Raw genomic sequence first — 230,686 nt, 5'->3', positions numbered from 1 at the left:
GTACCGCGCCATTCCCGTCACGCGCGATGCAATCCTGGCCGTCGGTCGTCACCGGTACCGTTTGACATTGAGACGTCGCGCGTGACGTCGACGCGGTGGATACTCGGACTGATTGCGTCCATGTGGTTGGGGTGGCCAGGCCGGGACGTGAACGCGCAGGCCGCGACCACGGGCCCAGTGGTGGCCCGATTCCGGCTGGTGCGCTGCACCCCGAACCGCGACGCCGCGTGTCTGGCATCGCGGCTCGTGTTGCCGCCCGACGGTATGATTGGCGGCGCGAGCGGAACGTCCATGCCGCATTGGAGCGCGCAACTGGCCGGGGTGGGGATGATTGGCGCGGACCAGACGCGCATTTCCGGCGCAACGCAGCCAGACATCACGCCCGTGTTTGGCGTTCCGGTGCTGAAAGCGATGTCGCTGGGACGGACTTCCCTGCTTGGCACGATCTCGCTGTCTGCTGCCTCGGGTCAGACGCTGCGATTGCGCGCTGCGTGGCGTCCGCCTCTGCTGTCACTGCCCGCCTTTACCGGCACGGCGGACTCGGCGTCGTTGCCCGCGCCAATCCGAGACGCCCTTGCCGTGGGCGGCGACTCGCCACGCATACGCCCGTTGCTGTTGCTCGTATTGTCCGCGACGGGCCTGCTGTTGCTGCTGTACGTGCCCCACTTCCTGTGGGAGGAGCATCGGGATTCGGAGGAGGACCTGGCCCAACAAGTGGCGGCGGCGCGGGCGCTGCTGTCCACGCAGGAACTCGAGCAACTCCGTGGCGTTGCACCGCGCGAGGCGAAGCCGCGCACGCCGGAAGAGCCCACGCACGAGTCGGCGACGCTGCCCCGGACTCGCCCATGAGTGCGGCATCCCTGTCGCGCATAGTGGTGTGCGCCGTCGCGCTCCCGCTGTCCTACGCCGCCGCGCATGCCCAACGCACTGCAGCGAGCGACGCGCGCACGCAGGAACGGGGCACGCTGATGCGCTACTGCGATCACGTCGATTCGGTAACGGCGTCAACCATCGCCGGCATTCGCGATCGCACGGATTGCTGGAAGCGCATTCAGCTTGAGGGGATGGGCAACGCCCTCGTTGACGAGCGGTATCGCGCCGCCATCCGGGATTACGACATCGCCGTCGCCGCCGACTCGGCGCGGCGGGCGGTCGAGGCCCGCGAGGCGCAGATCGACGACCAGCTGTCGTCGATTCAGCGAGCGATGACGGCGCGCGCGTTGCCCCGCGCGGATTCGATTGTCACGATGGTCCTGGCAACGCAACCGGATAATCAGCGGGCGCTGGCGTTCAAGGAGCGGGTGATCGCCCTGCAGCGGGCACGCCAGCTGCAATTGGCCGTGTACATCGCCGCCGGCCTCGTGCTGGTGACGGCGATGACGCTGGCCGCAACGGCGCGCGTGATGGCCGTTCGACGGGCACGCGCGGCAGATCTGGAGCACCGCAAAGCCGAGCAGCGCACGGCCATGCTGCGCATCATCGACGGCGTGGGTCGGGGCAAGATGTACACGATGTCCGGCCCCATCTTCCGTATCGGGTCGGCGGAATCCGATCGCCCCGAGGAAAAGAACGATCTGGTGCTCAGCGATGAGTCCGCGTACGTCTCGCGCTATCACTGCGCGATCCTGCGCAAGGACGGCAACTACTATCTTATTGACTCCAGCCTGAATGGGACGTCGGTTGACGACGACGCGGTCGAACGCGGCGAACCTCGCCTGCTGGAGGATGGGTCCGAGTTCACCTTATCGGGTGTGACTCGACTCAAGTTCCTGCTGGTCTGACCACTTCCTGACAGGGGTGGTCGGTCGGAAATCGCTCCGATCGTCCACCGGTCTCGACGATCGGCGAAACGGTCGATGTGCAGATGCAGTCCCGTGCCGGCCCGGTCGGGCAGCCCCGCACGGACGGCCGCGTCAACCTGACGCCGCAATATGGAGTCCTGCGAGAAATCCTTCACCCGAATGCCGTACGAGCGACACTGGGTGATCACGAACGCAACCTGTTCCGCTGACATGGTCAGGCTGCGCAGATCGAGCGCGCCGCCTTCCCCGTACAGCGTGAGATGCTCGGCGTGATCCCGGCCCACCACGACAATGGATGCACCGAAACGCAACCGGAATGCGCCCGACACCAGGTCGAACGCATGCGAGAACTGATTGCGTGACAGCGCGGCGGTGCGGATCTTGTCTGCCGACATGGATGATCGCGCGCCGACGTAGGCGTCGGGAACAACGAGCCGCCGTTCCCGATACATGGCCGCAACAGAACTCTCGAGCGCCAGGATTCGGGGTCGCACCTGCGGGTGATCGCGCAAATCACTGAGTGCCAGCGTATTGATGCCGCGTGCGAACTCCTGCGCCGCGTCGTCCCGAATGCCAAGTTCAAGCAGCGAGTTGCCCCGCTCAAGATGATCATAGGCAACCACCAACAGCGAGTCGAAGCGGATGGCTTGCCGGTCGGACAGTATCGCATCCGGATCGGCGGTGGCGCGCCGGAAGTACCAGAGTGCAAAAAGCGCGACCGCGGCCAGCAGGCACGCCGCAGACACCATGCCCGCAACTCTCCACGGAAACGGACGCCTGGGCAATTCAAATCCATCCGTTGGGCGGCGCCTGCGCGGCACCTGCCGCGCGCCAGGGATCGGCAACTCCACGGTGCGGCGCTCGCCGCTGACAAACTCCCACTGGTGCGCGGAGGAAAGGGTGATAACATCGCGATCGAACAGGCGCATGGGACCGGTGAGCGCGTGGCCGTTCACCGTGACCGTCGGATCGCCATCGAGAATCAGCCACCGGTCGTCGCGACACTCCAGACGGCAGTGATGCGCCCGGACGTGCGGGTCATCGAGGCGCACGTCGGCATCGCTCGCCGTGCCGACAATGCATCGCGTGCGATCGTCGAGCCGGACGGATTCCCCTGGCGTGGGCGGTACCGGCTCGAGTCGCGCGCCCATCACGGCTTCAGGATACGCGCGGCGGTTTCCGCGAACTGTTCCATCTGCGCGGCGCGCGTACGGGCCCAGGTGGGCAGGGTGAACACCGGCCGGGCAATCAGCGCCAAACCAACCGCTCCAAACAGCGTCGGGAGCCACCACGGGTGTGTGGTGTGCAGTGGAGTGGACGACAAGGCGAGCGCGATGCCAAGCACACCGCCCATGAGCATCGTGCCCACGCCGATGCCGATCATCAACCCCGTGTCGCCCTTGCGGGTTTGCAGGCGCAGCCGATGACCAGTGGCGGTGGGTTCCAACAGCGCCTGCAGATTGCCATTGCTCCAATGACGCAGCGATCCTTCGGTCACCATTGTCCCGCGGGCCTGGAACGTCTCGCGTAGCGCCACCACCATGCGCTCCCATTCCGCGTCGGTGACGGCTCGTCCCAGTTCGATGGTGCGCGTGACACCCACCGGCAGTCCGGCATAGGTTCGCTGCTGCGTAGGGACCAGATCGCCGCGTTCGATGGACTGTGCCGCGGCGGATACGGCTGCCGTGTTCAAGCCGACTTCAGCCGCGATGTCCTGCAGCTGCTGCAGCGTCATGCCTTGCGGCACCCCCGGGCGTTGGTCGGCGCTCGTCGGCGACATCCCGTCGTCGCTCGCGGCGGGCTCGGCGGCGGCCGCCCGCTCAAGGATGTAGGCGGTTTCCTGCTCGTTGAATCGCCGTTCGGTGGACATGCGCGTGGTGACAGTGGACGCCAGGTGAGCTCAACGTGAAGGTTGCCGCACGTCGCCACAATAGTGAAGTAGCCACCCCCCACCTGCCGATACTCTCAGGGAATCCCCTTCTCCGAGGTTGACAGGCACGATGGCCGTGAACGGACAGCTCGCCACTCCAACGCGGCGTGTCGATAGCGATGCGGACCAGCAGTCGCTGGTGGACGCGCGCCTGGCGCGCATCCAGGAGGCCAGCGACTTTCCCGCACTGTCGCGACAGATCATCGACACGATCTCATTGATCGACGATGATGCCAGTTCACTGCAGCGCCTCGCCAACGTCGTGCTGCGCGAGTACAGCCTTACGTTGGGCGTGGTGCGAACTGCCAACACCGTGCACTATCGACGCACCGGTCGGCCCATTCAAAGCGCGACGCACGCGATGATGATGCTGGGCGCGCGCACGGTACGGCATCTGGCCAGCAGCCTGCTGTTGTTCGAGAACTACAGCAAACGCTCGCCAGTGCTCAAGGAGCTGATGGTGATGTCGCTGATCACGGCCAACCACGCGCGCGAGGTCTCGTCGCGTCTGCAGCGCGGTGATCCGGAAGAGGCGCACCTGTGCGGCATGTTCCGCAATCTCGGGGAAGTGCTCATCGCCTGTCACTTCCCGGATGACTATGCCCGCATTCAGGAGCGCACCGAGGGCACAGGACAGACACTGACCGGGGCCGCCCACGCGGTGCTGGGGTTTCGCTACGAAGATCTGGCCGTCGCCGTGGCCCGCCACTGGGGAATGCCGGACACGGTGGTGCAGGGCATTCGGGCGAGACCGGGTGCGGTGTCGTCGGACGCCAGCGCCATCACGGCGTTCAGCCACGATCTGACACTGGCCATCTATCGACACGATGCGACCGGCGAACACGATGCCGAACGTGCCGTCCACGCGGCGATGGAGCGCCATGCCGCGCACTTGAAAGTCTCGCGCGAGCAGGTGCGCGACGTGGTGGAAGCGGCGCTCGATGAAACGCGCGAGCTGTTCAGCAGTGCCAAGGTGCCGATGGAAGCACGGCAGCTCAAGGAACTCGCGGATGCGGCGCGCATGGCGATGGGCTTGTCGGCCACGCCAACCGGCGAGTGGGAAATCGAGACCGTGAACCACCACGACACACCGGGATCTCCGGCGCTTCGTCGTCGTTTGCGTCAGGAACTGGAGAGCAAGGTGGACCCGGGATCGGGGGCGGAGCTGGGAGAAGTCCTGTTGCTGGCATTGGAAGCCGCGCTGCGCGGCGGGCCGTTCGATCGGGTGATTGCCTGTGTACTGAACGCTGACCGCACCCGCCTTTCAGCACGATCCGGTCTGGGTACCGGGGTCGAAGCACTGATGACGCGCTTTGATTTCCCGATGACCGCACAGGGTGGACCAGTGGTGGCCATGATGCAGCAGCGCCACGCGACCTACGTGCCGGTGGACCGCGCGCCCACGTCGTCAGAGACGCGTTGGGTGCAGCAGGTGGGCGCCGCGCAGTTTGGCGTCTTCCCGATTGCCGTGGCCAGGACCATGGTGGGCTGTCTGTATGGCGATCGCGCCGATGGCGAACCGGTGCCCGACCGCGTGGCGCTGGAGTACGTGAAGTCGTTGAGTGCCGTCGTGGTGAAGGCCATTGAAGCGCGACGGCGAGCGTCGAGTGTGGCGACGCATACCGTCCCACACCCGACGCGGCCCTCGCCCGACGTTTCGAGCCCGGACGGGAAGAGCGCGCTGGTGCTGCGGCTGCTCCGCGGCGAATCCCCGGCAACGGTAGCGGCGTCGGCGAGTGTGAGTGTCGAGCAACTGGAAGCCTGGCGCGCGGCGTTTCTGGAAGGGGCCATGACGCGACTCGCTTCCGGCTGACGCTGGCCTGTCTGGTGAGCCGGCGTATGTTGTTGGCATGATGCCAACTCATCGCATTCGACGGGCGCTTGCCGGCGCACTCCTGGCTGCTGCCGTTGCGACGCCACTTGGGCTCAGCGCCCAAACCACGCTCGACGTCCTGATTACCGGTGCCACAGTGTACGACGGCACAGGGGGACCGGGCCGCATCACCGACATCGGCCTTCGCGGTGATCGCATCGTGCTGGTTGGCCGTGCACCAGCTGGCACGAAGGCCACCACGCGCATCGATGCGACCGGGCTGATCGTGTCACCCGGCTTCATCGATCCGCACACGCACACCTACGAAGGCCTGCCTCGACTGAATGCCGAGCGTCGCCAGAATGCGTCGTCGCTGATGCAGGGCATTACCACAGTGGTATTGGGTGCCGACGGGCGTGGCCCGATCGACGTCGCGCGCATCCTTGGCGAATCGGAACGCGCCGGACTTGGCACCAACAGCTACGCACTGACCGGCTTTGGCACCGTGCGCAGTCGGGTCATGGGTGCGTCATCGGCACCGGCCAACAAGAGGCAAATCGACTCCATGCGCACACTCATCACCCAGGCCATGCGCGAGGGCGCGTACGGCGTGGGTTCGGGGCTGTTCTACGCGCCGCAGAGTTACGCCAACACCGAGGAAGTGATCGCCGTGGTGTCGGCAGCCAAACCGTTCGGTGGCGTATACGATACGCATCAACGCGATGAGAGTTCGTATTCCATCGGACTGCTGGCGTCGGTGCGCGAGACGCTGCGCATTGGCTGTGAGTCTGGCTTGACGGCAAACGTCGGCCACATCAAGGCGCTGGGCGTGGACGTGTGGGGCAAGGCGGACAGCGTGTTGGCCATCATGGCCGAGGCGCGGAAGCGTGGGTGCACCGTCACGGCCGATCAGTATCCGTGGACAGCCAGCGGAACAGGGCTCAGTGCCGCCCTTTTGCCGCGCTGGGTACAGGCCGGTGGTCGGGATTCCATGAACGCGCGCATCGCCGACGTGGGGCAACGTGAAACCATGTTGCTGGAAATGCGCGACAACCTGCGGCGGCGCGGCGGCGACAGCACGATTCTGCTCATCAACGGCAGCGCGGCCGCCAAGCCGTACGTGGGGAAAACGCTGAAGCAGGTGGCGGCCGAACGTGGGAAGACCGCGGTACAAACCGCCCTGGAAATGATTCGCGACGGTTTGGACATGGGCGTCGCCTCATTCAACATGACCGAGGCCGATATCGAAACGTTCATGCGTGATCCGCACGTGATGACCAGTTCCGATGGATCGGACGGACATCCGAGACTGTACGGGACGTATCCACGCAAGATCCGTCGCTACGTGCTGGACAAGCCCGTCATCACCATGCAACGCATGGTACGTGCGTCATCAGGGCAGGTGGCCGAGACCTACGGATTGACCGAGCGTGGCCTGCTGCGCGCGGGTGCCTTTGCCGATGTGATTGTTTTCGATCCGAAAACGATTCGCGACGAAGCCACCTACATGGAGCCGACCAAGCTGGCGTCGGGCATGCGGTGGGTGTTCGTGAACGGCAAAGCGGCGGTGAGCGAGGGGAAGATCACCGGCACACTGGCCGGGCGCGGGCTGCGGCGTGTGGTGAAGGCGGCGGAAAGAAACAATTGAACCGCAAAGGGCGCCAAGTTCGCGAAGGTCCTTCGCGAATTGTTCTTCAGTTCTTCAGGACACCCCGCGCCGCATCCACCACCTTCTCCGCCGTAATCCCGAACTGCTGGTACAGCACCGGTGCCGGCGCGCTGGCCCCGAAGTGCTCAATGCCGACAATCGCGCCCGTGTCGCCCACCCAGCGATACCAACTGGCCGGGTGCGCCGCTTCCACCGCCACCCGCGGAACCCCGCGTGGCAACACACTGTCGCGATAGCCCGCGTCCTGCTGCGCGAACAATTCGAAACTCGGCATGCTCACCACGCGCGCTGCCACACCGGTTGCCGCCAGCAGGTCACGCGCCGCCAGCGCGATCTCCACTTCCGAGCCAGTCGCCATCAACACCACGGCCGGTTGCGCGACATCGGCCAGCACGTACGCACCGCGCGGCACGCCGGCACGAATCGCCTCGGTTTTCCCGAGATACGACAACTTCTGCCGTGTCAGCACCAACGCTGTCGGACCCGTCTTGTGCGTCACCGCCATGCGCCACGACTCGGCCACTTCATCGGCGTCGGCCGGTCGCAACACCAGCAGGTTCGGAATGCAGCGCAGCGACGCCAGATGCTCTACCGGCTGGTGCGTGGGACCGTCTTCGCCAAGTCCGATGGAATCGTGGGTGAACACATATACCGCCTGCACACCCATCAGCGCGGCCAGGCGAATGGACGGACGCATGTAGTCGGCAAACACCAGGAATGTGCCACCATACGGAATCATGCCGCCGTGCAGCGACATGCCGTTCATGATGGCACCCATGCCATGCTCGCGAATGCCAAATTCGAAGTTGCGACCGGCCGGATGCTCGGCGGTGAAGAACGGCGCGCCTTTCACCACCGTGAGGTTCGAACCCGCCAGATCGGCTGAACCGCCTATCAACTCAGGAATAGCCGATGCAATCGCGTTGATCACCACACCGCTGGAGGCGCGACTGGCTACTGCGCCGCTCTTCGCATCAAACGTCGGAAACGCCGTCGCGGCGTCGGGGCGCAACTCGCCACGCATGCGCCGCTCGAACTCGGCCGCGAGTTCTGGATGCGTGGCCGCGTACGACATCCACAGCGTCTGCCACGATGTGTGTGACACGGCACGCAGCGCCACCTGTTCGCGCCAATGTGCCCGTGCTTCATCGGGCACGGTGAACGGCTCGGGATAGTCCCAACCATACACCGCCTTGGTGAGTGCAATCTCGTCCTTGCCCAACGGTTCGCCGTGCGCCTTGGCCGTATCCTGCCGGTTCGGCGATCCAAACCCAATGTGGGTGCGCGTGATGATCAGTGAAGGCCGCTTGGTATCCGCCTTGGCCGCGTCGATCGCGGCATCAATCGACGCGATATCGTTCACGTCGGCCACGTGCAGCACTTGCCATCCGTAGGCCTCGAAGCGCTTCGCCGCGTCGTCGCTGCACGACACGTCGGTGCTGCCGTCGATGGTAATGCGGTTGTCGTCGAAGAACCCGATCAACTTGCCCAGTCCGAAGTGACCGGCGTACGAGGCCGCTTCATGGGAGATACCCTCCATGAGGCAACCATCGCCCGCTATGAAGTACGTATAGTGGTCGACAATCGCGAATCCGTCACGATTGAACGTCGCCGCCAGATGCGCTTCGGCCACGGCAAACCCCACCGCGTTGGCGACACCCTGTCCCAACGGACCCGTGGTCGTTTCAACACCCACGGTGTGATGCACTTCCGGATGTCCGGGCGTTTTGCTGCCCCACTGCCGGAAATTGCGGATCTCACTGAGCGGCAAATCGTAGCCGGCCATATGCAGCGTGCCGTACAACAGCATGGAGGCGTGGCCCACCGACAGAATGAACCGGTCGCGATCAGCCCAGTGCGGTGCTGACGGATCGTGGCGCAAATGGCGCGCGTACAGCGCATACGTCAACGGAGCCAGCGCCATGGGTGTGCCGGGGTGCCCCGACTCAGCCGCTTGCACGGCATCCATGGACAGCGTGCGAACGGTATCAATCGCGAGACGCGTGACGGTGCGACTCGAGGACGGTGCGGCGGCAGGTGCAACGGACACAATGACTCCGGACGGAACGTTCAGGGCGCGCGCCCTGCGGAGGTGGGCGCGCGCCGTCCGGAAAATAGTGCCTTTCAGGCCTCCGCGAGGTACCGCGTGCGAACGAGGTCGAGATGATGCGCAAAGTGTCCGGCAATCATCCACACCAGGGCACGTGCGGAAACTGGATGCCCACTTGCGGTACCTATTTGCAGCACCGCAGCCTCGTCCAGCGATCGCACCAGCGCGAGCGTTGCGGCTCGCACGGTGTCGATTTCGGTCAGGATGTCCACAAGTTCTCGGCGAGCGGCTCGGGTCTCGGGAACCCATGCGTCATGGTCGAAGCCGGGAAGGGGGGTTTTGTCGGCCCGTGCAATGCGCAGCAACCGGTAGGCAAACACCCGCTCCACATCGGCCACGTGAATCAACGACTCGGCGAGCGTCCATTTATCGGGCGCGTAGCCACGATGCACGATTGCTGCGTCAACGCCGCGCGTGAGTGTGTGCAAAGTCCCGACCTGGCCTTCCAGGAGTGCCCTTACGCTGGCACGAGTGGTTCCGGTCAGGGCATTTGCCGTGGCGTCGATATACGTAAGAGCGAACGGCGCATGTTCAGCGGCCGACGGTCGGGTATCAAGTGGAGTCACGGGATCCAGTCGAAAAGGGAGATCGGGTTGTCTAGTTGCCCAAACCAAGCACGAGTGAGATGACGGAGTTCTTCGGCGACTGCTTGGTGCCAGTGGAGGACCCGTCGTCCTTGACGACTGTGGTGAATCCTCTCCCGTAGCGAAGCTGCATCAGCACGCGGCGTCCGCCCAGCCGCCCGGCGAACCCAGCCCCGATGCTTGCGCCAATGTCCGTCGTTTCGAACGGATCTCGCTTGGTGCCATTGTCGTCGAATTCCTTGCATTCCACACTGAGGCTGGAAGGCCCGCTCTTCAGTGTGGCGTCGCAACCCACACGCAGCGCCAGGGTCGGACCCGCCGTCAGAAAGGGATGCCACGGCGCCTTTCCCAAGTCGGCACGAACCAGAAGCGGCACTTCGACGTACGCCAGATCGATCGCCAGCGAGCCAACGGGCGACGACCCACCAACGTCCAGCCGCGTTCCCTTCTGCACATAGTGCACTTCCGGCTGCACTGACCACACGGTGCCGAGCGACCGATTCATATACACGCCAGCCTGGAAGCCGTAGCGATTCTTGATGGTCGAGAGGCCATTGAACAGATCGGCGGACTCCACGTCCACATTGGCGAGCTTCGCCGCCGCGCCGCCGAGGAGTACACCGAACGATGTGCGATGCGCTGCCTGCGCGGGCAAGGCACCAGCCGCCATGGTCAGTGCAACGGCTGAGCGAACCAACGTTGTTCGAATGCTCATGATCGATCTCCTGAAAGAGAAGAATCGCGACCGATCGGGGCGTGCCTGTGCCCCCCGATCACGAAAACCCAAGCACCATGGCCACGGCGTTCAATTCCAACATACTCGCCGCACTTCCCTGCGCGAGCCGCGGTGATCCACCACCGCGGCCACCCACGGTTTGCAGGGCGGCGCGCAAGGCCTGACCGGCATCGACTCCGCTGTGTTCGGACGCGCCCAACATCACACCGTTGGTGGACGGGCTGAGCTGCAGCACCATGCACGGTCCCAGCGCCAATAGTGCCTGCACCAAGGGCTCGGCATCCCGAACCGGTCCCGCAACGGGATCGAGGCGAATTCGTCGAACTCCCAGCGGGTTGACGGTCGTTTCGTCCCACCGCGCTTTCGCTTGGTTGCCCGCGAGCTCCGTCACCAGCTTCTTGCGCTCGCGGTCCAATTCCGCCACCCGCCGATGCTGTGCCTCCACCAGCGTCGGGAGGTCTTCGGGCGATGCGGTGAAGATTCGCGCGGCCGAGGAAAGCAGTGTGGCGTCGGCGCGCGCGCGTGCCACGGCCCGCAGACCGCACACAAACTCCAGCCGCGTGTTTCCCTTCGTGCGCTCCATGCGGCGTAACAGCATGGATCCAATCTCACCGGTGTGCGCCACATGTGTGCCGCCGCAGGCGCTGCGGTCGAGACCCTCGATGGTCACAATGCGCAGCACGCCATCCCGATCGCTGGCCTTGCGCAGTCCCCTCGCCTGCGCAGCGTCCTCGAACGACACGGCAATCGCGCGATTCTCCGCCGCCAGCCGATTCACGCGCTGTTCGATCTCCGGCAGCAGCGCCGGATCGATGCTGTTCGCCGCCACGTCCAGCGTGTTGGTGTCGTCGCCAAAGTGCACGCTTACGGTGGGCCAGCCATAGGCGTCGGCCAGCAATGCCGACAGCAGATGCTGTCCGGAATGCTGCTGCATATGATCGAATCGTCGGGTCATGTCGATGGCGCCATCCACTCGATCGCCCACCGTGCACGGAACTGGTTCGGCGCACACATGTACGACCCGCGATTCCTCATCGATCACGTCCACCACGTCGATGCCACTCAGTTGACCGATATCGTGCAGTTGCCCGCCCGACGTGGGATAGAAGGCCGTCCGGTCGAGCACCACTCGTCGTCCGTTATCCTCAAGGGCGACCATCAGCGCCGAGAATCGGGCCAGCCGCGGATCGGTGTAGTAGAGCCGTTCGGTCATGAGGGCGTTGGTGCAACGGTAAGGCGCGATGCGACGCGAAGGATAGGTGAACGGCGTGACGCACGCGTATCTTTGGCAGCATGACCGCCACGCCCGAGGCAATATGATGCCGAACCGCCCTCCGCGCGGCACCGTTCGCACGCGGACGTTCCGCGCGTCAGTGCTGTGCGCCGTGCTGGCGAGCATGGCGTGCTCCGGAGTATTCGCCTCACGGAGGTCTGCCGCCAAAGTCAGCGCCGACGAGGGGGCTGTGAGCCGCCAACCTCGTCGAACCCGCGCGACGGCCGCCACAGTACTGCCGCCGCGAGCACCGAATCCTGCCGAACCGCCCGACGCCGAGCCCGAACCGATTGCGTCCGATTCTGCCGGCGTCGCCCGTCTGATTCGTCTGGCGCACGTGTGGCACACGGTTGCGCTTCATCATCCCTGGGTCGCCACTCGTGGCGTACCGTGGGATTCCGCGCTGATCGTCGCGGCCACCCGTGTCCGGAGCGCCACCGATGATGCGGCGTTGACCACCGCCTATGCCCGATTGTTCGCGAACCTGGGTGATCCGCTCACGCGAGTCGAGCCTGCGGTGATGGCCAACCCTGCATCCGTCGCCGTCACCACTGAGCGCACGGGCGACAGTATCGTCGTGATTCACATTGCCCCGTCCGCCCCGCTTGACGCGGCTGATTCGGTGCTTGTTGTCACAACGATCGGCCGTTTGCCGACGCGGGTCGTGTTGGACCTGCGCGGTGCGCCGGTCACCGATCCCCTGGCGCGCGCCGTGCAGTTGGAGCACTTCCTTGCCCGCACGGGTCTTACCGATCAGTTGCTGCGTGGGACGGTGGCGGCACCCGCTGAGCGCACGCGCCGCATTGGCGTCTGGGCGCCAGTGGATGATGGCCGCGGCGCACGCGTCTTTCACGACGGATGGCAGCAGGGCATTGAACCCACCTATGTCGGGCACGCCACCGGCTCGCCGCGTATCATCATGCTTGCCGATTCCGGAACAGTGCTGCCCGGCGTGTTGCTGGCCCTGCACGACGCGGCGGGAGCAACGCTCGTTGCCGACGGCGCGCTGCGCGATGCGGCACCGGTGCAGCGCGTGCGCATTCCCATTTCTCCCGCACTGGTGGCGTCGGTGCGCGTGGGAGAGCTGGTACACGGGGACGGATCAGTCGATGTGACTCCGGATACGACCGTCATCGGCGCTTCGTCGAGTGACGGGGCGATGGCAGTGGCGATGACCGTGCTACGGGCCACCGCGCCGCTGCCATTGGCCGAGCGACCATTGCCCATGCTCGTGGCACCAGCCGCCACGCCCGTCTTTTATGACACCACCGCCTACCCGTTCATGGGTGCGCGGTTGTTGGCGGGCTTTCGACTGTGGAGCGCCATGCGTGCGCGTCATGCGTACCGGGATCTGTACGACGACGACCTGGATGCGGTCTTCGAGCGCGTCATACCCCGATTGGAAGCCGCGCGAAGCGCGGAGGACTATGCGAAGAGCATCGCGGAGTTGGCGGCCTCGCTGGATGATGCAGAAGGTGTGGTGAAGGGAGCGTCCTATGACGCGGTAGTGGGCACGGCCGCCTTGCCCTTTCGCCTGCGGTATGCCGAAGGCCGTGTCTTCCTGAGCGATATCGTGCGCGATTCGGTCACCACGACGTTGGGATTGGTACCGGGCACCGAGATCGTGGCGTTGGACGGGTTCCCGACCGTCGCGTGGCTCTCCGAACATCGTCGCGTGGCGCCGGCGACGAACGATTGGACCCGCACGCGCCTCCTGATGCAACAGATGTCACGGGGTCGCCCCGGAGACGCGATGGTCCGCGTTCGCGATGTGAACAATCGCGAGCGCACACTGTCCGTGCCACGACGCATCTCGTATCGCGATGCCCTTCCAACCACGGAGCGTCCATTGGGTGCGCCCGTCCGTCTGGTTGGGGAAGGCGTCGGCTATCTGGATGTCGAGCGGCTGACGGATGCCACCGTGGATAGTGCGTTCGCCACACTGCACTCGGCGCGCGGCGTGGTGCTGGACCTGCGCGGCCACCTGACCATCGACGACATGCGACTGCTGCGCCATCTGGCCGCGAAAACGCGCGCCGTCGTCGGTCGCGCGGTGCAGCGCTCCCTGGCGTCGCCGTGCCAGTCCGCCATTCGCGAGGCCGTGCTGGAGTGTCCGGATGTGCGCGAGTCGCAGTCGTGGTGGCGCACGGTCGATACATCGGCGCTATTCACAGGGCGCATCGTGGCGTTGATCGATGAGCGCACGCAGGGCGCGATGGAGCGATTCGCGCTGTCGCTGGAGCAGCTGACCGCCGTGACCTTCATCGGCAGCGCCAGCGCCGGTGCGTTGAGCTGGACCACACCATTGTCGCTCCCCGGGGGGCTGACGGTGGGGATCGCCACGCAGGAGATACGGCGCGCCGATGGTGGACAAGTCCAGCGCGTGGGGCTGAATCCGGTGGTGGATGTGCGACCGACCGCTCGCGGTGTGCGTGCCGGTGACGACGAGGTGTTGTCGCGCGCGCAACAGTGGCTGCAACAACAACTCGAGCCGCCGCGTAGGCGGCGGTAGACCGTGCTGCCAATCGACGACGCGCTTCCCGCATTGCACGCGGCGCTTGCGTCGCATGCCAACGCCGTGTTGGAGGCGCCACCCGGGGCCGGAAAGACCACGCGCGTGCCGCTGTCATTGCTCAGCGCCGAGTGGCTGGAGGGACGTCGCATCATCATGCTGGAGCCACGTCGCCTGGCGGCGCGCGCCGCGGCCGGCTACATGTCACGCACCCTGGGTGAACGCGTGGGCGAGACGGTGGGATATCGCGTGCGCGGGGATACCCGGGTCTCGGCTCGCACGCGCCTTGAAGTGGTGACCGAAGGCGTGTTGACGCGCCTGTTGGCCGGTGACCAATCGCTCGAATCGTACGGTGCGGTGGTGTTCGACGAGTTTCACGAACGTTCACTGCACGCCGATCTGGGTCTCGCGCTCACGTTGGAAACACAGCAGCACCTGCGTCCGTCGTTGCGCGTGCTGGTGATGTCGGCCACGCTCGATGGCGATCAGGTGGCGCGCCTGCTGGGGGACGCGAACTCGCCGGCGCCGGTCGTGCGAAGCGACGGGCGGATGTTCCCGGTGGAGACCCGATATCGCGCACCGCGCGCCGGTGAACGCACCGAGGCGACTGTGGCGCGCACCGTGCGGGAGTCCCTGGCCAATGACCGTGGCGACGTGCTGGTGTTCCTTCCCGGCATGAATGAACAACGGCGCGTGGCCGAACGGCTTGCTGGTGATCCGTTGCTGGCGACTCATCGGGCCACGGTGCACGTATTGCATGGCAGCCTGCCGGTCGCGGAACAGGATGCGGCCATTGCGGCGGCCCCACCGGGCCAACGCAAGATCGTGCTGGCCACCAGCATCGCCGAGACGAGTCTGACCATCGAGGGGATACGCGTGGTCATCGACAGTGGATGGTCGCGTCTGCCGCGATTCGACGCGCGTGCAGGATTGACTCGGCTCACGACCGTGCGCGTGAGTCGGGCGTCCGCCGATCAACGCCGTGGGCGTGCCGGGCGCGTGGCGGCAGGCGTGTGCTATCGTTTGTGGGATGCGGCAGAGGACCACGGACTCATGCCGCGCACCCGTCCGGAGATTCTCGACGCTGAACTCTCGACGCTGGCGTTGGAGTTGGCGGACGCCGGTGTCAGTGATCCGAGCATGATGCGCTGGATCGATCAACCACCGGCTGGCGCGTTCGCGCAGGCGCGTGAACTGCTTGGTCAACTGGGGGCGCTCGACGCCGCCGGGCGCATCACACCGCATGGGCGGCAGATGACGCACATGCCGCTGGCACCGCGTCTCGCGCATCTGTTGCTCGGTGCAGAGCGCCGTGGTCTCGGGCGGCTGGGCGCCGAGATCGTGGCCCTGTTGGAGGAACGCGACGTGCTGCGCGGCGATGGTGCGCCGCCGCCGTCCGACGTGCGGCTGCGTCTTGAGGCGCTGCGGCGCACGTCGACGGGCGACGACATCGGCCTCCACGGCGCGTCCATCGACCGTGACGCCATGCGCCGCGTGCGCGAGCTGGTGTCGCAGTTGCAACGACCGCGGACGCGTGGCGCCGATGTGCATTCGGCGCCGGAACATCCGGCTGATGATCTGGAACACACGGGCGTGCTGCTCGCCTTGGCCTATCCCGACCGCGTGGCGCAACGGCGTCCGGGGGCTGATCCACGATTCCTGATGCGCGCCGGCACCGGCGCGTCCGTGACGCGCAGCGATGCACTGGCCGGCGCGGAATGGCTGGCGATCGCGGAACTCGAAGGGGCGCCCCCCGAGTATCGGGTGGCACGCGCCGCGCTGCTGTCGCGCGACGAGGTGCTGGAGGATTTCGGATCGGACGTGGTGACGGAAACCGTGGTCGAGTGGCATGAGGCATCGCAGAGCGTGCGTGCGCGCCGCCGCTCGACACTTGGCGCGATCGTGCTGGACGAGCACGTCGTCAATCAGGTGGACACCGCGCGCGTGCGCGAGGCGTTGCTGATGACCATCCGCCGTGTGGGGGTTGATGCGCTGCCGTGGAACGAAGGCGGTTCGCGCACCCGCGCGCGCCTGGCCTTCATGCACCATCACCGTGCCGAATGGCCCGATGTGAGCAGTGAAGCCCTGGCTGCGTCTCTCGATATCTGGCTCGCACCACATGTCCACGGACTGCGGCGATGGAGCGAACTGGCGTCGCTCGACTGGAGTGAGTTGATGTTGACCCTGCTGCCGTGGGAACATCGGGCGGCGCTGGACCGATTGGCACCGACGCATCTCGAGGTGCCCAGCGGCTCGCGTATTGCGCTGGACTATAGCAATCCGGCCGACCCGATTCTGGCCGTCAAGCTTCAGGAAGTTTTTGGCTGGAGCGCCACGCCCTTGCTGTGTGACGGTCGTATTCCGGTGACCATGCACTTGCTGTCACCGGCGCAGCGCCCGGTGCAGGTGACGCGCGATCTGGCCGGCTTCTGGCGGACCTCGTACTTCGAGGTGCGCAAGGAAATGCGCGGCCGTTATCCTCGACACCCGTGGCCCGAGGATCCGCTGTCCGCCATTGCCACACGCCGCGCGAAACCGCGGGGAACGTAGGGACAACAGGCCCGCCCCCTCGACTAAGTTGCGCTCCATGTCCGTCACCCGCTGGCTGTTCACCGCCCTGTCGTTTGCCCTGATGTTCGGGGCGTCCGCCTGGGTGGTAGCTGGAAATTGGCCAACTGGCGGAATGCCGCTCCTGGCATGGACCGCGCACGCAGGGGCGCTGACCGCCGTCGCCATCGAGGTGACGACACGGGCCCTCAAGATGCAGGCCTCGGCCATTGCGGTAGGTCTCCCTCTGCGGTTCGGCACGGCGCTGCGAGTCTGCCTTGGTGGTGACTTTGCGGCCGCCATCACGCCCGCCAGATCGGGGGCCGAACCGGCGCGCTTCCTGGTACTCGCGGAAAGCGGGATGCCGGTTGCTGGTCGCGTGTTGGTGCTTTTTCTGGAGCTCTTTCTCGAGATGTGCTCACTGGCCGTCGTCTGCGTGGCACTCGCATGGTTGTTTCAGGGCCGCGGCGCCAGCGTGCGGGGGCTGTTGGCGCTCGTTGGCGGTTACAGCACGGCCGTACTTGGCGCCGGTGCCATCGGCGTGCTGCTGGCCAGACGCAACGCCCATGGACCGCCACCCGCGTGGGCTCGCCGCATCGGCGTTCATGCGGGACGGTGGCGCGTCCTGCAGCGCACGTTGCGTCAGCTTCGCTCGTCGGTGCAGGCGCTGCGTCAGGCGAATCCGCGATTCATGCTCGCGGCATTCCTGGGCTCGGTGGTGCATGTGCTGTGCAAGGTGGCCGCGTTGCCGTTGCTGGTGTTCCTGGGCGATCGATCGTTTGCACTGACTATGGACACGCTGGCACCGCTGGTGCTCTGGCCGCTGGCGCTGTTCTACGGTGGCGTGGTGGTGCCTGCGCCGGGCGGTGGTGGTTTCATCGAAGGCGCGTTCGCGGTGACACTCAAGTCCGCGATTCCGGTTGGCATCTTCGCCGCAACGCTCCTCTGGTGGCGCTTCTACACGTTTTATCTCTATCTCGTTGTCGGTGGACTTGCTGCGGGCGACGCAGCACTTCGAGCCATTCGCCGGCGCGAAGCCACCGAGTCCCTGTCATGACCCTCTCCGAGTCTTCCGCCCGCGCCGCGTCGGCGCCGGCGCCCGCGAGTCGCAACCGGCTCGTGCTGGGGTTTCTGGTCATCTACGTCGTGTGGGGATCGACCTATCTGGCCATACGATGGGGCGTGGAGACGATCCCGCCATTTGTCATGGGTGGCGTGCGATTTCTGATTGCCGGTGGACTGCTCTATGGCTTCAGTCGTTGGCGCGGAGCCGCCGCACCATCGGCCATCGAATGGCGCAATTCCGCGATCATCGGCTTCCTGTTGTTGTTCGTCGGCAACGGTGCCGTGTCGTGGTCCGAGCAGCGGGTGAGTTCGGGCATGACGTCGTTGATGGTGGCCACCGTGCCGCTCTGGCTGGTGTTGTGCGAGGTGGCGCAGGGCAAGCGACCGGGATTTGCGAAATGGGCTGGCGTCGCGCTTGGACTGGTTGGCGTGGCCCTGTTGGTGCTGCCTGCCGATGGCCAGATCAGCAGCGCGGCAGTGGCACCGTCGGGCGCCATTGTGCTGGCGTGCGGATCGCTGTCCTGGACCATTGGTTCGCTGTACTCGCGCACGGCCCGTCTGGCCAAACCCGCCGCGTTGGCCATCAGTATGCAGATGCTCGCCGGCGGCGTGATGCTCATGGTGCTGTCCGTCGTCAGCGGCGAACTGTCGCACGTGCATCGAGACGCTATCACGCTGGCGTCGGTGTATTCGCTGGCGTACCTCATCGTGTTCGGTTCGCTGATCGGTTTCAGCACCTACATGTGGTTGCTGCGCGTGGCGAGTCCGACGGCCGTGGGCACGTATGCATACGTCAATCCGGTGGTGGCCGTGCTGCTGGGGGTGGCGCTGGCCGGCGAACGAATGCCGCCCCAGGCGCTGCTGGCCATGCTGGTCATTGTCGGCGGGGTCGCCATGGTGAGCCTGGGAGGTCAGTTCGGGGGAAGACGCGCCGCCAGGACGTGATGGCGTATCGCTTTGACACGTAACCCGACCGCGAATCCTGCGACCGGCTGTTCCCGTAGGGTGACTGGCAGTCTTCCACCTTCTCCGAGAATCCGCCCCATGCGCACCCACATCAAGATCGTCGCGATCGTCAACCTCCTCTTCAGTGCAATAGGATGTCTGGCGGCCGCCAGCGTGCTCTTCAGTGGCGTGTTTGGATCGCTGTTCTCCGGCAGCCTGATTGGCGCCATTGTTGGTTCCGTCGCCAGCGTGGTCATGGCGGTCATCATCGGCGCGCTCAGCTTCTTTGGACTCATCGCCGGTTTCGGGCTGCTCAATCACCAGCCGTGGGCGCGCAACGTCATTATCGTCGTGTCGGCATTTCGCCTGTTCCGCTGGCCGATGGGGACCCTGTTCGGCGGTTACTCGCTCTGGGTGCTGTTTCATGATGAGACGAAGGCGATTTTCAGGATGTAGGTGAAAGAAGACGGGAGACGGGAGAGGGGAGACGGGAGACGTCCGGCCGACCGGATGTCTCCCGTCTTCCGTCTTCAGTCTCCCGTCTTGTATCTCCCCGCCCCTGCCCCCCGCTCCGTGGCCGCTACGCCAGTACATTTCGGTCTGACGAAATGCGGCAGGACCTCCCGGAGACAGGACGATGAGCGGAAAAGGCGACAAGAAGCGGCGACGGGCCCTTGATGCGTACGGTCGGCTGCAGCGCGCGGCCGGCCTCGCGGCCACCAGGGTGGAGGCGGCCGTGCACCCGTTCGGTCTGTCGGCATCGCAGTTTGGCGTGCTCGACACGATTGCCGCCCGCGGCGCGGTGCATCAACAGGAGCTGGCCGAAGCGCTGGGGCGCAGCAAGGCCCAGATGACCGCGATCATCGACGCGCTCGAGTCACGCGGTTTGGTGCGACGCGAACGACATGCCACCGACCGTCGCTTCATCACGGTGCACCTGACGGACGCGGGGACTGCTGTGCTCGAGCAGGCGACACCTGCCCGCACGGCCGCTATCGTCGATCTCATGAGTGAGCTCACCGGTGAGCAGCGGGCACGCCTGGCGCGCCTCTGTCGTCGACTGCTGCGCACGCTCGATCCGGACGAGGCCGAACGGGAAACCGAATCCGGGGAAGCCGAATCCGGGGAAGCCGAATCAGAGGCCGATGCGGACTCCGACGAAGTCGAAGTGACCGACAGCGTGGACGTTGAGGACGCGATCCCGGAACACCATCCACTCCCATCCTGATCATCGAGACATGGCTGGCCGACACTTTCTCCAGATTCCCGGTCCGACCCCGATACCCGATCGTCTGCTGCGCGCCATGCATCGCGCCAGCGAAGATCATCGGTCTTCCGCGTTTCCGACGCTTACCCGTTCGATCCTGTCGCGCCTGCCGCAGGTGGTCCACCAGACGAAGGGCGAGCACTTCGTGTTCCCGTCGTCGGGCACTGGCATGTGGGAAGCGTCGCTGGTCAACACGCAGAATCCCGGCGCGCGCCTGCTGGCGGTCCGACTGGGGCAGTTTTCACACCTGTTCATTCAGGCGGCTCGCAACCTGGGATACCACGTCGATGTGATCGAAGTCCCGTGGGGCGAATCGGCACCCGCCGATCTGATTGAAGCGGCGCTGGTTGCCGACACGGCGCACGAAATTCAGGGCGTGATGGTCGTGCACAACGAAACGGCGACGGGCGTGACGAACGACATTGCCGCGGTGCGCGATGCGATGGATCGCGCCAGGCATCCGGCGCTGTTGTACGTCGATGGCGTAAGCTCGATTGCCAGTCTCGACTTTCAGTTCGATGCGTGGGGAGTGGACTGTTCGATCGCCGGGTCGCAGAAGGGATTCATGTTGCCCGCCGGTCTTGGCATTCTGGGCATGAGCGAAAAGGCGTTGGAGCGCGTGGCGACCGTCAGCACGCCGCGATCGTATTTCGACTTGCGGCCGATGCGCGACCAGAATTCGCGCGGCTACTTTCCGTATACGCCGGCACTGTCGTTGCTTTTTGGACTGGACGAGGCGTTGACCATGCTGCTGGAGGAAGGCATGGATGAAGTGGCGGCGCGGCATCGTCGCATGGCCATTGGCGTGCGCGCCGCGGTGAAGGCGTGGGAGCTTGGCGAATGCGCGAAGCGGCCGGAGATTGCGTCCAACACGCTCACCGCGGTGGTGATGCCCAGCGGCTTCGACGCGGGGCGGGTCATCGAGCTGGCCTTCAAGCGCTACGATGTCTCGCTGGGTGCGGGGCTGGGCGAGTTGGCTGGCAAGGTGTTCCGGATCGGTCATCTGGGCGACATGAATCCCCTCTCGTTGGCCGGCGCCATGAGTGGCGTCGAGATGGCGCTGGCGGACGCGGGTGTGCCAATCACGCTGGGTGCGGGAATTGGCGCCGCGTTGTCCACGTGGCGTCTGCCGGCGTGAGCGGCGAACGACCAACCGTCGTCGTCACGCGCAAGCTGCCGACGACCGTGGAGGAAGCGATCGCGTCGCGGTATGACGCGCGCTTCAATCGCACCGACGTGTCGCTCTCACCCGAGCAGATGTCACAGGTGCTGCGCACCACGGATATCGTACTGTGCACCGTCACCGACAAGCTCCGCGCCGAGCTGTTCGAGGGTCCGGTGAAAACGCGCCTGCTGGCCAACTTCGGCGTGGGTGTCAATCACATCGATCGTGACGCCGCGCGTCATGCCGGTGTGCAGATCAGCAACACGCCTGATGTGCTCACAGACGACACGGCCGATCTCGCGTTGGCGCTGCTGCTCATGACCATGCGTCGCCTGGGTGAAGGCGAACGCCATCTGCGCAGCGGGGCGTGGTCAGGATGGCGCCCCACGCATCTGATGGGCCACAGCCCGCACGGCAAGACCCTGGGGATCATCGGCTATGGACGCATTGGCCGCGCGCTGGCGCGCCAGGTGTCGTCGGCTTTGGGCATGCACGTGATCTGGTATGCTCCGCGTGATCCGCGCATCGACGATCCGGCCACGGCCGGCCCGGCCACGGCCGAGCGGGTGGCGTCGGTGGACGTCCTGTTGGAGCGCGCCGACGTGGTGTCGCTCCATTGTCCGGCGACGCCCGAGACGCGTCACCTGATCAATGCCGAACGGCTCGCCCGCATGGGCCCGAAATCGTACCTGATCAATACGGCGCGGGGCGACATCGTCGACGAGTATGCGCTGACGAGTGCGTTGCGCGAGCGCCAGATCGCCGGCGCCGGTCTTGACGTGTATGAGTGGGAGCCGACCGTAGTGGCGGAGTTGCGCGACATGGAGAATGTGGTGCTGTTGCCGCATATGGGTAGCGGCACGGTTGAAACCCGCACGGCCATGGGAATGCGGGCGCTGGCCAACATGGATGCGTTCGTGGCGGGGCACCGACCGCCGGATCTCGTCGAGTTCTGATCGATGGCGGGCGCCTGATGGTCCACGCCGGATTGCTGGATGATGTGAATGCCGCGCTGCCCGCCCCACGGCGTGTCGGCTCGCTTGACCACTATCCAGAGGTGCGCTCGCGCTTCCTGCCGCATGCGCACGATGTCGTGGTGTGCGTCCCGCCCGAATACGAATTGGAACCGGAACGCCGGTATCCGGTGCTGTATCTGCACGACGGACAGAACGTGTTCGACGATCTGCCGATGTCGCCCTTTGGTGTGCAGTGGGGTGTCGACACGACGGCGCGCGCCCTGATGCATGCCGGGATCATCGAGCCGATCATCCTGGTGGCCATCGGCAACGCGGGGCGCGATCGCATCGATGAGTACACGCCGACCCGTGACAATGCCCATGATGCCGGCGGCATGGCCGATCGCTACGGCCAGATGCTGGTGTACGAGATCAAGCCGTTCATCGATCGCCACTATCGTACGCGACGTGGCGCGCGCGATACCGGGATGGTGGGCAGTTCGCTGGGCGGACTGCTCACGCTGCATCTGGGCCTGACCCACCCGGCCATCTTCGGCAAGCTGGCCTTGCTGTCACCGTCGGTGTGGTGGGACGATCGGTGGATTGTCCGTCAGTTGAACATCGTCGATGATCGCGCGCCAACCTTGTCGATCTGGCTGGACGTGGGGACCGGCGAGAAACGCATGCTCAAGGGCACACGCCTGCTGCACCGCATGCTGCTGCGCAAAGGCTGGCAGGCTGGTGTGGATCTGCACTACCTGGAAGACGATGGCGCGTTGCACGACGAACGCGCCTGGGGCCATCGCACCGGCCTCTTTCTCCGGTTTCTCTTTCCGGCGCATTGACCATGGAAACGTTCCGCGGCTTTCCTCCACGCGCGATGAGTTTCCTGCGCGGTCTCAAGAAGAACAATCGCAAGGACTGGTTTGAGGCGCATCGCGACGACTATGAGGAGGCGCTGCGTGCGCCGATGCGCCTGCTCATCGAGGACGTGGATGTGCGACTGGCGTCGTTCATCCCGGAAATTGTCGGTTCAAAGAAGTCGATGTTTCGCATTCATCGCGACGTGCGCTTCTCCAACGACAAGTCGCCGTACAAGACCAACGTGGCCTGCTGGTTCCCGCATCGTGATTCCGGTGGCGGTGTCGGTGGCGAAGCCGTGCACGGTGGCGCCGGGTTCTACTTCCACATGGAGCCGGGCGAAATGATGTGCGGCGGCGGCATCTGGATGCCACCGCGTCCGGCGCTGAACCAGATTCGTGGCGTGCTGGCCGACGACCACGAGGGTTTCGCCGACATCGTGAACAACCGCACGTTCAAGCGGCGATTCGGATCACTGAGTGAAGAGTCGATGCTCACGCGCATGCCGCGTGGCTATGACCCCGATCATCCGGCCGGCACCTGGCTGCGCTATCAGTCGTTCACGGCCGGATGCGCGCTGACACTGGACGACGTGCAGAGTGCGAAACTGCCGGATATTCTCGCCCGGCACTATCAGGTGATGACGCCGTTCGTGCGGTGGTTGAATAGCGCGCTGGGACTGAAGCCGAGTTCAAGTCGCTGAACCGATTGATGTCGTGGTGCGAACGTCCGACCTACGGCGTTCGCGTGAGTTCCCCTTCGGCCGCCAGCACCCCAAACGAGCCCCACGCCGGACTGGCATCGAGTCGCTTCCAGAGATCGCGCGCCTCATTCCGTCGACCGTTCAGGAAATGCCACATCGAGACGCCGTAGGCCGAGGTGGCATCTGCGACATTAGCGGCTGACGCACCGGGAAACACCGACTCGACCGGTTCCAGCCCGGCAAACAATCGCATCAAGCGCAAATACGACTGATTCTCAATGAGCGTCGGGTTCTCGCGCGCAATGGCCAGTGCGCTGTCGGCGGCCGCAGTCCGCGCGAGGCGCGCGAGCACCAGATAGCGCCAGTATTGCGAGGCGACCATCAGGTCCGGATTGCTCGACACGCGCGCGCAGGAGTCCCACGCCGCAAGCGCCTGCGGATACTTGCCATCCACGTAGTAGGCGAGTGCCAGATGGTACCAGATATTGAATTGCAGCGTGCTGAGCGGAATGTTGCGGGCGTTTGGTGCCCCGTCAGGCTCAATCACATCGGGCTGACCCCGGATGAGCGTGGCCGCCTTGGCCAGATCCTGCGTCGCCAGCATCGGGCGACGAATGGTGAGGTACCGATGCCCGCGATGCCGCAGGAATCTCGCATCGCGCGGAAAGCGGTCGACGCCGGCCGTAAAGGTGTCTATGGCCTCGCGGTATTTGCCGAGATAGGCAAGCCGTCGACCCACCCAGATGAGCGCGTCGGGGCTCTGCGGGTTGACGCGCAGCGTATCGGCTGCGGCCGCCAGCTGGGCGACAAGCCGGGCGCGGGTGGCATCGTCCAAGGGCGGGCGCTCGAGCTTCCTGCCCGTGAGCGATCCCGCCTCGGTGGTCAGGTCGGGACCTGCGGCCGTCCCCGGTGCCCAGCGGGCGCACGCCAGGGTCATGGCCATCGTGATGGCTGACAGCACGAGCGCGCCCACACGTGCACGGCGCGGCCGGTGGGATCCGAGGGGCTGGTTCATGTGTTGATGGGTACCGCGAAGCCAACCCCTCGGCAAGATTGCCTGCCATGTCGAAGTCGCTCAAACTCGTGCTGGATATCCTGATTGGCGCGGTCGCACCGGTCCTGATCCTCAAGTACGGCACCAAGCCCCTGGGCACGCTGCCAGCGTATCTGGCCGCCGCGCTGATACCGGTTGGTTGGGTATTACTCGACCTGTTGGTGCTCACGCGCCGATTCAACTTCATCTCGGCCTATGGCGGCTTTGGCGCCGTGATGCGTGGCGTGCTGGCGTTCTGGTATGTGGACGGCGCGCTCTTCGCCTTCAAGGACAGCGCGAGCTACCTGCTGGCCGTGTTCATCTTTGGTGGTTCGGCGTTTCTTGCGCATCCGGTCACCCGGGCGATTGCGCTGCAGGGACTCGATCCGGACACGCCGGAACGCCGGTCGGCGATGGATCGCTTGCTGGCCGAGCCGACGGTCGTGCGATCGCTCAAGCAATCGGCACTGATCATCGGCGCAACGAACCTGATTGCCGGTCTCGTGAACTACGCCATCAACTTCAAGATGGTCCTGGCGCCGTTCGGCACGCCGGTATTCAACGATCAGGTGGCGAACGTCAATGCCATCACGCGCATCGTCCTCGCGCTGCCCGACATGCTGGCGCTGTTCTGGGCATTCTCCATGATGTACAAGGCCCTGTATGCGCTGCTGCCGGCCGACGAAGGCACCGACCCGCACGCGGGCGATTTCTGGGAGCAGGTCAAACGCCGCGAAGACGCACTCGACCTGGTGCACACCGGGGAGCATGGGGCCGACGGCGCGAGCACGTCGGTGGTGCAGTTGCAGGCCAATCGTCAGGCGCGCGAAGAGTTCGGGCTGTCCTGATTACGGCTTCTCCAATCCCGTGTGCTTGCGTCCATGATCGATGGCATGCTCGCGCACTGATTCCATGATGCGCGCCATGTCGGCCTGATAGCGGGCGCGCTCGTCGTTGGTCCAGAGGTCGACATTGTGCGCGGCGCGGATCGAGGCGAGCATTTCGTCGACCAGTTCGCGCAATCGCGGGTTGGACCGGCGTTCGACGCCGTTGGGACCGGCGGGTGATGGCTGAGATGTCATGTGGGGTAATGTCCCACCGGCACGCGTCTACAGACAAGCCCGCCTTATCAGGCATATGGCGACCTCGACCGTATCGAAGCATAGCTCATGCCGAATCGTACTGTATCACTGGTGGTGGTTCTGGTGACCGGCGTGCTGGTCAGCGCGACGGTCGCGCCAGCGCAGCGACGCTTCGGCCGTTCGGCCGCGTGTGCCAGCAACTGGGACGCCGAGAACTATTTCGTCTCGCCCTTCTTTGCAGGTAACCCGACGTACGACGGCCGGGTGACGTTCGCCCGCATCAAGTACCGGGGTGCGTACGAATGCGGCAGTGAAGGGCCCGGATGGGCGCACGACTATCCGCGCACCGAATCGCACTTCATGAAGATTCTGCGCGAGCTGTCCACGATACGCGCCTTCGTCGAACGCGGACCCATCATCGGGAGTGTTGTCGTACGCCTCGATGAACCGGCGATGTTCCGCTATCCGGTGGCGTACCTGTCCGAACCCGGCGGGTGGGTATTGAGCGACGCGGAACTGCTGGGGCTTCGCAAATACATCTCGCACGGGGGGTTCATCATCTTCGATGATATCGAAGGCGATCCCAATCCCGACTACCGCAATCTGGTGGAACAATGGCGCCGCGCATTTCCCGGCGCGCGCCCGCTGCCGCTCACCAACGCGCACCAGATCTTTAACAGCTTCTTCAAGATCGATCTGGCCAAAATTCCCAGCAAGACGGGCCGCTACACGCCTGAGTACCTGGGATTCTTTGAGGACAATGATCCGAGCAAGCGAATGCTGGCCATCATTGACAACTACGCCGACGTGGGCGAGCTCATTGAGTTTTCGGATGAGGGGTACAACATGGTGCCGGCCAATGAAGCATACAAACTATGGGTCAACTACTTCGTGTACGCCCTCACGCACTAGCCTTACTCCGAGTCGTCGTGCAGCATGCGCACCGCCGGCGTGTCCATGTCGTCGAACTGCCCGCTGCGGGCCGACCACACAAAGGCCAACACGGCCACGGCCACCACCACCAACGCCAGCGGCAGGACGATATACAGGACGCTCACGTGGTGCTCCGGGAGAAGGACTTTCCGTACCACGACCCCAGCACGACGATCAGCGAGCTGGTGGGCATGAGAATGGCGGCGATTAACGGATTGAGCAAACCGAAAACGGCCAGCCCGGCGCCAATGAGGTTGTAGCCAATGGAGAAACCGATGTTGCGCCGGATAACGCGCATGGTATTGCGCGCCCCGTCAGTAAGCTCCACCAGCGCCGAGAGCCCAGGACGTGTGAGATAGATGTCGGCGGTGCTCAGGCACGCTTCCGCGCCGCCGTGCACGCCGATGCCGACATGCGCCGCTGCAATGGCCGCCGCGTCGTTCACGCCATCGCCCACCATCACCACGCGCCCCGTCGCCTTGAGGCGCTCGACAAACGCGAGTTTGTCTTCCGGAGACGCGGCACCAATCACATCCGACGTCGCAAACCCCAGTGACGCACCAACGGCGCTCACCACATCGGGCGCATCGCCGCTCAGCATGATGGTACGCCAGCCGGCGGCACGCAGTTGGTCCAGCGATGATTGTGCATCGTCGCGCACGCGGTCGCCCAGTCCGGCCGCGGCGACCACCACGCCATTCACGGCGATGTGCACGGGCGTCAGCGTGCGATCCATCAGCGCGATCCTTTCACGCAACACCGCATCACACTCGGCGGTCGCCTCCCGCACGAATCGTGGAGATCCGACACGCACTCGATAGCCGTCCACCACGCCTTCCAGCCCACCGCCGGCCACGTGGCGCGACTCGGTCACCTCGCCGCGTGACACGTCCGTCCACGCGCGACGGAAGCCATCGGCCAGCGGATGCGACGATCCTTCTTCAAGCGCCAGGACCAACGGCTTCACCCATTCGGGACCCACCCACGACACCAGCGCCGTCGTGCCCTCGGTGATGGTGCCGGTCTTGTCGAGTACCAGCGTGGCCGGCTTGGCCAATAGTTCGAACGCGTCTCCGCCCTTGATCAGCATACCGCGCCGCGCTGCGCGTCCAACCGCCACAGTAATTGCCAGCGGTGTGGCCAGCGCCAGGGCACACGGGCAGGTCACGATCAACAACGCGATGGCGTCATCAAGTGCACTGGCCGAGTGGAGCTGCCACTTGATGGCCCAGGTGAGGGCGGCCGCGGTCAGGACAACCGCGACAAAGATACCGGCCATGCGATTGGCCAGTTGCACGACCGGTGCCCGTCGACGCGCACTCTCTTCCACTTGTTGCATCAACTTCGCGATGCGGCTGGTCTCGCCCGCTTCCTCCACCCGCACGCGCAACGGCGATTCGATGTTGAGTGTTCCGGCAAACACCCGCGCGCCGCCGGCCACCGCCACCGGGCGTGATTCTCCCGTCAGCAGCGCCGCATTCACCGTGGAGCGTCCGTCCACAACGGCGCCGTCGGCGGCAAAGCTCTCGCCGGCGCGCACCTCGAGAATCATGCCCGGCAGCAGCGCGTCCGACGGAATGTCATGGACGCCCGCGTCGTCGACAATGCGAGCTGACATCGGGGCGATGGCATGCAGCAACTCTGCCGCATCGGCGGCCATGCGCTGACCGCGCTGCTGCAGAAAGCGACCCACCAGCAGCGCGAAGATCAGGATGGCCAGTCCGTCAAAGTAGATCGGCCCCGTGTCGGTCACGGTATTGATCGCACCGCGAAGGAGACCCACCGCCAGGGCAATCGCGATGGGCAGGTCCATGTGCAGCGATCGGGTGCGCAACGCCGCCAGTGCGCCGGTGAAGAACACGCGACCCGGCCAGATGAAGGCCGGCACAATCAGTCCAAAACTGATCCACCGGAAGAACCGGGTGAACGACGCGTCCATGCCATTCACTTCACCGCTGTACAGCGCCAGTGCCGCCAGCATGATGTTGATGGCGATGGCGCCGGCAATGCCGATGCGCACCAGCATGGCGCGATCCTCGCGCCGACGCATGGCGTCACGTGACACTCCGCGAAACGGGTGCGGCGGATACCCGAGGCTGTCCAGCGTGCGGGCGATGCGCGAGAGCGGCACGGTGGAGCGGTCCCACTCCAGCACGGCCAGCGAACGGCGTACATCCAGTTCCGCACGCAGCACCCCTGGAACCACCAGCGGCACGCGCTCCACCAGCCACACGCACGACGCGCAATGCACACCCTCGAGGTACAGCTCGGTGCGCGACAAACCGTCGGCGTTCACGCGCACATAGCGGTCGCCGAAAGTCGGATGATCGAACTCCTCGTAACTCCGGCCGCTGGCGCGCACTGGTGATTCGCGTCGCTCGGCGAAGTCGTAATATCGATCGAGCCCGTGTTCATGCAGGATGGCATAGACCGCGCTGCAGCCCGAGCAGCAGAACTGTTGCGGGGCATCGTCCACGAGGAGACCCGGGGGGACCGGCAACCCGCAGTGCGTACAGGCGACCTCGGTCACCGCCTGTTCGTCCACCTCGGCCGATGCTGATGCCATTCGGAGCGCGTCAGTGGCCATGGGTCGCCATGTCGTGCGCCATGGTGGTCGTGGGCGCCATTCCCAATCGGCCGCTCAGTGCAAGCAACCCCATGAGCATCACCGTCACCGCGCCAAGGGTCGGCAGCTTGCGGCGGAGTGGACCGAAGACGCGCTGCGCACCCAGGCCAACCGTCACCAACGCCGGGACCGTGCCCAGCCAGAAGACGGCCATCACCAGCATGCCGTCGCGGACATTGCCCGTGCCGCCCGCGGTCGCGACAAACACATAGAGCCACCCGCAGGGCAATAGCGTCGTGCCCAGTCCGGTGAGCGCCGCGCGTATAGCCACCGGTTGCCCACGAAGGCCATGCAGCATGCCGCCCAAGAGGCGTTGCCACCGCTGCGAGAGTGCGAGCGAGCCGAATCCGAGACGTACGCCGCGTTGCGCGGCAATCGTGCTGATGCCCCATGCCACCATGAGCGCGCCGGCCATGATGGTGGCGGCCTGCGTGACACCGGCGAGCGCGCCGATCCGAGTGATGCCGGAGCCCAACGCGCCAGCCAGTGCGCCCAGCACCAGATACGACACGAGCCGTCCAAGATTGTACAGTGCGTGCGCACGCACTGTTGCCGCGTCAGCGCCAGAACCACTGGAGTACATGCAGACAAAACCGCCGCACATGGCGGCGCAGTGTACGCTGCCCAGCAAGCTGGCCGTCAGGACACCGAGTGCCGCCGCGATCACCGTTCGCTGCCGCCCTGATGGATCGTGTCCGTGGTGGTCGGAGTGCCTGCCGCCGCAACGTCGGTGCGGGTACTGGCCACGAAATGATCGGTGCCGCGCACCGCGTCAACGCGTACTTCCCACTGTCCTGCGACGTGGGCCGCCAGCAGCGACTGGTAGCGACCCGGCGCGACCTCCGTGAGCGTGGCGGAAACCAGGTCATTGGAGCGAATGTTGGCCAGCGCCACGACGGACACCGTGGCACCCTGCACCGGCCGCTGTTGCGCGTCCAGCAGTGTCACGGTGAGCATCGGCCGACCGGCCGAGTCGCCGGCGACAATCGTGGATGTGGCGGTCCAGCCCAGCGTGGCGCTGCGTCGCTCTTCGGCGATGGTGGAGTCGAAGGCCACCGCCTTTTTGTAGTAGTCCGGCTCGATGGCAAACGACGGATCGTTGTTGGCGACCCGCATGACCACCAGGTTGGCAATCACGGTGATGCTGAGTATTGCCACAATACCGATGGGCCATCCCATGCCGGGCTTCATCGATTGCTGCCGTTGGAGGGACCCAGCAGTCGATAGTTGACCGTCTCGGTGTACGCCTTGCTGTCGGTGAAATTGATGGTGATGCGACGCTCACCGTTGACGAATGCCTTGCGCGGCAGCAGGACAAAGACACTGGTGGTGCGCGTGGCGCCGGCCTTGACGATCAATGGATTCTCCGGGGCGACGACGGTGATCTCGGACTTGTCGACGTCGGTTCCCTCGAGTCCCCCGAACACCAGCCCATACTGCTGATCGTTGCCGCGTCGATTGGTGATCTTGATCCGGATCTGGTTGGATACGCGGCCGTCGGCTTCTTCCGTGAAGGGTGCGTCAACGGCGCGCAACACCGTCACGTCGGCGGGTGCCTTCATGATGAGTGCGGCGGCGAGACCGCCCAACAGGATGACCAGCACCGAGGGATACAGCACCGTGCGCAACCGCAGCAGTTTGCGCGGTTTGCCGGCAATGGCATCCTGCGAGGAATACCGGATGAGACCGGTGGGCTTGCCGACCCGCTTCATGACGTCATCACAGGCGTCGATGCACTGCGTGCAATGCACGCATTCCATCTGCAGCCCGTTGCGGATGTCGATGCCGGTGGGACACGTCTGCACACACGCGCCGCAGTCGATGCAGTCACCGGCCTTCGGATCGCGGTCGTGGACCAGATGCCCGCGCGGCTCACCGCGCACGTAATCGTAGGCGACGATCACCGATTGCCGGTCGATCAGCGCCGACTGCCAGCGCCCGTACGGGCAGACGATGAGACAGGTCTGTTCACGGAAGTAGGTGAAGTTGAACCACACGATCCCCGTGAACACCACCACGAAAAAGAAGGCCGTGGGATGCGCGGACGGTGAGGTGCCCACCCAGTGATAGAGATTTTCGGTGCCGACGAAAAATGCCAGCAGGGTATGCGACACAAACAGCGACAGCAGGAAGAATGTGATGTACTTGGCGATGCGCCGCGGCGTAAACCACGCGTGCTGCTTGTCAAGATTGCGCGAGCCGGTATAGCCGCCATCGAACCAGCGACCGATGGGACGAAACAGATATTCGAGATACACGGTTTGCGGGCAGGCCCACCCGCACCATGCCCGCCCGAAGAACGCCGTGAGCAGAAAAATTCCAATAACGCCGCTGCCCAGCACCAGCATGAACAGCAGGGTATCCGTGGGCAGGAAGGTGTAGCCCATCAGCGTGAACTGACGGCGCGGCAAATCCATCAGGAAAATTGGCTTGCCCAGAAATCGCAGATGGGGCGCGGCGAAGAAGAGCACCATCAGGGCATAGGCGACCGCGCGCCGCCGGTTCCACCATTTGCCGTGCGAGGGCTTGGGGCGGATCCAGCGGCGCGTTCCGTCTTCGTTCATCGTCGGCAGAACACGTCGGCCGGCGCTTGGTGCTGCAGTGGTAGTCACACGTCACTCACGGCGAGATCACGTACACTCACGGTTGAACAAGCACTCCTTGCGGAGCCTTCGGGTTGGCCGGATTGGTCCCGCGCAGGGTCACGACGTACGCGACCACGCGTTCCATGTCTTCCGGCTTGAGTATCTTGCCCCAGGGCGGCATGCCCTTGGCCAGTACACCGTTGGTCACGGTAGAGTACATGCTGTCCAGCGTCGCGCCGTGAATCCAATAGTTGTCGGTGAGATTGGGGCCAATCAATCCGCCTCCATCGGGGCGGTGACAGGACACGCAGTTCTTGGTGAATACCTCCTTACCCTCGGCCACTTCCTTGGGGTCCTTGGTGAGCGCCAGCAGGCGATCAATCGATGGTCCCCCCGTCGGTGCCGGATGCGCCGCGGCAAACGCCGCCATATCGGCTTCGTAGTCGGCAATGCGGCCCTTGCCATTGCCCACCGGCCCGACGTTGAAGTAGTAGATGATGGAAAAAATCACCGTGGCGGCAAACGTGAGCAGCCACCACCGCGGCATCGGATTGTCGTACTCCTGAATGCCGTCGTATTCGTGCTCCATCACCTGCGGGTCGTTGTTCTTCTTGTCGTTCGAGGCCATGGGTCAGCCCTCCTGGGCGCGTGGTGCGGCGGACGACCGCACCACGGGAAGTTCGTCGTTGAGCGGAAGCATCGCGGCTTCCTGCAGTTCGCCGCGCCGGGACGGCGCCCACGTGCGGATGATGATGGCGATGAATACCGCGAAGAAGATCAGCAGGGCCACCTGCGCGTACATCGACAGCCCGGCGTTACCCATGATGTCGGAGAGTTTCATCAGGGCGTTCCCGCGGAGGCTGTCTTCGACGCCTTGATGTCCATGCCCAGGCGTTGCAGATATGCGGTGATTGCCACGATCTGCTTGTCCTCCAAACCCTGCGGACCGCCCTGCTCCACGATGGCGGCGCCAATGGACTTGGCCTGCGCCCGCGCCATCGCCGGCGCCGAGTTCACGGCTTCGCCGTACGGGACACCCAGCATGACCATGGCGTCGACCCGAGACTGGATCTGCTCGAAGTCGATGGTCTTCGTGAGGAACTGTGCGTAGGACGGCATGATGGACTTCGCGACGACCGTGCGTGGATTCTCGAAGTGCCGCACGTGCCAGAGATCGGGATACTTGCCGCCTTCGCGCGCCAGATCCGGACCGATGCGGCGCGAGCCCCACAGGAACGGATGATCGTAGACCGACTCGCCCGGCTTGGAGTATTCACCGAAGCGCTCGGTCTCGTAGCGGAAGGGCCGTACCATCTGCGAGTGGCAGTTGAAGCAGCCCTCGGCGATGTAGATGTCGCGACCGGCCAGCTCCAGCGGCGTGTACGGCTTCACCGAGGCGATGGTCGGCACGTTGGACTTGATGAGGAACGTCGGGATGATCTCGAATAGCGACGCGACCACGACGGCGAGCACGGTGAGCACGGTGAACAGCATCGGCGCCCGCTCCCATTTCCGGTGCCACTGGGCGCCGGTGAATGAGGCATAGACGCCGCGGGGCGCGGCCGACGGTGCCGGCACGTACGTCTTGCTGAGCGGCGCCGCCTCGACGACGGGGACCGTGTACGTCGCCGGACGACGGCGCCATGTCATGATCACGTTCCAGCCAAAGATCAGCGTGCCGGTGAAGTACAGCGTGCCGCCCACCACGCGCATCCAGTACATCGGCATCAGCTTGAGCACCGTCTCGATGAAATCGGGATAGGCCAGACGTCCCGTCTCGTCGAACGCGCGCCACATGAGCCCCTGTGTGACGCCGGCGCTGTAGATGGCCACCACGTACAGCACGATGCCCACCGAGGCGACCCAGAAATGGACTTCCATCGCGCGTTTGCTGTAGATCTCCGTCTGGAACAGGCGCGGCAGCAACCAGTAGATCATGCCGAACGCCATGAAACCGTTCCAGCCCAACGCGCCCGTGTGCACGTGCGCAATGATCCAGTCGGTGTAGTGGGCCAGCGCGTTGACGCTCTTGATCGAGAGCATCGGGCCCTCGAACGTCGACATGCCGTACGCGGTGATGGCGACCACGAAGAACTTGAGGATCGGGTCCTGCGCCACCTTGTGCCACGCCCCGCGCAACGTGAGCAGGCCGTTGATCATGCCGCCCCACGAGGGCGCCCAGAGCATCACGGAGAACAACATGCCCACCGTCGACGCCCATTCGGGCAACGCGGTGTAGTGCAGGTGGTGCGGTCCGGCCCAGATGTACATGAACACCAGCGACCAGAAGTGCAGAATCGACAACTTGTACGAAAACACCGGTCCCTCGGCCGCCTTGGGCATGAAGTAGTACATCAGCCCCAGGAACGGAGTGGTGAGGAAGAACGCCACCGCGTTGTGTCCGTACCACCACTGCATGAAGGCGTCCTGCACGCCGGCATAAATGCTGTAGCTCTTGAACAGCCCCGCGGGGACCGAGAGGTTGTTGAAGATGTGCAGGATGGCGACGGTCACGATGCTGGCGATGTAGAACCAGAGCGCGACATAGATGTGCCGCTCGCGACGCTTGATGAGCGTGCCGAAGAAGTTGACGGCGAACACCACCCACACCACGGCGATCGCAATGTCGATGGGCCATTCCAACTCAGCGTATTCCTTGGCCTGGGTGATGCCCAGTGGCAACGTGAGCGCGGCACTGACGATGATCGCCTGCCATCCCCAGAAATGAAATCTGCTCATCACGTCGGAGAACATCCGGGTCTTGAGCAGTCGCTGGGTCGAGTAATAGCAGCCGGTGAAGAACGCATTGCCGGCGAACGCGAAGATCACCGCGTTCGTGTGCAACGGTCGGAGTCGCCCAAACGACAGCCAGGGGGTATTGAAGTTGAAAATCGGATTCGCCAGTTGGAGCGCGATGAGCAGTCCGACCAGCATCCCGACCACGCCCCACAGGAGGGTGGCAAACAGGAACTGGCGGACGATGTCGTCATCGTACGAGAATCGATCCAGCAGGGCGGGGCTGGAGGGACGCGGGGCGGCCGCGTCGGCGGCGAGGGTCATCAGGAACCTCTAAAGGTCAGGTGTCTGGGGAACATCGGGCGGAGTATGGCTGAGTGTGCCCAGACAGCGCATCAGGCAGTCGAGACTCTCCCGTCAGGGAATCCCCGATAACCGACCGTTCGCGCGCGCCGCGAATGGTCTCTCCGCTCCGAGTTACTATGTTTCTGTTCCCCCTCGACTCGCCTGCCTTCCCTATGAATCCGGATCTCTCAAGCCAATCCCGTCGATCGTTTCTGGCCATCCTGGCCACGGCGATCGGGTCTGCCGCCGCCACACGCGTGCTGGCGCAGCCTGCCACCCAGAAGTCGGTCGCGGTCCGCGAAATCACCATCTATAAGGATGCGGGGTGCGGCTGCTGCAAGGAGTGGGTGAAGCACATTCAGCAAGCCGGGTTTGTAACGGTCGTCCATGACACGACGGAGATGGAGACGGTCAAGCGCGGTTTTGGGGTACCGGTGCCGCTGGAGTCGTGCCACACCGCGCGGATCGGCAAGTACACCATCGAGGGCCATGTGCCGGCCGACCTGATCAGCCGTCTGTTGAAGGAACAGCCGGTGGCCCGGGGCCTGGCGGTTCCGGGGATGCCGATCGGCGCTCCGGGCATGGACGGCTCACCCAAGCAGCGCTATGACGTGCTGTTGTTCGACGCGGCCGGGAAGACGCGCGTCTATGCCTCGCGGTGAGTGACTCTCGTCAGCGGACCGCTCGGTGAGCGCTACCGCGGATATGACGCTGTCGGTCGAACACGCCGACGAGCGGGACATTGCGGCTATCGTGGCCCTGAACAACCTGTTCGCGCCCGACGGCCTGACGCTCATGCGCTCGGTCGATTTCGTCACGGCCCACCTGCAGGACTATCAGGTGGTTCGCGACGGCATCGGTGCGGTGCTGGGCTGCGTGGCGCTCGACGAGTACTCGCCCTCACTGGTTGAACTCGTGTCGCTGGCTGTGGCGCCGGCCGTGCAGGGACGCGGGATCGGCCGCCGTCTGATCCTCGCCGCCGAGGAACTGGCCAGGCAGCGCGGCTACCCCGAGGTCTTTGCCGTGTCGCTGGCCGACCAGCTGTTCCTCAGCGCAGGATTCCGCGAGTCCAGCATTGTGGTGTATCCCGAAAAGATCGCCCGCTATACCAAGATCTCACGGTCGGAACTGTCCATCGGGCGCAAGTTCTGCTTCGCGAAGGCGCTGGTAGCGTAGGTCGAGGGGTGGCCTCCACTGGCCAGCGTCGCGGGCGCCAGCCACCTTAGAGCGATGCAATTCATCGACCCTCGATTGCCCAAGCGGATCGACCGATGGCGCAGCCCCGCGCTCGGTCTGGAGATGCCCATTGTCACCTACGGGCATGCTGGGCAGCCCGTGCTGTTGTTCCCCACCGCCGCCGCCGATTTCCTGGAGAACGAACGGTTTTTCCTGGTGAAGGCGGTGGAGCCACTCATTGCCGCCGGCCGATTGCGGTTGTTCAGCATCGACAGCATCAACAAACTGGCGTGGATGGATCGCGCCATGCCGGTACGCGAGCAGGGACGCCGTCAGGCCATGTACTCGCGGTACGTGGAAGACGAAGTGGCGCCGTTCATCCGGCACGTCGTGGGCGATGGCGGGGCCCGCGCGCTCACCACCGGTGCCAGCTTCGGGTGCTTCCATGCCGCCAACGCCTTCTTTCGCCGCCCGGACTTGTTTGGCGGCGTGATTGGCATGAGCGGTTTCTACGACCTGTCGCCCAGCTACTTCAAGGGGTATTCGGACGACAACTGCTACTTCAACAACCCGAAGTGGTATGTCGCAAACACCGAAGGTGGTGTCCTCGATACGCTGCGCCATCACAGTCGCATCGTCCTGGTCGCCGGTCAGGGTTCGTACGAAGCGCCCGATGCGACGCGCACTTTTCACGACCTGCTCGACCAGAAGGGTATTCCCCACATCTTCGATTTGTGGGGTCACGACGTGAATCACGATTGGCCCTGGTGGCGCAAGATGCTGCCGCACTACCTCGAACGACTGGGAGTCTGATGCACTCGACCCGACGCACCTTCGTCTGCCTGGTGGCCTGTGTGACCATGGGCGCGTTGCATCCCCTCAGCGCGATTCACGCCCAAGCGGCGAAAGCCGCTGCCGGACAGCCACTGCGCAACGCCGACTTCGCTACACGTCTGGCGCACGTAAAGCAGTTGCTCAAGACCACCCCGCTGGTCGATTCGCACAACGATCTGCCCTGGGCCATGCGCGAGTTCGCCAACGCGCCGCTGGACGTCGAGGCGTACGACCTGAACAAGACCACCAAGGGCATGACCGACATCAAGCGCCTGCGACAGGGCATGGTGGGCGGACAGTTCTGGTCGGTGTACATCCCCGGTGAGATTCGCGACTCGGGATATGCGCGCGTGCAGCTCGAACAGATCGATATCGCGCGCCGTGTGATTGCGCGCTATCCGAAAGACCTGCAGTGGTCGCTGACTGCCGCCGACGTGCGGGCGGCGCAGAAGGCCGGCAAGATCGGCTCGCTGCTGGGCATGGAAGGCGGGCACGCCATCGAGAATTCGCTGGGCGCCCTGCGGGCCTACTACGAACTGGGTGCGCGTTACATGACGCTCACCCACAACGTCACGCTGGACTGGGCCGACGCCGCGAACGACGTGCCCAAACACAACGGCCTGACGTCGTTCGGAAAAGAAGTGGTGCGCGAGATGAATCGTCTGGGCATGCTGGTCGACCTGTCGCATGTGTCTCCCGCCGTGATGAGCAACGCGCTCGACGTGTCGGAAGCGCCGGTGATCTTTTCCCATTCGGCCGCCCGCGGCCTGACCGATGTCCCGCGCAATGTGCCGGATTCCATTCTCGCCCGATTGCCCAGGAACGGCGGTGTGGTGATGATGACGTTCGTGCCGGGCTTCACCTCGCAGGCCGTGGCCGACTACAGCAATCGCGTGACCGGGATTCGCGACTCGATTGCCAAGGCGTATCCCGGCAACAACGATGCGCAGTTCAAGGCGGTGGCCGCGTGGCGCGAAAAGAACCCAACGCCGCAATCGACAATTGCCAACGTCGCCGATCACATGGATCATATCAAGAAGCTGGCCGGCGCGGCGAACATCGGCATGGGTGGTGACTACGACGGTATCACCGAAACGGTGGTTGGACTGGAAGACGTCTCCAAGTATCCCAACCTGTTGGCCGAGTTGGTGAAACGCGGCTGGACCGACGCCGAGCTGCGCGGCGTGGCGGGTGAGAACATTCTGCGCGCGTTGTCTCGCGCTGAAGTGGTTTCGGCGCGACTACGGAAAGAACGGCCCGCGAGCACGAAGACCATTCAGCAGTTGGATCGTGTGACGATTCACTGAGGCGGGAGACGGGAGACGGAAGACGGGAGACATCCGGTCTCCTGGGCTCGAGAGGGGATGGCGGCGTCTGCCGTCTCCCGTCTTTCCTTCTCCGACCCCACGCCATTCCCCAAACAGGACCAGTCCACTATGACCATCGATCGCCGCGATTTCCTGAAGTCCGCCGCTGTCCTCACCGGCGCCATCAGCCTCGGTCTGCCAACACTGGCGCATGGATTCTCGGCGGATGGGATACGCGCCTACCGTCCGGAAACCGGCGAGGCGCAGCCCAAATCGATGCGTATTCTGATTCTGGGCGGCACCGGGTTCATCGGCCCGTATCAGGTGCAATACGCGCTCGATCGCAAGCACAAGGTCACGCTGTTCAATCGCGGCAAGACCAATGCGACGCTGTTTCCCAAGGTCCCCCGACTCATTGGCGATCGCAATCTGCCGGGCGGTCACGATGCCCTGAAGAAAGGCACATGGGATCTCGTCATCGACAATCCGACGGCCAATCCCACGTGGGTGCGCGGCGCCGGAGAAGCGCTCAAGGGACGCGTGGGGCAGTACCTCTTCGTCTCGACGATCTCGGTGTTTTCAGACAACTCCAAGCCGGTGGACGAAAGCGGTCCGCTGAATACACCCAGTGATATCGACGCCGAGTTCAATGCGCAGACGTACGGCAGCAACAAGGTGCGCAGCGAGATGGAGGCCAAGACGCAGTTTGGTGACAACGTCACGATCGTGCGTCCGGGGCTCATCGTTGGACCTGGTGATCTCAGTGATCGTTTTTCGTATTGGCCCGTACGCATCGACAAAGGTGGCGAGATTTTGGCACCCGGCACTCCGAACGATCCCGTGCAGTATGTCGACGCCCTCGACCTGAGTCAGTGGATTGTGCGTCTGGGCGAGTCGCACACGCTGGGCACGTTCAACGCCACGGGTCCCAAGACGCCCACCACCATCGCCGAGATGCTGTACGGTATCAAAGCGGTTACCACCAGTGATGCGAAGTTCACGTGGGTGCCGGCAGACTTTCTGCAGGAGAAGCAGGTGCGTGCCTGGAGTGACATGCCGGTGTGGGTGCCGCCCGCCGGACGCACGGCCGGGTTCGCGCGCGTGATTTGCCAGAAGGCATACGATGCCGGTCTGACGTTCCGACCGCTTGCCGACACCGCGAAGGACACACTCACCTGGTACCACGGTCGTCCGGCGGCCGAACAGGAGAAGGCGCGCGCGGGGTTGGCGGCAGACAAGGAAAAGACCGTGCTGGCCGAATGGCACACGAAGTCAGGCAAGTGAGATGAGCGCCTCATCGTTGTCGGGATCGCAACCGAAGAAGCTGCGCATTCTCATTCTGGGTGGCACCGGATTCATTGGTCCGCATCAGGTGGAGTATGCGCTCGCGCGCGGACACAGCGTCACCTTGTTCAATCGCGGCAAGACCAATCCGGGATTGTTTCCCAAGGTGGAGAAGCTGATTGGCGACCGCAATGCGCCCGACGGATACAAGGCGCTCAAGGGCCGCACGTGGGATGTGGTGATCGACAATCCCACGCAGATCCCGCGCTGGGTGCGCGAGGCGGGAGCGGCGCTCAAAGACAGTGCGCAACGCTACGTGTTCGTGAGCACGCTCTCGGCGTTTGCCAACCGCAAGGCTATTGGCATCACCGAAGATGGTCCGTTGAACGAACCGGCCGACGCCGACGCCGAGCCACCGAAGGCGGCGTATGGTCCGCTCAAAGTGCGCTGCGAAAACGACGCGAAAGCCATCTGGGGCGATCGCGCGCTCATCGTGCGTCCGGGATTGATCGTGGGGCCTGGTGATCTCACGGATCGGTTTTCGTACTGGCCCATTCGGGTGGAACAGGGTGGCGAGATCCTGTCACCCGGCACGCCCGATGACGCGGTGGCGTTCATTGATCAGCGTGATCTCACCGAATTCATGATCCGACTGTGCGAAGTGCAGGCGAGCGGCACGTACAATGTGGTGGGGCCGCGGGCGACGCTCACCATTTCCGAAATGTTGTACGGCTGCAAGGCGGTCACTACCAGTGACGCGCGTTTCACGTGGGTCGATGCCGACTTTGTGCTGGAGAACAAGCTGCGTCCCTATGCCGACCTGCCGGTGTGGATGCCGCCGCGCGGCAACAGTGAAGGATGGGCGCGCATGGACATCAGCAAGGCGAAGAATGCCGGTCTCACCTTCCGTCCGCTGGCTGACACGGCGCGCGACACGCTCACGTACTACCATGCGCAACCGCCGGAGCGACAAGCGGCGCTCAAGGCGGGACTGCCGCCGGAGCGTGAACGCGAAGTGTTGGCCGCATGGCATGCCAGGCAGGGGAAGTGATGACCAATCGCATCGCGCCCAAGCGCATCCTGGTCCTGGGAGGGACCGGCTACATCGGGCCGCATCTCGTGGAGAACGCGCTGTCGCGCGGCCACACGATTACGCTGTTCAATCGCGGGCAGACCAAGCCGGGGTTGTTTCCCAAAGAGGAGAAGCTCATCGGCGATCGGGACCAGCCCGATGGTCACGCCGCACTGAAAGGCCGGAAGTGGGATGTGGTGTACGATATCCCCACCGGCAAACCCAAGTGGATCGTCGACGCCGCCGCGGTGCTGAAAGGCAATGTCGGCCAGTACGTGTTCATATCCAGCACCGCCGCGTACAAGGACTTCACGGCTTCATTTCCGACCGAGGAGTCGCCAGCGCAGGACCCGGCGCCCATTGAAGGACGGGATGCTGCTGCCGCCGCGTACGGGCCGCGCAAAGTGCGCTGCGAGATGCTGGTGCGCGACGCGTATCCCACCGCGACGATCGTGCGGCCTGGATTGATTGTCGGCCCCGGCGATCTCACTGATCGCTTCACCTACTGGCCGGTGCGCATCGAGAAGGGTGGGGAAATACTCGCCCCCGGCAAGCTCGACGACCCGGCGCAGTGGATCGATGTGCGCGATCTCACCGAGTGGATGGTGCGGCTGGGTGAGAACGGAACGGGCGGCACGTTCAACGCCGTGGGACCGCGCACGGTGTGTGGTATTGGTGAGCTGCTGTTCGGCATCAAGGCCTGTTACAGCAACGACGCGCGCTTCACCTGGGTGCCGCAGGAGTTTCTGACGCAGCAGAAGGTGCGCTCGTGGGGTGACATGCCAGTGTGGTCGTACGCCGGCGCCAGCACGGTGGCGTTCTGCACCAGCGTGATTGAAAAGGCACGCGCCGCAGGGCTCACGTTCCGGACCCTCGAGGACACGGTGCGCGCGGCCATGACCTGGTATCACTCGCGTCCGGCGGCCGAACAGGAGAAACTGCGCGCCGGTATCTCGCCGGAGCGCGAGAAGGAAGTGCTGGCGCTCTGGCACGCCCAGCCAGGCGGGGGGAAGTGATTCGCCGACTGGTCGCGCGATTGGTGACGGTGGAGGACGGTGAGTGGCATGCCACGCTGCTCGCCTTCGCGTTCTTCTTTTTCCTGCTGGCGTCGTATTTCATTCTCCGCAGCATTCGCGACGCGTTGGGTGTAGCCGCCGGAGTGGGCACACTTCCATATCTGTTTACCGGCACGCTGTTATCAACCCTGACGCTGCAGCCGATATCGGCCATGCTGGTGTCCCGCATTCCGGTGCGGCGGTTCATACCCATCGTGTATCGCGCGTTCGGCGCCTGCCTGCTGTCGTTTGCCGCCGCGCTCACCTGGTGGCCGCACAGCGAGAAGTGGCTGGCGCCCATGTTCTTCATCTGGGTGAGTGTCTTCAACCTGTTCGTGGTTTCGGTGTTCTGGGGCTTCATGTCGGACACCTTCCGCAGCGAGCAGGGCAAGCGCTTGTACGGCTTCATCAGTGTGGGCGGTACCGTGGGTGCGATGGCCGGATCCGCCATCACGGCGCTGTTGGCCAGACAGGTGGGGATCGCCATCCTGATGCTCATCTCGATGGTGATGCTCGAGATCACCATTCAGTGCGTGCGCCGGTTTCCCGAGAGCTTTCGTCGCGACACCCGTGAGCGCGAAGACGCCAATCAGCCAGTGGGGGGCGGTAGCCTGTCCGGCATCACCCATGTGCTGTCGTCGCCGTACCTGCTGATGATTTGCCTGTACATGCTGTTGTTCACCATCGGCACGACGGTGTTGTACTTCCAGCAGGCCGAGATTGTGCGGGCCGAGTTTGCCGACAAGGAATCACGCACGGCCTTCCTGGCGCGCATCGACTTCATCGTGCAGTCGCTGACGGTGCTCGCCCAGCTGTTCCTGACGGGTCGTATCATCAAGTGGCTGGGCGTCGGCATCACCCTGGCCATTCTGCCGCTCATGAGTGTGATCGGCTTCACCACGCTGGGGATCTGGCCGACCCTGTCGGCGTTCGTGGTCTTCAATGTGCTGCGTCGGGCGGGCAACTACGGGTTTGCCAGTCCGGGGCGCGAAGTGCTGTTCACCGTGGTGTTGCCGGAAGACAAGTACAAGGCCAAGAACTTCATTGATACGTTCGTGTATCGCAGCGGCGATCAGATTGGCGCGTGGAGCTATGCGCTGCTGTCGGGCGCCGGGTTGGCCGTGAGCTCGATTGCGTTGATTGCCGCGCCGATGAGCGCGGTGTGGTTGATGGTGTCGTTGTGGCTGGGGCGCCGACACACGGGAATGCAGGCGGCAGAGAAGGAGGAGGGAGGCCCGCCGACCGTGGTGCTCGCGACGACATGAACGTCGCCTTCCTGGGATTCGGTACCGTGGGGCGCGCGCTGCACGCACTGCTCACGACCCATCGCGCGGCATTGGCGCAGACACACGGCATCGCGTGCACGGTCACTGGCGTGTCCACACGCCGCAACGGCTGGTGGGCCCACGCGACCGGGATCGATCCGCATGCGCCAACCGGCGTTCGATGCGATGGTCTGCGTGACTGGCTGACTGTCGGTCAGCCCGATGTCGTGTTCGAGGCCATCGCGCTGGAACCCGAGACCGGCCAACCGGCGCTGGGATATCTGCGCGAGATCCTGGCGTTCGGCGCCCACGCCATTTCCGCCAACAAGGGACCCGTGGTGCACGGCTATGCCGAGCTCCAGCGCATTGCCACCCGCGTCGGACGCACCTATCGCTTCGAGTCGGCGGTGATGGACGGTGCACCCGTGTTCTCCCTGGTGCGTGAGTGTCTGCCGTTGGCAGGATTGCGCGCGGCGCGAGGCATCTTCACGTCGACAGCCACCATCGTGCTGGAGGCCATCGAGGAAGGGCAGACACTCGCCGACGGTATTGCGCGCGCGCAGCAACTGGGAATCGCCGAGGCCGATCCGACGTACGACATCGACGGGTGGGATTCCGCCGTCAAGCTGTGCGCCATTGCGAACGTGCTGCTGAACGGGGAATTGCGACCGCATCAGGTTGAACGCACGGGCATTCGCGAACTCCACGTCGATGCCATTCGACACGCGCAAGCCGCGGGCTGGCCGATTCGGCTGGTGGGCGATGTTCGCCGAGACGACGCGGGTGTGCTCCGGGCATCGGTCAGCCCGCAACGCTGTCGAATGGGCGACCCCTTGGCCGTGTCCGGTACGACGCTCGTGACCCATCTGGAGGCCGACGTGTTTCCCGGCGGCCTGACCGTCACCTCGCGCGACCCCGATCCCACCACCACCGCCTACGGCCTGCTTGCGGATTTTGTGAACGCATGTGGAGTTAGGACATCGGCTGTTGACGCCTGATCCATCACCTTCGCCCTGAACCTCCAATGACCGACCCCGGAACGCAGAACATCGGCAATCACACGCGTTGGATGCCGCTCTTTCATTTTTTCGCGCAGCCCGTCACGATGTTCTATGCGCTCTACCAGATCAAGCTGGCCATCAGCAGCCCGACCACGGATACCATTGTGTACGCGCTCTTCACATTCGCCGTCACCTGCGCGGTGCTGACGTCGCGATTGATGGCCAATACGGTGCAGGATCGCATCATCCGACTGGAGGAAACGTTGCGCATGCAGCGCATCCTCCCGGCCAGCATGCATGGGGACATTGCAAAGATCACGCGCGGACAGTTCGTCGCGCTGCGTTTTGCACCGGATGCGGAGCTGCCGGAATTGGTTCGGCGGACTGTGGCTGGCGAGTTCCCGAATCAAAAGGCGATCAAGCAGGCCATCAAGAACTGGCGCGGCGACTACCTGCGAGCGTAACGCGCGACTCAAACGGGGGTGGAGGTCGGACGTCCACCCCCGCTATTCCATGGTGATCACAACCTTGCCGCGAGAACGCCCCGTTTCCTGATACCGGACGGCGGCAGGGATGTCACTGAACGGATAGCGTTTGTCGATGACGGGCGTCACCTTGCCGGCCAGCATCAGGTCGCGCAGAACCGTCAGGTCACGTTGGTTCATGTCGGCTAAAAACATGCCCAGCTCCTGGCTCACAAATCGTGATATCACCATCGCCTTGATCGGATTGATGAACGGTCCGATCCACTGACCATCGTTTGGGCCGCCGCCGCCCACCAGGACGTACTTCCCATTGGGCGTCAGGACGCGCCGGTTGTCGGACAACGCGCGGTTCCCGACGTTATCCAGTATGACATCGTAGCGGAGCGCGCCCTTGGTGTAGTCTGACGCCGTGTAGTCGATTACGGTGTCCGCGCCAAGGGACCGCACCAGCTCCACGTTCTTCGTGCTGTTGACGCCGGTGACGTGGGCACCGAATGACTTGGCAATCTGCACCGCGAACGTGCCTACGCCCCCCGAGGCCCCGTTGATTAGCACGCGCTGTCCCGGCTGCACTCTCCCGCGATCGCGTAGCCCCTGTAACGCTGTGACGCCGGCAATGCCAACCGCCGCCGCTTGCTCAAAAGTCATGTTGGCGGGCTTGAGCGCCACCGATCCATCGGAGCGAATCGTGACAAACTCAGCGAAGGCGCCGGTTCGTCCGCCGAATACCTCATCGCCCGGCTTGAACTGCGTGACGCGCGCGCCCACGGCCTCCACCGTGCCTGCGAAGTCAACGCCCAGTCGAATGACCTGCGGTCTCCGCAGCCCGGCCCCAACGCGTACGATGTACGGCAAACCGCGCATGTAGTGCCAATCCAGTGGATTGACTGATGCCGCGTGCACGCGAATCAGGACTTCACTGTCCGCAGGCGTCGGCTTCTCGACACTCTCCAACTTCAGCACATCCGGTGAACCGTAGTCGCAATAGATCCACGCCTTCATCGGGTGGGCCGGCGCGCTGGTGGTGTTTCGCGTGCTGCATGAGTTGTCCGACGTCCAGTATGCCACTGTGACCGTTCCCACCACCGCGACGGATATCGCCAGTGCACTCCATCCGATGACACGCCTGAGTTTCATTGAGCTCTTCTCGGTGACGTTTGCCTGACGGCCTCCTGGGGGCGTACGAGCGGTGGCGGGATCTCGTTTCGAATTGAATCCCGCAGCATGAACCACCGCGGGCGTCGGGGAGACGGGAGACGGGGGAATGGAGACGGGAGACTTCCAACCGTAAACAACCCGCCCCCGGCCGGCATCAGACTGAGTGCAATGACTGGCGCTCCCGCACGCTCCTATCCACTCTCCCGTATGGCATCGGCCAACCCCGACCGCGTCGCGCCCGATGAGCGCGAGTTGGTGCAGCGTGCGAAGCGCGGCGACGTGCTGGCGTTCGAGGCCCTCTATCGGGCGTCGTCGGGTCGAGTGTTCGGGCTCTGTCTGCGCATGCTTGGCGATCGTCAGCGCGCCACCGAGGCGCTGCAGGATGTGTTCGTGCGTGTGTGGGATCGACTCGGCCAGTTTGACGGCCACGCGTCATTTGCCACCTGGCTGCATCGCGTGTGCGTGAATCAGCTCCTCGAACAGCGCCGCACCGATGCCCGGCGTGAGGCGCGCGTGATGCCCATGGACCTGACAGTCGAATACGCCAGCGCCGGGCGAGATGCGTCCACCGATGTGGTGACCCGTCTGGATCTCGAAAGGGCCCTGCCACAGCTGAGTGAAGGCGCGCGTCGTGTGTTCGTGTTGCACGACATGGAGGGCTACGGGCACGCCGAAATTGCCGCGATGTTGGGACTCGCCGAATCCACCGTGCGTGTGCAATTGCACCGCGCGCGCAAGCAACTGATGGAGACCCTGGAACGATGACCACGCACTTGAACTGGGATACGATTAACGACGTGGCCGACGGCCGCCTGTCGCCGGCGGAACAGACCCGCGCGTCGGAGCATCTGGCGCGGTGTGCGGCGTGTTCAACGCAACTGTCGTCGCTGCGGGCGATGCTGGCTGCCGCGGGTGACGCGACGGGCTCCGTGGAGCCACCCGAGTTGGTGTGGGCCGACATTGCACGAGCGATTGACGCAAGCAAGAGCGTGGCGTTTCCAGCGGCGTCACGTCGCGAACACGGTTTCCATCTGACGCGGCCGGCACTGGCCGCCGCCGCGTTGGTGTTGATTGCGGGTTCATCGGCGATCACCGCCTTGATACTGCGGGGGCGCGGAGGCATCACCGCGGGTGCGGACAGTACGGCCACTGTGTTGATGCCCACTTCGATGCCCAACGACCTGGTCGTGATGGAAAGCGAGTACCTGTCAACGGCGACCACGCTGCGGGAAGCGCTGGACAAGGCGCGCACGACACTCTCGCCCTCCACCATCGCGACCGTGGAGCGTAACCTGAAGGTCATTGATGATGCGATTGCCGAGGCGCGCGACGCACTGGTGCTGGACCCATCCAACGGCTCGCTGCGTGAGGCGTTGCGCAAGAGTCACCAGCAGAAGATCGACTTCCTGCGCCGCACCACCACCCTGCTTGGAGAAGCGTGAGATGACCATGTCGCAGACATATCGACTCCGCTTCGCACTCTCTTGCGGCGCACTGATGCTCGCACCGTCGATCCTCTGTGCGCAGCAGAAGGTCGACCTGCGTCGCGCTGCCACTGCCGATGTGTCACTCCGTATTCAGGGCGCGTTTGGCGCGTTGCGGGTGATTGCCTGGACCAAGGACAGCGTGGTTATCACCGGCACGCTGCCCAAAGGCTTTCGCATCGATGGCGGCATGGGTGGTGCCGACGGTGCGCCGGCGCGCGGCGGAAAGTTCTTCGTGGAAGGGCCGGAGCCACTGGGTCCCTCTGGCGGCGCGCTGGAGGTGCACCTTCCAGCCAACGCCACGCTGTGGGCCAAGGCGTTCAACGCCGCGATTGATGTCTCGGGCATGACAGGCTCGCTCGACCTCAACATCGTCAGCGGAAGCGTACAAGTGACCGGCAGTCCGCGCGAACTGAGCGTGGGCTCGATGGATGGCACCATTACCGTGAACGGCTCACCGTCGTGGACGCGACTCAAAACCGCCGACGGTAACATCGGGATGCATGGCGGCAGCTCCGACGCGGCGTTCACCACGGTGAGCGGCATGATCCGCGTGAGCGACGGGGCGCTGGAACGGGCCCGATTCGAATCGGTCACTGGTGGCGTCGAGTTTGCCGGTGACCTGGCGCGCGGCGCGGCACTCAACGTCGACACCCACAGCGGCGCTGTCGATATCCGCCTCGCGCCCAAAGCCTCGACGGAAATCGATGCGGCCACCATTACCGGAGCCATTGAGTACCAGCTCGGCAGACAGCGCCCTGATGTGGGGCGCGATGGGCGAGGCGCCACACTCATCACCATGGTGGGCCAAGGCAACGCGCGACTGACTATTCGGACCTTCAAAGGGAATATCCGGCTTACCAGCCGATAGGCGCTGTCATTGCGGAGCGGCCGCTCGCAGTCATCGCGTCACCGCACCACCACCGCACCACCACCGCACCACCACCGCACCACCACCGCACCACCACCACACATGAGGTTGTCATGATCCGATTTTCCATCGGGGCGCTGGCGCTCGCCCTCGCGTTTCCCGCAAGAGCCCCAATGACGACGGCCACGTTCGGTCCACCGTGGATTTCCATCGAGCATCCCGTCAATCCATATGACAGCACGACAAAGACGGCGTTTCTGTTGGTGCACGCGTTCCATCATGGGACGCCCACCAACTTCCCCGTGAGCGGCACGGCGGAAGGCATAGTACGCGGTGAACGAAAGAGCGTCTCGTTGGAGTTCCAACCAACGTCGCGACCGGGCGTGTATGCGCTCAAGCGGCAATGGCCCACCGAGGGAACCTGGACGCTCGTGGTCGGAGTGACGCAGGGTCCCGAAGATGCCGTGTATGCCGTGGTGGAACTGGGGAGCAACGGTGTCGTGGCCTCGGTACAAGTACCCACGCGCACCGAGAAGGGCTATACGTTGCCGGCCAAGGTGGCGATGAACGCTGTCGATGCGTCGCTACGTGCCCGTGCCGGCGTGGTGGCTCAACGGCCATAGTCTAGAGTCGCAGACGTCCCATGTGATCGTTGGATGGCGGACACGTGCGACGGTGAGGGTAGACCAGCGAGGGCAGAACCCAGGTCTGCCCTCGCCGGCTCGCCCCTCTCACGCTCGACGCTTCAGTTGCTCACCCCTCCGGCCCGTCACCGCTCCCACCCTAAGCGACTTTGGTGAGGCGATAGACGACGTTGTGTTCTCCGCGCACCGTTCGGGTGTCGTCCAACACGGCTCCAATCCGCTGGATCGCGCGTCGCGACCGAACGTTCTGTGATCCAATCACGAAAATGACGCTGTCGACGAAATGAAAGGCGTGATGCAGCATGAGTCGCTTCATTTCTCCATTGTAGCGGCCGCCCCAATATGACCTCGCAAGAAAGCTCCAGCCAATTTCGACCTCACGCAACGACGCATCATGGCCATGGTACCGGGACGAGCCAATCACCTGCCCGTTGTGCGTGTCGATGGCAATCAGTGCCGATTGCGATTCCAACGCCACGCGAAAGAATTCGCGGAACACCGGCTCGGTATAGCGATCGCGCTCCGGGTGCTGTTCCCAGATGAGGGGATCCGACGCCACCGCAAACAACGCTTCCCAGTCGTCCGCGTGCAGCGGTCGCAGTTCAACCAACGCGCCGCGGAGCGTAGGTTGCAGGTCGACGGACACCATGGCACCTCCCGTAAGTGATGCCGTAGAATACGCGCGATGCAGCAGCCCTGCATCCTGGCCTCCTGATGACTATCGTTCGACCATGAAACCCCTCGAACGGCTGGGCGAAGCACGTACACCACAGGGAACGGTGCTCGCGCTGTTCCGGCACGACGGCGCGTATCTCATCCGCGCCGACGGCATCGAGCTCATGTCCACCCGTCGGCACCTCTCCGAGGACCGGCTGGCTGAGGTGGCCTGCGCGCCGCTCGCCAGCGTTCCGGGAGCACGTGTATTGATTGGCGGACTGGGACTGGGCTTCACGCTCCGCGAGGCGCTGCGACAGCTGGCGTCCGACGCCGAAGTGGTGGTGGCCGAGTTCATGGCCGACGTGATCGCGTGGAATGCCAATCCGGCGTACAACCTCTCGGCCGAGGCCATGCGCGATCCGCGCGTGCGCATCGTACACGACGATGTGGTCAACGTGCTGCAGGCCAATCCCGGCGGTTTCAATGCGATCATGCTGGATACCGACAACGGACCGGATGGCATGCTGATGTCGGAGAACGCGCGATTGTATGCGGCGCGCGGCATCGGCGCGACCGTGGCGGCGCTGCGTGCCGGAGGATCGATTGCGTACTGGTCGGTGGGTGATGATCCGCGATTCGTGGATGCGCTGCAACGCGCGCAGCTGGCAGTGAAAACGTTGCGGGTGCGGGCGCATGAGACGGCGGGGCCGATGCATACGCTGTACGTGGCTACGCCGCGGCCGTGACCCGAGGTTGACCTCATGGACGTGCGTCGTGACCACCCGATGCGTCGCCGAACACAGCAGGTGATTCGGCGTCTGTTGTTGGCCATCGGCCTGGCGATGATTGCCTGTTCCAGAGACGGCGGGCCAACCAGTCCTGACGGCCTTCCGGGCAGCACGCCGGGCACTTTCGCCAGCGACCCGTCGTCCGCCGAGTTGGCAGTTTCGGATATCGCCAACTTCTGGAGCGCTTTCGACGAATATCGGCGCACCAAATCGACACTGGCCTTTCAGTCGGCCTACCTGCACCGCGCGTCGTCGGGGCTGGTGGATTTTGCCACGGCCCGCAATATCTCGGCGGCAAGTCTTGCGCAGATGGTCGACGCCTTTCCGCGCTACTTCGCCGCCAGTCGCGCAGCGTCGATGTCGCTGGCTAATGGCGCCGTGAATGCGCAGGTGAGAGCCGGCTATGTCGCCATCAAGGCGTTGTACCCTGCGGCCGTGTTTCCCACCGTCACCTTCGCCGTGGGGCGTTTCTCCACGGGTGGCACAATCGCCAACAATCGCATCCTCACTGGTTCGGAGTTCTATACCGCCAACGAAGGTGTGCCGACGGATGAGCTGGGCGCTTTTCAGCGCACCAACGTCAAACCCCTCAGCACGCTGCCAATCATCGTTGCTCATGAGCACGTGCACATTCTTCAGTCACGAGGCGGTGGCCTGTTGGGCCGCAACACGCTGCTTGAGCAATCGCTGGCCGAAGGCATCGCCGACTTCATTGGGGAACTCGTATCGGGCGGCAATATCAACGAGTGGCAGCGCCCGTACGCGCTGGCCCACGAGCATGAATTGTGGGCGCAGTTCAAGTCGCAAATGAGCGGCACCGATGTGACGCAATGGCTGTACAATCAGGGCACGGCCAGCGGTGAACGCCCGGGCGACCTTGGCTACTTTATTGGCTATCGCATTGCCCAGTCGTACTACGTCAAAACCATCGACAAGACACAGGCCATCAAGGACATCATCGAAGTGCAAAACGCCACGACGTTTCTGGCGGCCAGCGGTTACAACCCTTAGCGCGGTGTTCGCCCGCCAGTCCAAACAAACACACGGTTCAATACCGCACTGCCGCGCAAATTCTGGTCCAGCTCTGTTCAGGAACGTGCTGGCGGGTCTAATCTTTTCCCTGGAGCGTGCATGCGAATACTCACCACAACGGCCCGGCTGTCCAGCGCGGTGCTGGCCGTGACGATCGCCTGCGCCGCTCCCCAATCCCATCCGCTATATGATCTGATCATCCTCAACGGGCGCGTAATGGACCCGGCATCAGGCCTCGATGCGATTCGCACCGTGGGCGTCACCGGTAGGTCCATCCGCGCCATCAGTGCGCAGCCGCTTCAGGGTCGGGACACGCTGGACGCGCGCGGGATGGTTGTGGCACCGGGCTTCATCGACCTGCACCAGCACGCGCAGGATACGGCCGGGTATCGGGTGGAAGTGCTTGATGGGACGACCACCGCGCTCGAACTGGAGGGCGGGACGGTAGATGTCGATGGCTGGTACGACCACCGCGCCGGCACATCGATCATCAATCACGGTGTGAGTGTTGGACATGATGTGGCCCGCATGCAAGCCATGCACGATCCCGGGAAAGACACACCGCTGGGTGCGGCCAAGTCGCGTGCCAGCACTGAGGCGGAGCTGAACGAGATCGTGGCGACTATGGATCATGGATTCCGGCGTGGCGCCATTGCGGCGGGGATGCTGATTGAATTCACTCCCGCCGCGACGCCGTGGGAAATTCTGCAGGTGTTCCGAGTGACCGCGAAGTATGGCGCGGCGGTTCACGTACACATGCGCAGTCTGGCCGAACCGTATTACTTCCTGGAAACCGAGGAAGTAATTGCCGCGGCGGCCGCTACTGGGGCATCGGCGCACATCGTGCACATCCAGAGCTCTGTGGGTGAAGACACGCCCCGCGCCTTGGAGCTGGTGCGTGGCGCACGGGCTCGCGGACTCGATATCACGACCGAGGTCTACCCGTACACGGCGTCCATGTCGCCCATCGATGCAGCCGACAACGACGGCTGGCGGTCGTGGCCCGAGAGGAAGTTCGCGCGATTCGCGTGGGCGCTCACGGGTGAGCGACTCACGCGCACATCATTTGCCAGGTATCACGCAATCGGTGGCATGATCGTGGACTACAACAACTCCGAGAGCGTCGTGACGGCCGCAGTGGCCGATTCACTCACCATGATCGCCAGCGATGGCATTCTGCATGGCGGCATGGGGCACCCGCGTGTGGCCGGAACTTTTGCGCGCGTACTGGGACGCTATGTGCGCGAGCAACGCGCGCTCACCCTGATGGATGCGTTGCGCAAGATGACCATCGAGCCTGCACGTCGCATGGAATCCAGAGTGCCGGCAATGGCTCGCAAGGGACGACTGCAGGTTGACGCCGATGCGGATATCGTGCTGTTCGATCCGGGCACTATCATGGACCGTGCGACCTATCGGGAGCCGACGCTGGCGCCAGTGGGATTGCGGGATGTCGTGGTGAACGGCGCGATCATTGTGCGAAACGGCGCGGTGGTGCCGGGTATCTATCCTGGCCGAGCAATTCGCGGGCTGATTCAGTAGCCGCCTTCTCGGCAATTGTGCCACCCGACGGCCACCCATCTCGTCGGGCGCGTGTCGGCGTGCTACTATCGACTGCAGCCATGCATGGCTGTTCGATCGCGGTTCCACCTCCCACGCCATCATCCCTGCCCGTTCGGTACCGAAAGCGCTGTGATTCCCACCGCAGACTTAGCCTCCCTCCAATCCGCCCTCGCGGACCGCTACGAACTCGAACAAGAGCTCGGCAGCGGCGGCATGGCATCGGTGTATCTCGCCCGGGATCTCAAGCTTGGTCGCCATGTGGCTATCAAGGTGTTACGCAGTGATCTGATTACCTCGGCAAGCGCCGACCGGTTTCTGGCGGAAATTCGGATGGCCGCCAATCTGCAGCATCCGCACATTGTCGGCCTCATTGACTCCGGTCACGTGAAGGATGTCGTGAACGGTGGCGAGCGGCCGTACTACGTGATGCCCTACGTGGACGGAGAGACGTTGCGCGCTCGCATGGCACGTAGCGGGGCATTGCCAGTAGCGGACGTTGTGGCACTGCTGATGGAAATTGCTGATGCGTTGGATTGCGCGCATCGGGCCGGAATCGTCCACCGCGACATCAAGCCGGAGAACATCTTGCTGTCGCAGCGACATGCGTTGGTCGCCGACTTCGGTGTGGCCAAGGCACTGGAAACGAGCGCGTATGTCGGCGTCCATACCACCGTCGGACTGGCTTTGGGGACACCCACGTATATGGCGCCGGAACAGGCGCTTGGCGATCCGACAATGGATCACCGCGTGGATCTCTACGCGCTTGGCGTTATCGGATACGAAATGCTGGCGGGACAACCGCCATTCACCGGTCCGACCATGCAGTCCGTGGTGAATGCACATCTCACGCAGCCGCCACGCCCGATCAGCGAGCTGCGCGCCGAGACACCGTCAGAACTGCACCGACTGGTGATGCAGTTGCTATCCAAGGAACCAACGGATCGGCCCGCGGGTGCAGACGCCGTGCGTGACACATTGGCGCCCATTGCCGCATCGCAGTCATTCGATCAGGCGATTGCGCGTGGTCGTCCCACGTGGAACAAGCGCCATATCGCGTGGGCACTGGGCGCGGCCACAGTGGTGGCAACAGTGACCTTCGCGGTGATCACGGCCCAGCGTGCTCGCCCGAGTGCCGTAGGGGCTGAATCACGTGACGCTGCTCCGGTTGCACGGTCCCTCGCCATTCTCCCGTTCACGAACATCGGCAGTGATTCTGCCGCCGACTACTTTGGCGAAGGCATCGCCGATGAACTGCTCACCGCACTCGGTCGGTTGCCTGGATTGCGTGTCACATCGCGCACCTCGTCCTTCGGGTTGAAGGGCAAGCAACGTGAAGACGCCGGGCGCGAATTGGGCGTGACCAATCTGCTGGTGGGCAGCGTGCGCCGAAGTGGACAGCAGGTGCGTGTGACGGTGCGTCTTATGGACGTGGCAGCGGACTCATTGGTTTGGGCGGGAGAGTACAACGGCGAGCTGAAAGATGTGTTCGGCGTGCAGGATTCCATTGCGCGCGCTGTGGTGAAGGAACTTCGGCTCACGCTCGCGGGGAGCTCTGGGGGAGGGCCGCGGGTGCCGCATTCGACGAATCCGGTGGCGTACGATCTGTATTTGCGCGGTCGGCACGCGATGCGAACCCGCAGTTCGCAGTCGCTTGATTCGGCCATCGCCGCGTTTCGTGGCGCGCTGGCGCTGGATTCACTGTTCGCACCGGCGCACGCCGGACTCGCCGATGTCTACAGTCTGTTGGCGTCATTCGGCGGGCGGCGACCTCACGATGTCTTTCCCCTCGCCAGGCAATCCGCATTGCGCGCGTTGGCGCTCGATTCGACACTGTCAGAGGCGCACACGTCGTTGGGCATTGTGGCCGCATTCTACGACTGGAAATGGGACGAGGCGCGCGAGCACCTGAGGCGGGGCGTGGAGTTGAATGGCAGCTCCGCCGAAGGACATCTGTTCTACGCCTGGTATCTACTTTGTCAGGGTCGCGTGACCGAGGCACACGCGGAACTTGCCACGGCACATGCCCTCGATCCGTTTTCGATAATCATCTCCACTCGGAGGGGATCGGCGTACTGGATGGACGGAGATCCGCGCAGTGCCATTCCGATTTTGCGCGAAGCCCTGCAACTGGACTCCACCTTTGTGCCGGCCCGCCTGCAGTTGGCGGCCACGTTGCTCGCCACCGGCGGAAATCGACGCGACGTCCTGGCCGCGCTTCCCCAACAGGAATTCCTTCCCGGTATCTCTGAAGAGGCCGTGGTGCCGGAAATATTCGCGAAGATCGGTGAACGGGAACGTGCGGTCGCGTGGGTGAAGCGCATGGAGGTATTGTCAACCACGCGCTACGTGACCGCCGACATGCTGGCCGGCGGCTATGTGGCGATTGGTGAGACCTCCAAGGCGCTCGATGCACTTGAGCAAGCCGAGCGTGATCATGCGTTCACGCTCATCTTCATGACGGTCATTCCATTCCTTGAGCCGCTGCGAAAAGAGAAGCGCTTTCAGCAGTTGGCGGCGCGCATTGGGTTGCACACCCGCTGAACGCTCAAGCGCCCAACACCCATGACGCACAAAAGGCCCACACCAATTGATGTGGGCCTTTCGCCTGTGCCGTGTGGCCGAAAACGCTGGCCGTACCCCTACTTCGACGCCGCCGCGAGCGCCTTGATCGCCGCCGCCATCGTCGTCACCCGGGCCGCATCCTTGGCGCCGGCCGCGTCCTTCGTCACGGCCGCCGCCAACTTGGTCAAGCTTGCACGCCGCGCCGCACCAGACTGTGCCTCGGCCGCGTCCAACGCACTGCCAATGGCGCTGGTACGCGCTGCTGCCAATCCATTGTTGCGGACCAGCTGATCGAGATACGACCGCACCACCGGGAACGCCGCCGGCCACACGATTTTCGGCTGACTCTGTGGATTAAACTGGTCCAGCTTGATCAACTTCGCGGCCGCAATCTCGTTGGCTGACAGCTTGTCGCTGGGCGTGAGCTCGAGGATATCCATGCCGCGTGCCAGTTCCGACGAGTAGATCATGCCGTTGTAGTAGTACGCGCCCCACGACCCGCCAATGGTGCCGCGAGCCGGTGGCGCCGCCGTGCCTGCCGCGCCCGGCGGACCAGCATCCACCATCGGCGGCGCATCAATAGGGCCGCGATCGAAGAAGGCCAGTTCAAACGGCTTGTTGGGATCGGTGAAGTCGATGACGTCCACGCCCCCCTGATACCAACCCTGCACCATGATGTCGCGGCCCGGCACCGGTACGAGTGCGCCATTGTGCGACACGCAGTTTTCCTGCGCGGTTTGCGCCGTGGGAATCTTGAAGTACGCGCCCTGCTTCATCTTCTTCGCCTTGGTGATGGTGAGCGTGGTGTTGCCGCCCATCTCCAGCATGTTTCCCGCCTGACAATTGGGTGAAGTGCCACCGCCCCACTCGTCGGTGAACACCACCTTGCTGCCGTCGTTGCTGAACACGGCCGTATGCCACAGCGAGAAGTTCGTGTCGGCGACCGCGTCCAAGCGAATCGGCTTTTCCGGATTCGAAATGTCCACCAGGATGCCGTAACTGCCGCACGCGCCGGCCAGCAGATGCTTTTCCGGATACACCGACACGTCATGACAATTGCGCGGACCCGTAGGCGCTGGCGGCGGTCCGGCGGCAGGATCAGCACCACGACCACCACGACCAGCGCCGGCACCTGCGCGACGCGGCGCGGGCTCCATGCCGGTAAAGATACGCGCACCCGTCACCACTTCCGACTTTTCAGGACTGGCCAACGGCACCTTGATCACATCCAGTCGATACAACGAGTTCGTGGTATCCGCTGCATCGGTGCCCGACTTGCAGCCGGCCATTTCCGTTTCCGGACGCGTGCCCTGACTGCCCGACACATACAAATAAATGACGCCCTTGTCCTTCGGACTGGGAACGATGGTGTGCGTGTGCGAGCCTTTGCACGTCTGCACGTTCTTCACCAGCTTCGGATTGCGCGGATCGGACACGTCGAAAATGCGCACGCCCGCCATGTGGTCTTTGGGGTCCTTTACACCACCCTTGCCACAGTCGTTGCGATTGCCGCCGCCTTCCGCCGAAATGAACAGCAGGTTGCCGTAAATAGACGGGTCGCCCTGTGACGTAATGCATGACACCGCCGCCGCCTTCACCGGTTTGGCCGGGTTGCTCACGTCCCAAATGGAGAAGCCGGCAAAGTTGCCCTGATACACATAGTTGCCGCGAAACGCCAGATCCGAATTCACAAACGTCAGTCCGCGCGTCGTGTCAAACTCGGCCGACTTCGGTGTGAACGACACGAGTTTCATGCCTTCCGCCGCCATACCGGCGTCCAGCACGCCGGACTTCAGTCCATTGCGCGCGTCCTTGCCGGTGGGATACGTCTGTGCGCCAAGCACCGACGCCACCGTCCATGAAAGCGCCGCGAAGGCGCACATCCTGCGAACATGTCCCATCAGGGTCAACTCCGGTAAAGGGCTCACAGCAGCGTCGGGAAACGCTTCGGGAAACTTCAGGGTGTGGCGGGCGCTTGTTCAAGCATCTGGCGCATCAATCCGATCTCGGCGGTCTGCACGGTAAACACATCATTCGAAAACACAGACACGTCGATATCCTGTGCCGCACCAGGCGAGGCATTGAGGTCGGCCACCATCTTGAGCGCGCCTTCGTGATGCTGGATCATCATGGTGAGAAAGTGCTTATCGAACTGCGCACCGTTCGCCGCTTCCAGCGTCTTGATCTGTTCCGCCGTCAACATGCCCGCCATCATCACGTGATGATACGACGACGTGTCGGGCGCCGTCTGCCCGTTTGCCACGAGCCAGTCCTGCATGAGCTTGATCTCCGCCATCTGCGACTGGTCAATCTTGTTGGCGAAACGCAGCAGGCGCGGGTTGGCCCCGTGCGACGCCGCCAGGCGTGACATGAAGATGGCCTGCGCGTGATGGGCAATCATGCCCTGCATGAAGTGCACGTCGGCAGCGGTAAAAATGGCGCCCTTGGGGATGGTGACGGGCGCGTCCATGCCTGACATGCCGGCCATTCCGGCCATGCTGTTCGCAGTGGCCGTGGTGTCGGCGGTGGGTTTCTTCTCAGCCGAACAACCGAGGGCCAGAGGGACGAGGAGGGCGAGCGCGGCAAGGCCGCGGGTCTGGAGCGGGTTCACGGGGGGCGTGGCGGGCTGGCGGAAGGGTACGGCGGGGATGGGACGCTATCGTACAAAGGTACGGTCAGAACGGGTGGCGCGTTGGCGTTCACGGTGCGCCGAGCGAAGATTATTGTCATCGCAGTCTCCCCCCAATATTGGATCAATCGATGGCCCGCTCCGCCGTACTCTCCGCCTTGTCTCTGTTGGCGCTCTCCGCCCCGCTTTCTGCGCAGGCCCCCGACGCCATTCCCGCCAAGTACGCCGCGATCGCCAATCGCATCATCGCCGCGGCGCAGGCTGACTCCGCCGGTGCGTGGAATCGTATCGCCGAGCTCACCGATCGCTTTGGTCATCGGTTGTCCGGATCGGTGGCGCTGGAGCAGGCCATCAGCTGGACCGCCGCTACCATGACCAAGGACGGTCTGGACAACGTGCGACGCGACCCGGTGATGGTGCCGCACTGGGTACGCGGCGCGGAGTCACTGGAACTCGTGTCCCCACGACGTCAGTTGCTGCCCATGCTGGGCCTGGGCGGAAGCATTGCCACACCACCGACTGGCATCACTGCCGAGGTGATGGTGGTGGCGAGTTTCGAGGAGCTCACCACACGGGCCAGCGAAGCGAAAGGAAAGATTGTGTTGTACGACGCTGAGTGGCGCGACTATGGCTACAACGGTTCGTTCCGCCGGTTGGGTGCGATTGCGGCGGCCAAGGCCGGCGCCGTGGCATCACTGGCGCGCAGTGCGGGGCCGTACGGCATTCGCACGCCGCACACGGGCAACATGAGTTACGACTCCACCGTGCAGCGAATACCGCATGCCAGCGTGACCATGGAAGACGCGATGATGATGCGTCGCATGATCAATCGCGGAGAGAAGGTCACGGTCACGCTCAAGATGAGCGCACAGACGCTCCCCGACGCGCAAAGCCACAACGTGATGGGCGAGTTGAAGGGCCGCGAGAAGCCCGAAGAGATTGTGGTAATGGGCGGTCACATCGATTCATGGGACGTGGGCCAGGGCGCGATGGACGACGCCGGCGGTGTGGTGGTGGCATGGGAAGCGATACGCCTGCTCAAGAAACTCGGCCTCACTCCGCGTCGCACCATTCGCGTGGTGGGATGGACCAACGAGGAGAACGGCGGACGTGGTGGCGCGGCGTATCGCGACGCGCACCAGAAAGAGATTCACCAGTTGGCCATCGAGTCGGATGGTGGTGTGTTTTCGCCACTTGGTTTCGGCTTCACGGGATCGCCCGCAGCGCGCGCGATTGTCGAAGCCATAGGTGGACTGCTGGCGCCCATTGGCGCGGGCAAGATCGAAGCCTCAGGCGGCGGCGCCGACATCGGGCCCATCATGGCCACCGGCGTGCCGGGCATGGGTCTCAACGTGGACGGATCGAAGTACTTCTGGTTCCATCACACCGATGGGGATACGCCGGACAAGCTGGATCGGGCTGAGGTGCAGCGATGTGTGGCGGTGATGGCCATCATGGCGTACATCGCGGCCGATCTGGAGCAGGGGTTGCCGCGGTGAACCTGCGCTACGTCTTCCGCTCGCTGTCGCGCGCCAAAGGATTCGCGACGGCGGTTGTGCTCACCTTGGGCCTTGGCATCGGCGCCAACACCGCCATCTTCTCGGCGGTCCGTGCTGTTTTCCTGAAGCCGCTGCCGCACGCCGATGGCGATCGGCTCATGTACCTGCGCCATCACACGGTCAATCAGGGACAGAACAGCGTGGCGTTCTCCGTGCCGGAAATCAACGACTTCCGCGAGCAGTCGCGCACGATGCAACAGATCGCCGAATACTCGCCGCTGGGGCTGACATTGCTTGAGGATACTCAGGCCTCGCAAATCGATGTCGGACTGGTGACGGGCAATTATCTGAGTGTGATGGGGCTCAAGCCGATCATGGGCCGCGCGTTCGCGCCCACCGACGACGGAGCTGGGGCAGCGCCGGTGATTATGCTCGGGCATGCCTATTGGTTGACCCATTTCTCCGGCGACCCGAAGATCGTCGGCAAGTCGATGCGCATCAGCAAGCGCTCGGTCGAAGTGATTGGCGTGCTCGAACCGGCGCCGTTCTTCCCCGGTCGGATCGATGCGTTGATGAACATGTCGATCAGTGAGCATCATGTGAGCGCGATGATGGTGCAGGGGCGGACGCACCGGATGACGGAGATGATCGCGCGACTCGCGCCCGGCGCGACGGTCGAACAGGCACGGCAGGAGATCGCGGGGATCACCCAGCGTCGAAATGCGCAGTATCCGGAGGCATACGAGAAGACGTGGGGATACACGGTCGAGCTGACACCGTTCAAGGAGATACTGGGGCGCGATGCGCGGCTCATGTTGTGGATGCTGATGGGCGTGGCGGCGCTCGTGCTGGTCATCGCGTGCGCCAATGTGGCGAACCTGACACTGATGCGTGGTGTGCGTCGCGAACACGAAATGACGGTGCGCGCGGCCTTGGGCGCCGGCGCGTCGCGGCTGCGAAAGCTGTTGCTGGTGGAGAATCTCGTGCTTGCCGGCGGTGGCGCCGTGCTTGGTCTGCTCGTGGCCATTGCCGGTGTCGGCACGTTGTCACGGTTCGTCGCGCGATTCTCCCCACGCGCCGATGAAATCCACGTCGATTGGATGGTGCTGGCGTTTACCGCGCTCCTTGCCGTGCTCATCGCGCTGCTGTTGTCGTTTGCGCCGCGGGTTGGTGCCGAGCATGCGTTGGGTGCCGGCTTGGCCGCTGGTAGTGTCAAGACGAGTGGCAGTGGGCGTCGCAAGCGGTTGCAACAGGCGCTCGTGATCACGCAGGTGGCCGTGTCGGTCGTGCTGTTGTCTGGCGCGGGACTGCTGGTGCGATCCATGCAGCGTCTCGCAGCGGTCGATCCCGGGCTCAATCCGAAGAACGTGCTCACGATGGAAGTGCCGTTTGACTTCACGGCCGCCACCGACTTCGCCAAGGCTGGCCAGCGCTACGACGAAATGCAGCGTCAGCTGTCGACGCTGCCGGGTGTCGAGGTGGTTGGCGTTGGATCCACCGTGCCGCTGCGCGCGAGCCAGATTCTCCTTGAGATGAAGGCTGAGGCGCGCACGCTCGACAACGGTCCGAACCCGTCGGCGGAATATCGCACGGCCGATCCAGGCTACTTTCGCGCGGCCGGTATTCCGTTGCTCAAGGGCCGCGACTTCACCGTAGCAGACCGTCCATCCGCCGAGAAGGTGGTGATCCTGAACAAGACGCTGGCCGATCGCCTGTTTCCAACCGACAATGCGATTGGTCGTCGCGTCGCGTGGACCGGTGATGTACTGCGCTTCATTGGTGTCTCCGGCGATTGGCGCACCGTCGTCGGCGTCGTGAACGATACAAAGGACGGCGGACTCGATGCGAAGCCGTTGGCCGTGTCGTTCCTTCCGGTGGCGCAGGCCGAATTCCCTCCGGGCGGGTTGGTGATGCGGACCGCGGTCGACCCCACAGGATTGTCCACGGCGGCGCGGGCCATCGTGCGATCAGTCGCACCCGATCAACTGGTCAAGAATGTCTTATCGCTGGAAGCGGTGCGCGACGAAAGCGTCGGGCCGCGTCGGCTCAACGCGCTGCTGCTGGGTGGATTCGGTGTTCTCGCGTTGGTGATCGCATCAATCGGGATCGCCGCCGTGCTGGCGTTCAACGTGAGTGCGCGCACGAACGAGATCGGTATCCGGATGGCGCTTGGTGCCGCTCCGCGACGGGTGACGGCGATGATCCTGGCGGAAGGCGGCCTGCTGGTGGGGCTCGGACTTGCCGTCGGTGTGGCGGGTTCGCTGGCGCTGTCGCGCTTCATCGAGGGCCTGCTGTTCGGCGTGCCGTCGCGCGATCCATTCACGTTGGTGGTGGTCGCGGTGACCATGGCGACGATCGGGTTGGTGGCGTGCTGGGTGCCGGCAGCGCGCGCGAGTCGGATTGATCCGAGCGACGCGTTGCGGGCGAACTGAGACGTTCAAGCCGAGACCTTCGGCGAGGCGCCTGACTACTTGATAGAGCTCGGCAACCGACATCAAGCGCAATGGCGGCGAGCGCGCTCAGGCTCCATACTTGGCCGTCCTCAACCTCGCCACACTCGTGTCCGATCTCGCCAACGCCCTCGAACGCACGCTCGATCCGCACTATCGCATAGTCCGCGAACTGGGCGGCGGAGGCATGTCGCAGGTGTTTCTCGCCGTCGAAGTCGCCCTCGATCGCGAGGTGGTAATCAAGGTGCTGCCGCCCAACTTGGCGGTTGGGGTCAGCACTGACCGGTTCCGCCGGGAAATGCAAATGGTGGCCAAACTGCAGCATCCGCACATCGTGCCGGTGTTGAGTTCGGGAACGACGGGCGACCTGCTGTACTACATCATGCCCTTCATCAAGGGCGAATCGCTGCGGGCGCGGTTGCAGCGCGATGTCGCGATGCCGGTGGAAGAAACCGCGCGCCTGGTGCGTGAAGTGGCCGATGCGCTGAGCTATGCGCATGCGCACGGCGTGGTGCATCGGGACATCAAGCCGGACAACGTGTTGCTGTCGAGCGGACACGCACTGGTGACCGACTTCGGTGTCGCCAAGGCCCTTGGGGTCGGCGATCCTGGCCCGGAAGGCGGCCTCACGTCGGCGGGAATGGCGTTGGGTACACCGGTGTACATGGCGCCCGAGCAGGCGATGGCCGACCCGCATGTGGATCATCGCGCGGACTTGTATGCGCTGGGGGTCATGGCGTACGAGATGCTGGCCGGTCAGCCACCGTTCGTGGCGCCCACCGCGCAGGCGCTGATTGCGGCCCACATGACACGTGCACCGGAATCGCTGCGAGTGACACGTTCGACGGTGCCCGAGGCATTCGACGATCTGGTGCTGCGCCTGCTGGCCAAACGTCCGGAAGATCGCGTGCAGAATGCCGCGGATTTGTTGCCGGTGCTCGATCGGCTGTCGATGTCGAGTGGCATGCTGTCATCGGCGACGCCGTACATGACGTCGGCAACCACCGCAGCGCCGACACGCGACATGGCGTCGCTGGCCGCGCCCGTTGGCGGCATGCTGCTCATGCTGGCCGCGGCCTGGGGAATTCGGCAATCCCTCGGACTCCCCGACTGGGTGGTGGTCGCGGCCATCGCCGTGGTGTTGCTGTGCGTGCCGTTGGCCCTGCGCATCACGCGCAAGCGCGTCGGCGCAGGTTCCTCGCTCGTGGCCCATGCCTCGTCGTCACGCGGCCTGATCACCGCCGGACTCGTGTCGATCCTGGGACTTGGTGCGGCCGCCGGCGCATTCATCGGACTCCGCGCGGCAGGCATTGGACCGTTCGCGACACTGCTGTCGGCGGGCACGCTGAACGAACGTGATCGCATCCTCGTCGCGGACTTCGGGAACACCACACCCGACACGCTCCTGGGCGCGGCGCTCACCGAGGCGCTGACGATCGACCTCTCGCAGTCGAAGGTCGTGCGGCTCATACCGCCCGCCGAGATTCGCGACGGACTGACACGCATGAAGCGTGACGTCAAGACGCGTCTCGTTCCGGAGGTCGCCACCGAATTGGCCGCCCGTGAGAATGTGAAGGTGGTGGTGGCTGGTGATGTGGCGCCGTTCGCCAGCGGTTTTGCGTTGTCGGCGCGCGTGCTCGACGCACAAGGCACCACGTTGTTTGCGACACGCACCACCGCCAAGACCGCGAGTGAGATCATCCCTGCCGTTGCCAAGCTCTCGCGCACCCTGCGCGAAGAGATCGGCGAATCGCTGCAGAGCATTCGCGCCACACCGGCGCTCGAACAGGTGTCCACGTCGTCGCTCGAGGCACTGCAGCTCTATTCCCGGGCGATTCGCAGCCAGCGCGCGGGAGAAGAGATTGATCGCCTGCCACTGTTCCGCCAGGCGGTGTCGCTGGATTCCACGTTTGCCATGGCTTGGCGCGGCCTGTATTCAGACCTGAACAACCTGCGTGGCGATCCGACGCAGCGGCTGGACGCAGTGGAACGCATTTTTCGATTCAAGGATCGTCTGCCCGCGCACGAAGCCCTGCTTGCCGAGGCACTCTACGCGAGCACGTCAGGCGATCTCGAAAGCGCCGTGGAATGCTACCGGCGCATCGTGGCGTCATGGCCCGACGACATGGCGGCCCACAATGGCCTGGGGCTGTACCTGCGCGCGCTCGGCCGGTTTGCCGAATCGGAACAGGCGCTGTCCGCTATCGTTGACGCGGGCACGGCATCGGCGAGCTCGTACTACAACCTGGTCACCTCGCAAATTCCGCAGGGGAAATTCACTGCCGCCGAACGCACACTGGTACGGTTGGCGGAGCGATATCCGACGTCGCCGCAGCGTTGGCAAGCGGGATACTTCCTGGCCGCTGCCACCAACAAGTTCGACGTTGCCATCGCGATGGGTGACTCACTCTCGCGATCGAGCAACGCCGGTTATCGGTACTGGGGACATCTGTATCAGGCCGAAGTGTTCTGGCTTCGCGGACAGGTCGCTGCCGGTCAAGCCAGCACACGCGCGTTGCGTCAGGCGCAAATGGACCAGCGGAATCCAGGCACCGCACTTCGCGAACAGCTTTGGGAAGTGTGGATTGACCTTCAGCTGCGAGGTGACACGGCGGCAGCGCGCGCACAAATGGACGCAGCACTGGCCGCGACGAACTTCGACAGCTTGCCACTCGCCAGCCGTCCGTGGGGGAATGTTGTGCGGTTGCGCGCGGGGTTGGGACAATTGCCTGAGGCGCGTCGCGTAATCGCCCAATACGAGAAGTCCATGCCGGAGCTGTGGCGCAAGGATGACTCCTCGATGGAACGCGCACTGGCCCAGCTCGCGCTAGCCGAAGGACGCTTTCGCGATGCGCTTCCGCTCGCGCGCGCCGGCGCGGAAAGCTGCATGGGATGCACCGGCGACCTCGTCGGCAAAACCTTCGAGAAACTCGGATTGGTCGACTCGGCCATCGTCGCCTACGAACGCGCGCTGCTGCCGCCCGTGTACGGTTCGGGTTTCCAGAATTGGCGTCCCGCCGTCATACCGCGCGCACTGTTCCGTCTTGGCGAACTGTACGCGCAACAAGGGAAGAAGCAGTTGGCCCGCGACCGCTATGCGGCGTTCCTGGATCTGTGGGACAAGGCTGACCCGGCGTTGCAGCCGGGCGTGCGCTCGGCGCGCGAGCGGATGCTCGCGCTGGTGGGCGAGCGATGACGCGTCAAGGCGCGCGCGCCGCAAGCTCCTGCATCAGAACCACCAGTACATCGGGTAGGTAAACGTCGGATCCTCGTCGAAGAAGCCACGTGGTGCGGGCTCCTCGGCGGGGAAATCGAAACCACCACTGCCCCCACTTGGAGCACCGGCACCAGGCGAGCGCAGTGATATTCCCGAATTCCAGTCGGGTGGATTCTCGCCCATCAGCCAGCGCACGAAAAAGTCGTTGCGCTTTCGTGTGCCGTCGAGCCCGGTCGCACCGTGCCCACCGTTCGGCACCACGAGCAAATCGAAGTCCTTGCCCGCCGCAATCAGTGCGTTGGCCACCTGCATCGTCGACGACGGATCGACGTTCGTGTCCAACTCACCGACGGTCAGATAGAGATGGCCTTTCAGATTCTTTGCCGCAGTGACGTTCGAATTGGACTCGTAGTGCGGACCGATCTCGCCCATCCACGCTTCGTTCCACCAGATCTTGTCCATGCGGTTGTCATGGCAGCCGGAGTTGGCCACCGCGACATCGTAGAACTCGGGATGGAAGAACACGGCGCCGGCGGCGTTCTGCCCGCCCGCCGACGTGCCGTAGATGCCGACGCGCGTGATGTCGTACCATGGGTACTTCTTGTTCACGGCCTGATGCCACAGAATACGATCGGGAAATCCGGCGTCGGCAATGTTCTTCCACGCCACATCGTGAAATGCCTTTGATCGATTGCTCGTGCCCATGCCATCGATCTGCACGAGCACGAAACCGATTTCCGCGAGCGAGACGAGACTCTGCCCACCACCCCACGTCTTGGGCACGAATGAGCCATGCGGTCCCGCGTAGATCTGCTCGATGACCGGGTACTTCTTTTTCGGATCGAACGTTACCGGCTTCACGACGATGCCCCAGATGTCGGTTGTGCCATCACGCGCTTTCGAGACGAACACTTCGGGCGGCCGGAATCCGGCTTTGACCGCGGCAGACATGTCACCTTTTTCGAGTGACAGCGTGCGCCGGTCGCTCGCGCGTTTCAACTCCACGACCGTGGGAAGATCGACGCGCGAATAGGAGTCGATGTAGTACTGGTGATCGGGTGACCACGTGACGGTGTGGGACCCATCAGCCTCGGTGTACGCGACGAGACCCGTGCCGTCGAAGTTGATGCGATAATAGTGAATGAAGTACGGGTCCTGATCCGCATTCATCCCGCCCGCGCGGAAGTAGATCTGGCGATTGGCGACATCCACACTGTCCACGCCGCGCACCACCCAATGACCCTTCGTGATCTGGTGCTTGACGTTTCCGGTCCTGCCATCGAGCAGGTAGAGATGGTTCCACCCGTCGCGTTCGGACGCCCACACCAGCTCGCCGCCTGCGTACGAGTCGCATCCGCCGCCCTGCGCCAAACGACAGTTCGCGCCAACGTCATAGGCGAAATTGTGCCCCTGATCGCTGTACATGAAGAAGCTCTTGGTCACCTCGTCAACCATCGGACGCACCGTACCGGTGGACGCGTCCACTTCGAGCACGCGGTAGATCATGTGACCGCGTTGATTGTATTGAAACGAATACGCGCCGTTGTCCTTGCGCCACACGGCACGTGAGATTGCGTACGGATTCGGGAAGAGCGTTCGGTCAACCAGAATCTGCCGCTTCGTTTCGATGTCGAAGATCGCCGGCTGATTGGAATCGAGGATGTCGCCGGCCTTTCGATAGACGCCGCCTCCGAAGTTTCCGGGTGCCTGGCCGTATGGGACGAGCTTCGGCTGCACCTGGTCGGCCGGGGACGATTGCACGTAATACGGGACGCGATTGTATCCCGCCTTCTGCCGATAGGCCACGAGCTTCTTCGAATCGGGCGACCACACGATCGAGTTGGCCAAATACGCATCACCTTCGGACCCGTCGGTGCTCAACAGCGTGTGGTTCGGTGCGGGGTTACCCGCACCGCCACCATCACCGCCGCGCCCACCGCGCCCGCCACCCTCTGTAGTCGATGCAGGAGCGGGCCGAATGGCGACGTTGTAGTTCTGGATGAAGGCGACGGTCCGACAGTCGGGGGAGAAGACTTCTGTCCTCGCGGCACCCGGCGGCGCAGGCGATGCGGCACCACAGCGCGCGGTATTCGCTCCCTGGCCTCGTCCACCGCCGCCACCCCCGCCTTGGCCAGCGCCGGCCGTCGTTGCGGCGCCGACACGCGCGCATAACGATGTCGCGATCGTGCAGCGGTAGCGCGACCCGGTCGCGTCTCCCTCAAATGCAGCCCCATTGTCGACGACAGAAATGGACGCGAATGGGAGCGTGATCTCCGTGTACGGCTGACCCGCTGCACTCGACAGGCTTTTGGCCACCGCGGCGTGATCGAAGGCCGGCTGCTTGGTCCACTGCTCTGCATCGACGCGCACGAATCGACTGCCACCCGGCACTGTGACTCGGTACACGGCCTGATGCGTTTGTCCGATCCAGTCCTCAGCCGAGGCCAGGCCCGTGGTGAGGTTGGCGAACCGCTGGCTAATCGTGGCCGCCCGGCGATAGTCCTCAAGTGTGCCCTGCGCGCTGGCGGGAAGCGGTGCGAGCAACAGCATGGCGCCCAGTGCCGCCTTCATCTTCCGGTGGCGAACTGAAACCGAGGCGAGGCTCTGATTGTCCATCGGGTTCTCCATGGGTGAGAGTGGCACGCCCGAAATTAGCTACTGGGGCGACAACTCGATATGATCGCCGCGCGGGACGATCTCTTCCAAAGCCATCTCGCGACTGGCCTCCATACCTACAAGGCTCATCGCCGATTCAACGACATCATCTCGGAGTAGTGATACACCTCCGACTTCGCCGGCGTGTTCAGAACCGCCGCGATCATCGCCTTCGAAATCTGCTCGACCGTGATCGGTTTGAATTTCGCCGGCGTCACCAACGAGAACACCGGCAGCACCTTCTCGAGCAGCCACGGCGTGTGTTGCGATCCGATGATCATCGACGGACGGAAGATGCTCACCACCTCAGGGCCACTCGCTTTCACGGCCTCCTCGGCCTCGCCCTTCACACGAGCGTAGCGCGCCATCCCCGCGGCGCCTGATCCGGTCACTGCCGCCGTGGGATCGGCGCCTACGGCGGACATGAACGCCAGATGCTTCACGAGTCCCGATGCCTTCAGTCCTCGCGCAAAGGCCGCGTTCAATTGCACGTCGACGGCGCGATGCTGGTCGATCGTGAGTTTCGCGGTGTCGGCTCCGACGCCCAACACACTCAACCCCACGACGTCGCCGTCGAGTGAACGAATAGCGTCTATCGTCGCAGTCTCCACACCGGCTGGACTCATTGCGGGAACGAGCGTCTCGCGCAGGTCGATGCCCGCGTCACGTGCCATCGCGACTTGGGCAGGCTGCGAGCGACGCGTCAGGCTTACGATCGGATTGAACGACCCATGGCGAATCAGTTCCCGGATCAGCGCGTGGCCGACCGATCCTGATGCACCGAGTACCACAGCGGTTAGCGTGCGCGACATTGAAGTCCCTTTGGTCGATGTGCAGCAGGCGTCGACAGGCGCGCCAGCGCGCGGATCGGTGTCGGCTTCCGTCAGTTGTCCCTTGCCCCGGGAAGTGCAACAAGCGATACCGCCTGCGTGCTGATGTGCTCCATGCGTTTCTCCTGTTTCCGGGCCCACCGAGGAAGCGATATCGCGCTGCCCAGGGCCAAGCCACCACCGAACAAAGCAAAGAACGCCGGCGCCGCAAACCTGAGGCCCGCCGTTGGATTGTTGATGAGAACCAGTTGGATCAGGAGGGCGAACGCCAGAACGAATCCACCGAGAACGATCCCTCCGATTGCCGCGTTCACATCCGTCATTCGCAACCGATGGCCGGTCGCCGTGGGCTCGATAAATGCCTGCAGCCGTCCGTGCCTCCATTCGCGAAGTCCACCCTGCGAAGTTGCGACGCCACTCCCGCCAAACGTCGTGCGCAACTCGGCGATGAGCAGCTCCCATTCGTGGTCCGAAAGGTTGCGCGGAAGCGGTACGATTCGCTCGACGGATGTCGGCAATCCGATAGTCGTGCCACGCGGGACAGCTTCTCCATGCCGCTCAAATACCGCGACAGCCTGCGTCATGCGCTCCGGGGGCACCCCAACCTCGCGCCCGACCTCCTGTAGATCGAGCAGCGTCAACCCATCGGCTGCGGAGGGTGACTGCGCGGGACCGTCTTCCTCACCGATGGCCAGATCGAGGATTTGTCGAATTTCGTGGTCCTGATACCTGCGCTCTTTGCTCATGTCGACACCACAATCCCCAGGTATGTCAGGTGTCCAGCCGCGAAAGTCGACCGCGCCATCGGGCCGTGATCAGCGCTCAATCTACTTCGAAGATGCGGATGACTTCAGCAGCGGTGAAATCGTGTCTTATCACCGCGTGAGGATAACACGGGCAAACGGTCTGCGCACTCCGGCACTGTCGTTGTCCATGCCACTGCCACGAGTCCCTCGCACGATCGTACACGAAAGTCGTGTGAAAGCTCGTATTTGCGGTGTAGTGAAACAGGAATGGAATGGAATCGCCAGCGACCGAGCCGCGGCCGGTCCCCTCGGGCGGGAACGCGGCCGCGGCGGTGTTGTCCATCCAAACACAGGCGTAGGCGCCCGACTTGGGATCGCGACCAAAGAGCACGACCGCCTCATACGCCGGAGTGCCAGTGGGCGTTCGCTCGCGAGACACTTCGCGCATCTGCACGTACTCGCGGCCCAGCAGCCACTCGAAGGTCACATCGTGCACCGTCTGTTGGCGCGCAATGGTACCGCGCAGCACCCAATGCCCAATGAGTCGCGGGAAGAGCGAGTCGGGATGCAACGCCTGGCCGAACAAACCGGCCGGGGTGCACATGAAGGCGAGAACGAACGTCACGACCTTGCGCATCTGCGATTCCGCTTCAGTAGGATCCCGAACACACGTTCCACAATCGGAATGGTCAGGCTGAGTAGCTGCATTCACCAGATCGGGTTAGCGATCGACCAATACGACATCGCGATGCGTGATCGCGGTGGCGCCCGAGTTCAAGTCGGTGACTTCAAGGGTCATCAGGTAGCGACCGGCCCGTGCGCTGCCGAGGTCGAGTCGAATCGACTCCGTACGCTGTGCGCGGACCGCGGCGGTACGGTCGTACTGCACGGCGACCTTGTCCGTGCCGACAGATCGAACCACCGCGTTGCGCACTCTGCCTCCCAGTCTCGCGACGACGCCGGTCAGTCCGGCGCGCTCCACACGTTGCACCGAGATTGATACGCGATATTGCACATTCCCCTCGCGGGCCGTTGGCGCGTACACTTCCCAGAGCAGGTCGACCGGTCGCCCTACGCGTAGCGCATTGCCGGTAATCGGTGCGAGGCGATAGTCGCTCCAGCGCGCGGCGTCTTCGTTCGCCGGCGCCGTGATACCTGTGCCAATGAGCAGATCGCTGATCCCGAAGCCTGCTGTCGGAAATCCCGTCACATCACGAATCACGCGAGCGAGTCGCAGCGCATCGGTCTCCAACGCTTCGACTCGCAAGTATGACACACTCGCCGGTACGGTTGTCCGCCACGCGTGCGCGGTGAGTGCCAGTGTATCGCGCTCGCCGGTGCGTACCACATCGGTGATGCGCCTTTGCACCACGCCCAACGCGTCGACGGCGAACACGCCGGTCGTAAGAACCGACGTGTCCGTAGGCAAACCGGCGCGTAACGCACCGGCGCGAACGCCAGCGAAGACCGCAATGTCGAGCGAGTCTGTGCCGTGGCGGAATCGCGCCACCTGGACCGGCAGGCTATCAATGCCCCGTCCGAACAGCGGAAGATTATCCCATCGCGCGGGGCGCAGTTGCTCCTCGGGCTCAAGCGTGTTCGAGCGCTCGTTCTGACTCACGAACGCCGTGCCGTACGTCGGTGGCATAGTAAACGCGATGAGAAAGCCGGTGCTTCGGTATAGCCATGATAAGGTGAGCAGTCCGTTTGCATCGGGCGATGTGGACCACACATTGTCTGGCGGTCCCCATCGAACCATCGCTTCTCCCCGATCGGAATCCACGCCGCGCACGTTCAGTTGCTCGTTCGTCCACATCAACTCCGCAAATGCGACGCGCGCCCGAAACTCATCCCAAACGAGATTCCCCTCGACCAGCAACGTGGGATTTGCCAGATCGAAGTACGCCTTGGTGAGCTGCTGCTTCCCCGCCGTATTCAGCGTGTCAAAGAACGTCTTGCGACCAGGCGGCAACAGGCGCGACAACGAACTCAGTCGCTCACGCTCAGGCGGGGAGAGGCGCGCATAGGCAGAGTCGAGTGCGGCGTGTGCCGCGCCCGCGCGGCCACGACGATGCTCGGCAATTCCGAGCGCGAACCACGGCCATGTCTGTGCGGGCCGTGTTTTCGATCGCGCGCCAGCCATTGCGGCCATCTCATCCCATCGCGCGCGTTCCGCCAGCAGCATCGCGTCGTGACGAAACGCCACTCCGTCTTCCATGTCGAGCTCACGCGCGCGCCTGAAGTTTGTTGCCGCCTCACGGTAGAGCGCTTCCCCGAGTGGGGGATCGTACGCCCGTGTCGCCTGGTCGAAGAGGTCCCGATTCAAAGCGGCACGCATCAGCAGGGTGGTCGGCGTGTGCTGCAGGCTCATGATGTAGAACCGGCGATTGGCCACCGTTTCATATCGGCGCCAGTAGAACAATCCAAGCGCATCCCGACTTTGCGCGAGTGTCAGCGTGTCCGCACTCGCTTCCGCGCGCTCAACCGCCTTCGACTGCACGCGCATGGCGTTCGCAAAATTCCACTGATTGGAGTTGAACAAGTGCTCGCCGTAGTGCAGCGCGTAGGTTGCGCTATCCGGTGCCAACCACATCGCGCGCGCCAACGCGCTGTCGGCGGCGATCAATCGCTGCGGTATTCCGGCCGGCATACTCATCGTGCGCCAATACGGCTTGTTCCATACGGAGAGCAGCATGCCGTAGTCGTGCCAGAGTCGAGCATCGTCCGGCGACGCGGCGGCCGCGCGTTTGAGGGCGTCGACGGCCCCGGCGGTATCTGCAGCACGGAGGAGGTGGGTCACACGCTCCAGCGCATCGCGACGCAGTGCGGCGCGCGCGGTGTCCGCGACTGCTGCGCGATCTCGCGGCGACGCGCTGGGCGCCGGCTGCGCGTGCAGCGACCATGCCGCAGATGCACTCGCAAGGAGCACGGCGAGAAAGCGACAAAAGCTGACCACCAGGATGGCCTCCAACGGCCAAAGCAGGTCGTAGGTGCGAATTGAAGTCCACCAAACGTCGAGTGCAAGTCTACCGGCGGGCCGTGCCGGACGACAGTGCTCGCTGCGGCATTCGACCGCTCGACCCGGCGACATAGAGGCGCGCTTCAGCGAGACCGTGGTCTACCGCGCGCGCGGCTGATCCGCGGTGACGCCGTCGACTCCTCGGAGCGTCTCCTCGGTCGTCCTCGCAATCTCGATATCCGGCAGTGTGCCGCGCCCCTTCGGGCCCGGACGAACGGCGTTCACATAGCCGTACATCTGCACGAACACCTTGAACCTGGAGTTCGGCAGGATGACACTGGCATTGAGCCCCGACGTGTTCCCTTCGTACGCGCCGCCGGTCTCTTCGCCGATGAACGTCGCGCGATTCATACTCCGCAAAACGGCGGTCACGTCGGCTGATGTGGAGAATGTCCCACCATCAATGAGCACGACCAGCTTGCCGAGAAACGGACGCGCGGCGGGTGGCTGTTCGGCGACGCCTTCGTGGAGCTCACGCGTGACGCGATAGCCGCCACCGGGATGCGGGGTGGTACCCGCTTTGGTGGACGCGAAGGTTCGCGGAAGCCAGGTCGCGAACGAGGGCGCGATGGTGGCGATGGATGTGGTCGAATACCGGAACGGCTTGTCGGTGAAGTGTGAGACGAGCTTTGCGCCGAACATGTCCGTGCCTCCGCCGTTCCCTCGAGGTCGAGGATCATCGCCGGTGCGCCGATCGATCGCCAGCGTCACCGCCGAGTCAGTGACGCGAAACGCTGTCCCGACGAACGCGCGAATCTTGAGGAGCGCGACCGCGAGTCGCCGACAAAGCGCAGCGGATGTTCTCGGTGGTTCCGCGATCGTCGCCAGGCGCGGTACGCTATTCTGGTGTGCTGGCGTGCCGAACGCCGGCCGCCCCAGTGTGTTGACACCGTGGTGGGCGAGCCGTGATCGCAAACCGGGACGACGTGTCGATGTTGAGCCAGTAGCGAAACGGGAACGAACCGCCGAAGGTGGCGCGCCGCCCCGTTTCGATGAATCCGTCACGCCGGATGGTCGGCATGATGCGCGCCAGGCTGGTCGACGGTGCCCGTTGATCGACGTGATCTCCATGCCCGGCTTGATGCGGCTGTCGTCGCGCGCGGCGTTCGCGGTGACCATGAGCCGCGTTCCCTCGAGCACGACATTCAGCGGGAATCTCAGGGCTCGGTCCAATTCGGCCGTCGTCGAGTCGTCCTGGTCCACGCGCGCATGTCCGTCGCCAGTGGCCGCCAGCAGCTCGTTCACAAGGCCGAAGAACTCGCGCCTTGACATCGCCCGGTTCGCGCGCGCGCGTATGGTATCAAACTTTCGGTCAAGCTCCGGCTTGGGCGTGAAGCGATACAGTGCACCATGCGCTTCTTCGAGCGATTTGCGGGCCACGTCGAGGTCCTGCTGTGCCTGGGCCGCCGACAGTTGCGCCGGAATTGCCTGCGCCGTCGCCACGTTCGCGATGGAGCAAAGGAGAGCAGCCGTCAGATTGCCTACACGGCGGGAGAAACGTTCGCGCATGGGATTTGATGAGGTCGATATGGGAACGTCTGCCAATGGGATAGACACTCTATGGTCTTGAAGGGTTTGACCGGCGCGCCTTGCACCGTAAACTATCATAGCATAGTATACGATACTAGTTTGTGCACTCGAACCTCCCACCCGGCCACTCCATGAAGCCGCACTGGTTCTTCATCCTCCTCTCCGTCTCCGCCGCGCCGCGTTACGGCACGGCGATTCAGGATGACGTCCGTGCACTGAGCGACGGAGGCGTGCGGCTCTGGCCGGCGACGCTGTACGGTTCGCTTGAGGAACTGTCGAGCAGCGGTGGCTGGAAGAGGTCGCCGCCGATGAGCGCCCCGAAGGGATCTCCGGACGGGAGCGCTATTACCGGATCACGCGCGCCGGTCGAGTGGCGCTTGAGCGCGAGGCTGCGCGGCTGGAGTCACTCGTTCGCGTTGCGCGAAAGCGCCTCGCGCTGCGTGAGGCATGAACATGACACGCATCTATCGTGTGGCCCTCCGCCTGCTCCCCATCACGCTGCGTGACAAGCACGGTGCGGCGATGGCGGAACTGTTCGCGCGCGAACTCGAACACGCCAGGGTGCGAGGACGATTGCACGTCGCGTTCGTCGGTGCCGCGGGATTGTGGGACGTGATGAAGCGAGCCGTCTACGAACGGGTGCGCCCGGCACCGAACGCGGAGGGGCCGCAGCTCACGACCGGACAGCTCCTGCGCCGCCTGGCCGCCTCGTTCGCCATCGCATTTGTGGGGCTCACGGTCTCGTTGATATTCCCCTTCGCGAGCCGGCAGATCCCCGCGCTGAATGCGCGAGGGGTTTCACCTGCAGGCATCGCAGAGTTTCTGCTGCTCGCGGTGCCATTCACCGCCGCGATGACGATGCCGATGGCCGTCTTCCTGTCCGTACTCCACGAGTTCACCCGCCTCGGCGCGAACGGTACCCTCGCTGCGGCTCGCCGCGCGCGCAACGACGTTCGTCGATTGGTCGTCACCGTACTCGCGGCCGCCGTGGGCGTGGCAGCGCTTGCGATGGTGGTGACCGCCGAGCTTGTCCCCCGCGCGAACGGGAGACTCAGTGGGGTACTCAGCGGAGGCGCCGCGGTGCAGAACGATCGCACCATGACGATTGGATCGTTGCGGAAGGCCGCGCGGAGTGTCGGGCCGGGTGCTGACCCGGTTTCCCGGGCGCGCGCGGCCGCGTACGAAGTTGAGATTCAGAAAAAGCTTGCCCTTCCGGCCGCATGCCTGGTATTGGCACTGACTGGCATGGCAATCGCCTTCCGTTTCCCGCGCGGCGGCACGTTGCTTGTGGTGGGCGCGAGCCTTGTGGTATTCGGCGCGTACTACGCGTTGATCATGACGGGTGAGAGTCTCGCCGAACGGCTGGTGGTATCGCCGGTGGTCGGGATGTGGGGGGCAAATGCGTTCCTGCTCACCGCCGCGCTGCTTGTCGTATGGCGAAGGAGTGGACCACGCCTCGTGTCGAAAGCGCCATGACCGGACGCGGCGTTCACCACTGAGTCAAGACCGCGGTCTACTGCGGTACCCGTTCGATGGATCCGACCGCATCGAACCCGGTGTCGAAACTCATGATCCGTTCGACGCCATATCGCTGCATGATAGCGACGTGAACGGCGTCACGCGCCGAAATCGGTGTGAGGCCAAGCACAATGGATTTGGCGCGCTGAATATCACTCGTATCGACGGGAAATACCTGATCGACCACCTTCAGCAACGCGTCGAACGCGGGCTGGATGGCCTCACGCCGATTGATCGCGACATACCGGTGGAGTATTTCCTGCAGCACCTCCGCATCGGCCACCAGGCGCTCGCCGTTGGTGATGCACTGTTCCAGCAGGACGCGCGCGGTGTGCTTGTTGGGATGTGCGGCGCCGACGAGATACATCGGGATGTTCGAGTCGATAAAGATCATTCGCCCACGTCCCCCAGATATTCCCCTTCAATCTCCGTCAGCATCTGCTGAATGTCGCTGGTGGGGTATTCGCCGCGCGCGGCCTCGCGGACCGCAGCCAGCTTTTTTCGTGGATCCGCCACCGGCTCATCGCGCCGGGCTCTCCGTAGCGCCTGCCGCACCCACTCGGCAACCGTCATGCGATGGCGCTTGGCGACGCGACGAATTTCGGCAATCTCGTCGTCCTCAAGGAGTACCTGAAGTCGAGTAGTCATAGCATGAGTATAATAGACTCATAAGGGTGAGTCAACGTAGCACGCTGCCGGCGGCGGCCATTACGCGCCGAATGCCGCGGTCCATGAGCCGATTTGGCGCCCTTTTGCGCGTAGTGACGTGAACCCCCGAGCCGCGAAATGCGCGCTGGGGACGATCGCCGCTAACGCCGAACGCAGAGACGCCCGTGTCACGAATCGCTCGCCTGTTCACGCTGTTCGCACTCGCCGCCTGCGGTGGCGGTGGCGGAAGTGACGGCGGGCCGACCAATCCCCCGCCGACGCCGGGACCGGTTGCGGTGGCGTCGGTAACGGTGACATCGCCGCAGGCGACCCTGATTCCTCCGCAAACGGTCCAACTATCCGTCGCCCTGCGGGACGCGTCGTCGAATGAGGTCACCGGACGCGCCATTGTGTGGACGGCGTCGGCCCCGCAAGTGGCAACCGTCAGTGCCTCCGGCGTCGTCACTGCCGTCGCGAGTGGTGACGTGACCATCACGGCCAGCAGCGAAGGAAAAAGCGGCACCGTGTCGATCACCGTCCTGGGAAACAACGCCGTAGGAACCGCCGGTGGAACGCTCACCTTTGCTGGCGGCACCGTGCAGCTCGTCGTGCCGCCGGGCGCGGTGTCGAACAACACGGCCATCACGGTGACGGCGCAGGCACAGCCGTCGACGCCACCACCGAACGCCGTGCAGTTCGTTGGACCGGTGTACGAAGTGGGGCCCGCCGGTACGACATTCTCGCAACCCGTCGTGGTGAAGATCAAATATGGCGCGAACGAACTCCCCGCCTGGGTCATGTCCGGTGACCTGTCATTGCTCCAGACCAACGGCACGCAGTGGACGGGACTGACAGACATCGCCTTGGACGCAAGCACCCGCACCATCTCCGGGCGTACCACGAGTTTCGCGGGAGTCGCCGGCGCCTTGCGCGTTGCGGGTTCCGTTGCAGGACAACTCGCCGGCGGCACCACCACCGTTGGCATCGGAGCGCAGGCGCCGCAACTGACGCTCACGCCCGGTTCAGGCAGCGTGAATGAGCAACAACGGTCGGTGCGATTTTTCGCCGGACTTGCGCCGCGAGGCACCAGCGTGCCGCTGCCGGCCAACACGCCGGCGCTGTTGTACCGCTGGTCGACCACCGGCCGGAACGGTGCCATCAGCAGCGGAGCGGGCAACGGCCAATGGGGTATCATCACCGACGCGCAGTACACGGCAACCAATTCCGTGCTCAACCAACTGCACGGAACGATTGACACGGTGAGAGTCGACGTCCTGCTCAACCCGGCATCCGTGAACAATCCGGCGGCGCAGAGTTTCGTCTCCGCAATCGCCGTCGTCGATGCCGACCTGCAGGTCACCTACGAAATCACCCCCGCCCTGCCAAAGATTGGTCCGGGCGCCACGTCAAACCTGCGACTGCTGATACGCGACCGGCAGGGACAAGTGCAGGCCATCGCTCCCGGGCGCGAAGTGTCGTGGAAGAGTTCCGCCGTATTCGGCGTGCTCGGCGCCGCCGGTCCTCAGCAACTGGATGTTGTGTACACGGCATTCTCGCAGTTCACCGCGCCGCCGCCGCGCGTCGATGACGTCGTGGCTACGGTGACCGAGAAAAAGCGCTCGATTATCCGCACGGCCATCCCAGGCCCCTTCGGGTTTGAGGGATTCAAGGAAGACACGGTCGATCGCACCCTCACGCACGGCGAGGCGAAGACGTTTGTGGAGGTGAAGGTGCCGTATCAGGTGGTCGTTACACCGAACGCGCCCACCCTCGCCGCAGGCGGCAGCGTCGATCTGACGGTCACCCTCAACCCGCAGTACACCGGACCAGGACTCGGCTACAAGTACACCAATCCCGGAGTGCACGGCACCCTTGATGTGCCGCTGGGAGTGGTTACGAACCGCCCCCAGGTGAAGTACACGGCCAACCACAACGGAGCCGGCACGGAAGTGATCCAGGTGGAGGTCTGGTCCGTGGTGGCGGGGGTTCCGCTCGAGTCCATCGGCGTCGGACTGGCGAGCATAAAGACCGATTCGGTCAAGCTTGGGTGGCGCATCACACAGTTCACCCGCACCGCCATCTCCGGCATCGCGCAGACCGATTGCACGGACTATTGCGATGTGTTTACGCGACTGGAGGCCAATCCAGGCAAGGGATTCGTCTTTGCATTTCCCAATCAGGTGGCCACGCCGCTGAGCGCCACTCAGCCAACGCCCGGCGCGTATTTACTGGTCGACGTCATTGGCAACGGGAGCACGGTCAAGGACTACTCTCCAACGGGCGCGCTGATGTGGACACTCGCCCATCGGTACAACCAGGCCTATCTGACCTATCGACCGGCCAGCGGTACGTTTACCTATACCGGCACACCAATTGACGGTGGATTTACCGGTCAGGCAAAGCCGCTGCTGCAGTTCAGTTTCTACGATTTCCGGGTGAGTATTACCGCCGTCAAGAACGGCGACGAGCTGACCGGTGAAATTGAGGTGGCGGAGTTTCCTTTTGCGACGCCGAGCACCAACTGGGTGACGAAGCGGTGGCAGTTCCGGGCGACGCGTTTGCCGTAGTGAGCGGCTTCTATGCTACGTGCCCTGCGGCCAAGGCCGCCACTGTCGCTGCACGCCGCGCCACAGCCAGAACCCTACCAAGCCTAGCGCAAGGCTTCTCACACCAATTGCCCACGCCGCTCCCCCACCGAATGCATTGGCCAGCTTGGGCGCGGCGAACCAGTAGTAGACGCCGGCGGACAGCGCGCCAAGAATCAACAGCATGCGCGATGCCCGCACATGCGTGACACGCACGATCGCGGCCATCAACCCCAGGCTGCCGATGGACCAGAGCCCCACGTGTCCATACGTACCCAGTGCCGTTGCGCCGGCACCGTTCACCGTGGTGAAGTAGCCAATCACGAACCCCGGGAATGCGCAGGCGAACGCGCCGAACGGGCTCAGCAACCATTGCTCGCCGCGCACACCTTCTACGCTCTGCACCGCGCTGCGACGCCCCACCAGATCGATACATCCCACCGGTGTGCAGCGCGCGCAGTCGCCGCACCGTGCCGAGCCCAGTGCAAGCAAGGGGGACTGTCCGTACAGCTTCTCCACCGGGAGTACGGGACACAACGAGTTGCAGAATCCCGAGCGACGCGGCGCCAGGTATCCCGCCACCAGCGCCAGCGCGGCCACCGCCGCAATGGTAACCGCCAGCGCCATGCCGTGCTCATTGAACAGGAACCGCCGAGCCGGCACCATCAGCGCCAACAGCACAATACCAACCACACCGGCCACCGAACGCTGCGACGCAAGCAAAATGGGCGTTGCGCGACGTGAACCGCCAATTGTGTTGAGCGTGGCCAGCGGACACACGTTGCGCCACAACAGCGGGTTCACAAGGAATACCGCTGGGAGCAGCGGGATGATCATGTCCCAGAGAACATGCAGCGAGACGTCCGGCCATCGAGCCAACGCGAAGAGCAGCACCGCGGTGAGCACCAACCCAACAACCTGGGTGACGCTCCACAAGGGATGCGTGGTGACCATCGGCAATCGTGCGGACGTCATGCGGGGCCTCGTGAACCGACAGCGTGGCGAGTACACACTAGTCGACCCGGGGATTCAGGCAATGCCTGTCGGGTCCTTGCACAACGTGGCGGCGAGAGCGCATTTCCGGTAGGGTTTGGCAGGCGGTCCCGTGGTCAACCCAGACTTCTCCAAAGCCAAAGACGTGAGGTGCCGTGTGGTGATATCCCGTGTGCTGGGCCCGCGTGTTCGAGCGACTACGCTGCTGTCGGTGCTGTCGTCGATGGCCGCCCTCGCCCAGCCCGCACCCACCTCCACCCTGTGGTTCCGCCAACCCGCCACCGAATGGAATCGCGCCCTGCCCGTGGGCAACGGCCGCCTGGGTGCGATGATTTTTGGCGGCACGCGCGAAGAACACATCCAACTGAACGAAGAGACACTGTGGACCGGCGGTCCATACAACCCCGTCGTAAAAGGCGCCAGCAAGGCGCTGCCGGAAATCCAGCGACTGCTCTTTGCCGGCGACGTACCGCGCGCCCACGATCTCTTTGGACGCACCATGATGGGTGTGCCGTACGAGCAGATGAAGTATCAACCACTGGGCGATCTGCTCATCGCGTTTCCCGGACATGACAGCGTCACCGGCTATCGTCGCGAACTGCTGCTGGACTCCGCCATCGCGCGCGTGTCGTACGTGGTGAACGGCGTGACCTTCACGCGCGACGTGTTTGTCAGTGCGCCCGACCAGGCCATCGTCATTCGCCTGTCGGCCAACCGCCCCGGTGCGCTCACGTTCAATGCCGCGTTGCATGGCGTGCGCAATCCGGCACACTCCAACTACGGCACCGACTACTTCCAGATGGACGGCGTGGCGCCCAACGGCCTGCGCATCACGGGCAAGAACTCCGACTACTTAGGGATCGCGGGCAAGCTCACCTATGAAGCACGGCTGCAGGCGCGCACCGAGGGTGCGCGTGGTTCCATGGCAGTGGACTATCGCACACTCCGCGTGAACGGCGCCGACGCGGTCACCATTGTACTGGCCGCCGCCACGAGTTTCGTGAACTACCACGACGTGAGTGGCAACCCCGCCACGCGCGTGCGCACCGTGCTCGATCGTACCGCGACACGCCCCTACGAGACCATGTTGCGCGATCACGTGGCCGAACACCAGCAATGGTTCAATCGGGTGCATCTGTCGCTGAGTGGCACCAGCGCCGACGTACTGGCCATGCCAACGGACGAGCGCATCAAGCGTTTCGCGAATGCGCCAGACCCCGATCTCGCCGCCCTCACCTATCAGTTTGGGCGCTATCTGTTGATGGCCAGTTCACGACCTGGCACGCAGGCTGCCAACCTGCAGGGTATCTGGAACGACAACCCCAATCCGTGGTGGGACGCCAAGTACACCATCAACATCAATCTCCCCATGAACTACTGGCCCGCCGAAACGGGCAACCTGGGTGAAATGGTGGGGCCGTTGGAGCAATTGGTGAGCGACGTGGCACTAACCGGCACGGAAACCGCGCGCGAACATTGGGGCGCTCGCGGCTGGGTGGTGCATCAGAACACCGATCTCTAGCGCGCCACCGCGCCCATAAACGGTCCGTCGTGGGGCGCGTGGCCCGTGGGCGGCGCGTGGCTGATGACGAACCTGTACGAGCACTATCGGTTTTCCGGCGATACGGCGTACCTGCGTCGCATCTATCCGCTGTTGCGCGATCAAACGCGATTTCTATTGGACGTGCTGGTGCCGTATCCTGGCAAAGGCTGGCTGGTCACCGCGCCATCCAATTCACCGGAGAACTATCCCGCGTGGCCGGGTAACGGTGAGTTCTTTGACGAAGTCAGCGGCATCTCGCTGACCGCGCGCACCATGGCCGCGGGTCCCACCATGGACATGCACATCATTCGTGATGTGTTTGGCGCGTTCAGTGAAGCGGCCGCGCTGCTCAAGTCCGACAGTGCGTTTGCCGCCGAGGTACGAGGGGCGCGCGCGCGACTGGCACCCAATCAAGTCGGGAAGCACGGACAGGTGCAGGAGTGGTTGGAGGACTGGGACGATCTGGAGCCGCAGCACCGGCATCTGTCGCCGTTGTGGGGACTCTATCCCGGCAGCGAAATCACGCCGGAGCGCACGCCAGCACTGGCTGCGGCAGCGGCGGTCACGCTTGATCGACGCGGCACCGGTGGATGTGGATGGTCGTACGCGTGGAAGATGGGACTGCGCGCCCGACTGTACGACGGCGAGAAATCACTGGAGCAGTTGCGGGCGCTGCTCACCAAGTCGTCGCTGCCCAATCTGTTTTCGCTGTGCGGGCGCGCGCTGCAGGTGGATGGCAATCTCGGTGCGACGGCGGCGATTGCGGAAATGCTGGTGCAGTCGCACCAGGATGTGACTCGCCTGTTGCCGGCGCTGCCGGCGGAATGGCGGGAGGGGAGCGTGCAGGGTTTGCGGGCGCGCGGCGGGTTTGATGTGGATGTGGCGTGGGTGAACGGGCAGGCGACGCGCGCCAGTGTGCGCGCGCATGTGACACGACTCTGCCGCATTCAGACGAAGGGCAGAGTGGCGGTTACATCCAGTGGGCAGCCGGTGCGGGTGGTGCGGCGGGCTGCGGACACGATTGAATTCGCCGTCACCGCGGGGCGCAGTTATCAGCTGGAGTTTGATCGAGCCCGGTAATGTCAGTTCGGCAATTCAAGCCACAAGGAGCTCCAAATGCGATACCTGCTTTCGCTCGTTTGGCTGGTCACTTCGGCCGCTGCGCTGCCAGCGCAGGATCGCGAGCTGGACTGGCCGTTGGTGTCCGTCATGGCGCATCTCGATGCCGACGGCCGGCTGCAGGTGCGCGAGCGACAGGTGATACGCTTCACCGGCGACTGGAACGGCGGCGAGCGCACGTTCAACCTCCGCAGTAAGCAACGACTCGACTTCGGCGAGATCGTTCGCCTCGATTCCGCATCGGGCCTTGAACATCCGCTCACCAGCGGTGATCTCAGCAACGTCGATGAGTATCGCTGGGCCGACAGTCGCACGCTGCGATGGCGCAGTCGGCTGCCTTCGGACTTCGAGTTCAGCCGCACGCAGATCGCGTATGTCCTGACCTACGCGTACACCAACGTCCTCGTGCCGCAGTCCGACGGCACGTACGTGCTCGATCACGATTTCGGATTTCCCGAGCGCCAGGGTCCCATCGAACGGTTCGAGCTGGTGCTCACGCTGGACTCGGTGTGGCGCTCCAGCGTGCCGGTGCGCACGCTGTATGCGGGCGACAGTCTGGCGCCGGGTGTCTCGTTCACGGTGACGCTGCCGCTCACCTATCACGGCGCCGGCGCACCGGCGGCCGTACTGCTCGGTGCTCCGACGACGGTGCGTCAGGCGTTGATTGTCGTGTTCGTGTCCGCACTGCTCGTGCTGTTGTTCAACCTGTACACTCGCGAACGGCAACTCGGCCGATTCGTGCCGCTGATTGCGCCCGGCGAGATCACGCCGGCGTGGTTGGACGAACACGTATTCAGTCGCCTGCCGGAAGTGGTGGGCGCGGCCTGGGACGACCGCACGTCGGCGCCGGAAGTGGCGGCGATACTGGCGCGGATGGTGCAGGAGAAGAAGCTGTCCAGTGAAGTGACCAGAACGAAGCGGTTGATCGGCTCCAGCACCGTCCTGCACCTCAAAATCGTGAGTGACCGGTCGCAGTTTCGCGATCACGAGCGCACGCTTGTTGACGCACTGTTTGGCGCCAACGAATCCACCACCGACACCCAGCGGGTTCGCGAACGCTATCGTGCGTCAGGATTCGATCCGGCGCGGCTGATCCGGTCACGACTCACGCGCCTGGTGGAACTCACTACGCCGGGCGCGAAGGGCGGGCATCCGTCGCGTCGCGTCACGCTGATGCTGCTGGCCGTGGCCGCGGCGTTGCTGATTGCTGGCAGCGTCACGCGCACCAACGACATCGGGACCGCGGCGCTGTCGCTACTGCTGTCGGTTCCGTGTTATGTCATTGCCGCCGAATTCGCGCTGGCGGGGCAGAAACGCGTGGACGGGTTCATGGTGATTGGCGTGCTGATGCTGCTCCCACTGGGCGTCCTGGCGTATGGCCTGTGCTGGGTGCTGCTGGCCCAGGGATACGAACGCGTGGGCGTTCTCGTGCTGGCCGGGTTGACCGTGTGGTGCATCGCGCTGGCCAACAGCGTCCTGAATGTTGCCCGCAGTCGGCACTCCGCACCGCGCATCGCACTGCGCAAACAGCTCACCGCGGCGCGCAACTACTTTCGCGCGCAACTGGCCACGCGCCAACCGCAACTCCAGGATGCGTGGTTCCCGTACCTCATTGCCTTCGGGCTGGGCCGCCACATCGACAAGTGGTTCCGCGCGTTTGGCGGCGACTCGACAGCCACGGCCGGTGTGATGTCCACGTCACATGTGATGAGCAGCGCGCCTACTGGCGGTCATAGCAGCGGCTGGACCGGCTTTGGCGGTGGTGGTGGATTCTCCGGCGCCGGTGGGGGCACGTCGTTTGCGGCGGCGGTGGGCGGAATGGCGGCGTCGGTGCCGGCTCCCAGCAGTTCGGGGAGTTCGAGTAGTGGCGGCGGCGGTGGCAGTAGCAGCGGGAGTTCGGGTGGCGGCGGTGGAGGTGGTTGGTAGGTGATTGCTTTGCTGCCGAGAGCGGGGAAACTCCGCCGGGGAATCGAGGCAGACGATCATGATCCGGACTACCCGGTTTCTGCGCGTACCTGAGCATGACCTCCGTGACGCACCCCATCTGGCGAAGTGCCGTACTGCTGCTTGGACTGACCGCGTGCGGCGGCGGTACCGACAGCACACCGGGCAACCCCACCACGCCAATTCCGCCCACTATCGGCGCCCCCGCTTCCCTTGCGGTGAGCGGCGGTGACGGACAATCGACCTTCGCGGGCGCAGTTCTCGCCGTCACACCAACCGTCACCGTACGCGATGCGGCCGGACAACCCGTAGCCGGTGCGGCAATCAACTTCGAAGTGGTTTCAGGCGGTGGTTCAATTGCCGGCTCGGTTGCCACTTCCAATGCGCAGGGTGTCGCGACCGCCGGCGCGTGGACACTTGGTAGCAGCGGCGAGCAGATCGTCGAGGCGAAGCACGGTAGCCTGACACCGGCGCGATTTCGGGCGACGATCTCCACGGGAATCGTCGATGCCACGATTCCAGCCAGCGGCGGCGTGATCGAGATCAGCACACCGGCGCATCCCTGGCGAGGTCTCAAACTCACCATCCCGACGGGCGCGTTCGCCGAATCGGGAACGTGGCGATTCGAGCTTGCGTCTGGCGTGCCAATCCCCACCCTGCCGGCGGCCTTCACGGTCAATGGGCCCGCGCTCCGCATTGAGACGGACCGAGGGCGGGCAGCACGACTGATGACGCTGCGTATTCCCGCGCTTCGTGTCGCCGGGAGCGTCCGCATGTTCGTGCTCGTTGATCCGGCGCGATCGGCGATGGAGATGGCACCAATCGTCGCTGAAGATTCCGAAAGCATCACCGTTGTGGTAGGACACCTGAACGCGTCGATGCTACTGTCACGGAGCGGGGCGAACTCGTCGGTGCTGTTGCCAACGCAGCAGTCCACACGCCAGCTGAATTTCGGACTGGGAATCAACGTGAACGCCACGCTCAACGCGCTTGGCCTCACCGAGGCGCTGGCCGGATATCTGGCCAATGCCTGGCCAGGACCAGACATGGGCTCGTACGGCTTTCCCGCCGGGCACGGTCCGGCGATCGCGTTGATGAACCTGTTCGGTCAGCTCCAGAACCAGCCGTTCAGTGGACTGGTTGGGTTGCTTCCGGCGTTCGGTGTGCTGGCAGACACGGCCAGCTTTGCAAGTCTCCAGATCATGGCCGATCGCCATCGCCGTTCGCCAACCGCGCAACGCGCCATTGACGACCTGTCAGCGGCCCTGGCCAGCGTCACGATTCCGCTTCGCGATTCGCTCAGCACCATCAATCTCTGGGGCGGGCTGTCCATTTCGAAGCTCCCGCAGCTAATGGTTTTCGAGGAGCGATTTGTCCCGACCACCGGGCGACGCGTCTTTGCTTCGATGTACGGCAAGGGCAACGGTGCGCTCCTGTTTTCGTCGCCGACCGCTCCGGCTACGCAGTCGACACTCACGCTTGGCGTGGGCGGTTTCTCTTCGCGCATCGTGAAGGAAAACGCCGACGCCACGTCGTTCAACGCGCAGGGTGTGTTGCCAGTCGGCGGAAGTTTCATCTACCCGGTCGCGGAGTTTGTTGACGTCGTGCCGACCATGATGGCCGCGCTTCGAGCGCAGGGCGCCGTGCGCGATCAGGCCAATCGCCAACTCGCCGCGGCCGCCGGCTTTCCAAACGTCACGCTTGAAGTGCAGAATGCGGCCACCGGAGACTGGTCTCCCGCAGATACCACGATCGTGATTCGCGACAGTGCGGCGGTGCTGCGTGTGCAATGCGGCAATTGCCCGCAAGCACTGCCGCAAAACGGAAGTGGTACGCAGCAGACAGTGGCCGTCGAGAACCGCTCACCCGCCGGGTACGCCGGCCTGCTGTTCGGCTTGGGACCGCAGTCTGCGGGAACACTGCTTAACGCACTCGGTGTCGGCGACCTGAGTGGCGCGGCCATGACGCTCATGGACCCGAGCCTTACCCTGTCGTCAATCGGCGCGGCGTATCGCGCCGCTGTGCCGATTCACCGGCCGCTGGCACTCGCGCTCTTTCGTCTCACTCCCGATTCGCAGCGCGTGGTCACTGACAGTCTGGTGTTGCTGCGCGCGAAACTCGATCTGCCTCCGCCCAGCGGATACTACATTGACTGGGATTTCGGTGACGCCACGCCAATCGTGCGCACAACAGACGTCGCCGAGGCGAGTCATCGATACACCACACCCGCGACGCGTGCGGTCCGGGCCGTTTTGCGCAACGGCGTCGGCAGCGCAGTGCCAAACCTGTTGCTGGCGCTGGCGAAGGGAAAAGTGGTGGTCGAGCCCGACACCATGAGGCCGTACTGGCGCATCACGTCGTTTACGGCAAATCCCCTCGATCCACCCGAAGACCGCGAAGGGTATCCGTTTTCGCCATTGCTGGAGCGGTTGATCGCCGTGCCCGCATCAGGTCTCATTGCCATCGACACCGTGGCGCCGGGGAACGGATCGCGACTGGCCGTGCGGGTGCGAACGACGTCGACATGGATTGGCGTGACGTGCTGTCCGCCGCCGCTGCAGGGTACGGAGCTCGTGCAGGAACTCGGACGCACACCTGCGTCGAGCTATCCCCTGGGCAATTACTTCGCGGCCTACCGCACCAACACGTGGTCACAGTCCACGGGCAATCTTGGCGCCGGTACCATGTTGGCCAGCCGGATTGACGGGACGCATGCATACGGCGTAATGAACGCTGGTACGCAAGTTGGGCCCACGGTCGCCTGGCGGCTCAAAGACGTGGTTCGCAACGGACTGCAAATGACGGGCAAGATCGCGTTTTACTGGTGGGGCGTCGACGACAACGGCGTGATTGAAACGGTGGACCACGAGACCTGGTTTCAGTTCACGGCCACGCGATTGCGCTGAGAGCGCCAAGGCGAGCCCGATTGTAGCGTACTCACCGTTCTACCCGCAGGTCGCCGACGCCGCGCCTGGAGCCGACCGTCGCCGCGGCACCGTAGCGCGTGTCGATAACGCCTGCCACTCCTGCGCCGCCACCGCTGCATACGTCGCGCCATCGGTAGACGCGTCAAACACCGCCCGGAGGCACCGCGTGGTTACTGGCACAAACTCTACACGATTGAACGCATCAAGTACGGTTGTATATGGTGTTGTTGCGCCAACGGGTTTCCACTGCGCGCCATCCCAATACTCCAGTCGCCAGCTGCTGGGCGGTGCCACACCAACCCCCGAACCCGCCGCATGATCGCCCCAGAAGTACACACTCGACGCGTTGAGCGTGACGGGCCGATCCCACTGATACACGCTCCACTGCTGCGCCGGATTATTGCGCGACCAGGTGGCCCACATGTCCGGCGGCAACGGATTTTCGCGCACCTTCCCGTCGTTCAGCGCGCGCAACCAATACTGCACCGGTATCGGCGTGTTGGATGCGGTGACGCGCGCGTGCGACGCGATATTGGCAATGGGTGTCGCGTTGAACGGTGCGCCGCCGGTTGGCACCACCGTCCTCGGCCGCGCCGGCGACACACCATCGTCCCATTCCAGTCGGTCGATGGCCACCGAACGGCGAAAGTGTCCGCCGTTCGTGGCGTCGGCCGTGTGGTAGGCGATGTACCACGCGCCCTTGTACGCCACGATGCCCGGATGCGATGTAGTGGACGACACCGGCTCCACTATCACGCCGCGATACGTCCACGGCCCCAGCGGTGACGTTGAAGTGCCATACGCAATGCAGGCGTAGTACACCGCCTCGGTACACTCCGATTCCGGCCCCGCCTTGTTGCCGGCATAAGCCAGATAGTACGTGCCGTTGCGCTTGAACAGCCACGGCGCTTCAAAGAATCCGGTGAGCGTACTCACATCCACCGGCGCACCCTTCATGCTCACCATATCAGGCGCCAGCTCCACGCCCTTCAGGCGGCCGAACGTGCCCCAGTACAGATAGACGCGCCCGTCATCATCAACCAGCACGGTGGGGTCGATGTTCTGGATATCATTGGCCACGGGATACGACTGCGACACCACCGGCCCCTGCGGATGCGCATCCACCCACGGACCCAGCGGCGTATCAGCCACCGCTACGCCAATGGCAAAGTGGTCCTTGCTGTTCGAAACGGCCTGCACCACCGGCGCATACAGATAGAACTTGCCGTTCGGCCCCCGCACAATTTGCGCCGCATACGCTCGACCCGGACTCGCCCATGTGAACACATCATCGGGCTTCAGAAAATGCGGATAGTGCGTCCACGATCCGGACATCGGATTGCCGTTGGCTTCCAGCATCTGCCACTCGGGCATGACGAAGTCGTTGACGCCGGGCTTCGCCATGTCGCGTCCGGTCAGGATGTACAGCTTCCCGTCAACTACCAGCGGCGCCGGATCACTGGTGTAGTCAACGCCGTCGGACAGAATGGGGTTCGCGACCGCGTGTACCGCGCGCGATTCCAATGTCGGATTTCCCGCGTTGGTGCTGGCGCGGGCGGGAGGCCTGGCGGCCGACGAAGAACCCCTGCACGCGACCAGTGCGAGCAGCACGATCAGTGAGGCACGCATTCGGACTGCGTACCTTTCCATCACGGAATCAGCTTCGGGACCCCGCCTGAGCGCAGGAAGTCCATGGCCATGTTCGTCATCGCACGAACGCCCACGGTCAACGCCCGGTCATCGCCCTGAAAGAGCGGCGAATGATTGCTGGCCACCGTCTTGAGGTCCACGTTCGGCGGCGTGACACTGAGGTTGAAGAAGAAGCCCGGCGCCAGAGCGGAGAACCGGGAGAAGTCTTCGCCCGCCATCGTGACGCCCCCCTCCGCCGCGCCGGCCGCGCCGGCCACGCGCTTGAGCGTGGGGAAGAATTTGGCGACCATCGCGTCGCTATTCACCGAACTGGGATAGCCGATGTCTACGTTCACATCGGCCGTCGCGCCGTGCGCGGCGGCGATGTTGGTGGCAATCCGCTTCATCCGTTCCTGAATGGTGGTACGCGCCTTCGCGTCGAATGCGCGAATGGTGCCGATCATCCATACCGAATCGGGGATGATGTTCTCGCGCAAACCACCGTGGATCGCGCCCACCGTCACCACGGCCGGCGCCACCGAGAGATCGAGCTGACGCGATACGATCGTCTGCAGCGCGGTCACAATCTCGGCGCTCACCACGATCGGATCGACCGCGTTGGCCGGCATCGCCCCGTGCCCCTGTCGCCCATGCACCACGATGCGCCACCCGTCAGCGCTGGCCGAGATCGCGCCGGCGCGATAGTGCATGGCGCCAAGCGGGCCAGGCCCCACGTGCAACCCGAACACGCCATCCACGCCATTCATGACGCCGGCGTCAATCATGGGCTGCGCACCACCACGCGGCGGCACTTCCTCGGCGGGCTGAAACAGAAACTTCACCGTGCCCGGAATGCGATCCTTGAGACCAGCCAGCACTTCCGCCGTTCCCATCAGCATGGCGGTGTGCATGTCGTGCCCGCAGGCGTGCATCACGCCGGTCTCCTGACCATTGTAGACTGCGCGCACCGTCGATTTGAACGGGACATCGACCAGTTCCGTCACCGGCAGCGCGTCCATGTCGGCGCGCAGTGCCACCGTTGGCCCGGGCTTTCCGCCCCTGAGGATGCCGACCACGGCGGGAATGCCGCCAACATTCTCCTGTACCTCGAGGCCAAGTGCCTTGAGATGCGCAGCCACCAGCGCGGCCGTGCGCTTCTCGGCGTACCCAAGCTCCGGATGTTGATGAATGTCGTGTCGCCATGCTATGACCTTGTCGGCGATTGCCGCCGTGCGACGATCGATTTCGGCGGCCAATGCCGGATCGGGAGTGACGGGCTGGGCGCCGACCGACGACGCGGTGCGGAGCGCGACAGCAAAAGCCGAAACGGCGAGAATGCGTGTAAGGCGCATGGCACGTGGGGGAGAAGGAGAATGAGCCGGACTGATGGCCTGGTTTCGCTGAACTCCGCGTGCTACGGCGTCACCTTCGCCTGCAGTCGCTCCTTCACGAACTCCACCCACAACCGCGTGCGCTCGCGCTGCATGACGGGATCGGTTGGATTGTGCGTGCGACCGGGAAACGCCAGGAACTTCGACTCGACACCCATGTCCTGCAGCGCCCGGTACAGCGCCAGCGCCTGCGTGGGCGGCACACGGAAGTCCTCCATGTGCGACATGATGAGCGTGGGCGTGCGCATGTTGCGCGCGTAGGTGATGGGAGACTGGGCAACGAGCTTGCGGCGCCCGGCCTCGGTCCACGGCGAGCCGCCGGTGAGATAGCGCCAGTTCACGTTGCCGTCGGCCAAGTTGTACTGGTCCTCCCAGTCGGTCACCGGCGCGCCGGCCATGGCCGCCGTCCACTCGTTGGGGTAGTTGCCAATCATCCACGACGTCATGAAACCGCCGTACGACCAGCCGGTCACCACGGTGCGCGTGCGATCGACGTACGGATTGCCACGCAGCATCGTCACGCCGCTCATGACATCACGCCCGGGTCCGGCGCCCGCATCGCCGGCGATGGCCGACTGGAACGCGTTGCCAAGGTTGTCGCTGCCGCGGTAGTTGGGCTCGAAGACGATGGCCCCGTCGGCGGCGATGAGTTGCGGTGTTGACGAGAAGCCCAGCTTGGAAGACGCCGTCGGTCCGCCGTGGATATAGAGCACGAGCGGATACTTCCGACTGGCGTCGAAGTCGGGTGGATACGTGACGACGCCGTCGGCTTCGAACTTGTCGGAGCGCCACGTCACGCGCTCGCTGCGACCCAGCGCCACCGTGTTGGCCCACGCGTTGAACGAGGTCAGCGCCTTTGGCGTCGCGGTGGCGGAGGTCATCACGTACAACTCGGCCGGCGTGCGCGGTGACGTGGCGGTGAACACGAACATGCCATCCTTGCTGCGCTCGATGTCGGCGCCGAAGCCGCCGGTGAGTACCAGATCGCCCAACGGCAAACGCTGCGCTGCGCCGGTTAGCGGCTGGATCCAGGCGGCCATCGTCGTCTGGTCGGCCGCGGCAACAAGCATCCCCGATCCGTCGGCAAGCCAATCGGCGCGCAGGATATGCCGGTCGAGTGCGCGCGTGATGCTGCGAGCCGCGCCTCCGCCGGCTGGTATGACGTGCACCTCGGTGACGAAGCCGCCTTCGCGGTTGCGCTCACGCGGCTGCAGGAACGCAATGGTGCGGCCATCGGGCGACCAGAGGGCGAAGCGCTCGAACGTCTGCATGCCAGTGAGCGACTTTACCGCGCCGGTCGCGACATCCACCACCGCGATGTGCGTCGAGTCGCTCTTGCCGGTTTGCGGGGCGACGGTGCGGGTGAACGCGATGTGTGCGCCATCCGGTGACCAACTGAGCGGCGACGGACCGCCGCCCGGGGGCAGACTGAACTGCAATGTCCAACTGCCTGCCGTGATGCGCTTCGCCCCGCCACCTGCAGTGGCCACGGTCCAGATGTGCTGCGGGCGCAGCGTGCGCCGCAGGAAGAGATCCTGCGCGCCCACTTCGAAGGTGGTGATGAAGCGCGCCTCGCCTTCTTTGCGCGGCTCTTCGTCGGTGGCCGCAAAGGCAAACGCCGCGCCGTCGGGGCGCCAGCTGAAGTGTTCGACCGCCGTGGGGTGTGCGGTGACCTGACGCGCCTCACCGCCTTCGCCGGCCAGCAGCCAGAGCTGGTTGCGTCCCTCGCTGTCGGGCGAAAGGAACGCGAGCCCGCGACCCACGGGGGCCCATTTCGGCGAGGACACACTCGTGCGTTGCGGCGTGAGCAGGCGCGGCGTTCCGGCCGGCAGGTCTACGGCCCACAGCTGCGATTCGGTGCGGTTGGCCACGTAGTTCGGCCGCGACACCACGAAGGCGGCGGTGCGTCCGCCGTTGGACAGCGCCGGACTGCCCACGCCAACCACGCGGCGGGTGTGCTCGATGGTGAGGCGTTCCTGCGCCGACAGGGCGAAGGGGACCAACATCAGAAACCCCGGCCGAACGAGAGCGATGCGCATGGTGAGCTCGGGGGAGGGGGCAGGAGCGCTCGGATGCTTTACGACCCCGGTTTCTTTGGCACCACCGGTGCGTCGCCCGGCGTCACGACCAGCTTGCGCGTCATGCCGCCCAACTTGTGCGAGTTGTCGGACATGGGGCAGAACACTTCGTACGTGCCGGCCTTGAGCGTGAGCGTGAGCGACGCTTCCTGTCCGGCCGGGATGTCCGGCGTACCCTTGTCGATCTTGTCGCCGATCACGTAGAAGGCGTGCGCCATCACGCCCGAGTTCTTCACCCGGAACGTGACCGGTCCGGCCTTCACCGTGTCGCGGGTCATGCCGATCTTGAATTCGGTCAGCGTCACGGCGACGGGTTGGGCGCCGGCCGCGGAGGCCGAGGCGATCAGGGCGGCGACAAAGAGGGTGCGGAGCATGAGTGGGTCCTGGAGAGCGGAGCGAGCGCGGGTGGGACGGGAAATTTATGGCGAGCGGGGGTGTTTCCACTAGACGTACTGAACGTATCTCAGGGCGCAGATCCTGGGCGTCGAATCGAGACACCGTCGAGGCGCGTGCGTCAGCGAAGAAAGGTACTGAAGTGGACTCGTCGTACTATAACTTTCCGCGCGGCTCTGGCGGAACCAAACTCCACGGGCCGCATGATCCAGTCGTTCGGCAATACCGCGTCGTATTCCGTTGGACGGCACTCGGCCCGATCGACGTTGAGATCATCGACTACCACTAGGTACGGACTGTCACCATGCTCGCATTCCCACACGGCCCGCCAACCCATCCCGGCGAGATGATTCTTGAGGAGTTTCTCAAACCGTTGACGATGACGCAGACCGAATTCGCGCGGCGCATGGGCGTCGCGTGGACGCGAGCCAATCAGTTGATCAAGGGGAAACGCGGCGTGACCACCGACACCGCGCTGCGCCTCGAGCAGCTCTTCGGAATGCCGGCCGAATTCTGGCTGACGCTGCAGCTGCGTTGGGATCTGTACCAGGCGATGCACGCACCGTCAGTGAAAGCGATTCGCAAGATCCAGCGCGCCCCCGGCTTGGCAGCCCTTCCGCGAAGCGCGTAACGTGTTGGTGTCCTTGTAGAAGAAAAAACGGTACGGACCGTTCCGGGTTAGCGGGCCGGTGCAAAGGACGTTCCGAAGAACCGCGCGAGGCGCAGCGCGTCCGAGAACTCCAGCAACGCGGTGTCGGTAACCCTGAAGTACGTGACGTTCATGGGCTGAACCTTCGGTCGAAGAATCCAAGCGGCTTGAGATCTATTCCGCACGGTGAGTCGAACCTCAGCGCCGGTCTTTCCGAGGAACGTGATAAGCGTGTCGACGCCAAAGCGAGCGTGCGCGGATCGCCGTCGTCAAGTGCCAGGCGCGCGGGACGCCAGCCACTGCTTGAAGGAGCGCTGGTTTTCGCCAGAACGCGCACCGCTCAGCAAGTTGTCGACGCTGATATCCTCGTCGAAACCGGGCCAGTGAACGCCCTCACCGCGGCCGATGAGGCGCCAATTGGCGCGCTCGGCCTGTGTACCGTGCGCAAGTCGCGGGTACCAGGCGAGCGGCACGGAAATACTCCGGCCGTCCGCCAGATCTACTGTCAGTGTGTCGGCCGTGACCTGAACTGACTCGGCGAGGGCCGGCCAGTGTTCAATCGGCGAAGTAGTCATCCCACCTCCTCTGCAAGACGGCTTCGTGTTCCCGGACCATCATCAGGATACGCGCCAACTCGGCAGGCGGAAAGCCACCGCTGTCCTGCAATCGGACAGGATTCAGCCAGACCTTAGCTCGATTGGCATCACGTTCGACGTGCACGTGCGTCGGTTCAGCCCGATCACCGGCGTAGAAGAAGAAGCGGTACGGGCGGGGCTGGTGAGCGGTCCCATGTGATACGCATGAATGCGACCGGGCAACAGGTGCGCGCGGCATCGAAGCCGGCAGCGCACATGTGGAAATATTACGCGGCAATTTTGCCGGATACTGGTCTATGTGATTCGCGCCTGTCCGGTGCCGCGCCCGGCGGCTCGTCTTCCAACGATCTGGCCCCCCACCCGTTTTCTCAGTACTCTCGTCCCACCCCGCCCGCCCGCGATTCCCACCGGAGCCCCTCCTCATGCGCCGCACCCCGCTCGCCGCACTCGCGCTGGCCCTTACCGCCGCGTTCGTCCTTCCCTTCACCACCAACGCGCAGGCAACGGCCGGCCGACCGGCCACACCCAGGCCCACCGCAGCCAAATCAACCGAGCCGCTGGTTGAGTTCGAGATGATGACCTGGCCCGAAGTGAAGGCCGCCATGGACGCCGGCAAAACCACCGCACTCTTCTATACCGGGGGCACCGAACAGCGCGGCCCGCAAAACGTGAACGGTGGCCACAACCTCATGGGCCGCGCCACAGTGAAAGCCATCGCGCTCCAACTCGGCAACGCCATTGCCATGCCGGTGCTGCCGTACACGCCCAACAACGCCAGCGCCACGCTGCCGGGCACCATTGGGCTCACCCCCGAAATTTTGAGCATGGTGCTGGAGCGCATTGCCGAACAGGCCATCGCCACCGGTTTCAAGAACGTCGTGCTGATGGGCGATCACGGTGGTGGTCAGCCCAACGCGTACAAGTCGGTGGCCGAAAAGCTGGACGCCAAGTACGCCGAGAAGGGCATTCACGTGTTCTTCTGCGACGAAGTGTATGCCACGGCGCAGGCCGACTTCGACAAGTGGCTCAAGGACAACGGCTACCCAGTGAGCTCGCACGCCGGCATTCCCGATACGTCGGAGATGCTGTATTTGGGCGGACAAGCATGGACGCGCGAAGAGCTGATTCCCACTGCGTTGGGTGACACCGTTGCCGCGCGCGGCGCACCGCGTGATCCGAATGCCGTGCGTGTCAACAACGGCATCACCGGCGACGCGCGTCGCTCAAGCCGCGAGCTGGGCAAGCGGGCCTTCGACAACAAGGTCGAACACGCGGTGCGCCAAATCAAAACGTTCATCCCGCAGTGACCCGCGGGTTCGTCACGTTCAATGCATGAGCTGACCGACGCCGATCTCGAGATCGTTCCCGTGGAACGATCCGAGACGGTACCGTCGTCGTGGTATGTACACCCGCAATTTCATGCGATCGATCGCGACGCCGTGTTCGCCACCACGTGGCAAGGCGTGGGACACGTGTCCATGGTGGCCGGCCCCGGCGATTACTTCTTGGCCACCGTCGCCGACAATCCCATCATTGTTATTTGCGACAAAGACGGCATACTGCGCGCTTTCTACAACGTGTGTCGCCATCGCGCCGGGCCGTTGGCGCTTGAGCCCTCAGGTTGCGTGAAGGCACTCACCTGCAAGTACCACGGCTGGACGTATCTGTTGGACGGCACACTGCGCGGCGTCCCGCAGTTTGACCGCACGGAACTGTTCGACAAGAAAGACTTCGGCCTGATTCCCGTGGGCGTGGATGTGTGGGAAGGCTTTGTATTCGTGTGTCTCGAACCTGCCAAGGCGCCACCACTGGCCCAGGTGTTTGCCGGCATCGCCGAACGCATTCGTCCCAACAGCTTGACCACCAAGCAATTGGTGCGACGCGTGGACTACGATGTGGAGAGCAACTGGAAAGTGTACGTGGACAATTTTCTCGAGGGGTACCACATCCCCCACGTGCACCCGGAGCTCAACAAGGCGCTGGACTATTCGGCCTACACCACCGAACTGGGTGCCTGGCACACGCTGCAGCACAGTCCACTGAAAGACGACAACGTGTACACCGGCAGCGCCGGCGGCGAGGCGTTCTACTACTGGGTGTACCCGAACTTCATGCTGAACGTGCTGCCGCATCGGGTGCAGGCCAACCTCGTGCTGCCCAATGGCCCCGATCGGTGCACGGTGATTTTCTGGTACTACTACGACAACCCCGACGCGCCAGGGTGTGCGGAGCAGATTCAGGGCGATGTGGACTACAGCGACATGGTGCAGGTGGAAGACCGGGAGATCTGCCAGAAGGTGCACGCCGGGTTGCAGTCGCGCGGGTATGAGCGGGGCCGGTTTTCACCGGAGATGGAGTCGGGGGTGTACCACTTTCAGTGCTTGCTCAAGGGGTCGTACCGGGCGTGGCGGGGGTGACGGCACTCGGAATTCGTCGGTCCAAATCGCAGCAAAATGTCTTTGTAGCCCGCCAAGTACCGAATTGCTGAGTTCCTCCCAGTCTGCCGGTCGCGGCACGTACCTTGTGGAAGCCCAGTCACCGCATTGACAACTGACAATGGTCAGTGTACAAATCATGAGGTAGCGCATGATTCAGAGTTTCAGGCACAAGGCATTAGAACGCCTATATGAGACCGGCAGTCCCCGAGGCATTCGAACCGATCTCATCGCCAAAATCGCACGCATTCTCAGCATGCTCGATGTGGCATCCGACCCTCAGGCACTCAACCTGCCGGGATATGCCTTGCACCCACTGAAGGGTGAACTGAAGGGATTCTGGGCCGTAACCGTGAAGGCCAATTGGCGGATCGTCTTTCGGTTCCTGGACGGCGATGCCTACGATGTCGAGCTGCTGGATTACCACTAGGAGGAACCACAAGTGCCGATGAAAAACCCCGCCCATCCCGGCCGCCTCGTGCGACACGACTGCCTGGACCCATTGGAGCTCACGATTACCGCAGGGGCGAAGGTGCTGGGCGTGTCTCGGCAGACGCTCAACAATGTGGTGAACGAGAAGACCGGCATCAGCGCCGAAATGGCAATTCGTTTGTCGAAGGCCTTCGGCGGCACGGCGGAAACATGGCTGGCGATGCAGACAGCCTTTGATCTGGCGAAGGCGCGCAAGCAGGAAGGCCGAATCAAAGTGAAGCGTTTTGAGAAGCTGCACCCGGATGCGGCGGCCTAGGTGTCCTTCTTGGCAGTACTGCTTAATTGCCCAGAATCGAATTAAAGTATAGGTCGCTATATCTTATATTGAGCGTGTAGAGGTGTATGGATTCCCGCCTCATCCACGTGTACGTCCGCAAGGAGGCGGTGCTGTCGAGCCAGATTGAGGGCACTCAGTCAACCCTTACGGAACTGCTCGAGTACGAGAACGCAGAAGCACCGGGAATGCCGGTCGAGGACATCCGAGAGGTTTCGCGCTACATCAGCGCGCTCCGATATGGAGTCGACCAGATCAATGAAGGTCATCCAATCAGCCTGCGGCTCATTCGCGACACGCACAGCGTGTTGATGACCGGCGGCCGAGGAGGGCGACAGGCCCCGGGAGAATTTCGCACAGGGCAGAACTGGATTGGCGGCACGCGCCCCAGCACCGCGCGCTTTGTTCCGCCGCCAGCGCACGAGCTGATGCGCGTACTTGGAGACCTCGAGCGATTCATCTGGGAAGGCAGTGCGACGCCCATCGTGAAGGCGGGACTTGTGCATGCGCAGTTCGAGACGATCCACCCATTCCTTGATGGCAACGGCCGTCTCGGGCGTCTGCTGATCACGATGATCCTCTGTGCCGAACGATCACTATTGCGACCGTACCTGTACCTCAGCCTGTATTTCAAGCAACACCGGGACGCCTACTATCAGGCACTGCAGCGTGTTCGTACCCACGGTGATTGGGAAGGGTGGATGGCGTACTACCTGGAAGGCATCGACTGGACCGCGCGCGAGACCATCGCGACGACGATCGCCTTGATTGACCTGTTCAAAGCAGACCGAGAGCGCATCAGCGCGATCGCCCGGAGTGGCTCGACGCTGCGAGTCTATGACGAATTGCAGTCACGTGTAGTAGTATCGATCCGACGGCTGGCCGAATCCGCCGAGATCTCGGTGCCAACGGCCACCGCCGCCATCAAGCGTCTCGAACAGATGGGAATCGCCCGTGAGATCACGGGTAAGTCATATGGTCGCGTGTTTGTCCACGACCGGCAGTTGGAGATTCTCAATCGAACCGTCGATCTTTGACCCTGGCTATTCACCCACCTCGGAGGATTTCCCGATGCGCAAATTGTTCACGTTGAGCGTAGTGCTGATTGTCGCCGCCTGCGCCACGGAGAAAACCCCGCCACAGGCCGCCAAAGATTCCGCGACGGCAACAACCCCCGTGCTGCCTGCCGGCGAAGCCACACTCGCCGTGGATGGTGGCAACATCTGGTACAAAGTCTCCGGCGCCACCGGCACCGCAACGCCCGTGATCCTGCTGCACGGCGGACCGGGGTACGGTTCCTTCTACTTGAAGCCCATGGAAGGCCTCAGCGCCGATCGACCGGTGGTGCGATACGACCAGCTGGGCAATGGCAAGTCGGACCGGCTCACCGACACCACCAAGATGAACATCGCGCACTTCGTGGCTGAACTTGAGGCGCTGCGCGCGAAGCTTGGGTACGAGCAAGTGCACATTGTTGGGCATTCGTGGGGCACCATTCTGGGCTATGAGTACTACAAGGCCCACCCCACGCATGTGGCCAGTCTCACCTTGATGAGCGCCGCTCTGAACATTCCCGCCTGGGAAGCCAATGCCAAACGGCTGCTCAAGCAGTTGCCGGACTCTTCACAACAAGCCATCACCGCGGCCGACAAAACCGGCAAGTACGAAGGACCAGCCTACGAAGCGGCCAACGGCGAATTCATGTCACGCTTTGTGGTGCGTCACATTCGTCAGGCCGACTGGGACAGCACCACGAAGATGGTTGGCATGGAGCAGTACATGTACTTCCAGGGCCCCAGCGAGTTCACCATCATTGGCACGCTCAAGCAGTACAACGTGACGGCCGAACTGAAAAACATTGCCGTGCCGACACTGTTCACGGTTGGTGAGTTTGACGAAGCCAACCCTGCCACCATCAAGAAGCAGGCAGCGACCGTTACCGGTGCCAAGGTAGTCGTGATTGACACCGCCGCGCATCTCACCATGTGGGACAACGAACCGCAAACCCTGCAGGCCGTGCGCGCCTTCCTGAAGAGTGTCGATGCAGGACCGGTCAAGAAATAGCCCGTGACCACGCCACGCTACGACGCCCGCACCCAGCCGCTTGCCCCGTCGTCACTCACTGTCGTTGGTGAAGCGGAACGCAACTATGTGGCCAAGGTGCTGTCGGAAGCCTTTGCCGCCGACCGGTTGACCGTTGAGGAATTGGACGACCGTTTGACGCGGTTGTATCAGGCCACCAATTCCCAGCAACTCGGCCCACTGTTGGCCGATCCGCGCGAGCCCACTCGGTCGTTGGCGCAGCCCGAGTCGGTGTCGCACATCGCGCACGATTTCGCGGTACCCGAGCGCGGCGTGGGCGCGGCCATCATGGGCGGTTTTCAACGTGGCGAGGGATGGGTGCTGCCTCGGCATTTCAAGGCGGTCGCCATCATGGGCGGCATCGCACTCGACTTGCGCGATGCGCGCATCGCACCGGGGGTGAGCGAAATCGAAGTGTTCACCCTCATGGGTGGTGTCGAGGTGCTGGTGCCGGACGGCGTGCGAGTAGAAGTGGTGGGGATGGCGGTGATGGGTGGCTTTGACGTGAGGTCGGGCACCTCCAGCCTCGACGATCCGCAGGCACCGCTGCTGCGCATCAGCGGCCTGGCCATTATGGGCGGCGTGGAGGTGAAGCGGAAAGACAAGGGGCGCGTCAACCAGAAGCGCTACGAGCAGGCGCTGCGGCGCGCTGAGAAGGCCGCGAAGAAACTCGGCTGAGGGGAGGTCAGTCTTCGGAGCGCGTCGGCGTTCAGGTCACGTGTGCGCGGCGCTCCAGTCGCGCCTGCGTCACCACCAGTGCGATGCCAACGGCGAGAATGGGATAGACCAGCACGTTGACCGTGTGCCAACCGCTGCGGGCCAGCACACCGCCGGACGAAAACGATGCCAACGCGACCAGGCTGAACAGCAGGAACTCGTTCAACGCCTGCACGCGAAACGCTTCCTCGGGCAAATACAGATTGGCCACCATGGTGGTCGCCGAGATGAACGCGAAGTTCCAGCCCACACCCAGCAGCACCAGCGCCCCCCAGAAGTGCATCAGTCCGGTGCCCGATAGCGCCAGCATTACGGCCGCCGCCATGATGAACATGCCAAACGCCGCCATGGTCGACTTGCCAAACCGGTTGATCAGCCGACCCGTGAGAAAACTGGGAGCGTACATGGCAATGACATGCCATTGAATGCCGTATTGCGCGCTGGACTGTGAATGGTGGTGCGCGACCATCGCCAGCGGTGTAGCAGTCATGACAAAGGTCATTGGCACAAACGACGCCACCGACACCAGTACTGCAATCAGGAATCGGGGCTGCGAGAGTACGCTCCATACCGAGCGTCCGTGACCGACACCGGCGACGCGCGGAATTGGCGCCGGCACCACCAGGCGCGACAACAGCACGGCCGCGATAACGTACAGTCCGGCTTGTACGACAAACGGACCAGCAAATGGCGCGTATGGTGTGAGTCGGCGTGCGTGGATGGAAACCTGCGGACCGATGACACCCGTGAAGAGTCCGCCCAGCATCACCCAGGCAATTGCCCGTGCCTTGAAGCTGGGTTCCGCGGCATCGGCGGCGGCGAAGCGATATTGCTGGGCGAATGCGCTGGCGGTGCCCAGCCAGATCATGGTGCACACAAACAGCCAGAACGCTCCTGCGTTGACGGCGACGGCGGCTAACAGTGCGCCGCTGGCACCAATGCCGGTACCCGTCATGAATCCCACGCGCCGTCCGAGCTTTCGCATGGACAGTGCCGCCGGCACCGAGGCCACGGCGGAGCCCAACACGTACGCGGAGACGGGCACCGTAGCGAGTCCCGCCTGTTCGGGTGGGAGCATGGACAAACCCACCAGGCCAGCGGTACCCACCACAATGGGCCCCACGGAACCGCCCATCGCCGACGCCGCAGCCAGCAGCAGTGACGCACGGCGCGCCTGTGGCATCGGAAGGGTGTTGTTGTCGGGACTCATGGAACGCGCAATGTACCGCTCGCGTCGGATGGCCACCAATGCGCATCGTTGGACAGCCTTGGTGCGTAAGACCTATATTGACCCGCCTTCTGCCTGCGCGGCATGTGTACGCTCGCTTCCTCCAACACGTATCTCATGCGCCCCATCGTCAGACTGCTGCGCACATCGGTCGTGCTTCTCGCTGCCGCCGTCACCGCCATTCGCCTGGCGGAGTTAGGTGTATCAGGGGGTCTCGCCACACGGGCACGTTCCATGTTGCACAACAACTTCACGCCAAGGGCATCACGTTGGCGGGGTTCCCGATAGTCCCCCTCCCTCCAGGGGCGTGCCGGGTGAACTGTGGGAGGGGTTTGTATCTGCCGCGTGGTGGCGGGTGGGGGGGAGGCGGGTCGCCCCATTGGTGGCACTTCAATCCGGTCGACCTGATATTCAATCCCATCCTCAATACGTCGTACAAGGGCGGGTTGAAGAACCTCGCGTTCGTGCCGTCCACACGTCTTGCCTACAACGCGAATTCGGTGTGGGCGTTTGCCGTGGAGGAGTACGCGGATTTTGGCGCCGTGAACAACCTGCAGTCTGGCAGCAACGGATCGCACCAACTGTATGGCGTGATTGATCACGGCGGGAAGACGTGGGACGTGGAGGTCGGCGTGGTCAACGGCCGACAAACTCACGCTCAAGCTGATCCTGGCGCGTGACCTGTATTCGAGGAAGCGATAGACTCGTGAAACAGTTGACGTTCACCATGGGCGCGCGTGGCCTGAGGCCCGCGCTTCTTGCCGCGATAGTCGCGGCGAGCGGTGCGTGTACGTCGCCCAAGGACGCGCCGCCGTCGGCAACCCCCGCAACTGCCGCGCGTACACCGCCACCGGGCGACGCTCCGGCAGGCATGGTGTGGATACCCGGTGGTGAGTTTCGTATGGGCGGTGACGATCAATACGCGGTGGCCGCCGAGCAGCCGGTACACCGTGTGTATCTGGACGGCTACTTCATGGACACGCACACCGTGACCAATGCGCAGTATCGCGCATTCGTGAAAGCCACCGGCTATGTGACCGTCGCCGAACGCACGCCCAATGTGGCCGAACTCATGAGCCAGTTGCCGCCCGGCACGCCACCACCCGATCCAGCGTTGCTGGTGCCGGGCTCGCTGGTATTTGCGCCCACGGGCAAGCCGGTGGATCTGCATGATTGGTCGCAGTGGTGGAAATGGACCCCCGGTGCCAACTGGCGGCATCCGTCAGGTCCAAAGGATTCCATCGTTGGTCTCGACAACTTTCCGGTGGTCCACATCGCGTATGACGATGCTGTTGCCTACGCGACATGGGCCGGTGGGCGTCTTCCGACTGAAGCGGAATGGGAGTTCGCGGCGCGTGGCGGCGATCATCGCACCGCGCACGCGTGGGGTGACGAGGCCATCGATCCGAAGCATCCGCAGGCGCACATCTACGACGGTGCGTTTCCCTCGCATGCCGCGGCACCCAAGGCGGTGGGTTCGTATCCGCCAACCGGATTCGGATTGTACGACATGTCCGGCAACGTGTGGCAGTGGACCGGCGACTGGTATCGCCCCGACACGTATGCGAAGGATGCGGCACAGGGCATGGTGCGCAATCCGCACGGACCCGAGGTGGGTCTCAATCCTGCCACCGAAGGGCAGCCCACGCGCACGGTGCGTGGCGGGTCGTTTTTGTGCAGCGATGTGTACTGTCGCGGCTACCGGGTAAGCGCGCGCAGTCCTGGTGCGCCCGACAGCGGCGCCTCGCACATCGGGTTTCGCCTCGTGATGACGATGGACCAGTGGAAGGCGTGGAAGACCTCGTCCAAGGCGGGTGCATGAAGCGGGCCCTTCAGATGGTCGTTGCCGTCGCGGTGTCGGGTGCGTCGCTCCGCATCGCCGCACAACAGCGCCCGAATTTCTCCGGCGAGTGGGCCAACACTCCCGAACAAGCGGCCGGCCGAGGTGGCCCAACCGTGGGCACGATGGGCAGCGGATGGGGCTCGCCGCTCACCATCACCCAAACCGAGAGCGTCCTGACGGTTCAATACGAGTTCTTTGCGCGCGGTGACCTGCAACCACCGCTGTCGTTTCGCTTCGCGTTGGATGGCTCGGAAACCATCAACACCGTCATGATGGGTCGGGGCACGCAGAAGCAGCAGTCCACGGCCAAATGGAACGGCAACACGCTGGTGATCACGACGAAACACGACTTTGCGCATCCGACAACCGGCGCGCCAACGGTTTCGGAAACCCGTCAGGCGCTTACACTGCAGTCGCCCACGACGCTGCTGGTCGAAACGACCCGTGTGGGAGTACTCGGCGGTCCGACATCCGCAAGCAAGACCGTACTGACGAAGCGCTGAGCCTACGGACGCGGCGGCGTGTAGGGATCCTTCGCGCCTGTGGGCACATTGGGATATTTCACGGTGGTGAGTGTCCAGTCGGCGACCAACTTATCAAAGGCGCTCAAGGCCCACGGATTGGCGTCCTTGATATCGGATTCTTCCTTGGGATCCGAGCGCAAATTGAACAACCGCATAAGCGGCGCTTCCGGCCTTCCTGATTCGGGCATGAAGGCGTAATGAAACTTCCAGTCCTTCCATTTCACCGCGCGCAACTGATTCGCCGTGAAATAGATCACGCTCTCCCGGTTTGACTGCTTCTGCTTGCCTTCCAGAAACGGCAGTTGATTCACTCCGTCAATCGCACGGTCGGTGGGCACCATGCCGGGCACGCCAACCGCCGCAGCAAATGTCGGGAACAGGTCCACCTCATGCACGATCTCATTGGACACCTGTCCCGCGGGAATGCGTCCGGTCCACCGCACCACGCAGGGCGTGCGAATGCCGCCTTCCATCACTGAATTGTAGAAACCGTTCCACGGGCCCGACGAGCCCCGCCAGGGACGCCTGATTTCCGCGCCGTTGTCAGCGCACCAGAGCACCAGGGTGTTGCGCTCGATGCCCAACCGCTTGAGAGCGGCCAGCACCAGTCCCACGTTGTAATCCACGTCGGCCATCGCGTCGCCAATGTCGCCGGCACCAGTCTTGCCGGCGAAGTCCGGATGCGCCAGCGTGGGGAAGTGGATCTGCGTGATGGGATAGTAGACAAAGAACGGTTTGCGCCCGCGCACGTTGCGCTCCATGAACGCGATGCTCTTTTGTGCTGCCTCGCGGTCAACGGTACGTCGTGATTCGAGATCAAACACTTTCACCTTCTGCGGCGCGCTGCCCGCCTGCTGCGCCCAGATATACGGCGTCTCTGTCGTGGCCGGATCAAAACCGGGTGCCGTAGTCACCTGCGCCGATGTGCTGGTATGGGGAATGCCGTACCACTCGTCGAAACCCTGATCGCCCGGTGTGCGCCCCAGCCACGAATCGCCGCCCAAATGCCACTTGCCGAAAATCCCGGTGGCATAGCCGTTGGCTTTCAGCGCTTCCGCCACGGTCACTTCCCACAGCGTGATGCCGGTGGGCTGCGTTGCGCCGGTGCGTACCGCGTACCGACCGGTGAGCAACGCGGCGCGTGAAACGGTGCATGAGTACTCAACATTGAAATTGTTGAGCCGCATGCCCTCGTTGGCAATCCGATCGACGTTTGGCGTCGGGACACCCCGTACACCGCCGTACACACCCACCTCGCCCCATCCCAGATTGTCGGGGAACATCATGATGATGTTGGGACGGGTAGCGGGCGCCTGCTGACGTGACGCAACCTGCGCTGACAGCGCCGAGGTGGCGACAGTCGCGCAGAGCGTCCACAGCGAGAGCACGGTGGTGAGACGGCAACGCATGAGCAGACATCCTGTCGGAGAGGGCGCCTTCAAAGTCGTATGACGCGGGTCGAGGCGCCAGAGGCTGGCGATGGCGTTTGGGATGATGGCGAGAAGGCTTGTTCGCCTCTATTGTACCGTGTCACCGTGCGACCGATTTCCCGGCGATTCCAGCACTCTCCTGGCGAGAACCTGATGACACAGCGACTGGCGCTGGTTGCGCTGTTCCTTGCGATGGCCTGTCAACCCACGGACACGTCGGCTGTTGCAGGCAAGCCGAACATTGTGGTCGTGCTGGTGGACGATTTGCGCTGGGATGATATCGGCGTGGCCGGTCATCCGTTTGTCGAGACGCCGAATATCGACAAGCTGGCCGGTGAGGGTGCGCGATTCCTCAATGCGTTTGCCACCACGCCGCTGTGCAGCCCCAGCCGCGCGGCCATTCTCACGGGGACGTACGTACACACCAACGGCATTATCGACAATACGGCGCGCGACTCCGCCAGCTACTTGTTGCCCACCTTTGCGATTCCGCTGAAGGCCGCAGGATATCAAACCGGGTTCTTCGGCAAGTGGCACATGGGAAACGACGACGGTCAGCGCCCGGGCTGGACACACTGGGTGGCCATGAAGGGTCAGGGTGAAGCCATCAATCCCAGGCTCAACGTCGACGGCACCCGGCTTGAAGTGAAGGGCTATGTCACCGACGTCCTCACTGACTACGTCGACCAGTTTGTTCGCGCCAATGCGAAGAAGCCATTCATGCTGTTTCTGGCGCACAAGGCCATGCATCCGAACGTCATGCAGCAGAACGACGGTTCGCGGGCGACGCTGGCATCGCAGCCTGAGGGATTCATCCCGGCGCCACGTCACGCCGGACGCTATGCCAACGCCGTGGTGCCGAGACGGCCGAATGCGCTCGCGCCCATCACCAACAAGCCTGCACTGCAGCGTCGCATTGATACGTTGGCGCCGCTGAGTCCTGCCACCGGCACCAGGGACCGTGACGTACGCGGTCGGTTGGAAATGCTGCTGGCCGTTGATGAAAGCCTTGGTCGTCTGGTGAAGACGCTGGAAGAGTTGGGTGAACTCGACAACACCATCATCGTGTTCACCAGCGATCACGGCTATTTCTACGGCGAGCACGGTCTGGACGAAGAACGGCGTCTGGCGTATGAGGAAACGGCGCGCATCCCGCTCATTATTCGCTACCCCAGACTGGTCACCGCCGGCATCACGCCGGCGCAGTTGGTGCAGACCATTGACATCGTCCCCACCGTGCTCGGCATGGCCGGGGTCACCGACACCGTGGCGCGACAAGGCATGTCGTTGATGCCACTGTTGCAGGGCAGGGCGGCGCCGTGGCGGCCGTCAGTGCTGATTGAGTACTACAGCGACAAGGTGTTTCCGCGCATGGTGACGATGGGCTATCAGGCCGTGCGCACCGAACGGTACAAGTACATCCACTACACCGAGCTTTCGGGCATGGACGAATTGTACGATCTGGTGACGGACCAATACGAAATGCACAACCTCATGGGGACCGCAGCGGGCAAGGCGGCCTTGCCGGGAGTGCAGCTGGAGCTGGAACGGTTGCAGAAGGCTACGGGGTGGGCGGCCAGTGCGGTGAAGTAGTCGGAAGCTTGCTATTTCGGCGAGGGTGCCGGCACCACAACATCCATCGCCGCCGTCTCAATGCGACCGCTGGTTCGCCGCACCTGCACGAACACGCGATACGCGCCCGCCGACGGAAAAGCCACCGGAAAATTCACCTCACCCGTCGGACCCGTCATGGGCATCCCCGCCATGCTCGGCCTGTCCATCGCCGTGGGTTGTTGGTCGCCGTGCATCACGGTGTCACCCGCTTCGCGCCGCAACAGTCGTTCCTGCGCCGCCATTGAACCGGTGCCCATGGGGTGCAGGTGCATGAACACCTGACCGTCGGTGCGCACCACCATGGCGTGTCCTGCCATCCCCAGCCATGGGACCAGCGTCGCGGCCGAGCCATCGGCGTTTGTCACGCGCGCGCGGATGGTGACATCGCGTGCAACCGTGGGCGTGCCATCAATGGCGATGGACATGTGCGCGCCGTCGCTCAGCACGGCCGGTGACGCCGATGCCATGGTCGGCATCGCGGTCCACGCATCGTCGCCGTCAACGTTGGGCGTCGACGCTCCCGTTGGCACATCCACCGTATCGGCCATCGACACGGTGTACCCACTTTCGCGCACGGCTTCCGCGAACAGCCAGTACTTCCCTGCGGGAACACCGGCAAGCGGCGTGGTGAAGGTGCTGAGATCGGTGCGCAGTGGATGCACATGGGCCACCGCGCCCTGCGCGCCGACTTGCACCAGAAACAGGTGCATCAACTTGCCGTGATCGGGCATGAGCGGCGTGCCGGACTGCCTTCGCACGCCGGGCTCTTGCGGATCGACAAACGTCCATGATGAATCGGTGACATGCAGCGTGAGGGTGCGCGCATCACCCGGTGTCACGGTCGTCTCTACGGCCAGCGGCTTGTCCAGTTGGCGACGGTAGTCACGGTCGACGGCACCCCACCACTTCCAACCTCCGGTGAGCATCACGGCGATCAACACGGTGGCAACCGCCATCGCCTTGCGCGCCCGCTGGCGGTCGGCGCGTTGCGCGGCCGCACCACCGCCAAGCGCTCCTTCTCGTGAGGCAGCACCCACAATGGACACGAGGCCCAGTACCAAGAGCGCGCCCAAGGCAGACAGCATCCAACCCATCCACGGGGGGAGTGTGCTGGCGGTGGTGGCCACGCTGGTCACGGGTACGACCAGTGTGCCATCGCCCGCAGGTCCTTGGGCCTGCACGTGAAAGGCATATGATCCCGATGCCATGATCCACACCGTGGTGGAAAACGTGCCGACTTCTCCAGGCACTGGCGTTGCCGGCTCGGCCGGTGCGGCGCCCTTCAACCCATAGCGCCAGAGCGCGGGACGCACGGACACACTGGTTGGCACGGCCGATGGCGTGGTGGCACGCACTACCACTTCCACACGTCCGGGAATCACCCCTGGTGGACGCACCAGTACGCGCAGTCCATATGGACCGGCCATGCCGTCCTGTACCACGAGTGTGCTGCCCACGTGTGCACTCGTCGCAACCCACAGCGCGGACAACAGGCAGAGAGTGGCTGAGGCGCGTTGCCAGACGGGCGGTGCATGCTGCGACAGACGGAACATCATTGGTGCGGAGTCTCCAGAGTGTCTCGGCATTGTCACTAAGGGTGGGAGCGGTGAGGGACTTGAGGGGTGCGCAACAAAAGCGTCGAGCGTTCGAGGGGTGAGCCGGTGAGCGTAGAACCCAGTCCTGCCCTCACCGGCTGGCCGCTCGAACGCTCGACGCTTCCGTTGCGCACCCCTCAAGCCCCTCATTGCTCCAACCTCTCCCGGCAGAATCCCCGTCGCCGGGTGCAGGCGTATCTGCGGCGCCATTCTAGCGCACCACGCGACGCAGCCACGCGCCGCGCGACAGCCCCAGTCGCGCCGACAGAGTGGCGGCGAGTACCGCCCATGTGAAGATGCTTACCAACGTTGCTGCAACACCCTTTCCATCGGACCACATTTGGCGCGGACCAACGAGAAACTCCGCCGATTGACCGTAGTCACCATGACTGCCACCAAAGAACGCGTTGCGCCCGATCTCCGTGGCTTGAAGCGTCCCGAATGGCCACTGCACCACGACAAACGCGGCGACAAAACACACGCCGAGTGCCAGACTGGTGAGCCACACATTGCGGCCTTCCATGCGACGCAACACGAGGTCGATCGCTATGGCCGGGGCGATGAGCATCACTGGAAACGGCAGGGGAACCATTCGCGTGACCTCATGCCCGATAGGCCCGAGCAACGGACTGCCGGGAATGAGTGGCAATATCCAGACCTGTGCCGCCATGACCCCCATGTAGATCAGCGCGATTCGCGTGGCGGGCCACCGTACGCGCGACGCGATGGCGGCGGCCACCAGAATGGCCGGATACACACCACCGGTGACGACGTAGAAAAGGCTTTGATGCGTACGCGTGGCAAACGTGTATTCCGTAATAGCGACGGCTGCCATGGTCGCCAGCACGCCGCTGCTTACCAGAAAGATGTTGGAGTAGAGGGGCGAACCCTCGGCGCGATTTTGCGCAGCGGCCGCCATTGTTTGCGCCCCAATCAGAATGCCCGCGATGCCCACCAGCAACACCACGTGCGGTGGGCTGAGAATCTCGACGTCCAGTCCGTACGCATTGTGCCACCAGTCATCGAACGGCGCCGATGTGAGCATGGCGAACGCACCCCAGATGCAGATCCACCCGCCGATGGGGCCCGTGAAGTAGCGCCAGATGCGGACGCCATCACCGGAACTCGCGTCACGTCCAAATGATTCCCACAGCACGCGCGCACCGCACGACAGTCCGGCCAGCGTGCCGCCGAAGTACACGGCCATGTGGGCCGGCGTCCAGAAGGTGTCGCGGCCAATGGTGCGATGCCACGAAATGTCCCACAGAATGCCGATCAGGATGCTGGACGCACCAACGACGACTGCTGTGAGATGCCACGGCAATTCACGCGCTGACTCGGCGGCGCTGGACGCGGAGGGAGCAACAGAGGTGGCCATGATCGCGTGCAGGAATGGGAGATGATTCTACCGCAATAGAACATGCTACGCGGTGAATCAGGGCGCGACCACTCCCTTGGTCATCCGCACAAATCCGTCGTACTTCCACACCCCGCTGACTCGCAGCCAGCGCTCGCAGAACGAGTAGGTGGAACTCTGCACGCTGCCTTGCGCGTCGCTGCGGAATCGCGTGGCGTACCACACGTGCAGTTCATGCGGCAGTTCGCCCCGCTCAAGTTTCGTCACCGCCAGCCACAATGCGTTGGGCGTTGCACAGGGCCCCGGTGGGGCGCTGGTGAGACTGGCCGGCGTGACGGTCGGGACACTCGCGCAGGGCAGGGTGTCGGTTGCTCGCGCCACCGGCCAGGCGTTGACCTCATCGAACACGGCGGGAGACAGCGCCACCGCGCGTCCGGCGAACGCGCGCACCGCCGCCGCGGTCTCCTCACGGCCAAAGGCCCGCTGCGGATACTCGGCCACGGGCACGCCACCGGGCTTGTCCTGCGTCACGATGCGACGAATAACGCGGGACAGGAGATCATTGGGATCGGGGAGAGTCCACGCCGCCCCCAGACGGCCTACCGGTTGCGCATACAACAGCGTGGGCCGCAGCGCGACCAGCAGGGCACCAAACGCCAGCACCAGCATCCACAGGCGGATGAGCGACTGCCGGCGGGTATTGGCGGACGGGCGGCGGTGGGTGGCGGTATTCATGAGAGAAGGAATACCATGAATGGTAGTGGTTCCAAGCGCCGACCGTGACGCTAGCCACGGAGTCTTGCGGCCTTCGATGCGCAGGGAACGTCCTGCGAATGAAGACCGGAGACGGGCGATGGGAGACGGGAGTAGCGAAATTTCCCGACCCTGAGCGCTGTTCAAGGGCCAACGCGTCTATTGCGGTCTGCGAAAGAGACCCACATAGACGGCCTTGCCGAGTACATGTCCCTGCATCGCTTTCATCACATTGGCGCGCGTTTCGAGGGCGGCGGCTACGGGTTGTGCATTGGTGGAGGCGGTGACGTCGATTTTGACATCGAGCGCGTACACCTCGAACGTGTAGTGGTGCAGCGGTCCGTTGGCGCCGGCGCCGGGGCCGCGATACTGGAGTCCAGTGGCGCTGATCTGGCGTGACCCATCGGGTAGTTCGCCACCCGGCTTGATGCCTTCTGGCACGCCAGTCGCGGTGCCGGGGATGTTCCAGAAAATCCAATGCGGCTGCGTTTCGGTGCCCTTCGCGATGGCGACGTCGGGATCGATCATGTTGATGACGAAAGCCACCGTTCCCGCGGGGACATTGGTCCACGACAACGCCGGTGAGACTTGTTCACCCGCTTGTGTGTACCGGATGGGAATCACCCCGCCGTCGGGCCATGCGGTGGTGGTGAGCGTCAATGGTGCGGGGCGTGGTGGCGCGGCGGGTGGCGTCTGTGCCTCGGAGTTTGCGGCGAGTGTGACAAGGCTGGCGACCCACAGAAGACGGAAATGCGCGGATGTCATGATCAGTCCTTTTTGCCGACACCAATCAGGTGCATGAGTTCGCGCACCTTGCCGGCCAGTTCGAGGGTGAAGTAGATGCCGGCGGCGATCGCCACCAGGACGCCCCAATAGCCGGCGACATAGTTGCCGAAGCGGAGCAGCAGGTTGAAGGCAAACGACAGGACAATGCTGACCACGAGAAAGCCCAGCAGGCCCACCACCACGCCACCGGGAAGAGTCTCGTCTTTCTCCGCGCGTGAACGAAGCAGCAGAAAGGCTACGACGAAGGAGAAGAGAAAGATGGCGCGCGCGGTCCAGCCCTGATTGAAGAGCGTCCGCCCGGTCTGAATGATGGGGAGGACCGCCATGCGGGCGACGTACACGGGACCGACCTTTGCCCACGACGAGATGGGAGTCCCCGCGGAGCTCGACTCACCGGGCGGTGCGAGGTAGCACCAGGTGTTGTGGCCGCAGGTTCCGAGGTGCCCACCCCAGGTCTTCACCACGAAGTAGGGATCGCGGATGACCATCTGCTGGCCGATGGCGCGCGCCGATCGCGTCTGCATGGCCTTATCCAGTTCATCGACCTTTTCTTTCACGTCGAGCGCGCCCATGCCGAGGCCGACGACGACCATCATGGCCTTAACAGGCGACGAGACCAGCGGGAGCGAAGACATGGGCTGTAAGTAGGCAGTCGGAACCGGGAAGTCGGAAGTACTCAGTACTCAGTACTCAGTACTCAGTACTCAGTACTCAGTACTCAGTACTCAGTACCAAGTACTCACTTGACAACGTTAGGTCATTCACGCAACTTACGTCCATGACTACATCCGCCATCCGAAGTGGGTCGCTTGCCCGCCGGGAGCGTCAGAAGGCTGAAACGCGCCAGGCCATTCTGGACGCGGCGCGGGAGCTGTTCGTGAGCGAGGGGGTGGAGGCCACGACCATGCGGGCCATCGCGGAGAAAATCGGCTATACGCCGACGGCCATTTATCACCACTTCCGGGACAAGGACACCCTCCTGGTTGAGCTGTGCATGGTCGACTTCAAGGCGCTCGGTCAGTCATTGTACAAGATTGGCCGCATCGAGGATCCGATTGAGAGATTGCGCCGGATGGGGATGTCGTACGCCGACTTTGCCATCGCCAATCCAAGCCAGTATCGCTTCATGTTCATGACATCAATGCAACACTCGATGGTCGATTGCGATGGGAATCCGATTTCTCCGCCGGATGAGGATGCCTATGCGTTTCTGCTGCAAACGGTCACGGAAGGCATTCAGGCGGGGCTCTACCGCCCGGAACTGTCCGACCCGAACGAGTTGGCCCAAATGACCTGGGGGGCTATCCATGGCGTGGTCTCGCTGTGGATGAACCACGCCGACGACCCGCATATCCAGTGGGCCCCGCCCCGCGAAACCATCCGGTCGCTGGTGGACGTCATGATTCGTGGAGCACTTCGAAACCCGTCGGACTGATCGCCCGTTGTGAACGCATAACCTCACGGCAACCACCAGGGCGCTTCGGCGCCCTTCTCTAGGCCGCTTTACCTAACATTGTTACGTATAAGACTCATGTTTGCACAACGATCTGCGTTACGAATACTCGCCATCACCATCGCGCTGTTCGCGGCCTCGCTGGTGTTGGCACCCGCGGTGCAATCACAGCCATCGCCCGCGCCAGCTCGGACGATCCTCGATGCCTACGTGGCCGAAGCCATCGGGGCCAACCTCGCGTTGGCCCAGCAGCAGGCCCAGTTGGCCCGCGCCAATGCGCAGGTGCGCGAGGCCCGCGGCCGCTTCCTGCCGTCGCTGGATGTGAACGCCCGCTATTCCGAAGTGAGCGGCGTGGTGAACATCGGCGACTTCATCAATCCGGCCTACAACGCCCTCAACCAGCTTATCGGCCAGCCGCGCTTCCCCACCAACATCAACGCCACGCTCCCCTTCAAGCAGGAATCGAAGCTCGAGCTCACGTTGCCGATCTTTAACGACGCCATTGGCGCGGCGACTGCGGCGGCCCGCGCCCAGCGCGATCTGGTGGGCGCGGGACGGCACGCCGCCATGCGTCAATTGGCCGCCGATGTGCAGCTGGCCTGGCTGGGGTACGCCAGTCTCGATCAGGCGGTCGCCACCCTGGAAGCCACCCTGCCGCTGCTGGACGAGAACGTGCGCGTAAGCACTCGGCTCATTGACGCGGGGCAGGCCACTCCCGACGCGTTGCTGCGCGCGCGCGCGGAACGCAGCGAAGTGCAGCAGCAACTGGACGACACGCGCCGCCAGCGTGCGGCGGCGCAACGCGGATTCAACCTGCTGCGGGATCGCGAGCCCGATGCGCCGATCACGTTGGCCAGCGACAGCTCGCTGCTGCGCGTCGATTCGCTGACGCTGAGCGCGGCCGTGGCCCATGCGATGGCACATCGGGAAGAGTTGCGGCAGGCCACCACCGGCATTCAGTTGGCCAACGCGCAGCGTCGGTTGGCCACCTCCAGCTATCTGCCGTCGCTGGCGCTGTCGGCCAGCTACGGCATTCAGGGCAATCAGTACCGCGTCAGCAAGAACGACGATGTAGCGCTGGCCAATCTGGTGTTCTCCTGGAATGTGTTCAGCGGCGGTCGCAACGGCGCGCGTCGCGAACAGGCCACGGCGCTGCGCAACGAAGCCGACCTGCGCCGACGCGACGCCGAACGCGCGGTGCGCCTGCAAGTGGAGAACGCCTACGACGGCGTGCAGGCGGCACGCGGTTCGCTCACCACCGCCGCTGATCGCTTGGTCTCTGCCCAACGCGCCTTCACTCTGGTGCAGCGACGCTTCGCCGAGGGCCTCGCCTCGCCACTCGAATTCCTCGGCGCACGCTCGGCGTATACGTCGGCCGCCATCAACCAGATCATCACCCGGTTCACTTTCGCCACGCGTGTCGTCGAGCTTGAACGAGCCGCCGCGCTGCGCACGCTTCCCGAGTAATCCATGACGACCAACAACACCTTGATTGTACTTGCCGCACTCGCGCTCTCGGCCTGTCGCGGTGACGCCGACGCCAAATCCGCGACCGATGCGCTCGCGGTACCCGTGGCAGTCGCCACCGTCACGTCGGGGAGCGCGACGCAGCCGGTGGTGGCTACCGGCACCTTCGGGTCACGCGACGAAATTCCGTTGTCGTTCAAGATTGGCGGCGTGATTGCCCGCGTCCTGGCGGATGAAGGCACGCCGGTTCGCAAAGGACAACTGCTAGCGTCGCTCGATCTGCGGGAGATCGACGCCCTGGTCGACAAGGCGCGCGTGGGCATGGACAAAGCCGAGCGTGATGCGGCCCGGGTGAAGCGTCTGGCCGCCGACAGCGTGGCCACGCAGGTGCAAGCGCAGGATGCACTGTCCGCATTCGACGCGGCGCGCGCCGATTACGCCACGGCGCGCGTGAATCGCGAGTACGCCACCATCGTGGCACCAGAGAATGGCACCGTGCTCACGCGGCAGGCCACCGCCGGCACCACCATAGGTGCGGGCATGCCGGTACTGACGATGGGTGGCTCGGCCCGCGGTCGCGTGCTGCGGGTGAGCGTACCCGATCGCGACGCGCTGCGCGTACACGTGGGAGACGTGGCGGTTGTACACTTTGACGCCATGCCCAACACCGTGTATCGCGGCGCCGTCTCACTGGTGGGGCAAAGCGCTAACGTGCGCACCGGGACCTATGTCGTGGAGATTGCGCTGCGTGACGCCGACGCGTTGCGGGCGGGACTGGTGGGGCGCGCAGCGATTGCCGTGCGGTCCACAAGCGCCGCGACGCTGGTACCGGTGGATGCGTTACTCGAAGCCGATGCGGACTCGGCGACGGTGTATACCGTGGGCGCCAGCGAGCCACTGATCGCCGAACCGCACAAGGTGCGCATCACCCAACTGGTTGGTGACAACGCGGCCGTGACCGGGTTGGAGAACGGGGCCCGCGTGATCACGCGCGGCGCGCCGTACGTGACGGCGGGCGCGCGGGTGCGCATTGCGTCCCTGCCCGGCAGCGACAAGTCGACACCATCAGGCAGCAAGCCATGAACATGCTGAACGGGCTGGTCACCTTTGCGGTGAAACGTTGGCAGTTCACCGTGTTGCTGTTTCTGATGTTCACGGCGCTCGGGGTGTCCAACTGGATGTCCATCCCGCGCGCGGAAGACCCGGCGTTCCCGGTGCCGATCTTCACCGCAGTGGCCGTGTATCCCGGCGCGTCACCGGAGGACATGGAGCAACTGGTCACCGAGCCACTCGAAAAACGGTTGAACGCGCTGACTGACGTGAAAGAGATCAAGTCCACCAGCGCCGATGGACTGAGTATCGTGAATGTGGAGTTCGAGTCAGACGTGGATGCCGACCGCAAGTACGATCAGGTGTTGCGCGAGGTGAACAGTGTGCGCCCCGACCTGCCGGCGTCGTTGCAGCGGCTGGACGTCATCCGCAACGAGAACTCCGACCTGGCTGTGCTGCAACTGGCGCTGGTGGCCCCCGCGATGCCGTTCGCCCAACTGGACGACCTGGCCAAACGGTTCGAGGACGGCTTGGCGCGCATCGATGGTGTGAAGACGGTGAAGCGCGTAGCCGTGCCGCCGCGCGAAATGCAGGTCACGCTGGATCTGGGGCGAATGGCCACGCTGGGCCCCACGACGGCGCAGATACTGAATGCGCTGGGGAGCGACAATCTGCAGATTCCCGGTGGGTCGGTCGATGTCGGCACACGGCGCTACAATATTGCAACGCCGGGACGCTACCGGAGTGCGGATGACGTGCAACGCACCGTCATTGGCGGTGCGGCCGGCGCTGTGATCCGCATCGAGGACGTGGCCACCGTGCGATGGGCCGATGGCGAGGCCGTGCACATTGGACGATACAACGGGCAGCGCGCGATGTTCGTCACCGTGGCGGTGCAGGGCGGACGCAACGTGGTGGCGGTGCGCGACGCCGTGTGGCGGGAGCTGGATGTGTTGGAGCGCCAGTTGCCCAAGGGCGTGACGCTGGCGCGCGGCTTTGACCAGACGCGCAACGTGGAGGCCAGGCTGGGGCAGTTGGCCAAGGACTTCGGGATCGCGCTGGCGTTGGTATTGATCACATTGCTGCCCTTGGGCACGCGTGCATCGCTGATCGTGATGATCTCCATTCCGCTGTCGCTGTCATTGGCCATCGTGATGCTGAACGCCACCGGCTACAGTCTCAATCAGCTCACCATCGTGGGTTTCGTGATTGCGCTGGGGCTGCTGGTGGATGACTCCATTGTAGTGGTGGAGAACATCAGTCGCTTCCTGCGCAGCGGTATGTCACGCGCCGAGGCGGCCATTGAGGGTACGAAGCAGATTGGCGTGGCTGTGCTGGGTGCCACGGCGACGCTCATCTTTGCCTTTGTGCCGCTGTTGTTCCTGCCGGGGCTGTCGGGCAAGTACATCCGCTCGCTGCCGATTGCCGTGGTGTATGCCGTGCTGGCCTCGCTGCTGGTGTCGCTCACCATTATCCCATGGCTGGCCAGCCGGATGATGCCACGACACGAGACGGCAGAAGGGAATCGCGTGCTGCAGTGGTTGGACGGCGGCATTCGTCGCACGTACGCGCCGTTGTTGCATCGGGCATTGGCCGCACCACGCCGTACGCTGTTGTTGTCGGCGCTGCTGGTGGTTGGTTCAATGGCGCTGATCCCGGCGGTGGGGTTCTCGCTGTTTCCCAAGGCGGGGACGCCACAGTACCACGTGGACATCGAAACGCCCAATGGCACCTCGCTGGCCGAAACCGATCGGGCGGCGCGCTACGCGGAGCAGGTGATTGGTTCGCATCCCAGCACCAAGAGCATCTTCGCCAACGTGGGGAAGGACAATCCCGCCATGTACTACAACGTGTTTCAGCGCTCGGAGGCGTCGAATCGCGCACAGCTGCTGGTGCTCATCAAGGCGTATGACAATGTGAAAACACCGCGCATGCTCGATTCGCTTCGCCTGCGGTTGGCCGAGTATCCGGGGGCGCGCATTGAGCTGAAGGAATTCGAGAACGGTCCGCCCATTGACGCCCCCATCGCGATGCGGGTGGAGGGGACTGATCTGGATACGCTGCAAGCGCTGGCTGCGCAGTACGAACGCGTACTGGCCACCACGGACGGTACGCAGTATGTGAACAACCCGGTGCGACTCAACCGTTCGGACCTTCGGTTGTTCGTCGACAAGCAGAAAGCCGGCCTGCTGGGCGTGCCCAGTGCCGAAGTGGAGCGTACCCTGCGGCTGGGCATTGCCGGACTGGAGGCCGGAAAGATCCGTTCCGAGAGTGGCGAGGAGTATGCGTTGGTGGTGCGCATCGCGCACAACGGCCGACCCGCGCCCGAGGCGTTGGAGCGCATTCAGGTAAGCAGCGTGTCGGGCGCGATGGTGCCGTTGTCGCAGATTTCACGCACGGCGTTCAATGCTTCACCCACGGTGATCAATCACCATGATCGGCAACGCGCCGTGACGGTCACGTCGTACGTGAAATCGGGGTACAACACCGATGCGGTCACCAAGACCGTGTTGTCCCGACTCGATTCCATCGCCCTGCCAGCCGGCTACGCGTTGCGTCCGGCCGGTGAGATCGAGAGTCGCCAGGAGAGCTTTGGCGGCGTGGGCGGTGCCATCATTGTGACGGTGTTCGCCATTCTGGCGATTCTCGTGCTGGAGTTCCGCGACTTCCGCACCACGCTGGTGGTGGCCAGCGTGATTCCGCTGGGTATTGTCGGTGGCATCGTCGCGCTGCTGATCAGTGGCTACACGCTGTCCTTCACGGCGATGATCGGTTTTGTGGCGTTGGTGGGCATTGAAATCAAGACCAGCATTCTACTGGTGGACTTCACCGATCAGTTGCGACGGAAAGGGATGAATCTGGACGATGCGATTCAAAAGGCCGGTGAAATCCGGTTTCTGCCCATCGTGCTGACGACACTGACGGCCATTGGCGGGTTGCTGCCGCTGGCGTTGCAGGGTTCGGGGCTGTACTCGCCGTTGGCGTGGGTGATCATTGGCGGATTGGTGTCGAGTACGTTGATCGCGCGGCTGGTGACGCCGGTGTTGTACAAGATGCTGGCGCCGACGCTGTAGCGTCGCGGGGAAGACGGGAGACGGGAGACGGGAGACGGGAGACGTCCCAGTCGGCCAAGTGGCTGACCGAGCGTCTTCCGTCTCCCGTCTCCAGTCTCCCGTCTGTACACCTCAACACTGCCCCATCGCCATTCGTATTATGATGTTGCGACTGAAACAATCCCCTCCTGCCCTGACTCCCATGCGAATATCCCGGGCTTTCTCGCTCGCCGCTGGCTTGGCCGCGCTCGCCGCCAGTACGCTTGCGGCGCAGCCGGCCGCTCCTGCCAAGGCTTCTCTCGATCCGGCCACGGTTGCCGGCATGCGATGGCGCAACATCGGCCCCGCCAACATGATGGGCCGCATTGTCGACATCGAAGGCATTCCGTCGCCGTCAAAGACGTTCTATGTGTCGAGTGCCGGTGGCGGTCTGTTCAAGACCACCAACAACGGCGTCACGTTCAAGCCGGTGATGGATACGGCGCGCGTGTCGTCGGGCGGCGACCTGGCCATTTCTCCATCGGACACGAACGTCGTGTATTGGGGCACCGGCGAGCCGAATTCGCGCAACTCCATCTCCCCTGGTGGCGGGGTCTACAAAAGCACCGATGGCGGACGAAGCTGGGCGTTCATGGGACTGGCCGAAACGCGGGCGATTGCGCGCATTGTGGTGCATCCCACCGATCCCAACACCGTGTGGCTTGCGGCGCTGGGTCATGCGTGGGGTCCCAACAAGGAACGCGGCCTGTACAAGACCACTGACGGTGGCAAGACGTGGGTGATCAAGAAGTTCATCGACGACAAGACCGGCTTCGTGGATGTGCAACTCGATCCGCGCAATCCGAATGTGCTGTGGGCCGCGAGCTATCAGCGCGTACGCGGACCGTATTTCCTGAATTCCGGTGGCCCGGGCTCCGCGCTGTGGAAAAGCACCGATGGTGGCGAGACGTGGGCGGAGGTGAAGGGCGGTGGTTTCCCCGCCACCATGAAGGGGCGCATCGGCATCGCCATTGCGCAGTCGAATCCCGACATCATGTACACGCTGGTGGAAGCGGATACGGCGCCGAATGCCGCAAAGGATGCGAAGGCCAAGGCGCAGACCCGTCCCAGCGGACTGTACCGCTCGGAGGATGGCGGCAAGACGTGGGCATTCATGAATCCTGAGAATACGCGCCCGTTCTATTACAACCAGGTGCGCGTCGATCCGAAGGATCCGAACCGCGTGTATTGGTCGTCCACGCCAGTCAAGTATTCCAGCGACGGCGGCAAGACGGCGGGCAACACCACCGAAGGCATTCACGTGGATCATCACGCCATGTGGATCGATCCCAACGATCCGCAACGCATCATCACTGGCAATGACGGTGGCATTGGCGTGTCCAACGATCGCGGCGGCAACTGGTTGTTCCCCAACTCCATCGCGCTCGGACAGTTCTACAACATCTCGGCCGACATGGCCGTGCCGTATCGGGTGTGCGGTGGCTTGCAGGACAACGGCTCGTGGTGCGGACCCAGCCGCCGCAAGCAGGGGCCCATCACCAACGCCATGTGGCACAACACCGGTGGCGGCGATGGGTTTGTGTCGCAGCAGGATCAAACCAATCCTGACATCATCTACACCGAGTCGCAGGGTGGCAGCATGGGCCGCCTGAACTTTGCCACCGGTGAGCGCACAGGGCTGCGCAAGCCTACGTGGCGCGATGGTGGTTACCTGCAGTGGAACGATTCCATTCTCGCCGCGTGGCCGGACACCACCAAGCCCGCCACGGCCGCACAGAAGAAACAAATGGCGGCGTTTCGCGCGCGTCAGCGCGCCGATTCGGTGGCGTATGCGTTGCGTTGGAATTGGAATACACCGTTCATCATCTCCAAGCACAATGCGGCAACGCTGTACTTTGGCGCGAATCGTGTGCTCAAGAGCGTGAAGTACGGTGACGACATGTTCCCCATCTCGCCCGAACTGTCGTATGCCGACTCGGCCAAGCTGTATGTGGCGCTCAAGACCACTGGCGGTATCACGCCCGACGTGACCGGCGCGGAAACGTTTGGGACGGTGGTGTCGCTCAACGAATCGCCGATGCGTCCGGGACTGTTGTACGCCGGTACCGATGACGGTCGCGTATGGATCACGAAGAACGATGGGGCCAACTGGGATGAAGTCACGGCCAAGTTCACGGGGGTGCCGGCGGGCTCGTATGTGTCTCGCATCGAGCCATCGCACTTTGACAGCGCCACCTTCTATGTCACGTTCGACAACCATCGTCGGGACGACTTCAACCCGTATGTGTTTGTCACCACCAACTTCGGGCAGTCGTTCACGTCGATCGTGAACAACCTGCCCACGGGCCAGACGGACTTCGTGCACGTGATTCGCGAGGATACGAAGAATCGCGACCTGCTGTTCGTGGGCACGGACATCGGGGCCTATGTCTCCATCGATCGCGGGCAGTCGTGGCAGCGATTCATGAGTGGATTGCCCACCACGCCGGTGCACGATCTGCTCATTCATCCGCGCGATGGTGAACTCATTGCCGGCACGCACGGGCGGTCCATCTGGATTGCCGACATCACGCCGCTGCAGCAACTCACACCCACCACGCTGGCGGCCAAGGCGATGCTGTTTGCCCCACGCACGGCGTTCCAGTGGGGCGAGTCCACCATCAATGGCGGCAACGTGGGTCAGGGCACGTTCCAGGCGCCCAGTCCGCAGTACGGGGCGTCGCTGTGGTATCGACTCACGGAAGCGGCGGGCGGACAGGCGCGCATCATCATTCAGAATGCGGCGGGCGACACGCTGCGCACGCTCACGGGTCCCGGCCAGCCGGGGTTGCACAACGTGGTGTGGGATTTCCGTGGCGCGGTGCGTTCGACGGCGGCGGTGATTGCGTTGTCACCCTCGCAGCTGCGCGACAGCATCAAGACCGCACAGCGCATCACGCGCGTACTCGACTCGCTCGAGAAGGCCGGCGCCGTTCCTGCGCCGATGATGGCAATGATTCGCACGTCGGCCCAAACCGGTGAACCGCCGGCCGCGATGCAGGCGATGCTGGGCGGAATCGGCGGCGGTGGCGGTCGCGGCGGTGCCGGCGGCGGTTTTCAGGAACGTCCGGGTGAGACGTTTGCGACGCCGAGTTTTCCAGTGGCTGGCGGTGGACGCGGCGGCGCCGCTGGGGCTGCTGGTGCGCCGGGTGGCGGTCGCGGTGGGCCGCCGGGTGCCGGTGCAGATCCCGCTGCCGGTGGCGTGGCCGGCCTGATGGCGGCGTTTGGACCGTTGCGCGACGCGCTGGGCGATGACATGGCGGCGCTTGGTTTGGGCTTCGGTGGTGGTGGTGGTCGTCGCGGCGGTGGCGGTGGGAATGTCATGATGGGCACGGGGGACTACCGCATCACCATCGTTGCCGGCGGCACCACGATGTCGCGCGTGCTGCGGGTGGAGCGCGTGAGTGGTGGTGACGGCGGCGGCGGATTCGGCTTCGGGATTGATGAAGACGACCGGCCGCTGCCGGGAGCGCGGAAGTAGCGCAAACACCGAGGGCCGTCCGAAAGGGCGGCCCTCGACGTTTCACACCGCGCGACGCGCTATCCGGCCGTTCGCGAGGTGAGCATCTCGGCCAGCGCCGTAAAGCCCCGCGCCTTGGCGAGCTTCGCCGGCGTGGTTCCGTCATCCATGCTCGCCTGCGGGTCGGCACCGCGCGAAACCAGCAGTTCGCACAGGGCCTGATCGCCGCGCGACGCCGCCAGATGCAGCGGCTGAATGCCGTTCTCACCGCGCGCTTCGACATCGGCTCCGGCAAAGATCAGTCGACGCACCAATGTGGGATTGGTTGCGCCAGCGAGCGCGGCGTGCAGCGGCGTGTTGCGAATGGCGTTTGTGGACAGGGCATCCAGCGGTGCCCCATTGTCGATGAGAAACGCGGCGCAGTGGTCGCGTCCGAAGAATCCGGTCAGGTGCAACGGCGTCCAGCCATCGCTGCTGCGACGCGAAATCAGATCGGCATCGCGATCGAGCGCTTCGTTGAGCGCCGGCAAGTCGCCAAGCGCGGCCGCTTCGCACGCGTCGTACGGGCGATTGCCGCGCAACAGCGGAGCCATCTCGGTGGCATTCACATAGCAGGCAAACAGCACCAGCGTTTCGCCGCCAACGCCGCCCTGATCACGGAGTGTGGGATCCGCATCGAGCAGTGCAGCAACCGCCGTTGCATCGTGCGCCCGAATGGCATCCAGGAGGGCATCACTCGCGCGCGGCAGCATCAGCGATCTCCCCGTGGCGGTTGACACGGGGCGTCGACGTCGGCCAAGGCATCACCGAGTTGTCTGGGGAGATCTGGGGCGTGGGCGTCTGACATCCCTGACAAGTTGTCCTAAGGCGTCCCCGTTGGCTATCCGTGACCCCATCGGGGCTCCGGCCTGCACGACGGTTTGAAGGGGAAAATTCCGTCGCGGTTGGGTCACAGCGCGGCGGGATGGTCGGCGGCGGTGGACGAGCGCAGTAGTTTCACCATCATGACCATGCCTGTGCTCCATCACCGTCTGATCGGTCGGCTCTCGCCCCTGCTGCTGGCCGTCGCCTGTCACGCGTCGCCGCAAGTTCTGTCCACCGAGCGCCCCGCGTCGCCCATCATCATCGCCCACCGTGGTGCCAGCGGACACCGGCCCGAGCACACGCTGCAGGGGTATGCACTGGCCATCGATATGGGCGCCGATTTCATCGAGCCCGACCTGGTATCGACCAAGGACGGCGTGCTGGTGGCCCGCCACGAGAACGAGATTGGTGGCACGACCGATGTCGGCGAACGGTTCCCGGAGCGGCGCACCAGGAAGGTGGTGGATGGCGACACGGTCAGCGGCTGGTTCACGGAGGACTTCACGCTGGCCGAGTTGCGGACGCTGCGCGCGCGCGAGCGGCTGACGTTTCGTTCGCACGCGTACGATGGGCAGTTTGCAATCCCCACGTTCGACGAGGTACTGCTGCTGGCCGATAGTGCTGGTCGACGGCGGGGACGGGTGGTGGGGGTCTATCCCGAGCTCAAGCATCCCACCTACTTCGCGTCGATCGGTCTGCCGTTGGCCGGGCGTCTGCTGGCCGCCTTGAAATCGCGCGGTCTCGATACGCGCGAGGCACCGGTGTTCATTCAATGCTTCGAGGCCGGACCGTTGAAAGCGCTGCGGTCGCAAACACGCGTGCGATTGGTGATGCTGATGTCCGACCCCGTTTTGGCGAGCCCGGCGGGACTGCGTGAGATCGCCAGGTATGCGGACGCGATTGGCGTGAACAGCCGGATGATTATCGGTGCGAGTGTGGACGCCGTGCCTACGACGCTGATTGCCGATGCCCATGCGGTCGGGCTGGCTGTGCACGTGTGGACGCTGCGTTCGGAGCCGACGTTCCTGGCTGCGCGCTATCGCGGCGATCCGCTGGCCGAGGTGCGGGAGTTTGCGCGTCTTGGAGTGGACGGGATATTCGGCGACTTTCCGGATGTGCTGGTGAAGGGGCTGGGTCGCTGACCCTGCCTCAGTCCATGGCGAATTCGCGCTGGAACGCCACCGCGAATGAAAACGTCTTGGCGCGACTGCGGGTCTCCATCATGTCGGCCACGCGTTCAAGGCGCGCCGGCACGGCCATGATCTTCTCCTGCGCCTTTCGTCCCATCTCGTTGAGCCCGTCCACGGCGTCGATGGCCCAGTATTTGATCTGCTCCTCGACAATCTTGAGATAGTCGCGCGGTCCGTAGATGCCGGCGCGGCGGATCACGTCGGCCATCTCGCGGAAATGCGGCATGTTCACGCCCGGCATCTCGATGGACGGCATGATGGCTGCCGCCGACAGCATGGCGCCGTTGGGATCGCGCTTGAGCACCTTCTCGAAGATGGCGCGATAGAACACGTAGTGGCGCGCCTCTTCCTTGGCCACATTGGACAGTACCGTGCCGATGAGCGGCTCGTATTCGCTGGCCAACTTGCCGGTGTTGGCGTGACTGACCTGCGTGGCGCGCTCCTGCAGCGTGGTGTACACGAACACGCGGTAGGGATCCTTGTCCCACTCAGGTTCGAAGCCGGCGCGCAGATACTCGAACTGCATCTTCTCAAGCACCGGGTTGTTCAGAATCTGACTGTCCCGGGTGTAGTCATGCAGAATGGCGCCGTGTCGATCCTCCTCGGCGGTCCACAGGTTGGTCCAGCGCGCCCAAAACGAATCGCTGCCCAGGTACACGGCCAGCAAGCGATGAAAGTGCGGGAGTCCTTCCTCGGTGAGCAGGTTGAGCGCCAGCGCGACCCGGCCCGGCATGCTGATGCCGCGGGCGCGGTCGCGCAGCCCCTTCACGTGAGCATCCGGGTCGGTGTCCGGCGGCGGGGCCAGCAGCTCGCTGGGAAACCAGAGAATGCGCTTGGCTTCATGCGCCACCATGAGCTCGTCGACATCGGCCTCGAGGTCGGCGAGGACTTCCATCTTCGCGATGGTTTCCGCGCTGGGTATGTGCATACTGAGAAGCAAATAGCGGGTGAAGGGCCGCACAAGACGGCGGCAAACCCGGCGTCGGCGATGTACTTTCCGGAATGGCCTCTCCCACTCCCAAGAAACCCAAGTACGACACCAAGCGCGCCTGGGCCGAAGCCCGCGCCCTGATTTATGCGCATCGCCAGTCTGTCGGCATCGGGCTGACGCTCATGGTGTTCAGCCGTGCGGCCGGTTTTGTGTTGCCGTTGTCCACGAAGTTTGTTCTGGACACCGTGTTGCCGAACCGCGACATCCGCATGCTTGGGCTGATCGCGCTGGCCGGCCTTGGTGCCACCATTGTCCAGTCCATCACTGGCTATGCGCTCTCGCAAGTCGTGAGCGTTGCGGCGCAGCAGGCCATTGCCCGGCTTCGTGAGGAGGTGCAAGGGCATCTCATCCGTTTGCCGGTGCGCTTTTTCGACAGTACGAAGAGTGGCGTGCTCGTGTCGCGCGTGATGAACGACCCGGAAGGCATCCGCAACCTGATCGGCACGGGCCTCATTCAGCTCACTGGTGGCGTCCTGAGCGCCATCGCGGCGCTGGGTGTTCTCCTCTACCTGAATTGGAAGCTGACGCTCGTCACGCTGGTCTTCCTCGGGTTCTTCGGGGCGGGCATGAGCATCGCATTCAAGCGGCTGCGTCCGATTTTCCGCGAGCGCAGTATCATCACTGCGGAAGTGACGGGCCGGCTCACCGAAACCATCGGCGGCATCCGCCTGATCAAGGTGTACACGGCCGAGGAGCGGGAGAAGGCGGTGTTCGGCGTGGGCGTCCAGAAGCTGTTCAAGAATATCGCGGCGACGATCACGGGCACGTCACTCACCGGCACGCTGGGGTTGGCCGTCGTGGGCGTCATTGGCCTCATTGCGATGTATGTCGGCGGACGTGATGTGATCGAGGGCCGCATGACAGTGGGCAGTCTCATCACGTTCGTGTTCTTCATTGCGATGGTGACCATGCCACTGGTGCAGATTGCCAGCATCGGCACGCAGATTACCGAGGCGTTTGCCGGGCTGGATCGCATTCGCGAGCTGCGCGACATGGCCACGGAAGATCAGGAAGACACCAGCAAGAACGCCGTGCCCGCCGTGGTGGGTCGCGTGGAGTTCGACAACGTCTGGTTTGAGTACGAAAAGGATGTCCCGGTGCTCAAGGGCGTGACGTTCACGGCACCCGCCGGCACCACCACCGCGTTGGTGGGCTCCAGCGGTTCGGGCAAGAGTACGCTGATCTCGCTGATCATGGCGTTTGCGCAGCCGCAACAAAGCAAGATTCTGATTGACGGCGAGCCGTTGTCGGAGCTCAAGCTCCGCGAGTATCGCCGCCACCTGGGTGTGGTGATGCAGGACAATTTCCTGTTCGACGGCACGGTGCGCGAAAACATCGCCTTCACCAAGCCGGGCGCGACGGATGAAGAAGTGCAGGCGGTGGCAAAGATTGCCAATGCGCACGAGTTCATCTCGGGCTTCCCGCAGCAGTACGACACCATCGTGGGCGAACGTGGCGTGAAGCTGTCGGGCGGCCAGCGTCAGCGCGTGGCCATTGCCCGCGCCATCCTGGCCGATCCGCGCGTGCTCATTCTCGACGAAGCCACCTCGTCACTGGACAGCGAAAGCGAACAGGCCATTCAGGAAGGCCTGCGTCGCTTGCGTTCGGGACGCACGACGTTTGTCATCGCGCACCGCTTGTCCACCATCACCAGTGCCAACCAGATCCTGGTACTCGAGGCGGGGCAGATTGTCGAGCGCGGCACACACGCCGAACTCCTGGCCCTGGGTGGCCGGTATCGCGACCTGTACAACCGGCAGTATCAGTTTGAGGTGGATCAGTTTGTGAATCCGGGCGAGGAGATAGCGGCCACAGGGTAGGAAAGACGGGAGACGGGAGAAGGAAAGACGGGAGACGTCCGGCCGGCCGGCCAGAACTGGCCGGTTGCGGTGGTCACTGCCTATTCGGTGGCAAAACAGCCACCTTTCAGGTCTACCTCATGACCTGGACCCGATTCTGAGCACTTTGCCGACGTTCACCAGCTTCGCGCTGCATCCCAACCTGCACCGCGGCCTCAAGGAGCTGGGGTTTGCCCGGCCGACCCCCATTCAGGCGGATGCCATCCCGCCCGGACTCGAGGGTCGCGACATTCTCGCGTGCGCCATGACCGGCAGCGGGAAGACCTACGCGTTTCTGCTGCCCATCCTGCACCAGTTGATGGCCAAGCCGCGCGGGGCAACGCGGGGGTTGGTCCTCACGCCCACGCGTGAGTTGGCGGCGCAAATTCACGAAAGTCTGAACGACGTGGCCATCCACACGCCGATTTCCGCAGCGGCGGTGTTTGGTGGCGTCGGGATGGGACCGCAAGAACATGCGTTCCGCAGCGGCGTCGATGTCATCGTCGCCACGCCGGGCCGATTGCTCGATCACTTCCGGCAACCGTACGCCAAGCTCGACCAGCTGGAGTTCCTGGTGCTGGATGAAGCCGATCGCATGCTGGACATGGGCTTCCTGCCGGAGATCAAGAAGATCCTGCGTCACCTGCCGAACCGGAAACGGCAGACGCTGTTCTTCAGCGCCACGATGCCGGCACCGATCGCCGCGCTGTCGCAGGAGATGCTCAACAAGCCGGTGACGCTCAACCTCCAGCGTCAATCGGCGCCGGCCAAGGGGATCACGCAGGCGGTGTATCCGGTGGCGCAGGAGCTCAAGAGCGCGCTGCTGGTGGAATTGCTCAAGCGCGGCGACATGCCGCAGGCCCTCGTGTTCACGCGCACCAAGCATCGGGCCAATCGTCTCGCGTCGCAGCTGGTGACGAACGGCATCAAGGCCGAGCGCATTCACGGCAATCGCTCGCAGTCGCAGCGCACACAGGCGTTGGCCGGATTCAAGGACGGCGCGTACCAAGTGCTGGTGGCCACAGACATCGCGGCGCGCGGCATCGATGTGGAATCACTGGGGCACGTGGTCAACTTCGACGTGCCGGTGGCGCCGGACGACTACATCCATCGCGTGGGGCGCACGGCCCGCGCCGAGCAAACGGGTGAGGCGTTCACGTTTGTGTCGCCGGAAGAAGAAGGCGAGCTGAAACAGATCGAGCGCGCCATCGGCAAGCAATTGCCGCGCATTACGGTGCCGGGCTTTGATTACTACGCCAAGCCGCAAGCCAAGCTCGAAGTGCCGATTGCCGAACGGATTGCGGAGATCCGCAAGAAGAAGGCGGACGATCGCGCACGTGCCGCAGCCAAGCTGGCGCGCCGTGGTGGATCGGCACCCGCCGGCAGCGTCCCGTTCGTCAGCGCCCAAGCCTGCCGCCCGCCCCGCGCCGAAGGCGTCGCCGTATGCGGAGTCCAAGCCGGCGGGTGCACCAAGTCGTGGCGCGTCGGGTGCCGGATCGGGTTCGTCGGCGCGCCGTGGGCCGCGTCGACCGGGTCGTGACTGAACGCGTTCCCGCCACGCCGCGCTACCCGATTCCAGCGGGTCGACATCGCACGGAGCTGGTGATTGATCGCAGTCGGTTTGTGTGCACCGTCACGCCCACGGCCACCGTCGATGAGGCACAGGCGTTCATCCGCGAAGTCCAGCGCGAATTTTCCGATGCCTCGCACAACTGCTGGGCGTATGTGATCGGCGCACCGGGCAGTAGCGATCGTATTGGACTGAGCGACGACGGCGAACCGCATGGGACCGCCGGCCGCCCGATGTTCACCGTGCTGCAACACAGCGGACTGGGGGACATCGCCGCCGTGGTGACGCGCTATTTTGGCGGCGTGAAGCTGGGCACCGGTGGTCTGGTGAAAGCGTACAGCGCGGCCGTGCAACAGGCGCTGGAATCAGTGCCGCGCGTCATGCGCGTGACGCGCGTGGACGTGATCGTGCGCGTGGGGTATCCCGCCATCAGCGCCGTGCAACAGCTCTTTCCCGCATTTGAAGTGGACGTCGTTGAAGAAGCATTCGGCGTCGACGTGATGTTTCATCTGCGGTGCCCGGAGGAACAGGCGGCGGGACTGCGTCAAGCGGTGATGGATGTCACTCGGGGGCAGGGGGAAGTGGAGACGGGAGACGGGAGACGGAAGACGGGAGACGTCCAACCGGACGCTTGAGGATCGGTCGGATCGTCCGTCTCCATTCTCCCGTCTCCCGTCTCCCGTCTTCTTCAACTCAGCCCCTCAATGGTGCCATCCGGCCGCAGCTTCATCCCTTCCGCGGCCGGCTTCTTCGACAACCCCGGCATGGTCATGATGTCGCCGCACTTGGCCACCACGAATCCGGCGCCGGCCGATCCGTAGACCTCGTTCACGGTGAGACGGAATCCCTTCGGCGTGCCGAGTCGCGTGGCATCGTCGGTGAGCGAGTATTGCGTCTTGGCGATGCACACCGGCGTGGTGCCCATGCCGATGGACTCCAGATACTCGATGGACCGCTGCGCGGCCGGTGTGACGTCCACGCCGTCGGCGCCGTACACACGCGTGGCAATGGTGTTGAGCTTGTCGCGAATGGGCAGCGCGGCGTCGTACAGCGGCTTGAAGTCGGCGGTGCCTTCGGCCAGCAGACGCAGCACCTCCTGCGCCAGCGCTTCACCACCCTCACCGCCCTTGGCCCACACATCGCACATCGTCACCGGCGTACCATGCTTGGCGGCGTAGTCCATCACCATCGCCACTTCGGCTTCCGTGTCGGTAAGCCGGCGGTTGACGGCGACCACCACGGGCACGCCGAACTGGCGGACATTGGCGATGTGATGCGCGAGATGCGGCAACCCGCGCTCCAGCGCGCCAAGGTCTTCCTGATCGAGCGCGTTCTTGGGCAGGCCACCCTGCATCTTGAGCGAGCGCACAGTGGCCACCAGGACGGCAGCCTCCGGCCGAAGTCCACCGGCGCGGCACTTGATGTCGAAGAACTTCTCGGCGCCCAGGTCGGAACCGAACCCGGCTTCAGTCACCACGATCTCACCGAGCGCCAGCGCGCTGCGTGTGGCCACCAGGCTGTTGCACCCGTGCGCGATGTTGCCAAACGGCCCGGCGTGAATGAAGGCAGGTCCGCCTTCCAGCGTCTGCACGAGATTGGGACGCAAGGCGTCCTTGAGCAGCAGGGTCATCGCGCCCGTGGCGCCAAGGTCGCGCGCGCGCACCGGTTGTTTGGTACTGCCGGCGGTGGCACCGACAATGATATTGCCCAGCCGCTGCTCCAGATCGGCGGCGCTGGAGGCGAGCGCCACAATGGCCATGACTTCGCTGGCGGGGATGATCACCCAGCGTTCTTCCCGCACGGCGCCATTGCCGGTGCCAACGCCGATAATGGCCTGACGCAGCGCGCGGTCGTTCATGTCGATGGTCCTCGGCCAGGTGATTCGCTTGGTGTCGAGTCCGAGGGCATTGCCATGGTACAGGTGATTGTCCATGAGCGCCGACAACAGCGCGTGGGCGCTGGAGATGGCGTGAAAGTCGCCCGTGAAATGGAGGTTGATGTCGTCCATTGGCAGGACCTGCGAATATCCGCCGCCGGCGGCCCCACCCTTCACGCCGAACACCGGTCCCAGACTGGGCTCGCGCATGCAGAGAATGGCGTTCTTGCCGAGGCGGCGCAGCGCCTGGGAAAGCCCCACGCTGACGGTGCTCTTGCCCTCGCCCGCAGGGGTCGGACTGATCGCAGTCACCAGCACGAGTCGTCCCTTGGCCGGCTGGGTGGCGAGAGCGAGGGGCAGCTTGGCCTTGTAGCGTCCGTACTGGTCGATGTCGTCGGGAGCCAAACCGATATCGGCGGCGACCTCCGTGATCGGACGCATCCGCGCGGCCTGCGCGATTTCGATATCGGAGGGGACTCGGGGTTGGACAGACGACGACATTGCGGGAGATTCCGAGAAGAGGACAGGAAATGCGGACGCGCCGCAGGACGGGGACAATCTCGTCTGCTTCCGGCGCTCCCGCGAGGCGCCCCGGGGGTGCAACTTGTGGCATGCGTCTTACCGTTGCTTCCGGCAGCCTGTTGGTCCTCGTGATGCTGGTGGCGTGCGGCGAGGCGTCGACACCTGGTCTCGGAGGCGACGTCGGAGTTCGGGAGGCGACGGGAATCCCCTCCACGCCACCGGACTCCGCAGTGCTGGTGACCGCGCAACGTGTTGTGCGGGCGTTTCTTGATGCGTCTCGTGAATCCACATCGGACCCGATTGCCCTCGACACGCTGACCGCGTGCGGTGAAGGTGGTCAGTCCTATTTCCCGACTACCTTGCTCGCCGGATATACGTTGCTCCCCTTTGAGACTCGAGGCGACACGATCGTGGGTCGCGCTGAAGTCGTGACCGTGGCCGAACAGGACATCGATCGACGCGCCACGAACCGGTTTGTCGCGCGTATTCGGGTGCGTCGCGATGTGCTCGAGTGGGATGTCATTGCCGATGCTGACGGGCGATGGACGGTGTGCAACGGATTGCGTTTCGGCTATCGCGGCACCGACTCGCTCACCACCTGGCGACCGGAAGGCGCCTCGTACGCCAGCGCTCGTCGGTTGGCGGACTCGATCGCGGCGGTGTCGCGATGATTGTGGCGGTGTTCGGCGCTTCGGGGCGCACGGGCCGGGCGTTCGTGCAGCTCGCTGCGGAAGCGGGACTGCTGCAACGCCTGCATTACCGCACCGCGCCGGCCGAGCCATCGCCTGATACGGCGACGGTGGTGGTGGGCGCGTTGAATGATCCGACGGCCGTTCGCGAAGTGCTGCGCGGCGCCGATGCCGCCGTGGTGTTTCTGGGACCGCACGCAAAGAACCCCAAGGTGTTCTGCGCGGCCGCCACGAAAGCGATCATTGCCGGCATGCGCACGCAGGAAGTGCCGCGCCTCATCTGCCAGACCGGTGCGATGATCGGCGCCATGCCAGGCAACGTGTCCATCGGACTCAAGCTCATGTCGTTCGGGGTGCGCCGTACCGGCCAATCCGAAATCATGGATGATCGCGACGAGCAGGAGCGTCTGGTGCGCAACAGCAAGTTGAACTGGATGCTGGTAAAACCGCCGCGTCTGACCGATGAAGCCGGCGGCGAGGTGTTGGCCGGACCGGCCGTCAAGGTGGGGTTGGGCAGCCATTGCTCTCGCACGGCACTGGCGCGGTTGTTGGTTGGAGAACTCGAGCGGCCGACGGTGGCCGCGACGCCCATGTATGTGAGAGACGTGTAACGAAGAGACGGGAGACTGAAGACTGGAGAAGTCCAGCCGACTGAGGGTCTCCCGTTTCGTCTCCCGTCTCCCGTCTTTCTTATTCGTTCCCTCAACCACTTCCGACCCATGCAGCCCACTCGCAAACTCGCCTGGACCGACGTCCCGCTCGAACAGTTATCGCCGCTGATCAGTCGGCAGCTCATCTACTCCGAGCGCATGATGCTGGCGCACGTGCATCTCAAGAAGGGCGCCATCGTGCCGGCGCATGATCATCACAACGAGCAGTTCACGTACATCCTGTCGGGCGCGCTGCGCTTCTGGATTGGCGAACACGCCGATGCGCCGGGGGACACGTTTACCGACGTGCACGCGGGCGAGGTGCTGGTGATTCCCAGTCACGTGCGTCACCGGGCCGAAGCGTTGGAAGACACGTTGGATGTGGACGTGTTCGATCCGCCGCGTCAGGATTGGCTGGACGGCAGCGACGCGTATCTGCGCGGTACGCGCTAGACGATGGACTACGGAATTCGCGGCAAGGTGGCGCTGGTGTGCGGGGCCAGCAAAGGCATCGCGTACGCCACGGCCGAGGCGTTGGCGCGCGAAGGTTGTGCGCTGGCCATCTGTTCACGCGATGCGGATGCGATTGCGGCGGCGGCGTCGCGATTGGAAGCGCTCGGTGCACCGGTGTTGTCGATGGTGGCCGATCTCTCCACCGTGGAAGGCCTCGAGGCGGTCGTGCGAGATACCACGGCGCGCTATGGACAGGTCGATATTCTCGTGGCCAACACCGGTGGTCCGCCTACCGGGCCGGCCATGGAACACGACTGGGCGGCGTGGACACGCGCCAGCGAACTGCTGTTGCGCAGCGCGGTTGAACTGACGCGGGCATTCGTACCGGGGATGCGTGCACGGAAGTGGGGACGCGTGATCAGCATTACCTCGAAGGCGGTCAAGGAACCGGTTCCGTCGTTGGTGTTGAGCAATAGTTTGCGCGCGGCGGTGACCGGATACCTGCGGACATTGGCGAACGAAGTCGCTGCCGACGGTGTCACCGTGAACACCGTCCTCCCCGGATTTACCGCGACGGAGCGATTGGAGTCACTGGCGGCCGCCACCACGCAGCGCACGGGCGCGACGCGTGATGCGGTGTATGCCGGATGGGTTGCACAGACACCGGCAGGGCGTCTTGGACGTCCCGACGAATTGGCCGCGACCATCGCATTCCTCGCGTCACACGGCGCGGGCTTCATTACCGGGCAAGCCATTCTGGTTGATGGTGGCACTGTCAATACCCTGTTGTAGCACTTTCTCCCTTTCTCACCGAGCATCGCATGAGCCGTATCGAAGCAACCGAGTGGATCTGGAAGGACGGCGGGTTCATTCGCTGGGACGACGCCCAGGTCCATGTATTGAGCCATTCGATGCAGTTCGGGTCGGCGGCGTTCGAGGGCATCCGGTGTTATCACACGCCAAAGGGACCGGCGGTGTTCCGCTTGCGCGAGCATCTCACGCGGTTGGTCAATTCGGTGAAGATCTACCGGATAGAGCTGGCCTATTCGATTGACGACATGATCGATGCCACGCGCGAGCTGGTGGTGCGCAACAACGTCGAATCGTGCTACATCCGTCCGATGGTGGTGCGCGGGTACGGTGCCTCGGGCATGGTGCCGTTCGAAAGTCCCATCGAGGTGTATATCCCGTGCTGGCCGTGGGGCGCGTATCTGGGTGATGAAGCGCTGGCGAATGGGGTGGATGCGTGCGTGTCCAGTTGGCATCGCATGGCGCCCAACACGGTGCCGGCGCTGGCCAAGATTGCCGGCAACTATCTGAGCGGACAGTTGATCAAGATGGAAGCGCTGGCCAACGGGTACGCGGAAGGCATTGCGCTCTCCACGCATGGCACCGTCAGCGAAGGCTCCGGTCAGAATGTGTTCCTGGTGGTGGACGGCGGGTTGATCACCACGCCGCTTGACGGTTCGTTGCTGGGCGGCATCACGCGGGCCACCATCATGGCCCTCGCCAAGCGAGAGGGCCTTGCGGTGCAGGAACAGGCCATCCCGCGCGAAATGCTGTACATGGCCGACGAAGTGTTTTTCACTGGCACCGCGGCCGAACTGACACCGGTGCGCAGTGTCGATCGGATCAACATCGGCGCCGGCAAGCCGGGTCCCGTCACGAAGCGTATCCAGAAGGCGTTTCTCGATATTGCCCACGGGCGTGCCGATGACACGTTCGGCTGGTTGACGCATGTACGCTAACCGCGCGTCATGGCGCTGACCTCAACCGTGTACACGTTCGACATCACCCTGTCGAACGTGGATCGGGGGTGTTACGAGTCGCTGGCGCTGCGGGTGGCCATGCATCCGTCGGAATCGCCGGAGTATTTCACGGCGCGCGTGTTCGCGTACTGTCTGGAATACGCCGAAGGGATCGTGTTTTCCAAGGGCGTGTCCGACGCCGACGATCCCACGATATCCGTGCGCGACCTGACGGGGGCAATGAAAGTCTGGATCGAAATCGGTGCACCCGATGCGGCACGCCTGCACAAGGCCGCCAAGGCGTCACCGCAGGTGGCCGTGTACACGCACCGCGATCCGGCGCAGGTGCAGCGGCAGTGGACGGGTGAGCGCATTCATCGGTCGGCGGACATTCCGCTGTTTGCGATTGACCGGGATCTCATAGCGGCATTTTGTGAGCGCCTCGAACGTCGCATGAAGTTTTCGTTGTCGGTCACCGACGGCATGATCTACCTCGACGTGAACGGAGCGACGCTGTCGGGTGCGGTCACCCAGTGGTCGTTGCAGCCGGCGTGAACCACGCCATTACTCCATTCAAGCGGAGCATCAGATGACGAAGTGGCTGGGAGGACTGCTGTGTCTGAGCGCGATCGTGTTGTCGGCCTGCGCGGACGAAGACGGCGAGTCGCGCGAGGGACCGCCGAAGATCGAGTTCCTGACACCATACGGTCCACCGAAGAACCCCTTTTCACCGGCGGTGCGCGTGGGCGACATGCTCTACCTGGCCGGCCAGATCGGTACGGACAGCACGGGGGCGCTGGTGGCGGGTGGCATTGAAGCGGAAACTCGGCAAACGCTCAAGAACATCGCCGATGTGCTGTCAAAAACCGGCTCGTCCATGGAGCGCGTGGTGAAGTGCACCGCGTTTCTGGCGGACATGAAGGAGTGGCCGGCCATGAACGGCATCTATGCGACGTTCTTCCCGGTCAACAAGCCGGCACGCAGCGCGTTCGGGGCCACGGCGCTGGCGCTCAATGCGCGCGTGGAGATCGAGTGCCTCGCCGTGGTTGGCAAGTAATCCGAGACGGAGTCCTCTGGTATGGCCGTCAGTGCGAATTATCGCGCGTTCATTCTGGACCAGCTGGGTCGGGTGCTGCCGGCGGTTCGCGCCCGTGGCATGTTTGGCGGCGTGGGCGTGTATAGCGCCGACCTGTTCTTCGCCTTGATGGACAACGACACGTTGTACTTCAAGGTCGATGACGAAACACGATCAGACTTCGAGGCCATCGGCATGGGCCCGTTCCGGCCGTTTGGCGAAGGTGGTGAAGTCATGCAGTACTACGAAGTGTCGGCCGACCTGATCGAGGATCCGGAGCGACTGGCGGAGTGGGCGGAGAAGGCGGTGGACGTTGCCCGGCGCGCGCGAATGCGACGACCCAGAAAGGGCGGGAAACGTGCGTAGCGTTCTCTCGGTGGTGCTGGTGATGGCGTTCTTGCCCGGCTGCGCGACCATTCACCGCCCACCCACCACGCTGCCGCAACTACAGCAGGATGCGGCGGAGGCTGCTCGCGCCGAACAGGTCACGCGCGACAGCGTGTTGGCGCGTTTGGTGCGTCGGGCGGCGATGCGCGGTGACAAGACGTTGGACGTGCTGATGCTCTCGGGCGGCGGACAGAACGGCGCGTTTGGCGCGGGATTCCTACGCGGTTGGCGCTCACGCGCAGAGGCGAGTCTGCCGACGTTCGATCTGGTGACGGGCATCAGTACCGGCGCGCTGCAGGCGCCCTATGCGCTGCTGGGCACTGCGGCCGCCATCGATACGTTGAGCGAGCTGTATCGACAGGCGCAGGACCGAGTCGCCCCGACCTTCGACTGGTGGTTCTGGCTCAAACGAACAGGCGGCCTGGTCAACACGGCGCGGTACGATCGTGCGCTGGATCAGAGTATCAACGGAGAGTTCCGCGATGCACTGCGGGGCGCGTTTGCGGTGGATCGCCAGATTGTGTTCGGCACCACCGACTACGACCTGGGAACGGGTCGCACCTGGGCACTGAACGATGCGCTGGACAGCACGGCCAACGGTCTGGCGCGCAGTCGCCAGCTGCTGAAAGCGGCCACGGCCATTCCAGGCGTCTTTCCACCGGTGATGGTGGACGGGCATGTGCATGGCGACGGCGGTGTGATCACCAACGTGTTACCGTTGCTGACCTACGGTGACTACGAGCGACTGGCCACCATGCTGGCCGAGCGGGGGCTGCGTGGCGTGACCATTCGCGTGTATGTCCTGATGAACCTGTGGGCACATGCCGAGCCCAAAATCATCACGCCGTCCAATCGCAAGCAGATCGCCACGCGATCGAACTACATGCTGTTCTACGCGCACCAGCCGCAGACCCTGGAATTGCTGGACGTGCTGGCGCGTGCGGTGAGCACGGGAATTCCGGGGCTGCGCGTGGAGTTTCGCGTGGCGACGCTGCCATCGGAGGAAGCGCTGGCGCCGGGGGCCGAAAAGCTGTTCGACCGCGACTTCATGCATCGATTGGATGCGTTGGGGTTTGCCAAGGCGCGCGGTGCGGCGCCGTGGGATGTGGTGCCGTCGGCGTATGCGCGGCCGGGCGCGCCGGCGCGCTAGAGTATTCGGCGGGCCGCATGGCGCGACGTTATTCTCCACCCATGCCCGCACTCCCTCGCCCCACCCACCAGCTCCGCATCCGTCACGCGACGCCGGACGATGCCGCCGCCGTCGCCGAGATCTCTCAGCGGATCTTCACCCGGACCTTCGGCCCCGACAACGACCCCGCGCAACTCGCGGCTTACGTCAAGTCGGCATTCAGCGAGTCGCTACAACTGGCGGAAATCAATGATCCCGCCTGCACGTACCTTTTGGTTGAGGTAGACGGCGCGCTGGGCGCCTTCGCGCTGTTGCGGCACGGCGCCACCCATCCCAGCGTGCACGGCGACATGCCAGTGGAGATCCAGCGGTTCTATGTCGACCACGATTTCCACGGCAGCGGTGTCGCGGCGCATCTGATGGAGGCGTGTCTCACGACAGCGCAATCGCGCGGCGGGCGCACCCTCTGGCTGGGTGTGTGGGAAGAAAATCCGAAAGCCATCCGCTTCTATGAGAAGCACGACTTCGTGGAGGTTGGAAAGACACAGTTTCATATGGGCACCGACGTGCAGCACGATCGCGTGATGGCGCGAGCGATTGGATCGGCGCGGGTGCCCGACAAGGTGAATCTGGCCGACGCGTTCACGCGCATTGACGAACACTGGCAGCCGCGGATTGCCGGCTCGCTCAACGGACAGGATGTGAAACTGGTGAAGTTCCAGGGGGAGTTCGTCTGGCATCACCATGAACACGAGGATGAAATGTTTCTCGTGCATCGCGGTCGCTTCACCATGGAGTTTCGCGACCGCAGTGTGACCCTCGAGGCCGGCGACTTTTTGATCGTGCCACGCGGCGTCGAGCATCGGCCGGTGGCCGAACATGAGGTGGAAGTGCTGCTGTTCGAGCCGACGGGAACGCTCAATACCGGCAACGTGCACAACGAACGCACCGTTGCTCAGCCCAGAGCGTTGTAGTGGCGTGAGCGAAATGGACACCAGGCGTTTCACGTATCTCGCCGCGCAGAGCCGCACCGTGGTGGTTGCCGTGAGCGGCATTCTGCTCATTGAGACAGGCGTGCTGCATCTCTGGATCACGTCGCGGTCACCGCTGGCGGCGTGGATTCTTACGGCGATGAGTGTTGCGACGCTCGTGTGGCTGTGGCGCGAGAATGCGCGCTATGGCGCGGGCGCCCTGGAAGTGCGAGATGGCCACATGGAACTGATGCTGGGCACCCGGTGGCGTGGGGTGGTTCCACTGGCACAGGTGCAGTCGGCAGTCCGTCCCTCGTGGCAGGAGGTGCCGCAGAGTGGGACGGTCCAGGCGGCGGACTACGTGAACATCACCAAGCCGTCCGATCCGAATGTGCTGATTGTGCTGACGTCCGACGTGTCGCTGCGTGCCTTTGGCATGGTCACCAAACGCGTCCGGCGCATCGGAGTCCACCTCGATGCGCCGGACGATTTCCTGCAGGCCATTCAGTCGGGCTAAACAGCCGTCAGCTTTTCTTCCGTGTTGGTGGCGATTCCGTGTTCTTGAGTGGCTCCATGGTGGTGGGCATGTGCTCCGCACCACGGTGACACACCACGCACGTGGTCCTGATATAGGGCTGGTCGAGCTCCTTCACCTTTGACAGATCCTTGTTGATGGACTGCGTCATGCGTTCCATCTGCCGGGCGATCTGCTTCTTCTTGGGCTCTTCGCTGGCGTAGTCCACCTTGAGCACACCGGCCACGTTGGTGTTGGCGTGGCATCCGGTGCAGCTGGCGCCCACGCTGCGCCCGTACTGCTCGTTCATCATCGCCAGGAATTCCTTGACCGGCATGGCCTTGTTCAACTGCACGTTCTTGAAAACCTTGCCGGCCGGTTCGTTCTCGCGTCCTTCAACCGACTTGAGCACCTCGGCCACCAGGGCCCGGCGCACGGAGTCCTGACGCTCCCAATTGGGTGGCTGCGGTGCGCGGCGCGGACCCGCCGGCGCGCCGCCCCGTCCTTCACCCGGAGGACCCCCTCGGCCCGGCTCCGGCCTGGCGGCCACTGGCGACGCCGCCGCTGCGGCCGGTTCAGTTTTGGCATGCGCACACCCCAGGGCGGCGCTGGTGACAACAACGGCGACTGCAACGGACCACGACCGCATGGGATCTCCAGTAGAGTGAACAGCCTTCACCAGCCTATCGCGCGCTCCTACCTGTACGCAACACGGACGGCCAGCGCTGTCACCGCTTTTTGGCGAGGATGGTCCCCCGACAGGTGATGGCCCCGCAATGGCAGGGGTAGCGGCGCTTGGCGGCGGGGGTGTGGCGTTCGTTCAGGACGTAGGCGTAGTCGTATACCAGTTCCTCACCCGGCTCGATGTCGTGCAGCGTTTCAATCCAGATCCGGCCCTCATCGATGACGGCGTCACAGTTGGGCGCACACGAATGGTTGAGAAAACGCGCCTCGTTGCCGTTGACCGCCGCGTCAACCACCACCGCATCGTCGATGGCAAAGAGGTAGGTGTGATGGCGCTCGCCGGGCACGTCCGGATAGCGCGCCTCCGATTCCGCCGGCGTAATGCGTTCACCGGCGTACTCAATGAGACGCGTACCAGCAGGAATGTGATGTATGGCGAAGCCGCCCAGGCCCTGAACGGGCGAGCGACGGATTTCGAAGGGCAGTGAGTCGACAACTGGCGTCATAAACAGGAAAATAGACCATCAGATCGGCTCGGCGGGGTCCGTTCGGGACATTCGGGGCCCCCGACCCGCTAGATTTAACTGATTAAAGGAGGGTTTCATGACCCGTACGTTGCCCATCGCCCGCGACGCGTTCATCACCGCGATGAACCGGGATACTGCAGGCTCCGATCGGCCCCGCTACACCGCCGTGCTGGACGCGCTCATCGAGTGGAGTCTGGCACGACCCGAGCAGCTCCAATTCCGCACCGACGAGTCCGCATCTGGCGTCGTGAGCTTTCAGCGCGTTGGCTCGAACGCCGTGTTCTGGGCGGCCCGCCCGATGCGTGGTGGCGGCCCCAAGATCGAATTTCTGCCGCGCGCGTCGGCCCTGCTGACTGACGAAAAGCGTGCGGCCGCTCGCGATGCCCTCAACGGCTGCACCCGCGAACTGCTGGACGACAATGATCGCCTGGCGATCACGTTTGGCGCACTCAAGAATCCAACCGCGCGAGATACCGTGTTCTCGCTGATGGACGACCTCCTCCAGACCACGTGACCGAACCACTCGAATCGCCCGATCGCGGATTCTCATCGCTCGGGCTGGACGTTCGAGTGGCCGATGCGCTGTCGGCGCTCGGATACGAAGAACCAACGCCAGTGCAGCGCGCGGCCATTCCGCCGCTCATGGCCGGCCGCGACGTGCTGGCACAGGCGGCGACCGGCACTGGCAAGACCGCCGCGTTCGCGCTGCCGCTGCTGCACCGCGTGACGCCGGATGCCCGCCCGAATGAGCGCACGACGGCCCTGATTCTCGTGCCGACGCGCGAGCTGGCCATGCAGGTAGCCGAGGCGGTACATCGTTACGGCAAGCCGTTGGGGGTGCAGGTGCTGGCCATCTATGGCGGCGCGTCCATGGAAACGCAGATTCGCGCCCTCAAGCGCGGCGTCGATGTGGTGATTGCCACGCCGGGGCGCGCGATGGATCACCTGCGGCGCAAGACGCTGCAGCTTGGTGCGTTGCTGACCGTGGTGCTGGACGAAGCCGACGAAATGCTGGATATGGGCTTCGCCGAGGATATCGAAGTGATTCTCGCGGCCACGCCCAAGACCCGGCAGACAGCGCTGTTTTCCGCCACCCTGCCACCGCGCATCGCCTCCATTGCGCAACGGCAATTGCGTGATCCGGTCACCGTCAAGATCGACCGCGAATCGGTGCCGGATGGTGAGGCGGCTCGCGTGCGTCAGGTGGCCTACATGGTGCCGCGCGCGCACAAGATGAGTGCGTTGGCGCGCGTGCTTGACCTCGAACATCCGACGTCGGCCATCGTCTTCTGTCGCACCCGCACGGAAGTCGACGAATTGACGGAAACGTTGATCGGTCGCGGGTTGCGCGCGGAAGCGTTGCACGGCGGACTGTCGCAGGATCAGCGCGACCGGGTGATGAACAAGTTCCGCATGCGCAAGACCGACCTGTTGATCGCCACCGATGTGGCGGCCCGCGGTCTCGATGTGAAGCACGTGTCGCATGTGGTGAATTTCGATGTGCCGGTGGATGCGGAATCGTACGTGCATCGCATCGGGCGCACCGGGCGCGCTGGACGCGAAGGCGTGGCCATCACGTTTGCCGAGCCGCGCGAGCACCGGTTGCTGCGCAACATCGAGCGTCTGACGTCACAGCGGATCGAGATTGCCACGGTCCCCACGGTGGCCGATTTGCGCTCCCGCCGACTGGAGTTGGCGCGCGCGTCACTGCGCGAAGCGATTCTGGAAGGTGATTTCGAGCCATTCCACAGCATCGTGGAGTCGCTGGCCGAGGAGTTTGACGTGATGGATGTCGCGGCCGCGGCCATCAAGATGCTGGAGTCGCGCGACGAAGCGGATGAAGCGGATATTCCGACCGTGGTGCCGCGGCCGGCGCGTGATGACGACAAGCGACCGTTCTTTCGTGACAAAGGCCCCGAGCGCCCGGGTGGCAAGCCGGCGGCTCGCCCTGAACGCAAGCCAACCGGCAAGCCGGCCGCCAAGTCGGGCGCGAAATCCCACGCGACCCCGGAATGGGCCGTGGCGCGGTTATGGGTGGGTGCCGGTCGAAAGGCGAAGATGCGCCCGGGTGACCTGGTGGGTGCGATCGCCAACGAAGTCGGCATTGACGCCGGATCGATCGGCGCCATTCAGATCACCGATGCGTACTCGACGGTGGAAGTGCCCGAGGAGATTGCCGACGACATTGTGGCGGCGCTCAAGGCCACCAAGATCAAAGGGATGCGCGTCCCGGTTCGTCGCGATCGGACGAAATAGCTGCGGGCGGTGACGTGCGACGGGTCAACAAGGCCCGCACGTGCGCGCGTTGCAGTTGATACAGCCACCCACCAAACACCGCCGCGCCGATGGTGAACACCACCATCGGCGCGCTGGCCCGGTACGCCGGATGAAATCCGCGCACGGCCTCCAGCAGCAGCGAGAGGCCGCCGCCCCAGGTGACGACACGCCACACGATCTGTCGATAGTGCTCCAGATCGCGTCCGTGAAACTCGGCGATGATGTACCCAACCAGCGTGAACGCGGCGACATGCTCGAGCGCCACGAACACCGACGTGGTGGTGGTTTCGCCCTCCTGCAGCAGCGCCCACATGCCAATCCAGGACGATTCCGCAGCGTTCAGCGGCCACAGTGACGAGAGCGCCAGATAGCCCGCGAACAGGGGCATGAACAGTCGCAACGTGGGTCCTTCGAACCGGCGCGTGCCATGGCGCTCGAGGTAGCGACTGGCCGACAGGCTGCGCACCCAGGTGACGCCGATGCCAATGGCCGCCCCGGCCAACAGCACATCGCGCTGCCGGATAGCGCCGGGGAGCAACGCCACGACGTACCATCCCAGCACCGCGACCAGCAACCAACCGCGCGTGATACGCCGCGCGGGTTCGATGTAGGCGGCGTAGACGGTGCCGATGATCCCGCTGGCGAATGCCACAATGGGAAGGACCAGCCAGACGCGCGAGTCGCCAGCGCTGGCAAGTCCCGTCAACCACACCAACGGCACCAGGAGGTAGACCAGCCCAGCCAGCGGGAGTTGAAGCGCCAGCGTTCTGACGGTGCTCGGACCTTCGATGCGACGGACGACCACCTGATACAGCGCCGCTCCGATGAGGGCACCGCCCGAATTGGTGGCCACATCAACCAGGGACGTGAAGCGAGTGGCTTCGAACAGTTGGGCGATCTCGATGCCGCCGCTGAGCGCGGCGCCCACCAGCAGGACGCGAGTCCATGACAGCGCCACGCCCGCCGGTCGCGTCAATTGAAAGCAGAAACCGATCGGCACGAACATCACCACGTTCATGACGCTGTCGGACCAGTCCCAGAGCATCGTGAGACCGTGCACCGGCGCGGCCGCGAAGCGAAAGGGCGCCAGCGTGATGATCACTGTGACGACGGCGAGATACCCGAGGATCGCCCGCCCCAATCGGGCCGCCGTCAGGTCGGCGGCGCGTCGGAATCGGGGTTTCAGGGTAGCGGACGCGGCGGACATCCGTGGGAGTATCGGCAGCGACGCGGTGGGACGATAGTTTCCCTTGGTGTGCCTCTGATTCCCGACCCATACCTGCCCTGCCCATGCGACGCGTCCGTGCCGTTCTCTTCGCTTCGTCCGTACTGTCCATCGCTCCGACGGCACTCCTGTCGCAGGCGAAGGCCAAACCGATCGCCGCTGCCGCCGCGAGTTCGCCGTTTGATTCCGCCACCTTCGCCGCGCTCAGCTGGCGGAATGTGGGTCCATGGCGCGGTGGGCGATCGGTGGCAGTGGCCGGCATTCCGTCGCAGCCGCTCACGTACTTCGCGGGTTATACCGGCGGTGGGCTGTGGCGCACCGATGATGCGGGCATCAACTGGCGGAACATCTCGGACGGATTCTTCCGTTCAAGTTCCATCGGCGCAATCGCGGTGGCGCCGTCCGATGCCAATGTGATCTACGTGGGCACGGGTGAACATGCCGTTCGCGGACAGTCGTCGACGTACGGCGACGGCATGTATCGCAGCACCGATCAGGGTCGCACGTGGTCACGCATCGGGTTGACGACCTCGCGACAGATCTCGGCGGTGCGCGTCCATCCGCAGAATCCCGATCTGGTGTATGCCGCCGTCCAGGGGGATCGCTGGAAAGGCACCAGCGACCGCGGCATCTATCGCAGCGCCGACGGGGGCAAGTCATGGACGCTGGTGCTTAAGGGCGAGAACGCCACAAGCGGAGCCAGCGACCTGTCGATGGACCCCACCAATCCGCGCATCTTGTATGCAGCCTTCTGGGACCATCAGCGCACCCCATGGATGGTGCGCAGCGGCGGCGCCGGCAGCGGCATCTGGAAATCGCTGGATGGCGGTGACAGTTGGACGCGATTGACCGACGGACTGCCCAAGCTGGTGGGCAAGATCGGTGTGGCGGTGTCGCCAGCGAATCCCGATCGCGTGTACGCGATTGTTGAGGCGGAAAGCGGTGGCCTGTTTCGCTCGGACGATGCGGGGAAGTCGTGGCGCCTGATGTCGGGAGACCGGCTGATCCAGACGCGCTCGTGGTACTACATGAACGTGACGGCCGACCCGAAGAACGCCGATGTGGTGTGGGTGATGAATGCGCCGGTGATGCGCAGCATCGACGGCGGTCGCACATTCCAGAATGTCGCGGCGATGCATGGCGACAATCATCAGTTGTGGGTGAATCCCACCGACTCGCGCTACCTGATCAATGCCAACGATGGCGGCGCTTCCATTTCCATGGATGGCGGCAAGAGCTGGAGTACGCAGGACAACCAGCCGACGGCGCAGTTCTATCACGTGGCGGTGGATGATGCGTTTCCGTACAAGCTGTACGGTGGTCAGCAGGATAATTCGTCGGTGATCATCAAGTCGCGCACCGAGGGCGGCAGCATCGACGTGCGCGACTGGGATTCGGGTCCGGGTTGCGAGAGCGCCAACATGGGCGTGAGTGCGAAGAATCCGCGTCTGGTGTACGGCGGTTGCTATCAGGGCATCATCGAGGAACTCGACGCCACCACCGAACTGACGCGCGCCATCATGCCATGGCCGGAGATGAATCTTACGGAACCCACCGACAAGACGCGCTACCGGTACAACTGGACCGCGCCAATCGAGGTGTCGCAGTTTGACGACAAGGTGGTGTATCACGGCGGCAATGTGCTGTTCAAGACCAGTGACCGCGGCCAGCGTTGGACACCGATTTCCGGCGATCTCACACGCAACGACAAATCGCGACAGGGGTGGGGCGGTGGACCGATCACCAACGAAGGTGCGGGCGGCGAAGTGTACGCCACCATCGTGGTGATCGAGGAATCGCCACATGACGCGAAGACGCTGTACGTGGGCACCGACGACGGCCTGATTCAGCGCACGCGCGACGGCGGTGCCACGTGGACCAACATCACGCCGGCCGCGTGGGGCGATGGATTGGTCAACGAGATTGCGGTGTCTCCGCACGACGCCGGCACGCTGTTCGTGTCGTTCCGCAAGGATCGTGTAGGCGACCCCACGCCGCATGTGTTCATGTCGGCGGACTACGGCGCGACGTGGACACGACTGGTGAACGGGTTGCGCGATGGTGAGCCGGTGCGCGTGGTGCGCGAGGACCCGACGCGACGCGGCCTGCTGTATGCGGGCACCGAGACCGGCGTGTATGTGTCGTACGATCGCGGTGCGCAGTGGGTGCCGTTTGCGGGATTCCCGGTCACGCCCGTGACCGATCTCGCGGTGAAGCACGACGACCTTATTGCGGCCACGGAAGGGCGCGCGTTCTGGATTCTCGATGACCTGTCGGTGATCCGTCAGCGTGCCGATTCGCTGGCGACCGCCGCCGCCCATCTGTATGCGCCTCGCGCCGCGGTCCTGGCTGGCGGTGGTGCAGGCCCGACCCGCAATGCCGGCCGCAACCCGCCGTACGGGGCGACGATCTTCTTCCGCCTGGCATCAGCGCCCGATTCCATGTCCACGGTGACGCTGGAGTTTCTCGACGCGAAGAACACGGTGGTGCGCTCGTATGCCAGCAAAGGTGACTCGGTGAACAGGCTGACCGTGAAAGAGGGGCTCAACAGTTTCTCATGGAACCTGCGTCGCGCGGCGCCAACGCGGCTGGGCAGCGTGTTGCTGTTTGGTGCGCCCAACGACGGGGGCGCGCGGGTGCCGCCCGGCCGCTACCAGGTGCGACTGACCGCCGGGAAAGTCGTGCAAACGCAGCCCCTCGATGTGCGCCAGGATCCACGCATCACGGAACCCGCCAGTGTGATCGCCGAGCGCGACTCGATTGCGAATCTGCTGTCGAATCGCATCAACGAGATTCACGAAGCCGTACTGCGCGTGCGGGACCTGCGCACCCAGGTGCAGGGGTTCGTGACACGGGCGAAGGAAGTGGCCGGGGCCGATACGGTGGCGAAAGCGGGGCGCACCCTGACCGGCAAGTTGGAGAAACTCGATCCGCGCATGACGACCAAGGCATCCAACGGCCAGGACATCATCAACTTTGCCAACGGCATCAACGGGCAGTACGGATTCTTGCTGGGTCAGGTGGAGGGTAACAGTGGCGTGACCACGCCGGTGAAGGAACGGCTGGTGCAACTGGAAGCGCTGTGGAGCGCGCTGCGCGCGGAAGTGGAGTTGGTGGAAACACAGGATGTGGCGGCGTTCAACGCACTGCTGCAGGCGAACAAGGTACCGGGCGTGATCAGCGCCGCGAAGAAGCGGACGATCCTGCAATGAATACCTTGCCGATGAGCGCGCTGCGGGCGGTGGTCGGAGGCACCTGCGTGCTGGCCGCATCCATCGCCGGCGCGCAGGCGCGGAAGACCACCGCGTCACCAGCGGCACCGTACGTGCCACCGGTCGGTTCCTGGGAACGTCGCGCGCCGAGCGCCGTCGGCATGGATTCGGCGAAGCTCGCCGAGGCGGTTGCGTACGCCATCGAGAAGGAGAGCAAGACGCCGCGCGACCTGGAGCTCAATCACTACCAGACGTTTGGGCGCGAGCCGTTTGGCGCGGCCATCGGTCCGTTGGCCCCGCGCGGCGGTTCCACGGGGATCGTGGTGCGACACGGCTACGTGGTGACGATCTGGGGAAACCCGGCGGCCGTGGAAATCACCAACAGTGTCACGAAAAGTTTTCTGAGCACGGTGGTGGGGTTGGCCGTTGATGACGGCCGTATTCACAGCGTGTACGACACCGTGGCCAACGTGATCGGGCCGATCTTGCGCGCGACGCCGAATGGGACGGGCCTTGGCGCCGACTGGCCGGGCGATGCGAAGTGGCTGCGCCCGTTTGACAGTCCGCATAACAAGCGCTTGACGTGGGACAACCTGTTGCGGCAGGTGAGCGATTGGGAGGGCACCCTGTGGGGCAAGCCCGAGTGGGCCGATCGACCGGCGCAACAGGTGAATACGTGGACGACGCGGGCGCGGGTCGAGCCGGGATCGGCGTACGAATACAACGATGTCCGCGTAAACGTGCTGGCGTTGGCCGCGCTGCAGATGTGGCGTCGCCCGTTGCCGGAGGTGCTACGCGAGCGAATCATGGAACCGATTGGCGCGTCGACCACGTGGCGTTGGTACGGCTACGACAACTCCTGGATTGTGCTGGATGGACGCCAGGTGCAGTCGGTGAGTGGCGGCGGTCACTGGGGCGGCGGCATGATGATCAATGCGTGGGACATGGCGCGCTTCGGGCTGCTTACGCAACGGCGCGGTGTGTGGGGCACGCAGCGGCTGATGTCGGACGCCTGGGTGACGCAGGCGCTCACGCCAACGCCGGCGCAGCCCACGTACGGCTACATGAACTGGTTCCTGAACACCGACCGCAAATATGTTCCCAGCGCGCCGGCGCAGGCGTTCGTGCACGTCGGGGCGGGGAACAACATCATCTATGTCGATCCGGTGAACGATCTGGTGGCGGTGGTGCGCTGGATTGACACCAACCAGTCGGTGGATGGCTTTGTGCAGCGTCTGCTGGCCGCGGTGCATTAGATTTCACGGATGACCGCCAACCGCGTTGTCAGTGTCCGCGAGGAGATCGCCAACGCCGTGACCCATGGCTTGGGCTTCGTGGCGAGCCTGATCGGTATGCCGATCCTCGTGCTCGCCGCCATGAGCCGTGGCGAGCGCGCGTCGGTGATCGGTGCCAGCGTCTTCGGCGCGACGCTCATCGCCCTGTACGCGGCATCGACGCTGTATCACGCGGTGCCGCATCCGCGCATCAAGCAGCGTCTGCGCGTGGTCGATCATGCGGCGATCTATCTACTCATCGCCGGCACGTACACGCCGTTCACGCTGGGCGTGTTGCGCGGTACCTGGGGATGGACGCTGTTCGGGATTGTGTGGACCTTGGCGGCACTCGGCGTGCTGTTCAAGGTGATCTTCGGCAGCGGCAAATTTTCGAGACTCTCGACGGCGATCTACGTGGCGATGGGTTGGGTGATCATCGTCGCCATCAAGCCGCTCTTTCAGTCACTGGATCATGCCGGACTGGCCCTGCTGTTTGCCGGCGGGTTGTTCTACACCGGCGGTGTGGTCTTCTACATCGACAAGCGCCGCGCATGGACGCATCCGGTGTGGCACCTGTGCGTGCTGGGTGGCAGTGTGTGCCACTACTTCGCGGTGCTCTGGTACGCGTGGCCGACGCCCGCTCCGTAACGCCGGGCACGCGGCGCGTGCTGCCGCTGGTGGTGCTGTTTCTGATTGCCGGCATTGCGCACTTCATCGTGCCGGCCTGGTTTGATCGCATCGTGCCGACGTGGGTGCCGAATGCGCGAGTCGCCACACTGCTCAGCGGCGCTGCCGAAATTGCGGGCGCGATTGGATTGCTCATACCGGCGGCGCGTGCCGCCGCCGGGTGGGGACTCATCATGCTGCTGCTGGCGGTGTTTCCCGCCAACGTCAACATGCTGCAGCTGGCGCAGGCGACGCAGGCCAGCGCGGGATATCTGGCCGCCTTGTGGATCAGACTTCCGTTGCAGTCGTTGCTGATCTGGTGGGTGTGGCGCGTGGCGGTGCGCGCCTAGTCCGGCGTGGTGTCGCTGCAACCGCTTGACACAAGGCATGGACCTGCTTGTGGTGCGCCGCGGCCGAATTTCGCTCGGAGAGGGCGGAGCGGTGAGGGGCCGAGGGGTGAGCAACGGAAGCGTTGAGCGCCTGAGGGGTGAGCCGGCGAGGGGAGAACCCAGTCCTGCCCTCACCGGCTCGCCCCTCGAACGCTCGACGCTTCCGTTGCTCACTCCTCGGCCGCTCACCGCTCTAAAAGCTGTAGGTAATCCCGCTCGAGAAGAACGTATCCGTCTTTTTCAGCACCACCGTGTTGCGTACCGGCGGCCGAGCATTGTACCGCACCACGTATCCGACCTTGAGGCCCAGGTTCTTGATGAGCGGGGCAACCAGCGCCGTCTCGGTATTGAGCAGGTACGATTGCGTGTCGCTGAGGTTGGGGAGATACTCGGCCATCTGCTGCACGAACGCGAGTTCCGAAAACTTGTGTTTGTAGTCGAGGCCCGCCCGCGCCGCCGGATAATTGCGGTTGAACGTCGACGTGGAACCCGGCGTCAGCGTTTGCTGGAACATCGAGCCACCCAGCGACAGCGTGAGCTTGTTGTTCGGTGATTGCATGGCGGTGATGTCCACACCGACGCCTTCTTCAAAGCGCGACGAGATGCCCTGCAACGCGTTTCGGTCGAAGCGCGTGGCGACGAACATGCCCAATCGCGGCATCAACCGGCGTTCGCCGCGAAAGCCGCCGTTCCAGAAGTTGGCGTTGACCTTGCTGTTGGCTTCGCCGTAGAAGAACACGAGGTCCTGGGCGATGGCCCAGCCCTTCATGGTGTACTTCAACTTGTTGGTGACATTGGTGGTAGTGGCGTTGGCGTTCCCGCTGGTCTGAGAGAATCCCAGCGAGGCCGAGCCTTCAAACGTCTTTGGTGCGGGCGGCGCGGATTGCGCGCCGAGCGAGGCGGAAGCCATGACGCAGCAGGCGCTGATCAGGCCAGTGAAGCGACGAAGCGACATACGTGGGGGATAGGCGTCGGAAGAAACACGGCGCGCCGTGGTGCGTGCCGTTATGGCGTGATGAACGTGCCCTGCTGAAGTTCACGAACCGCCTGCTGCAACTCCGCCTGCGTGTTCATGACAATAGGACCATACCAGGCTACCGGTTCCTTGATGGGGGCGCCGGATACCAGCAGGAATCGGATACCTTGCGGCCCGGCGGTCACCACCACCTCGTCACCGCTGTCGAACAACACCAGCGACCGGTTGCCACTGAGGTCCCGCACCAGATCGTCGTCATTGCCGGCGGTGCGCTCGGTCAGTACGCCCATGTTGCCGGACGCATGCCGGAACGAGCCGGTGCCCTCGAAGATGTAGGCGAATGTATTGCGATACGCGTCCACCGGCAGTGACTTGCGGAGCCCCGCCGGAACGGATACGTCCAGATACACGGGATCGGCAGCGATGCCGTCCACCGGGCCGCGCTGTCCCCAGAACGCGCCACACACCACGCGCACCGTCGTCCCGTCGTCGTCGGTGATTTCCGTGATCTCCTTCGACGCCACATCCTGATAGCGCGGCGCCGTCATCTTGAGCGTCGACGGGAGATTGGCCCACAGTTGGAATCCATGCATGCGTCCATCCGGCGCACCCATGGGCATTTCGTGATGCACGATGCCGCGGCCGGCGGTCATCCACTGCACATCACCCGCACCCAGCACACCACGATTCCCCAGACTGTCCGCGTGCTCGACGTTGCCGGCGAGGACATAGGTGATGGTCTCGATGCCACGATGCGGATGCCATGGGAATCCGGCCTGATACCGAGCCGGGATGTCGTTGCGGAAATCATCGAACAACAGGAACGGGTCGGTTTCGGCGGTATCACCAAACCCGAACGCGCGATGGAGATGCACGCCCGCCCCTTCCATGGTGGGTTGAGCCTGCACAATGCGCTTTACGGGACGTATAGACACGTGAACTCCACACACAAAGTGTTGATGTTACATCCCCATCAGAAAACCACCGTCACCATGACCGCCGGACAGGCGCGGCGATGACGGCGGTGGTGCCTCGCCAAAAATATCGATGGAGCGAATGGACGAATCGACGGAGGCCAAGGCATCCGACAATTCCTGACTGGTCTTGCCGATCCCCCAGCGATACGTCGGTCCCGCCACCGCAATCAGACCAAGGCCAAGCGCCAGCGCGCCGCCAAACACGGGTCCCAACAACGCCGTGCCAGCCAGCGCCAGCGCCTTCTTGCCGATGGCCAGGCCGATAATGGACCCGACGGCTCCGCTCCCGACGGCAAAGGCGCCATAGCCAGCGAGATTCGCATTGATGCCACGACGCAGGTCGGCGTGCATAGTCACTTCACACGCACGCGGATCGCCCGGCACCGGCGCCAACGTCACGCGCACCTCGGGGACGAACGTACCGTAGCGTGTGTACGACCACTTGTAGTTTGCATCGGCCATCCCCGGAAGCGCAAACACCAGCACTCCACCGTCCAGCGGATGGCCGCCCAACGTATCGCTGAGCGACAGCGAGTACGGCGCGGCCTGCAGTGAACGTCCAAGCGCCTGCAGTACGATCCGTGGTGGATAGCGGAAGATCCGCGACACGGATATGGTGCGCTGCGTGGTGCCGAACAACCGCGTAGTGAGGTGCTCTTTCCACTCGGGTATCGGTTGCGCACGTTGCAACGCGTCTGGCGACGCCTTGATCTCGGCGAGTGCCAGTGCCACGTAACGTTGCGAGATACCCACTTCGGCGGCGGCCGCTTCCACATCGCGCAGGCGGTAGGCATCGGTGGGCACGGTCGTGGGCGTGTTCGCGTTCGCATCGCCATTCGCGGCGGCGGCATGCGACGCCGTCCCGGTTGCCGCCGCGAGTTGGCGCGTCTCGGTGGCCGAACGCATCCGCGATTCCAGTCGGGCCGCCGCCTCCGCCTGCAGCTCGGCCGCCCGCCGCCACACGGCCACCGCCTCATCATTCGAAAGCATCGCGCTGGAGTTCGATTCCCGTTCCTGGTGTTCGACGGCGCCCATGGCCTTGCCCAATGCGTCCGCCAACTCCTCGCCCGTCGCAAATCGTTCAACGGGTGCCTTGCGCAGGCAGCGGTCAATCACGGCGGCCAATGGTGTCGGCACTTGCGGTGCGACCGAGCGCAACGAGGGTGGCTCCTTGGTGGCATGGGCGACCAGGATCCCCTGCGGCGATTGCCCGTCAAACGGCAATTGCCCACTGAGCGCAAAGAACCCCACGCATCCCAGTGAATACAAATCGCTGCGGCCGTCCAGCGGATCGCCGCTGGATTGCTCGGGGCTCATGTAGTGCACCGTGCCCAGCACGGTTCCGTCCTGCGTCAGCGACGGATTGAAATCGGCGCGCGCAATGCCGAAGTCGGTCACGATGGCGCGTCCGGTACTGCGCTCGAGCAGGATATTCTCGGGCTTCACATCGCGGTGCACGATACCGCGCGCGTGCGCGTAGGCCAACGCCCACGCGACTTCGCGCAGGATGCGCACGACGTCGGCCGGCGGCAGCGACCCGCGGTCGCGAATGCGATCACCAAGCGTCTCGCCATCCACGTATCCCATCGCGAAGAATGCAAAGCCACCGATGTCATCGGCACGATGTACCGGCACGATGTTGGGGTGCGACAGCTTGGCCGCCATGCGCGCCTCGCGCAGGAATCGCTCGCGGGTATCCGGCTGTTCGGCCAAGGCCGGCGGAAGCACCTTGAGGGCCACCGGTCGGTCGAGTCGCTCGTCACGCGCGAGGACGACGATGCCCATGCCGCCTCGGCCGAGCTCCCGCTCGATTGAGTACTGGCCCTTGAGGGCGGCGCGGAGCGAGGCGATCTCGCCTGAGGGGGGGGTGGGCGGAGCGGCGGTCGTCATGGGTACCGGAAAATACGTGACGGACGGTAGCGAGTGTCAGTCCGCAGGCGTTGCCCGCGCGGCAGGAGTAACTTGCCTGGGCCACAGCAACCACTGCTGCACTCGTTCCAGGAACCAGATGACCCGATCGGCGGTGCGTGCGACACAGTACCTGCTGCTGATGGTCACGTGGGGCATGAGCGGCGGGTGCACCAAGGGCACGGGCGACACTGTTGCCGCCGACACACTGGGCAGTGCCCATCCAGCGGTGGAGTTGCAGCGCGATGGACTGAACTATTTGACCGATCCGGCGGCGGTAGTGGTGAGCCCCACAGCGGTGTTCGTGGCCGACGTCGGCAGTGGCACCGTCCTCGAATTCGCGCGCGACGGTCAGTTTCGTCGAACCATCGGGACGCGAGGCAACGGCATGGGCCAATTCATCGGGCCAACGGCACTGGCGCTGGTGGGCGATTCGCTGTTGCTGATCGCCGATGCCGCGCTCAATCGGATGAGTGTCTACTCGACGACGCGTCACGCACACCTCGGCGCCTATCGACTGCCAGCGCAAGCGTTCAGCCTGGCGACACAGGGTGACACGGTGCTCTTCGGCATGCAGGATCTCCTGCACACCACCAGTATCGCGCTTCTCACGCCGGGGGATTCGGCCGTGCGGCAACTCGGCCCCATTCCCCCGGTGTTGCTGGCGCATCCGCGCATCGCCGAATCGTTTCCGACATCACTCGCCACATTTGGTCCACGCGGCTACCGCGTGGGTTTCACCGGCGCAAACGTGGTGTACCATCTCGATACGGCGGGTGTCGTGCTTGATTCAGCCACACCGTTGTCGCGGTTCCGTCGCGGTGTGCCACCAGATCTTGATACGCGACTGGACAGCACGCGCGTGGCGACAAGGGAGGCGGCGCCGGCCTCGTTGCTGGTACTGTTGGGAGCGCTGTCCGGTAATCGCACCGCGCTGCTGCATCTGGACTTCATCATGGAAAAGGGTTCGATGGAAGTCCGGGCATACCTGTCCACCATCGCGCCGGATGGGCGGTCGTCCTGCATCGATCATCTCGTGCCCGTGGCGACAGACACGCGTCCCGTTTTCGCGCTGACGAACGACACGCTGTACGTGGCGCAGAATCGACTGGGTGCACGCAGCGGCGCCATGGCCTTGACGCTGATTGCATTTCGCGTTCCGCAGTGTTGATGCGGTTTTGCGAGGGCAAAAAACCGGGAGGCCGATGCGTTGGCCTCCCGGGTGTTCACTGCCACACCGTGCTGCGTCAGTCCTTTACGTCCAGCATGGCCTTGATCTGATCGCGCACGTCACTTAGGTGCGCGCGTGAGGCGCGATCGCCGGTCTTGCCGATGGCGGTGGCCAGCTCGCGATCGAGGGTGCGCATTTCGTCCTTGAGCAAGGGACGGAAGTCGCGAGTACCAGCCGGGCCGCCGCCACCCAGCAGCTGCGCCAGCAACGCATCCTGCGCGTTGGCGGCGGGCGGTTTGATCTTGCTGGCCATGGCCTCCACATACGTGGCCTGCAGACGGCGACGATAGGCGTCAATCGGGGCGCCGGTGTAGATCTCCTTCCAGAGCCCGCGACGCAGGTCGGTGAGCATCTCGCCGAGTGAGTACACAGAGCTCTTGTTGGCGGCCATGGCTTCGAATTCCACCATGCGCTGGAGTTTCGCATTGCTGACGAGCGCACTCAGCACACGACCCTGGGCGCCGCTCACCCGATTGATATTGCCATCGGACTCGAGCTTGCTCAGGATCTCCGGCTTGATCATCGCCGTTGGTGTGGCAAACACTTCGTCAATCAGGAACTGCACGGCTTCCTTCTGTCGCGCACGCGGCACCACGGTCCACACGGGACCACTCTGACTGGCCGCCTTTTCCTGCTTGTTGGATCCGCCAACAATGCGGGTGACGTGGTTGGCCTCGGTGGCCCACTGCCCAAGTACCGCGCCATACGTGGAGCGCAGCAGGGAGTAGTCGGCGGTCTTGTCGATGGTGGATGCGGGAACGACCAGATCGACGATGCGCCGAAGATTCCTGAAGCCGAGTCGCGTGGCCTTCACGGCATCGGCGTCACCGATGGCCTCGGACTGCTCACCCGGGTCAACGGCCCCGCCACCAAAGCGATACCACGGCACCGTGTCCTGCATGCGCGCCCACGAATCCAACGTGGCACGTTCCGCTTCCGGCGTGGTGGCGCCGGGGATGGGCTTGTAGCCCCACATGACGGCGAACTTGTCGTACGGACCAACCTTGGGAATGAGGTCGGACAGGGGAATACCGTCTTCGGGCTGGGCGATGTAATTGAAGCGCGCGTAGTCCATGATGGACGGCGAGTGACCCATCTTCGCGACCCAGCTCCGCGAGCGGATGGAGTCGATCGGATACATCGAACTGCCCTTCATGTTGTGCGGGAAGCCGAGCGTGTGCCCCACTTCATGCGCGGCCACGAACTGCACCAGCCGTCCCATCAGGGAATCGGGGAACGGGAATGTCTGCGCGCGCTTGTCCAGATGACCCACCTGCGAGAAATACCAGTCACGCTGGAGGTCCATGATGTTGTGATACATCTGCACGTCGGCATCGATGATCTCGCCGGTGCGCGGGTCGGTGGTGCTGGGACCGACGGCATTCGCCACGGGGCTTGGCAACCAGCGCACCATGGCCACCGACGCGTCTTCGCCGGAGAAGTCCGGATCGTTGGGCACGTCGCCGGCTACGATGCCTTTGCTGAAACCGGCCCCTTCAAACGCGCCCTGCCACTCTTCGATACCGGCCTTGATCCACGGCTTGAGCCAGTTCGGCGTGGCGGGATCGACGTAGTACGTGATGGCCTTCTTGGGCACGCACAGATTGCCGACCTTCTTGTCGGAGCACTCGAGCCGCCACCGGGCGATATACTGGCGCGGTAGCACCCGCTGCTGGGGCGAACCAAAGTCGGTTTTCGTTTCCCCGAAGAATCCCACGCGCGCGTCCATGAACCGCGGCGTCATGGGGACGTCCGGCAGACGCACGATGGAGAAGGTGAACGCTTCCGTGACCGCCGAGGGTCCGCCGCCGAGCGTCAGTCCCGGAATGTTCGGCAGTCCGCCCGCGCCGCCCTGCGGTGTGTACGTCTGAACGGCCGTGACGTTCACGTTGCGCGAGAACGCGGCGAATTTGTCGATGTATGAGCGCGTGGCGTCGACCGTGGCGCGACGGCCGTTGGCAACAAACTCGGTCACGCCGCCGGTGAACATGCGCGTTACTTCGACGACCGATGCGCTGTCCTTGCCGTACGCTTCGACGTTGAGCGCGGTCATGATGGGAAAGACGCCGATCAGCGACATGGCGCGACCGGTCGAGAGCGCGCTGTCGGTGGCGACGTTGTTGAAATTGATGTTGCGGACGAAGACGCGATTTTCGCGCCGCTCGAACCGGATGACGTTGTCGGTGCCGAGCGTGCCATTGATGCCGATGCTGGCGGCCGTACCGGCGAGCACCGACGTGATAACGAAATCCTTGTTGAGCTGATCGGCCGGGATTTCGAAATAGAGGCGCGAGCCGATCTGGTGCACGTCAAACACGCCCTTCTTGGACTTGGCGCGCGGCGTGATGACGGTGGCGTAGGGACGCGGGTTCGGATCGGCGCCGCCGCCTCCGGCCAAGCCGGCCAGATTCGGGATGCCGGCCGGTGGCTGATTGGGATTTCCTGGCGTGGGCGTACCCGGCGTCGGCGTACCCGGTGTTGGCGTACCGGGCGCAGGCGTATTGCCGGCATTTCTGGTAGGCACGGGCGTCGGCGTGGTGGCCGGCTTCTTCGCGGGCTGACAAGCCGCGAGCGCCAGTCCGGCCGCTACAAGCGGAAGGGAGCGAATTCGCATTGGGAGGGGAAGGGAAGGAGGGCCAAACCCGAGGCGGGCGCGGCACGCTTGAGTCTATTGGGCTGACCGGCGCGCGGACAGCGGCGAGTGAGGTGGAGCTACTCAGCAAAGGGGACGAGTGGCCGATACTCCCCTGAGCCCCCAACGCCTCCCTTACCGCCGGAATCGGTCATGAAGAAACCCCATTTGCATTCACTGTAGTCTTGATGTCGCTATGCATGCTCAATGCTCCCGCTCAGGCAGTGGCGCAACACCCGCAGGTGAAGCCGGTGGCGACCGCGAGCAAGGCGGAACCGACGGCCATGAAGTCGGGAGCGCCGATCCATAGCGAGGCGGGTTCCGGCACATCCTCCTGCAGCGCCCTTACCCAGCTCAGTGACCACGGTTCTGTCTTTCCGGAAACCGCCGGTCCGGGATTCGCCTCGTATGTCGATCCCAGCGTCCACCGCGAGCGGGCCGATCGGATCATGATCGGCTGTCGATCGTTCGTCGGGCCGTTTGCCTCGCTCGATGGGACGCTGGGACCGATCGCGATTGGCGACAACACCAATGTGCAGGACAACGTGGTGCTGTCCGGAAAGCTGGTGGTGGTTGGCGACTTCGTGAGCATCGCGCACGGGGCGACCATCATCGGACCGGCCACTATCGGGGCGCCCAAGGGATTGCCCGCGTTTGTCGGGTTCAACTCCATCGTCGATGGCGCGACGGTCGAGCCGGATGCCATGGTCACGCACCTGGTGAAGGTCTCACCCGGCATTGTGATTCACTCGGGCACGAAGGTCCTTCCCGGGAAGTGGATCCAGACCCAGGAACAGGCTGACAACGAGGCGCTTGGCAAAGTCACCAAGGTGACCGATGCCGACCGCGAGTTCATGCACGGGGTGCTGCATGTGAATGGCTCGTTCGCGGCCGGTTACTCCGACCTGGCGCATATCTCGCCCTCGCAGTTGCTGGGCGCCGGGCGCGATCCGGGGCACTCGGATTTCAATCATGATGCCGATCTGCCGACGTTTGCCGGACTGTCGGAGTCTCATCCCGAAATTCAGATGCGCATTGTGGGCGGCGTGCGCATGGATGATCCGCTGATGGCGTTATTGGCCAAGGTGGGCCGGGACGTCTCGATTCGCGCGGATGAAGGAGAGCATTTTCACTTCGGCATTGTCGGGCGTCTGCAGGATCGCGTGACCTTTCATGCACTGGAACACAGTGACATTGATGTGGGCAACGGGGATCAGTTCGGTTATCACGTGGTGGTGCATGGCGGTGCGGACGATGCCAGCCTGCCGCACGAGGTGACGCGCATCGGGGACAACGTCTCGGTCAAGGACTGGTCGGTGGTGTTTCGCTCCAAGATCGGCGCGGGTGTTTCCATCGGGGTTCGCGCGTATGTGGATGGGTGCCATCTGGCGCCGGGCACGGTCGTGCCGGACCGGACCATCATGATCAAGGACAAGGTGGTGGGGATGGTTGAGTGGTGAGTTGCCGGAGAGGTGAGCAACTGAAGCGTTGAGCGCCAGAGGGGTGAGCCAGAGAGGGCAGAATCAGGATCTGCCCTCACCGGCTCACCCCTCTGGCGCTCAACGCTTCAGTTGCTCAAACCTCCGGCACCTCAGCTCTTGGGATCCAGCATTTGCTTGATCTGATCGCGCGCATCTTCAAGATGCGCCTTGGTCATGCGATCTGATGTCTTGGCGATGGCGGTCGCCAGGTCGGCGTCCAGTGCGCGCATTTCGCTCTTGAGAATCGGACGGAAATCGGCCGTGGAGACCGGTGCGGCACCACCGCCACGCCCTGCGCCACCAGCCGGTGCGGCGGCGGCCGCGGCCGGCGGGTTGATCTTGCTGGCCATCGCTTCGAGATACAAACGCTGCAGGCGACGACGGAACGCATCAATGTCGTTGCCCGTGCTGATCTCGCTCCACAGGCCCTTGCGGAGATCGGCCAGCATGTCGGACACCGCGTAGACATCGCTCTTTGACCTGGACATCGCTTCCATTTCCAGCATGCGCGCCAACCGATCGTTGGAGACAATGCTGGTCAGGGCGCGGGCTTGCGCGTTGCCTACACGATTGAGACTGCCGCTGGCTTCGACCTTGCGCAGGATGCTTTCATCCAACAGCCACGTTGGCGTGGTGAAGGCGTTGTCGAGGAGGAACTTGAGCGCCTCCTTCTGGCGCGCGGGTTCGACATTGCGGAACACCACGCCTTTCTGACCGACCAGCTTCTCCTGCTTGTATTCACCGCCGATGATCCGCGCCACATGGCCCATCTCGGTGGCCCACTGCCCGATGGTGCGGCCGTAGATCTCCTCGAGATCGTCGTACGTGGTGCCGTCCTTCCACGCCGTGGCCGCTTCGATCAGTGCCATGGTGCGCTTGAGATTCTTCACACCCAGCGTGGTGGCCTTCACGGCGTCGGCGTCACCCACCGCTTCCGACTGTTCGCCCGGATCGGATCCCTGCGCGCCGGCGTCGCTCGCGAAGCGATACCACGGAATGGTGTCCTGCATCCTGGCCCACTTGTCCAGCGTGGCCTTTTCGGCTTCGGGTGACCTGGCGCCGGCAATTGGCGAGTAGCCCCACATCACGGCGTACTTGTCATAGGGTCCGACCTTCGGAATCAGGTCGTCCAGCGCGATGTTGTCTTCCGGCTGCGCGACATAGTTGAAGCGCGAGTAGTCCATGAGTGTCGGCGTGTGGCCCATCTTCGCCACCCACGTCTTCGACCGCACCGAGTCGATCGGATACATCGAGCTGGCTTTGAAGTTGTGCGGGAAGCCCAGGGTGTGGCCGACTTCGTGCGCGGTCACGTACTCCACCAGCCGCCCCATCAGTGAATCGGGGAACGGGAACTTGTGCGTGCGCTTGTCCAGATGACCCACCTGGGTGAAGTACCAGGAGCGCGCGAGGTTCATCACGTTGAGATACGTCTGCACGTCGGCGTCGATAATTTCACCGGTGCGCGGGTCCTTGAGGCTGGGTCCGACCGCGTTCTCGGTGGCTGACGGCAGCCAGCGCACCATCGATACGGTGGCGTCTTCACCGGAGAACTCGGGATCGGCTGGCGCTTCGGCGGCAACGATGCCCTTGCTGAAGCCGGCCGCTTCAAACGCCACCTGCCAGTCTTCGATGCCGCGCTTGATCCACGGCTTGATCCACGCCGGTGTGGCGGGGTCGAGGTAGTACGTGATGGGCTTCTTGGGCACGCACAGCGTGCCGACTTTGGCGTCGGAGCACTCGAGGCGCCAGCGTGAGATGTAGCGCTTGGTCTCGACGCGCTGATACGCGCCGGAGAAGTCGCGCTGCGACACCCCGAAGTATCCGACCCGGTCGTCATTGAGGCGCGGCTGCATCGGCACGTCGGGGAGTTTGGCAATCGAGAACGTGTAGCGTTCCGTGGTCGCGCCCGGCGCCCCACCGGCGCCACCCCGTCCACCTCCGGGCGCGGCGGCCGCGGCGGCCTGCGGCGTGAACGTCTGCACGGCGGTGACATTCACGTTGCGCGAAAACGCCGCGAATCGATCGACATAGGAACGCGTGGCATCGACGGTGGCGCGCGCGCCCAGCGCGGTATACTCCGGAACGCCGCCGGTGAACATGCGCGTCACTTCAATGACCGACGCACTGTCGGCGCCGTACGCTTCCACGTTGAAGGCGGCGAGGATCTTGGTAAGCGCAATCAGGTCGAACGCCTTCTTGCCCGCCGTTGACGTGTCGGAGTTGAATTCGCTGTAGCTGGCTTCGCGCAGCAGGATGCGGTTGTCGCGACGCTCGAAGCGCACGAGGTTGTTGCCGCCCTGCGTACCGCGAATGGCGATCTCGTCCGGGGTGGAATTGAGCGTGCTGACGATGACGAAATCCCGGCCCAGTTCGCTGCGCGGAATTTCGAAGTAAAGTCGACTGCCGATCTGGTGGACCTTGAACACGCCGGACTTGGTCACGGCGCGCGGCGTGATCACGGTGGCGTACGGCCGAGGCTGGGGGTCCTGCGCGGCCGCCGCACCACCTTGGGCACCGCCCTGGTTGCCGCCACCACCGGCGTTAGGTGCGCCACCGCCACCGCCACCACCACCACCACCGCCTCGGCCCGGCGCGTTGGCCGGTGCAGCAGCGGGGACGGGCGTGGGTGCCGGAGCCGGCGGAGTGGCCGTCTTGGCGCAGGCAATCAGCGCGAGGCCGATCGCGACCAGAGAAAGCGGAGTGCGTCGCATGGGAGGGGAGGGCGGAGGGGACCGTCGTCAAGCGTGACGATTGCTGCTACGCGTAGCCTAGATCTACGCGTGGGAGGTCGGGTCCGCTGACGAGGCGGACCTCCCTGCTCAATCTCGCTACCGCAGCACGCGGGCTGCCCAATCGGCCAACGCACCCAGCACGTCCTTCCGCACCTTCGGGTCCTTGAGCTGTGCATAACCACCCGGCAGGCCTGAGGCGTCATTCAGGAACAGGTGATTCGTGGCCGGAAACTTCCGCAACGTCACGTCGCGATTGCCGTTGGCGCGCAGCACGGTGTTGAGCGAGTCCACCTGTTCGGCGGTGACCTGGCGATCGGTTTCGCCCTGCAGCAGCAGCACCGGCTGTGTGACCCGTCGCGCCGTGGCGAGCGGGTTGTGCGTCATGAAGAATCCCATCCACGGGTTGGCCTTGCTGATGGAGTCAAGCGCGGCAGGCACGGTTTTCCAGATGGAGTCCCGTTGTGTTGTACTCAATCCCGGCGCGTTGTCGATGCCCTGTCGATTCTGGAACATCAGCACCTTGCGGCCGTCGTAGGCCGGGCCGGCCAACAGCGCGATGGCCTTGATCTGTGCATTGCCGGCCGCCACCATCGGCGCAATGATGCCGCCTTCGCTGTGTCCGGCCAGCGCAATGCGTGCGGGATCGATGTCGGACCGCGCGCGCAGCCAGGTGACAATCGATCGCACGTCATCCGCGAAATCGGCACTGGTGCCCTTGGCCGCACTTTCGCGACCCCCGGACTCGCCCACGCCCCGATCGTCAAAACGCAGCACCGCGATGCCGCGGCGCCCGAGCGTGTCGGCAATTTGCCGGAAGATTTCGTAGCCGGGGACGATGCTGATACGACTGTCGCGTTCCTGCGGACCGCTGCCGCTGATGGTGACGACCACCGGCATCTTCGACACGCCCTTCGGCTTGGTCAATGTCGCGGCCAGATCGTATCCGCGTCCCGACGGAATCTTCACGTGTTCGGCGACATACGGCGCATCGGCAGGCGCATTGTAGTTGATGCGCCCCACGCCGGCGTTCACGGCGCCGGTGGCTCGAATGACATGCGCTCCCTGTCCGGGCAACTGAATGGATAGGGGCATGCCATCCGGCCCGGACACAATGCGCATGTCGGACGAGGCCAGCTTGAAGATGGTGGTGTCACCCGATTGCGAGACGGTCGCGGCCATGGTCTGCGCGCCGGATGTGAGAAAAATATTGATGGTGCCAATTTTCGATGTGCGCGCATGCGCGGCAATCAAGGCGGCGTGCAGGACCGAGGCGTTCACGAGCGGGAAGGCGCCGGACTTGGACGGAAGTGCCTGCTTGGTCCGTTGCGTGGCACTGGTGAAATCCACGAAGGCGCTGTCGCCCGTCATGACGATGGTTCCGCTCTGCAGCGCCTTGGCGTTGTCGGCCGCGCCGGGGGCAAAGATGTCCATCGACAACATCCCCGGACCTGTCGTGCTCTTGCGTTGTGACCACTGAATGCGTGGCTGGCCCTTGATGGAAAGCACGCCGGTCACGTTCAGCGAATCCTGCGACAACACCTCGAGGCCCAAGGTGTCGCCCGCGTCGCGCAGATAGACGTACGTAATGGCTGAAGACGGGCTCTTGCCGGCGGCTCCCTGGGCGCGCGCCGTCGGCGCGAATGCGCTGAGCAGGAACCCGACGCCCAAGGCGACGATCGCAGCGATAAGCGCCACGACGAGGTGGCGGCGCGAACGGTGCAGGAACACGTGGAGCATGGAAAGGCTCGGTGAAAAGGGATCCGATCGCCGGTGGCGACGGGCAATACTCAGTGCTTGAAAATCGGCGGCGGCCGCGTGATGCGCGCACTGGGCACGTCAACGCCGCGAAGGAACAGCAGGGTATTGCTCAGTACATCACGGTCGCCCAGCAACGAGTGCGACTGATACTCGACCACCAGATGTCGCCCGTTGGGGAAATCGCGCAGGATGCTCTCGACATTGGATGGCGGGGTCCGACCATCCAGCGTGCCACTGATGAACAGCACGGGCGATACACTGGAGGCATGCGCCCGAAACGCGTCCGGCAGTCGCGGCAGATTGGGCAGTTCGCAGACGGCGGTGGCGGGAAAGTCGATCACCGTGCCCAGTCGCGACCCGGGGAGTTCCGAGGCGATGGTTCGGCGACGCGCCGGCGATGCGCCCGACGCGCAGTTCATGAGCACGTTCATCGCATTGATGGGACGCGCCTGACGGTACTGCATTGCGGCGCGGGCAAACGGCGCCACGTTGCCCGAATCGATGGCATAGATGGCTGCGGGAAGCGCCGACACCGACCGCATGTCGCCCAGCGCGTCGGCCACCAGACGCTGTAAGTCCCACGCCGTGATGACGACCGTCGTGCTGCCCTGCGTCAGCTTGATGGGTGTCTTGTTCAACTGCGCGCGGAGTTTGTCGAACACGGTGAGCAGCGGCGCGCGGGCACGAAAGGCGCTGTCCTTGCCCGCCAGACGCGCCACTTCCGCGAAGACGCCATCGGGGCCCTTCGGTCGCTTGAAGGTGTCGTCAGGACCCTCGACGCCGGCGAGAACGGCGCGCGTTGACTTCGTACCGTACTTGCGCAGATAGGCAATGCCGAGGTGCGTGCCGTAGCTGCCGCCCAGCAGGGACACGCTGGGCACGCCGAGGGCGATACGCATCGACTCGATATCCTCGACGCTCTCCGCCGTGGTGAAGCCTTCGAGCGCGATGCCGCGCGCGGCGACACTGGCCAGACACCGCGCCGCGGCGGCACGGGCCACGGAATCACGCATCTTGCCGGTGGGCGCTGCATCCAGGGGCAACGCGCCGTCGGGGCCGCAGGCCATGTTCGGCTCCGACCGACCGGTGCCACGCTGATCGAAGGCGATCACATCGGCGACGCCCAGCAATGAGTCGAGGATGGCGACCGGCATCGTGGAAAACGCGCGGGTCGCCGCGTCACCTGGTCCGCCAGCGAGAAAGACAATGGGCGCGGCCGGCGTTCGGGCGGTGGAGCGAAAGCGAATGAAACGCAGCGCGATGCGCGGCGAGGCGCGCAGTCCGCGTGCGGTGGGCACGCGCAGCGACGACAACTCCCCTGAGCGCGTACCGCCCACCAGGGTGAAGCTGGTGGATTCCCGGGTGAGGGAATCACCACGCGACGTGACGATGGATTGGCCGACTGCGGCCGACGGACAAAGTGCCAGCGGCGCGGTGCACAGCGCCGCCAGCAGGGCGAGCTGACTGCGATTCATGACTCCCCTTCGTGATCAACCAACGTATTGAAGTCCGCGGGCGTCGACGCCAGCGGCTTGCGACCGGCCTGCTGCAGCGCACGCCGCAGCAGGAATTCAATCTGACCGTTCAGGCTGCGCAGATCATCGTTCGCCCAGCGCTGGACCGCGTCGAGCAGCTCGCGGTCCATGCGCAGGAGGAAGGACTTCCGTTCAGCCATGAGTCGGTCCGGGTCTCTGAGATTACGAGTACAGCGTGCCGGTGTTGACCACCGGTTGCGCCGCGCGATCGGAGCACAGCACCACCAGCAGGTTGCTGACCATCGCGGCTTTCCGCTCATCATCGAGCGTGACGATGTTCTTGGCACTCAGGGCGTCGAGTGCCATCTCGACCATGCCGACGGCACCTTCGACGATGGTCTGTCGCGCGGCGACGATGGCGCTGGCCTGCTGACGCTGCAGCATGGCGGCGGCGATTTCCTGCGCGTAGGCCAGATGGCTGATCCGCGCCTCGATCACTTCAACGCCGGCTTTGGCAAACCGGTCGCGCAACGCCTCCTGCAACCCCTTGTTGACTTCGGTCTGATGGGTACTCAAGGCCACGTCGTTTGATCCGTGCGAATCGTACGGGTGCGCGGACGCCAGGGTGCGAAGCGCCGACTCGCTCTGCATGGCCACGTACTGCACGTAGTCGTTCACTTCGAACACCGCTTCGGCAGTGTCAATCACCCGCCACACCACGATGGCACCGATGTCGACCGGGTTCGACCGCAGGTCGTTCACCTTGAGCTTGTTGGTTTCGAAGTTCCGCACGCGGAGCGACACGGACTTCTTCATCATGAACGGGTTGGTGAACCACAGTCCCGGTGTCTTGACCGTGCCTTTGTAGTTGCCGAACAGGGTCAGCACTTTGCCCTCGTTGGGGGCGACACTGAACAGGCCGGGCAGGCAGAGCAGCGACACCATCATCAGGGCAACCCCGCCGATGGCGCTGATGGCCATGTCGTTACGGGCGCCGTTGATGAGCAGGGCAATGCCGCCGACTACGCCGGCGAACAGGACGAGAGCCATCATGATGCCCGCAGAGGGGCGGGCTTCGACTTCGCGGAGCATGTGTATCCTCGGTGGAGAGGGTTGGTATCGATATGATATCACTACGCTATCTTGTACGGTAGTCCTCTTGATTGGGTTTCGCGTGGTTGTTGGTTTGGTGTTTGGTGGCTGGCGACCGGTGTCGGTCCGGCGGCCTGCTGCCCGTTCGGGACGACCCGAAACAGCCGGGTCGTCCCGCGGGCCGAGGGCCGCCGGACCGACACCGGTCGCCAGCCACCCCGCGGGGGGAATCCCGCTTGCCGAGCGGCGAGGAATCCGGCATTGTCGCGCTTCGCGACTCATCCCGAATTGGAGACTGTCAACGTGTCACGTACCCGCCTGCGTTTCGCCTCGTTCATTGTCAGTGCCGTTCCGTTCGTCGCCGTGCTGGCGCAGGGAACTGCCAAGCCTGCCGCAAGACCGCCGGTACCGCGCGCCGTTGCCTCGGCCGTCGCCCCGCTTTCGGCACCCTTTGATTCGAGCGCTTTCGGATCGATTCGGTGGCGTGAGATCGGTCCCTTTCGCGGCGGTCGCACGTCGGCGGTGGCGGGCAGCGTGGCCCGTCCGCGCGAGTACTGGATGGGGAGCGAGGGTGGCGGTGTGCTGAAGAGCATGGATGGCGGGCTGTCCTGGCTGCCGATGACTGACAGCTACTTCGGCGGGACCATTGGGGCCATCGCGGTGGCGCCTTCGAATCCGGATATCGTGTACGTGGGGGGTGGCGAGTTCCCGATTCGCGGCAACGTCTCGCATGGCGATGGCGTGTGGAAGACCGCCGATGGCGGGAAGACCTGGACCAACATCGGTCTCAACGACACGCGACAGATCGCCAAGGTGCGGGTGCATCCCACCAATCCCGATCTCGTGTATGTCGCCGCGCAGGGACATGTGTGGGGCCCCAACGCGGAGCGCGGCATCTTCCGTTCGAAGGACGGCGGCAAGAATTGGCAGAAGGTGCTGTTCCGGGATGACTCGACGGGCGCAGCGGATCTCGCGATGGACCCGAGCAATCCGAACGTGTTGTATGCCGGATTCTGGCAGGCCCATCGCAAGCCGTGGATGCTGGTGTCGGGCGGCAAGGGGTCGGGGATGTTCAAGTCGGTGGACGGAGGCGACACGTGGAGTGAACTCACGCGCCGTCCGGGGCTGCCGGCCGGACTGTGGGGCAACATCGGGATCAGCGTGAGTGGTGCGAATCCGCGACGCGTGTACGCGATTATCGAAGCCGATGAAGGCGGGGTGTTTCGTTCGGAGGATGCCGGCGCGACGTGGGCGCGCGTGAACGACGAACGCAAGCTGCGTCAACGGGCCTGGTACTATACGAAGATCTATGCCGATCCGAAGAACGCGGATGTCGTGTACGCGAGCAATGTGAACTTTCAGGTGTCACGCGATGGTGGCAAGACGTGGACCAACGTGAACGCGCCCCACGGCGATTCGCATGATGCCTGGATTGCCCCGGACAACAGCGATCGACTGATCGAAGGCAATGATGGCGGGGCGACGGCGAGCATTGATGGCGGGAAGACGTGGACGGCGCAGGATTTCGCGACCGCGCAGTTCTATCACGTGTCCACCACCAACCATTTCCCGTACAAGATCTGCGGGGCGCAGCAGGACAACTCCACGCTGTGCGGACCCTCGCGCGCCGCTGGCGGCATCACCACCGATATGTGGATGGAAGCGGGCGGCGGTGAAAGCGGCTTCGTCATGGCGCTGCCCACCAATCCCGACATCGTCTTTGCCGGCAGCTACGGCGGCCTGCTCACGCGCAAGGACATGCGTACGGGCCTTACCCGCGACGTGAATCCGTGGCCGCTCAACCCGATGGGGCATTCCGCGATCGATGCGAAGTACCGCATGCAGTGGACGTTTCCGATCGTGGTCAGTCCGCACGACCCGAAAACCATCTATGTGGGGTCGAGCGTCGTGTTCAGGACCACTGATCAGGGCGACAGCTACACCACGATCAGTCCCGACCTGACGCGCAATGATCCGCGCACTCTGGGGCCATCGGGCGGGTCGATCACGCTCGACCAGACCAGTGTCGAGTACTACGGGACCGTGTTCGCGCTCGCCGAATCGCCGGTGACGCCTGGCGTGCTGTGGGCGGGCACCGACGATGGCCTGGTGCAGTTGTCGCGTGATGCGGGCAAGACGTGGACCAATGTCACGCCACCGCTGCTCAAGGAGCGCGAATGGGCGCGCATCTCCATCATCGAGGCCTCACGATTCAATGCGGGCACGGCGTACGTGGCGGCCAATCGGTTCCAGATGGACGATCAGCAGCCCTACCTGTTCAAGACCGCGGACTTCGGCAAGACGTGGACGCGCATCGATGGCAGCGGGACGCCGAGTGGCCTTCCGGCATCCGAATTCACGCGGGTGATTCGCGAGGACGACGTGCGGCGTGGTCTGTTGTTTGCCGGCACCGAGCGGGGCGTGTATGTGTCGCTCGATGACGGCGGCTCGTGGACGTCCCTGCGTCGCAATCTGCCCATCGTGCCGGTGCACGACCTGGCCATCAAGGAGGGCGACCTGATCGCGGCCACGCATGGCCGATCGTTCTATGTGCTGGACGACCTGAGCGCGTTGCGACAGCTCAGCGCCAATGTGCTGGCGTCGAATGCACACCTGTTCACGCCGCGCACGACGTATCGCATCAACTGGGGTGGCGGGTTTGGCGGTGGCGGCGGAAGCGATTCGCCTGTGGGAGCCAATCCGCCGGCCGGGGCGATCGTGAACTACTGGCTCAAGCAGGCGCCCCGCAAGGTGACGATCGAGTTCCGCGATTCCACCGGCCGGACCGTTCGCACATTCTCCAGCGATACGGCAAGTGCCGGACCGGCGGCCGCGCCACGCGGTCGACGCGGTGTGGCGAGCGATGCGAATCCCACCAATCGCGCGGGCATGAACACGTTCTCCTGGAATTTGCGCGAGGCGGACGCCACGCAGTTCGAGGGAATGATCTTCTGGGCCGGCAGCACGACAGGTCCGTTGATCCTGCCGGGCACCTACACCGTGCGCCTGATGGTTGACGGCGCGACGGCGCAGGAATCGAAGTTCGCTGTGAAGAAGGATCCGCGCAGCGACGCGACGCCGGCCGATCTGGTGGCGCAATACAAGCTGGCGATGCAGATCCGTGACCGCACGACTGACGCCAATGACGCGGTGCGCACGGTGCGCTATGTGCGTGACCAGACGGTCAAGCGGTCGAAGGAGGTCGGCGCTGATTCGGCGCGCTACGCGGCGTTGATCAAGTCGCTTGATACGCGCATTTCGGAGATCGAGGCGAAGATCTATCAGGTGAAGAATCGCAGTGGTCAGGATCCGCTCAACTATCCTATTCGCGTCAACAACCAGATTGCGGCGCTGGCCGGCGTGGTGGGCAGCGCTGATGCCCGTCCCACGAAGCAAAGCGTCCAGGTGTTCGACATCCTGACGAAGGAGCTCGAGGTGTACCTGGTGGATCTGCGTGCCGCGTGGAAGGATCTGTTGCCGCCAATCGACGAGATCCTCAAGAAGCATGGACTGCCGGCCATCGAGGTGAAGCCGGGAGATGTGACCACGCCCAAGACGAGCGCCTAGGGACGACGAGTCTGCCGAAACCTGCTCCCGTGCCCACGACGTAGGAACCGTCAGGCCCCGTGTTGTCCCGCGCGACTTCTTCTGTGAGGCTGTATGACGTTTCGTTGGCCGTTCGTGCTTGCCGCGATGCTCGTTGCGACCAGTGCCGCCTGGGCACAGGAGTCGCGGCGTTCGCTGGACCTCACGGTCAATCACACCGGCATCAGCCTTGGTGATTCGCGGGAAGTCACCGGATTGCGCATCAATGCCAGGGACACGCGACTCGAGCGGGTGGATGGCATCAACCTGACATTCTGGAAGCCCGCGAAATCGTCGCATGGTACGGTGCGCGGTCTGGCGTTGGGGGTGCCGTTTACGGGCGGCAAGAGCATCACGGGGCTTGCCGCTGGTGTGGGCATCGAAGCCGAGGAGACGCTCGGTGGTATCAGTGTCGCCTTGATCGGGTCGGGTGCGGGGCGGGATGTGCGGGGGATTCACGTCGCGGGTATCGGAATGGGCGCGGGTGGTGATGTGCGCGGCATTGGCGTTGGCGGTATTGGCGTGGGCGCTGGCGGATCGATTCGCGGGTTGATGATTGGCGGCATTGGGGCGGGTGCCGGTGGGGATGTGCGCGGCATCGTGGTGGGCGGTATCGGCGCTGCCGCGGGCGGATCCCTGGAAGGGATTGCTGTCGGTGGCATCGGCGTTGGCGCAGGCGGAAATGGCCGCGGACTCATGCTGGGTGGCATTGGCGTGGGCGTCGCCGGTGACTTCCGGGGAATCGCGGTTGGCGGCATCGGCGTCGGTGCCGGCGGCACCCTTCGCGGATTCGCGCTTGGCGGGATCGGCGTTGGTGCGCCCACCGTGCGTGGCATCGCCATCGGTGGCGTGGGCGTGGGCGGTCACGATCTGCAGGGCGCCCTCCTGTCACCGATCACGATCAAGATCGACAAGGGCGGTGTGGTGCGAGGTCTGGCGGTGAGCGCATTCAATGACGGCCGCACGGGCACCCAGCGTGGGCTGATGATCGGGCTTCTGAACATCGCCGACGAATTGCACGGGGTGCAGGTGGGTGTGATCAACATCGCGCGGCGCAATCCGTCCGGACGTCGCGTGCTGCCAATTGCCAACTGGAACTTCGGCAAGTAGCCCGATCGGGGGCAACGCGCCGGCAGGGAGTTGAGACGTTAGTTTCCTGCCGCGCATGACCTCGTCATTCTCTCCACATCACATCGATCCCGCCCTCGATTCGCATCCGGATCGCTGGCGCATGCTGGCGCTGCTCGCGTGCGCGGAGCTGTTGGGGATGGCGCTGTGGTTCACGGGCAGTGCGGTGGGTCCGACACTGGCGCGTGCGTGGGCGTTGTCGTCGTCGCAGGTGGGGTGGCTGACGACGGCCGTGCAGTTGGGATTTGTGTGCGGCACCGCCGTGAGTGCCTTCCTCAATGTTTCTGACGTGGTCGCGTCGCGTCGTTTGTTCGCGATGGCCGCGGTGGCCGGTGCGCTCGCGAATGCGCCTCTGGCGGTGACGTCGTCGTACGCGGTGGCCTTGACGTCGCGTTTTCTGGCGGGCATGTGTTTGGCGGGTGTGTATCCGCCGGCGATGAAGATGGCAGCCACCTGGTTTCGCGCCCGACGCGGCGTGGCGGTGGGCACGATTGTGGGCGCGCTGACGGTTGGGAAGGCGTCACCCTATCTCGCGCAGGCGATCCCCGGACTCGGCGTCGCGTTCGTCACCTGGGGCGCCTCACTGAGCGCACTGCTGGCCGCCACCATCGTGTGGTTCGGCTATCGCGACGGTCCGTACGAGTTTCCGTCACGTCGGTTTTCGTGGACGCGCGTGCACGATGTCGTGCGGGAACGGCGTTGGCGTCTGGCCACCGGCGGGTATCTGGGGCACATGGCCGAACTGTATTCGTTCTGGACCTGGATTCCGGCATTCCTCGCGGCCAGCGATGCGGCCCATGCGACACGAACTGGCGGCGTACCGAACGCGCGTATCGCGGCGGTGATCGGCTTTGGCGTGATTGCCGTGGGCGGCGCCGGCTGCGTGTGGGGTGGTGTGGTGGCCGACCGCATTGGGCGCGCGCGATTGGTGATGTGGGCGATGGCGATCAGCGGCGGTTGCGCCATTGCCATCGGGTTGGCGTGGGCGCAGTCATGGTGGCTGTTGGCGCCGCTGGCGCTGGTGTGGGGCTTCTTCGTGATTGCCGACAGCGCGCAGTTCAGCGTACTGGTCACGGAAAGCGTTCCGGCGCACGCCGTGGGCACGGCGCTGACCTTGCAGGTATCACTGGGATTCCTGCTGACCACCATCACCATTCAACTGATTCCGCCGCTGGTGAGCTGGCTGGGTTGGCAATGGGTGTTCCCGATTCTGGCCATCGGGCCGTGGTTGGGTATCGTGAGCATCCGACGTCTGGCGCGCGGATGATGGGTGATTAGCGTTCAGTCCATGCGAGTCATGCCGGTCCGGCCGCGCCAACTCCTGGCGCTGATGCAGCTGCTGCTCTTCGTTTTTTCGTCGAGCACCTCGCTGTTGCCATGCCTGCACGGTTCTGCGCCCACGACAACGGCGACACCGTTGCATGCCGGTCATGCGTCGCCGCCGGCCGCCCAGCATGGTGCGTCGATGCACGTCGCAGAGGGCCCGGTATTGGCGATCGATGCACCGGCCCATCATGAAGAGCCGAGCCGTTCGACCAGTGACGCCACCTGCCCGTGGGTGGTGGGCTGCGTTGGCATGGTGCGCGTCGATCTCGATGCACCACTGCGCACGACCGAAATCAGCGAGCCGACCGTCACTGCCACCGGTGTCACGTTGCGTCACGTGACCGCCGACCGCGACGTCGAGTCGCCCCCGCCGCGAGCCTGACCCCGACGGCCTGAGGGCCGCCCGTGGTGTCCATTCGGTCGTGCCGCACCCTGTCGTCGCGGGTGTGACGCGCGCACCGGTTGTCTCGTGCCCAGTCACCCACCCATGGGTGACGCCTCTCAACCACTCATGTTGCCCATTCGTCCGCGCACACGGATCGTCGCCGTTGTATTCGCTCTCCTTTCGGCGTTTGCTTCCACCGCCGTCGTGGCGCAGTCCGCCAGCCTGATGACCGATCCGCTGGGTCTGCCCATGACGCGCATGGGGTCAGGCACCTCATGGCTGCCCGATTCGGCACCGATGTACGGGGTCATGCGAAGTGCAAGCTCGTGGATGTTCATGCTGCATGGCGCGGTATTCGTGCAGCAGGTCGCGCAACGTGGTCCGCGCGGCGATTCGCAGTTTGGCAGCACCAATTGGGGCATGGTGAACGCGATGCATTCGCTGGCCGGTGGACGATTGCAGTTGCGGGCCATGGGCAGCGTGGATGCCTTCACCGTGGGTGGGCAGGGGTATCCGTTACTGCTGCAATCCGGCGAATCGTATCGCGGCGCGTCCATTCATGACCGGCAGCATCCGCACGATCTGTTCATGGAGATCGCCGCAGTCTACGAGCGCGCGCTCACGCGTGATGTCGCGCTGCAGCTGTACGCGGCACCGGCCGGCGAGCCGGCGCTCGGACCAGTCGCGTTTCCACACCGTCCCAGCGCCGCCGCCGATCCGCTCGCCACGCTCTCGCACCACTGGCAGGATGCGACGCACGTGAGTTTCGGCGTGGTGACCACGGGACTCTACACGCGCCGCGTGAAGCTGGAGGGATCGATCTTCAACGGCCGGGAACCCGACGACATCCGCACCAACATCGACTGGAAGGGGGCCGCACTCGACTCGTATTCAGGTCGTCTCACGGTCAGTCCATCGTCGGCCATGGCGCTGTCGGCCAGCTTCGGGCGGTTGGCGGATGCGGAGCAGGCACACCCAGGTGAGGCGGTGCGCCGCGCGGTGGTGTCCGCGCTGTGGTCGGGTGCCCGGCTCGACAGCGGCACATTCTCCGTGGCGTTGATTGCCGGCGCGAACGCGGTGGCTCACGACGCATGGTCACGCAGTGTGGGACTGGAAGGGCTCACCGAACTGGGCCCGCGCACGCAGTTGTTCGCGCGCGCCGAGTTGGTGGAGAAGTCGGCCGAGGAACTGGTGCTGTCGCACGACGAGACGCGGTATCGCGTGGGGCATGTCTCCGTCGGCGCGATGCGGGAAATGTCGCTCGGTCGGGCCGGTCGAGTGGGAATCGGCGCGCGCGGGACCGTGAACATGGTGCCGCCCGCGCTCGAAGCGGCATACGGCTCACGCCGTCCGCTGGGAGCCGCCGTCTATCTGCGCTGGCGCACGTCACGCATGACGATGGGCGGCATGGAGGGGATGGAACACATGCACCATTGATTCGCTGCGCCTACAGTACGAACATCAGCACCGCCGCGATGGTCATGATCGTCGCGGCCGACCATACCAGCGACTGCACGACTCGACTGGAGGGCTGTTGGTGCATCACGTCACGGTCGGCGCTGGTTCTGGCAATCGCCACCAACAGCAGTGGTGCCAGCAGGCCGTTGATGACGGCGGTCCAGAACAGGGCGCGCACGACGCTGATGTGCAGGAAATCCATGATGACCGCGCCGGCAATTGACGCGAGCACGATCGCGTAGAAGGCCGGCGCGCGGTGGAATCGTTCATCAATGCCTTGCCGCAGCGTGAGGAGCTCCGCGACGGCATAGGCCGTGGCCCCCGCCAGCGTCGGGATGGCCAACGCCCCGGTTCCGAGCAGCCCGATCGTGTAGAGCAGCATCGCGGCGCGCCCGGCCAATGGTTCGAGCGCACTGGCTACTTCCTTGGTGGTCGTCGGGTGCGTGATGCCGTGCGCGTGCAGCGTAAGCGCCGTGGTGAGCATGATGAAGAACATCGTGAGCGTCGCGGCGAAGGCACCGGTCGCGACATCGCGGGAGCGCGCGCTCAGGTCGGCCGCCGACGCGCCGAACCGCTGGTGCCCCAGTCGCCCTTCGGCCTTTTCTTCCTCCACTTCCTCCGACGCCTGCCAGAAGAACAGATAGGGCGAGATGGTTGTCCCGAAGATGGCCACCACCATGGCCCACCCCTCAGACGAGCGGGGCCAGCGCGGCGTGAGCATGTCGTGCAGGATTGACGACCAGTCGGGGTTTGAGATGAGCGCCGTGATCACGTACGCGACCAATACCAGCGATAGCCACTTGAGCACCCGCGCCATTTGCCGATATCGCAGCCGCACGGTGCCGAACATGATCCCGAACCCAAACAGGATCACCCAGATGTGCGAGTCCACGCCGGTCAACAATTCGGCGCCATCGGCCATCCCGGCCAGGTCGGCGCCGATGTTGATGCCGTTTGCGAGGAACAGGGCGAGGCACACGGCAACGAGTACCGGTCGGGGATAGCGCCGCCGCAATGACGCCATGAGGCCGCGCCCGGTGACCATCCCGATGCGCGCGCAGGAATACTGGACCGCCCACATCAATGGCCAGGAGATGATGGGCAACCACAGGAGACCGGTGCCGAACTGGGCGCCCGCCAGCGAGTACGTGGCGATGCCCGACGGGTCGTCGTCGGCGGCGCCCGTGATCAACCCCGGGCCGAGTGTGCGCCAGAAGCGGGCGAGCCGGCCGGTGCTGGTCACACGGGCGTGCCGTCGTCGATCGTGACGTCGTGCGTGTCGAAGCGTTGCGCCAGACTACGGAGGTAGCGGTCGATGGACTTCGTGTGGCCCAGGAAGTGCGCGCTGATGAAGCGGAACACCGGATTCCCAACGCTGCCGCGCTCAGTAATACTGACGCGCGTGCTGTTTCCTGCCGGTGCAAGCTGCCACGTCCATTCGCCCGTGAACGGCAGGTCGTCGTCGAGTATTCGCGCGACCATCCGATGCGGTGCCTCCTCGTGCACCACGCCGAAGGTGATCGACCCGCGCGTGGTCGTTTCCCGCCAGCGCACCTGCGGTTGATCGGTGTCCACCAGGTCAGCGTCCTCAAGTTCCTGTCGCCACTCCCCGTAGCGGGCAACGTCGCGAATGGCGGCCCACACCACTTCCGACGCAACGGGAAGCGTCATGGAGCGCGACACGGTATGGTGTCGCGGCGTGGCCAGCCCGCCCACCACCAGCGCCAGGACGACGGCAACCATCGCGCTCATCACGAACAGGATCCAGTACACGTGCGGCCTATTCCGTGTGAGATGACAGGTCGAGCGCACCGCGCACGCGGCGCACCAATTCGTGAACGGCGAACGGCTTCTGCAGGAAAGTCTGCGGGTTCTGTCGTACGTCGCCCAGCAAGGCTTCGTCGTCGGAATAGCCGGATGCAAACATGACGCGAATGCCGGGCCGCAGGCGACGAATCGTCTCGGCGAGTTCCCGTCCACTCATGCCGGGCATCACCACATCGGTCAGGAGCAGATCGATGTGCCCGGGAAACGCTCGCGACAGCGCCATCGCCGACTCGCCGTTGGCTGCCTCCAGCACGCGGTAGCCCTGCCGTTCGAGCACGGCCGTGGCGACGTTGCGCACACTGGTCTCATCCTCAGCGTAGAGAATAGTCTCACTGCCGCGCGGCAGTGGTGGCGGCGCGTTGTCCGATTCCGGAAGCGACGTCGCGGCATCGAGGCGGGGAAAGAACATTGAAAACGTGGTGCCCATGCCAGGCTCGCTTTCCACGCGTACGATGCCGCCCGCCTGCTCGACCATCGCGTACGCGAGTGCCAGTCCCAACCCTGTACCCTTCCCGCGGTCCTTGGTGGTGAAGAACGGTTCGAAAATGCGGGCGCGCACTTCGGCGGGCATGCCCACGCCGGTGTCGCTCACCGTGATCCGGATCCATCCATGACCTGCCGACAATTCCCGGTCGGTGGCGTCCGCTGCGGTCACCACCTGGGTGGCAATGCGCAGCGTGCCGCCGTCCGGCATGGCATCGCGGGCATTCGACGTCAGGTTGAGCAAGACCTGTTCAAGTTGACTGACATCGGCGCGCATCGTGCCGACGGCGTCGCTGAGCCGTGTTTCCAGGTCGATATGCGCTCCAACAATGCGACGGAGCAGACGATCGAGCGAACGCACGACCTCGTTGGGATCGAGTCGCTCCACCTGGACGACCTGCTTGCGGCTGACCGTGAGAATCTGCCGCGTGAGATCACTGCCGCGCACGGCCAGTGCGCGGACTTCGGATATATCACGGAAGGTATCGCTGTCCGCCGACAGATCGGAGAGCGCAAGATCGCAGTAGCCCAGTATGCCGGTGAGGAGGTTGTTGAAGTCGTGCGAGATGCCGCCGGCGAACGTGCCGATGGCTTCCATCTTCTGCACCTGCCGCAATTGATCTTCGCTACGTGCCAGCGCACGTTCCGATTCCCGACGCGCCGTCACATCAATCCCGACCGACAACCAGCTCGCCCGGCCCAGACGCCGCGAAGAGGTCGTGACCACTTCCATTTCGATCTGGCGTCCGCTGGCCGTCCGGTGCAGCCATGTGCCCGCATTCTGGCGATTTTCGGAGAACGGCAGTCGCGCACCGCGGAAGCGTTCCAGTTCGCTCGGGTCCAGCAACCGGTCGATGCGCAGGCTTTGGAAAAGATCCCGCTCGTACCCGTACGTCTCGACCGCCGCGTCGTTCACCGCCATGATCTGCATCGTGTCTGCGTCCCACGCCCACATTGGCAGCGGATTACTGTCAAACAGAAAACGATACCGACGCTCGCTATCGGCCAGCGCCGCCGTGCGACGCTCGACGGTTTCGGCCATCTGGTTGAAGGCGCTGCCCAACAGTCGGATTTCGCGCGGGCCCGCCACGACGGCGCGCGTGCCGGTTTCGCCTCGCTCGAAGGCGCGCGCGGCGTTGGCCAGCGCGGCGATGGGCTGTGTCACGCGCAGCCCGACCAGATACGCCATCAGGACGGCGAGACTGATGGCAAGGAAGAGCAGCGCGGCATCTTCGCGCATGCCGGCGTTCAACCGCGCATCGCGCGCCGAGGGCACCATGCCGAGGCGGATCATCCACGGGGCCGTCGTGGTGCGTGTGAAGCCGGTCAGTCGAATTTGACCATCGAGATCGCGTAGGTCGCCCGAACCGCTGCTGTCGTGCAGCGAACCCGCCGGAAAGCGCTGTTGCCCCACGATGGAATCCGCCCCTTCGCTGAGGGCGAGCACGACGCCCGAGCTGTCGAAGATCGTCACCAGCGGCGATCCGAGATTGGAGGCCATGTGCGTGGCGCTGAGCAGCGAGTCCAGTCGAACCGTCAGCGACACCACGCCGGCGAATTGTCCGCTCGCATCCGGTATGGCGCGCGCGAGCACCACCACCCATGGGCGATCAGCCAACGCCATCGACCGACGGATCTCTCCGACCACGAGGCCGCGTGCCTGCCGGACGATATTGAAATAGCCGCGGTTGGCGAACGCACGGACTGAATCGCCAGTGGGACCCAAAGTGCGGGCCGCGGCCAACAGCGTCCCCGCCGTATCCAGCAGGAACAGATTGGAGATCGGCGAGGGCGCATTCGCCAGCGTGCGCACGAGCGCCTGTTCGTTCGACTGGCGTCTCGACGGCTCCGTCGAGACGGTGGCGGCAAGGGCCACCAGTAATGCATCGGCAGTCCGCAGGCGCTCATCGACCCGCGCCGCCGCCATGTTGGCGGCGTTCTCCATCTCCGTGCGCAGCATGCGCTCTTCGTGGCGCGCGTTGGTGGTGAGCCGATACACGCCAAGCGCCACCAGCGGCAATGCGCACAGCAACGCCACGCTGACCATTCGCAACCGGATGCCACCCACGCGTCCCATGCGCATCAGCGGTGGCGGACTATCGACTCAGCAGTTCCGTGCCGGGCGGCATGGCCACGGCCATTCCCATCGCGTGGTAGCCCTTGTCGACATAGACCGTGGCCGCCGTGATCCCGCTGGCCAGCGGACTTGCCAGAAACGCTGCGGTGGTGCCAACCTCCCACGCCGTGAGCGTTTCCGGCAGCGGCGAGTTGGCGGTGCAGTATTTCACCATCGTCTCGATGATACCGATGGCACTGGCGGCACGCGACGCATAAGGGCCCGCCGAAATGGTATTGACGCGCAAGCCGTGTTTCCGACCCGCCTCGAACGCCAGCACGCGTGTATCGCTTTCCAGTGCCGCCTTGGCCGACGACATGCCCCCGCCATAGCCGGGGATCGCGCGCTCGCTGGCCATGTACGTCAGCGAACACACCGAGCCACCGGGGCGCATCATCGGACCAAGGCGCTGCAACAGGGACACCAGGGAGAACGCACTGGCGCTTGAGGCCGAGAGATACCCGGCGCGACTGGTCTCGAGCAACGGCTTCTTGACTTCGGGACCGTTGGCGAGGGAGTGAAACAGGATATCCAGCGGCTGCTCGCCGAAATCGGCTGCGAGATTCCGCGCCAGCCCGTCGATGGAGAAATCACCGACCTCCTTGTACCGCTTGGACTCGCGCACATCATGTGGCGCCTCCTCAAGCGTGTCGTACAGGGCGTCGAGCGGATAGATGCGCTCGAAGTCCAGCAGCGAGCCGTCAGCCATGAGGCGCGACTCGTCCATTCGTCCGCGCTCGAGCAGATTGAGGAAGATGTTGAGCGCCGGGGGCCACGTGGCCACGCACACCGAGGCGCCCGCTTCAGCGAACGCCTTGGCGACGGCAAAGCCGAATCCGCCATCATCCGCCACGCCCGCAACGAGGGCGCGCTTGCCAGTCAGGTCGATAGAAAGCATCGGGGTAATCTAGACGCTCAACGGGTGGCGCGGGCGAGTCGATCGCGAATGGCACTCCACGCCTCCGTCTCCGGGGGGCGCTCGATGATCACGATCACGGCGCCACGGGCATCGGCGGCATGCAGCGCGCTGTACAGGGCACGCGCGTAGGCCTCCGGATCCTGCGGCATTGGCACCACCACGTCGTCAGGTGTCAGCCCGAGCGCGTCGCGCAGCGGTTGTTGCATCAGCAGCGCCACCACTCGGCCGACGCCGACGCGGTCCCGCGCTGAGGCCAACGCCGCGACGATCTCCGCTGGTTGTGCGGGGTCGAACAGCCAGGTGTCGGCGGCAGGCGCGTAATGCCGGTCGGACATGCCAGGGGAACGCTGGCTGTCTGTGGATGCACCGTCGGCAGCGACCCGAACCGTGGCCACATCCACCGGGCGCTCGAGCACCGCGGCCAGCTGCGCGCGCGTGATCATCCCCGGCCGCAGAACTGTAGGCGTCGACCCGGAAAGGTCGACGACGGTGCTTTCAATACCCACCGTGCAGGGGCCACCGTCGAGGATACACGATACTCGATCGCCGAGTGAATCAGCGACATGCGCCGCCGTGGTGGGGGACACCCGCGTGAACCGGTTCGCACTCGGCGCGGCAATGGGACCGTTGAACGCGCGCAAAAGCGCCAGAGCCACCGGGTGCGCCGGGACGCGAACCCCGACCGCGTCCCGCCCGGCCGTGACGATCTCCGGGACACGCGCATGTCTGGGCAGGATGATGGTGAGGGGACCCGGCCAGAATGCATCCGCGAGACGCTGCGCCTCCTTCGGCCACACGGAGGTCAGGGCACGCGCCCCTGACACATCGGCCACGTGTGCGATGACCGGATTCCACGCCGGACGCCCCTTGGCCGCAAAGATGCGGGCCACGGCCTCGGCATCGAGGGCGGAAGCGCCAAGTCCGTAGACCGTTTCGGTGGGAAAGGCGAGTAACTCACCAGCCGCCAGCACCTCGACGGCGCGCGCAATACTGGCGGGGTCGGGGTGGACGGGATCAACCGGCAGGACCGTGCACGACATGCGCGCAAGATAGTCGTCAGGCGCCCTGCGGCGCGCTGCGGCTACTGCCGTTTTTCGATCGTGCGGCGCGCCAACCCATCAACGAGCGCGGGCGAAATCAGCTTGAGCAGTCGCCCGACTTTCCCGCGCCACGTCATCACCAGATCGCGGTCGCGCCGCGCCGTGGCATTGAGGATCAATCGACAGCACTCCTCAGTGGCCATCGATTCCACCGGCGTGCGCTTGTAGGCCCGCTCACCGAATGGACGCCCGTCGGGGGCCAGGGCATGCACATTGATTTCCGAGAGCACGAAGCCCGGGTAGACCACCGTCACACTGACGCCGCTGTCGGCGAGTTCGATGCGCAGCGAGTCGAAGAAGCCCGCGACGGCATGCTTGGTGGCCGCGTACGCACTGCGTTTGGGAACACCCACGAGTCCGGTCAGACTGGAAATCGCGACCAGACGACCGCGCGATCGCTTCAAATGGGGCAGCGCGTGCGCGGTACACCAGACGCTGCCCAGGTAGTTGACGCGCATCAGGGTCTCAAAGATCGTCAAATCGGTGACGTCTTCGAATCGCCCACTGGCCCCGATGCCCGCGTTGTTGATCAGGATATCGAGTCGCCCATAATGGGCGACCGTGGCCTCGACGAGGTGGCGGCATTCGCCCTCCACGCCGACATCACCGTGAACGACCAGCGCCTCGCCGCCGCGCTGCCGACACTCCTCGGCGACCTGTTCGAGTCGGACACTATCGCGTGCCCCCAGAGCCACGCGCGCCCCCGCCGCCGCGAACTGCCGGGCGAGTTCCGCCCCGATGCCGCGCGATGCACCGGTGATGAGCACGACACTCCCGGCGAATGCGGGCATCGTCATGGCAACCCGGTCTCGTCGGGATCACCCAGACCGACGTCGCCAAAGGCGGTGTCATCGAACGGCGCGTCGAGGATACGCAGCGCCTCGCTGGCGTCGCGTACGGGTACGGCCAGTCGAACCGGATAGAGAATGTGCATGGCGGGCAGCATGCCGCCGGCGTCGTCACGCAACACGACGGCCGGGATCTCGTGAGCTTCGAGCACGCTACGCGCGACGAGTGCTTCCATCTCGTTCAGGTACTGCCGGATGACCATCATCGCCTGACCCATGCTGCGAACATATCGTGCACGACGCGCCACGGTGAGGGGTGGTGGACTACATTGCGGCCATGGCTGTGTCGTTCGGAATTTTCATTCTCGCAGAACTGCCGGGCGAGGCGGGCGAGCAGGTTCGTATCCTGCAGCAGCGCTATGACCCCAAGTTGGCGCGCCTCACACCGCCGCATGTGACGTTGGCGGGGTCATCCGGAGTCGGGTCGATCCCCACCGACACGCCGGTTGACCGAATCCGGGACGCACTGGCTCCCATTGCCGCCAGCACCGCGCCGATGTCTCTGGAATTCCGTCCACCACACCGGTTCATGCAGACGGAAATCGTCTCGCTGCCGCTCGATCCCCACGGTCCGTTGCGCGCGCTGCACGAGCGGATCGCGCGCTCCGGCCTGCCGTTTCGTCGCGCGCGGTTCCAGTTCTCGCCGCATTGCACGCTGAGTTTCTATCCCACCCTGACGCCGCAGCATGAGCGCGAGTTGCTGTCCGTGCGGGTCGACGCGCCGGCCCGTATCGAACGCCTGCAGATCTATCTCACCCGCGATCCGCAGCCGTCGCGAAAGCTGCTGGAGCTGGAGCTGACTGGCGGCACGACGGCGGGGTGACCAGGGGTTCCCCAACGCGCGGGTGCTTCAGCGCGCCTCGGGACGAATCTTGCCGAGGGCAGCCGTCGCCTGACGCAGCGACAACATGGCCGACGCTTCCAGTTCATACTCGAACTTGAGTACGCCGAGTTTCTCCGCGTCATGCTGCGTGAGGTGCTGCGAGGCCTTTTCCGCGATGGAGTGTCGCCGGAGGTACTCACGCGCCGCGAGCCAGAGGGCATTGGCGCGCTGACGCAAATCGGCATCGTCGGAAACCGGAGTCTTGGCGCAGCACTTCTCAAAGTCCCGCACGCACTCGGCCAGGGCGAGATCGATGGTGTCCACCATCGCGTAGGCAGCGGCCAGTTCAGATTGCGACACGCGAAGGGCCATCAATCGCGCGAGGCGTTCGTGTTGACGGCAGGTCTCGGCGGACGTTCGTCCGAGTGCGTCGGCGGCCGCGAGCGGGCCATCGGCCGTCATCGGTTCGTCCACGAGTTTCTTCGCCGCGCTTGATCGGGAAGCAGCCATGGTGCCCTGAAACGAGGGGGCACCGACCGAAGTCGGTGGGTCTATCGGGCGCTGCGAAGAAGTCGCAGTGCAGAGGAGGGACATGGGATCTAGCAAGGATGCCTGTCCCAGCGGTAGTGGGGTGCGAGAAGTGCATTCGTGATTGCACGCCAGTTCCGGGACACTGGCCATGCCGAACACCGTGATGTATCTCAGGTCTGTATCAAGTTGACGACACCTTTTCTCGGAAAAGACCCGTGACCGACACTTCACACCTGCTCATCGACACCTCGGCCGACGGCGTTCGCACCATCACGCTCAATCGCCCCGACCGGTTGAATGCGGTAAATCCGCGGTTGGCCGAGGAGTTGCCGCTGGCGATGCATGACGCGGCGGCTGACGACGCGGTGCGCGTGGTGGTGCTCACGGGCAGCGGCCGAGGATTTTGCGCCGGTCTCGATCTCGCCGAATTGGTTCCGATCGACGTGGGCACGCGCGTGTTGCGCTTGGATCCGTATTACTGGGTTGGCCGCTGGGTACTGAGCATCGTGACGTGTGAGAAGCCGGTCATTGCGGCCGTCAACGGTGCGGCGGCTGGCGCTGGTTTCGGGTTGGCGCTGGCGTGCGACCTGCGGTTGGTACAGTCCGATGCCAAGTGCACGGCCGGCTACGTGCGTCGCGGTCTGTCTCCTGACGCGGGAGTCAGCTGGATGCTGCCGCGACTGGTGGGACATGCGCGCGCGATGGATATCGTGCTCACGGGACGGGACGTGACGGCGAACGAAGCGGAGCGCATCGGCTTGGCCACGGCCGTGTATGCGGCGGAGACATTCGCGTCGAGTGTGGCGGCCTATGCTTCGCTGCTGGCGGCCGGTCCGCCGATCGCCCTGGCGCTTACCAAGCGACTGATGATGGAGAGTTCAAGCGCCAGCCTTGAGGCGCAGCTTCGGGAAGAGCTGGTGCACATCAAGACCTGTTTCGGCACGGCCGATGTGAAGGAAGCGATGCTGGCGTTTCGTGAGAAGCGATTGCCGGTGTTTCGCTGAGTGCTGTCGCCCGATTCACATTCTGCCGGGATTTGATCGAACGCTTCCCGGCAACGCATTGAGCAGCGGACCGAGTTCGGTGGCGCGCTCAAGCGTGGTGACGAATGTGAGCCCATTCAGCGACACCACGAGCATCCCGGAGATCCCGTAGACCACGATGCACTGCCCATCGGCATGAATGACGTTGCCAGACGCGTCGATACAGTGCGCGTCGCCCATGACGCCGTTGCCCGTGTCGTCCAGTTCCCGCACACGCCGCAACGAGGCCCAGGTTCCCACGTCGTCCCATCCGAACTCCGCCGGCAACACGACCACTTGCCGGCTGCGTTCGAGCAGTCCGCGGTCGATGGAGATGGACGTGACGTTTTCCGCGAATTGCTCCAGGTCGCCGGTGGCCAGCAGGGGCAGTCCGCGTGCGAGCTCCCGCGCATGTTGCTCAAGTTCGTTGAGCACCACCTTGGCGCGCCACACGAAGATCCCGCTGTTCCACAGCGCCCCGCGCTCAATCAGCGTGTCGGCCAACGCGGCGTTCGGCTTTTCGACGAAGTACTCGACGCGACAGGCGCCGCCTTCCGCGCGTGAGACGAAAGGGTCGAGTGGCGCGCCGGTCTGCAGATACCCGAAGCCGGTCTCACAGCGCGTGGGTCGAGCTCCGATGACGACCAACACCGGCTCGGCGGCCGCGATGCGTGCGGCGCGGCGAATCGCCAGCTGCAACTCGTCAGGAGACGCCACGGACAGGTCGGCGTGTAGCGCGCAAACCACCGTGTCCGGACCAGCGCGTCGTGCCACCTCGGCGGCTCCCCACGCGAGGGCGGCCGCAGTGCCCAGCGGCCTGGGTTCAACCAGCATGTTGGATCGTGGAATTTCCGGAATCACGTCATGCAGCGTGTCCACAATGTCGGCACTGGTGACCACGAGGATGCGCTCCGCGGGAACCAGTGGTGAAAGGCGAAGAATGGTATCCAGAATGAGCGGTCGCTCGTTGACCAATGCCAGAATCTGCTTGGGTCGGCGCGCGGTGCTGAGCGGCCAGAAGCGTGTGCCGATCCCACCGGCGAACACCACGGCCCAGAGCCCCTGCGCCGAGTCGATCAGCGGGTCGGGCTCCGGCTCATCATAGGGAGTCGCCTCGACGATGGGCTCCACAATGAGCGTTGGTTCCGCGAACGGTCCGGCATTGCGAGGATCAGTCATCACGACCACTGAAGTGGAGTAAGGCGAGCCAACCCGCTGGCGCCAACACGGCACCACACGCAAACTATCGATGGCCGCGCCGCGCGTCAGCAGGTATCTCATTCTTTCGATTTCCATGCTTTCTCTGCACGTGACGAATGGAGATTACGCGGCGCAGGGTCTGGCACGCTCCGGGCTCCCGGGCGATGTGCTGGCCTGGCGCGACGTGCTGCCTGATGGACCGGTGCCGGCGGACGACGACCGGGCAGTGTTCCGGACGACGCGCGCGCGGTTTCTCGCGGAGCGACATTGGGCGACGGCGGCGGAGGTCGAGGAGGATCTCTTGGCGCGCGACGCGCGACTGGATGGTCTCAGCGCGACTGATGGCATTGTCCTCTGGTTCGAGCCAGACTTGTACGATCAGCTGCAATTGATTCAGGTGCTTGCCCGACTGGCGAGACGCGACGCCGCGTCCCGACCATCGGTAAGTATCGTGCCCGCCGACTTGATGTTGGGTTCACTGGCGCCGGCGAAGTTCCGGCCGCTGTATGACGCCCGCCGCCCGATTGCCGACATCGATCTGGCGCATGGGCTGGCGGCGTGGGAGGCCTTCACTTCCTCGACGCCTGACGCCCTGGTGGCATTGGTCACGCGTCTTGACGCGGAGATTGCGCCGCGCACGTATGACGCGAATGACTCGGTGCGACTGCCTCACCTGGCGGCGTCGCTGCGCCGCATGCTGGAAGAGTATCCGGATGCCGACACCGGTCTGTCGCGCAGCGAGCGACAGATTTGCGAAGCTTTGACGTCGGGCCCGAGGACACTGAGCGCGCTGTTTCGCGCCGCGCATCACGCCAGCGAATCCTGGCCCTGGTTGGGCGACTGGAGCTTCGCGTGGTATGTGCAGCGCCTGAGCGATGTGGCGAAACCGCTGGTCACACACGTCAACGGGTCACGCGTGCTGGCGCCGATCCCGGGTCCGGATGATTCCGGCTTCTGGGAACGGTCGGTCATGCTCACTCCCTTTGGATCGGACGTGGTGCGGGCGCGCGCCGACATGGTGAGTGTCAACGGCATTGACCGTTGGATTGGTGGCGTGTCGCTGACCGCCGGGCGATACTGGCGATGGGATGGGACCCGGCAGCGCACGGTGGAGTCGGGAGACCGGCAACCGTGAGGCCCGCCGCCGTGCGTTCGCACCGTGGCCTTCTGACACTTCCCTCGTACATTGTCCGCCATGTCTCCTGAATTCACCGGCGGTTCCGGTATCCATCGAGCAATCCCCGATCCCGATGCGCTACTGGCGCAACTGGACGCCGATCTTGAAGCCGATACGACACTCGCTGCGGCAGAACCCATTCTCGCGTTAGCTGCCGCGTATCTCACCGAGACCCGACTCGGCGAGGGACCGGTATCGACCTGGCACAGTGCGCAAACCATCGCCGATCGCCTCGAAGCTGAACTGCCGCGTCGAGGGCGTCCCTTGCCGGATGTCGCACGTCGACTGGCGGTGATGTTGTTGGAGGACATCAATCGTCTGGCGCATCCCATGTACATCGGGCACCAGGTGTCGGCCCCGCTGCCGGCGGCCGTCTGGACCGATGCATTGATCAGCGCGCTCAATCAATCGTTGGCCGTGCGTGAGATGTCACCGTCGTTCACGCCACTCGAGCACCAAGTGGTGGCCTGGATGACCGATCTGGTGGGATGGGACGAGCAGGCCGGCGGCACCATGACCTCCGGTGGGACCGAGGCCACGCTGACGGCGTTGCTGGCCGCGCGCAGCCGGGCCATTCCGAATGTCTGGACGCACGGCATGCCACCACATGCGCCGGTGCTGGTGTGCGGTGAACATGCGCACTACGCGGTGATGCGCGCCGCCGGGGAATTGGGACTTGGACTGCAACGCGTACACGTGATTTCATCGCACAATTTCCGGATGGATATCGGCGCGCTGCGCACGAAGCTCAAGCATCTGCACGATCATCACACGCCGGTGATGGCCGTGGTGGCGACTGCCGGGAGCACGGCCACCGGAAGTTTCGACGATCTCAACGCCATTGCTGATGCATGCGCCGAGTTCAAGGATGCGCACGGTGACCTGTGGCTGCACGTGGATGCGGCGCACGGTGGCGCGGCCCTGTTGTCGACGGAGCACCGACACCGACTCGACGGGATCGAGCGCGCGCGATCGATTGCCTGGGACCCGCACAAGGGCCTGCTGCTGCCGTTGGCAGCCGGCATGTTGCTGATGCGCGATGAGCGGGAGCTGAGCGCCGCGTTTTCCCAGCAGGCCCCCTATCTGTTCACGCAGGGCGACGACGCGCGGGCCTGGGATACGGGGCCGCGCAGCTTTCAATGCTCACGTCGAGCCGATGTGCTGAAGCTGTATGTGGCGTTCGAACGATATGGCGCCGATGCATTGGCCGCACTGTACGATCGGTTGTGCCGTGTGGCGCGCGCCATGTATGACCTGCTGGCGGCGCACGACGACTTCACGACGATGCACGAGCCCGAGTCGAACATCCTGAGTTTCGCCTGGACGCCCAAGGGTGTTGAGGCGAACAAGATGAATGAACTCACCGACCTGCTGCGGGAGCGTTACAACCGTTCAGGACGTGGCTGGATTACCGTCACCACGATCGGGAAGCAGCGCGTGTTGCGCATCTCCGTGATGAATGCGCGCACCACCGAGACGCACGTGGCGCGACTGGTGGAAGGATTGGTGGCGGAAGGCCGGGCGGTACTGGGACATGAGGGATACTGAAGTCCTCAGTACCTAGTACTCAGTACCTAGTACTCAGTACCTGGTACTTGGTACTTGGTACTTGGTACTTATTCCTCACATCGCCTTTCTGACGGCGGCGTCCACATTCTGGGTGCCGCCGACGCCGGTGTAGATCACCTTGCCGGTCTTGTCGAGCACCACCATGTAGCTGGTGGCCGGCGCATCGTAGGCACCGCTCACTTCGCCCTTGCGGTCGTACAACATCACGCCGGGCAGGGCGTTGATTTTCTGCCACGCCTTGACGCGTTCCAGCGACTGGTTGATGGACACGGCCACGGTAATGAACTGCACCTTCGTGCCGTACGCCTTCATGGCGGTGCGCATTGCCGGTTCCATCTGCTTGCAGTTGCCGCACCATGTGGCCCAGAACTCCAGCACCACGGGGCCCTTACCAAGGTAGCTCGTCAGGTCAACGGGTTTGCCGTCCAGCATTTCGAGCGGGCCTCCGGGGCCTTTCTCCCCGAGGGGAATGCCGACATCCTGTGCGAAGGCCGGAGTCGCGACGACAGCCAGCGCCATCACGGTGCGGCGAAACAGACGGAACATGTGGGATTTGTTGGAGGAAGCAGAACTTGGTACTCAGTACCTAGTACTCAGTACTCAGTACCTGGTACTCAGAAGAACACCTGCCCCATCTTGATGAGGTAGTACTCGGCCATGCCGAGCATGATGAACGCGAAGACCTTCTTGACCGTCAGCATCCAGGCGCCGGCGCGTGGCAGTCGAGTCAGGGCACCAGCGCTGAGTCCGACCACCACCAGCAGTGTGCACATGCCCAGCGAGAAGGTGAAAAGATAAAGGAAGCCAAGTACCGCACTGCCGGTGCTGGAGACCCAGGTGAGCACGGCGGCCATGACGGGAGCGGAGCAGGGAGCGGCGACCAGTCCCGAGGCCGCGCCCATGATGAAAGCACCCGCTACCCGTCCGCCGGTTCCCGCGTTGGCGGCGCGCTGCATGATGGCGGCCGGCACGCGGACCGGAAGCACGTCCAGCATGGCCAACGCCGCGAGCAGCAGCAGGTTGGCCATGGTGAAGAACGCCCACGGGTTGGCGCTGACCGTGCCAAACAGTGTCCCGGTGAGTCCGGCCAGCAGACCCAGCCCCGCGTACACGGTGGCCAACCCCAGCACATACGTGAGAGAAAGCCCAAGTGGACGCCATTTTGACGCTATAGTGGCGCCAGACTGTTCTGATGCTGACTGTCCACCAACGATTGCCGCCGTGATGGGAATCATTGGGTATACGCACGGCGTGAGCGACGTCAGGACGCCGGCCCCGAACAGCAGCGGAATGGCGGCGGCGGGGTTTCCAGACAGCTGGGCGGCGATATCGGTGATCAACATGAGGCTGTAAACGTAAGCGCCGCTCGGCAATTCGGTTCCCCTAGCCGTGGCAGTCCGCGGGCGGCCAGTCGCGCTAGATTGCCCGTCCGCTCCCGTTCTACCGCCCGCCTTGGCGTCTCCCGTCTTCTGTCTCCCGTCTCCCGTCTCAATCATGGCCCCGCAGTTCATTTACGTGATGAAGGGTTTGCGCAAGGTCGTTCCGGTCTCGCGCATCATCCTCGACGACATCTGGCTTTCGTTCTACCCCGGCGCAAAGATCGGCGTGCTGGGCGCCAACGGCGCCGGCAAGTCGTCGCTGCTGCGCATCATGGCGGGCGTCGACCACGATTTTCAGGGCGAAGCATGGGCCGCACAGGGCACCAAGATCGGCTATCTGCCGCAGGAGCCGCAGCTGGATGCCACGCTGGACGTGCGGGGCAATGTCGAACTGGCCATCAAGTCGCAGCGCGAACTGTTGAACGAGTTCAACGACATCTCCATGAAGTTCGCCGAGCCGATGGATGATGCGGCCATGGAAAAGCTGCTGGACCGGCAGTCACGGGTGCAGGAGCGCATCGACACGCTCGACCTGTGGAACCTCGACAACAAGATCGAGATCGCGATGGACGCGTTGCGTCTGCCCCCGGGTGACGCGGATGTGAGCACGCTGTCCGGCGGTGAACGCCGTCGGGTGGCGCTGTGTCGTGTGCTGCTGGAACAGCCGGACATGTTGCTGCTGGACGAACCCACCAATCACCTGGACGCGGAAAGCGTCGCATGGTTGGAGCGCTTCCTGGCCGATTTCCCCGGCACCGTCGTGGCCATTACCCACGATCGGTACTTCCTGGACAACGTGGCCAAGTGGATCCTCGAGCTGGATCGCGGTCGCGGCATCCCGTGGGAAGGGAACTACAGCAGCTGGCTGGAGCAGAAGAAGAACCGATTGCAGCAGGAGGAGAAGACGGAGTCAGCCCGTCAGCGCAGCCTGAGTCGTGAGTTGGAGTGGGTGCGGATGGCACCTCGGGCCCGACAGGCCAAGAACAAGGCGCGCGTGCAGGCGTTCGAGGAGCTGGAGAGCGAACAACAGCAGGAGAAGGTGTCCACGAATGAAATCGTGATTCCCGTGCCGCCGCGTCTGGGCAACGACGTGGTGATTGCCAAGCACGTGAGCAAGGCCTACGGTGACAAGCTGTTGTACGACGAGCTGTCGTTCTCGTTGCCGCGCGGTGGCATTGTGGGCGTGATCGGCCCCAACGGCGCCGGCAAGACGACGCTGTTCCGCATGATCATCGGTACCGAGCAGCCAGACAGCGGCACGCTTAAGGTGGGTGAGACGGTGCACCTCGGGTATGTCGACCAGTCGCGCACCCTCGACCCCACCAAGACGGCGTGGCAGGAGATTTCCGGTGGCGTGGAGCAGATCATGGTGGGGAAGCGCGAGCTCAATTCCCGCGCCTACCTGAGCAGTTTCAACTTCCGCGGCGTCGATCAGCAGAAGAAAGTTGGTGATCTCTCCGGCGGCGAACGCAACCGACTGCATCTGGCCAAGACGCTGATGGCGGGCGCGAATGTTCTGCTGCTGGACGAACCCACCAACGATCTTGACGTGGACACGTTGCGCGCCCTGGAAGTGGCGTTGCTGGACTTTGCCGGATGCGCGGTGGTGATCTCCCATGATCGCTGGTTTCTCGATCGCATTGCGACACACATCCTCGCGTTCGAGGGGGACTCGGAGACGGTGTGGTTCGAGGGGAACTACGGCGCATACATCGAAGACCTGAAACGTCGCAAGGGTGCGGACGCGGATCAGCCCCACCGGATCAAGTACAAGCCGCTGGTACGCAAGTAACGGCTTCTCTTACCCTTTCATGCGAAATGGGTTAGTTGTTTCCGGCTAACGCAGTGGTTGCCCCCCCATCGTCGCGTGATGTCGAGCCCGATCGTCTGGAACGTTGATCCGATTATCGGGCGTATGGGCCCGTTGGTGTTGCGCTATTACGGCATCTGCTTTGCCGTGGCGCTGCTGACCGGTTTTGCGGTGTGGTATCGGCGAGTGCGCCGATATGGCGAGTCCGAGGAGTTTGCCTGGAATTGGCTGTGGATCAGCGTGCCGGCGGTGTTGATTGGCGGACGGCTGGGGTTCTGCTTCTTCTATCAACCGCGCTACTACCTCGCCAATCCGCTGCGCATTCTGGCGCTCGCGGACGGCGGCATCGCGTCACACGGCGTGGCGGTCGGATTGGCATTGGCGCTCTGGGTATTCGCCCGCCGCAATGGCATCACCTGGCTGAAATTGAGCGACTACTTCGCACCCGCCGTGGCGATTGCCCGGGGGTGGGTGCGCGTGGGCAACTTTTTCAATTCGGAAATTCTGGGCCACGCCACGTCAGTGCCGTGGGCGGTGGTGTTCGCGCGACACGATGCCATCCCGCGTCATCCGGCGCAGTTGTATGACGGATTGATCGGGCCCGTCACGTTCCTCGTGTTGCGCGAGGTGGAACGGCGACGTATTCGCCCGATCGGCTCTGGCCTCATTGCCGGGACCTTCCTCACGGTGTTCTTCGGTTTGCGAATTTTTGTGGAGCAGTTCAAGGATTTCTGGGTGGAACAGCTTCGCGAAATGACGCCCTTCCGCCAGATCGAGCAGTGGCTTGGCGTCCCCATTCACACCGGACAATGGCTGAGCGTCGTGCCGGCGTGCATCGGACTGTTCCTGCTGGTGCAAGCGCTCCGGAATACGCAGCGCAGTCCTTAACTCCCATAGGTCAGCCATGATTGCCAATGTTCGCGGACGCCCATCGACGGCCGGATCGTCCGGCGTCTCGTTGCCGGTGCTGGATGATGCGCTGGAGGCCACGCTGCGCGCTGAACGCGCCGCCCTCATGGCCAACGCCGGTTTGAGCGAGGGCACAACGCAGCACTTTCGCCGTCCCGCGGAACGCGACGTGACGCGCGGCGAACGGGAGCGCATCACGCTGTGGTTTGGCGGCCTCACCATGCGCCATGAAGCGTTGATCCTGGCTGCGCTGCAGGGGTTGGGCTATGAGGCCGGCATCATTCCCACGCCGGTGAAGGACGACTTTCAGGCCGGCAAGGAATTCGGCAACAACGGGCAGTGCAATCCGACCTACTTCACCACCGGCGCCCTGGTGAATCACCTGCGCCGACTACGTGATGTCGAGCAGGTACCGCTTGCCGACATCCTGAACAACCACGTGTTCATTACCGCCGGCGCCTGCGGTCCGTGCCGGTTCGGGATGTACGAAGCGGAGTATCGCCTGACCCTGCGCAATGCGGGGTTTGACGGATTTCGGGTGGTGCTGTTCGAGCAGAAGGGAGGCCTGGACCAGGCCAGTCTCGAAGCGGGCATCGATTTCAACCTGAACTTCTTCATCTCGGTCCTGAACAGCTTCATGATTGGCGACCTGTTGAACGAAGTCGCCTACTCGATTCGTCCGTATGAGGTGACGCGCGGTCAAACCGACGCCGTGTTCACGAAAGGATTGGCCTTGTGTCAGGACGCGGTGCGCGCCAAGGACTACGACGCCATCCACGACGGCGCACTGGCGGCGTTGCTGGCGCGCGTGACGCCGGTGAACGGCGCGGTGGCCGCCGCGACCTTTGTGGATCAGCTGCGCGGCACACACTACACCGATGCACTGGCCGCCGCGCGCGCGTTGATCAACGACGAGATCGAGGTGGACTACCTGCGTCCCAAGCCAATCTGCAAGGTCACCGGCGAATTCTGGGCCCAGACCACGGAAGGCGACGGCAACTTCCGGATGTTCAGCTTCCTCGAAAGTGAAGGCGCTGAAGTGCTGGTGGAGCCGGTCACGACGTGGATCATGTACATGCTGAACCAGTCGGTGAACGCGGCGAAGGACCGCGCGGGCTTGTCCAGCGGAAAAAACGCCGCGCCCGCCGTTGGCCTGCGCGCTCGCGTGGCCAGCACCATCGCCTTGCGCAAGACGTTGTACAAATTCTCGTTAGCGCAGAAACTCCTGACGCGCGAGTACGAGCGATTCCGCGGCGCGCTGGGTGGTTCCGCACACGAACTGGTGGACCAGCCGGAATTGCAGCGCGTGGGCCATCCGTACTACAACAGTCGGGCCGGCGGTGGTGAGGGTCACCTGGAGGTGGCCAAGAACATCTACTACAGCAGCAAGGATTTGTGTCACATGGTGCTTAGTCTCAAGCCGTTCGGGTGCATGCCAAGCACGCAGTCGGACGGTGCGCAGGCCGCGGTGACGTCGCACTTCAAGGATATGATCTACATCCCGATCGAAACGTCGGGCGAGGGTGATATCAATGCGCACAGTCGTGTGCAGATGGCGCTGGGGGAAGCCAAGGGAAAATGCAAGGACGAGTTCCGCCGCGCGGTGGCGGACAGTGGATATTCTCTTGCCGAGCTGCGTGAGTATGTGGCGACGCGCCGGGAGTTGCGTCGCCCATTTCAGGAAGTCCCGCATCATCCCGGTGTGGTGGGTCGTGCCGCAAATTTCGCCCTGCACGTCGGGGCGCAGATGCGCGCGGCCGGCATCTGCGCGGCCTCCATCACCGTCGCCGTCGCGGTCGTGGCGTGAGCGGTTCGTGCGGGACGTCGGGCGGCGGCTGTGGAAGCGGTGCGTCAACGGCCGTGCCCAAACTGGTGCAACTGGAAAGTCGTGCCACGTCGCCCAAGCCGGCGCGAACGCCGGGGGTGCCCCGCATGGCGCCGGCGCCGCCGTTCGCCGGGACACCATCCTATCCGCAGGGATTGCTGATCGGCCTGGACGTGGGCAGCACCACGGTCAAGTTCGTGGTGGTCAACCCGGTCACGGACGAAATTCTCGCCAAGGACTATCAGCGTCACGAAACGCGGCAGCCGGAAAAGTGCATCGAGATGCTGCAGGCCATCCAGGCGCGCTATCCGGAGCTGCCCACGCATGCGTTTCGCGTCTTCGTGACCGGATCGGGCGGCGCCACCATTGGCGGACGCATCGGGGCCAAGTTCGTGCAGGAAGTGAACGCGGTGAGTCTTGCCGTTGAGCGCCTGTATCCCGACGCGCAAAGCGTGGTGGAACTGGGCGGACAAGACGCAAAGATCATTGTGTTTCACACCGACGAAACCACGGGTCGCAAGAAGAAAAGCCCGTCGATGAATGACAAATGCGCGGGCGGTACCGGCGCCGTTATCGACAAGGTGACGGCGAAGCTGGGCATTGCCGCCGCCGAGTTGTGCCACATGGGCTATTCGGGGCTCAAGCTGCACCCGGTGGCCGGAAAGTGCGGCGTCTTTGCCGAGACGGACATCAACGGCTTGCAGAAGCAGGGCGTGCCAGCGCCCGAGCTGATGGCGTCGCTGTTCGAGTCCATCGTGCAGCAGAATCTCGCGGTGCTCACGCGCGGTCACACGCTGCGCCCGCTGGTGCTGCTGCTGGGCGGTCCCAACTGCTACATCGCCGGACTGCAGGAATGCTGGCGCCGCAACCTGCAGGCGCTGTGGGACGAGCGCGGGGTGGAGTACGACCGGAACGCGCCGCTGGAGTCGCTGGTGCTGGTGCCCACCGATGCGCAGTACTTCGCGGCCATTGGCGCGGTGGAGTTCGCGAAATCCGAACTGGTTGACGCCCCGGACCTCGGGGTCTTCCGTGGCGTCGACGAACTCGCGTGGTATCTCACCGTGGGTCGGGTTGCCGAGAAGCAGGCGGCCGGTGGGAAGGGATTGTGGTCGACGCGCGACGAGCTGGAGTCCTTCTGCGGGCGCTATGCCCCGACACCCTGGGTGACACCGCCAGTGGCGCGGCACGCGGTGGTGCGCGGATTCATCGGCATCGATGGCGGCAGTACCAGCACCAAGGCGGTGTTGCTGGACGAGCGCAAGCAGGTGGTGGCCACGTCGTATCGCCTGTCCAAAGGCAATCCCATTGAAGACACGATGGATGTGGTTGCCGATTTGCAGCGTGCCATCGAAGACCAGGGCGCGACCATCGAGGTGCTTGGTGTGGGCACCACCGGGTACGCCAAGGATGTGCTGAAAGACGTGCTGCGCGCCGATGTGGCGCTGGTGGAGACTGTCGCGCACACCGAGGCCGGGCTGCATTTCTATCCCGACACGGACGTGATCGTGGACGTGGGTGGCCAGGACATCAAGCTGATTGTGCTGAAGAACGGGCAGGTGAAGGACTTCAAGCTCAACACGCAGTGTTCGGCCGGCAACGGGTACTTCCTGCAAAGCACGGCGCAGACATTCGGCTACTCCGTGAAGGAGTTTGCCGAGATTGCCTTCAGCGCGGAATCGATGCCGAGCTTCGGGTACGGGTGTGCAGTGTTCATGCAATCCGACATCGTGGACTTTCAGCGACAGGGGTGGGCACCCAACGAGATCATGGCGGCGCTGTGTGACGTGCTGCCCAAGAACATCTGGCTGTACGTGTCGCAGATTCCCAATATCGCCAAGCTGGGTCGTCGGTTCGTGTTGCAGGGTGGCACGCAGCACAATCTGGCCGCCGTGAAGGCGCAGGTCGATTTCATCGAGAGTCGATTTGCCGGACTGCCGGAGCAGCCCGAGATCATCGTGCATAAGTTCTGCGGTGAAGCGGGCGCCATCGGCTGTGCCGTGGAGGCGCACCGGTTGCACACGGAGCGCGGCCATCGCACCACGTTCATCGGATTGGACCGCGTGCAGACCATCGCATTCCGTAGCACGCGGTCGGAGGCGACGCGCTGCTATTTCTGCAAGAACAAGTGCCTGCGCACGTTCATTGACGTGCGCACGGGCGGTGCCGACAGCGTCCCGGTGGCGAATGACGTGACGCCCGACCAGCAGGATATCGCGCGCACGGTATTGGCGCAGGCGGCGGCGCGCGCGGCGTCGAAAGTGCCGTTGGAACCCGGCGAACAGCGTCTGATCATCGCCACGTGCGAGAAGGGCACGGTGGAAGACCTGGCGTCCATGAAGGAGATCAAGGCCGGCATCGATTCCATTGGTGATGCCAACCCGAACTTCGCGGAACGCGCCGCGCGCGCGGCATTCCTGCCGGCCGGCGTGGAGTCCGTCGCGGATCCGCTCCCCGCCGCCGCGCGACGCTTCTGGCCCAGTCGGCGCGCCGACCTTGAACGCACCGCGCGCATGCGCCATCGCGCGGCGGTGCGCATCGGCATGCCGCGCGCGCTCAACATGTATTCGCTGGGCCCGTGGTTCATGGCCTACTTCGAGTCACTGGGTGTGCCGTCGCGCAACCTGGTGTGGAGCGACTACACCAGCGATGAGCTGTACAAGTCCGGGGCCAAGCGCGGCGCGATCGATCCCTGCTTTCCCAGCAAGATCGGCATCCCGCATGTGCACAACCTGCTGTACGCGAAGCACTCGATGGAACGTCCGCTCGATTTCATCTTCTTTCCGATGATCGACAGTCTGCCGACGTTCCTGGACGGCGTGGTGGACAGCCGCTCATGTCCCACGGTAACCACGACGCCGGAAGCGGTGAAGGCGGCCTTCACGAAAGAGAGCGACCTGTTCGCCGAACGGCACATCCGGTACCTGGACACGTTCCTGAACTTCACGGAGCCGGCCCTGCTGGCCCGGCAGATGTATCAGGAGTTCCATGACACGCTGGGACTGTCCGCAGCCGAGAACGCGCGCGCCTGCGCGGTAGCGTGGGATCATCTGAATGCCATGGAACAGCGCATTCGCGACCAGGCCCGCGACGTGTTGCGTCACCTGCAACGCACACATCAGGTGGGCGTGGTGCTTCTCTCCCGGCCGTACCATCATGATCCGGGGGTGTGCCACGAAATCCCGGAGGAATTCCAGAAACTGGGGATTCCCGTGTTCACGGCGGAATCGTTGCCTCGCGACCCGGACATCCTGGAGCGTCTGTTCGGCGATGAGGTGCGCACCGGTGCCATGCACAGCGCGTTGTCCATTGAGGACGCGTGGAAGAACTCGTACAGCGAGAACACCAATCGCAAGGTGTGGGCGGCGAAGTATGCCGCGCGTCACCCCAATCTGGTGGCGCTGGAGCTGTCCAGCTTCAAGTGCGGCCACGACGCGCCCATCTACACCGTGGTCGAGGAGATTGTGGAACAGTCGGGGACTCCATATTTCAGTTTCAAGGACATCGACGAGAACAAGCCGACCGGCGCCATTCGGTTGCGCGTAGAGACCATCGCGTATTTCCTGCGACGTCACCGGGAACGGCTGGTCGATCGGGGGCGACGCGTGGCGGAGATTGATCGGCACATGAACCGGCGCCGGGCCGAACTGGTGGCGGCGGTGCCCGAGATGGACGTGGAGGAGCCGCCGTACGAGGCGTACCGCGGCCAGGTCATCACGGTGTAGACACTGATCTGGCGGGCAGTCGTATCAACAGCCCGACGATGGTCAGGAGCGCGCAAAGATAGGCGAATACATGGCCAACACTCGTGAACAGCGTGTGCCCGCCGTCCAGCATCGCCACGCTGCCTCGCAGCCGATCCGCTCCGGTGGGGTGCGCCAACGGATCGACGGAATATGTCTTCGACGTCACGCGGGCCGCCGCAATTCGGCACCCTCGCCCTCCAGCAAATGCGATTGCGTCTGCAGATCGCGCAGCGGTCGCTGGGCGAACGCCTGACGATCCGGCTCCTTCATGCCGAATGCCAGATTGGGTTGTACGATTCCGATTTCCAGTTGCGGGGCCACGGCTCGCAACCCGTCCATCTGTCCGATGCGCACAGAGCCGTACACCAAGACTCGACAAGTCGCGCCGGCCGGTAGATTACCGAGCGTAATGCGTCGGCGTTTCGCAGGGCGCGCTCTTCTCTTTCCGCTGAACCTCCCATGGCGTGGCTACCGATCGTACTGGTGGTATTCGGCAACCTGATCTACCACATCGGCCAACGCACCATTCCCCGTGATGCCAACCCGGTGGTGGCGACGCTGGCGGCATATCTCGTGGCGATTACGGCTACCGTGGCGACGATTCCGTTCATGGCGCGCGGTGTGTCGTTCGGGTTGGCGTGGCGTGGTTTGAATGGCAGCACGGTGCTGGTAGGTGTGGGGATTGTCGCGGTGGAGATTGGATTCCTGCTGGCGTATCGTGCTGGCTGGCAACTGAGCAACGCGTCGTTGACCGCCAACGCGACGGTGGCAGTGGTCTTGCTGGCGCTTGGCGTGCTGGCCTACCGTGAACCGCTTTCCGCGACGCGTGTGGCGGGCGTGGCGCTCTGTCTGGGCGGACTCTGGCTGGTGTCCCGTCCACAATGATCTCTTCCATGATTTCGCGCGCCAGCGCGGTATTCCTCGCGCTCACCGGTCTGGCCCTGTTGTTCGGCTCGGACGTCATCCTGCCGACGCTGATTCCGGGTGATCCACCCGCAGCTGCGTGGCTGGGGCAATTGCTCGCCGCGGCGTGGCTCGGCGTGGCGGTGCTCAACTGGTATTCGCGCTCCGCAGTGCTGGGCGGGATCTACGGACGGCCAGTCGTGTCGGCCAACGCAACGCTCTACTTCGTCAGCGCACTGACGATCGTTCGTGCGGCAACCGGGCTGGCGGGGTCCCGGGCACTCTGGCTGCTGGCCGTGCCGTTCGCGCTGTTCGCCGGCGCGTACGGGGCGCTGATGTTTCGCGGGCCGTTCGATTCATTGGACGTGAAGTAGCATATTCCATCGCCCATGGTTGCTCACCCACCTGTCACGCCCCGTCTCATGACCGTCGGTCGCCTCGTCCATCGCACGATCTCGCTGGTTGCCGCCACGCTGTCGATCCCTTCCGTCATCGGTGCGCAGCCGCTGGCCCGAAGTGGACCGGTGCCACATGACGCGGCGCGTGAGCGGGCCATGTTGGATCAGGTCAAGGTGCCGGAGGGATTCACGGCCACGTTGTTCGCCGCGCCACCCGTGGCGATGTACCCGGTGTGTCTCACGGGCACGGTCGATGGCGCCGTGTTCGTCTGCGTCGATCCGAACCTGTCACTCACCGCCGCAAAGGGAAAAAGGACGTGTGGTACGGTTGGTGGATGCCAATCACGACGGAGTGGCTGATCGCTACACGGTGTTCGCGGAGATGGACAGTCCGCGCGGTGTGGCCTTTGACGGACGCACGTTGTACGTGATGCATCCGCCCAATCTCACGGCGTATCGCGACACGACGGGTGACGGTATTGCCGATGTGTCGGAGGACATTGTCACGGGGCTGGGTTTCGGCCTGGACTTCCGCGGCGCCGACCACACCACCAATGGCATCACCATGGGCATCGACGGCTGGTTGTATGTCGCCGTGGGCGACTACGGCTATCGCCACGCCGTTGGCAAGGATGGCACGGCGATTGAGCGGCGCGGTGGCGGCGTGGTGCGCGTGCGCCCCGATGGGACGGGTCTGGAGTTGTATGCCCTGGGCACGCGCAACATCTACGACCTCGCGGTCGATCCGCAGCTGCATGTGTTCACGCGCGACAACACCAATGATGGCGACGGCTGGGACATCCGTCTGCACTACCTCCCGGCTGGCGCGAACATGGGTTATCCCACTTTGTACAAGAATTTCTCCAGCGAGCATATGCGGTCGCTGGCCGACTATGGCTCAGGATCGGGCACGGGCGGACTCTGGGTGAACGCCCCCGGGTTTCCGGCGGGCTTCGGTGACAACCTGTATACCGCCGACTGGCTGCTCAACCAGATCTTCCGTCATCCGCTCACACCGGTCGGCGGCAGCTATTCCGTGAAGCAGGAGCGCTTTCTCTCCGTGCCGCATCCCGCGGACATGGCCATGGATGGCGCATCCAACATGTTCGTGGCCAGTCTCGCCGGCGGCGAATACACCTATGGCGGCGACTCGGTGGGGTTTGTCGTGCGCGTGAGTCCTGCGGGTCGCGCGACGAACAGTGCCATCACGATGTCGGCCGCGACCGACGTCGTGCTGCTGAAGGAGCTGACCGGACCAAGCGCCGAGCGTCGCCTGCAGGCGCAGCGCGAAATTCTGAGACGCGGCGTGAAGGGCGGTGTGGTGACGAGTCTCAGCGCCGCCACCCTGGACAGGCGGCTGCCGGTGAATGCGCGCGTGGCGGCCATGTTCACGTTGCGGCAGCTGGTGGGCGCCCGTGCTACGCCGACGCTGCTGAAGGCCGCGGCAGACTCCGCGGTGAAGGCCCTCGCGCTCCGCGCGCTGGTGGACAACCCGTCGCATTTCGGCGCGGGCAATCGCGCGGTGTTCGTGCGCAGCCTGTCCGATGCCGACGCCACCGTCCAACTGGCGGCGATTGCCGCGCTGGTGCGTCTGAACGCCCGTGATGCGGCCGCGTCGATCATTCCGCTGACCGCCAGCGCAGACTCCGCCGTGGCGCATATCGCGGTCAATGCGCTCGTGTCGTTGCAGGCAGGGCCGGTAACATTGAACGCGCTGACGGGCACTGCACCGGCCGTTCGCGCCGGGGCGCTGCGCGCACTGCAACAGATGCACGATCCGGCGGTGGTGTCTGCCCTGATCGAGCAAGCCGGACCGACGGCTGGCGGCCCGTTGTCGCGTGACCTGGTGGTGGCGCTGGCGCGATTGTACTTCCGCGAGGTCGCCTGGGCCGGTGATTGGTGGGGCACCCGTCCGTCGTTCATCGGTCCCTATTTCGCGCCAACGCCGTGGGAGGGCAGTCCGCGCATTGCCACGGTGCTGCGTCGCGCCCTGTTGGACGCATCGGCCGCAGAGATGCCGTCGTTGGCCGACGAGATGGTGCGCAATCGCGTGGTGCCGCAAGGCGCGAGAGAACTGCTGGTCGCCAGCGTGAACACGTCCACGCGCGGAGAGATCGTGAACGCGTTGGTGGGCAACACCAGGCTTGAGGCGGGCATGCTCCCGATGCTGGCGAAATGGAACGCCCTCGGTGTTGGCCAGCACGCCGGTGTGGCGCAACTGTTGTCGGCCGAGAGTGGCATGCTGGAGGGTTCGATGCCGCTGGTGCGTGCGGCGGTGCTGGACACGACACTCAGCGAAGACGTGCGGGCGCGATTGCTGGGTCAGGCCGCCAGCGTGCAGGGTCGCGCGGGCCTGGACGCGGCCGCGCATCTGCATGCACTGGTGACGCCGCAGCCGACGGCCAATACGGGCGGTACGGCCGGCCCCGTGGAAGCTGCGTGGCGTCGCTACGTGGGCGATCGCCGGCGCGTGCAGGAGCTGGATTACTTCATCGACCTTTCACGCGGCGCGCAATCGAACCAGCGCGCACTGGGCTTTTCGGTGTTGCTGCAATCGGTGCGCGGCACTCGCGCCGTGCCGGCGGTGAGCGAGAAGGTGCAGCCAGTGTTACGCGCCGCGTGGGCGAGTCGCGAAGCCGCGCCGGATCTGGCGCGTGCCGTGTCGATCATGCGCCTGGAATCGGCGTATGCCGACCAACTCGCGGCCTATGCGAAACAGTCGACCACACCGCCGTCGGCGTCCATGGAGTGGATGCCGTTGTTCAACGGCAAGGATCTCAAGGACTGGGACATCAAGTTCGCGGGCTATCCGATGGGTGTGAACTATCGCAATACCTTCCGCGCGGAAGACGGCCTGCTGAAGGTGCGCTACGACCAGTGGCCCGACTTCACGGGCGAGTTCGGCCACATCTTCTACAAGAAGCCCTTTTCGTACTACATCGTGGCCGCGGAGTATCGTTTTGTCGGCGAACAGGTGACCGGGGCGGGTGGTGGCAACAGCTGGGCCATTCGCAACAATGGCATCATGGTGCATTCGCAGTCGGCGGCGAGCATGGGATTGAAGCAGGACTTCCCCATTTCGCTGGAGGTACAGCTGTTGGGCGGATTGGGTCAGGGCACGCGCACCAACGGCAATCTCTGCACACCCGGCACCAACATCGTGATGAACGACAAACTCGTGACCACGCACTGCATCAATGCCAACTCGATCACCTATGACGGTGATCAGTGGGTGCGGGTGGAGGCCATGGTCCTCGGCGATTCGGTCATCAAGCACATCGTCAACGGCGATACCGTACTGACCTACTTCAAGCCGCAGATGGGCGGTGGCTCGGCCAACAACACAAACCCCGGCGTGTTGGTGGCGGGCATGCTGCTGTCGGAGGGCTACATCTCGCTGCAAGCCGAAACGGCGCCGATTGATTTTCGCAAGGTGGAGATCGTCAACCTGAAGGGCTGCATGGACCCGAAGGCCGCCAACTACAAGCCGTACTACGTCAAATCCGATCCGGCGGTATGTCGCAAACGGTAAGCGTGAAGGGCTGGTGGCTCGTTTCCGGTTTGTGTCTGGCCGTGATGCCGGCGGCCCGCGTGTTGCCGGCGCAGGTGGCGGACGGCGCCAGGATCTATGCGGCCACCTGTGTTGCCTGCCATCAGGCGTCAGGATTGGGACTGCCGGGCCAGTTCCCGCCGTTGGTGGGCAGCGAATGGGTGACGGGCAGCGAGGAGCGACTGATTCGCATCATCCTGCACGGCCTGGTCGGCGAGATCGAAGTCGAAGGCGAGTCGTTCACCGGCGCAATGCCCACGTGGGGACCAACGTTCAAGGACGAGGAACTGGCGGCCGTCGCGACCTACGTCCGTCGGTCGTGGGGCAACAAGGCGGCACCCATTACCACGGCCACGGTCACGCGGATCCGTTTGGCCACGGCGTCCCGCACAACGCCGTGGACAGCGCGCGAGCTGGAGCAGGCGCTGCGCGCCAAACCCCCGGCATGATCGGATCTACAGCACCAGCTCCCAGGTCTCGCCGGTCAGTTCGACGCCGAAGTGATCGTGCAGTCCGGTTTCCTTCAACTCGAACCCTTCGGCTTCATAGATGCGCCGCGCGGCGACCAGCACACTGTTGGTCCACAGCGTGATGCGCTGATAGCCCACGCGCCGCGCAAAGCGGATGCACTCCCGCACCAGCGCGCGTCCAACGCCGGCACCCCGTGCTGACGGTTCCACGTACAGCAATCGCAGTCGGGCCACCGCGGCGGACTCCTGCACGATGAACACCGACCCGACGATGGCATCGTCACGCTCGGCGATCCAGCAGCGTTCGCGCGACGGCGTGTAGTTGGCTACAAACGTCGACAACACGCCGGCGACCAGTCCTTCGAAACGCCAATCCCAGCCGTATTCGCGGGCGTAGAGCGCGCCATGGCGGTGCAGCACCCAGCCCAGATCGCCGGGCTCCGGTTGACGCAGCACACTTGATGACCCGGCGGATGGGAGCACGGGCGGCGATTGCGTGTCGGGCCGCAGCAGTTGCTCAATCGTCTGCATGGCCGCCACCAGCGTGGCGCGTTGGTCGGGTTCGAGGTGATCGATCAGTTGGGCGACGTTGTCCATGGCGCCCCGGTCGAGCGTGGAAAAAGTGGCGCGCCCCGCCGCCGTCAGGCTGAGCACACGCCGACGTCCGTCGTTCGGGTGACGTCTTCTGGCGACCAGTCGCTTGCGGCCGAAGCTTTGCAGCATCCGGCTCAGATAGCCGGCATCGAGGTCCAAGTCGGCGGCGAGTTCGGCGGCGGTAGCGGTTCCGCGGTGCGCCAGTTCGTACAACACCCGCACTTCACCCAGCGAGAACTCGGTGTCCAGGTGGCCGCGCTGCAGAACGCCGATGTGTCGCGTGTAGAAGCGGTTGAACTGCCGCACCTGGGCGATGCGGTGTTCGTGCGCGGGGTCCCGGGTGTGGCGGAGGGGGTGGGTAGTCATATAGTTGCTAATGTCAATAAACTAGTTGTAACTGTCAATCATTGTCGGATGCGTGCCGGCGGCGGCGGCGATGGTATGCCGAGGCGGTCCGTGGTCCGTCGGGGATTTCCCCCGAAACCGAGCGGTCTCCCTGACGTCGCGCCGTTTCGCCACGCGACATCCATCGAAACCGTCAAGTTGCTGCGCTGTTACGACTTGACGCAGCATAGGCCCTGCAGCACGTTCACTCCCACGTTCACAAACGTGATCGTGACCCTGCCGGGTTTGCCGCACCGAATCCTGAACTCCACGAACGTCAGCGCTGGCCGCGATGAATCCCTACATCATCTTTCTGCTGTACATGGTGGCGATCGTCGCGTTCGTCGGCCTGGTGCTGGGGCTCAACCGGCTGCTGGGGCCCAAGCCGCACAATAGCGCCATCAAGCTGGAGCCGTTCGAGTGCGGCGTGATGGTCAGCGATGCGGTCAACGTGAAGGCTGTGCCGATCAAGTACTACGGCGTGGCCATCATGTTTATTCTGTTTGACCTCGAAACCATGTTCCTGTTCATCTGGGCCTTGGGGGCGAAGCCGCTGACCGGATTCCTGTTGTTCACGTTCTTCCTCTTTGTCTTCCTGCTGGTCCTGAGCCTGCTGTACGTATACAAAGCCCGGCTTCTGGAAGCAGTCACGGAGTAGCTGATGTACGGGAAGCCCCTCCCTATTGTCACGGTGCCGCATCAACCGGCGGGAACGTTCGAGTACCTCACGACCAAGAAGGATGAGCTGGTCGGATGGGCCCGGAAGTTCTCCCTGTTTCCCTATCCGTTCGTCACCGCCTGTTGCGCCATGGAATTCATGGCGGTGGCGTCGACGCAATACGACACCGACCGATTCGGCGCCGCGCTGCCGCGCTTCTCGCCGCGGCAGGCCGACCTGCTGATGATTGTCGGCACGGTCACCCAGAAGCAGGCGCCCATTCTGCGGAAAGTGTACGAGCAGATGTGCGAGCCGAAGTGGGTGATGGCCTTCGGGGTGTGCGCCACCAGCGGCGGGTTCTACCAGAACTATGCCTCGCTGCCCGGCATCGACAAGATCATCCCCGTGGACATCTATATCCCCGGGTGTCCGCCGCGACCCGAGATGGTGATCGACGGCATTATGAAGCTGCAGGAGCTGATCGCGAACGGCCAGCACAAAATTCTCAACGACAAGTTCTGACCGTGCCCGCTCCCATTTTCGACGTGTTGCAGCAGGAGTTCTCGGAACAGAGTGGACGAGTGGCGGTGTCGCATGGCGTCCTGGTGCACGAGACCGAACCCGATCGTCTCTACGCGCTGGTGGAGCGCCTCAAGTCGGTCCACGCCTTTGACATGTTCCTTGATGTGACGGCCGTGGACTGGCCCGATCAGGCGTTGCGCTTTGAGGTCGTCCACCATTTCTACTCCACCACGCACAAAGTGCGGGTGTGTCTCAAGACCCGCGTGCCGGAAGGGGCGCCGCAGGTGCCCACCCTGCGCCCGTTGTACGGCTCGGCGGGTTATATGGAACGCGAGTGTCACGACATGTATGGCATCACGTTCCAGGGCAACGACGACCTGCGCCCGATCCTGTTGTACGAGGGATTCGAAGGGCATCCGCTGCGCAAGGACTACCCCAAGCAGTTCGAGCAGCCCCTCGTCCCGTACCGGTTCTAGACGGTGACTGCTGAACTCATCATTCCCAATCCGGTTCGCACCACGATCACGTCGCACTCGCGCGACGGGTCCGTCATCGTCAACCTTGGCCCCTCGCATCCGGCCACGCACGGCACGATCCAGATTGTCGCCGAGTTGGACGGCGAACGCGTGCTGCGCACCGATGTGCACTGCGGCTACCTGCACCGCGGATTCGAGAAAGAGTGCGAGGATCACACCTGGCACAATCTCATTCCGTACTGTGACCGGCTGAACTACTGCTCGGCCCTCATCAACGGCTTCGCGTATTGCGACGCGGTGGAGCGGCTGATGGGCATCGAGATCACGCCGCGCACCAAGTACCTGCGGACGTTGCTCTCCGAGTATTCCCGCATCTGCGATCATCTCACCTGCGTGGCGGCGGCCCTGATGGAATTGGGGGCCATGACGGCGTTTCTGTATCTGGTGACGATTCGCGACTACATGTACGAACATCTCGCCGCGCTCACGGGCGCCCGCGTGACGTACTCGTACAGCCGCATCGGCGGACTGGCCGAAGACCTGCCGGCCGGCTGGCTGACGCGTCTCGCGGAGATCCTCACGCAGTACGAGGACTTCATCGGCCGCGTGCATGGCCTGATCGATCGCAATCGTATCTTCATCGACCGTACCCGGAACACCGGCGTGCTGAGCACCGCCGACGCGCTGCACTGGGGGTTTACGGGACCGATCCTGCGTTCCACCGGTGCGCCCCGCGACCTGCGCAAGGACACGCCGTACCTGGCGTACGCCGAGCTGGATTTCGAGGTGCCGGTGGGCATCAAGGGCGACAACTACGATCGCTACTACGTGCGCATGCGCGAGATGGACGAATCGGTGCACATGATTCGTCAGTTGATGGATATGCTCCCCGACGGTCCGATCAACGTGGACGATCGGCGGTGCATCTTCCCGCCCAAGACGCTGGTGTACTCGGAGATCGAGTCACTGATCAACCATTTCAAGCTCGTCATGGAAGGTCCGCAGGTGCCGGCGGGAGACATCTATCTGGCGCATGAAGCGGCCAACGGCGAGCTGGGGTTCTACATCGAGTACGGGCGGTGGCGTGCCGCACAAGGTGCATGTGCGCAGTCCCAGCTTCGTGCATATGGGAGGCGTGCATCGCATGCTCGACGGCGGTCAGTTGGCGGACGTCGTGGCGACCTTCGGCTCGATCAACATGATCGGCGGGGAGTGCGATCGATGAAGCACCTCATCCCCGAATTCGAAGTGATGAAGAAGCGCTATCCACCGGGCTTCGAGTCATCGCTGGTGATTCCCTGTGTGCGGCGTATCCAGGAAGACCGCGGCTATGTGGCCGACAGCGATATCGCCGAACTCACCGAGTATCTGGGCGTGCCGCGCATCCAGATTGAGGAAGTGCTGGCGTTCTACACGATGCTGCGCCGCAAGCCCATCGGCCGCCACCATCTGCAGGTGTGCCACAATGTGTCGTGCTCGATGCGCGGCGCCGAGCGGATTCTCGACCATCTGACGACCAAGCTGGGTATCGTGCCGGGACAGACGACGGCGGACGGGTGCTTCACGCTCACCACCGCCGAATGCCTGGGGTCCTGCGGCACCGCGCCGATGATGATGGTGAATGACACGTATCACGAAAACCTGAAGACGTCCACCGTGGACGCCCTGCTGGACACGCTGGCGGCGGAGCCCGTGAAATGACCGGCCGCAAGGTGTTCATGAATTTCGAGGTGACCGATACCTCGCATACGCTGGCGGACTACAAGGCGCGTGGCGGTTATCAGGCCATCGCGAAGGCCTTGCGCGAGATGCAACCGGAGGAAGTGACCAAGGAAGTTCTGGCGTCGGGCATCCTGGGTCATGGTGGCGCTGCGTTCCCGGCGGGACGGAAGTGGGGCGTGATCAAGCTCAACGACGGCCAGCCGCACTATCTGTGCATGAATGCGGACGAGGGCGAACCCGGCACGTTCAAGGATCGCTGGCTGCTGGAGCACACGCCGCATCTGTTGCTCGAGGGCATGCTCCTGGGCTCCTATGCGCTACAGGGCCGTCATTCGTTCATCTATATTCGCGGCGAATTCGACCTGGCGTATCACCGTCTGGCGGACGCACTGGAAGAGGCGTACGCCGCCGGCCTGTTTGGCGAGAACATTCTGGGCAGCAATTTCTCCTGCGATCTGGTGATTTACCGTGGCGCCGGCTCGTACGTGTGCGGCGAAGCATCGGCCATGCTGACGTCGCTGGAGGGCAAGAAGGGCTATCCGCGCAATCGCCCGCCGCGACTGACCGTGCAGGGGCTGTATCAGAAGCCCACGGTGGTGAACAACGTGGAGACCATTGCCAACGTGCCGTTCATCGTGAACAACGGTTCGGCGGCGTTCAAGGCGATTGGCACCCCCAAAAGTCCCGGCACCTCACTGGTGTCGGTGTCCGGTCACATCAACACCCCGGGTGTGTACGAGGTGGAATACGGCTATCCGTTCGCGGAATTCCTGGCGAATGAATGCGGCGGCATGCTGGGGGGCAAGGCGCTCAAGTGCGTCATTCCCGGCGGCATTTCCACCAAGGTGCTGACGGCCGCCGACATCATGCCGCTCACCTACGACCACCACTCGTTTGTCGACGCGGGATCGCAGGTGGGTTCGCAAGGCATGATTGTCGTGGCCGAAGGCACCTGCATGGTGCGCATGCTGCAGGTGATGATGCGGTTCTACCACCACGAGTCGTGCGGACAGTGCACGCCGTGTCGCGAGGGCATGGGTTGGCTGGAGAAGATCAGCACCCGCATCGTGCAGGGGGGCGGGGCTCCGTCGGATATCGACCGCCTGTACCAGATCTCCAATGCCAACGACGGCACCACCATTTGCGGACTCGGCGATGCAGCGGGCTATGCCACCGTGGGAATTCTCGACAAGTATCGACACGAGTTCGAGTACTACATCGAACACAAGCGTTCGATGTACGACGGCCGGTTGGAGGTGCTGACCGATGATTGAGTTCTTCATCAACGGGGAGCCCGTGCAGGCCGAGACCGGCCAGACGGTGATGCAGGCTGCCGTGGCCGCCGGAATCGACATTCCGTCCTTCTGCTGGCATCCGAAGCTGTCCGTGCCCGGGAACTGCCGCATCTGCATGGTGGAAGTGGAAGCCGAGGGTGGCGCCTGGTTCGACATCTCGTGCAACATGCCGGTGACCAAGGGCATGCGCGTGCTCACGGATTCCGAGAAGGTGAAGGAACTGCGGAAGGACACGATGCAGTTCATCACGCTCAATCATCCGGTGGATTGCGGCATCTGCAACAAGTCGGGCGAGTGCATGCTGCAGGATCACCACTTTGCGTACAACGGCATGCCGTCGTTGTCGCGCGATCCGAAAACGCACGCCACCAAGTTCTACCCGTTGTCCGAGCGCATCATGCTGGACAACGAGCGTTGCATCATGTGCTCGCGCTGCGTGCGGTTCACGGCCGAGATCTCCAAGAGTCATGCGCTGGGCGTGCAGAATCGCGGCGATCACTCGCTGATTCGCCCGGCCGCCGACGTGAATTTCGATGACGATGCCTACTCGGACAACGTGATCGACATCTGTCCGGTGGGCGCGCTGCTCTCGCGCGAATTGCTCGATCATGCCCGGGTCTGGTATCTCAAGGCCACGCCGTCGGTGTGCCCGGGGTGCGAGCGCGGCTGCAGCATCAACATCTGGCACCGCAAACCGGAGTGGAAGCTGCAGGCGCTTGATCCGCACCTGAACACGCGCATCGATCGCATCACGCCGCTGGAGAATCCGGCCGTGAACGGTCCTTGGGTGTGCAACAAGGCCCGCGACCTGGCGAAGATCTTCGAGCGCGAGCGCGCGGTCCGTTCGATGGTGAACGGCGCCGCGGCGGACCTGGATTCGGCCATTCGCGCCGCGGCCGATCTCATCGGGTCTGCGAAGCGCGCAGTGGCGCTGGTGTCGAGCTGGGGCTCCAACGAGGAGCTCGCGGCATTCCATGCGGCCCTGGGGCCGTCGTTCACGAGCTACGTGAAAGCCGACCACGTGCCGCAGCCGGGCGAACGGATCGAGGATGACGTCCTCATCAAGCCGGACAAGAATCCCAATGGTGCGGCCGCGCGGGCGATGTATCCGGTGCTGCCCGCCAATGTCGGGCAGGCCATTCCGGCCGACACCGATCTGGTGTTTGTCTGGGGCGAGGGCGCGCCGTTCGCGGCGATTCCGGACTCGGCGAAGGTGGTGTTGCTGACATCGTATGCCCTGCCCGAAAACGCCCGCGCCGATGTGCTGATCCCGATCAGCGTGCAAACGGAGCGTGACGGGCACTACACCAATTTTGCGGGTACGGTCACCGGGTTTGAGCGGTGCTTCGCGAAGCAGCCTGGCGTGGCCGATGCCCAATCGCTGTTCGAGGCCATCTTCTCGGCGTCGGCCCATCTGGCGGGGGCGCGATAATGCTTCCCGATCTGGTGATTGCCGCGATCTTCATGGGCGCCTCGATTGGTGTGCTGATGGGATTTGGCGGTTTGCTGACGTGGGTGGAACGCAAGCAGGCGGCGGTGATGGCGGATCGCATCGGGGCGAATCGCGCGTACATCCGTGTGCCGTTCACCAAGATCAAGCTGGTGTGGATGGGGCTGTTCCACGGCATGGCCGACGGCATGAAAATGCTGTTGAAGGAAGACTTCAAGCCGCGCACGTACGACCAGCTGGCCTACACCCTGGCGCCGTACATCGTGTTCTCGCCGGTGTTGCTGGTATTTGCGGTCATCCCGTTCGGCGGCATCCTCGATCCGGGCAAGATCATTCCGGCGTTGGCGCCGTGGTTTGGCGGACGCACGTATCCGATGCAGATCGCCAACCTGAATGCCGGCTTGCTGGTGGTGTTCGCGTTCAGCGGACTCACCATCTTGGGCACGATGCTGGCCGGGTGGAGTTCCGACAACAAGTTCTCCTTGCTGGGCGGCTTGCGCGCCGGCTCGCAGATGATCTCGTATGAGCTGGTGATGGGACTCACCGTGCTGGGATTGATCCTGATCTTCGGCACGGTGGATCTGCGCGGCATGGTGCAGCAGCAGTCGGGGATGATCTGGGGCGTGCTGCCGGCGTGGGGCCTGTTCTACCAACCGTTCGCGGCCATTCTGTTCCTGACCGCCGCGATCGCCGAGAACAAGCGCATCCCGTTCGACCTGCCGGAAGCGGAATCGGAGCTCGTGTCGGGCTACTACACCGAATACAGCGCCATGAAGATGGGGCTGTTCATGTTCGCCGAGTTCATCGAAATCGCCATTGTGGCGGCGTTGTTCACGACGCTGTTCCTGGGCGGGTACAATCTGCCGTTCATGAATGACGCCGGCTTCACCTTTCCGGGCGGACACGTGGTGGCCATGAGCCACGGCCTGGTGGTGCTGATGCAACTGGCGGTGTTTCTGGCCAAGGTGGCGTTCATGTGCGTGTTCCAGATCCAGATACGCTGGTCGCTGCCGCGCTTCCGCTATGACCAGATGCTGATGTTCGCGTGGAAGTTCCTGTTGCCGCTGACGCTGATCAACCTCTCGGTCACGGCCGTCATTGTGTGGCTCACGCAGGGCACCATGCCATGAGCGCGAACCTTCCGACACGCCCCGCGGCGCCGAACGTGAAGCCTCCCGACGGACTCGTGCAGTTGCGCTACAACGCAAAGGCGCACACGCGCAAGCAATACTGGAACGAGCCCACGATGACGTTGTGGGAGAAGGCGTACCTGCCGGAGATCCTGCGCGGTCTCTCCATTACCACGGGCATCTTCCTGCGCAACATGGCGCGCTGGATAACCGGGCGGAAAGGCGCGCTCACCACGTACTATCCGGAAGAACAACGCCCCGACTACGCGCCCCGCAACCGCGGCAAGCACATCCTCACGCAGCGCCCTGACGGTTCGCCGCAGTGCATTGCGTGCAACATGTGCGCGACCGTATGTCCGGCCAAGGTCATTGAAATCGAGGCTGGATTCGACGCCAACGATCCGGCGCACCCGAAGTTCCCGGTGCGCTTCGAGATTGACTATTCGCGGTGTGTCTTCTGCGGGCTGTGCATTGAGGCCTGTCCGGAAGACGCCATTCGCATGGTTCCCGCCACGCCGGGGCTCCCGTCGACAGACCGCTTCAACATGTGGCTGACGATGGACGAGATGCTCACCTGGAACCCTCACCACGACGTCGCCAAGCCCTATCCCCCCAAGGGCGGCGACCCGATTCTGCGAGGCGACGTATCCTCGACTCACTGATCCTCGCGCTGTTCGGCGGTCTTGCACTGCTGGGCGCGATCCTGATGCTGGTCCTGCGGGAGCCCATGCGGGTGGCGATGGCGCTGATCACCACCATGGTGTCGCTCGGCGCGATCTACGGCTTGCTGGGTGTGCACTTCATTGCCGCCTTCCAAGTGCTCATCTATGTGGGCGCCGTGATGGTGTTCATGGTCTACGTGATCATGCTGCTGGAAGTGCGGGAAGCGCCGGGCAACCGCCGGTACTCGAACCTGCTGATCCCCGGCGTGCTGGCATTCACGATGCTGGTGGGTGTGCTGGGCATCAGCGTGTGGCGCTCGCTGTCCCCGTCGGCTTTGCCGGCGGTTCCCGATGGCGCCGTGTTCGGCATGGGCGAGTTCTCCACGCTGTTCCTGCGCGACTACTGGCTGCCATTCGAACTCACCACCGTGTTGCTGGTGGCGGCCATTGTGGCCGCGCTGGCCGTGGTGAAAGTGAGCCGGAGGTCGCATGGATAGTCATCAGGCGTTGCTCTGGCTGTCCATCGCGCTGTTCTCGCTGGGGCTGCTGGGTGTGATCGTGCGCCGCAATGCGCTGATCATGCTGATGTGCATGGAGCTGATGCTCAACGGCGTGAATCTGAGCCTCATCACCTTCCTGCATCGGAGTGCCGTGGCGGCGGGCGGTGTGCTGGTGTTCCTGACGTTCGTGGTGGCCACGGCCGAAATCGCCATCGCCATTCCCATTGTCCTGCTGCTGGTGCGCCGCAAGCGCAGCCTCGATCTGGACGCCTACACCGATCTCAAGGGATAGGCGACCATGACACCGATGTTCTCACACGCATTGGCGGCCATCGCGCTGCTGCCACTGGTCGGCTTCCTGCTCAATGGCGTGCTGGCCACCGAGCTGGGTGGCAACCGGGTGGGCAAGCGATTTGTCAACGTGGTGGCGTGCGGCCTGCCGTTGGCCGCGTTCCTGCTGACCATCAAGACGTTTTTCGACCTGCGCACGGGCGGTTACGCGCCAATCGTGGAGCCCGTGTATCGCTGGGCGCTCATCGACGGCCAGTCGTTCGATATCACGTTCTACTTTGACCGCCTCAGCGCCGTGATGACGCTGATCGTCACCGGTGTGGGTACGGCCATTCACGTGTACTCCACGGGGTACATGCATGAGGACAAGAGCTACGGACGCTTCTTTGCGTACCTGAATCTCTTCCTGTTCTTCATGCTATTGCTGGTGCTGGGCCGGTCGATGCTGGTGCTGTTCGTGGGGTGGGAAGGTGTGGGGCTGGCCTCCTATCTGCTGATTGGCTTCTGGTTCGACGACGCGGCCAATGCGCGCGCGGGCAAGAAAGCCTTCATCACCAATCGCATTGGTGACGCCGGGTTCCTGCTGGGCATGTTCCTGCTGTATCAGGCGTTGGGCACGCTGGACATGGACGTGATCAACGCCGCCTTCAACGGCGCGACGTTGCCCGTGGTTTCGGCGAGTCTGGTCGGCATCCTGCTGTTTATCGGCGCCACTGGCAAGTCGGCGCAGATTCCGCTGTTCGTGTGGCTGCCCGATGCCATGGCGGGTCCAACGCCCGTGTCGGCGCTGATCCACGCGGCCACTATGGTGACTGCGGGCGTGTATCTCGTGGCGCGCATGTCGGGCGTGTACCTGCACGCGCCGGAGGCCTCGCACGATTGCGGTGATCGGCGTGGCCACGGCGTTCTTCGCGGCCACCATCGCGCTGGTGCAGACCGACATCAAGAAGGTGCTGGCCTACTCCACGATCTCGCAGCTGGGCTTCATGTTCCTGGCGCTGGGCGTGGGCGCGTACGGCGCGGCGATTTTCCACGTGGTGACGCACGCGTTCTTCAAGGCGTGCCTGTTCCTTGGCGCGGGCAGCGTGATTCACTCGCTGTCGGGCGAACAGGACGTGCGCAAGATGGGCGGCCTGGCCCGGAAGATTCCCTGGACCTTTGGCACCTTTGCCGTGGCGACCGTGGCGATTGCCGGCATTCCGCCGCTGGCCGGGTTCTGGTCGAAGGACGAGATCCTGTGGTATGTGCCTACGCGAGCCCCACCGGTGGTTCTCCCTGGTTGTGGGGCGTGGCGGCGCTCACCGCGCTGATGACCGCGTTCTACATGTTCCGACTGTTGTGGCTGACATTCCTGGGCACGTCGCGGGTGGATCATGAGGTGGAGCATCATATCCACGAGTCACCGGTCTCGATGACTGGGGTGCTGGTGGTGCTGGCGATTCTCTCGGCGGTTGGCGGCGTGCTGAAGCTGGCGCACTTCCTTGAGCCGCAATTGCCGCTCCCCGTCGTTGCCGAGGAATTGCATCACCTCGAGCAGCCGCTGATCTATGTCTCGGTGGCGTTGGCGCTTGCCGGCCTGGCCGGTGCCGCATTCGTGTTTGGTGGTCCTGCCGCACGCGCGGAAGGTCTGCAGCGCCTGTTTGCGGCCCCGCACCGTCTGCTCTCGGGCAAGTACTTCATCGACGAGCTCTACGATCGCTTGCTGGCGAAGCCGCTCTATTGGATGTCCGAAAACGTGTTCCTCAAGTTTGGTGATCGCACCGTGCTGGATGGGACGCTGAACGGGTTGGCCGCGCTTGGACAACGCACGGCCGGTGTCCTCAGTCGTGTGCAGAGCGGCAGCCTTCACCTTTACGCCCTGTTTGTGCTGATCGGCATCGTGAGCGCACTGCTGTGGAGCTGGGCCCATGTCTGAGTCCGCGATGCTCAATCTCGTGTTGTTCCTGCCGCTGCTGGGCATTGGCATGTTGATGTTGGTGCCCGCCGACAAGCCGCAGGTCACGCGACAGCTCACGCTGTCGATGATGGTGGTGCAGTTGGCGCTGACGGCGTGGCTGTACATGCATTTCTCCAGCACCGCACCCGGGCTGCAGTTCGAGACCCGTGTCCTGTGGATTGATGCCTGGGGCGTGTCCTATCACATCGGACTGGATGGCTTCAACGTGCTGCTGGTGCTGTTGACCGCGTTTCTGGGCCCCCTGGTGGTGGCCGGCGCGTTCAGTGCCATCCAGAAGGATGTGAAGCTGTTCTACGCGATGGTGTTCCTGATTCAGTTTGCGATGATGGGGACCTTCGTGTCGCAGGATCTCTTCCTGTTCTATCTGTTCTGGGAAGCGATGCTGATCCCCATGTTCCTGCTCATCGGCATCTGGGGCGGTGAGCGACGCATCTACGCCACCATCAAGTTCGTGCTGTATACGGCCTTCGGCAGCATCCTGATGCTGGCGGCGATGATCTACCTGGTGTATTCGCTGCAGCAGACGTCGGGCGTCATCTCCTTCGCCTTTGCCGACCTGTACACCGCGCGGTTGCCGTTGCAGACCCAAACGCTGCTGTTAGGTGCGTTCGTGCTGTCGTTTGCCATCAAGGTCCCGATGGTGCCCTTGCATACGTGGCTGCCCGATGCGCACGTGGAGGCGCCGACGGCGGGATCGGTGATCCTGGCCGGCGTGATGCTGAAGATGGGCACCTACGGATTCATGAAGCTGGGCTTTCCGCTCTTTCCGGATGCCACGCACGTGTTCACGCCAGCGCTCATGACGCTCGCCGTGGTGAGCATCATTTATGGCGCCTGCCTGGCGCTGGTGCAGAACGACATCAAGAAGATCATCGCGTACTCGTCCATCAGTCATCTGGGTTACGTGATGCTGGGCCTGCTGAGTCTGGACATCATCGGCATCCAGGGCGCCATCATCCAGATGGTCAGTCATGGACTGGTGGCGGCCGGCCTGTTCCTGATGGTGGGCATGATCTACGAGCGCTGCCATACGCGCGATCTCAAGGCGTATGGTGGATTGGCCAGACTGCTGCCGGTGTATTCGGTGTTCTTCATGGTGCTCACCCTGGCGTCGGTGGGCCTGCCCACCACCAGTGGATTCACGGGAGAGTTCCTGGTGCTGCTGGGCGCGTTCAAGGCCGCGTGGCCGTTGTACGTGAACGGCAATGCATTCCCGCTGATTCTCGCCGCGCTGGCCGTCACCGGCGTGGTCCTCGGCGCACTGTACATGCTGCGGTTTGCGCTGGGGTTTCTGTACGGAACGGCGCAGGCTCCGCATCAACCGCTGTCCGATCTCAGCGGACGCGAACGGGCCATTCTTGGCATCCTGGTGATTGCGGTGTTCGCGTTGGGTCTGTTCCCTGATAGCGCCATGCGCAATTCCGAAGGCGCGGCCAAGGTCTACCAACAGCTGGTGACGACATCGCGACTCCCGGCGGGCGCGGCGGCGGAGGGTGCACCATGAACAGTCAACTCACGTTCTCCGCCATGTTGCCCGAGCATCTGCTGCTGCTGGGTATCGTGCTGATGCTGGCGATCGAGATTGTCGGGAAGTATTCGCGACTCGCGTTGTGGGTGGCGGTGGCGACGGTGGCCGCGGCCACCGGCGTTGCGGCCTCGATGTATGCCAGCGGGTTCAGTGGGGCGCCGTTCCCCGGACAGTTCTCGGTTGCGCCACAGACGCTGCTGGCCAAGATCGTCGTGCTGGGGCTGGCGTTGCCGGTGTTGCTGATGTCGCGCGACGATTTTGACGGCGGCGAATTCCCGGCCTTGCTGTTGTCGTCGCTGTACGGCGTGTGCCTGCTGATCTCGGCCGACAGCTTCCTGATCATGTTCCTGGGTCTCGAGCTGATGTCGTTGCCGGTATATGCACTGATCGTGCTGGCCTTTCGGCGCCCGGAGAGTGCCGAATCGGCGCTCAAGTATCTGGTGCTTGGCGGCACGGCGACGGCGATGTTCCTGATGGGCGTCTCCCTGTTGTTCGGTGGATCGGGTTCCATGGAGATCTCGACGTTTGCCACCGCGTTGGGTGCGACCGACCTCATGTCGCGCGCGGCCGTGGTGCTGATCCTGCTGGCGTTCTTCCTCAAGGCTGCGATCGTGCCGTTCCACGCCTGGGCGCCGGATGCGTACGAAGGCGCCAGCGTGACGGTCACGGCGTACATGGCGACGATCATCAAAGCGGGTGTGCTGCTGGCCATCGTGCGACTGTTCGCAACGGCGCCGGTTGTCTCACCAGTGGCTGATTTGCTGGCGATCTTCCCGCTGGTCTCCATTGTGTGGGGCAACCTGACGGCGATGCGTCAACCGTCGTTCCGCCGCATGATTGCCTATTCGTCCATCGCGCACGCGGGCTACCTGTTCTATGCGTTGCTTGGTGATGGCGAGGGACGGTTCCAGGCGGTGCTGTTCTATGTTGTTGCGTACGGAACGCTCAACGCATTGGCCTTCACGGCGCTGCCGGCCAGCGACAACGACGCCGAGCGCGATCGTCTGGACAATCTCAAGGGGCTGTGGCATCGCAATCCGTTCGCTGCCAGCGTGATCGCCATCGCGATGCTTTCCCTGGCAGGCATCCCGCCGTTCCCGGGCTTCGTGGCCAAGTTCCTGATCTTCAAGAACGTTCTGGCGGCTGGCTACACCACGTACGCCGTAATCGGTCTCATTGGCAGCTATCTGGGCATCTACTTCTACCTGCGCGTGATCCAGCTGATGTTCATGAGCGCGGACGCGACGGCGGCAACGGCGGATTCGGCGGTCGCGTACAGCGATCGACCAGCCGGCGTGTTCGCGCGCGGCGCGAGTCTGCTGTGTCTGGTCGCCATGCTGCTGCTGGCGATCTTCCCGGGGTGGATGCTGGAGCGGGTGTAGCGCGACGCGCGGGGACGTTACGTCCCCGCGCGCTTCGACTCCGGCGCGTAGAAGTCCAGCAACTGCTCGCGCGTCGCGGAGAGCCGTTCGGACACCACGCCAAGCAGGCGCATGGTGAAGGCGAGGCCAAACGCGGGGTCTTCCTTGAAGGCTTCCAGCAATTCGACGCCGTCGAACACCAGCACGTCGGCGCGACTGAGTGCCCGTGCCTGCAATACCTTGCTTTTCCCGGTCAATACCGCCGACCAGCCGAATTCATCGCCGGCGTACAGCGTCTGCACGCGCAGCACCCCGCCGTGTGACGTGATCTCAAGGCCGACCATGCCCTTGACCAACAGATAGAACTCGCGACCGCTATCGCCCTCGGGGAAGATCACCACGCCCGTGTCGAAGCACATATCACGAGCCATCGAGGCCAGCTTCTGGATGTGTCGCGGTTCCAGTCCGGCGACGAACGGGTGCGACTCCACGACTGACAGCAGGGCGTCCGGCATGCTTCCGTCTCCTGGTTGCGCGTGACCAATCCAATGCCGGGGTGCCTGCGCCGACGGGTTTCCCCCAGCGTTCACTCCCCAACTTGCAGATGGCGAGCGTCACGTCAAGCAGGAAGTGCCCGACGCGCCCGTCTGACCGGCCAGTTGGGCTCGCCGGAGCCACTCACTTTCGGCCATTTTGCATCTCTTGCGGGGACCTTACACGACCTCCGGGACCACATCGAACCTGGCCTGGAAGAAGCGCAGCAGCTCGGGCTCATACGTGAAACGCAGTCCGCGGACATAACTCCGCGCGCTGAACACCTCGGTCACGCTTTCGGCCACCACGTCCATGTGCGCCTGCGTGTAGACGCGACGTGGAATGGTGAGTCGAACAAGTTCAAGCGCCGGATACCGATTTTCGCCGGTTGTCGAGTCGCGACCCGCGGAGACAGTGCCTCGTTCCATCGAGCGCACGCCGGATTCGAGATAGAGTGCGGCTGCCAGGGCCTGAGCGGGAAACTGTTCGCGCGGCAGGTGCGACAGGATGGCCGCCGCATCGAGAAACACGGCGTGTCCGCCCAACGGATGCACGACCGGAACGCCGGCGTCGATCAACCGCTGGCCGAGGTAGTGCACCTGGCCGATCCGGCTCCGGATATGGTCTTCCTGCACTGACTCGCTGATGCCGATGGCCATGGCCTCCATGTCGCGACCGGCCAGTCCGCCATAGGTGTGCAGCCCCTCATAGACCACCACGAGGCCGCGCGCCTTTTCGGCAAGCGATGCGTCGCGCAGTCCCAGCCACCCGCCGATGTTCACCAGCGAATCCTTCTTGCCGGACATGGTCGCGCCATCCGCGTATTCGCACATCATCTTGAGGATGGCGGCCACCGTATAGCCGTGCATGCCGGGTTCGCGTTGCTGAATGAACCACGCGTTCTCCACGGCGCGCGTGGCGTCGAGAATGACGAGGATCCCCCGTTCATGACAGTATTCGGCCACGGCGCGCAGGTTGGACAGTTGTATGGGCTGTCCACCCGCCAAATTCACCGTGGCGGCGACCGAAATGTACGGCACATGGTCCGCCCCCACGGCGCGAACCAGGGCGTCAAGTTTCTCCAGGTCGACATCGCCCTTGAAGGGATGGTCCGACGATGGGTCATGCGCGGCATCGATGATCACGTCGTGAAACGTGGCACCCGCCAGTTCCTGATGCAGTCGCGTGGTGGTGAAGTACATGTTGCCCGGCACATGGTCGCCGGGCTTGATGAGGATCTTGGACAGGATGTTCTCGGCGCCACGCCCCTGATGCGTGGGAATGAGCTCGGGAAATCCGTAGTGCGATCGCACCGCCTCCTCAAGCGCGTAGAAATTCCTCGATCCGGCATAGGCCTCATCGCCCATCATCATGCCGGCCCACTGCCGATCCGACATGGCGTTGGTGCCGGAGTCAGTCAGCAGGTCGATGTAGACATCAGCCGAACGGAGGAGGAAGGTGTTGTAGCCGGCTTCGCGGATGTGCACGTCGCGGTCGGCGGCGGTCGTCATGTGAATCGGTTCGACGACTTTGATTTTCCAGGGTTCAGCCCAGCTACGATGGCGTGACACGATGACACTCCCGTTATGGATTCAGCTCCGCGCACCTAGCGGGGCATAGGTTCGAACTTTGCGGTGAAGTGACGGAGTGCGGCCGGCTGCTCCACGATGCGCACGCCTCGGATCTCATGGGCGATGCTGTTCAGATAGAGGAGCACTTCAGCGACATAGTCCATGTGGCTTTGCGTATACACGCGCCGCGGGAATGCCAGGCGTACGAGTTCGAGATCGGCGGCGCGTTCGGTGCCGTCGGGTTGACGACCGAACATCACCGAGCCGATCTCGGCGGCGCGGATACCGCCCTCGACATAGAGCGCGACAGACAGCGCCCATCCCGGGAACTCGTGTTGCGGGATGTGCGGGAGCCAGCTCTTGGCATCCAGGTACAGCGCGTGGCCGCCCGCCGGGCGCACAATGGGAATTCCCGCCGCAATCATCTTCTCGGCCAGATATTCCACCGACCGAATGCGGTAGTGCAGATAATCCGGGTCGAGCGCCTCGTACAACCCGACGGCGATGGCTTCCAGATCGTACCCGGCCAGTCCGCCGTAGGTGGGAAACCCCTCGGTGAGGATGAGTGAATTGCGGCAGGTGAGCGCCAGCGCATCGTCATTCATGGCGAGAAATCCGCCGATGTTGGCCATGCCGTCCTTCTTGGCGCTCATGGTGCAGCCATCGGCGAGGCGGAACATCTCCTGCGCAATTTCCAGCGGCGATTTGTCGGCGTAGCCGGGTTCACGGGTCTTGATGAACCAGGCATTTTCGGCGAAGCGACAGGCATCGATGAAAAACGGCACGCCGTAGCGACGGCATATCTCCGACGTGCGACGGATGTTCTCCATGCTCACCGGTTGCCCGCCTTCGGAGTTGTTGGTGACCGTGATCATCACCAGCGGCACGTTGCCCGGATTGTCGTGCAGCACCCGTTCCAGCGCCGCCACATCCATGTTCCCCTTGAACGGATGGATGGTTTGCGGTTCATGCCCTTCATGAATGGGCAGATTGAGCGCCGCGGCACCGCAGTGTTCGACGTTGGCCCGTGTGGTATCGAAGTGCGTGTTGTTGGGCACGATCGAGCCATGCCCCAGCATGGCGCGTGTAATGATATGCTCGGCGGCGCGGCCCTGGTGCGTGGGGATCACATGCCGGAAGCCGGTGATCTCGGTGACCGATTTCACGAAGGCGTGAAAGGAGCGACCGCCCGCATATGATTCGTCGCCCTTCATCATGCCGGCCCACTGGTACACCGACATGGCTCCGGTGCCCGAATCGGTCAGCAGGTCGATGAGCACGTCCTCGGCGTTCAACTGGAAGACGTTGTAGTGTGCGGCGCGAATGGCCGCGGCACGCTGCGCGTCGGTGGTTTGCCGAATGGGTTCGACCGTCTTGATGCGGAACGGTTCGATGATGGTGGTGAACTTCATGCGCGGTGGGTGGCAACCAACATGGTGGTCAGGACTGCGAGCGCCGTGACTTGATGCAGGACGCCCACAGCGACAGGTACACTGAGCAGCAGCGTGGTGATTCCCAATGCAATTTGCAGCAGCACGACCAGTCCCGCGGCATTGGTGGCCTGCTGCAACCGTGGGGACACCGACGTCCGTCGGGCGATTGCGGCGATGATGAGCAGCAGGGTGGCCGTGCTCACTGCCAGTACGCGATGGTGAAATTGCGCGGCCACGGGATTCTCAAACGCATTGCGCAACAACGAGCCGGATCCCCAGTAACCGGGCGGCACGATCTGTCCGCCCATCAGCGGGAACGTGTTGAAAATCTTTCCCGCATCGAGACCCGCGACGAACCCGCCGGACAGCACGGTGACAGTGGTCAGCACCAGCCCGATCACGATCCATCGATGCAAGGCGATGGGCGTGCGATCACGGGTGGAACGCCGCACCCCCAGATCCATCGCGGTCCATACACACACCACGTAAATGATGAGCGCCATGCCGAGGTGCGCGGTGAGTCGATAGGGACTCACATCGGTGCGGACCTCAAGTCCGCTCTTCACCATGTACCACCCCAGGGCGCCCTGGGCGGCCGCGAGAATGGGGAGCAGCAGCAGCCGCCCGCGCTGGGCCGGGCGAATGTGGCCCCGCGCCAGCAGCACGAAATACGGCAATGCCAGCACCAATCCCACCAGACGGGCCAGCAACCGGTGCACCCATTCCCACCAGAACAGCGCCTGGAACTGGCCCAGCGTGATACCGCGATGCACCGTCTGCGCTTCGGGAATGGCCAGATAGCCCGTGTACGCCTCATTCCACTCGGCGCTGGACATGGGTGGCAGGACGCCGGACACGGGTCGCCATTCAGTGATGGAGAGGCCGCTTTCCGTGAGCCGGGTGATGCCGCCGATCGCGACGGCGAGCACGACCGCCGCCGCCGATATCAGCAGCCAGCGCCGTACGCGCATGTCCGACTGGGTGTTCATCGCCTGGGCGACTCCGCGTGAAGTTCTAGAGTTCGACGTTCGGCATTGAAGGTGACGAGCGCGACGTGTTGCGGTGTCAGGGAAAACACCGTGTCCAGTGTCAGGCTGGCCGGAATGGCCGCGCGGGCGCGTCGCGAGTGTTCGGTGGCTTCCCGCTGCGCTCGCCCGGCGTACAGGCCGGTGTCCACCTCAGGCACGACGGCCTTGGCAAACGCGGCCGCGTCGTCGTCGGTTTTTTCCCGTCGAGTCAGCGACACCTGGAAACGATGCGTCCCGGGCGGCACCGTGTAGTCGCGCAGCAGATACAGCGGTCGGTCGTTCCGCATTCCCGCACCGCGAACCACGGATTCGCCGATCACCCGTCCATCCACGCCAATACGCAGCGTGTAGGTGGCAAACACCCCTTCACACGACACACGTTGTCGCATGTGCTCGGCGAGTCGGGCCAGTTCTTCGTCGGAGAGCGTGTGGCAGACCTCAATTCGCTCCGGGCGCGCACTCCACGAAAGTCGGAGGCGCGCCGACTCCGGCGCGTGATAGGGAACAGGAGCCGCCGAGAGATACGCCAGAAGCGCCGTGCCGACGACGGCAGCCACTCCAGATGTCAGAAGGCGAGTGGCGTTCACGACGCGGACTCCTCCAAGGGAACCGGCTCGCAGAGCAGGTCGATGTCGAGATTCTGTTCCGGTTCAATGGGCGCGAGCGCGGACAGGTCGCGACCGAACTGTTCGAAGGCCGTGACGGTGCCCGAGAGGTTACCTGGTGCGATGGTGGACATGCGCACCCGGCGTCGGTCCACGCGCGGTTGAAGTTCGGCTTCCCGATCATTGAACAACCGTTCATGTAACCACTTGGGGCCTTCGCGTCCGACGCAATCGCGTGGTGGGCACGCGAACACGATGACTCCGGGTGCCCCGTTGCGCACGAAGAGTTCGATGACGGACGAATGCAGGTTACCGACACAGGTGACCATATGCACGTGCGCGCCGCGTGCGCGCAGGGCGTCGAGGTGCGCGACCGGTGCTTGTGCGCAGGCCACGGCGATGGTGGGCGGTTCCGATGCGCTGGCAAGCGAAGGGAAGGTGACCGTTCGCAGCGCGTTCAGCTGGTCTCGGCCACTGCGTCCGGGGGGACCTACGCCCATGGGCGCGCATGATCCGGCGCAGATGCCGCAACTGACGCAGAGCGACGGATCGACGCGCGCCACAAGCGTCGGGCGATCATCGTCGCGCGCGACCATGGTGATGGCTTCCCACGGGCAGTCCTGCGGACACTGGTTGCAGCCCGTGCAGAGTCTCGGGTCAACCGTGCTGGGTGCCCAACTGTTGGTGCGCGGTCGCTGGGTCAGTCGCGGCACCGCCAGCGCCACCATCAGGACTACGAACCCCACACTCCACGCCATCCCCGGCGACAGTCGTTCGGACAGCGGTAGCCACCACGCCACGATGACATCGGTTGGCGTGTCGATGGCGAGGTGCAGCGGATTGGCCGCAGGCCCCAGCGGAGCGGGTGCAAAAACCGAAGCCACCGTCAACACACCCACAATGCCCCACTGCAGGCGCTTGGGAGGGAGCAATACCGGGCGCGCCAGTCGTGAGACATGCAACCAGAGCGCAACACCCAATCCCAACGGGAGCGCGATATGGATGAACAGATTGACGAAGAAGAACGCGTTCGGCACCGGACCATCGCCGGCAAAGATGCGGCTGAGCGGCTCGGAAAAAATTGGCAGCACGTCCAGCAGTCGACCGCCTTCGCGCGCGAGGCGTTCGCCGAACGTATCCCAGACCATGACGAACCCCGTCCAGGCCAACACCATCCCGGCGCCAAACAGCGCGAGCCCCGAGATCCAGGCAATTGTGCGAGGGCCCCAGCTGCGATCCTGGGCAAAGATGCGCAGGGCGTGGAGCACGGCCGCGATCAGGAAGACGTCGGTCGCGTACCGGTGCAGGGTGCGAATCCACGCGCCCAGCCAGGGATCGGCGGCGATGCGCGCCACCGACGCTGCCGGCGCACCGACCCTATAGAAGAGGACCAGGTACAGCCCCGTGGCGAGGAGCACCAGCAGCATGAGGACGGATACCGTACCGGCCTGATGCATGGGGTTCCATTCCCACCCGAACATCCGGGTGAGGGCGGCCTCGAGGCTGGCGAGGAGGCGACGGAGCGGGCGTTTGAGAAAGTGCATATTGACGTTTAGCATAAAATACACCATGCTCATGATGTTAGCCAGTTTAACTCAACTTAGCCCCTGTCAGTGTTTCTCAACAGTACCGCCCAAAATGCGCTGCGCGCCGTGCTGTACATCGCCGAACATGGGGCCGAGGTCCCGGTGCGGGTGGACGACGTCGCCGCCTCGCTGGCGTGTCCGCGCAACTACCTCTCGAAAACCATGCACGCCCTGACCCGCGCGGGCGTGCTGCGCTCGGTGCGTGGCCGTCACGGCGGATTCCAACTGGTCGACTCGCCGCGGGAATTGGTGCTCTCGCGCGTGGTGGGTCCGTTCCAGCCTGCGGGGGAACGCCGTTGCCTGTTGGGCCGCGCCACCTGTGGTGACGCCCACCCGTGTCTCGCGCACCATCGGTGGTCGCGCGTGGCGTCGGACGTTGAAACGTTTTTCGGTCAGACCACGGTAGCTGACCTGCTGAAGAAGGACCCTGCGACACGAAGCATCTGAGCGATCCCATCCACCTACGAAGGAGGATCTGCATGTCCACTCCGTCCCGCCCGCCCGAGGATCCGCTCGAGCGCCCGCCACTCGGACAACGTCTGTTCGACAATGTCTTTCTGCTGCTGGCCGTCGGCATGGTGATCATGCTGGTGGTTTATACCGGCTGGGGCACCTGGGAGATCTTCTCCATGCCGCAAGCCACCCTACCCTAAGAGGACCCGATGCTCACCAAGGTTCATACCGGCCTTGATCCGGTACCGGGCATCTGGTGGAGGCCCGCGCACAAAGCCGAGAAGGTGTGGGTGGCGATTGCCTTCGCCTGGTGCATGGTGCTGTTCGCCATGATGCCACTGTGGCACTTCCGCGGCGGACAGAATCCGTCGGGTGTGCGTCGGCGCGTTGACCCGAAGACGTATTACGCACGCACGCTGGCCTTCGCGAAGCAGTACAAGGTGGCGGAAGATCGCGGAGTGCCGATTGTGCAGGCGCCGCCGGGATCAGACGTGTATCTCGTGGGGCTGACGTTCCAGTGGTATCCGATTCTCCAGCTCGAGCGCGGCAAGGAGTACATGCTGCATCTCTCGTCGCTGGACGTGAACCACGGATTCTCGCTGTTTCCGGTGAACGTGAACTTCCAGATCGTGCCGGGCTACGACTACGCGCTGCGCGTGACGCCCACCGCCTCCGGCGATTTCCGCATCATCTGCAACGAGTTCTGCGGCATCGGTCATCACACGATGGTGGGTCGCGTCATCGTGGTGGATGAAACCGGCAAACCGGTGGCCGACAACAGCCACGCCGCCGTGAAGTCGGGGGATCAGCCATGAGCGCGCTTTCGGTGTCGGTGTCGCGGACGTGTCCTGCGACGGGTCGCACCATTCACCTCTCGGCGGAACGGCTGATCAAGGTGAATGCGGTGGTGGCCGTTGTGTCATTGCTGGTGGGCACCATTGCCGCACTGCTGCTGGTGCTGACGCGCTGGCAGGCCGTGCACCTGCTGCCGGCGGTGTGGTACTACCGCCTGCTGGGCGTGCACGGCATGAACATGCTGATCTTCTTCATCATCTACTTCGAGATGGCGGTGCTGTGGTTTGCCAGTACCGTGTTGCTCAATGCCCGACCCGCGGCCCCACGCTTCGGCTGGTTCAACTTCGGATTGATGCTGCTGGGCACGCTGATTGTGGAATGGGCGCAGTGGAGCGGGCGCGCCGACGTGCTGTTCACTTCGTATCCGCCGCTCAAGGCGCATCCGCTGTTCTATCTGGGTGTGATCTTCTTTGCGGTGGGCGCGTTGCTGGTGACGTGCCAGTTCTTTGCCACGCTGGTGATCGCCAAACGCGAGAAGACCTATGTGGGATCGGTGCCTTTGGTGGTGTATGGTGCGGTGACGGCGGCCATCATTGCCGTGATCACGCTGGTGCACGGCGCGATGGTGTACGTTCCCACGTTTCTCTGGTCGGTGGGGCTGATTCCCGAAGTTGACCCGCAGCTCTATCGGCTGTTGTGGTGGGCGCTGGGTCACTCGTCGCAGCAGATCAACGTGGCGGCGATGGTGGCCATCTGGTACATGCTGGGCGCCCTTACCGTGGGATCGGTGGTGTTGAACGAAAAAGTGAGTCGTTCGGCCTTCGTGCTGTACATCATGTTCATCTCCATGGCCTCGGCGCACCATCTGTTGGTGGACCCCGGGTTCAGTTCGGCGTGGAAGATTGTGAACACGTCGTACTTCATGTACATGGCGGTACTGGCTTCGATGGTGCACGGATTCACCGTGCCTGCCGGTATGGAACTGGGGATGCGGTTGCGCGGATACAATGACGGATTGTTCGGGTGGTTGCGTCACGCGCCCTGGGGTGATCCCGGCTTCTCGTCGCTGGTGTTGTCGGTGGTGGTATTCGGGTTTGTCGGTGGCATTACCGGCGTGACGCTGGGCACCGAGCAGATCAACATCATCGCCCACAACACGCTGCGCATTCCGGGGCACTTCCACTCCACGGTGGTGAGTGGCACCGCGCTCGCGTTCATGGGTGCCACGTACTATCTGCTGCCGCTCATCTTCCGCAAGAAGGTGGCGTTCTGGAAGCTGGCCAAGATCCAGCCATACCTGTTTGCCGGCGGGCTGCTGCTGCTGGTGATGGGGATGACGTTTGCCGGCAGCTTTGGCGTGCCGCGTCGTCACTGGGACATTTCGTTCTCACAGGCGCCGTATGACGTGCAGTTCAATCCGGCGGTTGACTTGTTCCTGGCGATGATGGGCATCGGCGGCATCATTGCGGTGACGGGCGCGCTGTCGTTCATCGCGATTGCCGTGGTGTCGGTGTTCTTTGGCAAACCCGTGGGCGACATGCCACGCGGACCGGACATCGTGGGCATTCCGCCCGGACTCACCAACCCGCCGGTGCATGTGGCGAACGTTGACGAGTTGAACGAGGCGTTGCACGCGCCGTCCCGCGGCATTTTTGGCGCGACACCGGGCACGCTGGTGCTGGTGGGTGTCTTCCTGGTGGCGTTCATCCTGTACTACTTCGCCAACTGGAAGCTGCTCACGTTCCTGTGGAAGATTGGATGATCAACCGATGGCCGGCTCGGCCAGGGGTCGCGTCCATTGCGCTGCTGTCGATCGTGGTGATCACGGCCGCGTGGTGGGCGCTGGCGCTCTGGCCGGCTGGTGCGGTGGAGCCCGAGTGGCTGTTGCGCACGCGGGCTGTCTGCTTCGGATCAATGCCCGGCGGGTTGCCCGATGCCGGCGGATGGATCGTGTTGATTGGTGAGCCGTTGGGCATGCTGGGTGTGTTGCTGGCGGTGTGGGGCCGAGCGCTGCGCGATGACGTGCGACGGATGTTTGCCGACTGGCGGTGGCGACCGGTGATGCTGGGGTTGGCGTTCGCCATCGTGCTTGGCGTGGTGAAGACCGGAGCGCATGTCGCGTTCGTGGCCGGACTGGGTCAGACTGCTATTGTCTCCCAGTCCGGCATGCCAATGGCGGTGGATATCGATGTCACGTCGCACGAGTTGATTGACCAGCACGGCCGGCGCACGTCGTTGGCCGACTTCCGCGGCACGCCGGTGATTCTCACGTTTGCCTTTGGCCACTGCGCCACTGTGTGTCCGGTGGTGGTGCACGACGTGCGCGCGGCGCGCGTAGCAGTCAATCGCGCGGACGTGCCGGTGGTGGTGATTACGCTGGACCCGTGGCGCGACACGCCCGAGCACCTGTCCATGATTGCGTCGGCCTGGGAGCTGGGTCCGGCCGATCGTGTGCTGTCGGGGAGCGTCGAGTCGGTGACCCGTGTGCTGGATGCGCTTGGCGTGCAGCGGCGCCGGGATGAACGGACGGGTGATATCGAGCACATGAGCGCGGTGATGGCGACCGACGCACGCGGACATGTGGCATGGCGACTGGATGGTGGGTGGGGGCGGGTAGGCGAACTGTTTGCGGCCATTCCGGCGTCGGACGGACCGCACTGAGGCTGCGCCGGGCGAGTTCGGCAGCGAGGTGCGGGCGGGATATATTGGACGGACTGACCTGCCCGATCCCTCCGATTCGCCCATGAACACTCTGCCTACCTACGCCGATGTCGTGGCCGCCGCGTCACGCATTGACGGCCATGCCCATCACACGCCCGTGCTGCGCTCGGCCACGCTCGATCGGCGCCTCAACGCGTCCGTGTTCTTCAAGTGCGAGAACTTCCAGCGTATGGGCGCCTTCAAGTTTCGCGGCGCGTTCAATGCGCTGTCGCAGTTTGATGCGGCGCAGCGCGCGGCGGGGGTGATTGCGTTTTCGTCCGGCAATCACGCGCAGGCCATCGCCCTGTCGGCCCAGTTGCTGGGGATGCCCTCAGTGATTCTGATGCCACTGGACGCACCGCAGGCCAAGATTGACGCCACCCGCGGGTACGGTGGCGAGGTGATCCTGTTCGACCGCTTCACGCAGGATCGCGAAGCACTCACGCGTGAGCTGGCGGCAGCGCGGGGCATGACGCTGATCCCACCATTCGACCATGCCGATGTGATTGCCGGGCAGGGGACGGCGGCGCTGGAGCTGTTTGAAGAGGTGGGCGAGCTGGACTACCTGTTCGTGTGCACCGGTGGGGGCGGACTGTTGAGTGGCAGCGCATTGTCAGCGCGGGCGCGGTCGCCGCAGTGCAAGGTGATTGGTGTGGAACCTGAGGCCGGCAACGATGCGCAGCAGTCGTTTCGCAGCGGGGCCATTGTGCGCATCGATACACCGAAGACCATTGCCGACGGGGCGCAGACGCAGGCGTTGAGTCCCATGACGTTCACGATCATTCGCCGTGACGTGGACGACATCGTGACCGTGACCGACGCGCAGCTGGTGGACGCCATGCGCTTCTTTGCCGAACGCATGAAGCTCATTGTCGAGCCCACGGGTTGCCTGGGGCTGGCGGCCGTCTGCGACGCCGGCGCGTCGCTGCGAGGCGCGCGCGTGGGTGTGATAGTCAGCGGCGGAAACGTGGATTTACCACGCTTCGCGCAGCTGTTGAGTTAGACGGCGGGCGTGACTTCGGGGGTCGGCTGGGCGGGCTGCGCCGCCGGGACGTTGCGCTTGGCCCAGTGTGATCCGCGCTGCGTGGGCTGCGACAGCTGGAACAGCCGGTTGTTGTAGTACTGCAGCACGCGCTCCTGCACCGAGGCCCGCGTGTCGCTGTTGGCGGTCATGAAGGGCGCGTAATTCTGCATATCGCCGGAGACCGAGAACCACCACCACGACGAGGCGCTGGCGCCTTTGCGCTCCACGACCGTGCAGGTGTAGTGGCGTCCTTCGGCGTCGAATTCAAATTCCTTCATGCGTAGTCACCCGTGTGAGAGTCCTTCAATCTACCCGATTGACGACTCAAACACCTACCTTGACATTCGCGCCAACTCCGCTTCGGAAACGATAAATCCGAAGCCGGGCCAGCCGCCCGACTTCACGGCGCGCTGGAAGGCCGCCTTGGCCTTGGTGGTGTCGCCGTGCACGAGGTACCAACTGCCGAGCCCGTAGCTGAGGGTGGCCACCTGCACGTCGGCGGTATCGGACGGTGCGAACAGCGTTTCCGGAGTGAGCACGCCGCGATACAGCTTGAGTCGCGACACGTAGGCGTAGCCCGGTGTGGTGGGCAGCGAATCGGGGTGACGCGCGAGCATGGCGTTTGCCTGGTCGGTTTTTCCGACGCGCGACAGTGACATCCACAACCAGTCGGTGCTGCCGGCCAGTTCACCGCCATCGGGTGCGCGCGGTTGGGCTTTGGCGAACATGGTGGCAGCGCCGGCGAAGTCGCCCTTGATGAATCGTAGCACGCCGGTGTGAAACAGGATGCCGTAGTTGGTGCTGTCGAGTTGGTAGCCGCGGGTGAGATCGGCTTGGGCCTTGTCGAACTCGCGCACCGAGATGTAGCGGTGGCCGCGCCACCGGTAGAGCATGGCGTCGTTGGGCGCGATGGCGAGTCCGCGCGTGAAGGTGGCAATGGCTTCACGGAACTGTCGCGCGCCGGACTGCGCGACGCCCAGGGCAATGATGCGTTGCACGTTGCGCGGGTCGGCGTCGAGTGCCGCCTGCGCGCGGGCGACCGGACCCGTGTCGGCCTGGGCGCGGTACTCAATGCCGGCGGGTGAGCGATACTGTACGGACTGCGCATGGGCGGCGGTGGTGAGCGCGCCCAGCATGCCGAGTACGATGAGCGAACGTCGCGTGGTGGTGCGCATTGTCGTCACTCGAGGTTGTGCAGCCAGACGTTGCGGAAGCGGACGGGGTGTCCGTGATCCTGCAGCGAGATGGGCAAACGATCGGGGTGCGCTTCGTAGGGCGGTCGCGAACCGTTGGCGGTGGGGCCCACGAGCTTCACGTCTTTCTGCACCTCGACGCCGTTGTGGGTGACGGAGAAGCGGGCGGGTGACAGCAGCGTGCCCGCGGCATTGAAACGCGGTCGATGGTAGACGATGTCGTAGCTTTGCCATTCACCGGGCGGGCGACTGGCATTGACCAGTGGTGGATACTGACCGTATACCGCGGCGGCCTGTCCATCGGCGTAGGTGACGTTGTCGTAGGAATCGAGGATTTGTATTTCGTAGCGACCGCCGCCAAAGAACACGCCGCTGTTGCCGCGATCCTGGTCTTTGCCCACGGCCGGTTTCGGTGCCATCCACTCGATGTGCAGGTGCACATCGCCAAAGCCTTCGCGCGTGGTGAGTGTGCCGGTTTTCGGCACCACTTCAAACGCGCCGTCCACGATGCGCCATTTGGCGGGGGTGCTGTCGCTTTGCATCCATTTGGCCAACGAAGTGCCGTCGAACAGGACCACGGCATCGGCCGGCGCCTTGACGGGGGCGACGGGTCCGGGTGTCTGGATGGGTGGATGCGGGCGTTCGCGCGAGTGTTGCGGCCAATCGCCGAGTGGGGATTGGGCGTGGAGCGGAGCGGCGCACATGGCGACGGCGAGGAGGGCGGTGAGTTTCATGGGACGCGGTGTTGGAGGCGGGATGTGGGAAATGTCCTGCCGGGGGCGGTGGTGGGCAATGGTTGGAACGGGGCGGCAATGGCGCGATGACACATCTTGAGCTGGCGGCTCGCATTGTGCGGGCTATGTCATCGAGACCAACTCTATTGGGGGTGTTGCGGGACCGGATTCGAGCGAAGCACTACAGCCCGCGTACGGACGAAGCGTACTCCATGTGGGTGCGTCGCTACGTGCGCTACTTCCGTGGCAAGCATCCGCGCGACCTGGGTGTGCCGCATGTGCGGGACTTCCTGACGCATCTGGCGCGTGATGGCAGAGTGGCGGCCAGCACACAGAATCAGGCGTTGGCGGCGCTGTTGTTCCTGTACCGGGAGGTCCTGGAGACGCCGATGGCATTGCCGATGGATCACCTTCACGCCAAGCGTCCGGTGCGGCTGCCGGTGGTACTGACACGCGCGGAGGTGGAGGAGGTGCTGGCTGAGCTCTCCGGGACACCGCAGCTGATGGCCAAATTATTGTATGGCAGCGGCATGCGATTGCTGGAGTGCTGTCAGTTGCGCGTGAAGGACCTTGACCTGGTGCGGCGTGAACTGGTGATTCGTGAGGGTAAGGGACAGAAGGACCGGATCAGCATGGTGCCGCAACAGTTGGTGCGTCCGCTGGAAGCCCATTTGGTGCGCGTGCGCCGTCAGCACGAACGCGATGTGAAGGCGGGTGCGGGTTTCGTGGCGTTGCCCGATGCATTGCGTCGAAAGCTCGGTGACGCTGCGGCACGGGGCTGGGCGTGGCAATGGGTCTTTCCGGCCACGAGAACCTATCGTGACGATGTTTCGCACGAGATGCGCCGACACCATCTGCATGAGAGCGTGCTGCAACGTGCGGTAACGGACGCCGCGCGCGCCGCTCGGGTTGCCAAGCGTGTGACCTGTCACACATTCCGGCACAGCTTCGCGACGCACCTGCTGGAGGCCGGGTACGACCCGCGTACGATCCAAGAGTTGCTGGGTCATAAGGACCTCAGGACGACGATGATCTACATGCACGTGCTGAACCGTGGCGGGCTCGGCGTGCGCAGTCCGTTGGACCAGCTCCCGGGCGGCATGATGCGCCCCGAGGCTGGTGGTCGGGGTCGTGCGCGCTAGGTCGGTCAGCCTAACGCGCTGAGCGCTGCGCGGGCGGAAGGACACGACGACGGCGCAGGTGGTGTACGGGGATGCACTTGCGGATGTTGCGGAAAGGTCCGATCGTGTGAGGGGATCGCCGTGGTTATGCGTGCG

Annotated in this window: 200 protein-coding genes and 2 pseudogenes (1 of these 202 cut by a window edge); 122 read left to right on the top strand and 80 right to left on the bottom strand. The window is 64.1% G+C overall.

Going from position 1 to position 230,686, the window contains the following annotated elements:
• Positions 1 to 85 carry the final stretch of a hypothetical protein gene (locus IPP90_22270; GenBank protein MBL0173362.1) on the top strand. The gene continues 746 nt to the left of window position 1, outside the view, so 85 of the gene's 831 nt are visible here — the last part of the coding sequence; its start codon lies off the left edge, out of view; its stop codon occupies positions 83 to 85.
• Positions 82 to 849, top strand: a complete 768-nt coding sequence (locus tag IPP90_22265; GenBank protein ID MBL0173361.1) for a hypothetical protein — start codon at positions 82 to 84, stop codon at positions 847 to 849. Before IPP90_22270 ends, IPP90_22265 begins: the two co-directional genes overlap by 4 nt.
• Positions 850 to 1,645: 796 nt before the next feature.
• On the opposite strand, the gene IPP90_22260 is transcribed toward IPP90_22265, so the two are convergent.
• Together IPP90_22260 and IPP90_22255 are read right to left on the bottom strand one after the other, a co-directional pair.
• On the bottom strand, positions 1,646 to 2,956 hold the full coding sequence (locus IPP90_22260) for an FHA domain-containing protein (GenBank protein MBL0173360.1): 1,311 nt from the start codon (positions 2,954 to 2,956) through the stop codon (positions 1,646 to 1,648).
• A complete protein-coding gene (locus IPP90_22255; GenBank protein ID MBL0173359.1) occupies positions 2,953 to 3,672 on the bottom strand; it encodes a hypothetical protein in 720 nt (239 codons plus the stop codon). Before IPP90_22255 ends, IPP90_22260 begins: the two co-directional genes overlap by 4 nt.
• Before the next feature lie 136 nt (positions 3,673 to 3,808).
• Here IPP90_22255 and IPP90_22250 point away from each other — a divergent pair, with 136 nt between their 5' ends.
• Both IPP90_22250 and IPP90_22245 read left to right on the top strand, forming a co-directional pair.
• A complete protein-coding gene (locus IPP90_22250) occupies positions 3,809 to 5,545 on the top strand; it encodes an HDOD domain-containing protein (protein MBL0173358.1) in 1,737 nt (578 codons plus the stop codon).
• 40 nt (positions 5,546 to 5,585) lie between these two features.
• Entirely contained in the window at positions 5,586 to 7,193 is a 1,608-nt protein-coding gene (locus IPP90_22245; protein ID MBL0173357.1) for an amidohydrolase family protein, read from the top strand.
• A gap of 46 nt (positions 7,194 to 7,239) precedes the next feature.
• Here the strand turns inward: IPP90_22245 and tkt are convergent, their stop codons facing one another.
• From tkt to IPP90_22225, 4 genes are all read right to left on the bottom strand, one after another.
• Positions 7,240 to 9,183: a transketolase gene (gene tkt, locus IPP90_22240; protein ID MBL0173356.1), complete on the bottom strand. Its 1,944-nt coding sequence runs from the start codon at positions 9,181 to 9,183 to the stop codon at positions 7,240 to 7,242.
• A gap of 155 nt (positions 9,184 to 9,338) precedes the next feature.
• On the bottom strand, positions 9,339 to 9,890 hold the full coding sequence (locus tag IPP90_22235) for a DinB family protein (protein ID MBL0173355.1): 552 nt from the start codon (positions 9,888 to 9,890) through the stop codon (positions 9,339 to 9,341).
• A 31-nt stretch (positions 9,891 to 9,921) separates the two neighbouring features.
• Positions 9,922 to 10,623 carry a PorT family protein gene (locus IPP90_22230; GenBank protein ID MBL0173354.1) on the bottom strand — a complete coding sequence of 234 codons (702 nt, stop codon included), beginning with the start codon at positions 10,621 to 10,623 and terminating at the stop codon, positions 9,922 to 9,924.
• A gap of 58 nt (positions 10,624 to 10,681) precedes the next feature.
• A complete protein-coding gene (locus tag IPP90_22225) occupies positions 10,682 to 11,857 on the bottom strand; it encodes a hypothetical protein (GenBank protein MBL0173353.1) in 1,176 nt (391 codons plus the stop codon).
• A 106-nt stretch (positions 11,858 to 11,963) separates the two neighbouring features.
• Between IPP90_22225 and IPP90_22220 the strand changes: the two genes are divergently transcribed.
• From IPP90_22220 to IPP90_22175, 10 genes are all read left to right on the top strand, one after another.
• Positions 11,964 to 14,429 (top strand): hypothetical protein, encoded by a 2,466-nt coding sequence (locus tag IPP90_22220; protein ID MBL0173352.1) that lies wholly within the window; start codon positions 11,964 to 11,966, stop codon positions 14,427 to 14,429.
• A 3-nt stretch (positions 14,430 to 14,432) separates the two neighbouring features.
• Positions 14,433 to 16,979 carry an ATP-dependent helicase HrpB gene (hrpB, locus tag IPP90_22215; protein ID MBL0173351.1) on the top strand — a complete coding sequence of 849 codons (2,547 nt, stop codon included), beginning with the start codon at positions 14,433 to 14,435 and terminating at the stop codon, positions 16,977 to 16,979.
• A gap of 37 nt (positions 16,980 to 17,016) precedes the next feature.
• A complete protein-coding gene (locus tag IPP90_22210; protein ID MBL0173350.1) occupies positions 17,017 to 18,033 on the top strand; it encodes a flippase-like domain-containing protein in 1,017 nt (338 codons plus the stop codon).
• Entirely contained in the window at positions 18,030 to 18,986 is a 957-nt protein-coding gene (yedA, locus tag IPP90_22205; protein ID MBL0173349.1) for a drug/metabolite exporter YedA, read from the top strand. The genes IPP90_22210 and yedA overlap by 4 nt, the downstream gene beginning before the upstream one ends.
• A 99-nt stretch (positions 18,987 to 19,085) precedes the next feature.
• A complete protein-coding gene (locus IPP90_22200; protein MBL0173348.1) occupies positions 19,086 to 19,442 on the top strand; it encodes a hypothetical protein in 357 nt (118 codons plus the stop codon).
• Between the two features lie 181 nt (positions 19,443 to 19,623).
• The gene (locus IPP90_22195) at positions 19,624 to 20,214 is read left to right on the top strand and encodes a MarR family transcriptional regulator (protein MBL0173347.1); all 591 of its coding nucleotides are present in this window, start codon (positions 19,624 to 19,626) and stop codon (positions 20,212 to 20,214) included.
• Between the two features lie 10 nt (positions 20,215 to 20,224).
• Positions 20,225 to 21,391, top strand: coding sequence for an aminotransferase class V-fold PLP-dependent enzyme (locus IPP90_22190; GenBank protein ID MBL0173346.1), 1,167 nt, complete (start codon positions 20,225 to 20,227; stop codon positions 21,389 to 21,391).
• Positions 21,388 to 22,374, top strand: coding sequence for a D-glycerate dehydrogenase (locus tag IPP90_22185; GenBank protein ID MBL0173345.1), 987 nt, complete (start codon positions 21,388 to 21,390; stop codon positions 22,372 to 22,374). Before IPP90_22190 ends, IPP90_22185 begins: the two co-directional genes overlap by 4 nt.
• Positions 22,375 to 22,391: 17 nt before the next feature.
• Positions 22,392 to 23,219, top strand: coding sequence for an alpha/beta hydrolase (locus IPP90_22180; protein MBL0173344.1), 828 nt, complete (start codon positions 22,392 to 22,394; stop codon positions 23,217 to 23,219).
• A gap of 2 nt (positions 23,220 to 23,221) precedes the next feature.
• Positions 23,222 to 23,938, top strand: a complete 717-nt coding sequence (locus tag IPP90_22175; protein MBL0173343.1) for a DUF2461 domain-containing protein — start codon at positions 23,222 to 23,224, stop codon at positions 23,936 to 23,938.
• A gap of 31 nt (positions 23,939 to 23,969) precedes the next feature.
• Here the strand turns inward: IPP90_22175 and IPP90_22170 are convergent, their stop codons facing one another.
• Positions 23,970 to 24,953, bottom strand: a complete 984-nt coding sequence (locus tag IPP90_22170) for a hypothetical protein (protein ID MBL0173342.1) — start codon at positions 24,951 to 24,953, stop codon at positions 23,970 to 23,972.
• Positions 24,954 to 25,000: 47 nt separating this feature from the next.
• Between IPP90_22170 and IPP90_22165 the strand changes: the two genes are divergently transcribed.
• Entirely contained in the window at positions 25,001 to 25,819 is an 819-nt protein-coding gene (locus IPP90_22165) for a hypothetical protein (protein ID MBL0173341.1), read from the top strand.
• Here the strand turns inward: IPP90_22165 and IPP90_22160 are convergent, their stop codons facing one another.
• Positions 25,820 to 26,053, bottom strand: coding sequence for a hypothetical protein (locus IPP90_22160; GenBank protein ID MBL0173340.1), 234 nt, complete (start codon positions 26,051 to 26,053; stop codon positions 25,820 to 25,822).
• An 87-nt stretch (positions 26,054 to 26,140) separates the two neighbouring features.
• Here IPP90_22160 and IPP90_22155 point away from each other — a divergent pair, with 87 nt between their 5' ends.
• Positions 26,141 to 26,965, top strand: coding sequence for a DUF4159 domain-containing protein (locus IPP90_22155; protein MBL0173339.1), 825 nt, complete (start codon positions 26,141 to 26,143; stop codon positions 26,963 to 26,965).
• Positions 26,966 to 26,967: 2 nt separating this feature from the next.
• On the opposite strand, the gene ccoS is transcribed toward IPP90_22155, so the two are convergent.
• Genes ccoS through ccoN form a run of 8 tightly spaced genes read right to left on the bottom strand, consistent with a single transcriptional unit; the run spans position 26,968 to position 35,257 of the window.
• The gene (ccoS, locus tag IPP90_22150) at positions 26,968 to 27,111 is read right to left on the bottom strand and encodes a cbb3-type cytochrome oxidase assembly protein CcoS (GenBank protein ID MBL0173338.1); all 144 of its coding nucleotides are present in this window, start codon (positions 27,109 to 27,111) and stop codon (positions 26,968 to 26,970) included.
• Positions 27,108 to 29,552, bottom strand: a complete 2,445-nt coding sequence (locus IPP90_22145) for a heavy metal translocating P-type ATPase (GenBank protein MBL0173337.1) — start codon at positions 29,550 to 29,552, stop codon at positions 27,108 to 27,110. The genes ccoS and IPP90_22145 overlap by 4 nt, the downstream gene beginning before the upstream one ends.
• 10 nt (positions 29,553 to 29,562) lie before the next feature.
• The gene (locus tag IPP90_22140) at positions 29,563 to 30,279 is read right to left on the bottom strand and encodes a sulfite exporter TauE/SafE family protein (protein MBL0173336.1); all 717 of its coding nucleotides are present in this window, start codon (positions 30,277 to 30,279) and stop codon (positions 29,563 to 29,565) included.
• Positions 30,276 to 30,803, bottom strand: coding sequence for a FixH family protein (locus tag IPP90_22135; GenBank protein MBL0173335.1), 528 nt, complete (start codon positions 30,801 to 30,803; stop codon positions 30,276 to 30,278). The genes IPP90_22140 and IPP90_22135 overlap by 4 nt, the downstream gene beginning before the upstream one ends.
• Positions 30,800 to 32,224 carry a cytochrome c oxidase accessory protein CcoG gene (ccoG, locus tag IPP90_22130; GenBank protein ID MBL0173334.1) on the bottom strand — a complete coding sequence of 475 codons (1,425 nt, stop codon included), beginning with the start codon at positions 32,222 to 32,224 and terminating at the stop codon, positions 30,800 to 30,802. Before ccoG ends, IPP90_22135 begins: the two co-directional genes overlap by 4 nt.
• Before the next feature lie 28 nt (positions 32,225 to 32,252).
• Positions 32,253 to 32,825, bottom strand: coding sequence for a c-type cytochrome (locus IPP90_22125; GenBank protein ID MBL0173333.1), 573 nt, complete (start codon positions 32,823 to 32,825; stop codon positions 32,253 to 32,255).
• 3 nt (positions 32,826 to 32,828) lie between these two features.
• Entirely contained in the window at positions 32,829 to 33,038 is a 210-nt protein-coding gene (locus IPP90_22120; protein ID MBL0173332.1) for a cbb3-type cytochrome c oxidase subunit 3, read from the bottom strand.
• Positions 33,038 to 35,257 (bottom strand): cytochrome-c oxidase, cbb3-type subunit I, encoded by a 2,220-nt coding sequence (ccoN, locus tag IPP90_22115; protein MBL0173331.1) that lies wholly within the window; start codon positions 35,255 to 35,257, stop codon positions 33,038 to 33,040. Before ccoN ends, IPP90_22120 begins: the two co-directional genes overlap by 1 nt.
• Positions 35,258 to 35,451: 194 nt before the next feature.
• Between ccoN and IPP90_22110 the strand changes: the two genes are divergently transcribed.
• From IPP90_22110 to IPP90_22065, 10 genes are all read left to right on the top strand, one after another.
• Entirely contained in the window at positions 35,452 to 35,940 is a 489-nt protein-coding gene (locus IPP90_22110; GenBank protein MBL0173330.1) for a DUF411 domain-containing protein, read from the top strand.
• 25 nt (positions 35,941 to 35,965) lie between these two features.
• Positions 35,966 to 36,454 carry a GNAT family N-acetyltransferase gene (locus IPP90_22105; protein ID MBL0173329.1) on the top strand — a complete coding sequence of 163 codons (489 nt, stop codon included), beginning with the start codon at positions 35,966 to 35,968 and terminating at the stop codon, positions 36,452 to 36,454.
• 54 nt (positions 36,455 to 36,508) lie between these two features.
• The gene (locus tag IPP90_22100) at positions 36,509 to 37,267 is read left to right on the top strand and encodes a hypothetical protein (protein MBL0173328.1); all 759 of its coding nucleotides are present in this window, start codon (positions 36,509 to 36,511) and stop codon (positions 37,265 to 37,267) included.
• A gap of 47 nt (positions 37,268 to 37,314) precedes the next feature.
• Positions 37,315 to 38,595 carry a dipeptidase gene (locus IPP90_22095; GenBank protein MBL0173327.1) on the top strand — a complete coding sequence of 427 codons (1,281 nt, stop codon included), beginning with the start codon at positions 37,315 to 37,317 and terminating at the stop codon, positions 38,593 to 38,595.
• A gap of 129 nt (positions 38,596 to 38,724) precedes the next feature.
• The gene (locus tag IPP90_22090; GenBank protein ID MBL0173326.1) at positions 38,725 to 39,879 is read left to right on the top strand and encodes a twin-arginine translocation signal domain-containing protein; all 1,155 of its coding nucleotides are present in this window, start codon (positions 38,725 to 38,727) and stop codon (positions 39,877 to 39,879) included.
• Between the two features lie 40 nt (positions 39,880 to 39,919).
• A complete protein-coding gene (locus IPP90_22085) occupies positions 39,920 to 40,930 on the top strand; it encodes an NAD-dependent epimerase/dehydratase family protein (protein ID MBL0173325.1) in 1,011 nt (336 codons plus the stop codon).
• The gene (locus IPP90_22080; protein MBL0173324.1) at positions 40,930 to 41,967 is read left to right on the top strand and encodes an NAD-dependent epimerase/dehydratase family protein; all 1,038 of its coding nucleotides are present in this window, start codon (positions 40,930 to 40,932) and stop codon (positions 41,965 to 41,967) included. The genes IPP90_22085 and IPP90_22080 overlap by 1 nt, the downstream gene beginning before the upstream one ends.
• A complete protein-coding gene (locus IPP90_22075) occupies positions 41,964 to 43,271 on the top strand; it encodes an MFS transporter (protein ID MBL0173323.1) in 1,308 nt (435 codons plus the stop codon). Before IPP90_22080 ends, IPP90_22075 begins: the two co-directional genes overlap by 4 nt.
• The gene (locus IPP90_22070; protein MBL0173322.1) at positions 43,268 to 44,269 is read left to right on the top strand and encodes a homoserine dehydrogenase; all 1,002 of its coding nucleotides are present in this window, start codon (positions 43,268 to 43,270) and stop codon (positions 44,267 to 44,269) included. The genes IPP90_22075 and IPP90_22070 overlap by 4 nt, the downstream gene beginning before the upstream one ends.
• A 26-nt stretch (positions 44,270 to 44,295) precedes the next feature.
• The gene (locus IPP90_22065) at positions 44,296 to 44,736 is read left to right on the top strand and encodes a hypothetical protein (GenBank protein ID MBL0173321.1); all 441 of its coding nucleotides are present in this window, start codon (positions 44,296 to 44,298) and stop codon (positions 44,734 to 44,736) included.
• 42 nt (positions 44,737 to 44,778) lie between these two features.
• Here the strand turns inward: IPP90_22065 and IPP90_22060 are convergent, their stop codons facing one another.
• Positions 44,779 to 45,759 carry an NAD(P)-dependent alcohol dehydrogenase gene (locus IPP90_22060; GenBank protein MBL0173320.1) on the bottom strand — a complete coding sequence of 327 codons (981 nt, stop codon included), beginning with the start codon at positions 45,757 to 45,759 and terminating at the stop codon, positions 44,779 to 44,781.
• Positions 45,760 to 46,122: 363 nt separating this feature from the next.
• Here IPP90_22060 and IPP90_22055 point away from each other — a divergent pair, with 363 nt between their 5' ends.
• The 4 genes from IPP90_22055 to IPP90_22040 all read left to right on the top strand — a co-directional run bounded on the left by IPP90_22055 (position 46,123) and on the right by IPP90_22040 (position 48,893).
• Entirely contained in the window at positions 46,123 to 46,680 is a 558-nt protein-coding gene (locus IPP90_22055; protein MBL0173319.1) for an RNA polymerase sigma factor, read from the top strand.
• Complete coding sequence (locus IPP90_22050; GenBank protein ID MBL0173318.1) at positions 46,677 to 47,357, top strand: zf-HC2 domain-containing protein; 681 nt, start codon at positions 46,677 to 46,679, stop codon at positions 47,355 to 47,357. The genes IPP90_22055 and IPP90_22050 overlap by 4 nt, the downstream gene beginning before the upstream one ends.
• A 55-nt stretch (positions 47,358 to 47,412) precedes the next feature.
• On the top strand, positions 47,413 to 48,270 hold the full coding sequence (locus IPP90_22045) for a DUF4097 family beta strand repeat protein (protein ID MBL0173317.1): 858 nt from the start codon (positions 47,413 to 47,415) through the stop codon (positions 48,268 to 48,270).
• A 113-nt stretch (positions 48,271 to 48,383) separates the two neighbouring features.
• Complete coding sequence (locus IPP90_22040; protein MBL0173316.1) at positions 48,384 to 48,893, top strand: hypothetical protein; 510 nt, start codon at positions 48,384 to 48,386, stop codon at positions 48,891 to 48,893.
• 160 nt (positions 48,894 to 49,053) lie between these two features.
• Here the strand turns inward: IPP90_22040 and IPP90_22035 are convergent, their stop codons facing one another.
• Positions 49,054 to 49,560 carry a GNAT family N-acetyltransferase gene (locus tag IPP90_22035; GenBank protein MBL0173315.1) on the bottom strand — a complete coding sequence of 169 codons (507 nt, stop codon included), beginning with the start codon at positions 49,558 to 49,560 and terminating at the stop codon, positions 49,054 to 49,056.
• Positions 49,561 to 49,645: 85 nt separating this feature from the next.
• On the opposite strand from IPP90_22035, the gene IPP90_22030 reads away from it, so the two are divergent.
• The 4 genes from IPP90_22030 to IPP90_22015 all read left to right on the top strand — a co-directional run bounded on the left by IPP90_22030 (position 49,646) and on the right by IPP90_22015 (position 55,495).
• The gene (locus IPP90_22030) at positions 49,646 to 50,317 is read left to right on the top strand and encodes a spermidine synthase (protein MBL0173314.1); all 672 of its coding nucleotides are present in this window, start codon (positions 49,646 to 49,648) and stop codon (positions 50,315 to 50,317) included.
• A 15-nt stretch (positions 50,318 to 50,332) separates the two neighbouring features.
• Entirely contained in the window at positions 50,333 to 51,370 is a 1,038-nt protein-coding gene (locus IPP90_22025) for a hypothetical protein (GenBank protein MBL0173313.1), read from the top strand.
• Between the two features lie 120 nt (positions 51,371 to 51,490).
• Complete coding sequence (locus tag IPP90_22020; GenBank protein ID MBL0173312.1) at positions 51,491 to 52,933, top strand: amidohydrolase family protein; 1,443 nt, start codon at positions 51,491 to 51,493, stop codon at positions 52,931 to 52,933.
• A gap of 150 nt (positions 52,934 to 53,083) precedes the next feature.
• Positions 53,084 to 55,495, top strand: a complete 2,412-nt coding sequence (locus IPP90_22015; GenBank protein ID MBL0173311.1) for a protein kinase — start codon at positions 53,084 to 53,086, stop codon at positions 55,493 to 55,495.
• A gap of 98 nt (positions 55,496 to 55,593) precedes the next feature.
• Here IPP90_22015 and IPP90_22010 read toward each other — a convergent pair whose 3' ends face one another.
• Together IPP90_22010 and IPP90_22005 are read right to left on the bottom strand one after the other, a co-directional pair.
• On the bottom strand, positions 55,594 to 57,399 hold the full coding sequence (locus IPP90_22010; GenBank protein ID MBL0173310.1) for a hypothetical protein: 1,806 nt from the start codon (positions 57,397 to 57,399) through the stop codon (positions 55,594 to 55,596).
• Positions 57,400 to 57,473: 74 nt separating this feature from the next.
• Positions 57,474 to 58,127: a DUF305 domain-containing protein gene (locus tag IPP90_22005; protein ID MBL0173309.1), complete on the bottom strand. Its 654-nt coding sequence runs from the start codon at positions 58,125 to 58,127 to the stop codon at positions 57,474 to 57,476.
• A 149-nt stretch (positions 58,128 to 58,276) separates the two neighbouring features.
• Between IPP90_22005 and IPP90_22000 the strand changes: the two genes are divergently transcribed.
• From IPP90_22000 to IPP90_21990, 3 genes are all read left to right on the top strand, one after another.
• Positions 58,277 to 59,644 (top strand): M20/M25/M40 family metallo-hydrolase, encoded by a 1,368-nt coding sequence (locus IPP90_22000; GenBank protein ID MBL0173308.1) that lies wholly within the window; start codon positions 58,277 to 58,279, stop codon positions 59,642 to 59,644.
• A complete protein-coding gene (locus IPP90_21995) occupies positions 59,641 to 62,076 on the top strand; it encodes an ABC transporter permease (protein MBL0173307.1) in 2,436 nt (811 codons plus the stop codon). The genes IPP90_22000 and IPP90_21995 overlap by 4 nt, the downstream gene beginning before the upstream one ends.
• 100 nt (positions 62,077 to 62,176) lie before the next feature.
• The gene (locus IPP90_21990; GenBank protein ID MBL0173306.1) at positions 62,177 to 65,290 is read left to right on the top strand and encodes a protein kinase; all 3,114 of its coding nucleotides are present in this window, start codon (positions 62,177 to 62,179) and stop codon (positions 65,288 to 65,290) included.
• A gap of 33 nt (positions 65,291 to 65,323) precedes the next feature.
• Here IPP90_21990 and IPP90_21985 read toward each other — a convergent pair whose 3' ends face one another.
• The 6 genes from IPP90_21985 to IPP90_21960 form a co-directional block, all read right to left on the bottom strand.
• Positions 65,324 to 67,882 (bottom strand): prolyl oligopeptidase family serine peptidase, encoded by a 2,559-nt coding sequence (locus IPP90_21985; GenBank protein ID MBL0173305.1) that lies wholly within the window; start codon positions 67,880 to 67,882, stop codon positions 65,324 to 65,326.
• 170 nt (positions 67,883 to 68,052) lie between these two features.
• The gene (locus IPP90_21980; protein MBL0173304.1) at positions 68,053 to 68,778 is read right to left on the bottom strand and encodes an NAD(P)H-binding protein; all 726 of its coding nucleotides are present in this window, start codon (positions 68,776 to 68,778) and stop codon (positions 68,053 to 68,055) included.
• A 71-nt stretch (positions 68,779 to 68,849) separates the two neighbouring features.
• The gene (locus tag IPP90_21975) at positions 68,850 to 69,542 is read right to left on the bottom strand and encodes a hypothetical protein (protein ID MBL0173303.1); all 693 of its coding nucleotides are present in this window, start codon (positions 69,540 to 69,542) and stop codon (positions 68,850 to 68,852) included.
• 76 nt (positions 69,543 to 69,618) lie between these two features.
• Complete coding sequence (locus IPP90_21970) at positions 69,619 to 70,179, bottom strand: hypothetical protein (GenBank protein ID MBL0173302.1); 561 nt, start codon at positions 70,177 to 70,179, stop codon at positions 69,619 to 69,621.
• An 84-nt stretch (positions 70,180 to 70,263) separates the two neighbouring features.
• Positions 70,264 to 72,513 (bottom strand): GWxTD domain-containing protein, encoded by a 2,250-nt coding sequence (locus tag IPP90_21965; GenBank protein ID MBL0173301.1) that lies wholly within the window; start codon positions 72,511 to 72,513, stop codon positions 70,264 to 70,266.
• Positions 72,514 to 72,660: 147 nt separating this feature from the next.
• Positions 72,661 to 74,070 (bottom strand): hypothetical protein, encoded by a 1,410-nt coding sequence (locus tag IPP90_21960; protein ID MBL0173300.1) that lies wholly within the window; start codon positions 74,068 to 74,070, stop codon positions 72,661 to 72,663.
• Between the two features lie 468 nt (positions 74,071 to 74,538).
• Here IPP90_21960 and IPP90_21955 point away from each other — a divergent pair, with 468 nt between their 5' ends.
• The gene (locus IPP90_21955) at positions 74,539 to 75,567 is read left to right on the top strand and encodes an LptF/LptG family permease (protein ID MBL0173299.1); all 1,029 of its coding nucleotides are present in this window, start codon (positions 74,539 to 74,541) and stop codon (positions 75,565 to 75,567) included.
• 37 nt (positions 75,568 to 75,604) lie between these two features.
• Here IPP90_21955 and IPP90_21950 read toward each other — a convergent pair whose 3' ends face one another.
• The gene (locus IPP90_21950; protein MBL0173298.1) at positions 75,605 to 76,003 is read right to left on the bottom strand and encodes a type II toxin-antitoxin system VapC family toxin; all 399 of its coding nucleotides are present in this window, start codon (positions 76,001 to 76,003) and stop codon (positions 75,605 to 75,607) included.
• Positions 76,000 to 76,257 (bottom strand): antitoxin, encoded by a 258-nt coding sequence (locus tag IPP90_21945; GenBank protein MBL0173297.1) that lies wholly within the window; start codon positions 76,255 to 76,257, stop codon positions 76,000 to 76,002. The genes IPP90_21950 and IPP90_21945 overlap by 4 nt, the downstream gene beginning before the upstream one ends.
• A gap of 185 nt (positions 76,258 to 76,442) precedes the next feature.
• Here IPP90_21945 and IPP90_21940 point away from each other — a divergent pair, with 185 nt between their 5' ends.
• On the top strand, positions 76,443 to 78,824 hold the full coding sequence (locus IPP90_21940; GenBank protein MBL0173296.1) for an Ig-like domain-containing protein: 2,382 nt from the start codon (positions 76,443 to 76,445) through the stop codon (positions 78,822 to 78,824).
• A 15-nt stretch (positions 78,825 to 78,839) separates the two neighbouring features.
• Here the strand turns inward: IPP90_21940 and IPP90_21935 are convergent, their stop codons facing one another.
• The gene (locus IPP90_21935; protein ID MBL0173295.1) at positions 78,840 to 79,817 is read right to left on the bottom strand and encodes a hypothetical protein; all 978 of its coding nucleotides are present in this window, start codon (positions 79,815 to 79,817) and stop codon (positions 78,840 to 78,842) included.
• 175 nt (positions 79,818 to 79,992) lie between these two features.
• On the opposite strand from IPP90_21935, the gene IPP90_21930 reads away from it, so the two are divergent.
• The 4 genes from IPP90_21930 (at position 79,993) to IPP90_21915 (ending at position 87,347) form a co-directional block, all read left to right on the top strand.
• Complete coding sequence (locus IPP90_21930; GenBank protein MBL0173294.1) at positions 79,993 to 81,357, top strand: glycoside hydrolase family 95 protein; 1,365 nt, start codon at positions 79,993 to 79,995, stop codon at positions 81,355 to 81,357.
• 63 nt (positions 81,358 to 81,420) lie between these two features.
• The gene (locus IPP90_21925) at positions 81,421 to 82,458 is read left to right on the top strand and encodes a hypothetical protein (GenBank protein MBL0173293.1); all 1,038 of its coding nucleotides are present in this window, start codon (positions 81,421 to 81,423) and stop codon (positions 82,456 to 82,458) included.
• A 36-nt stretch (positions 82,459 to 82,494) separates the two neighbouring features.
• Entirely contained in the window at positions 82,495 to 84,423 is a 1,929-nt protein-coding gene (locus IPP90_21920) for a DUF2207 domain-containing protein (protein ID MBL0173292.1), read from the top strand.
• A 95-nt stretch (positions 84,424 to 84,518) separates the two neighbouring features.
• The gene (locus tag IPP90_21915; GenBank protein ID MBL0173291.1) at positions 84,519 to 87,347 is read left to right on the top strand and encodes an Ig-like domain-containing protein; all 2,829 of its coding nucleotides are present in this window, start codon (positions 84,519 to 84,521) and stop codon (positions 87,345 to 87,347) included.
• Between the two features lie 39 nt (positions 87,348 to 87,386).
• Here the strand turns inward: IPP90_21915 and IPP90_21910 are convergent, their stop codons facing one another.
• From IPP90_21910 to IPP90_21895, 4 genes are all read right to left on the bottom strand, one after another.
• Positions 87,387 to 89,018, bottom strand: coding sequence for a family 43 glycosylhydrolase (locus IPP90_21910; GenBank protein MBL0173290.1), 1,632 nt, complete (start codon positions 89,016 to 89,018; stop codon positions 87,387 to 87,389).
• Entirely contained in the window at positions 89,018 to 90,349 is a 1,332-nt protein-coding gene (locus IPP90_21905) for an amidohydrolase (protein ID MBL0173289.1), read from the bottom strand. The genes IPP90_21910 and IPP90_21905 overlap by 1 nt, the downstream gene beginning before the upstream one ends.
• 62 nt (positions 90,350 to 90,411) lie before the next feature.
• A complete protein-coding gene (locus IPP90_21900; protein MBL0173288.1) occupies positions 90,412 to 92,427 on the bottom strand; it encodes a S9 family peptidase in 2,016 nt (671 codons plus the stop codon).
• A 38-nt stretch (positions 92,428 to 92,465) separates the two neighbouring features.
• Positions 92,466 to 92,840, bottom strand: a complete 375-nt coding sequence (locus IPP90_21895; protein ID MBL0173287.1) for a cupredoxin domain-containing protein — start codon at positions 92,838 to 92,840, stop codon at positions 92,466 to 92,468.
• Positions 92,841 to 93,163: 323 nt separating this feature from the next.
• Between IPP90_21895 and IPP90_21890 the strand changes: the two genes are divergently transcribed.
• Positions 93,164 to 93,490 carry a HigA family addiction module antidote protein gene (locus IPP90_21890; protein ID MBL0173286.1) on the top strand — a complete coding sequence of 109 codons (327 nt, stop codon included), beginning with the start codon at positions 93,164 to 93,166 and terminating at the stop codon, positions 93,488 to 93,490.
• A 287-nt stretch (positions 93,491 to 93,777) separates the two neighbouring features.
• Here the strand turns inward: IPP90_21890 and IPP90_21885 are convergent, their stop codons facing one another.
• Together IPP90_21885 and IPP90_21880 are read right to left on the bottom strand one after the other, a co-directional pair.
• Entirely contained in the window at positions 93,778 to 94,083 is a 306-nt protein-coding gene (locus IPP90_21885) for a DUF2442 domain-containing protein (protein ID MBL0173285.1), read from the bottom strand.
• Entirely contained in the window at positions 94,064 to 94,342 is a 279-nt protein-coding gene (locus IPP90_21880; protein ID MBL0173284.1) for a DUF4160 domain-containing protein, read from the bottom strand. Before IPP90_21880 ends, IPP90_21885 begins: the two co-directional genes overlap by 20 nt.
• Before the next feature lie 184 nt (positions 94,343 to 94,526).
• On the opposite strand from IPP90_21880, the gene IPP90_21875 reads away from it, so the two are divergent.
• The 7 genes from IPP90_21875 (at position 94,527) to IPP90_21845 (ending at position 100,065) form a co-directional block, all read left to right on the top strand.
• Positions 94,527 to 95,411 carry a creatininase family protein gene (locus IPP90_21875; protein MBL0173283.1) on the top strand — a complete coding sequence of 295 codons (885 nt, stop codon included), beginning with the start codon at positions 94,527 to 94,529 and terminating at the stop codon, positions 95,409 to 95,411.
• Positions 95,412 to 95,432: 21 nt separating this feature from the next.
• Positions 95,433 to 96,521, top strand: coding sequence for an aromatic ring-hydroxylating dioxygenase subunit alpha (locus IPP90_21870; protein MBL0173282.1), 1,089 nt, complete (start codon positions 95,433 to 95,435; stop codon positions 96,519 to 96,521).
• A gap of 169 nt (positions 96,522 to 96,690) precedes the next feature.
• Complete coding sequence (locus IPP90_21865; protein MBL0173281.1) at positions 96,691 to 96,969, top strand: type II toxin-antitoxin system RelE/ParE family toxin; 279 nt, start codon at positions 96,691 to 96,693, stop codon at positions 96,967 to 96,969.
• 18 nt (positions 96,970 to 96,987) lie between these two features.
• Positions 96,988 to 97,287, top strand: a complete 300-nt coding sequence (locus IPP90_21860; protein ID MBL0173280.1) for a HigA family addiction module antidote protein — start codon at positions 96,988 to 96,990, stop codon at positions 97,285 to 97,287.
• 86 nt (positions 97,288 to 97,373) lie between these two features.
• The gene (locus IPP90_21855; protein ID MBL0173279.1) at positions 97,374 to 98,342 is read left to right on the top strand and encodes a Fic family protein; all 969 of its coding nucleotides are present in this window, start codon (positions 97,374 to 97,376) and stop codon (positions 98,340 to 98,342) included.
• A gap of 34 nt (positions 98,343 to 98,376) precedes the next feature.
• Positions 98,377 to 99,369: a proline iminopeptidase-family hydrolase gene (locus tag IPP90_21850; GenBank protein MBL0173278.1), complete on the top strand. Its 993-nt coding sequence runs from the start codon at positions 98,377 to 98,379 to the stop codon at positions 99,367 to 99,369.
• A 3-nt stretch (positions 99,370 to 99,372) separates the two neighbouring features.
• The gene (locus IPP90_21845) at positions 99,373 to 100,065 is read left to right on the top strand and encodes a DUF1707 and DUF2154 domain-containing protein (protein ID MBL0173277.1); all 693 of its coding nucleotides are present in this window, start codon (positions 99,373 to 99,375) and stop codon (positions 100,063 to 100,065) included.
• 31 nt (positions 100,066 to 100,096) lie between these two features.
• Here the strand turns inward: IPP90_21845 and IPP90_21840 are convergent, their stop codons facing one another.
• Positions 100,097 to 101,314, bottom strand: a complete 1,218-nt coding sequence (locus IPP90_21840; GenBank protein MBL0173276.1) for an MFS transporter — start codon at positions 101,312 to 101,314, stop codon at positions 100,097 to 100,099.
• Positions 101,315 to 101,664: 350 nt separating this feature from the next.
• Here IPP90_21840 and IPP90_21835 point away from each other — a divergent pair, with 350 nt between their 5' ends.
• The 3 genes from IPP90_21835 to IPP90_21825 are packed head-to-tail and all read left to right on the top strand — an operon-like array spanning position 101,665 to position 103,678.
• Positions 101,665 to 102,012 carry a hypothetical protein gene (locus IPP90_21835; GenBank protein ID MBL0173275.1) on the top strand — a complete coding sequence of 116 codons (348 nt, stop codon included), beginning with the start codon at positions 101,665 to 101,667 and terminating at the stop codon, positions 102,010 to 102,012.
• Positions 102,013 to 102,059: 47 nt separating this feature from the next.
• Positions 102,060 to 103,154 carry a formylglycine-generating enzyme family protein gene (locus tag IPP90_21830; protein MBL0173274.1) on the top strand — a complete coding sequence of 365 codons (1,095 nt, stop codon included), beginning with the start codon at positions 102,060 to 102,062 and terminating at the stop codon, positions 103,152 to 103,154.
• Positions 103,151 to 103,678 (top strand): hypothetical protein, encoded by a 528-nt coding sequence (locus IPP90_21825; protein ID MBL0173273.1) that lies wholly within the window; start codon positions 103,151 to 103,153, stop codon positions 103,676 to 103,678. The genes IPP90_21830 and IPP90_21825 overlap by 4 nt, the downstream gene beginning before the upstream one ends.
• Positions 103,679 to 103,680: 2 nt before the next feature.
• Here the strand turns inward: IPP90_21825 and IPP90_21820 are convergent, their stop codons facing one another.
• Positions 103,681 to 105,108, bottom strand: a complete 1,428-nt coding sequence (locus IPP90_21820) for a sulfatase-like hydrolase/transferase (GenBank protein MBL0173272.1) — start codon at positions 105,106 to 105,108, stop codon at positions 103,681 to 103,683.
• Positions 105,109 to 105,282: 174 nt separating this feature from the next.
• Here IPP90_21820 and IPP90_21815 point away from each other — a divergent pair, with 174 nt between their 5' ends.
• Entirely contained in the window at positions 105,283 to 106,722 is a 1,440-nt protein-coding gene (locus IPP90_21815; GenBank protein ID MBL0173271.1) for a sulfatase-like hydrolase/transferase, read from the top strand.
• Between the two features lie 11 nt (positions 106,723 to 106,733).
• Here the strand turns inward: IPP90_21815 and IPP90_21810 are convergent, their stop codons facing one another.
• The 5 genes from IPP90_21810 to IPP90_21790 form a co-directional block, all read right to left on the bottom strand.
• Positions 106,734 to 108,299 carry a hypothetical protein gene (locus tag IPP90_21810; GenBank protein ID MBL0173270.1) on the bottom strand — a complete coding sequence of 522 codons (1,566 nt, stop codon included), beginning with the start codon at positions 108,297 to 108,299 and terminating at the stop codon, positions 106,734 to 106,736.
• 250 nt (positions 108,300 to 108,549) lie between these two features.
• Complete coding sequence (locus IPP90_21805; protein ID MBL0173269.1) at positions 108,550 to 109,716, bottom strand: hypothetical protein; 1,167 nt, start codon at positions 109,714 to 109,716, stop codon at positions 108,550 to 108,552.
• Between the two features lie 57 nt (positions 109,717 to 109,773).
• Positions 109,774 to 110,430, bottom strand: coding sequence for a hypothetical protein (locus IPP90_21800; GenBank protein MBL0173268.1), 657 nt, complete (start codon positions 110,428 to 110,430; stop codon positions 109,774 to 109,776).
• Positions 110,431 to 110,607: 177 nt separating this feature from the next.
• Positions 110,608 to 111,213 (bottom strand): YbhB/YbcL family Raf kinase inhibitor-like protein, encoded by a 606-nt coding sequence (locus IPP90_21795; protein MBL0173267.1) that lies wholly within the window; start codon positions 111,211 to 111,213, stop codon positions 110,608 to 110,610.
• Positions 111,214 to 111,215: 2 nt separating this feature from the next.
• The gene (locus tag IPP90_21790; protein ID MBL0173266.1) at positions 111,216 to 111,869 is read right to left on the bottom strand and encodes a hypothetical protein; all 654 of its coding nucleotides are present in this window, start codon (positions 111,867 to 111,869) and stop codon (positions 111,216 to 111,218) included.
• Positions 111,870 to 112,012: 143 nt separating this feature from the next.
• Here IPP90_21790 and IPP90_21785 point away from each other — a divergent pair, with 143 nt between their 5' ends.
• The 5 genes from IPP90_21785 (at position 112,013) to IPP90_21765 (ending at position 121,777) form a co-directional block, all read left to right on the top strand.
• The gene (locus tag IPP90_21785) at positions 112,013 to 112,669 is read left to right on the top strand and encodes a TetR/AcrR family transcriptional regulator (protein MBL0173265.1); all 657 of its coding nucleotides are present in this window, start codon (positions 112,013 to 112,015) and stop codon (positions 112,667 to 112,669) included.
• A 96-nt stretch (positions 112,670 to 112,765) separates the two neighbouring features.
• The gene (locus IPP90_21780; GenBank protein ID MBL0173264.1) at positions 112,766 to 114,154 is read left to right on the top strand and encodes a TolC family protein; all 1,389 of its coding nucleotides are present in this window, start codon (positions 112,766 to 112,768) and stop codon (positions 114,152 to 114,154) included.
• A gap of 3 nt (positions 114,155 to 114,157) precedes the next feature.
• Positions 114,158 to 115,237, top strand: a complete 1,080-nt coding sequence (locus IPP90_21775) for an efflux RND transporter periplasmic adaptor subunit (GenBank protein MBL0173263.1) — start codon at positions 114,158 to 114,160, stop codon at positions 115,235 to 115,237.
• A complete protein-coding gene (locus IPP90_21770) occupies positions 115,234 to 118,278 on the top strand; it encodes an efflux RND transporter permease subunit (protein MBL0173262.1) in 3,045 nt (1,014 codons plus the stop codon). The genes IPP90_21775 and IPP90_21770 overlap by 4 nt, the downstream gene beginning before the upstream one ends.
• Before the next feature lie 181 nt (positions 118,279 to 118,459).
• Complete coding sequence (locus tag IPP90_21765; GenBank protein MBL0173261.1) at positions 118,460 to 121,777, top strand: hypothetical protein; 3,318 nt, start codon at positions 118,460 to 118,462, stop codon at positions 121,775 to 121,777.
• A gap of 59 nt (positions 121,778 to 121,836) precedes the next feature.
• Here IPP90_21765 and IPP90_21760 read toward each other — a convergent pair whose 3' ends face one another.
• Positions 121,837 to 122,508, bottom strand: coding sequence for an ankyrin repeat domain-containing protein (locus IPP90_21760; protein ID MBL0173260.1), 672 nt, complete (start codon positions 122,506 to 122,508; stop codon positions 121,837 to 121,839).
• A 258-nt stretch (positions 122,509 to 122,766) separates the two neighbouring features.
• On the opposite strand from IPP90_21760, the gene IPP90_21755 reads away from it, so the two are divergent.
• Positions 122,767 to 123,762 carry a glycerophosphodiester phosphodiesterase gene (locus IPP90_21755; protein MBL0173259.1) on the top strand — a complete coding sequence of 332 codons (996 nt, stop codon included), beginning with the start codon at positions 122,767 to 122,769 and terminating at the stop codon, positions 123,760 to 123,762.
• A gap of 7 nt (positions 123,763 to 123,769) precedes the next feature.
• Here IPP90_21755 and IPP90_21750 read toward each other — a convergent pair whose 3' ends face one another.
• Positions 123,770 to 124,738 (bottom strand): acyl-ACP desaturase, encoded by a 969-nt coding sequence (locus IPP90_21750; protein ID MBL0173258.1) that lies wholly within the window; start codon positions 124,736 to 124,738, stop codon positions 123,770 to 123,772.
• 74 nt (positions 124,739 to 124,812) lie between these two features.
• Here IPP90_21750 and IPP90_21745 point away from each other — a divergent pair, with 74 nt between their 5' ends.
• From IPP90_21745 to IPP90_21735, 3 genes are all read left to right on the top strand, one after another.
• The gene (locus tag IPP90_21745) at positions 124,813 to 126,621 is read left to right on the top strand and encodes an ABC transporter ATP-binding protein (GenBank protein ID MBL0173257.1); all 1,809 of its coding nucleotides are present in this window, start codon (positions 124,813 to 124,815) and stop codon (positions 126,619 to 126,621) included.
• Positions 126,622 to 126,766: 145 nt separating this feature from the next.
• Positions 126,767 to 128,179, top strand: a complete 1,413-nt coding sequence (locus IPP90_21740) for a DEAD/DEAH box helicase (protein MBL0173256.1) — start codon at positions 126,767 to 126,769, stop codon at positions 128,177 to 128,179.
• Positions 128,083 to 128,844 carry a YigZ family protein gene (locus IPP90_21735; protein MBL0173255.1) on the top strand — a complete coding sequence of 254 codons (762 nt, stop codon included), beginning with the start codon at positions 128,083 to 128,085 and terminating at the stop codon, positions 128,842 to 128,844. The genes IPP90_21740 and IPP90_21735 overlap by 97 nt, the downstream gene beginning before the upstream one ends.
• A gap of 53 nt (positions 128,845 to 128,897) precedes the next feature.
• On the opposite strand, the gene IPP90_21730 is transcribed toward IPP90_21735, so the two are convergent.
• Positions 128,898 to 130,586 carry a formate--tetrahydrofolate ligase gene (locus IPP90_21730; protein ID MBL0173254.1) on the bottom strand — a complete coding sequence of 563 codons (1,689 nt, stop codon included), beginning with the start codon at positions 130,584 to 130,586 and terminating at the stop codon, positions 128,898 to 128,900.
• A 110-nt stretch (positions 130,587 to 130,696) separates the two neighbouring features.
• On the opposite strand from IPP90_21730, the gene IPP90_21725 reads away from it, so the two are divergent.
• The 11 genes from IPP90_21725 (at position 130,697) to IPP90_21675 (ending at position 138,226) form a co-directional block, all read left to right on the top strand.
• Entirely contained in the window at positions 130,697 to 131,278 is a 582-nt protein-coding gene (locus IPP90_21725) for a hypothetical protein (protein ID MBL0173253.1), read from the top strand.
• Positions 131,275 to 131,907, top strand: coding sequence for an NAD(P)H-binding protein (locus tag IPP90_21720; GenBank protein ID MBL0173252.1), 633 nt, complete (start codon positions 131,275 to 131,277; stop codon positions 131,905 to 131,907). The genes IPP90_21725 and IPP90_21720 overlap by 4 nt, the downstream gene beginning before the upstream one ends.
• A gap of 108 nt (positions 131,908 to 132,015) precedes the next feature.
• Positions 132,016 to 132,399: a cupin domain-containing protein gene (locus IPP90_21715; protein MBL0173251.1), complete on the top strand. Its 384-nt coding sequence runs from the start codon at positions 132,016 to 132,018 to the stop codon at positions 132,397 to 132,399.
• 3 nt (positions 132,400 to 132,402) lie between these two features.
• Positions 132,403 to 133,191 carry an SDR family oxidoreductase gene (locus IPP90_21710; GenBank protein ID MBL0173250.1) on the top strand — a complete coding sequence of 263 codons (789 nt, stop codon included), beginning with the start codon at positions 132,403 to 132,405 and terminating at the stop codon, positions 133,189 to 133,191.
• A gap of 29 nt (positions 133,192 to 133,220) precedes the next feature.
• Complete coding sequence (locus IPP90_21705; GenBank protein ID MBL0173249.1) at positions 133,221 to 134,147, top strand: branched-chain amino acid transaminase; 927 nt, start codon at positions 133,221 to 133,223, stop codon at positions 134,145 to 134,147.
• 9 nt (positions 134,148 to 134,156) lie between these two features.
• Entirely contained in the window at positions 134,157 to 134,702 is a 546-nt protein-coding gene (locus IPP90_21700) for a YaeQ family protein (protein ID MBL0173248.1), read from the top strand.
• 34 nt (positions 134,703 to 134,736) lie between these two features.
• Positions 134,737 to 135,204, top strand: coding sequence for a RidA family protein (locus IPP90_21695; GenBank protein MBL0173247.1), 468 nt, complete (start codon positions 134,737 to 134,739; stop codon positions 135,202 to 135,204).
• A 21-nt stretch (positions 135,205 to 135,225) separates the two neighbouring features.
• Complete coding sequence (locus IPP90_21690) at positions 135,226 to 135,588, top strand: TfoX/Sxy family protein (protein ID MBL0173246.1); 363 nt, start codon at positions 135,226 to 135,228, stop codon at positions 135,586 to 135,588.
• Positions 135,581 to 136,759, top strand: a complete 1,179-nt coding sequence (locus IPP90_21685) for a patatin-like phospholipase family protein (GenBank protein MBL0173245.1) — start codon at positions 135,581 to 135,583, stop codon at positions 136,757 to 136,759. Before IPP90_21690 ends, IPP90_21685 begins: the two co-directional genes overlap by 8 nt.
• A gap of 41 nt (positions 136,760 to 136,800) precedes the next feature.
• Complete coding sequence (locus IPP90_21680) at positions 136,801 to 137,712, top strand: GNAT family N-acetyltransferase (protein MBL0173244.1); 912 nt, start codon at positions 136,801 to 136,803, stop codon at positions 137,710 to 137,712.
• Positions 137,713 to 137,725: 13 nt separating this feature from the next.
• Positions 137,726 to 138,226, top strand: a complete 501-nt coding sequence (locus tag IPP90_21675) for a hypothetical protein (GenBank protein ID MBL0173243.1) — start codon at positions 137,726 to 137,728, stop codon at positions 138,224 to 138,226.
• A 7-nt stretch (positions 138,227 to 138,233) separates the two neighbouring features.
• Here IPP90_21675 and IPP90_21670 read toward each other — a convergent pair whose 3' ends face one another.
• Positions 138,234 to 138,872 (bottom strand): c-type cytochrome, encoded by a 639-nt coding sequence (locus IPP90_21670; protein ID MBL0173242.1) that lies wholly within the window; start codon positions 138,870 to 138,872, stop codon positions 138,234 to 138,236.
• 79 nt (positions 138,873 to 138,951) lie between these two features.
• On the bottom strand, positions 138,952 to 139,380 hold the full coding sequence (locus tag IPP90_21665) for an SET domain-containing protein-lysine N-methyltransferase (protein ID MBL0173241.1): 429 nt from the start codon (positions 139,378 to 139,380) through the stop codon (positions 138,952 to 138,954).
• Positions 139,381 to 139,510: 130 nt separating this feature from the next.
• Here IPP90_21665 and IPP90_21660 point away from each other — a divergent pair, with 130 nt between their 5' ends.
• Both IPP90_21660 and IPP90_21655 read left to right on the top strand, forming a co-directional pair.
• On the top strand, positions 139,511 to 139,948 hold the full coding sequence (locus tag IPP90_21660; GenBank protein ID MBL0173240.1) for a hypothetical protein: 438 nt from the start codon (positions 139,511 to 139,513) through the stop codon (positions 139,946 to 139,948).
• A complete protein-coding gene (locus IPP90_21655) occupies positions 139,945 to 141,690 on the top strand; it encodes a DEAD/DEAH box helicase (GenBank protein ID MBL0173239.1) in 1,746 nt (581 codons plus the stop codon). The genes IPP90_21660 and IPP90_21655 overlap by 4 nt, the downstream gene beginning before the upstream one ends.
• Here IPP90_21655 and IPP90_21650 read toward each other — a convergent pair.
• Positions 141,647 to 142,918 (bottom strand): VanZ family protein, encoded by a 1,272-nt coding sequence (locus tag IPP90_21650; GenBank protein MBL0173238.1) that lies wholly within the window; start codon positions 142,916 to 142,918, stop codon positions 141,647 to 141,649. The two genes, IPP90_21655 and IPP90_21650, sit on opposite strands and share 44 nt — an antisense overlap.
• An 83-nt stretch (positions 142,919 to 143,001) precedes the next feature.
• Here IPP90_21650 and IPP90_21645 point away from each other — a divergent pair, with 83 nt between their 5' ends.
• Genes IPP90_21645 through IPP90_21630 form a run of 4 tightly spaced genes read left to right on the top strand, consistent with a single transcriptional unit; the run spans position 143,002 to position 148,438 of the window.
• Positions 143,002 to 146,148, top strand: coding sequence for a glycosyl hydrolase (locus tag IPP90_21645; protein MBL0173237.1), 3,147 nt, complete (start codon positions 143,002 to 143,004; stop codon positions 146,146 to 146,148).
• Between the two features lie 11 nt (positions 146,149 to 146,159).
• Positions 146,160 to 147,404: a serine hydrolase gene (locus IPP90_21640; GenBank protein MBL0173236.1), complete on the top strand. Its 1,245-nt coding sequence runs from the start codon at positions 146,160 to 146,162 to the stop codon at positions 147,402 to 147,404.
• Between the two features lie 9 nt (positions 147,405 to 147,413).
• Positions 147,414 to 148,070, top strand: a complete 657-nt coding sequence (locus IPP90_21635) for a hemolysin III family protein (GenBank protein ID MBL0173235.1) — start codon at positions 147,414 to 147,416, stop codon at positions 148,068 to 148,070.
• A 17-nt stretch (positions 148,071 to 148,087) separates the two neighbouring features.
• The gene (locus IPP90_21630) at positions 148,088 to 148,438 is read left to right on the top strand and encodes a hypothetical protein (protein MBL0173234.1); all 351 of its coding nucleotides are present in this window, start codon (positions 148,088 to 148,090) and stop codon (positions 148,436 to 148,438) included.
• A 232-nt stretch (positions 148,439 to 148,670) separates the two neighbouring features.
• On the opposite strand, the gene IPP90_21625 is transcribed toward IPP90_21630, so the two are convergent.
• From IPP90_21625 to IPP90_21615, 3 genes are read right to left on the bottom strand one after another with little or no spacing between them, the layout of a single operon-like run.
• Positions 148,671 to 149,432 (bottom strand): DUF481 domain-containing protein, encoded by a 762-nt coding sequence (locus IPP90_21625; protein ID MBL0173233.1) that lies wholly within the window; start codon positions 149,430 to 149,432, stop codon positions 148,671 to 148,673.
• A gap of 50 nt (positions 149,433 to 149,482) precedes the next feature.
• The gene (locus IPP90_21620) at positions 149,483 to 150,388 is read right to left on the bottom strand and encodes a pirin family protein (GenBank protein MBL0173232.1); all 906 of its coding nucleotides are present in this window, start codon (positions 150,386 to 150,388) and stop codon (positions 149,483 to 149,485) included.
• Positions 150,389 to 150,415: 27 nt separating this feature from the next.
• The gene (locus IPP90_21615; protein MBL0173231.1) at positions 150,416 to 152,320 is read right to left on the bottom strand and encodes a serine/threonine protein kinase; all 1,905 of its coding nucleotides are present in this window, start codon (positions 152,318 to 152,320) and stop codon (positions 150,416 to 150,418) included.
• 118 nt (positions 152,321 to 152,438) lie between these two features.
• On the opposite strand from IPP90_21615, the gene IPP90_21610 reads away from it, so the two are divergent.
• Positions 152,439 to 153,509 (top strand): hypothetical protein, encoded by a 1,071-nt coding sequence (locus IPP90_21610; GenBank protein MBL0173230.1) that lies wholly within the window; start codon positions 152,439 to 152,441, stop codon positions 153,507 to 153,509.
• Positions 153,510 to 153,585: 76 nt separating this feature from the next.
• Here the strand turns inward: IPP90_21610 and IPP90_21605 are convergent, their stop codons facing one another.
• Entirely contained in the window at positions 153,586 to 156,183 is a 2,598-nt protein-coding gene (locus IPP90_21605) for a zinc-dependent metalloprotease (GenBank protein ID MBL0173229.1), read from the bottom strand.
• 218 nt (positions 156,184 to 156,401) lie between these two features.
• On the opposite strand from IPP90_21605, the gene IPP90_21600 reads away from it, so the two are divergent.
• Positions 156,402 to 157,661: a hypothetical protein gene (locus tag IPP90_21600; GenBank protein MBL0173228.1), complete on the top strand. Its 1,260-nt coding sequence runs from the start codon at positions 156,402 to 156,404 to the stop codon at positions 157,659 to 157,661.
• 131 nt (positions 157,662 to 157,792) lie between these two features.
• Here IPP90_21600 and IPP90_21595 read toward each other — a convergent pair whose 3' ends face one another.
• From IPP90_21595 to IPP90_21575, 5 genes are all read right to left on the bottom strand, one after another.
• Positions 157,793 to 160,393, bottom strand: coding sequence for a zinc-dependent metalloprotease (locus IPP90_21595; protein MBL0173227.1), 2,601 nt, complete (start codon positions 160,391 to 160,393; stop codon positions 157,793 to 157,795).
• A 117-nt stretch (positions 160,394 to 160,510) separates the two neighbouring features.
• Entirely contained in the window at positions 160,511 to 162,151 is a 1,641-nt protein-coding gene (locus IPP90_21590) for an alpha/beta fold hydrolase (protein ID MBL0173226.1), read from the bottom strand.
• Between the two features lie 50 nt (positions 162,152 to 162,201).
• Positions 162,202 to 163,647 (bottom strand): alpha/beta fold hydrolase, encoded by a 1,446-nt coding sequence (locus tag IPP90_21585; protein ID MBL0173225.1) that lies wholly within the window; start codon positions 163,645 to 163,647, stop codon positions 162,202 to 162,204.
• Complete coding sequence (locus IPP90_21580) at positions 163,644 to 163,847, bottom strand: Arc family DNA-binding protein (protein ID MBL0173224.1); 204 nt, start codon at positions 163,845 to 163,847, stop codon at positions 163,644 to 163,646. Before IPP90_21580 ends, IPP90_21585 begins: the two co-directional genes overlap by 4 nt.
• A gap of 22 nt (positions 163,848 to 163,869) precedes the next feature.
• Complete coding sequence (locus IPP90_21575; protein ID MBL0173223.1) at positions 163,870 to 164,739, bottom strand: SPFH domain-containing protein; 870 nt, start codon at positions 164,737 to 164,739, stop codon at positions 163,870 to 163,872.
• 288 nt (positions 164,740 to 165,027) lie between these two features.
• On the opposite strand from IPP90_21575, the gene IPP90_21570 reads away from it, so the two are divergent.
• The 5 genes from IPP90_21570 to IPP90_21550 all read left to right on the top strand — a co-directional run bounded on the left by IPP90_21570 (position 165,028) and on the right by IPP90_21550 (position 172,600).
• Positions 165,028 to 168,306, top strand: a complete 3,279-nt coding sequence (locus IPP90_21570; protein MBL0173222.1) for a glycosyl hydrolase — start codon at positions 165,028 to 165,030, stop codon at positions 168,304 to 168,306.
• A gap of 93 nt (positions 168,307 to 168,399) precedes the next feature.
• Entirely contained in the window at positions 168,400 to 169,434 is a 1,035-nt protein-coding gene (locus IPP90_21565) for a hypothetical protein (protein MBL0173221.1), read from the top strand.
• 55 nt (positions 169,435 to 169,489) lie between these two features.
• Complete coding sequence (locus tag IPP90_21560) at positions 169,490 to 170,719, top strand: MFS transporter (protein MBL0173220.1); 1,230 nt, start codon at positions 169,490 to 169,492, stop codon at positions 170,717 to 170,719.
• A 63-nt stretch (positions 170,720 to 170,782) separates the two neighbouring features.
• On the top strand, positions 170,783 to 171,160 hold the full coding sequence (locus IPP90_21555; protein MBL0173219.1) for a hypothetical protein: 378 nt from the start codon (positions 170,783 to 170,785) through the stop codon (positions 171,158 to 171,160).
• Between the two features lie 105 nt (positions 171,161 to 171,265).
• Positions 171,266 to 172,600 carry a hypothetical protein gene (locus IPP90_21550; GenBank protein ID MBL0173218.1) on the top strand — a complete coding sequence of 445 codons (1,335 nt, stop codon included), beginning with the start codon at positions 171,266 to 171,268 and terminating at the stop codon, positions 172,598 to 172,600.
• 10 nt (positions 172,601 to 172,610) lie between these two features.
• On the opposite strand, the gene IPP90_21545 is transcribed toward IPP90_21550, so the two are convergent.
• From IPP90_21545 to IPP90_21515, 7 genes are read right to left on the bottom strand one after another with little or no spacing between them, the layout of a single operon-like run.
• Positions 172,611 to 173,864, bottom strand: coding sequence for an Nramp family divalent metal transporter (locus IPP90_21545; GenBank protein MBL0173217.1), 1,254 nt, complete (start codon positions 173,862 to 173,864; stop codon positions 172,611 to 172,613).
• The gene (locus IPP90_21540) at positions 173,861 to 174,373 is read right to left on the bottom strand and encodes an SRPBCC family protein (GenBank protein MBL0173216.1); all 513 of its coding nucleotides are present in this window, start codon (positions 174,371 to 174,373) and stop codon (positions 173,861 to 173,863) included. Before IPP90_21540 ends, IPP90_21545 begins: the two co-directional genes overlap by 4 nt.
• Before the next feature lie 28 nt (positions 174,374 to 174,401).
• On the bottom strand, positions 174,402 to 177,014 hold the full coding sequence (locus tag IPP90_21535; GenBank protein MBL0173215.1) for a response regulator: 2,613 nt from the start codon (positions 177,012 to 177,014) through the stop codon (positions 174,402 to 174,404).
• A 13-nt stretch (positions 177,015 to 177,027) separates the two neighbouring features.
• Positions 177,028 to 177,945 (bottom strand): enoyl-[acyl-carrier-protein] reductase, encoded by a 918-nt coding sequence (locus tag IPP90_21530; protein ID MBL0173214.1) that lies wholly within the window; start codon positions 177,943 to 177,945, stop codon positions 177,028 to 177,030.
• A gap of 17 nt (positions 177,946 to 177,962) precedes the next feature.
• Positions 177,963 to 179,006, bottom strand: coding sequence for a threonylcarbamoyl-AMP synthase (locus tag IPP90_21525; GenBank protein ID MBL0173213.1), 1,044 nt, complete (start codon positions 179,004 to 179,006; stop codon positions 177,963 to 177,965).
• Between the two features lie 41 nt (positions 179,007 to 179,047).
• On the bottom strand, positions 179,048 to 179,863 hold the full coding sequence (locus tag IPP90_21520) for an SDR family oxidoreductase (protein MBL0173212.1): 816 nt from the start codon (positions 179,861 to 179,863) through the stop codon (positions 179,048 to 179,050).
• Positions 179,860 to 180,162, bottom strand: coding sequence for a DUF2007 domain-containing protein (locus IPP90_21515; GenBank protein ID MBL0173211.1), 303 nt, complete (start codon positions 180,160 to 180,162; stop codon positions 179,860 to 179,862). The genes IPP90_21520 and IPP90_21515 overlap by 4 nt, the downstream gene beginning before the upstream one ends.
• 29 nt (positions 180,163 to 180,191) lie before the next feature.
• Between IPP90_21515 and IPP90_21510 the strand changes: the two genes are divergently transcribed.
• Positions 180,192 to 180,737, top strand: a complete 546-nt coding sequence (locus tag IPP90_21510; protein ID MBL0173210.1) for a 2'-5' RNA ligase family protein — start codon at positions 180,192 to 180,194, stop codon at positions 180,735 to 180,737.
• Between the two features lie 27 nt (positions 180,738 to 180,764).
• Here IPP90_21510 and IPP90_21505 read toward each other — a convergent pair whose 3' ends face one another.
• On the bottom strand, positions 180,765 to 181,247 hold the full coding sequence (locus IPP90_21505; protein ID MBL0173209.1) for a hypothetical protein: 483 nt from the start codon (positions 181,245 to 181,247) through the stop codon (positions 180,765 to 180,767).
• Between the two features lie 236 nt (positions 181,248 to 181,483).
• Between IPP90_21505 and IPP90_21500 the strand changes: the two genes are divergently transcribed.
• Positions 181,484 to 182,272 carry an enoyl-CoA hydratase/isomerase family protein gene (locus tag IPP90_21500; protein ID MBL0173208.1) on the top strand — a complete coding sequence of 263 codons (789 nt, stop codon included), beginning with the start codon at positions 181,484 to 181,486 and terminating at the stop codon, positions 182,270 to 182,272.
• Between the two features lie 15 nt (positions 182,273 to 182,287).
• On the opposite strand, the gene IPP90_21495 is transcribed toward IPP90_21500, so the two are convergent.
• Complete coding sequence (locus IPP90_21495; GenBank protein ID MBL0173207.1) at positions 182,288 to 183,469, bottom strand: mannose-1-phosphate guanylyltransferase; 1,182 nt, start codon at positions 183,467 to 183,469, stop codon at positions 182,288 to 182,290.
• A gap of 130 nt (positions 183,470 to 183,599) precedes the next feature.
• Here IPP90_21495 and IPP90_21490 point away from each other — a divergent pair, with 130 nt between their 5' ends.
• Both IPP90_21490 and IPP90_21485 read left to right on the top strand, forming a co-directional pair.
• A complete protein-coding gene (locus IPP90_21490; GenBank protein MBL0173206.1) occupies positions 183,600 to 184,625 on the top strand; it encodes a DUF1835 domain-containing protein in 1,026 nt (341 codons plus the stop codon).
• A 60-nt stretch (positions 184,626 to 184,685) separates the two neighbouring features.
• Complete coding sequence (locus tag IPP90_21485; protein ID MBL0173205.1) at positions 184,686 to 186,215, top strand: hypothetical protein; 1,530 nt, start codon at positions 184,686 to 184,688, stop codon at positions 186,213 to 186,215.
• A gap of 75 nt (positions 186,216 to 186,290) precedes the next feature.
• On the opposite strand, the gene IPP90_21480 is transcribed toward IPP90_21485, so the two are convergent.
• Both IPP90_21480 and IPP90_21475 read right to left on the bottom strand, forming a co-directional pair.
• Positions 186,291 to 186,782, bottom strand: coding sequence for a TlpA family protein disulfide reductase (locus tag IPP90_21480; GenBank protein ID MBL0173204.1), 492 nt, complete (start codon positions 186,780 to 186,782; stop codon positions 186,291 to 186,293).
• Positions 186,783 to 186,850: 68 nt separating this feature from the next.
• The gene (locus IPP90_21475) at positions 186,851 to 187,579 is read right to left on the bottom strand and encodes a sulfite exporter TauE/SafE family protein (GenBank protein ID MBL0173203.1); all 729 of its coding nucleotides are present in this window, start codon (positions 187,577 to 187,579) and stop codon (positions 186,851 to 186,853) included.
• Positions 187,580 to 187,730: 151 nt separating this feature from the next.
• Here IPP90_21475 and ettA point away from each other — a divergent pair, with 151 nt between their 5' ends.
• From ettA to IPP90_21455, 4 genes are all read left to right on the top strand, one after another.
• Positions 187,731 to 189,407, top strand: coding sequence for an energy-dependent translational throttle protein EttA (ettA, locus tag IPP90_21470; protein MBL0173202.1), 1,677 nt, complete (start codon positions 187,731 to 187,733; stop codon positions 189,405 to 189,407).
• A gap of 78 nt (positions 189,408 to 189,485) precedes the next feature.
• A complete protein-coding gene (gene lgt, locus IPP90_21465) occupies positions 189,486 to 190,313 on the top strand; it encodes a prolipoprotein diacylglyceryl transferase (protein ID MBL0173201.1) in 828 nt (275 codons plus the stop codon).
• A 214-nt stretch (positions 190,314 to 190,527) separates the two neighbouring features.
• Positions 190,528 to 192,141 carry an activator of (R)-2-hydroxyglutaryl-CoA dehydratase gene (locus tag IPP90_21460; protein MBL0173200.1) on the top strand — a complete coding sequence of 538 codons (1,614 nt, stop codon included), beginning with the start codon at positions 190,528 to 190,530 and terminating at the stop codon, positions 192,139 to 192,141.
• Positions 192,142 to 192,266: 125 nt separating this feature from the next.
• Positions 192,267 to 195,881 carry a CoA activase gene (locus IPP90_21455; GenBank protein MBL0173199.1) on the top strand — a complete coding sequence of 1,205 codons (3,615 nt, stop codon included), beginning with the start codon at positions 192,267 to 192,269 and terminating at the stop codon, positions 195,879 to 195,881.
• Here IPP90_21455 and IPP90_21450 read toward each other — a convergent pair.
• Positions 195,871 to 196,068 (bottom strand): hypothetical protein, encoded by a 198-nt coding sequence (locus IPP90_21450; protein ID MBL0173198.1) that lies wholly within the window; start codon positions 196,066 to 196,068, stop codon positions 195,871 to 195,873. The two genes, IPP90_21455 and IPP90_21450, sit on opposite strands and share 11 nt — an antisense overlap.
• Positions 196,065 to 196,268, bottom strand: coding sequence for a hypothetical protein (locus IPP90_21445; GenBank protein ID MBL0173197.1), 204 nt, complete (start codon positions 196,266 to 196,268; stop codon positions 196,065 to 196,067). Before IPP90_21445 ends, IPP90_21450 begins: the two co-directional genes overlap by 4 nt.
• 93 nt (positions 196,269 to 196,361) lie before the next feature.
• Between IPP90_21445 and IPP90_21440 the strand changes: the two genes are divergently transcribed.
• The 5 genes from IPP90_21440 to IPP90_21420 all read left to right on the top strand — a co-directional run bounded on the left by IPP90_21440 (position 196,362) and on the right by IPP90_21420 (position 201,202).
• On the top strand, positions 196,362 to 196,787 hold the full coding sequence (locus tag IPP90_21440) for a hypothetical protein (protein ID MBL0173196.1): 426 nt from the start codon (positions 196,362 to 196,364) through the stop codon (positions 196,785 to 196,787).
• The gene (locus IPP90_21435; protein MBL0173195.1) at positions 196,784 to 197,179 is read left to right on the top strand and encodes a hypothetical protein; all 396 of its coding nucleotides are present in this window, start codon (positions 196,784 to 196,786) and stop codon (positions 197,177 to 197,179) included. The genes IPP90_21440 and IPP90_21435 overlap by 4 nt, the downstream gene beginning before the upstream one ends.
• A 48-nt stretch (positions 197,180 to 197,227) precedes the next feature.
• Positions 197,228 to 197,563: a hypothetical protein gene (locus IPP90_21430; protein ID MBL0173194.1), complete on the top strand. Its 336-nt coding sequence runs from the start codon at positions 197,228 to 197,230 to the stop codon at positions 197,561 to 197,563.
• A gap of 2,308 nt (positions 197,564 to 199,871) precedes the next feature.
• Positions 199,872 to 200,735, top strand: a complete 864-nt coding sequence (locus tag IPP90_21425) for a DUF1080 domain-containing protein (GenBank protein ID MBL0173193.1) — start codon at positions 199,872 to 199,874, stop codon at positions 200,733 to 200,735.
• Positions 200,720 to 201,202: a cytochrome c gene (locus IPP90_21420; protein MBL0173192.1), complete on the top strand. Its 483-nt coding sequence runs from the start codon at positions 200,720 to 200,722 to the stop codon at positions 201,200 to 201,202. The genes IPP90_21425 and IPP90_21420 overlap by 16 nt, the downstream gene beginning before the upstream one ends.
• Before the next feature lie 6 nt (positions 201,203 to 201,208).
• Here the strand turns inward: IPP90_21420 and IPP90_21415 are convergent, their stop codons facing one another.
• Positions 201,209 to 202,183, bottom strand: a complete 975-nt coding sequence (locus IPP90_21415; GenBank protein ID MBL0173191.1) for a MarR family transcriptional regulator — start codon at positions 202,181 to 202,183, stop codon at positions 201,209 to 201,211.
• A gap of 310 nt (positions 202,184 to 202,493) precedes the next feature.
• On the opposite strand from IPP90_21415, the gene IPP90_21410 reads away from it, so the two are divergent.
• From IPP90_21410 to IPP90_21345, 14 genes and pseudogenes are all read left to right on the top strand, one after another.
• On the top strand, positions 202,494 to 202,859 hold the full coding sequence (locus tag IPP90_21410) for an NADH-quinone oxidoreductase subunit A (GenBank protein MBL0173190.1): 366 nt from the start codon (positions 202,494 to 202,496) through the stop codon (positions 202,857 to 202,859).
• Positions 202,860 to 202,862: 3 nt separating this feature from the next.
• Positions 202,863 to 203,381, top strand: a complete 519-nt coding sequence (locus tag IPP90_21405; protein MBL0173189.1) for an NADH-quinone oxidoreductase subunit B — start codon at positions 202,863 to 202,865, stop codon at positions 203,379 to 203,381.
• A gap of 2 nt (positions 203,382 to 203,383) precedes the next feature.
• Complete coding sequence (locus tag IPP90_21400) at positions 203,384 to 203,857, top strand: NADH-quinone oxidoreductase subunit C (GenBank protein MBL0173188.1); 474 nt, start codon at positions 203,384 to 203,386, stop codon at positions 203,855 to 203,857.
• Positions 203,858 to 203,875: 18 nt separating this feature from the next.
• A pseudogene (gene nuoD, locus IPP90_21395) lies at positions 203,876 to 205,082 on the top strand (NADH dehydrogenase (quinone) subunit D).
• On the top strand, positions 205,079 to 205,558 hold the full coding sequence (gene nuoE / locus IPP90_21390) for an NADH-quinone oxidoreductase subunit NuoE (GenBank protein ID MBL0173187.1): 480 nt from the start codon (positions 205,079 to 205,081) through the stop codon (positions 205,556 to 205,558). The pseudogene nuoD and the gene nuoE overlap by 4 nt, the downstream one beginning before the upstream one ends.
• Positions 205,555 to 206,853, top strand: a complete 1,299-nt coding sequence (nuoF, locus tag IPP90_21385) for an NADH-quinone oxidoreductase subunit NuoF (protein MBL0173186.1) — start codon at positions 205,555 to 205,557, stop codon at positions 206,851 to 206,853. The genes nuoE and nuoF overlap by 4 nt, the downstream gene beginning before the upstream one ends.
• Positions 206,846 to 208,306, top strand: coding sequence for a (2Fe-2S)-binding protein (locus IPP90_21380; protein MBL0173185.1), 1,461 nt, complete (start codon positions 206,846 to 206,848; stop codon positions 208,304 to 208,306). Before nuoF ends, IPP90_21380 begins: the two co-directional genes overlap by 8 nt.
• Positions 208,306 to 209,454, top strand: a complete 1,149-nt coding sequence (locus IPP90_21375) for an NADH-quinone oxidoreductase subunit H (GenBank protein ID MBL0173184.1) — start codon at positions 208,306 to 208,308, stop codon at positions 209,452 to 209,454. Before IPP90_21380 ends, IPP90_21375 begins: the two co-directional genes overlap by 1 nt.
• A 116-nt stretch (positions 209,455 to 209,570) precedes the next feature.
• Entirely contained in the window at positions 209,571 to 210,116 is a 546-nt protein-coding gene (locus tag IPP90_21370; protein MBL0173183.1) for an NADH-quinone oxidoreductase subunit I, read from the top strand.
• Between the two features lie 44 nt (positions 210,117 to 210,160).
• On the top strand, positions 210,161 to 210,613 hold the full coding sequence (locus IPP90_21365; protein ID MBL0173182.1) for an NADH-quinone oxidoreductase subunit J: 453 nt from the start codon (positions 210,161 to 210,163) through the stop codon (positions 210,611 to 210,613).
• Entirely contained in the window at positions 210,606 to 210,908 is a 303-nt protein-coding gene (gene nuoK / locus IPP90_21360) for an NADH-quinone oxidoreductase subunit NuoK (GenBank protein ID MBL0173181.1), read from the top strand. Before IPP90_21365 ends, nuoK begins: the two co-directional genes overlap by 8 nt.
• Positions 210,909 to 210,923: 15 nt before the next feature.
• A pseudogene (gene nuoL / locus IPP90_21355) lies at positions 210,924 to 212,822 on the top strand (NADH-quinone oxidoreductase subunit L).
• Complete coding sequence (locus tag IPP90_21350; protein MBL0173180.1) at positions 212,815 to 214,368, top strand: NADH-quinone oxidoreductase subunit M; 1,554 nt, start codon at positions 212,815 to 212,817, stop codon at positions 214,366 to 214,368. Before nuoL ends, IPP90_21350 begins: the two are co-directional and overlap by 8 nt.
• Positions 214,365 to 215,774: an NADH-quinone oxidoreductase subunit N gene (locus IPP90_21345; protein MBL0173179.1), complete on the top strand. Its 1,410-nt coding sequence runs from the start codon at positions 214,365 to 214,367 to the stop codon at positions 215,772 to 215,774. The genes IPP90_21350 and IPP90_21345 overlap by 4 nt, the downstream gene beginning before the upstream one ends.
• Before the next feature lie 17 nt (positions 215,775 to 215,791).
• On the opposite strand, the gene IPP90_21340 is transcribed toward IPP90_21345, so the two are convergent.
• From IPP90_21340 to IPP90_21315, 6 genes are all read right to left on the bottom strand, one after another.
• Entirely contained in the window at positions 215,792 to 216,268 is a 477-nt protein-coding gene (locus tag IPP90_21340; protein MBL0173178.1) for a Crp/Fnr family transcriptional regulator, read from the bottom strand.
• Positions 216,269 to 216,466: 198 nt separating this feature from the next.
• Positions 216,467 to 217,879 (bottom strand): tyrosine phenol-lyase, encoded by a 1,413-nt coding sequence (locus IPP90_21335; protein ID MBL0173177.1) that lies wholly within the window; start codon positions 217,877 to 217,879, stop codon positions 216,467 to 216,469.
• A gap of 14 nt (positions 217,880 to 217,893) precedes the next feature.
• On the bottom strand, positions 217,894 to 219,270 hold the full coding sequence (locus IPP90_21330; GenBank protein ID MBL0173176.1) for a tryptophanase: 1,377 nt from the start codon (positions 219,268 to 219,270) through the stop codon (positions 217,894 to 217,896).
• Positions 219,267 to 220,280: a COX15/CtaA family protein gene (locus tag IPP90_21325; GenBank protein MBL0173175.1), complete on the bottom strand. Its 1,014-nt coding sequence runs from the start codon at positions 220,278 to 220,280 to the stop codon at positions 219,267 to 219,269. The genes IPP90_21330 and IPP90_21325 overlap by 4 nt, the downstream gene beginning before the upstream one ends.
• Positions 220,277 to 220,906, bottom strand: a complete 630-nt coding sequence (locus tag IPP90_21320; GenBank protein ID MBL0173174.1) for a hypothetical protein — start codon at positions 220,904 to 220,906, stop codon at positions 220,277 to 220,279. Before IPP90_21320 ends, IPP90_21325 begins: the two co-directional genes overlap by 4 nt.
• Positions 220,903 to 222,483, bottom strand: a complete 1,581-nt coding sequence (locus IPP90_21315) for a hydrogenase iron-sulfur subunit (GenBank protein MBL0173173.1) — start codon at positions 222,481 to 222,483, stop codon at positions 220,903 to 220,905. Before IPP90_21315 ends, IPP90_21320 begins: the two co-directional genes overlap by 4 nt.
• A gap of 54 nt (positions 222,484 to 222,537) precedes the next feature.
• Between IPP90_21315 and IPP90_21310 the strand changes: the two genes are divergently transcribed.
• From IPP90_21310 to IPP90_21285, 6 genes are all read left to right on the top strand, one after another.
• Positions 222,538 to 222,957, top strand: coding sequence for an Rrf2 family transcriptional regulator (locus IPP90_21310; GenBank protein ID MBL0173172.1), 420 nt, complete (start codon positions 222,538 to 222,540; stop codon positions 222,955 to 222,957).
• A gap of 32 nt (positions 222,958 to 222,989) precedes the next feature.
• Positions 222,990 to 223,163 (top strand): hypothetical protein, encoded by a 174-nt coding sequence (locus tag IPP90_21305; GenBank protein MBL0173171.1) that lies wholly within the window; start codon positions 222,990 to 222,992, stop codon positions 223,161 to 223,163.
• Between the two features lie 9 nt (positions 223,164 to 223,172).
• The gene (locus IPP90_21300) at positions 223,173 to 223,778 is read left to right on the top strand and encodes a cytochrome C oxidase subunit II (GenBank protein MBL0173170.1); all 606 of its coding nucleotides are present in this window, start codon (positions 223,173 to 223,175) and stop codon (positions 223,776 to 223,778) included.
• Entirely contained in the window at positions 223,775 to 225,520 is a 1,746-nt protein-coding gene (locus IPP90_21295) for a cbb3-type cytochrome c oxidase subunit I (GenBank protein MBL0173169.1), read from the top strand. The genes IPP90_21300 and IPP90_21295 overlap by 4 nt, the downstream gene beginning before the upstream one ends.
• Complete coding sequence (locus IPP90_21290; GenBank protein ID MBL0173168.1) at positions 225,517 to 226,419, top strand: SCO family protein; 903 nt, start codon at positions 225,517 to 225,519, stop codon at positions 226,417 to 226,419. The genes IPP90_21295 and IPP90_21290 overlap by 4 nt, the downstream gene beginning before the upstream one ends.
• Positions 226,420 to 226,501: 82 nt before the next feature.
• The gene (locus IPP90_21285) at positions 226,502 to 227,461 is read left to right on the top strand and encodes a threo-3-hydroxy-L-aspartate ammonia-lyase (protein ID MBL0173167.1); all 960 of its coding nucleotides are present in this window, start codon (positions 226,502 to 226,504) and stop codon (positions 227,459 to 227,461) included.
• Here the strand turns inward: IPP90_21285 and IPP90_21280 are convergent.
• From IPP90_21280 to IPP90_21270, 3 genes are read right to left on the bottom strand one after another with little or no spacing between them, the layout of a single operon-like run.
• On the bottom strand, positions 227,458 to 227,760 hold the full coding sequence (locus IPP90_21280; GenBank protein MBL0173166.1) for a hypothetical protein: 303 nt from the start codon (positions 227,758 to 227,760) through the stop codon (positions 227,458 to 227,460). The two genes, IPP90_21285 and IPP90_21280, sit on opposite strands and share 4 nt — an antisense overlap.
• A gap of 54 nt (positions 227,761 to 227,814) precedes the next feature.
• Complete coding sequence (locus tag IPP90_21275) at positions 227,815 to 228,657, bottom strand: tetratricopeptide repeat protein (protein ID MBL0173165.1); 843 nt, start codon at positions 228,655 to 228,657, stop codon at positions 227,815 to 227,817.
• 5 nt (positions 228,658 to 228,662) lie between these two features.
• Positions 228,663 to 229,409 carry a DUF1080 domain-containing protein gene (locus tag IPP90_21270; GenBank protein ID MBL0173164.1) on the bottom strand — a complete coding sequence of 249 codons (747 nt, stop codon included), beginning with the start codon at positions 229,407 to 229,409 and terminating at the stop codon, positions 228,663 to 228,665.
• 125 nt (positions 229,410 to 229,534) lie between these two features.
• On the opposite strand from IPP90_21270, the gene IPP90_21265 reads away from it, so the two are divergent.
• Positions 229,535 to 230,551, top strand: a complete 1,017-nt coding sequence (locus IPP90_21265) for an integron integrase (protein MBL0173163.1) — start codon at positions 229,535 to 229,537, stop codon at positions 230,549 to 230,551.
• The last annotated feature ends 135 nt before the right edge of the window (positions 230,552 to 230,686 follow it).

This window comes from Gemmatimonadaceae bacterium (assembly GCA_016720905.1).
Lineage (GTDB): Bacteria > Gemmatimonadota > Gemmatimonadetes > Gemmatimonadales > Gemmatimonadaceae > Gemmatimonas.
This window is presented reverse-complemented; position numbering and strand designations above follow the sequence as displayed.

What these genes read in the sequence shown, in the direction of transcription:
- IPP90_22255 (MBL0173359.1), bottom strand. Translation starts at nt 3,672, where the DNA reads ATGTCCACCGAACGGCGATTCAACGAGCAGGAAACCGCCTACATCCTT.
- IPP90_22245 (MBL0173357.1), top strand. Translation starts at nt 5,586, where the DNA reads ATGCCAACTCATCGCATTCGACGGGCGCTTGCCGGCGCACTCCTGGCT.
- tkt (MBL0173356.1), bottom strand. Translation starts at nt 9,183, where the DNA reads ATGGATGCCGTGCAAGCGGCTGAGTCGGGGCACCCCGGCACACCCATG.
- IPP90_22230 (MBL0173354.1), bottom strand. Translation starts at nt 10,623, where the DNA reads ATGAGCATTCGAACAACGTTGGTTCGCTCAGCCGTTGCACTGACCATG.
- IPP90_22225 (MBL0173353.1), bottom strand. Translation starts at nt 11,857, where the DNA reads ATGACCGAACGGCTCTACTACACCGATCCGCGGCTGGCCCGATTCTCG.
- IPP90_22220 (MBL0173352.1), top strand. Translation starts at nt 11,964, where the DNA reads ATGCCGAACCGCCCTCCGCGCGGCACCGTTCGCACGCGGACGTTCCGC.
- IPP90_22210 (MBL0173350.1), top strand. Translation starts at nt 17,017, where the DNA reads ATGTCCGTCACCCGCTGGCTGTTCACCGCCCTGTCGTTTGCCCTGATG.
- yedA (MBL0173349.1), top strand. Translation starts at nt 18,030, where the DNA reads ATGACCCTCTCCGAGTCTTCCGCCCGCGCCGCGTCGGCGCCGGCGCCC.
- IPP90_22200 (MBL0173348.1), top strand. Translation starts at nt 19,086, where the DNA reads ATGCGCACCCACATCAAGATCGTCGCGATCGTCAACCTCCTCTTCAGT.
- IPP90_22195 (MBL0173347.1), top strand. Translation starts at nt 19,624, where the DNA reads ATGAGCGGAAAAGGCGACAAGAAGCGGCGACGGGCCCTTGATGCGTAC.
- IPP90_22190 (MBL0173346.1), top strand. Translation starts at nt 20,225, where the DNA reads ATGGCTGGCCGACACTTTCTCCAGATTCCCGGTCCGACCCCGATACCC.
- IPP90_22180 (MBL0173344.1), top strand. Translation starts at nt 22,392, where the DNA reads ATGGTCCACGCCGGATTGCTGGATGATGTGAATGCCGCGCTGCCCGCC.
- IPP90_22175 (MBL0173343.1), top strand. Translation starts at nt 23,222, where the DNA reads ATGGAAACGTTCCGCGGCTTTCCTCCACGCGCGATGAGTTTCCTGCGC.
- IPP90_22170 (MBL0173342.1), bottom strand. Translation starts at nt 24,953, where the DNA reads ATGAACCAGCCCCTCGGATCCCACCGGCCGCGCCGTGCACGTGTGGGC.
- IPP90_22165 (MBL0173341.1), top strand. Translation starts at nt 25,001, where the DNA reads ATGTCGAAGTCGCTCAAACTCGTGCTGGATATCCTGATTGGCGCGGTC.
- IPP90_22160 (MBL0173340.1), bottom strand. Translation starts at nt 26,053, where the DNA reads ATGACATCTCAGCCATCACCCGCCGGTCCCAACGGCGTCGAACGCCGG.
- IPP90_22155 (MBL0173339.1), top strand. Translation starts at nt 26,141, where the DNA reads ATGCCGAATCGTACTGTATCACTGGTGGTGGTTCTGGTGACCGGCGTG.
- IPP90_22145 (MBL0173337.1), bottom strand. Translation starts at nt 29,552, where the DNA reads ATGGCATCAGCATCGGCCGAGGTGGACGAACAGGCGGTGACCGAGGTC.
- IPP90_22135 (MBL0173335.1), bottom strand. Translation starts at nt 30,803, where the DNA reads ATGAAGCCCGGCATGGGATGGCCCATCGGTATTGTGGCAATACTCAGC.
- IPP90_22125 (MBL0173333.1), bottom strand. Translation starts at nt 32,825, where the DNA reads ATGGCCTCGAACGACAAGAAGAACAACGACCCGCAGGTGATGGAGCAC.
- IPP90_22120 (MBL0173332.1), bottom strand. Translation starts at nt 33,038, where the DNA reads ATGAAACTCTCCGACATCATGGGTAACGCCGGGCTGTCGATGTACGCG.
- ccoN (MBL0173331.1), bottom strand. Translation starts at nt 35,257, where the DNA reads ATGACCCTCGCCGCCGACGCGGCCGCCCCGCGTCCCTCCAGCCCCGCC.
- IPP90_22110 (MBL0173330.1), top strand. Translation starts at nt 35,452, where the DNA reads ATGAATCCGGATCTCTCAAGCCAATCCCGTCGATCGTTTCTGGCCATC.
- IPP90_22100 (MBL0173328.1), top strand. Translation starts at nt 36,509, where the DNA reads ATGCAATTCATCGACCCTCGATTGCCCAAGCGGATCGACCGATGGCGC.
- IPP90_22095 (MBL0173327.1), top strand. Translation starts at nt 37,315, where the DNA reads ATGGGCGCGTTGCATCCCCTCAGCGCGATTCACGCCCAAGCGGCGAAA.
- IPP90_22090 (MBL0173326.1), top strand. Translation starts at nt 38,725, where the DNA reads ATGACCATCGATCGCCGCGATTTCCTGAAGTCCGCCGCTGTCCTCACC.
- IPP90_22080 (MBL0173324.1), top strand. Translation starts at nt 40,930, where the DNA reads ATGACCAATCGCATCGCGCCCAAGCGCATCCTGGTCCTGGGAGGGACC.
- IPP90_22070 (MBL0173322.1), top strand. Translation starts at nt 43,268, where the DNA reads ATGAACGTCGCCTTCCTGGGATTCGGTACCGTGGGGCGCGCGCTGCAC.
- IPP90_22065 (MBL0173321.1), top strand. Translation starts at nt 44,296, where the DNA reads ATGACCGACCCCGGAACGCAGAACATCGGCAATCACACGCGTTGGATG.
- IPP90_22060 (MBL0173320.1), bottom strand. Translation starts at nt 45,759, where the DNA reads ATGAAGGCGTGGATCTATTGCGACTACGGTTCACCGGATGTGCTGAAG.
- IPP90_22055 (MBL0173319.1), top strand. Translation starts at nt 46,123, where the DNA reads ATGGCATCGGCCAACCCCGACCGCGTCGCGCCCGATGAGCGCGAGTTG.
- IPP90_22050 (MBL0173318.1), top strand. Translation starts at nt 46,677, where the DNA reads ATGACCACGCACTTGAACTGGGATACGATTAACGACGTGGCCGACGGC.
- IPP90_22045 (MBL0173317.1), top strand. Translation starts at nt 47,413, where the DNA reads ATGCTCGCACCGTCGATCCTCTGTGCGCAGCAGAAGGTCGACCTGCGT.
- IPP90_22040 (MBL0173316.1), top strand. Translation starts at nt 48,384, where the DNA reads ATGATCCGATTTTCCATCGGGGCGCTGGCGCTCGCCCTCGCGTTTCCC.
- IPP90_22030 (MBL0173314.1), top strand. Translation starts at nt 49,646, where the DNA reads ATGAAACCCCTCGAACGGCTGGGCGAAGCACGTACACCACAGGGAACG.
- IPP90_22025 (MBL0173313.1), top strand. Translation starts at nt 50,333, where the DNA reads ATGGACGTGCGTCGTGACCACCCGATGCGTCGCCGAACACAGCAGGTG.
- IPP90_22020 (MBL0173312.1), top strand. Translation starts at nt 51,491, where the DNA reads ATGCGAATACTCACCACAACGGCCCGGCTGTCCAGCGCGGTGCTGGCC.
- IPP90_22010 (MBL0173310.1), bottom strand. Translation starts at nt 57,399, where the DNA reads ATGTGCGCCTTCGCGGCGCTTTCATGGACGGTGGCGTCGGTGCTTGGC.
- IPP90_22000 (MBL0173308.1), top strand. Translation starts at nt 58,277, where the DNA reads ATGGCCCGCTCCGCCGTACTCTCCGCCTTGTCTCTGTTGGCGCTCTCC.
- IPP90_21985 (MBL0173305.1), bottom strand. Translation starts at nt 67,882, where the DNA reads ATGAAGGCGGCACTGGGCGCCATGCTGTTGCTCGCACCGCTTCCCGCC.
- IPP90_21980 (MBL0173304.1), bottom strand. Translation starts at nt 68,778, where the DNA reads ATGTCGCGCACGCTAACCGCTGTGGTACTCGGTGCATCAGGATCGGTC.
- IPP90_21975 (MBL0173303.1), bottom strand. Translation starts at nt 69,542, where the DNA reads ATGAGCAAAGAGCGCAGGTATCAGGACCACGAAATTCGACAAATCCTC.
- IPP90_21970 (MBL0173302.1), bottom strand. Translation starts at nt 70,179, where the DNA reads ATGCGCAAGGTCGTGACGTTCGTTCTCGCCTTCATGTGCACCCCGGCC.
- IPP90_21960 (MBL0173300.1), bottom strand. Translation starts at nt 74,070, where the DNA reads ATGCGCGAACGTTTCTCCCGCCGTGTAGGCAATCTGACGGCTGCTCTC.
- IPP90_21955 (MBL0173299.1), top strand. Translation starts at nt 74,539, where the DNA reads ATGAACATGACACGCATCTATCGTGTGGCCCTCCGCCTGCTCCCCATC.
- IPP90_21950 (MBL0173298.1), bottom strand. Translation starts at nt 76,003, where the DNA reads ATGATCTTTATCGACTCGAACATCCCGATGTATCTCGTCGGCGCCGCA.
- IPP90_21945 (MBL0173297.1), bottom strand. Translation starts at nt 76,257, where the DNA reads ATGACTACTCGACTTCAGGTACTCCTTGAGGACGACGAGATTGCCGAA.
- IPP90_21935 (MBL0173295.1), bottom strand. Translation starts at nt 79,817, where the DNA reads ATGACGTCCGCACGATTGCCGATGGTCACCACGCATCCCTTGTGGAGC.
- IPP90_21925 (MBL0173293.1), top strand. Translation starts at nt 81,421, where the DNA reads ATGACGAACCTGTACGAGCACTATCGGTTTTCCGGCGATACGGCGTAC.
- IPP90_21920 (MBL0173292.1), top strand. Translation starts at nt 82,495, where the DNA reads ATGCGATACCTGCTTTCGCTCGTTTGGCTGGTCACTTCGGCCGCTGCG.
- IPP90_21915 (MBL0173291.1), top strand. Translation starts at nt 84,519, where the DNA reads ATGACCTCCGTGACGCACCCCATCTGGCGAAGTGCCGTACTGCTGCTT.
- IPP90_21910 (MBL0173290.1), bottom strand. Translation starts at nt 89,018, where the DNA reads ATGGAAAGGTACGCAGTCCGAATGCGTGCCTCACTGATCGTGCTGCTC.
- IPP90_21905 (MBL0173289.1), bottom strand. Translation starts at nt 90,349, where the DNA reads ATGCGCCTTACACGCATTCTCGCCGTTTCGGCTTTTGCTGTCGCGCTC.
- IPP90_21900 (MBL0173288.1), bottom strand. Translation starts at nt 92,427, where the DNA reads ATGCGCATCGCTCTCGTTCGGCCGGGGTTTCTGATGTTGGTCCCCTTC.
- IPP90_21895 (MBL0173287.1), bottom strand. Translation starts at nt 92,840, where the DNA reads ATGCTCCGCACCCTCTTTGTCGCCGCCCTGATCGCCTCGGCCTCCGCG.
- IPP90_21890 (MBL0173286.1), top strand. Translation starts at nt 93,164, where the DNA reads ATGCTCGCATTCCCACACGGCCCGCCAACCCATCCCGGCGAGATGATT.
- IPP90_21885 (MBL0173285.1), bottom strand. Translation starts at nt 94,083, where the DNA reads ATGACTACTTCGCCGATTGAACACTGGCCGGCCCTCGCCGAGTCAGTT.
- IPP90_21880 (MBL0173284.1), bottom strand. Translation starts at nt 94,342, where the DNA reads ATGCCGCGCGCACCTGTTGCCCGGTCGCATTCATGCGTATCACATGGG.
- IPP90_21875 (MBL0173283.1), top strand. Translation starts at nt 94,527, where the DNA reads ATGCGCCGCACCCCGCTCGCCGCACTCGCGCTGGCCCTTACCGCCGCG.
- IPP90_21870 (MBL0173282.1), top strand. Translation starts at nt 95,433, where the DNA reads ATGCATGAGCTGACCGACGCCGATCTCGAGATCGTTCCCGTGGAACGA.
- IPP90_21865 (MBL0173281.1), top strand. Translation starts at nt 96,691, where the DNA reads ATGATTCAGAGTTTCAGGCACAAGGCATTAGAACGCCTATATGAGACC.
- IPP90_21860 (MBL0173280.1), top strand. Translation starts at nt 96,988, where the DNA reads ATGAAAAACCCCGCCCATCCCGGCCGCCTCGTGCGACACGACTGCCTG.
- IPP90_21855 (MBL0173279.1), top strand. Translation starts at nt 97,374, where the DNA reads ATGGATTCCCGCCTCATCCACGTGTACGTCCGCAAGGAGGCGGTGCTG.
- IPP90_21850 (MBL0173278.1), top strand. Translation starts at nt 98,377, where the DNA reads ATGCGCAAATTGTTCACGTTGAGCGTAGTGCTGATTGTCGCCGCCTGC.
- IPP90_21840 (MBL0173276.1), bottom strand. Translation starts at nt 101,314, where the DNA reads ATGAGTCCCGACAACAACACCCTTCCGATGCCACAGGCGCGCCGTGCG.
- IPP90_21830 (MBL0173274.1), top strand. Translation starts at nt 102,060, where the DNA reads ATGGGCGCGCGTGGCCTGAGGCCCGCGCTTCTTGCCGCGATAGTCGCG.
- IPP90_21825 (MBL0173273.1), top strand. Translation starts at nt 103,151, where the DNA reads ATGAAGCGGGCCCTTCAGATGGTCGTTGCCGTCGCGGTGTCGGGTGCG.
- IPP90_21820 (MBL0173272.1), bottom strand. Translation starts at nt 105,108, where the DNA reads ATGCGTTGCCGTCTCACCACCGTGCTCTCGCTGTGGACGCTCTGCGCG.
- IPP90_21815 (MBL0173271.1), top strand. Translation starts at nt 105,283, where the DNA reads ATGACACAGCGACTGGCGCTGGTTGCGCTGTTCCTTGCGATGGCCTGT.
- IPP90_21810 (MBL0173270.1), bottom strand. Translation starts at nt 108,299, where the DNA reads ATGATGTTCCGTCTGTCGCAGCATGCACCGCCCGTCTGGCAACGCGCC.
- IPP90_21805 (MBL0173269.1), bottom strand. Translation starts at nt 109,716, where the DNA reads ATGGCCACCTCTGTTGCTCCCTCCGCGTCCAGCGCCGCCGAGTCAGCG.
- IPP90_21800 (MBL0173268.1), bottom strand. Translation starts at nt 110,430, where the DNA reads ATGAATACCGCCACCCACCGCCGCCCGTCCGCCAATACCCGCCGGCAG.
- IPP90_21795 (MBL0173267.1), bottom strand. Translation starts at nt 111,213, where the DNA reads ATGACATCCGCGCATTTCCGTCTTCTGTGGGTCGCCAGCCTTGTCACA.
- IPP90_21790 (MBL0173266.1), bottom strand. Translation starts at nt 111,869, where the DNA reads ATGTCTTCGCTCCCGCTGGTCTCGTCGCCTGTTAAGGCCATGATGGTC.
- IPP90_21785 (MBL0173265.1), top strand. Translation starts at nt 112,013, where the DNA reads ATGACTACATCCGCCATCCGAAGTGGGTCGCTTGCCCGCCGGGAGCGT.
- IPP90_21780 (MBL0173264.1), top strand. Translation starts at nt 112,766, where the DNA reads ATGTTTGCACAACGATCTGCGTTACGAATACTCGCCATCACCATCGCG.
- IPP90_21775 (MBL0173263.1), top strand. Translation starts at nt 114,158, where the DNA reads ATGACGACCAACAACACCTTGATTGTACTTGCCGCACTCGCGCTCTCG.
- IPP90_21770 (MBL0173262.1), top strand. Translation starts at nt 115,234, where the DNA reads ATGAACATGCTGAACGGGCTGGTCACCTTTGCGGTGAAACGTTGGCAG.
- IPP90_21765 (MBL0173261.1), top strand. Translation starts at nt 118,460, where the DNA reads ATGCGAATATCCCGGGCTTTCTCGCTCGCCGCTGGCTTGGCCGCGCTC.
- IPP90_21760 (MBL0173260.1), bottom strand. Translation starts at nt 122,508, where the DNA reads ATGCTGCCGCGCGCGAGTGATGCCCTCCTGGATGCCATTCGGGCGCAC.
- IPP90_21755 (MBL0173259.1), top strand. Translation starts at nt 122,767, where the DNA reads ATGCCTGTGCTCCATCACCGTCTGATCGGTCGGCTCTCGCCCCTGCTG.
- IPP90_21750 (MBL0173258.1), bottom strand. Translation starts at nt 124,738, where the DNA reads ATGCACATACCCAGCGCGGAAACCATCGCGAAGATGGAAGTCCTCGCC.
- IPP90_21745 (MBL0173257.1), top strand. Translation starts at nt 124,813, where the DNA reads ATGGCCTCTCCCACTCCCAAGAAACCCAAGTACGACACCAAGCGCGCC.
- IPP90_21735 (MBL0173255.1), top strand. Translation starts at nt 128,083, where the DNA reads ATGCGGAGTCCAAGCCGGCGGGTGCACCAAGTCGTGGCGCGTCGGGTG.
- IPP90_21730 (MBL0173254.1), bottom strand. Translation starts at nt 130,586, where the DNA reads ATGTCGTCGTCTGTCCAACCCCGAGTCCCCTCCGATATCGAAATCGCG.
- IPP90_21725 (MBL0173253.1), top strand. Translation starts at nt 130,697, where the DNA reads ATGCGTCTTACCGTTGCTTCCGGCAGCCTGTTGGTCCTCGTGATGCTG.
- IPP90_21720 (MBL0173252.1), top strand. Translation starts at nt 131,275, where the DNA reads ATGATTGTGGCGGTGTTCGGCGCTTCGGGGCGCACGGGCCGGGCGTTC.
- IPP90_21715 (MBL0173251.1), top strand. Translation starts at nt 132,016, where the DNA reads ATGCAGCCCACTCGCAAACTCGCCTGGACCGACGTCCCGCTCGAACAG.
- IPP90_21710 (MBL0173250.1), top strand. Translation starts at nt 132,403, where the DNA reads ATGGACTACGGAATTCGCGGCAAGGTGGCGCTGGTGTGCGGGGCCAGC.
- IPP90_21705 (MBL0173249.1), top strand. Translation starts at nt 133,221, where the DNA reads ATGAGCCGTATCGAAGCAACCGAGTGGATCTGGAAGGACGGCGGGTTC.
- IPP90_21700 (MBL0173248.1), top strand. Translation starts at nt 134,157, where the DNA reads ATGGCGCTGACCTCAACCGTGTACACGTTCGACATCACCCTGTCGAAC.
- IPP90_21695 (MBL0173247.1), top strand. Translation starts at nt 134,737, where the DNA reads ATGACGAAGTGGCTGGGAGGACTGCTGTGTCTGAGCGCGATCGTGTTG.
- IPP90_21690 (MBL0173246.1), top strand. Translation starts at nt 135,226, where the DNA reads ATGGCCGTCAGTGCGAATTATCGCGCGTTCATTCTGGACCAGCTGGGT.
- IPP90_21680 (MBL0173244.1), top strand. Translation starts at nt 136,801, where the DNA reads ATGCCCGCACTCCCTCGCCCCACCCACCAGCTCCGCATCCGTCACGCG.
- IPP90_21675 (MBL0173243.1), top strand. Translation starts at nt 137,726, where the DNA reads ATGGACACCAGGCGTTTCACGTATCTCGCCGCGCAGAGCCGCACCGTG.
- IPP90_21670 (MBL0173242.1), bottom strand. Translation starts at nt 138,872, where the DNA reads ATGCGGTCGTGGTCCGTTGCAGTCGCCGTTGTTGTCACCAGCGCCGCC.
- IPP90_21660 (MBL0173240.1), top strand. Translation starts at nt 139,511, where the DNA reads ATGACCCGTACGTTGCCCATCGCCCGCGACGCGTTCATCACCGCGATG.
- IPP90_21650 (MBL0173238.1), bottom strand. Translation starts at nt 142,918, where the DNA reads ATGTCCGCCGCGTCCGCTACCCTGAAACCCCGATTCCGACGCGCCGCC.
- IPP90_21645 (MBL0173237.1), top strand. Translation starts at nt 143,002, where the DNA reads ATGCGACGCGTCCGTGCCGTTCTCTTCGCTTCGTCCGTACTGTCCATC.
- IPP90_21640 (MBL0173236.1), top strand. Translation starts at nt 146,160, where the DNA reads ATGAGCGCGCTGCGGGCGGTGGTCGGAGGCACCTGCGTGCTGGCCGCA.
- IPP90_21635 (MBL0173235.1), top strand. Translation starts at nt 147,414, where the DNA reads ATGACCGCCAACCGCGTTGTCAGTGTCCGCGAGGAGATCGCCAACGCC.
- IPP90_21625 (MBL0173233.1), bottom strand. Translation starts at nt 149,432, where the DNA reads ATGTCGCTTCGTCGCTTCACTGGCCTGATCAGCGCCTGCTGCGTCATG.
- IPP90_21615 (MBL0173231.1), bottom strand. Translation starts at nt 152,320, where the DNA reads ATGACGACCGCCGCTCCGCCCACCCCCCCCTCAGGCGAGATCGCCTCG.
- IPP90_21610 (MBL0173230.1), top strand. Translation starts at nt 152,439, where the DNA reads ATGACCCGATCGGCGGTGCGTGCGACACAGTACCTGCTGCTGATGGTC.
- IPP90_21605 (MBL0173229.1), bottom strand. Translation starts at nt 156,183, where the DNA reads ATGCGAATTCGCTCCCTTCCGCTTGTAGCGGCCGGACTGGCGCTCGCG.
- IPP90_21600 (MBL0173228.1), top strand. Translation starts at nt 156,402, where the DNA reads ATGCTCAATGCTCCCGCTCAGGCAGTGGCGCAACACCCGCAGGTGAAG.
- IPP90_21595 (MBL0173227.1), bottom strand. Translation starts at nt 160,393, where the DNA reads ATGCGACGCACTCCGCTTTCTCTGGTCGCGATCGGCCTCGCGCTGATT.
- IPP90_21590 (MBL0173226.1), bottom strand. Translation starts at nt 162,151, where the DNA reads ATGCTCCACGTGTTCCTGCACCGTTCGCGCCGCCACCTCGTCGTGGCG.
- IPP90_21585 (MBL0173225.1), bottom strand. Translation starts at nt 163,647, where the DNA reads ATGAATCGCAGTCAGCTCGCCCTGCTGGCGGCGCTGTGCACCGCGCCG.
- IPP90_21580 (MBL0173224.1), bottom strand. Translation starts at nt 163,847, where the DNA reads ATGGCTGAACGGAAGTCCTTCCTCCTGCGCATGGACCGCGAGCTGCTC.
- IPP90_21575 (MBL0173223.1), bottom strand. Translation starts at nt 164,739, where the DNA reads ATGCTCCGCGAAGTCGAAGCCCGCCCCTCTGCGGGCATCATGATGGCT.
- IPP90_21565 (MBL0173221.1), top strand. Translation starts at nt 168,400, where the DNA reads ATGACGTTTCGTTGGCCGTTCGTGCTTGCCGCGATGCTCGTTGCGACC.
- IPP90_21560 (MBL0173220.1), top strand. Translation starts at nt 169,490, where the DNA reads ATGACCTCGTCATTCTCTCCACATCACATCGATCCCGCCCTCGATTCG.
- IPP90_21555 (MBL0173219.1), top strand. Translation starts at nt 170,783, where the DNA reads ATGCAGCTGCTGCTCTTCGTTTTTTCGTCGAGCACCTCGCTGTTGCCA.
- IPP90_21550 (MBL0173218.1), top strand. Translation starts at nt 171,266, where the DNA reads ATGGGTGACGCCTCTCAACCACTCATGTTGCCCATTCGTCCGCGCACA.
- IPP90_21540 (MBL0173216.1), bottom strand. Translation starts at nt 174,373, where the DNA reads ATGAGCGCGATGGTTGCCGTCGTCCTGGCGCTGGTGGTGGGCGGGCTG.
- IPP90_21535 (MBL0173215.1), bottom strand. Translation starts at nt 177,014, where the DNA reads ATGCGCATGGGACGCGTGGGTGGCATCCGGTTGCGAATGGTCAGCGTG.
- IPP90_21530 (MBL0173214.1), bottom strand. Translation starts at nt 177,945, where the DNA reads ATGCTTTCTATCGACCTGACTGGCAAGCGCGCCCTCGTTGCGGGCGTG.
- IPP90_21525 (MBL0173213.1), bottom strand. Translation starts at nt 179,006, where the DNA reads ATGTCGTGCACGGTCCTGCCGGTTGATCCCGTCCACCCCGACCCCGCC.
- IPP90_21520 (MBL0173212.1), bottom strand. Translation starts at nt 179,863, where the DNA reads ATGACGATGCCCGCATTCGCCGGGAGTGTCGTGCTCATCACCGGTGCA.
- IPP90_21510 (MBL0173210.1), top strand. Translation starts at nt 180,192, where the DNA reads ATGGCTGTGTCGTTCGGAATTTTCATTCTCGCAGAACTGCCGGGCGAG.
- IPP90_21505 (MBL0173209.1), bottom strand. Translation starts at nt 181,247, where the DNA reads ATGGCTGCTTCCCGATCAAGCGCGGCGAAGAAACTCGTGGACGAACCG.
- IPP90_21495 (MBL0173207.1), bottom strand. Translation starts at nt 183,469, where the DNA reads ATGACTGATCCTCGCAATGCCGGACCGTTCGCGGAACCAACGCTCATT.
- IPP90_21485 (MBL0173205.1), top strand. Translation starts at nt 184,686, where the DNA reads ATGTCTCCTGAATTCACCGGCGGTTCCGGTATCCATCGAGCAATCCCC.
- IPP90_21480 (MBL0173204.1), bottom strand. Translation starts at nt 186,782, where the DNA reads ATGTTCCGTCTGTTTCGCCGCACCGTGATGGCGCTGGCTGTCGTCGCG.
- IPP90_21475 (MBL0173203.1), bottom strand. Translation starts at nt 187,579, where the DNA reads ATGTTGATCACCGATATCGCCGCCCAGCTGTCTGGAAACCCCGCCGCC.
- ettA (MBL0173202.1), top strand. Translation starts at nt 187,731, where the DNA reads ATGGCCCCGCAGTTCATTTACGTGATGAAGGGTTTGCGCAAGGTCGTT.
- lgt (MBL0173201.1), top strand. Translation starts at nt 189,486, where the DNA reads ATGTCGAGCCCGATCGTCTGGAACGTTGATCCGATTATCGGGCGTATG.
- IPP90_21455 (MBL0173199.1), top strand. Translation starts at nt 192,267, where the DNA reads ATGGCGCCGGCGCCGCCGTTCGCCGGGACACCATCCTATCCGCAGGGA.
- IPP90_21440 (MBL0173196.1), top strand. Translation starts at nt 196,362, where the DNA reads ATGGCGTGGCTACCGATCGTACTGGTGGTATTCGGCAACCTGATCTAC.
- IPP90_21435 (MBL0173195.1), top strand. Translation starts at nt 196,784, where the DNA reads ATGATCTCTTCCATGATTTCGCGCGCCAGCGCGGTATTCCTCGCGCTC.
- IPP90_21430 (MBL0173194.1), top strand. Translation starts at nt 197,228, where the DNA reads ATGACCGTCGGTCGCCTCGTCCATCGCACGATCTCGCTGGTTGCCGCC.
- IPP90_21425 (MBL0173193.1), top strand. Translation starts at nt 199,872, where the DNA reads ATGCGCCTGGAATCGGCGTATGCCGACCAACTCGCGGCCTATGCGAAA.
- IPP90_21420 (MBL0173192.1), top strand. Translation starts at nt 200,720, where the DNA reads ATGTCGCAAACGGTAAGCGTGAAGGGCTGGTGGCTCGTTTCCGGTTTG.
- IPP90_21415 (MBL0173191.1), bottom strand. Translation starts at nt 202,183, where the DNA reads ATGACTACCCACCCCCTCCGCCACACCCGGGACCCCGCGCACGAACAC.
- IPP90_21410 (MBL0173190.1), top strand. Translation starts at nt 202,494, where the DNA reads ATGAATCCCTACATCATCTTTCTGCTGTACATGGTGGCGATCGTCGCG.
- IPP90_21405 (MBL0173189.1), top strand. Translation starts at nt 202,863, where the DNA reads ATGTACGGGAAGCCCCTCCCTATTGTCACGGTGCCGCATCAACCGGCG.
- nuoE (MBL0173187.1), top strand. Translation starts at nt 205,079, where the DNA reads ATGAAGCACCTCATCCCCGAATTCGAAGTGATGAAGAAGCGCTATCCA.
- nuoF (MBL0173186.1), top strand. Translation starts at nt 205,555, where the DNA reads ATGACCGGCCGCAAGGTGTTCATGAATTTCGAGGTGACCGATACCTCG.
- IPP90_21380 (MBL0173185.1), top strand. Translation starts at nt 206,846, where the DNA reads ATGATTGAGTTCTTCATCAACGGGGAGCCCGTGCAGGCCGAGACCGGC.
- IPP90_21375 (MBL0173184.1), top strand. Translation starts at nt 208,306, where the DNA reads ATGCTTCCCGATCTGGTGATTGCCGCGATCTTCATGGGCGCCTCGATT.
- IPP90_21370 (MBL0173183.1), top strand. Translation starts at nt 209,571, where the DNA reads ATGACGTTGTGGGAGAAGGCGTACCTGCCGGAGATCCTGCGCGGTCTC.
- IPP90_21365 (MBL0173182.1), top strand. Translation starts at nt 210,161, where the DNA reads ATGCTGGTCCTGCGGGAGCCCATGCGGGTGGCGATGGCGCTGATCACC.
- nuoK (MBL0173181.1), top strand. Translation starts at nt 210,606, where the DNA reads ATGGATAGTCATCAGGCGTTGCTCTGGCTGTCCATCGCGCTGTTCTCG.
- IPP90_21350 (MBL0173180.1), top strand. Translation starts at nt 212,815, where the DNA reads ATGTCTGAGTCCGCGATGCTCAATCTCGTGTTGTTCCTGCCGCTGCTG.
- IPP90_21345 (MBL0173179.1), top strand. Translation starts at nt 214,365, where the DNA reads ATGAACAGTCAACTCACGTTCTCCGCCATGTTGCCCGAGCATCTGCTG.
- IPP90_21340 (MBL0173178.1), bottom strand. Translation starts at nt 216,268, where the DNA reads ATGCCGGACGCCCTGCTGTCAGTCGTGGAGTCGCACCCGTTCGTCGCC.
- IPP90_21330 (MBL0173176.1), bottom strand. Translation starts at nt 219,270, where the DNA reads ATGAAGTTCACCACCATCATCGAACCGTTCCGCATCAAGACGGTCGAA.
- IPP90_21325 (MBL0173175.1), bottom strand. Translation starts at nt 220,280, where the DNA reads ATGAACACCCAGTCGGACATGCGCGTACGGCGCTGGCTGCTGATATCG.
- IPP90_21315 (MBL0173173.1), bottom strand. Translation starts at nt 222,483, where the DNA reads ATGCTAAACGTCAATATGCACTTTCTCAAACGCCCGCTCCGTCGCCTC.
- IPP90_21305 (MBL0173171.1), top strand. Translation starts at nt 222,990, where the DNA reads ATGTCCACTCCGTCCCGCCCGCCCGAGGATCCGCTCGAGCGCCCGCCA.
- IPP90_21300 (MBL0173170.1), top strand. Translation starts at nt 223,173, where the DNA reads ATGCTCACCAAGGTTCATACCGGCCTTGATCCGGTACCGGGCATCTGG.
- IPP90_21295 (MBL0173169.1), top strand. Translation starts at nt 223,775, where the DNA reads ATGAGCGCGCTTTCGGTGTCGGTGTCGCGGACGTGTCCTGCGACGGGT.
- IPP90_21290 (MBL0173168.1), top strand. Translation starts at nt 225,517, where the DNA reads ATGATCAACCGATGGCCGGCTCGGCCAGGGGTCGCGTCCATTGCGCTG.
- IPP90_21285 (MBL0173167.1), top strand. Translation starts at nt 226,502, where the DNA reads ATGAACACTCTGCCTACCTACGCCGATGTCGTGGCCGCCGCGTCACGC.
- IPP90_21280 (MBL0173166.1), bottom strand. Translation starts at nt 227,760, where the DNA reads ATGAAGGAATTTGAATTCGACGCCGAAGGACGCCACTACACCTGCACG.
- IPP90_21275 (MBL0173165.1), bottom strand. Translation starts at nt 228,657, where the DNA reads ATGCGCACCACCACGCGACGTTCGCTCATCGTACTCGGCATGCTGGGC.
- IPP90_21270 (MBL0173164.1), bottom strand. Translation starts at nt 229,409, where the DNA reads ATGAAACTCACCGCCCTCCTCGCCGTCGCCATGTGCGCCGCTCCGCTC.
- IPP90_21265 (MBL0173163.1), top strand. Translation starts at nt 229,535, where the DNA reads ATGTCATCGAGACCAACTCTATTGGGGGTGTTGCGGGACCGGATTCGA.